The sequence below is a fragment of the Neobacillus niacini genome, from assembly GCF_019749295.1.
In the GTDB taxonomy this organism is placed as follows: Bacteria; Bacillota; Bacilli; order Bacillales; family Cytobacillaceae; genus Neobacillus; species Neobacillus niacini_D.
Window position 1 is genome coordinate 204,755 of sequence record NZ_JACWFG010000002.1, and the last position, 210,265, is coordinate 415,019.

At 41.2% G+C, this 210,265-nt stretch carries 208 protein-coding genes (1 of these 208 only partly in view); 49 read left to right on the plus strand and 159 right to left on the minus strand.

Annotated elements, in window-relative coordinates:
• Both H0184_RS04650 and H0184_RS04655 read right to left on the minus strand, forming a co-directional pair.
• Positions 1-1,255 carry the 5' portion of an ABC transporter ATP-binding protein gene (locus H0184_RS04650; protein ID WP_221821955.1) on the minus strand. Its footprint begins 365 nt before the window's first position, so only the first 1,255 of its 1,620 coding nucleotides appear in the window; it begins with the start codon at positions 1,253-1,255; the stop codon falls past the left edge of the window.
• Between the two features lie 16 nt (positions 1,256-1,271).
• Positions 1,272-2,075, minus strand: coding sequence for an ABC transporter permease (locus H0184_RS04655; protein ID WP_221821958.1), 804 nt, complete (start codon positions 2,073-2,075; stop codon positions 1,272-1,274).
• 235 nt (positions 2,076-2,310) lie between these two features.
• Between H0184_RS04655 and H0184_RS04660 the strand changes: the two genes are divergently transcribed.
• Together H0184_RS04660 and H0184_RS04665 are read left to right on the plus strand one after the other, a co-directional pair.
• Entirely contained in the window at positions 2,311-4,398 is a 2,088-nt protein-coding gene (locus tag H0184_RS04660) for a heparinase II/III family protein (protein WP_221821960.1), read from the plus strand.
• Between the two features lie 42 nt (positions 4,399-4,440).
• A complete protein-coding gene (locus tag H0184_RS04665; protein ID WP_221821966.1) occupies positions 4,441-6,411 on the plus strand; it encodes an asparagine synthetase B family protein in 1,971 nt (656 codons plus the stop codon).
• A 63-nt stretch (positions 6,412-6,474) separates the two neighbouring features.
• Here the strand turns inward: H0184_RS04665 and H0184_RS04670 are convergent, their stop codons facing one another.
• From H0184_RS04670 to H0184_RS04695, 6 genes are all read right to left on the minus strand, one after another.
• Positions 6,475-9,165: a glycosyltransferase gene (locus H0184_RS04670; protein WP_221821970.1), complete on the minus strand. Its 2,691-nt coding sequence runs from the start codon at positions 9,163-9,165 to the stop codon at positions 6,475-6,477.
• 2 nt (positions 9,166-9,167) lie between these two features.
• Positions 9,168-10,724, minus strand: coding sequence for a methyltransferase domain-containing protein (locus tag H0184_RS04675; protein ID WP_221821972.1), 1,557 nt, complete (start codon positions 10,722-10,724; stop codon positions 9,168-9,170).
• 121 nt (positions 10,725-10,845) lie between these two features.
• Positions 10,846-12,123, minus strand: coding sequence for a nucleotide sugar dehydrogenase (locus tag H0184_RS04680; RefSeq protein WP_221821980.1), 1,278 nt, complete (start codon positions 12,121-12,123; stop codon positions 10,846-10,848).
• A gap of 360 nt (positions 12,124-12,483) precedes the next feature.
• On the minus strand, positions 12,484-13,629 hold the full coding sequence (gene wecB, locus H0184_RS04685; RefSeq protein WP_221821982.1) for a non-hydrolyzing UDP-N-acetylglucosamine 2-epimerase: 1,146 nt from the start codon (positions 13,627-13,629) through the stop codon (positions 12,484-12,486).
• A gap of 35 nt (positions 13,630-13,664) precedes the next feature.
• Positions 13,665-14,963: a glycosyltransferase gene (locus H0184_RS04690; RefSeq protein ID WP_221821984.1), complete on the minus strand. Its 1,299-nt coding sequence runs from the start codon at positions 14,961-14,963 to the stop codon at positions 13,665-13,667.
• 25 nt (positions 14,964-14,988) lie between these two features.
• Positions 14,989-16,176 (minus strand): glycosyltransferase family 4 protein, encoded by a 1,188-nt coding sequence (locus H0184_RS04695; protein ID WP_221821986.1) that lies wholly within the window; start codon positions 16,174-16,176, stop codon positions 14,989-14,991.
• A 925-nt stretch (positions 16,177-17,101) separates the two neighbouring features.
• Between H0184_RS04695 and H0184_RS04700 the strand changes: the two genes are divergently transcribed.
• The gene (locus tag H0184_RS04700) at positions 17,102-18,343 is read left to right on the plus strand and encodes a C40 family peptidase (protein ID WP_221821988.1); all 1,242 of its coding nucleotides are present in this window, start codon (positions 17,102-17,104) and stop codon (positions 18,341-18,343) included.
• Between the two features lie 168 nt (positions 18,344-18,511).
• Here H0184_RS04700 and H0184_RS04705 read toward each other — a convergent pair whose 3' ends face one another.
• Positions 18,512-19,138 carry a CBO0543 family protein gene (locus tag H0184_RS04705; protein ID WP_221821990.1) on the minus strand — a complete coding sequence of 209 codons (627 nt, stop codon included), beginning with the start codon at positions 19,136-19,138 and terminating at the stop codon, positions 18,512-18,514.
• A 163-nt stretch (positions 19,139-19,301) separates the two neighbouring features.
• Here H0184_RS04705 and H0184_RS04710 point away from each other — a divergent pair, with 163 nt between their 5' ends.
• The gene (locus tag H0184_RS04710; RefSeq protein ID WP_221821992.1) at positions 19,302-19,607 is read left to right on the plus strand and encodes a putative quinol monooxygenase; all 306 of its coding nucleotides are present in this window, start codon (positions 19,302-19,304) and stop codon (positions 19,605-19,607) included.
• Between the two features lie 21 nt (positions 19,608-19,628).
• On the opposite strand, the gene H0184_RS04715 is transcribed toward H0184_RS04710, so the two are convergent.
• Entirely contained in the window at positions 19,629-20,300 is a 672-nt protein-coding gene (locus H0184_RS04715; RefSeq protein WP_221821994.1) for a hypothetical protein, read from the minus strand.
• Between the two features lie 108 nt (positions 20,301-20,408).
• Here H0184_RS04715 and H0184_RS04720 point away from each other — a divergent pair, with 108 nt between their 5' ends.
• Positions 20,409-20,744, plus strand: a complete 336-nt coding sequence (locus tag H0184_RS04720; RefSeq protein WP_221821995.1) for a DUF3889 domain-containing protein — start codon at positions 20,409-20,411, stop codon at positions 20,742-20,744.
• A gap of 25 nt (positions 20,745-20,769) precedes the next feature.
• Here H0184_RS04720 and H0184_RS04725 read toward each other — a convergent pair whose 3' ends face one another.
• The 3 genes from H0184_RS04725 to H0184_RS04735 are packed head-to-tail and all read right to left on the minus strand — an operon-like array spanning position 20,770 to position 23,914.
• A complete protein-coding gene (locus H0184_RS04725; protein WP_221821998.1) occupies positions 20,770-21,297 on the minus strand; it encodes a dihydrofolate reductase family protein in 528 nt (175 codons plus the stop codon).
• An 11-nt stretch (positions 21,298-21,308) separates the two neighbouring features.
• Positions 21,309-22,931 carry an ABC1 kinase family protein gene (locus H0184_RS04730; protein WP_313771711.1) on the minus strand — a complete coding sequence of 541 codons (1,623 nt, stop codon included), beginning with the start codon at positions 22,929-22,931 and terminating at the stop codon, positions 21,309-21,311.
• Positions 22,928-23,914, minus strand: coding sequence for a serine hydrolase domain-containing protein (locus tag H0184_RS04735; protein WP_221822002.1), 987 nt, complete (start codon positions 23,912-23,914; stop codon positions 22,928-22,930). The genes H0184_RS04730 and H0184_RS04735 overlap by 4 nt, the downstream gene beginning before the upstream one ends.
• A 235-nt stretch (positions 23,915-24,149) precedes the next feature.
• Between H0184_RS04735 and H0184_RS04740 the strand changes: the two genes are divergently transcribed.
• The 3 genes from H0184_RS04740 (at position 24,150) to H0184_RS04750 (ending at position 26,153) form a co-directional block, all read left to right on the plus strand.
• Positions 24,150-24,611 carry a DinB family protein gene (locus H0184_RS04740; RefSeq protein WP_221822005.1) on the plus strand — a complete coding sequence of 154 codons (462 nt, stop codon included), beginning with the start codon at positions 24,150-24,152 and terminating at the stop codon, positions 24,609-24,611.
• A gap of 387 nt (positions 24,612-24,998) precedes the next feature.
• Positions 24,999-25,427: a hypothetical protein gene (locus tag H0184_RS04745; RefSeq protein ID WP_221822007.1), complete on the plus strand. Its 429-nt coding sequence runs from the start codon at positions 24,999-25,001 to the stop codon at positions 25,425-25,427.
• A 102-nt stretch (positions 25,428-25,529) separates the two neighbouring features.
• Positions 25,530-26,153 carry a LysE family translocator gene (locus H0184_RS04750; RefSeq protein ID WP_221822446.1) on the plus strand — a complete coding sequence of 208 codons (624 nt, stop codon included), beginning with the start codon at positions 25,530-25,532 and terminating at the stop codon, positions 26,151-26,153.
• Between the two features lie 451 nt (positions 26,154-26,604).
• Here H0184_RS04750 and H0184_RS04755 read toward each other — a convergent pair whose 3' ends face one another.
• From H0184_RS04755 to H0184_RS04770, 4 genes are all read right to left on the minus strand, one after another.
• Positions 26,605-27,273 (minus strand): HAD family hydrolase, encoded by a 669-nt coding sequence (locus H0184_RS04755; protein ID WP_221822009.1) that lies wholly within the window; start codon positions 27,271-27,273, stop codon positions 26,605-26,607.
• Between the two features lie 134 nt (positions 27,274-27,407).
• Complete coding sequence (locus tag H0184_RS04760) at positions 27,408-27,998, minus strand: PIN domain-containing protein (RefSeq protein WP_221822018.1); 591 nt, start codon at positions 27,996-27,998, stop codon at positions 27,408-27,410.
• Positions 27,967-28,680, minus strand: coding sequence for a helix-turn-helix domain-containing protein (locus H0184_RS04765; RefSeq protein ID WP_221822020.1), 714 nt, complete (start codon positions 28,678-28,680; stop codon positions 27,967-27,969). The genes H0184_RS04760 and H0184_RS04765 overlap by 32 nt, the downstream gene beginning before the upstream one ends.
• A gap of 12 nt (positions 28,681-28,692) precedes the next feature.
• The gene (locus H0184_RS04770; protein ID WP_221822022.1) at positions 28,693-28,860 is read right to left on the minus strand and encodes a hypothetical protein; all 168 of its coding nucleotides are present in this window, start codon (positions 28,858-28,860) and stop codon (positions 28,693-28,695) included.
• A gap of 193 nt (positions 28,861-29,053) precedes the next feature.
• Here H0184_RS04770 and H0184_RS04775 point away from each other — a divergent pair, with 193 nt between their 5' ends.
• Both H0184_RS04775 and H0184_RS04780 read left to right on the plus strand, forming a co-directional pair.
• Positions 29,054-29,383, plus strand: a complete 330-nt coding sequence (locus H0184_RS04775; RefSeq protein WP_221822024.1) for a PadR family transcriptional regulator — start codon at positions 29,054-29,056, stop codon at positions 29,381-29,383.
• On the plus strand, positions 29,380-30,066 hold the full coding sequence (locus tag H0184_RS04780) for a DUF1129 family protein (RefSeq protein WP_221822026.1): 687 nt from the start codon (positions 29,380-29,382) through the stop codon (positions 30,064-30,066). Before H0184_RS04775 ends, H0184_RS04780 begins: the two co-directional genes overlap by 4 nt.
• A gap of 109 nt (positions 30,067-30,175) precedes the next feature.
• Here the strand turns inward: H0184_RS04780 and H0184_RS04785 are convergent, their stop codons facing one another.
• Together H0184_RS04785 and H0184_RS04790 are read right to left on the minus strand one after the other, a co-directional pair.
• Positions 30,176-32,329 carry a YhgE/Pip domain-containing protein gene (locus H0184_RS04785; RefSeq protein WP_221822027.1) on the minus strand — a complete coding sequence of 718 codons (2,154 nt, stop codon included), beginning with the start codon at positions 32,327-32,329 and terminating at the stop codon, positions 30,176-30,178.
• 363 nt (positions 32,330-32,692) lie between these two features.
• Positions 32,693-33,262, minus strand: coding sequence for a TetR/AcrR family transcriptional regulator (locus H0184_RS04790; protein WP_313771720.1), 570 nt, complete (start codon positions 33,260-33,262; stop codon positions 32,693-32,695).
• A 230-nt stretch (positions 33,263-33,492) separates the two neighbouring features.
• Between H0184_RS04790 and H0184_RS04795 the strand changes: the two genes are divergently transcribed.
• Positions 33,493-33,633: a hypothetical protein gene (locus tag H0184_RS04795; protein ID WP_221822029.1), complete on the plus strand. Its 141-nt coding sequence runs from the start codon at positions 33,493-33,495 to the stop codon at positions 33,631-33,633.
• A 111-nt stretch (positions 33,634-33,744) separates the two neighbouring features.
• On the opposite strand, the gene H0184_RS04800 is transcribed toward H0184_RS04795, so the two are convergent.
• The gene (locus H0184_RS04800) at positions 33,745-34,281 is read right to left on the minus strand and encodes a DUF5683 domain-containing protein (protein ID WP_221822031.1); all 537 of its coding nucleotides are present in this window, start codon (positions 34,279-34,281) and stop codon (positions 33,745-33,747) included.
• Between the two features lie 204 nt (positions 34,282-34,485).
• On the opposite strand from H0184_RS04800, the gene H0184_RS04805 reads away from it, so the two are divergent.
• The 3 genes from H0184_RS04805 (at position 34,486) to H0184_RS04815 (ending at position 39,489) form a co-directional block, all read left to right on the plus strand.
• The gene (locus tag H0184_RS04805; protein ID WP_221822033.1) at positions 34,486-34,635 is read left to right on the plus strand and encodes a hypothetical protein; all 150 of its coding nucleotides are present in this window, start codon (positions 34,486-34,488) and stop codon (positions 34,633-34,635) included.
• 226 nt (positions 34,636-34,861) lie between these two features.
• On the plus strand, positions 34,862-36,436 hold the full coding sequence (locus tag H0184_RS04810) for an SWIM zinc finger family protein (protein WP_260631428.1): 1,575 nt from the start codon (positions 34,862-34,864) through the stop codon (positions 36,434-36,436).
• 149 nt (positions 36,437-36,585) lie between these two features.
• Positions 36,586-39,489: a DEAD/DEAH box helicase gene (locus H0184_RS04815; RefSeq protein WP_221822041.1), complete on the plus strand. Its 2,904-nt coding sequence runs from the start codon at positions 36,586-36,588 to the stop codon at positions 39,487-39,489.
• 133 nt (positions 39,490-39,622) lie between these two features.
• Here the strand turns inward: H0184_RS04815 and H0184_RS27970 are convergent, their stop codons facing one another.
• From H0184_RS27970 to H0184_RS04845, 6 genes are all read right to left on the minus strand, one after another.
• Positions 39,623-40,705 (minus strand): 3D domain-containing protein, encoded by a 1,083-nt coding sequence (locus H0184_RS27970; protein WP_221822043.1) that lies wholly within the window; start codon positions 40,703-40,705, stop codon positions 39,623-39,625.
• A 379-nt stretch (positions 40,706-41,084) separates the two neighbouring features.
• Positions 41,085-41,336: a hypothetical protein gene (locus tag H0184_RS04825; RefSeq protein ID WP_221822046.1), complete on the minus strand. Its 252-nt coding sequence runs from the start codon at positions 41,334-41,336 to the stop codon at positions 41,085-41,087.
• A 72-nt stretch (positions 41,337-41,408) separates the two neighbouring features.
• Positions 41,409-42,254, minus strand: coding sequence for an Rpn family recombination-promoting nuclease/putative transposase (locus H0184_RS04830; RefSeq protein WP_221822054.1), 846 nt, complete (start codon positions 42,252-42,254; stop codon positions 41,409-41,411).
• Between the two features lie 41 nt (positions 42,255-42,295).
• Positions 42,296-42,691: a hypothetical protein gene (locus tag H0184_RS04835; RefSeq protein WP_221822056.1), complete on the minus strand. Its 396-nt coding sequence runs from the start codon at positions 42,689-42,691 to the stop codon at positions 42,296-42,298.
• Positions 42,692-43,090: 399 nt separating this feature from the next.
• Positions 43,091-43,369 (minus strand): hypothetical protein, encoded by a 279-nt coding sequence (locus H0184_RS04840; RefSeq protein WP_221822058.1) that lies wholly within the window; start codon positions 43,367-43,369, stop codon positions 43,091-43,093.
• Positions 43,366-43,752 carry a single-stranded DNA-binding protein gene (locus H0184_RS04845; protein ID WP_221822059.1) on the minus strand — a complete coding sequence of 129 codons (387 nt, stop codon included), beginning with the start codon at positions 43,750-43,752 and terminating at the stop codon, positions 43,366-43,368. The genes H0184_RS04840 and H0184_RS04845 overlap by 4 nt, the downstream gene beginning before the upstream one ends.
• A gap of 261 nt (positions 43,753-44,013) precedes the next feature.
• On the opposite strand from H0184_RS04845, the gene H0184_RS04850 reads away from it, so the two are divergent.
• Positions 44,014-44,445: a YwpF-like family protein gene (locus tag H0184_RS04850; protein ID WP_221822068.1), complete on the plus strand. Its 432-nt coding sequence runs from the start codon at positions 44,014-44,016 to the stop codon at positions 44,443-44,445.
• A 36-nt stretch (positions 44,446-44,481) separates the two neighbouring features.
• Here the strand turns inward: H0184_RS04850 and H0184_RS04855 are convergent, their stop codons facing one another.
• From H0184_RS04855 to spoIIID, 5 genes are all read right to left on the minus strand, one after another.
• On the minus strand, positions 44,482-44,826 hold the full coding sequence (locus H0184_RS04855; protein ID WP_221822077.1) for a hypothetical protein: 345 nt from the start codon (positions 44,824-44,826) through the stop codon (positions 44,482-44,484).
• A gap of 114 nt (positions 44,827-44,940) precedes the next feature.
• A complete protein-coding gene (gene fabZ / locus H0184_RS04860) occupies positions 44,941-45,366 on the minus strand; it encodes a 3-hydroxyacyl-ACP dehydratase FabZ (protein ID WP_221822080.1) in 426 nt (141 codons plus the stop codon).
• Between the two features lie 84 nt (positions 45,367-45,450).
• On the minus strand, positions 45,451-45,783 hold the full coding sequence (locus H0184_RS04865) for a DNA-directed RNA polymerase subunit beta (protein ID WP_221822082.1): 333 nt from the start codon (positions 45,781-45,783) through the stop codon (positions 45,451-45,453).
• Positions 45,784-46,291: 508 nt separating this feature from the next.
• Positions 46,292-47,293, minus strand: coding sequence for a rod shape-determining protein (gene mreB, locus H0184_RS04870; RefSeq protein ID WP_221822085.1), 1,002 nt, complete (start codon positions 47,291-47,293; stop codon positions 46,292-46,294).
• Positions 47,294-47,549: 256 nt separating this feature from the next.
• A complete protein-coding gene (gene spoIIID / locus H0184_RS04875; protein ID WP_007086083.1) occupies positions 47,550-47,822 on the minus strand; it encodes a sporulation transcriptional regulator SpoIIID in 273 nt (90 codons plus the stop codon).
• A 600-nt stretch (positions 47,823-48,422) separates the two neighbouring features.
• Between spoIIID and H0184_RS04880 the strand changes: the two genes are divergently transcribed.
• Together H0184_RS04880 and H0184_RS04885 are read left to right on the plus strand one after the other, a co-directional pair.
• The gene (locus H0184_RS04880; RefSeq protein ID WP_221822087.1) at positions 48,423-48,746 is read left to right on the plus strand and encodes an MGMT family protein; all 324 of its coding nucleotides are present in this window, start codon (positions 48,423-48,425) and stop codon (positions 48,744-48,746) included.
• A 317-nt stretch (positions 48,747-49,063) separates the two neighbouring features.
• Positions 49,064-52,150 carry a rhamnogalacturonan lyase family protein gene (locus H0184_RS04885; RefSeq protein ID WP_221822089.1) on the plus strand — a complete coding sequence of 1,029 codons (3,087 nt, stop codon included), beginning with the start codon at positions 49,064-49,066 and terminating at the stop codon, positions 52,148-52,150.
• A 38-nt stretch (positions 52,151-52,188) separates the two neighbouring features.
• Here H0184_RS04885 and H0184_RS04890 read toward each other — a convergent pair whose 3' ends face one another.
• From H0184_RS04890 to H0184_RS04905, 4 genes are all read right to left on the minus strand, one after another.
• Positions 52,189-52,635, minus strand: a complete 447-nt coding sequence (locus tag H0184_RS04890) for a hypothetical protein (protein WP_221822091.1) — start codon at positions 52,633-52,635, stop codon at positions 52,189-52,191.
• Positions 52,636-52,651: 16 nt separating this feature from the next.
• The gene (locus H0184_RS04895) at positions 52,652-53,419 is read right to left on the minus strand and encodes a hypothetical protein (RefSeq protein WP_221822093.1); all 768 of its coding nucleotides are present in this window, start codon (positions 53,417-53,419) and stop codon (positions 52,652-52,654) included.
• Between the two features lie 106 nt (positions 53,420-53,525).
• Entirely contained in the window at positions 53,526-55,526 is a 2,001-nt protein-coding gene (locus tag H0184_RS04900; RefSeq protein WP_221822094.1) for a penicillin-binding transpeptidase domain-containing protein, read from the minus strand.
• A 110-nt stretch (positions 55,527-55,636) separates the two neighbouring features.
• Entirely contained in the window at positions 55,637-56,566 is a 930-nt protein-coding gene (locus H0184_RS04905; RefSeq protein WP_221822096.1) for a M23 family metallopeptidase, read from the minus strand.
• Positions 56,567-56,686: 120 nt separating this feature from the next.
• Between H0184_RS04905 and H0184_RS04910 the strand changes: the two genes are divergently transcribed.
• Entirely contained in the window at positions 56,687-57,103 is a 417-nt protein-coding gene (locus H0184_RS04910) for a VanZ family protein (protein WP_396953572.1), read from the plus strand.
• A gap of 537 nt (positions 57,104-57,640) precedes the next feature.
• Here H0184_RS04910 and spoIID read toward each other — a convergent pair.
• From spoIID to H0184_RS04940, 6 genes are all read right to left on the minus strand, one after another.
• Positions 57,641-58,675 (minus strand): stage II sporulation protein D, encoded by a 1,035-nt coding sequence (gene spoIID / locus H0184_RS04915; protein WP_221822098.1) that lies wholly within the window; start codon positions 58,673-58,675, stop codon positions 57,641-57,643.
• Positions 58,676-58,857: 182 nt separating this feature from the next.
• On the minus strand, positions 58,858-60,168 hold the full coding sequence (gene murA / locus H0184_RS04920) for a UDP-N-acetylglucosamine 1-carboxyvinyltransferase (RefSeq protein WP_221822100.1): 1,311 nt from the start codon (positions 60,166-60,168) through the stop codon (positions 58,858-58,860).
• 32 nt (positions 60,169-60,200) lie between these two features.
• Complete coding sequence (locus tag H0184_RS04925) at positions 60,201-60,947, minus strand: YwmB family TATA-box binding protein (protein WP_260631430.1); 747 nt, start codon at positions 60,945-60,947, stop codon at positions 60,201-60,203.
• A 305-nt stretch (positions 60,948-61,252) separates the two neighbouring features.
• Positions 61,253-61,510, minus strand: a complete 258-nt coding sequence (locus H0184_RS04930; RefSeq protein WP_221822450.1) for a DUF1146 family protein — start codon at positions 61,508-61,510, stop codon at positions 61,253-61,255.
• Between the two features lie 294 nt (positions 61,511-61,804).
• Entirely contained in the window at positions 61,805-61,984 is a 180-nt protein-coding gene (locus H0184_RS04935; protein WP_221822469.1) for a hypothetical protein, read from the minus strand.
• Positions 61,985-62,013: 29 nt separating this feature from the next.
• Positions 62,014-62,340 (minus strand): YflT domain-containing protein, encoded by a 327-nt coding sequence (locus H0184_RS04940; protein ID WP_221822104.1) that lies wholly within the window; start codon positions 62,338-62,340, stop codon positions 62,014-62,016.
• Positions 62,341-62,502: 162 nt separating this feature from the next.
• Between H0184_RS04940 and H0184_RS04945 the strand changes: the two genes are divergently transcribed.
• Together H0184_RS04945 and H0184_RS04950 are read left to right on the plus strand one after the other, a co-directional pair.
• Complete coding sequence (locus tag H0184_RS04945; protein ID WP_221822106.1) at positions 62,503-62,712, plus strand: IDEAL domain-containing protein; 210 nt, start codon at positions 62,503-62,505, stop codon at positions 62,710-62,712.
• A gap of 67 nt (positions 62,713-62,779) precedes the next feature.
• Positions 62,780-63,031, plus strand: a complete 252-nt coding sequence (locus H0184_RS04950; RefSeq protein WP_221822107.1) for a GlsB/YeaQ/YmgE family stress response membrane protein — start codon at positions 62,780-62,782, stop codon at positions 63,029-63,031.
• Between the two features lie 56 nt (positions 63,032-63,087).
• Here the strand turns inward: H0184_RS04950 and H0184_RS04955 are convergent, their stop codons facing one another.
• The 5 genes from H0184_RS04955 to H0184_RS04975 all read right to left on the minus strand — a co-directional run bounded on the left by H0184_RS04955 (position 63,088) and on the right by H0184_RS04975 (position 70,103).
• On the minus strand, positions 63,088-63,660 hold the full coding sequence (locus tag H0184_RS04955) for a CBO0543 family protein (RefSeq protein ID WP_221822112.1): 573 nt from the start codon (positions 63,658-63,660) through the stop codon (positions 63,088-63,090).
• Positions 63,661-63,793: 133 nt separating this feature from the next.
• Entirely contained in the window at positions 63,794-64,327 is a 534-nt protein-coding gene (locus H0184_RS04960) for a DUF2269 family protein (RefSeq protein WP_221822114.1), read from the minus strand.
• 295 nt (positions 64,328-64,622) lie between these two features.
• On the minus strand, positions 64,623-66,122 hold the full coding sequence (cls, locus tag H0184_RS04965; protein WP_260631432.1) for a cardiolipin synthase: 1,500 nt from the start codon (positions 66,120-66,122) through the stop codon (positions 64,623-64,625).
• A gap of 331 nt (positions 66,123-66,453) precedes the next feature.
• Positions 66,454-67,326 carry a CheR family methyltransferase gene (locus H0184_RS04970; RefSeq protein WP_221822116.1) on the minus strand — a complete coding sequence of 291 codons (873 nt, stop codon included), beginning with the start codon at positions 67,324-67,326 and terminating at the stop codon, positions 66,454-66,456.
• The gene (locus H0184_RS04975; protein ID WP_221822118.1) at positions 67,323-70,103 is read right to left on the minus strand and encodes a CHASE3 domain-containing protein; all 2,781 of its coding nucleotides are present in this window, start codon (positions 70,101-70,103) and stop codon (positions 67,323-67,325) included. Before H0184_RS04975 ends, H0184_RS04970 begins: the two co-directional genes overlap by 4 nt.
• 450 nt (positions 70,104-70,553) lie before the next feature.
• Here H0184_RS04975 and H0184_RS04980 point away from each other — a divergent pair, with 450 nt between their 5' ends.
• The gene (locus H0184_RS04980) at positions 70,554-71,027 is read left to right on the plus strand and encodes a Dps family protein (RefSeq protein ID WP_396953577.1); all 474 of its coding nucleotides are present in this window, start codon (positions 70,554-70,556) and stop codon (positions 71,025-71,027) included.
• Positions 71,028-71,069: 42 nt separating this feature from the next.
• Here the strand turns inward: H0184_RS04980 and H0184_RS04985 are convergent, their stop codons facing one another.
• From H0184_RS04985 to H0184_RS05010, 6 genes are all read right to left on the minus strand, one after another.
• The gene (locus tag H0184_RS04985; RefSeq protein ID WP_221822453.1) at positions 71,070-72,218 is read right to left on the minus strand and encodes a PP2C family protein-serine/threonine phosphatase; all 1,149 of its coding nucleotides are present in this window, start codon (positions 72,216-72,218) and stop codon (positions 71,070-71,072) included.
• Positions 72,219-72,442: 224 nt separating this feature from the next.
• Complete coding sequence (gene sigB / locus H0184_RS04990) at positions 72,443-73,234, minus strand: RNA polymerase sigma factor SigB (RefSeq protein ID WP_221822121.1); 792 nt, start codon at positions 73,232-73,234, stop codon at positions 72,443-72,445.
• Positions 73,200-73,682 (minus strand): anti-sigma B factor RsbW, encoded by a 483-nt coding sequence (gene rsbW, locus H0184_RS04995; RefSeq protein WP_221822123.1) that lies wholly within the window; start codon positions 73,680-73,682, stop codon positions 73,200-73,202. Before rsbW ends, sigB begins: the two co-directional genes overlap by 35 nt.
• Positions 73,679-74,011, minus strand: a complete 333-nt coding sequence (locus tag H0184_RS05000; protein ID WP_221822124.1) for an anti-sigma factor antagonist — start codon at positions 74,009-74,011, stop codon at positions 73,679-73,681. Before H0184_RS05000 ends, rsbW begins: the two co-directional genes overlap by 4 nt.
• Before the next feature lie 243 nt (positions 74,012-74,254).
• The gene (locus H0184_RS05005) at positions 74,255-74,581 is read right to left on the minus strand and encodes a hypothetical protein (RefSeq protein WP_221822125.1); all 327 of its coding nucleotides are present in this window, start codon (positions 74,579-74,581) and stop codon (positions 74,255-74,257) included.
• A gap of 161 nt (positions 74,582-74,742) precedes the next feature.
• Positions 74,743-75,675 carry a magnesium transporter CorA family protein gene (locus H0184_RS05010; protein WP_221822126.1) on the minus strand — a complete coding sequence of 311 codons (933 nt, stop codon included), beginning with the start codon at positions 75,673-75,675 and terminating at the stop codon, positions 74,743-74,745.
• 126 nt (positions 75,676-75,801) lie between these two features.
• Between H0184_RS05010 and H0184_RS05015 the strand changes: the two genes are divergently transcribed.
• Positions 75,802-76,071: a hypothetical protein gene (locus tag H0184_RS05015; protein ID WP_221822127.1), complete on the plus strand. Its 270-nt coding sequence runs from the start codon at positions 75,802-75,804 to the stop codon at positions 76,069-76,071.
• 367 nt (positions 76,072-76,438) lie between these two features.
• On the opposite strand, the gene H0184_RS05020 is transcribed toward H0184_RS05015, so the two are convergent.
• The 4 genes from H0184_RS05020 to gsiB form a co-directional block, all read right to left on the minus strand.
• Complete coding sequence (locus H0184_RS05020; protein ID WP_221822128.1) at positions 76,439-76,915, minus strand: TraR/DksA C4-type zinc finger protein; 477 nt, start codon at positions 76,913-76,915, stop codon at positions 76,439-76,441.
• A gap of 76 nt (positions 76,916-76,991) precedes the next feature.
• Positions 76,992-78,143 carry an AI-2E family transporter gene (locus tag H0184_RS05025; protein WP_221822129.1) on the minus strand — a complete coding sequence of 384 codons (1,152 nt, stop codon included), beginning with the start codon at positions 78,141-78,143 and terminating at the stop codon, positions 76,992-76,994.
• Positions 78,144-78,294: 151 nt separating this feature from the next.
• Positions 78,295-78,426 carry a hypothetical protein gene (locus tag H0184_RS27590; protein ID WP_260631434.1) on the minus strand — a complete coding sequence of 44 codons (132 nt, stop codon included), beginning with the start codon at positions 78,424-78,426 and terminating at the stop codon, positions 78,295-78,297.
• A gap of 90 nt (positions 78,427-78,516) precedes the next feature.
• Positions 78,517-78,903 carry a glucose starvation-inducible protein GsiB gene (gene gsiB, locus H0184_RS05030; RefSeq protein WP_221822132.1) on the minus strand — a complete coding sequence of 129 codons (387 nt, stop codon included), beginning with the start codon at positions 78,901-78,903 and terminating at the stop codon, positions 78,517-78,519.
• Between the two features lie 288 nt (positions 78,904-79,191).
• On the opposite strand from gsiB, the gene H0184_RS05035 reads away from it, so the two are divergent.
• Positions 79,192-79,923 (plus strand): hypothetical protein, encoded by a 732-nt coding sequence (locus H0184_RS05035; protein ID WP_221822133.1) that lies wholly within the window; start codon positions 79,192-79,194, stop codon positions 79,921-79,923.
• A 66-nt stretch (positions 79,924-79,989) separates the two neighbouring features.
• On the opposite strand, the gene H0184_RS05040 is transcribed toward H0184_RS05035, so the two are convergent.
• From H0184_RS05040 to H0184_RS05050, 3 genes are all read right to left on the minus strand, one after another.
• Positions 79,990-81,291 carry a hemolysin family protein gene (locus H0184_RS05040; protein WP_221822134.1) on the minus strand — a complete coding sequence of 434 codons (1,302 nt, stop codon included), beginning with the start codon at positions 81,289-81,291 and terminating at the stop codon, positions 79,990-79,992.
• A gap of 342 nt (positions 81,292-81,633) precedes the next feature.
• Entirely contained in the window at positions 81,634-83,139 is a 1,506-nt protein-coding gene (locus H0184_RS05045) for a mechanosensitive ion channel (RefSeq protein ID WP_221822135.1), read from the minus strand.
• Positions 83,140-83,464: 325 nt separating this feature from the next.
• Positions 83,465-83,626: a hypothetical protein gene (locus H0184_RS05050; RefSeq protein WP_221822137.1), complete on the minus strand. Its 162-nt coding sequence runs from the start codon at positions 83,624-83,626 to the stop codon at positions 83,465-83,467.
• A 244-nt stretch (positions 83,627-83,870) separates the two neighbouring features.
• On the opposite strand from H0184_RS05050, the gene H0184_RS05055 reads away from it, so the two are divergent.
• The 3 genes from H0184_RS05055 to H0184_RS05065 all read left to right on the plus strand — a co-directional run bounded on the left by H0184_RS05055 (position 83,871) and on the right by H0184_RS05065 (position 85,280).
• Positions 83,871-84,119 (plus strand): hypothetical protein, encoded by a 249-nt coding sequence (locus H0184_RS05055; RefSeq protein ID WP_221822138.1) that lies wholly within the window; start codon positions 83,871-83,873, stop codon positions 84,117-84,119.
• A 333-nt stretch (positions 84,120-84,452) separates the two neighbouring features.
• A complete protein-coding gene (locus H0184_RS05060) occupies positions 84,453-84,623 on the plus strand; it encodes a CsbD family protein (RefSeq protein WP_221822139.1) in 171 nt (56 codons plus the stop codon).
• Positions 84,624-84,680: 57 nt separating this feature from the next.
• A complete protein-coding gene (locus H0184_RS05065) occupies positions 84,681-85,280 on the plus strand; it encodes a general stress protein (protein WP_221822141.1) in 600 nt (199 codons plus the stop codon).
• A gap of 131 nt (positions 85,281-85,411) precedes the next feature.
• Here the strand turns inward: H0184_RS05065 and nuoN are convergent, their stop codons facing one another.
• The 11 genes from nuoN to H0184_RS05120 all read right to left on the minus strand — a co-directional run bounded on the left by nuoN (position 85,412) and on the right by H0184_RS05120 (position 96,256).
• Positions 85,412-86,929 carry an NADH-quinone oxidoreductase subunit NuoN gene (gene nuoN, locus H0184_RS05070; protein ID WP_221822142.1) on the minus strand — a complete coding sequence of 506 codons (1,518 nt, stop codon included), beginning with the start codon at positions 86,927-86,929 and terminating at the stop codon, positions 85,412-85,414.
• Positions 86,930-86,935: 6 nt separating this feature from the next.
• Positions 86,936-88,444, minus strand: coding sequence for a complex I subunit 4 family protein (locus H0184_RS05075; RefSeq protein WP_221822143.1), 1,509 nt, complete (start codon positions 88,442-88,444; stop codon positions 86,936-86,938).
• Positions 88,445-90,307 (minus strand): NADH-quinone oxidoreductase subunit L, encoded by a 1,863-nt coding sequence (nuoL, locus tag H0184_RS05080; RefSeq protein ID WP_221822455.1) that lies wholly within the window; start codon positions 90,305-90,307, stop codon positions 88,445-88,447.
• A 144-nt stretch (positions 90,308-90,451) separates the two neighbouring features.
• Positions 90,452-90,766: an NADH-quinone oxidoreductase subunit NuoK gene (gene nuoK, locus H0184_RS05085; protein WP_045518735.1), complete on the minus strand. Its 315-nt coding sequence runs from the start codon at positions 90,764-90,766 to the stop codon at positions 90,452-90,454.
• The gene (locus H0184_RS05090) at positions 90,763-91,281 is read right to left on the minus strand and encodes an NADH-quinone oxidoreductase subunit J (protein ID WP_221822144.1); all 519 of its coding nucleotides are present in this window, start codon (positions 91,279-91,281) and stop codon (positions 90,763-90,765) included. The genes nuoK and H0184_RS05090 overlap by 4 nt, the downstream gene beginning before the upstream one ends.
• Positions 91,278-91,697: an NADH-quinone oxidoreductase subunit NuoI gene (gene nuoI, locus H0184_RS05095; protein WP_063255622.1), complete on the minus strand. Its 420-nt coding sequence runs from the start codon at positions 91,695-91,697 to the stop codon at positions 91,278-91,280. The genes H0184_RS05090 and nuoI overlap by 4 nt, the downstream gene beginning before the upstream one ends.
• A 112-nt stretch (positions 91,698-91,809) precedes the next feature.
• Entirely contained in the window at positions 91,810-92,817 is a 1,008-nt protein-coding gene (gene nuoH / locus H0184_RS05100; protein ID WP_221822145.1) for an NADH-quinone oxidoreductase subunit NuoH, read from the minus strand.
• Positions 92,817-93,917, minus strand: a complete 1,101-nt coding sequence (locus H0184_RS05105; protein ID WP_221822146.1) for an NADH-quinone oxidoreductase subunit D — start codon at positions 93,915-93,917, stop codon at positions 92,817-92,819. The genes nuoH and H0184_RS05105 overlap by 1 nt, the downstream gene beginning before the upstream one ends.
• Before the next feature lie 3 nt (positions 93,918-93,920).
• Positions 93,921-95,375 carry an NADH-quinone oxidoreductase subunit C gene (locus H0184_RS05110; RefSeq protein WP_221822148.1) on the minus strand — a complete coding sequence of 485 codons (1,455 nt, stop codon included), beginning with the start codon at positions 95,373-95,375 and terminating at the stop codon, positions 93,921-93,923.
• Between the two features lie 3 nt (positions 95,376-95,378).
• Entirely contained in the window at positions 95,379-95,891 is a 513-nt protein-coding gene (locus tag H0184_RS05115; RefSeq protein WP_221822150.1) for a NuoB/complex I 20 kDa subunit family protein, read from the minus strand.
• The gene (locus H0184_RS05120) at positions 95,882-96,256 is read right to left on the minus strand and encodes an NADH-quinone oxidoreductase subunit A (protein ID WP_313771713.1); all 375 of its coding nucleotides are present in this window, start codon (positions 96,254-96,256) and stop codon (positions 95,882-95,884) included. The genes H0184_RS05115 and H0184_RS05120 overlap by 10 nt, the downstream gene beginning before the upstream one ends.
• Positions 96,257-97,437: 1,181 nt before the next feature.
• Here H0184_RS05120 and H0184_RS05125 point away from each other — a divergent pair.
• Positions 97,438-98,298 (plus strand): alpha/beta fold hydrolase, encoded by an 861-nt coding sequence (locus H0184_RS05125; protein ID WP_221822154.1) that lies wholly within the window; start codon positions 97,438-97,440, stop codon positions 98,296-98,298.
• Positions 98,299-98,381: 83 nt separating this feature from the next.
• On the opposite strand, the gene H0184_RS05130 is transcribed toward H0184_RS05125, so the two are convergent.
• The 27 genes from H0184_RS05130 to spoIIR all read right to left on the minus strand — a co-directional run bounded on the left by H0184_RS05130 (position 98,382) and on the right by spoIIR (position 124,044).
• A complete protein-coding gene (locus H0184_RS05130; RefSeq protein ID WP_221822156.1) occupies positions 98,382-99,146 on the minus strand; it encodes a GntR family transcriptional regulator in 765 nt (254 codons plus the stop codon).
• Positions 99,147-99,267: 121 nt separating this feature from the next.
• Positions 99,268-100,086 carry a PfkB family carbohydrate kinase gene (locus H0184_RS05135; protein WP_221822158.1) on the minus strand — a complete coding sequence of 273 codons (819 nt, stop codon included), beginning with the start codon at positions 100,084-100,086 and terminating at the stop codon, positions 99,268-99,270.
• Positions 100,087-100,102: 16 nt separating this feature from the next.
• Positions 100,103-100,981, minus strand: a complete 879-nt coding sequence (locus H0184_RS05140) for a carbohydrate ABC transporter permease (RefSeq protein WP_221822160.1) — start codon at positions 100,979-100,981, stop codon at positions 100,103-100,105.
• Position 100,982: 1 nt separating this feature from the next.
• Positions 100,983-101,867: a carbohydrate ABC transporter permease gene (locus H0184_RS05145; protein WP_221822164.1), complete on the minus strand. Its 885-nt coding sequence runs from the start codon at positions 101,865-101,867 to the stop codon at positions 100,983-100,985.
• Positions 101,868-101,960: 93 nt separating this feature from the next.
• Positions 101,961-103,238: an ABC transporter substrate-binding protein gene (locus H0184_RS05150; protein WP_221822166.1), complete on the minus strand. Its 1,278-nt coding sequence runs from the start codon at positions 103,236-103,238 to the stop codon at positions 101,961-101,963.
• 211 nt (positions 103,239-103,449) lie between these two features.
• Positions 103,450-104,424 carry an SIS domain-containing protein gene (locus tag H0184_RS05155; RefSeq protein ID WP_221822168.1) on the minus strand — a complete coding sequence of 325 codons (975 nt, stop codon included), beginning with the start codon at positions 104,422-104,424 and terminating at the stop codon, positions 103,450-103,452.
• A gap of 147 nt (positions 104,425-104,571) precedes the next feature.
• The gene (locus tag H0184_RS05160) at positions 104,572-105,225 is read right to left on the minus strand and encodes an HAD family hydrolase (protein ID WP_221822170.1); all 654 of its coding nucleotides are present in this window, start codon (positions 105,223-105,225) and stop codon (positions 104,572-104,574) included.
• A 143-nt stretch (positions 105,226-105,368) separates the two neighbouring features.
• Positions 105,369-105,779 carry a F0F1 ATP synthase subunit epsilon gene (locus H0184_RS05165; protein WP_221822172.1) on the minus strand — a complete coding sequence of 137 codons (411 nt, stop codon included), beginning with the start codon at positions 105,777-105,779 and terminating at the stop codon, positions 105,369-105,371.
• Positions 105,780-105,800: 21 nt separating this feature from the next.
• Positions 105,801-107,222, minus strand: coding sequence for a F0F1 ATP synthase subunit beta (gene atpD, locus H0184_RS05170; protein ID WP_221822173.1), 1,422 nt, complete (start codon positions 107,220-107,222; stop codon positions 105,801-105,803).
• A 172-nt stretch (positions 107,223-107,394) separates the two neighbouring features.
• Positions 107,395-108,252, minus strand: a complete 858-nt coding sequence (atpG, locus tag H0184_RS05175) for an ATP synthase F1 subunit gamma (RefSeq protein ID WP_221822174.1) — start codon at positions 108,250-108,252, stop codon at positions 107,395-107,397.
• A gap of 165 nt (positions 108,253-108,417) precedes the next feature.
• On the minus strand, positions 108,418-109,926 hold the full coding sequence (gene atpA, locus H0184_RS05180) for a F0F1 ATP synthase subunit alpha (protein ID WP_221822177.1): 1,509 nt from the start codon (positions 109,924-109,926) through the stop codon (positions 108,418-108,420).
• A gap of 26 nt (positions 109,927-109,952) precedes the next feature.
• Positions 109,953-110,489, minus strand: coding sequence for a F0F1 ATP synthase subunit delta (locus H0184_RS05185; RefSeq protein WP_221822179.1), 537 nt, complete (start codon positions 110,487-110,489; stop codon positions 109,953-109,955).
• The gene (locus H0184_RS05190) at positions 110,486-111,013 is read right to left on the minus strand and encodes a F0F1 ATP synthase subunit B (protein WP_221822180.1); all 528 of its coding nucleotides are present in this window, start codon (positions 111,011-111,013) and stop codon (positions 110,486-110,488) included. Before H0184_RS05190 ends, H0184_RS05185 begins: the two co-directional genes overlap by 4 nt.
• Positions 111,014-111,306: 293 nt before the next feature.
• Positions 111,307-111,519 (minus strand): F0F1 ATP synthase subunit C, encoded by a 213-nt coding sequence (gene atpE / locus H0184_RS05195; RefSeq protein WP_053368380.1) that lies wholly within the window; start codon positions 111,517-111,519, stop codon positions 111,307-111,309.
• A 200-nt stretch (positions 111,520-111,719) separates the two neighbouring features.
• Positions 111,720-112,430, minus strand: coding sequence for a F0F1 ATP synthase subunit A (gene atpB, locus H0184_RS05200; RefSeq protein WP_221822181.1), 711 nt, complete (start codon positions 112,428-112,430; stop codon positions 111,720-111,722).
• 23 nt (positions 112,431-112,453) lie between these two features.
• A complete protein-coding gene (locus tag H0184_RS05205) occupies positions 112,454-112,828 on the minus strand; it encodes an ATP synthase subunit I (RefSeq protein WP_221822182.1) in 375 nt (124 codons plus the stop codon).
• A gap of 7 nt (positions 112,829-112,835) precedes the next feature.
• Positions 112,836-113,057 carry an AtpZ/AtpI family protein gene (locus tag H0184_RS05210; RefSeq protein WP_221822457.1) on the minus strand — a complete coding sequence of 74 codons (222 nt, stop codon included), beginning with the start codon at positions 113,055-113,057 and terminating at the stop codon, positions 112,836-112,838.
• Positions 113,058-113,391: 334 nt separating this feature from the next.
• Positions 113,392-115,578, minus strand: a complete 2,187-nt coding sequence (locus tag H0184_RS05215; protein ID WP_221822183.1) for a S8 family serine peptidase — start codon at positions 115,576-115,578, stop codon at positions 113,392-113,394.
• A 705-nt stretch (positions 115,579-116,283) separates the two neighbouring features.
• Positions 116,284-116,913 (minus strand): uracil phosphoribosyltransferase, encoded by a 630-nt coding sequence (gene upp, locus H0184_RS05220; RefSeq protein WP_221822184.1) that lies wholly within the window; start codon positions 116,911-116,913, stop codon positions 116,284-116,286.
• Positions 116,914-117,028: 115 nt separating this feature from the next.
• Entirely contained in the window at positions 117,029-118,270 is a 1,242-nt protein-coding gene (gene glyA, locus H0184_RS05225) for a serine hydroxymethyltransferase (RefSeq protein WP_221822187.1), read from the minus strand.
• A 198-nt stretch (positions 118,271-118,468) separates the two neighbouring features.
• Positions 118,469-119,035: a TIGR01440 family protein gene (locus H0184_RS05230; RefSeq protein WP_221822459.1), complete on the minus strand. Its 567-nt coding sequence runs from the start codon at positions 119,033-119,035 to the stop codon at positions 118,469-118,471.
• Between the two features lie 10 nt (positions 119,036-119,045).
• Positions 119,046-119,486 (minus strand): ribose 5-phosphate isomerase B, encoded by a 441-nt coding sequence (gene rpiB / locus H0184_RS05235; RefSeq protein WP_221822189.1) that lies wholly within the window; start codon positions 119,484-119,486, stop codon positions 119,046-119,048.
• Positions 119,487-119,585: 99 nt separating this feature from the next.
• Positions 119,586-120,032, minus strand: a complete 447-nt coding sequence (locus H0184_RS05240) for a low molecular weight protein arginine phosphatase (protein ID WP_221822191.1) — start codon at positions 120,030-120,032, stop codon at positions 119,586-119,588.
• Positions 120,033-120,185: 153 nt separating this feature from the next.
• Positions 120,186-120,734: a manganese efflux pump MntP gene (locus H0184_RS05245; RefSeq protein ID WP_260631457.1), complete on the minus strand. Its 549-nt coding sequence runs from the start codon at positions 120,732-120,734 to the stop codon at positions 120,186-120,188.
• A 358-nt stretch (positions 120,735-121,092) separates the two neighbouring features.
• A complete protein-coding gene (locus H0184_RS05250; RefSeq protein ID WP_221822194.1) occupies positions 121,093-122,136 on the minus strand; it encodes an L-threonylcarbamoyladenylate synthase in 1,044 nt (347 codons plus the stop codon).
• 174 nt (positions 122,137-122,310) lie between these two features.
• Positions 122,311-122,757, minus strand: coding sequence for a GNAT family N-acetyltransferase (locus H0184_RS05255; RefSeq protein WP_221822196.1), 447 nt, complete (start codon positions 122,755-122,757; stop codon positions 122,311-122,313).
• A 267-nt stretch (positions 122,758-123,024) separates the two neighbouring features.
• Positions 123,025-124,044, minus strand: a complete 1,020-nt coding sequence (gene spoIIR, locus H0184_RS05260) for a stage II sporulation protein R (protein ID WP_313771715.1) — start codon at positions 124,042-124,044, stop codon at positions 123,025-123,027.
• Positions 124,045-124,115: 71 nt separating this feature from the next.
• Here spoIIR and H0184_RS27595 point away from each other — a divergent pair, with 71 nt between their 5' ends.
• A complete protein-coding gene (locus H0184_RS27595; RefSeq protein ID WP_260631436.1) occupies positions 124,116-124,241 on the plus strand; it encodes a hypothetical protein in 126 nt (41 codons plus the stop codon).
• A gap of 32 nt (positions 124,242-124,273) precedes the next feature.
• On the opposite strand, the gene prmC is transcribed toward H0184_RS27595, so the two are convergent.
• The 10 genes from prmC to H0184_RS05310 all read right to left on the minus strand — a co-directional run bounded on the left by prmC (position 124,274) and on the right by H0184_RS05310 (position 134,194).
• Entirely contained in the window at positions 124,274-125,116 is an 843-nt protein-coding gene (gene prmC, locus H0184_RS05265) for a peptide chain release factor N(5)-glutamine methyltransferase (protein ID WP_221822198.1), read from the minus strand.
• Complete coding sequence (gene prfA / locus H0184_RS05270; RefSeq protein ID WP_221822200.1) at positions 125,109-126,182, minus strand: peptide chain release factor 1; 1,074 nt, start codon at positions 126,180-126,182, stop codon at positions 125,109-125,111. The genes prmC and prfA overlap by 8 nt, the downstream gene beginning before the upstream one ends.
• A 484-nt stretch (positions 126,183-126,666) precedes the next feature.
• Positions 126,667-127,110 carry a hypothetical protein gene (locus tag H0184_RS05275; protein WP_221822203.1) on the minus strand — a complete coding sequence of 148 codons (444 nt, stop codon included), beginning with the start codon at positions 127,108-127,110 and terminating at the stop codon, positions 126,667-126,669.
• A 105-nt stretch (positions 127,111-127,215) separates the two neighbouring features.
• Positions 127,216-127,827, minus strand: coding sequence for a thymidine kinase (locus H0184_RS05280; RefSeq protein WP_221822205.1), 612 nt, complete (start codon positions 127,825-127,827; stop codon positions 127,216-127,218).
• A gap of 116 nt (positions 127,828-127,943) precedes the next feature.
• Entirely contained in the window at positions 127,944-128,165 is a 222-nt protein-coding gene (gene rpmE / locus H0184_RS05285) for a 50S ribosomal protein L31 (protein ID WP_045515911.1), read from the minus strand.
• Between the two features lie 313 nt (positions 128,166-128,478).
• Entirely contained in the window at positions 128,479-129,744 is a 1,266-nt protein-coding gene (gene rho / locus H0184_RS05290; RefSeq protein ID WP_221822208.1) for a transcription termination factor Rho, read from the minus strand.
• A 264-nt stretch (positions 129,745-130,008) separates the two neighbouring features.
• Positions 130,009-130,971: a class II fructose-bisphosphatase gene (gene glpX / locus H0184_RS05295; protein ID WP_221822210.1), complete on the minus strand. Its 963-nt coding sequence runs from the start codon at positions 130,969-130,971 to the stop codon at positions 130,009-130,011.
• Positions 130,972-131,050: 79 nt separating this feature from the next.
• Positions 131,051-132,340, minus strand: coding sequence for a UDP-N-acetylglucosamine 1-carboxyvinyltransferase (locus H0184_RS05300; RefSeq protein ID WP_221822212.1), 1,290 nt, complete (start codon positions 132,338-132,340; stop codon positions 131,051-131,053).
• 390 nt (positions 132,341-132,730) lie between these two features.
• Positions 132,731-133,588, minus strand: coding sequence for a class II fructose-bisphosphate aldolase (locus tag H0184_RS05305; protein WP_221822213.1), 858 nt, complete (start codon positions 133,586-133,588; stop codon positions 132,731-132,733).
• Positions 133,589-133,822: 234 nt separating this feature from the next.
• A complete protein-coding gene (locus H0184_RS05310) occupies positions 133,823-134,194 on the minus strand; it encodes a response regulator (RefSeq protein ID WP_095247517.1) in 372 nt (123 codons plus the stop codon).
• A gap of 351 nt (positions 134,195-134,545) precedes the next feature.
• Here H0184_RS05310 and H0184_RS05315 point away from each other — a divergent pair, with 351 nt between their 5' ends.
• Positions 134,546-135,043, plus strand: coding sequence for a DUF2529 domain-containing protein (locus H0184_RS05315; RefSeq protein WP_221822215.1), 498 nt, complete (start codon positions 134,546-134,548; stop codon positions 135,041-135,043).
• Positions 135,044-135,078: 35 nt separating this feature from the next.
• On the opposite strand, the gene H0184_RS05320 is transcribed toward H0184_RS05315, so the two are convergent.
• The 10 genes from H0184_RS05320 to H0184_RS05365 all read right to left on the minus strand — a co-directional run bounded on the left by H0184_RS05320 (position 135,079) and on the right by H0184_RS05365 (position 149,788).
• Positions 135,079-136,674, minus strand: a complete 1,596-nt coding sequence (locus tag H0184_RS05320; protein WP_221822217.1) for a CTP synthase — start codon at positions 136,672-136,674, stop codon at positions 135,079-135,081.
• 430 nt (positions 136,675-137,104) lie between these two features.
• Complete coding sequence (gene rpoE, locus H0184_RS05325; protein WP_221822219.1) at positions 137,105-137,698, minus strand: DNA-directed RNA polymerase subunit delta; 594 nt, start codon at positions 137,696-137,698, stop codon at positions 137,105-137,107.
• A 133-nt stretch (positions 137,699-137,831) separates the two neighbouring features.
• Entirely contained in the window at positions 137,832-138,038 is a 207-nt protein-coding gene (locus H0184_RS05330; RefSeq protein ID WP_221822221.1) for a hypothetical protein, read from the minus strand.
• A 324-nt stretch (positions 138,039-138,362) separates the two neighbouring features.
• Complete coding sequence (icmF, locus tag H0184_RS05335) at positions 138,363-141,629, minus strand: fused isobutyryl-CoA mutase/GTPase IcmF (RefSeq protein WP_221822222.1); 3,267 nt, start codon at positions 141,627-141,629, stop codon at positions 138,363-138,365.
• A gap of 52 nt (positions 141,630-141,681) precedes the next feature.
• Entirely contained in the window at positions 141,682-142,338 is a 657-nt protein-coding gene (locus H0184_RS05340) for a TetR/AcrR family transcriptional regulator (protein ID WP_221822224.1), read from the minus strand.
• A 28-nt stretch (positions 142,339-142,366) separates the two neighbouring features.
• Positions 142,367-143,506 carry an acyl-CoA dehydrogenase gene (locus H0184_RS05345; protein WP_221822226.1) on the minus strand — a complete coding sequence of 380 codons (1,140 nt, stop codon included), beginning with the start codon at positions 143,504-143,506 and terminating at the stop codon, positions 142,367-142,369.
• Positions 143,507-143,889: 383 nt separating this feature from the next.
• Positions 143,890-145,020: an acyl-CoA dehydrogenase gene (locus H0184_RS05350; RefSeq protein WP_221822228.1), complete on the minus strand. Its 1,131-nt coding sequence runs from the start codon at positions 145,018-145,020 to the stop codon at positions 143,890-143,892.
• 14 nt (positions 145,021-145,034) lie between these two features.
• Positions 145,035-145,886, minus strand: a complete 852-nt coding sequence (locus H0184_RS05355) for a 3-hydroxybutyryl-CoA dehydrogenase (RefSeq protein WP_221822230.1) — start codon at positions 145,884-145,886, stop codon at positions 145,035-145,037.
• Between the two features lie 384 nt (positions 145,887-146,270).
• Positions 146,271-147,458 carry an acetyl-CoA C-acetyltransferase gene (locus tag H0184_RS05360; protein ID WP_221822236.1) on the minus strand — a complete coding sequence of 396 codons (1,188 nt, stop codon included), beginning with the start codon at positions 147,456-147,458 and terminating at the stop codon, positions 146,271-146,273.
• 230 nt (positions 147,459-147,688) lie between these two features.
• Positions 147,689-149,788, minus strand: a complete 2,100-nt coding sequence (locus H0184_RS05365) for a (Fe-S)-binding protein (RefSeq protein ID WP_221822237.1) — start codon at positions 149,786-149,788, stop codon at positions 147,689-147,691.
• Between the two features lie 217 nt (positions 149,789-150,005).
• On the opposite strand from H0184_RS05365, the gene cls (H0184_RS05370) reads away from it, so the two are divergent.
• The 3 genes from cls (H0184_RS05370) (at position 150,006) to H0184_RS05380 (ending at position 152,374) form a co-directional block, all read left to right on the plus strand.
• A complete protein-coding gene (gene cls / locus H0184_RS05370; protein WP_221822239.1) occupies positions 150,006-151,208 on the plus strand; it encodes a cardiolipin synthase in 1,203 nt (400 codons plus the stop codon).
• 9 nt (positions 151,209-151,217) lie between these two features.
• Entirely contained in the window at positions 151,218-152,180 is a 963-nt protein-coding gene (uvsE, locus tag H0184_RS05375; RefSeq protein ID WP_260631437.1) for a UV DNA damage repair endonuclease UvsE, read from the plus strand.
• Positions 152,181-152,245: 65 nt separating this feature from the next.
• Entirely contained in the window at positions 152,246-152,374 is a 129-nt protein-coding gene (locus H0184_RS05380; RefSeq protein ID WP_221822243.1) for a DUF4023 family protein, read from the plus strand.
• Positions 152,375-152,406: 32 nt separating this feature from the next.
• Here H0184_RS05380 and H0184_RS05385 read toward each other — a convergent pair whose 3' ends face one another.
• From H0184_RS05385 to speE, 5 genes are all read right to left on the minus strand, one after another.
• Positions 152,407-152,613 (minus strand): H-type small acid-soluble spore protein, encoded by a 207-nt coding sequence (locus H0184_RS05385; RefSeq protein WP_396953573.1) that lies wholly within the window; start codon positions 152,611-152,613, stop codon positions 152,407-152,409.
• A gap of 108 nt (positions 152,614-152,721) precedes the next feature.
• Positions 152,722-154,392 carry an arginine--tRNA ligase gene (gene argS, locus H0184_RS05390; RefSeq protein WP_221822245.1) on the minus strand — a complete coding sequence of 557 codons (1,671 nt, stop codon included), beginning with the start codon at positions 154,390-154,392 and terminating at the stop codon, positions 152,722-152,724.
• Positions 154,389-154,808 carry a YwiB family protein gene (locus tag H0184_RS05395; protein ID WP_260631438.1) on the minus strand — a complete coding sequence of 140 codons (420 nt, stop codon included), beginning with the start codon at positions 154,806-154,808 and terminating at the stop codon, positions 154,389-154,391. Before H0184_RS05395 ends, argS begins: the two co-directional genes overlap by 4 nt.
• A 154-nt stretch (positions 154,809-154,962) precedes the next feature.
• Positions 154,963-155,835 carry an agmatinase gene (gene speB / locus H0184_RS05400; protein WP_221822247.1) on the minus strand — a complete coding sequence of 291 codons (873 nt, stop codon included), beginning with the start codon at positions 155,833-155,835 and terminating at the stop codon, positions 154,963-154,965.
• Between the two features lie 383 nt (positions 155,836-156,218).
• Positions 156,219-157,046: a spermidine synthase gene (speE, locus tag H0184_RS05405; RefSeq protein WP_221822249.1), complete on the minus strand. Its 828-nt coding sequence runs from the start codon at positions 157,044-157,046 to the stop codon at positions 156,219-156,221.
• A gap of 463 nt (positions 157,047-157,509) precedes the next feature.
• On the opposite strand from speE, the gene H0184_RS05410 reads away from it, so the two are divergent.
• Positions 157,510-159,579 carry a transglycosylase domain-containing protein gene (locus tag H0184_RS05410; protein ID WP_221822251.1) on the plus strand — a complete coding sequence of 690 codons (2,070 nt, stop codon included), beginning with the start codon at positions 157,510-157,512 and terminating at the stop codon, positions 159,577-159,579.
• A 127-nt stretch (positions 159,580-159,706) separates the two neighbouring features.
• On the opposite strand, the gene H0184_RS05415 is transcribed toward H0184_RS05410, so the two are convergent.
• The gene (locus H0184_RS05415; RefSeq protein ID WP_221822253.1) at positions 159,707-160,219 is read right to left on the minus strand and encodes a YwhD family protein; all 513 of its coding nucleotides are present in this window, start codon (positions 160,217-160,219) and stop codon (positions 159,707-159,709) included.
• 21 nt (positions 160,220-160,240) lie between these two features.
• On the minus strand, positions 160,241-160,894 hold the full coding sequence (locus tag H0184_RS05420) for a site-2 protease family protein (protein ID WP_221822255.1): 654 nt from the start codon (positions 160,892-160,894) through the stop codon (positions 160,241-160,243).
• Positions 160,895-161,000: 106 nt separating this feature from the next.
• On the opposite strand from H0184_RS05420, the gene H0184_RS05425 reads away from it, so the two are divergent.
• A complete protein-coding gene (locus H0184_RS05425; RefSeq protein WP_221822256.1) occupies positions 161,001-161,186 on the plus strand; it encodes a 2-hydroxymuconate tautomerase in 186 nt (61 codons plus the stop codon).
• Between the two features lie 18 nt (positions 161,187-161,204).
• Here H0184_RS05425 and H0184_RS05430 read toward each other — a convergent pair whose 3' ends face one another.
• The 3 genes from H0184_RS05430 to H0184_RS05440 form a co-directional block, all read right to left on the minus strand.
• Positions 161,205-161,714, minus strand: a complete 510-nt coding sequence (locus H0184_RS05430; protein ID WP_221822258.1) for a YwgA family protein — start codon at positions 161,712-161,714, stop codon at positions 161,205-161,207.
• Between the two features lie 24 nt (positions 161,715-161,738).
• Positions 161,739-163,037, minus strand: coding sequence for an HD domain-containing protein (locus tag H0184_RS05435; RefSeq protein WP_221822271.1), 1,299 nt, complete (start codon positions 163,035-163,037; stop codon positions 161,739-161,741).
• A gap of 121 nt (positions 163,038-163,158) precedes the next feature.
• Entirely contained in the window at positions 163,159-163,380 is a 222-nt protein-coding gene (locus tag H0184_RS05440) for a YuzB family protein (RefSeq protein WP_221822273.1), read from the minus strand.
• A 261-nt stretch (positions 163,381-163,641) separates the two neighbouring features.
• Here H0184_RS05440 and H0184_RS05445 point away from each other — a divergent pair, with 261 nt between their 5' ends.
• Positions 163,642-164,397, plus strand: a complete 756-nt coding sequence (locus H0184_RS05445; protein ID WP_221822279.1) for an RsfA family transcriptional regulator — start codon at positions 163,642-163,644, stop codon at positions 164,395-164,397.
• A gap of 136 nt (positions 164,398-164,533) precedes the next feature.
• Here H0184_RS05445 and lipL read toward each other — a convergent pair whose 3' ends face one another.
• Positions 164,534-165,364 carry an octanoyl-[GcvH]:protein N-octanoyltransferase gene (gene lipL, locus H0184_RS05450; protein ID WP_221822280.1) on the minus strand — a complete coding sequence of 277 codons (831 nt, stop codon included), beginning with the start codon at positions 165,362-165,364 and terminating at the stop codon, positions 164,534-164,536.
• 84 nt (positions 165,365-165,448) lie between these two features.
• The gene (gene pta, locus H0184_RS05455) at positions 165,449-166,423 is read right to left on the minus strand and encodes a phosphate acetyltransferase (RefSeq protein ID WP_221822281.1); all 975 of its coding nucleotides are present in this window, start codon (positions 166,421-166,423) and stop codon (positions 165,449-165,451) included.
• Positions 166,424-166,657: 234 nt separating this feature from the next.
• Here pta and hemQ point away from each other — a divergent pair, with 234 nt between their 5' ends.
• Complete coding sequence (hemQ, locus tag H0184_RS05460; RefSeq protein ID WP_221822282.1) at positions 166,658-167,401, plus strand: hydrogen peroxide-dependent heme synthase; 744 nt, start codon at positions 166,658-166,660, stop codon at positions 167,399-167,401.
• A gap of 219 nt (positions 167,402-167,620) precedes the next feature.
• Positions 167,621-168,082, plus strand: a complete 462-nt coding sequence (gene gerQ, locus H0184_RS05465) for a spore coat protein GerQ (protein WP_221822286.1) — start codon at positions 167,621-167,623, stop codon at positions 168,080-168,082.
• A gap of 44 nt (positions 168,083-168,126) precedes the next feature.
• Here gerQ and H0184_RS05470 read toward each other — a convergent pair whose 3' ends face one another.
• From H0184_RS05470 to fdhD, 13 genes are all read right to left on the minus strand, one after another.
• On the minus strand, positions 168,127-168,498 hold the full coding sequence (locus tag H0184_RS05470) for a DUF423 domain-containing protein (protein WP_221822288.1): 372 nt from the start codon (positions 168,496-168,498) through the stop codon (positions 168,127-168,129).
• A gap of 12 nt (positions 168,499-168,510) precedes the next feature.
• Positions 168,511-168,798 carry a YwdI family protein gene (locus H0184_RS05475; protein WP_221822289.1) on the minus strand — a complete coding sequence of 96 codons (288 nt, stop codon included), beginning with the start codon at positions 168,796-168,798 and terminating at the stop codon, positions 168,511-168,513.
• A 148-nt stretch (positions 168,799-168,946) separates the two neighbouring features.
• Positions 168,947-169,966, minus strand: coding sequence for a thiazole biosynthesis adenylyltransferase ThiF (locus tag H0184_RS05480; RefSeq protein ID WP_221822290.1), 1,020 nt, complete (start codon positions 169,964-169,966; stop codon positions 168,947-168,949).
• Positions 169,967-170,440: 474 nt separating this feature from the next.
• The gene (moaD, locus tag H0184_RS05485) at positions 170,441-170,674 is read right to left on the minus strand and encodes a molybdopterin converting factor subunit 1 (RefSeq protein WP_221822317.1); all 234 of its coding nucleotides are present in this window, start codon (positions 170,672-170,674) and stop codon (positions 170,441-170,443) included.
• Positions 170,667-171,131, minus strand: a complete 465-nt coding sequence (locus H0184_RS05490) for a molybdenum cofactor biosynthesis protein MoaE (protein ID WP_221822318.1) — start codon at positions 171,129-171,131, stop codon at positions 170,667-170,669. The genes moaD and H0184_RS05490 overlap by 8 nt, the downstream gene beginning before the upstream one ends.
• Positions 171,132-171,145: 14 nt before the next feature.
• Positions 171,146-173,068, minus strand: coding sequence for a molybdopterin biosynthesis protein (locus H0184_RS05495; protein ID WP_221822320.1), 1,923 nt, complete (start codon positions 173,066-173,068; stop codon positions 171,146-171,148).
• A gap of 13 nt (positions 173,069-173,081) precedes the next feature.
• Positions 173,082-174,314 (minus strand): molybdopterin molybdotransferase MoeA, encoded by a 1,233-nt coding sequence (locus H0184_RS05500; protein WP_221822322.1) that lies wholly within the window; start codon positions 174,312-174,314, stop codon positions 173,082-173,084.
• A gap of 21 nt (positions 174,315-174,335) precedes the next feature.
• On the minus strand, positions 174,336-174,932 hold the full coding sequence (mobA, locus tag H0184_RS05505) for a molybdenum cofactor guanylyltransferase (protein WP_221822324.1): 597 nt from the start codon (positions 174,930-174,932) through the stop codon (positions 174,336-174,338).
• A gap of 14 nt (positions 174,933-174,946) precedes the next feature.
• Positions 174,947-175,756: a formate dehydrogenase accessory protein FdhE gene (locus H0184_RS05510; protein WP_221822326.1), complete on the minus strand. Its 810-nt coding sequence runs from the start codon at positions 175,754-175,756 to the stop codon at positions 174,947-174,949.
• A gap of 101 nt (positions 175,757-175,857) precedes the next feature.
• Positions 175,858-176,595, minus strand: coding sequence for a formate dehydrogenase subunit gamma (locus H0184_RS05515; protein WP_221822328.1), 738 nt, complete (start codon positions 176,593-176,595; stop codon positions 175,858-175,860).
• Complete coding sequence (locus H0184_RS05520) at positions 176,588-177,409, minus strand: 4Fe-4S dicluster domain-containing protein (protein ID WP_221822330.1); 822 nt, start codon at positions 177,407-177,409, stop codon at positions 176,588-176,590. Before H0184_RS05520 ends, H0184_RS05515 begins: the two co-directional genes overlap by 8 nt.
• Before the next feature lie 2 nt (positions 177,410-177,411).
• Entirely contained in the window at positions 177,412-180,387 is a 2,976-nt protein-coding gene (gene fdnG / locus H0184_RS05525; protein WP_313771722.1) for a formate dehydrogenase-N subunit alpha, read from the minus strand.
• 90 nt (positions 180,388-180,477) lie between these two features.
• Positions 180,478-181,239 carry a formate dehydrogenase accessory sulfurtransferase FdhD gene (gene fdhD, locus H0184_RS05530; RefSeq protein WP_221822334.1) on the minus strand — a complete coding sequence of 254 codons (762 nt, stop codon included), beginning with the start codon at positions 181,237-181,239 and terminating at the stop codon, positions 180,478-180,480.
• Positions 181,240-181,717: 478 nt separating this feature from the next.
• Between fdhD and pdxK the strand changes: the two genes are divergently transcribed.
• The 3 genes from pdxK to bshB2 all read left to right on the plus strand — a co-directional run bounded on the left by pdxK (position 181,718) and on the right by bshB2 (position 183,929).
• The gene (pdxK, locus tag H0184_RS05535; protein WP_221822336.1) at positions 181,718-182,545 is read left to right on the plus strand and encodes a pyridoxine/pyridoxal/pyridoxamine kinase; all 828 of its coding nucleotides are present in this window, start codon (positions 181,718-181,720) and stop codon (positions 182,543-182,545) included.
• 342 nt (positions 182,546-182,887) lie between these two features.
• Positions 182,888-183,238, plus strand: a complete 351-nt coding sequence (locus tag H0184_RS05540; protein WP_221822341.1) for a YojF family protein — start codon at positions 182,888-182,890, stop codon at positions 183,236-183,238.
• A 19-nt stretch (positions 183,239-183,257) separates the two neighbouring features.
• Positions 183,258-183,929 carry a bacillithiol biosynthesis deacetylase BshB2 gene (bshB2, locus tag H0184_RS05545; RefSeq protein ID WP_221822344.1) on the plus strand — a complete coding sequence of 224 codons (672 nt, stop codon included), beginning with the start codon at positions 183,258-183,260 and terminating at the stop codon, positions 183,927-183,929.
• A 379-nt stretch (positions 183,930-184,308) separates the two neighbouring features.
• Here bshB2 and H0184_RS05550 read toward each other — a convergent pair whose 3' ends face one another.
• Positions 184,309-185,052: a Crp/Fnr family transcriptional regulator gene (locus tag H0184_RS05550; protein WP_260631440.1), complete on the minus strand. Its 744-nt coding sequence runs from the start codon at positions 185,050-185,052 to the stop codon at positions 184,309-184,311.
• A 243-nt stretch (positions 185,053-185,295) separates the two neighbouring features.
• Here H0184_RS05550 and H0184_RS05555 point away from each other — a divergent pair, with 243 nt between their 5' ends.
• From H0184_RS05555 to H0184_RS05585, 7 genes are all read left to right on the plus strand, one after another.
• On the plus strand, positions 185,296-185,739 hold the full coding sequence (locus H0184_RS05555) for a cytochrome c family protein (RefSeq protein ID WP_221822365.1): 444 nt from the start codon (positions 185,296-185,298) through the stop codon (positions 185,737-185,739).
• Between the two features lie 16 nt (positions 185,740-185,755).
• Positions 185,756-187,624: a Sec-dependent nitrous-oxide reductase gene (nosZ, locus tag H0184_RS05560; protein WP_221822367.1), complete on the plus strand. Its 1,869-nt coding sequence runs from the start codon at positions 185,756-185,758 to the stop codon at positions 187,622-187,624.
• A 66-nt stretch (positions 187,625-187,690) separates the two neighbouring features.
• Positions 187,691-188,257: a hypothetical protein gene (locus H0184_RS05565; RefSeq protein ID WP_221822369.1), complete on the plus strand. Its 567-nt coding sequence runs from the start codon at positions 187,691-187,693 to the stop codon at positions 188,255-188,257.
• On the plus strand, positions 188,254-189,594 hold the full coding sequence (gene nosD / locus H0184_RS05570) for a nitrous oxide reductase family maturation protein NosD (protein ID WP_221822371.1): 1,341 nt from the start codon (positions 188,254-188,256) through the stop codon (positions 189,592-189,594). The genes H0184_RS05565 and nosD overlap by 4 nt, the downstream gene beginning before the upstream one ends.
• The gene (locus tag H0184_RS05575) at positions 189,558-190,355 is read left to right on the plus strand and encodes an ABC transporter permease (protein WP_221822373.1); all 798 of its coding nucleotides are present in this window, start codon (positions 189,558-189,560) and stop codon (positions 190,353-190,355) included. The genes nosD and H0184_RS05575 overlap by 37 nt, the downstream gene beginning before the upstream one ends.
• On the plus strand, positions 190,352-191,029 hold the full coding sequence (locus tag H0184_RS05580) for an ABC transporter ATP-binding protein (protein ID WP_221822375.1): 678 nt from the start codon (positions 190,352-190,354) through the stop codon (positions 191,027-191,029). Before H0184_RS05575 ends, H0184_RS05580 begins: the two co-directional genes overlap by 4 nt.
• Complete coding sequence (locus H0184_RS05585; RefSeq protein ID WP_221822377.1) at positions 191,026-191,928, plus strand: FixH family protein; 903 nt, start codon at positions 191,026-191,028, stop codon at positions 191,926-191,928. The genes H0184_RS05580 and H0184_RS05585 overlap by 4 nt, the downstream gene beginning before the upstream one ends.
• Positions 191,929-192,011: 83 nt before the next feature.
• On the opposite strand, the gene H0184_RS05590 is transcribed toward H0184_RS05585, so the two are convergent.
• From H0184_RS05590 to H0184_RS05605, 4 genes are all read right to left on the minus strand, one after another.
• Positions 192,012-192,245, minus strand: a complete 234-nt coding sequence (locus H0184_RS05590) for a hypothetical protein (protein ID WP_221822379.1) — start codon at positions 192,243-192,245, stop codon at positions 192,012-192,014.
• A gap of 21 nt (positions 192,246-192,266) precedes the next feature.
• The gene (locus H0184_RS05595; RefSeq protein WP_221822382.1) at positions 192,267-193,346 is read right to left on the minus strand and encodes a PQQ-dependent sugar dehydrogenase; all 1,080 of its coding nucleotides are present in this window, start codon (positions 193,344-193,346) and stop codon (positions 192,267-192,269) included.
• A 15-nt stretch (positions 193,347-193,361) separates the two neighbouring features.
• Positions 193,362-194,216 (minus strand): HAD family hydrolase, encoded by an 855-nt coding sequence (locus H0184_RS05600; RefSeq protein ID WP_221822384.1) that lies wholly within the window; start codon positions 194,214-194,216, stop codon positions 193,362-193,364.
• Between the two features lie 73 nt (positions 194,217-194,289).
• Positions 194,290-194,958 carry a DNA alkylation repair protein gene (locus tag H0184_RS05605; RefSeq protein ID WP_221822467.1) on the minus strand — a complete coding sequence of 223 codons (669 nt, stop codon included), beginning with the start codon at positions 194,956-194,958 and terminating at the stop codon, positions 194,290-194,292.
• A gap of 142 nt (positions 194,959-195,100) precedes the next feature.
• Between H0184_RS05605 and H0184_RS05610 the strand changes: the two genes are divergently transcribed.
• Complete coding sequence (locus H0184_RS05610) at positions 195,101-195,271, plus strand: hypothetical protein (protein WP_221822471.1); 171 nt, start codon at positions 195,101-195,103, stop codon at positions 195,269-195,271.
• A gap of 42 nt (positions 195,272-195,313) precedes the next feature.
• On the opposite strand, the gene H0184_RS05615 is transcribed toward H0184_RS05610, so the two are convergent.
• From H0184_RS05615 to H0184_RS05625, 3 genes are all read right to left on the minus strand, one after another.
• A complete protein-coding gene (locus H0184_RS05615; protein ID WP_313771716.1) occupies positions 195,314-196,426 on the minus strand; it encodes a PRK06851 family protein in 1,113 nt (370 codons plus the stop codon).
• Positions 196,427-196,583: 157 nt separating this feature from the next.
• Positions 196,584-197,060: a Cys-tRNA(Pro) deacylase gene (gene ybaK / locus H0184_RS05620; protein ID WP_221822394.1), complete on the minus strand. Its 477-nt coding sequence runs from the start codon at positions 197,058-197,060 to the stop codon at positions 196,584-196,586.
• Between the two features lie 97 nt (positions 197,061-197,157).
• Complete coding sequence (locus tag H0184_RS05625) at positions 197,158-197,619, minus strand: DUF2076 domain-containing protein (RefSeq protein ID WP_221822396.1); 462 nt, start codon at positions 197,617-197,619, stop codon at positions 197,158-197,160.
• A gap of 292 nt (positions 197,620-197,911) precedes the next feature.
• On the opposite strand from H0184_RS05625, the gene H0184_RS05630 reads away from it, so the two are divergent.
• Complete coding sequence (locus H0184_RS05630) at positions 197,912-199,720, plus strand: TIGR04190 family B12-binding domain/radical SAM domain protein (protein WP_221822398.1); 1,809 nt, start codon at positions 197,912-197,914, stop codon at positions 199,718-199,720.
• A 52-nt stretch (positions 199,721-199,772) separates the two neighbouring features.
• On the opposite strand, the gene H0184_RS05635 is transcribed toward H0184_RS05630, so the two are convergent.
• The 9 genes from H0184_RS05635 to H0184_RS05675 all read right to left on the minus strand — a co-directional run bounded on the left by H0184_RS05635 (position 199,773) and on the right by H0184_RS05675 (position 210,155).
• Positions 199,773-200,480, minus strand: coding sequence for an ABC transporter ATP-binding protein (locus H0184_RS05635; protein WP_221822401.1), 708 nt, complete (start codon positions 200,478-200,480; stop codon positions 199,773-199,775).
• Positions 200,480-201,256, minus strand: a complete 777-nt coding sequence (locus tag H0184_RS05640) for an ABC transporter ATP-binding protein (RefSeq protein WP_221822403.1) — start codon at positions 201,254-201,256, stop codon at positions 200,480-200,482. The genes H0184_RS05635 and H0184_RS05640 overlap by 1 nt, the downstream gene beginning before the upstream one ends.
• Positions 201,234-202,205 carry a branched-chain amino acid ABC transporter permease gene (locus H0184_RS05645; protein ID WP_221822405.1) on the minus strand — a complete coding sequence of 324 codons (972 nt, stop codon included), beginning with the start codon at positions 202,203-202,205 and terminating at the stop codon, positions 201,234-201,236. The genes H0184_RS05640 and H0184_RS05645 overlap by 23 nt, the downstream gene beginning before the upstream one ends.
• 13 nt (positions 202,206-202,218) lie before the next feature.
• Positions 202,219-203,097, minus strand: a complete 879-nt coding sequence (locus tag H0184_RS05650; RefSeq protein ID WP_221822407.1) for a branched-chain amino acid ABC transporter permease — start codon at positions 203,095-203,097, stop codon at positions 202,219-202,221.
• Positions 203,098-203,381: 284 nt separating this feature from the next.
• Positions 203,382-204,557, minus strand: coding sequence for an ABC transporter substrate-binding protein (locus H0184_RS05655; protein WP_221822408.1), 1,176 nt, complete (start codon positions 204,555-204,557; stop codon positions 203,382-203,384).
• 293 nt (positions 204,558-204,850) lie between these two features.
• On the minus strand, positions 204,851-206,050 hold the full coding sequence (locus H0184_RS05660; RefSeq protein ID WP_396953574.1) for an MFS transporter: 1,200 nt from the start codon (positions 206,048-206,050) through the stop codon (positions 204,851-204,853).
• Positions 206,051-206,105: 55 nt separating this feature from the next.
• Positions 206,106-207,971 (minus strand): ABC transporter ATP-binding protein, encoded by a 1,866-nt coding sequence (locus tag H0184_RS05665; RefSeq protein WP_221822410.1) that lies wholly within the window; start codon positions 207,969-207,971, stop codon positions 206,106-206,108.
• Complete coding sequence (locus H0184_RS05670; protein ID WP_221822412.1) at positions 207,972-209,702, minus strand: ABC transporter ATP-binding protein; 1,731 nt, start codon at positions 209,700-209,702, stop codon at positions 207,972-207,974.
• Positions 209,703-209,807: 105 nt separating this feature from the next.
• Entirely contained in the window at positions 209,808-210,155 is a 348-nt protein-coding gene (locus tag H0184_RS05675; RefSeq protein WP_221822414.1) for an ASCH domain-containing protein, read from the minus strand.
• Positions 210,156-210,265 lie beyond the last annotated feature (110 nt).

A 210,265-nucleotide genomic window follows, 5' to 3' on the forward strand; every position in this document is an offset into this window, starting at 1 on the left:
AGTTAAAGTCTATTTTTTCAAAAGGTGCTTGTGGAATATAGATATTTTCTTCCTTTACATACCCTAGTTGGTCGTTTACAGAAACCTCAAGAACGTCACCAATTTTATTATTCACACGCACTTGATCTGAGAAACCAACAGTTACCATTTCATCCTTTAGCTCTTTCGACTGAAAGACACTTTCTTTTTCAGTCAGGACATAACCAACTTTGTTGATCGCTTCTACCTTATCAGACACCGCTTCTTTTGAGGTTTTCTCCACTTTAACTTGACTTTCATCTTTACTCATATCAATCTGCTTAATAAACTGTATTCCTTTTGCCACGCCATTGTCGAAAAACATAAGCATGGTACTGATAAAGAAGAACATCACTAACAAAATGAGTTCCATCGATTTTCGATTCGTTTTTTCCTTTTTTACCTTTTTACTCCTGCTGGTGGATATTGGCTTTACTACATACTCTTTTTGCCGAACCGCCATCTTTTCCTTTTTATATTTTACCTTCTCCTCTTCACTTAACGCGTTGAAGAATTTAATAAAATCACTATAATTCTTGAGTACCTCTTTTGTAGGTCCAAACTCCAGTAATTCACCATAATGAATCCACATCGTCTTATCACAAAATGAACGAATTTGTGATACTGAGTGACTGATGTAGAAAATGGTCTTGCCCTGACTTTTAAACTCATTCATTTTTTTTAAGCATTTTTCATAAAAGGTCTGATCGCCAACAGATAATGCTTCATCGATGACCATAATATCAGGGTCTGTATGAGCTGAAATCGCAAAGCCAAGTCTAGACTTCATTCCACTTGAAAATGTCTTTACTGGTTGATTAATAAAGTCGCCTAAATCTGCGAAGTCAATGATAAGAGGTGTAATACGTTTAATTTCTTCTTTTTTAATCCCTTGCATCAAACACTTTAATTCAATATTTTCTAGTCCTGTTAAATTGTTGTTCAAACCGACAGCAATGGCGATCAGAGATGTTTCTCCATTCACTTCTATTTCACCAGTAGTCGGGGGTACAACTTGAGCGAGAATGTTGGATAGTGTAGATTTACCTGATCCGTTTATTCCGATTACTCCAATTGTTTCACCTTCATCGACAGTGAATGATATATCCTTCAGCGCATAAAAACTCTTGCTTTTACTCTTTATTCCCAATAAATCTAATATTTTATCCAGCTTCTTTTGCTGAAGTGTATACCGCTTTGAAACATTATGAAATGTCACTTTTGGCCTTGCACACATTTTAAAGCCTCCGGTCTTATATATAATCCACAAATTGTTTTCTAAATCGCATATGAACCAATGATCCAATATAGATGATCAATAACGTTGTTACCCAAAAATAAATCATGTAAATCCAATCAGTGAAAAACCATTCTTTAAATATAAAGGTTTTTCTATACCCTTCAATTAGGTAGTACAATGGATTCAATTTTAGTATCTTCACATACATCTCAGGTAACCTTTCCATATCCCATAAGATTGGAAGTAGATATAACATCATTCTCATTACGGATTGTAAAATGATTTGAAAGTCTCTAAATACGGTTGAAATGGTTGAAAACAACAATGTGATGGCGTATAAAGAAACAATCGTACAAAGAAAATAGTAAGGAAGCTGTAAAAGGTAAATCCCTGGATTAATGCCATATAACATAAGAATAACGAGTAGGAAGATGATCATAGAAGTAAAATTAAGCGCATTGCTGATAATCGTAACTGACGGCAGCACACTTACGGGAAATTTCATCTTTGCTACCATATTTACTCTTGTAAAGACACTATTCGATCCTTGGATCACTGCAGGACTGATAAAGAACCATGGTATAAGCCCTACTAACAACCAAACTAAGTATGGGACCCCATAGATGGGATTCCCTTGTCTTATCCCTATCCCAAAAACAAACCAATAGATGAAGATTTGAAGAGCAGGATTTAAAAATTGCCATGCAGCTCCAAGGTAATGTGCCTGATACTTACTTTTTATATCATAAGATGCTAACCGAAATATTAAATGCGCATTTACGAATTGTTCTTTTAAAATATCTATTACAACTCTCATTCAAAACGTCCTTTATTCATATTGCTTGAATCTATTATTCCATAAGTACAAATACAGTAATATATTATACCACATTACATTATCCTTTAATAAAACTTTTGGCTACTTCTTATTTCCAGTTATTGATTTCGCTATAAGTAATTGTATACTTATTTAGTAGACAATTGTTAATAATTTTAGGAAGGAAGTACTACAAATAAGATTGCGTAAACTTATGTGGAAAGGCGTGTAGATAATGGTACAGCTATTTAAACGAACCTTACCTGATCAATCTTCGCTTCAATTTGCGGACTTGATTATGGAGAATAAAATATTTCTATTTAAAATTTGGGATCCTTATTCATTTGAGGGCAGGTTAACTTGGACAGAGGACCCATATAAAGATAAAACGTGGAAATTTTATTTACACTGTTTAAGAATGGTTAGTTTTCTGACGAACGCTTACGAAATGACAAAAGACCTAGGATATTTAAGAAAAGCAGAATGGTTTATCAATAGTTGGATAGAACATAATCCTACCCCAGAAAACAATGTAAGTGAGTGGGCTTGGAGTGGGCACGGAACTGCCAATCGACTATTAAACCTTATCTATTTTTGGACAGAGTATAAAGAATCACCTCTTTATCAACGTGATTTCGAAGAGAAGTTCATTAATCTCCTTCAGACTCATGGTGAATTTTTAGCAGATCAAAAAAATTATGAGGATTATAATCATGGTATTTTTCAGGATCAAGCTCTACTAGAACTTACTGTATTTTTCAAGCAACTAAAAGGTAGTAAAACTTGGCGTGAAATTGCCATTTCTCGCTTATTATCACGATTTAATAAAGATGTTTCTCATAGTGGAGTGCATAGAGAACATAGTCCTGCCTATCACGTTGTTGTTCACAACCTCTTTATAGGTATAAAGGATTTTATGGATTATCATTCCATATCCTATCCTGCTAACTTTTCTAATACATTGTACCTTATGCAAGATTACTTAGCTTATCTCACAAAAGGTAATGGTTATTTACCACTTGTTGGCGACACAGGTCTATCTAATGCCCTTAATGGCATTGAAAAAAGGCATATTCTAAATGAGCATTGGTCTTATCGTTCTTCAAAAGGGAAAGAAGGAAAAAAACCAGCTAAATCTTTCCTTGCGTACTTAGATAGTGGAGTTGCGCTTTTCAGAACGGATTTCAACAAGAATTTTAATAATAAGCTATTCTGGTTTTTTAGCAGTGCCTTCAATTCGGCCATACATAAGCACGCTGATGACTTATCATTTGAACTGCAGTATAAAAATACAGATTTTATTGTAGATTCGGGTAAGTATAACTATAAGGAGACTGACCCCTATCGGAAATACTTCCGAAGCGTATTTGCTCATAATTCCATAGCGGTGGATGGAAAAACGTATTCATTATCAAGAGAACAAATTGGTAAATCATTATTATTCGACTCATATGAACAAAAAAACACCTATTTTCTTATACAAGGTTGTCATGAACTGTATAATGGGGTAAAAATCTATAGAACAATGATTCAATTAAAGGATCAGGCTCTTGTTATTCACGACAGAGTTTATTCTGATAATCCACATCAGTATACACAGATTTTTAATATTGGAAACGATGTTACTGTTAGTAACAAGGACACAAACAACTATTTATTAGTCAGCAAAAAAGAGGATGCCTCTATATCATTAAAACAAATGGATGACAGCTCATCTGTTTCCATGTTAGAAGGGCAAGAGAACCCTATCTTTGGCTGGCAGTCTTTTGGCTTTAACCAAAAACATCCGATAAAGACCATTCATTTTAGTAAAGAAGGACATTCCGCCCAATTCCTAACACTAATCCAAATGGATAGTAACTTACCCATTAATAATGTTGAGGTTATGGAAGATCAAACTTTCCTTACCTACCGCTTTAATGAAGAAACATTATTAGATGAAATAAAAGTACGGAGATTTTCGGAAGAAGATTTAAATAAGCACAGAATTAGACAGTACGGTAAAGTAGTAAGGGCTGTGGATTCTTGGGAGTTATTTGCTAATAGAAATGGATATAAATTGGTCCGCTGTAATCTAAAACTAAATAAAAAGCGGATTAAAAATCAATATTTTGTTGAATTAAACGGCAAGCTAATCGAAACTAGATATGCAAATGATATTGATGCTCCCCATTTAACAGACCTATACAGTAACGGTTATCTATACATTTCTATCAGCAATGAAGATAGTAATTGGACAGCGGAAGAACGTCCATCCAAGGAACAACTAAATCATTACTTTCAAAAAAATAAATTATTCTTATATTATCAAGAAGAAGTTTAAAGCTATTAGCATATTACTAATGACAAGATTGAGGTATAAATGATGAGCACCGATAAATATAATGAACTTAAATATAAAAGAGGTTTCCTGCTAACCGATCGACAAGTGGATGCACCACATGCGCATTGGAAATATCTTAGCATTGATAAATACCACTTTTATTACGATCCCTTAAACGATGTTTTATTTAAAGATACTGCGGATAATTGGGTACTACTATTCGGTAATATCATTGATATTCGTTCAGAAACTATGGAGAAACAATTTATTGCCTCAGAGGCTCTTCGTTTGTTAGAAGTCTCTGAAATAGCATTCTTCGATTACCTAGATGAATTATCCGGTCGATATCTTATTTTTTACGGAAACAAAAATACTGCGAAAATTTTATCAGATGCTGCAGGCTTACGCAGTATCTTTTATAGTACGGAACAAACAGTTATTGCTTCTCATAGTGACCTAGTCAATGAAGTGACTAACTCTGGTGAGTCCACAAAAGTTGACAGAGAGTGGTTAAAGACATACTCTAGCTCGTTAATTCCGGGACACTTTACCTATTATCATAATATCTATTTCCTTACGCCCAATACTCTACTAGAAGTAAACACAACAAATGTAAGGAGGTTTTTCCCTCGAGAAGATATAGAAATTAAACCGATGGAACAAATCGTTGAAGAAATAACAGCGTTATCTAAGAAACAAATGGAATTACTCTCTAAAAGTCACAAGACCTTTTTGTTCTCATTAACTGGCGGGATAGATAGTAGAACAACTTTAGCTCTAGCCAAAGATTTCAAAGATAAATGTCACTTTTTTACTTATCGTAAAGAAAATTTCAACTCATCAAAGCTAAATGCCTTTATTATAGATGAAAGCATTGTAAAAGAAATGACCTATAATCTCGATTTAAATCATGAGTTCCTTACAATTGATTACAACCTAAAAGATCAAGATTTTATAGACTTTACAAATGTCATGAATCGCAATATTACGATTCAGCATAACCTCAGATTAGCAAAGTTGTATTTAGATTCATTTCCATCTAATTTAATTCATATTCGTTCAAATGTATATGAAATTGGGACCATGTCATATCGAAGAAGATTTAAGCTTCCTAAAACACCAACAGTCGAATCTCTAGTTCTCATTTATTCTAAAGAGGCAAAGGATGACCAGCGGGTTTACGATGCGTTTAAACAGTTTTACGAGACCATTCAGTTAGATCAAATTCACAATTATGATGCATTTGATTTATTATATTGGGAATATCGGATGGGTACTTGGCATAGTCAAATTATTTCTGAAAGTGATGTTGCACACGATACTTTTGTATTAATTAATGTGAGGAAAATTATCAAATTATTACTTTCCGTTCCACTTTCAGAAAAGCAAGATAAAACAGTGTTAAAAGAACTTATTAATAAGAATTGGCCAATCCTTAATTACTGGGAAGTAAATTCTCTTGGTAATCCAACTGCTCATTATGACAAACAATTTGATGACGTAGGGATACCATTAACAGCTGCTAAATTCCAATCAGGTTCAATAGATGGCCAACGCATTGTTCCTATTAGAAAAAAGGTACAAACGCGAAGAATGAAGTTCTGTCTAGAAGAAAGCAGTCCGTTGGAAGGGGACTTTGTTGAGGCTGTTATCCCTTTAAAAACAGAGGCAAATAAAAGCAGTCATTGTATTTTGCATTTGCGCTCTCCATATGAAAACATTAAATTGAAGGGGAGAATTAAGTATCAAATTTTTCTTAACAATCGTTTGTTACTAGAAGAAGATGTGGCATGTTGGCGGGAAACAAACCAAATTTCTCTAAAGTGGAAAAAAGCCAGCGGTAAGGATAAATTAAAGATCAAAGTATTGTCTATGAGGGATTGCGAAGATTGGGCCTGGGGAAAAGCAGGAACGATCTTAGTTGAAAAAATTATCCTTCGTAATGGGGATAAGATTGAAGAGGATCAACTTCAGGTGTCAGCAACCAGTCCATTTTCAGTCATTCAAAAATAATATTACAAATAAAAGGAGTAGAAAAGCATCAATGATGTTTTTCTACTCCTTTTTCTTTGACCATTAAGCAAATTCTCTTTTAATTGTATCAAACTTCTTAGCTGCACTTAGCTCTTTGAAGCGGATAACCTCTCGGCTTGTCGGGGTGAAATCCTTACGATAAAAGTCATAAATTTGCGATAGAATTTTAATGGATTCTAGCGCTTCTTCATTCGATACCTGCTTCAGCTTTTGGAGGTACCAGCCTTTAAAGTAGAAATCAAATCGTTTCTCAAGGAAATCCTGTAACAGGCCGTAATCTTTCAAAACTTCTGATCTCGTCTTCTCAAGCAGTAAATACTTTTCAAAGAACCTTTTTGAAATTGAATTTACTGTGGAACCTGAAACAGCTGCATAGTAAATATGGATAGGTAAATTAATGGCTTTAGTCTTTTTCGAGTTCAGCAGTAATTCATGGAAAAATAATGTATCTTCCCCTGCTGCACCTTCTACCATTTCTAAGTTATGGTCCGCAATTAATTCACGCTTGAAGATTAACGCTTGGATACTCATCGCTTTAAATTGACTTTTTACTAAGTATTCCTTTACATTCTTAGAAATTACGTCACTGCCATTGAAATGAACAGCTGTTTTATAGTAATCAAAGTCCGAAGCTTTTGTATCAAGCTTAAGCATATTACCGACAACCATATCATAATTCTTTTTCGTAATTTCCTCGAACAAGTGGTAATAGCCATCATTAATGGCTTCATTATCAGGATCAAGATACGTAACATATGGAGCGGAACCTAATTCAAATCCCTTGTTTCTAGGTCTTGATGCACTGCCGCTTCCACCATCTTGATATAAGTATGATTTTACATTCGGATATATTCTTTCTAATCGCTTTACCATTTTAGGTGTAAAGTTATCTGTCGAACCATCGTCCACAATGATAATCTCCATGTCCTTAAATAAACTGCTCCGTCTTAAGCTATTGAAACATTTATTTAAGAGGTGTTGCCCATTGTTATAGCTTGCAATAATGACAGATAATTTTGGTGCTGCTTGCTTGGAATCCTTCTTAACGACTTTATTATTAAATTCAAAATGGTCAATACTAAATCCATTTGGCAGTACAGCTGATCCTTGAAGATCCAAGAGTTGCTTTAAGGAGAATGATTTACTCCAGAATACTGTAGCATATTTATCGTTAACAGTGTTTACGTAATCAAACTCTTTCCCTTTACGTAAGGTACCACCATCATAATAAGCTTCTTTTGTGACATAATCAGAATTGGTATATTTAAACCCATTGACCATATCTTGCAAATAGAATTCACCGTAGAATTTATTTTCATCAAAGAATGCAATGAAATCATAGTTATTCTTTTGTTCCTCAGAGAACTCTTCAATTAAGATAAGCTCTTTATCAGGGTATGTCTGATCTTCAAACATTTTTTTGATTGAATCAGTATGCTTTTTAATTAAAACTGCTACTTTTTTCTTTTTAATCTCCAACTTTATTCCAATCTTTTCTAGCATTTCTTCAATTCTTAGGTAGCTTGTTTGATCGGTCATAACATTTCGAATCCCCTGAACCTGATGTTCATATACATCCTCATCAGAGAAGCCATTAAAGATATCTTTTACCTCATTTTGATTGTTGATCAAGAAGATGTTTGGGAATTTATTGTTAACTCCAAGGCTATAATTCGATAACATCAGATTTCCTAACGCCTGAAGTTCGTATACCCTGTTCGCAAACATGGTTGTACTATCTTGAACGGTATTTAGATTTATCGCCCAATCAAACAGCTTATGGAGTTTTTGTAAATAATGATGGTCAACAGATGGAGACACATATTTTAGATACTTTTCAGGGAAAAAGTACGCCTCTAAATTCAACTCATAGTTTCGATCAATGATCTTCAGGTCCTTGTTGCCTTCAATGATTCCGTCGAATATCCTCTTGGTATCTACCTGACGATGCGGATATTTTTCATACCATGACCCAGTGAAAAGAACCTCTTTTAGCTTCGGAAACTTTTTAATTCCCACTGGGTTGTGGTACATCGGATTAATTCCGAAATTTAGGACATAAACATTTTTGTTTTTACAATCTCTTTGGTAATCGCCAATTATCTCTTCTGCAGTTGTAAATATATAATCACATTGCTTAGCAATGTCGATAAAAATGTCGTAATTGACCGGATCTTCTTTTGAGTAAAATACAATCTTAGTGCCTTGCGACCGGTAAAATTCGATAATTTGATTTAGCTCTTGGCGATGCTTTCGGATGTTTGGGTTCCCTAACCCCTTCCATTCCATGTTTAGTCCCTTCCAAGTGGAAACAACCATAAAGACATCGAGCTTTTTAGAATACTGTTTATAGTTCTCTCGTGTAATATAGCTGAAATTAGCAATGTCCTTATAGGAGTTAAACAGGAACTCATCCGCAATAATCCCGATATTCACTTTGAGTTTTTCAAAATATCTGCTTCCGTTACTTTCAGGAATTTGCTCAAGCAGCGGTTTAACCTTGCTAAAAAAGTTTTTATCGCTAACTTTGTTACGTAACTTAATGTATTCGGCTTTCTTATTTACATCTTGCTTGGTTTCAGTCTTCTTAACGGGAGTAGTTGGTAGTTTCACTGCTTTTTTCGTAACAGTACCCTTAGCCAGTAGTTCCTTTTCATCTTCGATATCACTTTTTAACTTCTCTTTTAATTGTTGAAGTGTTGATAACCTCTGTTTAATTGCACCTTCATCCAATCTTATTTACCTCCCATTACATTTCTTCTCTTTTTCCAATAGGTTAAGGTAAGTTTCCCTAATTTCGACTCACTTAATGCGTTATACCTTTTTAAGAGCTTTTGATATGAGTTCAATAGCTTCTCTTCTTTTGTATAAGCCTTATAAAGTGTTTCTTGAACATGGATTTTCTCTTTTTTTGAAATGACAACCTGTTCTTCTAATTCAGCAACTTGTTTCGCCTGTTGCTTTTCCTTTTGTTGTAACTTTACCAACTGTTGATCTTTTAATTTTAATTGAGCATTAAGCGTATTAATTTTTTCATCCTTTTGCTTAACCATTTGCTCAACTTGAGCATCATTTATTTGAGAATAAACCTTATTTATAAGATCTTCCTTCTCACTTTCTATTTGCTCTAAGGAATCTCGCATTGACTCAAGAACTTGATCCTTCTCTTTTTCCATAAGATCATACTTGTCGCGAAGTGATTCAATTGTTTCTTCCTTAACTTGCTCCAATTGTGCTAACTGGAAACGAAGTGAAGCTACTGCCTCTTCCTTTTCTTTCTCCATTTGAGCTGACTGGAAACGAAGTGAAGCTATTGTCTCTTCCTTTTCCTTCTCCATTTGAGTTAACTGTAAACGAAGTGAAGCAATAACCTCTTCCTTTTCTTTCTCCATTTGAGCTAACTGTAAACGAAGTGAAGCAATAACCTCTTCCTTTTCTTTAGTGTTCTTCTCAATCGTAGAATTTAAAAAGGAAATATTACTGTCTTTTTCATTTAACTGATTTTTTAATAAGTCCAACTCAGTATTCTTTGCTGCCAGTTGTTCTGATGACTGGTCTTTTACTTTTGTGATGTCAGCTGATAACCCTTTTATTTTGTCCTCGTATGTTTTTATTTTTTGGACTCTGCTTTTTATTTGCTGCAATAGGTCTCTTTCAACAGTATAGAAAGCATCTTCTAATTTAGAAATAAGTTCATCATTAATAGAAACGTTGGTACTTTCGTCACCATTCTTTTTTAATACAGCACCTATCCATTTACCGAAGAATTTAATATCTTGGATAACACCATTCTCATTTTTAAGCTTCAATAAGTCCATTAAATAATATGTTTTTTTATGGTCAAAATAATCATTGATTCCAAATGGTAAAGTTATGATAAGTGATCCATTGGTATTTAATAAGGTTAGTGCCTTATTAATAAACCTTTGTGGGTCAGTAATATGTTCTAATACTTCACCAAAAATAATTGAATCAAAGGTTTGATCTCCAAAGTCTGTCTGCATAAAATTCACTGCCCTAAACTCTACGGAATTCCTGGTTGCTTCTTCTTCCTTAGCTAGCATTTCGGTTGCAAAATCTATTGAGTCTTGAAGAAGATCGATCCCCATTACCTTCTTACCTTCTCTACCCAATATGATTGAAGTAATTCCTTGCGAACAGCCGACGTCTAAAATGGTTTCCCCTTTGGCGTTTTCACAAACCCAATGGATTCTGCCTCTTACTTTTTCAGAAAATGCTTCACCCATTTCTCCAAAATAAGCTTCAGTTATTCGATCTAAAGGTTTTTTCATTTATTTGATCGACTCCTAATAAGTATTTTTGGCAATATGTTGCATATCAAGAAGAAGTGTTGCTAAAAGCGGGAAATTTCCTTTTTAGCAACACTCTATTTTTTTATTTAGATAAATGTTCTTAATTTAATACAGCTTTTTTGCTTATATAATTATATAAGTTTCCAAAGTTAATATACTCAAAGTCCTCTGGAGAATTATGAACTATATTTCTAGTATCTAGTATTCTCCTATTAGACATTTTTGCTAATCTATTAAAATCTAATTCTTTAAATTCATTGTGATCTGTAAGAATTAGAACTAAGTCAGAATTATCAACAGCAGTCTCAAGGTCTTCGATAACCCAATCCGCTTCTACATGTGGATCAAAGGCTCTAACTTCAAATTTGCCTTCATGCTTAAGCATTTCATAGATTTCCATAGCTGGACTTTCGCGAATATCATCAACATTTCCTTTGTACGTAAGTCCGAACACTGTTACAACCTTGCCATCAACGTTTTCCATTAATGTGTTCGTATTGTTGACTACATATTCAGGCATAGAAGTATTTACTGTACGAGCTAAGTTGATAATTTGTGCTTGTTCAGGTGCTTTTGCTACGATAAAGTATGGGTCAACTGCTAGACAGTGTCCGCCTACTCCAGGACCTGGATAGTGTAAGTTAACACGTGGGTGTTTGTTTGCCATTTCAATTACATCCAATGTGTTAATTTCTAATTCATTACATACTTTAGTTAACTCGTTCGCAAGTGCGATGTTTACGTCACGGAAAGTGTTTTCCATTAGTTTAGACATTTCAGCTGTTTTTGCATTTGTTTTAATAATTTCACCTTTAACAAATGTGCTATAAACCATTGCGCCAGCTTCAGTACATTCAGGTGTAATCCCACCAACAATACGGTTGTTGTAGATTAGTTCATGTAAAATTTGTCCAGGTAACACACGCTCTGGGCAATGTACTAAGAAGATATCTTTACCCACAACAAATCCAGCCTTTTCAACAAGTGGCTTAACGAAATCATCCATACTTCTTGGTGCAATTGTAGATTCAACAATTAACACATTTCCTTTTTCAAGATATGGAATTACATTATTTACCGCACTTAAAACATAGTTTAAGTCACAAGACTTATACATATCATCATTGTTTGGAGTTGGTACAGCTACAATAAAAGCATCTGCTTTTTCTGGTGTAAGAGCAGCACGGAACGTACCCTTTGCAATTACTTCGTTTAGTGCTTCTTGTAAACCTGGCTCTTCAATGTGGATTGTTCCTGAGTTAAGCATTTCGATCACTCGTGGACTAATATCAACACCAACAACATCAACATCGTGCTTTGCAAACATAATAGAAGTTGGTAATCCGATATATCCTAATCCGACTGTACAAAGTTTCATATTAAAATTCCCCCTGAGGTTTATTTTTTTATATTTTAAAAGATAATAGTTTTATATGAATTCTACTAATATATTTCTTACAGTAAATTACATTATTTCAAAACAACTTCTATATTATATATTTTTTATAGCAGTAAAGTCATTAGGTTTTACTTGGAAATAAAAAGGTAATTGGTAAATAACTAAACTTTTCTTGTTTGTTGTGGCCAACCGCTCGGCTCAACTTCTACAGTATAACTATTTCCGATCATTGAAGTCATTAGGTTTTACTTGGATGCAGCGGAAAAGATAGCGTGAGTTTCCTCAACTTTCTTGTTGAAACTAACGCTAAGGTTATCCCGCTGCATGATATAAATAGGATTAAACAGTAAAGTCACTAGGCTTTTCACTGATATAACCGAAGTGATAGAGGATTGCCTCCACAATTCTTTTTGATGCATTTCCATCTCCATATGGATTGGATGCTTTTGCCATAAGATCATGTGCAGCCTTATCAGATAATAGTTCATCAGCAAGTGAATAGATTACTTCCTCATCTGTACCAGCTAACTTAAGTGTGCCAGCCTTAACCCCTTCTGGACGCTCGGTTGTATCTCTTAGTACCAGGACAGGGACACCTAATGATGGTGCTTCCTCCTGAACGCCGCCTGAATCAGTTAAGATTAAATGCGCTCTTGAAGCAAAATTATGAAAATCTATTACATCTAATGGCTCAATGAGGTGAATACGATTGTTATCACCAAGGATTCTGTTAGCAATTTCACGAACAACAGGGTTCATATGAACAGGATAAACAACCTGAATATCAGCATGCTTTTCAACAAGTCTGCTGATGGCACGGAACATATTTTCCATGGGTTTACCCGTATTTTCTCGACGATGAGCTGTCATCAATACTAATCTGTTGTCACCAAGACTTTCTAAAATTTGATGTGAGTAGTTATTTTTCACAGTTGTCTTTAATGCATCAATAGCTGTGTTTCCTGTAACAAATATATCTTTTTCGTTTTTATTCTCAACCAATAGGTTTTGTTTGGACTGATCGGTTGGTGAGAAATGAAGATCCGCAAGAACACCTGTAAGCTGGCGATTCATTTCCTCTGGGAATGGTGAATACTTATTGCCTGTCCTTAAACCAGCCTCAACATGTCCAATCGGAATTTGATTGTATAAAGCAGCTAAGCTAGCCACAAACGTTGTTGTGGTATCACCATGAACCAATACAATATCCGGTTTCACTTCTTGAAAAACCTGATTAAGACCCTCAAGACTTCTTGTTGTTACGTCAATCAAGGTCTGTCTGTCTTTCATGATATTTAAATCATAATCTGGAGTAATTTCAAAGATACTCAACACTTGATCAAGCATTTGACGATGCTGCGCCGTTACCGTAACAATCGATTGGATGTGCTCGCTATTTTTTTCTAGTTCTTTTACAAGCGGCGCCATTTTGATTGCCTCTGGCCGCGTTCCAAATACCGTCATTACCTTCAATTGTTTTCCCATGTGAAAACCTCCAAATTTTTTATTTATTTTACCCTTTACGTAAGTGGTACATTACGATAATAAAGGTCCAAAAAGATATCCTTTTCTAGGTCCCAGTTATATTTTTTACTTGCCTTAACTGATTTTTCTTTCATTTCCTCATATTGTACTTGATGTTCCAATAACCAGTTCACTCCATTGGCAATAGAAATAGGATCATGCGAATCCACGCTTACTCCTGTTCCATCCCCCTCAACGACGCGCTGGATTTCTGGAAAACTACATGCTACAACAGGTACACCTGCCATCATGTATTCAAATAGCTTGTTTGAAGATGCAGAATAGTGATTAAAACACACATTGTTTAGAACTTGAAATCCTAGATAGCCATTTCTTGTATATTTAGGAAGGTCCCCTACAGGTACTTTTGGATGAAACTTCACCTTTTCCTCAAGGTTCATTTCTTTCACCATGTTCTGCAGTTCTTTTTTAATTTTCCCATCCCCAATAAGGACCAACGTTCCTTCCTTAAAATGCGGGACAGCCTTTATTAATTTATCTAAACCTCTACCAGTTTGGATTCCGCCCTGATATAAAAGGATTTTTTCATTTTTAGGAATGCCTAGAATTTCATGTAAATCAACTTTCTCTTCATTATTACTAGTTTGTTGCTTAAATGGATAATTATGAACGACATGTGGGTAAAATCCGTATAAGTCCTCGTTGTACTTTGCTCGTGTGTTATTTTCCACGATCATCTCATCAATTTTCTTTATTAGGAATGCTTCCATCTTCCCATGAATAGGGCTGTTATAGCCTGTCCGACTAGTTTGGACTTCATGTGAATCATAAATGAGTTTTTTAGGCTTAAACCGCCACTTAGCACTGATATAGCCTTGCGGGAGAGTATTTAAATCATTTGAATGATAAATGTCATAATTCCCTCGGTATCCCTTTAGGATCATTCTGAGAATCAAGCTTCCTCTAACCCATATTACATTTAGTTTTGTTTTTAAAAGAATAACCGCAAATATGGTCAAGGGAATGACTATCATAGGTGCCAAATAGGCTAAAATTATCCAAAACACCAAGCAAAGGGCCCCAAACAACTTATTCTGTATGGAGAGACGATAAGCTTTTTGAATTAGTTCTAGCAAGACCGGATATCTTCTTAACCGATAGATCTTAAAACGATCGTTTCTTTGTTCAAACCTTGGCAAATTCGGATCTTTGGGGTCATGAATACAAATCAATTCCACATCATAACCTGCCTCTGACAAAGCTGTACACTCTCGCAACACCCTTGCGTCATTGGTAAAATGATTCCAAACAAACATACCAACTTTTTTCGACATTGTCCTCCCCCTTTCTTCCTAGGGATTAATTCATATACTCAACTAACTTCTTAATGTTGGTTTCCCAATTAAACTGATTAAGAATTACCTGCTGCTCTCTCTCTGACATTTCTTTTCGCAGGTTATCATTATCCAATAGGCTTTTAATATGTGACAAGATTTGCTGCGGGTCATCTGTATTGCTCGCAATTCCCACTTGCTCTTCTTCCACTATTTCTTTCGCATATCCATCAATAACTCCAACAATAGGCACTCCACAGGTCATATAATCAATTATTTTACCTGGTAAAACAGTTTTAAAAACTTCCTTATCCTTTAGAGTTACCAAACCTAAATCATGTTTAGAAATAATTTTAAAGCATTCTTTTCTTGTCAGCGGGTTAATGATCGTAACGTTCTTATACTCTTTAATCGAGTTAAAGAGTTCATTTTTATTAATGCCGTATCCTATAATGGTTAACTTTATTCCCTGTTCATCTAATAGAGGGACAAGCTGATTTATTAACTCTGTATTTTGTGCAAGTCCCAGGTTGCCTGCATAAATAATTTTGTCAGCTGTTTTTTCCCTATCTTTAATAGAAGCTAATTCTTCCCTCATTGCACCATTAGGAATAAATAGTATCTTTGACTTATCTATTTTCCCCTTTTGTTGAATGTGTTCTTGAAAGCCTAAGCTGTTAATAACAATCTTGTCCGATTTTCGATAGAGCATTTTTTCTAAGGCACCAAAAAACCCCAATATTAATGGGTTGTTAAATACGCCAACGCCTTTTAATGACTCGGGCCATAAATCCCTAATATCTATGATAAACTTACTCTTATATCTATATTTAGCAAAAAGACCGACGAAGCCAGTAAAAATCGGCGGTGACGTTGCAAATACATAATCATACCTTTTCCGGTCTTTAATGATTAGGAGGATAAATTTTAAAGCAACCTCTAAATAATAAAATAAGCGGTTTAGGATACTGTTTGAATATTTCCTGCTGTTAATACTTATTCTAACAATGTTATCCTTTTCACAATTAAGCGATTCTTCATCCCAAAAATCTCCATTTTCATAGATCTTCTTATTTGGGTAAGAAGGCTCAGAAGTAAAAATCGTTACATCGTAATTTTGCTTCTTCAATTGCATATAAAGGTGCTTCATTCTATTAGCATGACTTCCTATTTCGGGATAGAAATGCTGTGATATGATCAATACTCGCTTCACTAAAGGCTTACCACCTTTTCTTGTATGCATATTTCTCCTCAGCCATACTAGTAAGGAAATGTAAAATCAAATTCCTTAATCATATTACAGCGGTTTAAAGATCAATGAAATAGGAACTATGTTTTTACAACCAATTACCAAATATGCATTTATTAACTAGGTATAATTTACCCAATATTTCCTGTTATATTATTGTTACCTCGGATTCAAAATAAAATAATATAAAAATAAATATCTAATGGAACATAAGTTTTTATTACTTAATCTTCCTTTAGATATTTGTGCAGGTTCTATTAACTGGGAATCAACCCCACCTTCACACTCTAAAATTAGTGTTTGAGGATAGAACATTGCTGAATTATGACAATTCCCAATGTTTTTTCGACTATAATTCGACTTAAAAAGCCATTCAGCCGCAAACCTTTACTAGTTTATCACTTTTACTCAGTACGGTAAAGGGAGAAAATTGTCGAAAGCTGTCAAATTAAATACAAAATAAAACTTTAAGAGTGTACTTAAAGTTTGAGGAATTAAGCCACTGAATTATGCAAATTTATTGAATCCTAAATTAAACTATTGCTCTCGACATCACTTTTTATATTATTTTCTCACCTAAAAGGCTAAACCTCTGGTAATGTCTTTATCTCCATACTCTTTGATTTCCAATTTAATAGCCTTATTTAATATCTTTATATCCGCCCTTAATCCTTCTACTCTTCCTTCTCATTTCTCTGCGGCTTTTGTTCCTTTATGTTGTAGTAGATTAATAGTATTTATTCAAAAAGTGAGTTATTTCTCAGTAAATATGGATGTTATTACCTTTTTCGCATGAAACATGAACTGATTTGCAAGTTACTATACCTTTATAGAGGTAAATCATGGTAGAATATGTGATAAATACCAGAATAATAGAGGTGAATTGTAATTGAAGAAAACGATCGTTCGTGCCGTTTCGACGGCTGCCTTTCTTTCGACGGTTTATGCAGGGTCGGCATATGCCAGTACCCATACCGTTGAAAAAGGTGATTCCTTATGGAAAATTGCAAAAAAGTATCAAACATCTGTTTCAGAATTAAAAAGCTTGAACAACTTAGAGTCTGACTTCCTTCAAGTGAATCAGAAACTGAAAATTTCTGCTGCTTCAGCGGCGGCAAGTAAACCTGCCTCCACTACTGTATCTGCTGCTAGTGTGTACGTCGTGAAAAATGGGGATTACCTTGGTAAAGTTGCCATTCAATTTTCTACCACGGTTGCACAATTAAAATCAACAAATGGTTTGACTTCGGACATGATTTTTGTAGGGCAAAAGTTAAAGGTCCCTGGAAAAATGGAGGTTACTTTCCCTTCGAAGAAACCAGTAACAGCAGCATCGGCTGCATCTTCAGCTGCTTCTACCTATACAGTTGTTGGCGGGGATACGTTAAGTAAAATTGGTTTAGAGCACAAAATGAGTGTTCAAGCATTAAAGAAGCTTAATAATTTGAAGTCAGACATGATCTATGTGGGGCAGAAATTAAAGGTTTCGGGCAAGGCAGCTGTTAAGCCAGCACCAGCAACACCAAAGCCAACAACTGTTAAGCCGGTTGTAAAGCCGGTTGTTAATAATGGGAGTAGCTCTGTATACATAGTAAAAAACGGGGATACCTTAGGTAAGATTTCTTTACAATTCAATATGACTGTAAAAGAAATCAAAGCTTTAAATGGCTTGAAGTCGGATTTCCTTTCTATCGGGCAGAAGTTGAAGGTTTCCGGAAAGAAGAAGGAAGAAGTTAAAACACCTGCAGCGCCAGCGCCATCCGGTGATTTCTCAGCTGACTTCATCAATGTGGTCAAAAGCGTAATGGGTACTCCATATGCTTGGGGCGGCAGCTCATTAAATGGCTTTGATTGCAGCGGCATTATTTACTACGCAGCCAATAAAGCAGGCAAGGAAATTGGACGCACCTCAGCAGAAGGCTACTACAACCGTACCTTCTACGTTGATCAGCCGCAGCCAGGGGATCTTGTCTTTTTTGAAAATACCTATAAAAAGGGAATCTCCCACGTAGGTATTTATCTTGGCGGAGACCAATTCATCCACGCCGACGAGAAAAGGGGCATCTCGGTTGCCAATTTATCAAACCCTTACTACAAAGAGCATTTTGATAGTTTCAAACGATTCTATTGATTTACAGCACAGACTAAGTCAGGCATAATGCCTGGCTTTTTATTTATGTCTGACTTGTCTTTGTGACTAGTGCGCAGGTAAAAGATTCTCTTTTGCAGGTAGAATGGTGTACAGGCAGGTAAACAAACCTTTTATGCAGATATTGCGGCATCTTAGGCAGGTAAGCAGCTATTTTCTAAACCTGCCCTTCCTCCCCTTCTTAGCCGGTTCCGCATGAGATGCTTTCTCTTCCGCTTTTTTTTGCATAAACAAGAAAATATCTGTAATCACCTTTGATAAGACGATGATTACGATATAGGTTAGAAACAGGTGAAAGTAGTTGGCCCATGAGTTGAACTTGAACAAATGATGCATAACTAAGATAGGTTTAAGGATAAACGAAAGAAATAAACTTAATAGCAGTGTATAGAGGTAATAGTTTTTGTTATGTTTCAGAATCCATTGGTACACCAATATGAACGTTACCGGGACCAGCGATGCGTCCATTCCGAAACTGTGCGAGACAAGGGGAATCATCTTATAAGGATACGTCCAAAGTCCTTGCGTCGCCCCAAAATCATCAAAATAGGCAAACCAAACATGGACATTGAATCCATAAAAGCCAAGCTGGAGTGCTTTTTTCCAATCCATTGCAAAATACAGAATGATTAAGGGTGACAAGAAAATGATGACATGCAACCAAAACTGCCATGTATCAAAGGCAGAAAACTCTTGCCAATACTTTAGCCACTGGGCGGCTCCCTCTTGTTGTTCTTTGATTAACTTACCTAAAGCCTCTCTTTGAGCACTACTCATGATAATCCCTGCCTTGGAAGTTATTTTCCAGATTAATTTACCCAATATGTTTGTAAAAAAATGATGGTCGTATAAAAATTTATTGTTAGATCTGATTTTGAATAGGAAAGAGGAATTAGGGCGATGCAAGTAGAATGGAATCTAAAACGAGGAGGAATGAAACGTGGGGAAATTCGGGATATACGGTAAGTTAATTGCAAAAGAGGGAGAGCGGGAACAGCTGTCAGCAATCTTATTAGAAGCAGCAAAATCGATGGAGAGTTTAGATGACTGTGAATTATATCTTGTCAGCGTGTCGCCAGAAGACCCTCATTCGGTTTATGTTTATGAAGTGTGGAACAGTGAAAGTGCCCATCAGGGATCATTGACACTGGAATCAACACAAACCTTGATTCAGCGGGCGAAGCCTATTTTGGCAGGAATGGAAAGGATTTCGACGCTAGTTCCTAGAGGTGGAAAAGGTCTTTGAAGAGTTAAGACGGAACAAGGGTTACCTCTGTTCCGCCTTTTTTAAATTGAGTTGAGTGACCATAGTTGAAACTAGTGTATTTAATGGATTGAGGATGGTTAAGGCAATCTCATCTTCGACCTGTTGTGCCGCTGCTACCATTGATAATTGAGCTACAGATAGGTTTTGTGTTGTGTCCAGCTGCTTTATGTAATCCCGCACACCTTTATTGTACTCCTCATTTTTCCCGCTCATGATTAATTCAAAGGTATTCTCAATCACTTTAACCTCAATATCCAGCTCTTTATGTTGGGATTGTGCATATTGGTGAAGCCTGCTCATCGTTCCTGGTACCGTATCTGGGTTCGTGAACAAAATGGTTTGCTTCTGTTCCAATTGGCAAATACCTCGGAAAAACGGTTCATCAATCTTGATGATTGGCACATTAACGCTGAGCCCTTCTTCCTTTAACAGCGTAATATAGTTCGTACAAGTGATGAGAATAGCGTCTACAGCTGATTGAGCTATCCATTCTATTTGATCTCTCACTTTCTTTTCCCCGTCACCCAATGTGAAACTCTTATCTGTCATCACCCGGTGCATTAGTCCCGGATCAACAAAATGAACCAGCTCGATGTCGTAAGGTGATAGTGCATTTTCAATATAGCTGATATTTGAATTATGTGCATGCAGACAGGCTATTTTTTTCTTCATCATCAGTCTCCTTTTTATAATAGGGTCTATTGACCTAATTTTCATGCCCATTACATAATTTTCTTTGGCCAACGTGATAATAGATACTACAACAAAGGGGGAACTTTCATGAAAAAGCTGTTACTTTGTGTATCAATCCTTATTGGCTCTACTTTTTCCACTCCTTTCGCTCTTGAACATTCCGCACATGCTCAGCAAAAGCCGACACCTCCGTATGCGAAGTGGAGTGTGATTGCAATGGATAAGGTGAAGGCCAAGTATCCAAATGCCAAGGTTGTTGATTATCTCTATGTTGGAAGAAATAATGGAGATCTTACCTCATCTGAAAGATTTAAATTTTGGTTAAAAGATCCTCAAAGGGAATTCGGTGTATATGTAAATATTGAATTTAACAAAGAAACAGAACAAGTCACGAACGTCACATATCAGGAAACAACAAGATAATTACCTGCTAGGGACCACGGGAATATCAACGTGTTTTTAGTTGATAATGCAATTCTGCAAATTGCTTATAACGCCGAACATCGACCAGCGTGAGCTCGTTTTCTTGGTCCCCTGGCACAAATAACGGGATTCCGCGTCCAATCACGACAGGAGCAATCTGGATGATAAACTCATCCACCAGTTTTGCTTTTAGCATGTACTGCAGCACCTCACCCCCGCCTACCACCCAAATTCGTTTGCCCTCTGCCTGCTCTTTCAGAGATTGTGTGAAGCCGGCAATATCTTCATTAATGAAGGTTACATGCTTCGTCGAGCCAGTTAACTTGCGCGAAAAGACATAACAAGGCTTCCCTTCATAAGGGAATTTATCTGGTGACAGAATGGCAATTTGATCATACGTGCTACGCCCCATCAGAATCATATCTACAGAATCATAAAATTCTTGATAGCCCGTTTCCTCTTCCCCATCCGTTCCAAATAACCAATCCAAGTTATGATTTTCACGTGCCAGATAGCCATCCAAACTGATCGCCCCGTAAAATACTACGCCCATGTTCCACTCTCCTATTCTCTTCGTTTTTCATGCATATACTTTAACCATTTTCTCTGCTTCATGCTGCAAATCATATATCCTACAAGAGCCAAAGAAGTGCCGCCAGCTGATAGGTTCAGGATGATTGCGTGCGAGGTATAAAAACCCGCTGCCATTCCGATGACCCCAAGCAGGAGTATCTGAAATAACCGCTTTTTATTATTTTCAAAAATGACAAATTGAAATTGCCTTCTTTGTTCTAGTTCTTTTAACTCTTCAAGTCTTTGGGGTGTATTAAAAAATTCGGTAACCGAATGGACCAGCTTAAAGGCAGGCTGCGCTTGAATCCATTTCCAAATAAAGGTCCATTTCGTATTCCCTTGTTTCTCCAGCCACTCCATAAAAACGGGTTTCCCTAAATCCAGCAGCTCCGCTTCAGGTGCCAGATTTCGAATGATTCCTTCAATCGTGACAAATGAGCGTCCTAAAAACACAAACCTTGTCGGCACCTGAATCGGAAGGGCCTGAATGGTATCGTTCATTTCCTTTTTAAGTGCCAGCATATCCATTTGCTTTAATTGTTCAGGTTCAAAGGAAACCAACTCCGCCAACAGCCTTTGAATCGTTCTTGAATCGGCTTCCGGCAGTAAAAACCCTAACTGTGATAGACAATCAACAGCTTTGGCATAATTTTTTGAAAGAAAACTTTCTATTAACCCTTGAAAATGGGCAGCATCCTTCTTGCTAATCTCGCCAATCATTCCAAAATCGAGCAAAATGATTTTCCCCTCGTTTGATACGAGCACATTCCCGGGATGCGGGTCAGCATGAAACTTTCCAGGCTCAAGCCATTGCGGAAGAAACACCTTCATCAGCACTTGCGCCACTTCCTCGCGATCGATCCCTGCAGCCTCCAATCCCACGAAATCGGTAAGACGGATACCGTCCATCCATTCCATCACCAATACATTTGACGTACACAGCTCCGAATAAACAGCAGGAATCTTCACACTATCCATATCTTTAAATCGTTCTTTAAAAAATTGGATTGTATCGTGCTCCATTGCGTAATCCAGCTCACGCTGGATGACTTGTTTAAGCTCCTGAAACAGGACTTTGAAGTTAATGAACCCTTTTGGAATCGGTACAAAATGGTCAGCAAACCAAATGATAATACTTAAAACGGTGAAATCAGTTTGGACGATACTATCGATATAAGGGCGTTTTACTTTAATCGCAACCTTCGTTCCATCTTTTAGGACTCCTTGATACACCTCACCAATCGAGGCAGAAGCAATCGCGGTTTTCTCGATAGAAAGAAAGTTTTCCTTTAAGGACTTCCCCCACTGGCTTTCAAGGATGGTCTCAATTTCACTCCAGTCTGAAGGTGGAACTTTATCGGTTAGATCTTCAATTTGGCTGATAAACGCTTCTGGCAGCAAATCGGCACGTGTGCTGAGAAATTGTCCAACTTTTATCAATAAGCCCTCTAATTCAAACAACGTATTTCGATAGCGTGCACCTATTTTCCCCCAGAGTACTTCCCATTCCGATGCAGGTTTCCGACGGATTTTATACCAGTAAATTTGTACGAAGATTACGAAGGCCATTGAAAGAATCTTTGACATTCGGACCAGCTTATTCTTTACTTTCACCCTTGTCCCCTCCATATATCAGCAACCAAATTACTAAACACCCTTAAATAATAGAGATAATTCGCGCCCCCGTAGTTATATCTTTTGTTATACATTTTTGCGACGACAACATTGTATTCTGGAATGACAAGCAGCGTTGGCCCGTTTATACCTAGAATCTGATAAGACCCTTTCGGTACTCTGTCTCCTATCTCACTTCTACTCGCAGGTGTACCTTGCACATACCAGAACAATCCGTTTTGCGGCAGATCTTTATTTTTATAAGGAGGATTTTGAACTTGTGTGGCTAATTTAATTACTTCTTCAGCTACCAATTCTTTGTTTAAATGAAGATTCCCCCATAACGCAAACTCGCGTGCAGAGGTGTGAAGATTCGATTCGGTCCCGTCACTTGTCTGGCCTAGTTTATAGGAAGCAGGTTCATTGGGATCATCAATGAGCGGTACTAGTTTCTCGCTGGGCTTTGTCTGCCAAGCTGTTTCCTTCAAACCTAGAGGCTGAAATACTCTTTCGTTTAAAAGCTCAGGAAAGCTTTTTTGATAAAGTTTGTTTATTAACTTCGTCATCATTACTATGTTAATTCCTCTGTATGCCCAATCCTGTCCGGGTGGGAACTCTCGAAAAATCGTCCCATCCTCGTTTTCATGTAACCCGTGGGAATGGGTAACGAGATGCCGGATCGTTGTTCTGCCCAGTACTTCTGGGTCGTATTCTTTAAAGTAATCCACTGCAAGGTCATCCAACCTTAGGTTCCCTTCATGTACAGCATATGCGACGCATAAGCCCAAATAACTTTTTCTCGCCGAAGCGACATTAAATTGAGAGTTTTCATCAATGAGCCGGGAAGCATCTGCATGAGAATGGCGGCCGCTATAGTGCTCCAGAACTACCTGATTGTCTTTTATGATCACGAGCGCCGCACCGCTGCTGTGATTCCGTACTTTAATATCCTCAACATATGAAATTAATTTTTCAAAAATCATATTCACACACCTTTTAATCCTAGTACTCTTCTTTCTATTAATATATACGATATCCTTTTAATAAGGTTCCAACTTTTGGAACATTTACCATCACTCTGAATATACTATAGAAGACGCGAGGAAGCACCTGGCGTCCCCTGAACTGACTTTAGTAGTCAGTTTTTTTTTGATAAAAATAGCAGGAAGTCTCTCTGTTATAACGAATACTTTGCTAGTGAAAAAAGGAGGAATGTGGATGGAAAGCCGTCATGAAGTATTATTTACCCAGTTAGAATCGTATCGAAGTTATATTTTAGGAGTAGTGGAAAATGTAACGGAAGCAGAGGCAGAAGTGATAGCTAAGGGATTCAATAATAATATTCGCTGGAACCTCGGGCATATCTACCTCGACCAGTATTTGTGGATCCAGGCGGTAACGAAGGGAAAGGCCGATGTTCCCGAATCCTTTCATGGGTGGTTTGGTTATGGAACCTCCCCAGCAGACTTCACATCTGATACGCCATCGTTTGAAGAGCTGAAAGAGCTGTTAAAAAAACAGCCAACTGACATTAAGAATACATATGGTCACCGTTTAGAGGAAGAGTTCCCGCCAACCGAAATGGGCATGCATACCATCGAGCAGGTGTTGATTCGAACCATTTTTCATGAAGGCATGCACCTGCAGAGCATTATTGATTTGAAGAAATGTATGAGGTAAGCTGTTTGGAAAATAAGCGGAGATTCTCCGTTTAAATTGGGAAATACTCATATTTCCCTAAAAATAGGCGGAGATTTTCCGCCTAATGTATCCAAATCCTTTGAATTTGTCATATTTAAAGCGGATAAGCGGAATATCTCCGCTTATCCCTGCCTCTTAAGGTCCCACTATAACAATAGGCGGAGATTCTCCGTCTATGAATTCTCAACCCTGCACAATGAATAAAAACAGGCCAGGATTTTAACGGCCATACAATAAAATACCTTCAACGCTCGGTGGTTCGGGAACATTCTCGCCTTTTCCCTTTCAGATTCTAATTCAGAGCAGTTTACGTTAAGAATGGGTATAATGGAATACGAGCTAAACTCAGTTACGGAGGTTATGATGTTGTTTATAAAGTTAAATAGTATTAGTGCCCTATACGCGTTAGCGTTGTTTATTGCCATTGAACTCATCATCAATGTTTCACATATTAGTGAGGCGTACGGCTGGGAATGGGATCATGTTTACATTGTTATTGCCATTATTAATGTTATTGGACTCCTTCTTGCAACACTTATTTTTATTAACTTAACAAGGAAGTGGAAATTAGGCAGAAAAAGCAGTTTTTGGACACTTATTCTTTGGGTGCCTTATTTTATTGTTTTACTCTATTTCTTCACTGTTTTCACATCTCTTAATGCAGGGGTGACGCTTTTTCCGAGATTTAGTCTTTTAATATTTGGATCTTGCATTCTGTTTCCGGTTTACATATTTTTCATCAATTCATATGCTTCACCTTTAAGCATGGGTGAAGAGGAAATCTGGCATCCTTAGTACGGTGTCATTAAAGCCTGAGAATGTCTAAATATTTTTACACTATTCTAACTATTTATGGTAAATTAATTCTAACCATTTTTTTAGAAAGGTGTGATTGACATAGAGAACTTTGGCTTGTTTGTGATTATGTGTATTTTACTGATTATTTTGCCTGGCCCTGATACCGCTATTGCCACCAAGAATACGCTGACAGTAGGGAGAACCGGCGGGTTTAAAACGATTTTGGGTACGTGCTGCGCCCTTCTCATTCATACTCTTGCTGCGGTTGTCGGACTTTCCGCGATTATTGTGAAGTCAGCCTTTCTATTTTCTATCTTCAAATACTTTGGTGCGGTTTACTTGGTCTATTTAGGAATCAAGACATTATGGGCGTTGAAGCAGAATAAAACAACAGCCAGCGACATACCTGCCGAGAGCAAGTATGAAGGTAAGTCCTGTTTTAAGCAGGGGTTCCTTACCAACCTCTTAAATCCAAAAGTAGCAGTATTTTTCCTGACTTTCCTGCCTCAATTCGTAGAGTCCGGCAGCCAATCTTTTCTTCCCTTTCTCATCATGGGAATCACGTATATGCTGTTAACCGCGCTCTGGTTTTTGTTCTATATCTACCTGCTTGACCAGATTCGTGCTTTTATGAAAAAACCCAAAACTCAAAGTGTGATAGAAGGAATAACCGGAACTGTCCTGATTGGATTTGGGATTAAGCTGACAATGGAAAAGGCATAGAAACCTCAAACAGCAGTGGAACATTTACATATCATTAACATATTTCCATCAGGATCCTTGAAAGTAAAATAGTGATTATGTTGAATCTCAGATATTACATTTACACCTTTATTTTTGGCTCTGTTATCATTCATTGTTGATTTTCGTGTAGGTATGTGAATGGCGAATTAATAGTCGGAGAATTTCCGGCTAATATATATAGAGGATGCATAAGGTGCTGTTATAAGCGGAGATATTCCGGTTAACGTCTCTAAAAAGACCAAAATCCACTGATTTGGATAAAATAACCGGAGAACCTCCGCTTATATTTAATGAAATAGGAGTATTTTTTAAATTAGCCGGAATTTCTCCGCTTATTTTTCAACATAGTGAAATCAACAGCCTAATTTAACACAGCCTTATTTTTCATAAATGAAAAAGCATCCTCAATGTTTAGGGTATTGAAATGAATTCATTTTACGTACTCCTTTTTTAAAAATAAAAGCAAATCCGCTAGATCCTCTATTATGTAATCCGCTTCCACCTGATTCCATTGCGGGTCTCTTTTCCAAATGCCTATCATCCCTATATTCTGGGCAGCCTTCACATCATTTTCAGGATGGTCCCCGACAAATACACTTTGGTGGGGCGAAACATTCAGCTGCTTTAGTGCCCTCTTAAAAATTTCGGGGTTTGGCTTCTTCATCCCTTCCCATTCCGATATTAGAATGGTGTCAAAGTACTTTTCTATCCCTAACGCATTAATATTATCGAGCTGAAACTGGCCCCTGCCATTTGTAATGATGCCTAATCGTATGTTGTAGTTTTTTAATTTTTCCAGTGTGGTTATGAGATTTGGAAATGGAACGCAATGATGTTTGAATCCAGCGATATAATCTTGTAGAAGCTCTTCCCATGTCATCACCGTGATTTGAAATTCCCCAACCAATTGCTGATATACCTTATCCTTCCATACATAGCCGCGTTGGTCTAATTCTATAAATCTCTTGATATAGGTCTCTCTTGGAATATGACCTACCACTCTATTTAATCTTTCATATTGGGTATGGATGAACCTTTTTACCGACTCATCCCGATTTAACAATGTTCCATCTAAATCGAATAATACTGCTTTAATCATTTTAAACTTCCCCCTCTACCCTTATTATTCTTCTTGTTCAATTAGGGAAAGTCCTTCTAAACATAACGGTACGTAAATTTAAATTTCGGCATGTTAGCACTGGAAATAATGGAATTTATATCCGGAACAAGGCCTTAATTGCCTCCTAAATTTTCAATAAAGTCTATTGGATCAATTCTAACAATGGAGCCAATTCTAGAAGGAAAACGCTTGGTGTTTCGTGTGACTATGTAATTACACCGAGTTTCAATGGCTGTAGTCCATACATGGAAATCTTGAATATCAAAAAGCTCTAGAGGAAGTTGCATATCATATTGATGGACAATTACTTGCGCTTGGTCTGTTGTACAGGAGGAAATCTTGAGGAGGGCATCTCCAATCGAAATTGAAGACATTTTTGTAAGCATTTTAATAACTTCGTAACTATTACGGGAGACAACACTATTGGTTACTTCTTCATCTTGTAATGCAGGAAAGACGAATTGATTTAAAAACGAATCAATCGTCTCCCAATCAAATACCTTTTTCTTCTTTCTATTCCCAATACCTTCTGCAGCATTCCGTATAAATTCCAGCAAACACACATTAGAAATAACAGGCTGATAGAATCCTAATTGTGCAGAATAGAGTATTTGACGATTGACACCATTGGTCAGTAAGGCACCACACAACACCGTCGTGTCGAGAAGTGCTTTAGGAGTAATCGATGTCGATGTCGAACTCATCTATATCATCTCCTAACTGTCTACGGGTGTCTTCATCTACTTTTTTCATGAAGGCATTGGCTTCTCTTGCCTGCTGCAATGTTACTTTGAATAGTTTTTGTGGAATCCTCCAGTGACCGCCTTCGGTTTGATAGGCACCTGGGAACTTTCCCTTTTCACACCAGCGGCGAATCGTTTGGTCTGACACTCCTCCAATCTCTGCTGCTTCACTTGTTGTTGCATAATCGCGGTTCGTATATTCCGTACTCAAGCTGTAGATTTCTGCAGGTTCTGAGATTTTACTAATCTGGGCAGAAACAGAATCAGTCATTTTGCTTTCAATAAGTGCCTTTACCACTTTCTTATACATGGTTTCAGCCTCTGTATGTGATTCAGAAAACAAATGAATGATGCTCCCCAAATACTCCGTAATTCGGTCTGCTGCCCCTTCCTTATCCTTCTGTTGAATTAATTCATCTATCTCTTTTGACATGGATTGCATAATGAGTATCTCTTTTTCGTCTATTATCTTATCAAGAGGAATCGAAAAGGCAGGGAAAACACTCATACCACTAATCGACTGCAAAGCTTGATTAGCAATTACCTTCATCACTTCATAGGCCTCTGGAAAATGCTGTCCTTTTACTAAAATTAATATGCTCTTCCACAATCCTTCAGCTGTCCGCCATTCTTTAATAACCATAACATCACCCCTTTACTCTTTTTTGTTTAGTATAACACGAAACTCAACATTTAAATCAACAAACTCAACAACATGTAGAGTTTGAGTTACATGGTTTGATTGCGGGCAGTCATAAAAGCTTTGTACCTCGATTCCTACTCTCGCCTGCCAAAATGATTCCTTCACCTGCGGATTTTGCAATCTTCCCTGCTTATGTACTTTGTTTATATGCCTAACTAATTCCACGCCACCATCTTGTTGTGACTTACTATTGACAAGAATGGTATAAAAAGGTAATCTAAAGTTAGCTACTATGTATAACCAAGTAGCTGTTTTTTTACTCAGCTATCTTGTTTAGCAATATAGCTGAAAGGTTTAGGAAGGGAGCAAATCCATGTCCTTAAGAAGTCAGTTATTAAAGGGAATCTTGGATGGCTGTGTCTTAGCTGTTATTGAAAAAGAACCGGTATATGGCTATGAATTATCTAAGAAGCTTCAGGAATTTGGTTTAAGCGATGTCAGCGAGGGTACGATTTATCCCGTGTTGCTACGCTTACAGAAAAACGGTCTTATCAGGGGAGAAATGCAGCCCTCTGAATCGGGACCAAACCGAAAGTATTATTTTTTAACAAAAGAAGGCAAGGAATCTCTAGACATTATCGTTACAGAATGGAAAGAGATGGTCGGACCAGTTAATTCTTTATTTAAGGGGAGATTAGAATGAAGGCGAAACATTTAATTGAGGAGAATAATAGAAAACGGGAACAACTCACACCCGAGAATGAAAAATACTATAGTGACATGCTCATATATATTCGTCTGCAATTAACACTGTCCGAACAGCAATCCGAGGAAGTGTTGATGGAAATGCTCGACCATCTTCTTGATGGCCAAAACGAAGGCAAGAGCGCTCGGGACATTTTCGGGGAAGACCCTAAACAGTATGCAGATGAAATTGTTCTAAACTTACCGAAGGAAAAGAAACGAAACGTCATTCCATTTGTTTCTAGGCTTGTTCTGGATCTGTTCAGTTGGATGCTTATGATTCGCGGAGTGGCTATTCTCCTAGGTTCTCAAATTAAGAATGAAGCTGTGGATTCAAGTGTTTATCTGTTCTCCTCTCTATTGACACTTTCCTTAATCTTAGGATCCGTTGCATTCGGCGTATGGTTTATTTTTAGAACCATCCAACGTTCTTTGTTTAATGAACATGCTAATGAAACGAAAGACATGGTAAAGGTTGGTCTCTTCGGAGCAATCTCCATGGGACTTATCATTGCTCCAACCATGTTGATCCCAGAGTTCGGCCCCTCCTTCCACTTTTCTTGGTGGGCATCTATCCTAACAGGGTGTGCCCTTTGGGTAATCGTATTTACTTTCAAAAAACTTGAGGTTGGGCTTCGATAGATTCTCTATTGGCGGCTGGGAATTGATGAGGCAGGTACAACATCCCCACCCCACACTGTAAAAAAAAACACCGAATCCGCCTCCTAAGCGAACTCGGTGTTTTCCATTTTTACGCTGCCTGTTCGATAATTGTGTCACTGCTCTTATTACGCTTGAAACTTACTGTAATGAAGATAAATGTCACGATCATGAAGCCAGCCATGTAAGCGAGCAATACTAGATTGTTTTGCCACATGTAAGCAAAGTCGCCGCTTGAGATCACGGCTTTAAACGCCTGGACGCTGTATGTCATTGGGAAGAATGCATTAAATGGCTGCAGCGCCTCTGGTATTAACGCAAGTGGGAAAGTTCCCGCGCTTGTAGTTAATTGCATGATTAGGATGAGAATGGCGATAAATCGGCCAACATCCGCTAACGTTGTGACCAGCAATTGAATCAATGTCACGAACACCATACTTGTTAGAATCGTTGTTACGATAAACAATGGCAAGCTTTGTACTTCAATTCCTAAGCCAATAAGTAACACAAAATCGACTAATAGCGCCTGAACAACACCAATAATAGTGATGACGCCAAACTTACCGAAAAACCATTGTGAAGCCGAAGCCGGTTTGACTGCGGGTTCCCTTAGACCAAAAACAATTGAGATTATGAGTGCACCGACAAATAATCCAAGTGAGATGAAATAAGGTGCAAAGCCGGTACCGTAGTTTGGCACGGTGTTAATCTCATTTTTATCCACCTTAACAGGCTCGCCCATCATATCATACGTATCATCATCCGCCTCTACACTGTTCGCTGCTTCCGCTCCGTCTGACAGCTTCTCGTTTAACTCTGAAGTTCCGTCCTGCAATTTTTCCGTTCCTGCTTGTAATTCAGCAGAACCATCTGCTAGCTTTCCGGTTCCTTCTGTTATTTTACCTGCGCCCGATGACAATTCTCCCATACCGGCTGTCAGCTGGTTGGCACCGGAAGTTAATGCGTTCGAGCCTTCATAAAGCTGGTGAATTCCTTGCTGCAGCTTCACTTGGTTCTCATTGATTTCGCCAATGCCGCCAATTAATTGATCAAAGACAGGGTCTGTTTGTTGTTTCAATTGTGTTTCTAAACCAGATGTCGCTCCCTGCAGTTGTTCGTTTACCTGTGTTTTAAACTGCGTGAAGCCCTGGTGCAATCCAGGAGTGATTGCTTGTGAAACCTGCTGCTCCACCTCTGCCTTGGATGGCGCAGTCTGTTGTTCCATAATGGCTGTCACCGTTTCAGCGGGAACACCATTGGCGATTAACGCTTTAGCGAGTTCCTGCATTTTGGCTGTCTGCTGTGCAATCATCTGGTCCGCAATTTGCGCAGATAATCCAGCGCCTAACTGAGTTTCAAATTGATTGATACCATCGTTTAATTTCTCTGTACTGCCCGCTAACTGAGAGTTGATTCCGGCTGCAATTCCTGCTGGCAATTCTTCTTTGATTTGCTCAGCCCCTGCTTGTGCTTTTTCGGTGCCTGTCACCAGCTGCGGCAGTTTCTCGTCAACCTCTTGTAATCCTTGTTGAATCGCCGCCGTACCTTGTGCTACCTCATTTGAACCCGATGCGGCACTGTTGATTCCTTCTTCAAATTCAATCGATTTGCTTGCTAAGGTTTCAAGGTTTTCCTTGATTTGTCCTGCACCCTCGTTTAATTCTGCTGAACCATCTTTGATTTGGCCGGCACCCTCGCTTGCTTGGGCTAACCCATCACCCATTTCGGTTACTTTTTCAAAAATACTTTCAGAGTATGTTGCGACAATCTCCTTTGAGATCTCCGCTTTGATTTCCTTCATCGCGGTTTCACCAATTTGCGCAGAAAGGAAGTTTGCCCCTTCATTCGGAACATATTTGATTTCTAACTTTTCCGGTTGATCCTCCAGCAAGGTTGTTGCATTTTTTGAAAAATTGCTTGGAATTTCGACCAGGATATAATACTCTTGATCCTCCAAGCCTTGATAGCCCTGCTTCTTATCTACAATATCAAAATCAAACGTATTGCTTTTCTTCAGACTTTTGACCAGGTCATCCCCAATCTGTAGCTGCTCACCATCCAGCACAGCCCCTTCATCCTGATTCACAATCGCCACAGGCAGGTCGCCTAAATATTTATACGGATCCCAAAACGCCCACAGAAACATCCCGGCATATAAAACGGGAATAAAGAGAATGGCGATGATGGGAATGAGCACCTTGCGATTGGAAAGGATTGTTTTTAATTCTGCCTTAAGTCCTTTCATTCAACTTACCTCCGATACATTTTTGTGTTTTTGAAAAATAAACGGAGAATATCCGGTTAAATAGGTATTTTCTTGTTTTTTGTTTGAAATAAGGGACGTTTTTCCGTCTATCGTCGATAAATCTTTGAATCTTGGCTTATTTCAAATCGTTAGTCGGAATACCTCCGCTTATATCTGCCTTTTAAGCTTGCGCTTATACCTTAACAGGAAATTCTCCGCTTATGACTTCTCATACCTATTCGAAAAAATGAATCATACCAAAGCCCACATTTTCAAAAGTGACTATTTTTCTCATTTAGTCATTTTTAAGTATAAAAAGTGACCGTTCTGTTCAACCGGTCATTTTACTGCAAAATAAAAGACTCATGCTAACAAGCCTTTTAGTAAGTAAAGTTCAAAGAGCTTTGCGATTTCTTCTTTTGTTAATGGTGGATGGTTCCTCTGCCAGTCGATTACCAAGGAAAAGTACATTTTCAGCATCACAAAAGCCGTGACTTCTGGATCGCAGGATTTGATTTCCCCTTTATCGATTGCTTTTTGAATGATTGCTTTCATGTACTGAATGATTGATTGCTCCACCCGCTGCATCGCTTCGACGACAGTTTGTGTGCCCATATCGCGTTCTTCCTGAATCAATTTTATCGTCAATTGATGCGATTCCCGGAACGCATGAACCCGAACTAATACGCTGTTCACATTTTCAAGAATCGAGGCTGACTCATCCAATACGCTTTCCACTTCGAATCGAATATCAGCGATTAACGAGTTGATGATTTCTTCAAATAACTCTTCCTTTGTTTTGAAAAAGGTATAGATGGTTCCTTTCCCCACATTGGCCAGCTTTGCAACCTGATCCATCGTTGTTGCCTTATAGCCATATAAGGAAAAAGACTTTGCTGCTGCCTCTAATATCAATTTCTTCCGATCAATCACTGCCACATCCACACACCTCACTTTTAAAAAAACTGACTAAAATACTAATTTGGTCATTTGAACAAAAAGTACTATAACATATGTATTTTAGAAAAGCAACACACTAAAGTTTGCCTCCTAAGGAGTTTTTCATCCTGCGAATTTTGTCAAATTGTTTTATGGAACTAATTGCCGCTTACATACGTCTTATTAAGTAGAGATATAAAGGGAATAATTGGGGGATCATTTCGATGAAAAGAGTTTTAATTGCATTGTTTATTGCGTTGGTTTTGTTTTGTGCCACGGGTGGTTTGGAGCGGTTTGCAGAAGATACAAAAACACCGGAACCAGGGGTAACACAAGAAACTGAGGCAGCAATTGATTTATCATAAAAAATTTGATCAGTCCCGGCATTGCTGGGACTGGTTTTTTTCGTGAGCGCCGTGTCAAAATCTCTGACATGGACATACCTTATAAATGGACAAACTCCAATCAGTCATTCATTAGGCTAACTGGTCTGCTGCCTTCTTTTTTCGATAAATTGTTTTTTCTAGATAGTTTCCAAGAAAGCCGAGCAGGAGTCCGAAGGTCAGGCCGCTAAACACAGGCAGATCTAGGATACTTAGGACCTTAAATTGGTTCAAATAGGGAAGGTCATGCCAAAATAGTCCAAAATCCATGCCTACCACCAAACCGATGAAAAAGCCTGTATAGTAAGATCTTCGTTTTATTATCCGATCGAGGGCCTTGGCATTGCTGGCCTTGGCTGAATTAAACGCCTGCCAAATGGAAAAAGCATAGAGTGAGGGATAAAACATGCCCCACCTGTAATTAACGACACTGTGGGCTTGGGAGAAATCACCAGTAAAAGAATAAAGTAGTGCTAGGTTCAAGTTCGAGTATAGATTAATGAGAATTTCAAAGCCAATCAACACAAAACCAATGATGTAATCCTTATTGTAAAGCTGTCCAAACCCCGGTAAGACCATCGACCATACCGCTGCTGCATATGGGGATTTATACTCAGTTCTCTGTCTCATTGCGCCCATCCTCTCTTTTTAATATATTACAGCCATTTTCTTTGGATTTGGGGGTTTTTCGGCATATTTCACAAAATTTGGTATTTTAGTTATAGCAGAATAATGAGGTCGCGGGTAATTTGAACCAAAATGATTTTGGATGTATACGAGAATGATAGATTGGTAAGAATGATGATAGAAAGTAATTTTAAGGGGGAAAGTAGAATGAAAGAATCTAAATTGCTATTATCTCAATTTGCTAATGAAGAGGGCTTCGAGCTTACACAATATATTACTCACCTATTTGAATACGTCTCAACGCAGCTGGGACAGAATCAACCTATTAACACAACAGCCGAAATGGAAAATACCTAAGCCCAGGCGTCAATCGAGCCTGGACTTTTTTTATTTATAGCCCTGAAAACCACGATTATTTTTATAAAAAAACCGGTCTTGAGGAGAAATACCTTTTTCTCTCCTCTAAAGTCCATTTTTTGGGTATAATATAGGAATATGGATTTTTCTAAAAAAGGGGGTCGTGGCTTTGGGAGCAACGACTGCTAACGAACGGATCGAACTTCTTGCAGAAGAGATAAAAGAATTGCTGCATCCGCATGCTGCCGATGATGTGAAGCTCGTTCAAAAGGGCCTCATGCTGTACCGGCAAGGGCTGGTCAAGCAAGTACAAATATGGAATGCCCAAATTACGGCGATGGTACAGGATGTGACGCCTTGCTATGTGAAGCTCCATTTCACAAGTTTGTCGCTTAGCAGCTGTACATGCCCGCACGAGGGATTATGCCGCCATCAGATGGCTGTGTTTTTTGCTGCCTATTCACGTGTTGGAAGTGTCGCAGAGTGGGTCGCGGAATGGCGGGAGCCGATGAAGGAAAAGAATGACGTTGCTGACTGGGGTCTTCAGAAAGCAAAGGATTTAATAAAGGCGAACGGTGTCATGAAGCCTGATTATGGGCGCTGGGTTGAATCTTTCGAAGTGAGCTTCGATACCATCCTTAATTCGAAAAAGTACTCCAGCCCTTTTATCATTGCTGAGCTTTTCAATATTTATGAACGGCGGATTAGAGCAAGCGCTCCGGTGGAACAGGAATGGCGCCTGCTGTATGAAATGGTTGGAATCGTGGTTTCGTTTAAAAAGCTGGCGGCTCTGACAGAAGACTCAGGGTTTGCAGAGGATGTCGTTAGACGTGCATACCTTTCCGTTTTCCATAATTTAATCGAGGATGCCGATGAGCTCGTTTTGAAAATTGGAGTTCAGTCACTTCCGTTTGACTTCGACGATTTTATTTTAAAATTAAAGGACGAAGTGTTTGAGCTTTTGACATCAGCTACGGGACTTGAGCAGGAACGAGTCTATCTCTACCGCCTCCTCTGGACTAACCTTTTTAAAAAGAAAGAATGGCGTGATCAAGAAATCTTAGCGATTAATGAACGAATGAAGTCGCTGGAGGAGTGGGAAAATCCAAATCCGCTCATGGTGGCTGGGATACATATCAGCGTTTTGCAGCAAAAGGATGAACTAGCATTAGATTTGATTAATAAAATGGATGATAAAGTGATTACCCCTTATATGCTCCATTGGATTGATCTGTTGTCACAGAATAAAGCGTGGAAACGAGTCGGGCCGTATATTGAGCTGTTTTCATCTAACCTTAAGGGTTATTTAGACTTCCTGCGTACGTATCATTCTTGTGCGTCCTTCACGCGGTCGTCACTTAAGGCGATTAGCCCATATGTAACGGAAAATGGTAAGTTTGAATTATATGAACGGACGATGCTGGCGACGCTGCCTTATAGCTATACTGAGTATGAATTTTTGTTATTTGAACGGAAGCAGTACGACAAATGGGGTGACCTCCAGGCCTTTATGGGGTGGAAGTTTTACGATTTGCCAAGGGAGCGCGTTAAAGTGATTGAAAAAGAAAAACCGGAAGTGCTGCTAGGGATGCTGCACCAATCCGCACTGAACGAAATCAATCAAAAAAACCGCTCCAGCTACAAAGCAGCCGTACGGCACCTAAAAAAACTGCGTACATTATATAAGAAGACCAAACGCGTCGACGACTGGCAATACTTCCTCGACAGCCTAATGGAAAAAACCAAAAGACTCCGCGCCTTCCACGAAGAATGCAGACGGAGCAAGCTTATCGAAGAATAAATGGGACCATGCTGGGCGGTGCCTGTCACCGCTCGTGGACAGTGTCTTTCTGTGGTGACAGGCACCACTCGTGGACACTGTCCACCTCAGGCGGACAGTCCCATTCTAAAGAGATGTCCCCCCACCCTAGTAAAAGGAGTAACTTTGCGATGCTGAAAACTAGATTTATCAAGCTTCTGACAACTAAATTGGAGGATGGCCGCTATTTTTTAGCTGCTCAGGATGAGTTTGGGCATGTTTTGCCTGCTTCTGAGTGGAAGAATGTGCTGTTCGGCCGCCATGATGAGAGCTTTTTTGGCACGCTTCTGGAGACGGAGTCTGTAAATGACATGGAGGGTGTTGTGGTCACGGGCTGGCACCTTGTTTCTCTTTTTGCAAAGGAGTCGTTTAATCGGTTTATTGACTGGGACTGGGATGACCAATCGGAAATTTGCCTTGCTGCTGCTCACGCTCTTCATGAAGGAATTCTTGAGAAAGACTGGCTCCCGGACTTTTCCGTTTGGGAGAACGGTGAATTTCGCTGGAAGCTCCCTGTCCGAGTTGTGGATGAATTTGACCCTTCTTTTTGGGATCAGGAGGTTGATCCGCACCTGGAGGATTCCGAAACGGTACAGAAATTTATCTCGGACTTATATGATCATGCTTTAGATGCCTATTTAACACGCAATGCTGCGATGAAAGAGTTGTTTGGACCAAAGCTGGCATTACTGAGGAAACAAAATATCTCTGGTGCGGAGCTGGCACGGTATTTTGATGAGGACAGCTGGCTTGAGTGGGTGGGAATCAAGGAAAGCGACACTCCTTTTACGATTGGACTGAGGCTGGAGGAACCGCTCGATGGCGAGGGTCCTTGGAACTTGGATGTTTTTTTGCGTGGTAAGAAGAATGTCGATGATGTTTATAGTTTGGATGCCAAGCTCCCAGCACGGTGGAAGCCATTTTTACAAAAAGTTGAAGCTGAACAAAGCCGCTGGGCAAGGTTAATTCCTTGGCTGAGTGAAGACGGAGTTACGTTGAAAGCTGGGCTCACAGAGGAAGAAGCATGGATGTTTTTAACTGAGGCCAGTGAAACCCTTGTCGCTTTGGACGTTGAGATCCTCCTTCCTTCCTGGTGGCAGGCGATGAAGAATGCCAATTTGAAAGTGAAGGCTTCCCTGAAAGGGTCATCCAGCCACCGGCCATCGTTCGTTGGACTGCAGGCGATGCTTGATTTCAACTGGCGTTTTTCCATGAACGGTGTCGACTTTTCTGAGGATGAGTTCAGCCAGCTTGTCGAAGAAAAACGTCGACTGGTGTTTATTCGCGGCCGCTGGGTAAAGCTCGATCCGGGCTTTATTCGACAAATTCAGGATTTGATGAGGCGTGCTGAGAAAGAAGGCCTGCATGTCAGAGATTTGCTTGAGCAGGAACTGATTGAAGATACGCCTTCTGAAGATGAGCTAGAGAATCCGAAGGCTTTCGCGCGAATTCAAATTGAATTGAACAGTCAGTGGAAAAAGATGATCAAGCAGCTTTCCGAAGTACATGAGATTCCATTGGAAGCTGTCCCTGAGGGGCTTCAGGGCGAGCTGCGGCCGTACCAGCAGTTGGGAATGAGCTGGCTTTGGTTCCTGCGCCATTATGGCTTTGGCGCCGTTCTCGCCGATGACATGGGACTCGGAAAAACGGTGCAATTAATTGCTTATTTATTGAAGGTGAAGGAAGAAATCGGAGCTCTTCCGGAATTGGTGACTGAGGATGAACCTAAAAAAGGTGCCAAAGAAAAGGCAGCCACTCCAAAAACTCCTGTTAAGGCAGCATTGATAATTTGCCCTACTTCGGTGCTTGGTAACTGGCAGAAGGAGCTCGAACGGTTTGCTCCGGAGATGAATGTGCATTTGCATTATGGACCGAACCGTCTGAAGGAAGAAGCCTTTATGGAAAAAATAAAGGATGCGGATGTTGTCCTTACCTCATATGGTCTGAGTCATATGGATTCAGAGGAGTTTGAGTCGATTCTTTGGAGTTCGATTGCGATTGATGAGGCACAGAATATTAAAAATGCGGGCACGAAGCAGTCAAAGGCGGTTCGAAGGCTGCGGGCGAGTCATCATATCGCGTTGACGGGAACTCCAATGGAAAACCGTTTATCAGAGCTGTGGTCCATTTTTGATTTTACCAATCATGGCTATCTTGGCAGCTTAGGCCAATTCCAGAAAAAGTTCGTCATCCCGATCGAAAAGGATGAGAAAAAAGAAAAGGTCAATGAGCTGCAGTCGTTAATCCGTCCGTTCCTGCTGAGGAGGACGAAAAAGGATGAAGAAGTTGCCCTCAACCTTCCAGATAAGCAGGAGCAAAAAGAATACTGTCCGCTTACCACTGAACAGGCTTCGTTATACGAGCAGCTTGTGCGTGATACCTTTGCTGAAATTGAAAAGCTTTCAGGCTTTGAGCGCAAAGGGTTGATCCTGCAAATGCTCAGCAGGTTAAAACAACTGTGTAATCACCCTGCTCTTTATTTAAAAGAAAGGTCAGCTGACAGGCTGCTCCTTGAACGTTCGAACAAGTTAGAGAAGCTTATCGACCTCGTTGATGCAGTCCTAGACTCTGGCGAAAGCTGTCTCATCTTTACGCAATATATTGAAATGGGTGAAATGATTCGCGCGGCCATCAAGAAGAAGTTTGGTGTAGAGGTGCCGTTCCTAAACGGAAGTGTACCTAAAACACAGCGTGATGGGATGATTGAAAGGTTCCAGAATCAGGAGTTCCCTGTGTTCCTATTATCCTTGAAAGCAGGCGGAACAGGGTTAAACCTGACAGCAGCCAATCACGTTATCCACTACGACCGCTGGTGGAATCCAGCCGTTGAAAACCAAGCAACAGACAGAGCATATCGAATCGGGCAATCTCGCTTCGTTCACGTACACAAACTCATCTGCACAGGCACACTCGAAGAAAAAATCGACGCCATGCTAGAGAAAAAACAGCACCTAAACGACCAAATTATCCAAAGCGAAAACTGGATCACCGAACTCTCTACAGACGAACTCAAAGACTTGGTATATTTAGGTTAATTATACAGTGATGTATATTTGGTGCCTGTCACCACCTTGCGGTGGTGACAGGCACCAAAACAACGGATCTGATTTTTACACAAAAAAAGAGACCTGACATCGTGTTTATGATGTTAGGTCTCTTTTACGTTTACTATTGTAAGACAACGACTTTTACGGTTCTTCTGCCCCATGCAAATGCTTTTGCATTGTTTGGCATTAATACATCTATTTTATGGCCTTTGATGGCGCCGCCAGTGTCACCTGCGATTGCTACTCCATATCCTTCAACCCAAACCTTTGAGCCGAGTGGAATAACAGAAGGGTCCACTGCGATTAATTTCATATTTGGATTTTCTTTAATGTTGTATCCCATGTACGTAATACTACCAGAAGACTGATAGCTATAGGCAGTTGACGTTACATACATTTCTTTACCAGTAGTTGTTGGCGTCGGTGCCGGTGCTGCAGGAACAGCAGGAGCAGCAGATTTGCTAGCCGCGCTCATTACTCTAACTGCCTCTTGTTCTTGACGTACCTTCTCTTGTGCCGCTCGCAGCTCCGCTTGTATCCCAGCCATTTGTTGGTCAACTTGACTGTATTTTTGCTGCGTAACCGCTAATGATTCCTGGTGTTTTTGCAAATTTAGAGCAAGTTCATTTTGCTGTTTTGAAAGCGTTTCCCTTTCTACAGCTAGTTGGTCCTCATGCTTTGCAATTTCTTCTTTGTCTTTTTCAATCTGCGCAAGATCATTTTCCTGATCTTCAATAATATCATTATCAGCGCTAAACAAAGTTGTTACAGCATTTGCACGTTGAATAAGATCTCCCACACTTTTAGATTCTAGAATGACATTAATGGCTACATTCAGTTTTTCGTCCTCTTGTAAAGCCACTAATCTGCTTTTCATAACATCTTTACGGTTGTGGATTTTATCCTGAAGAACGACAATTTCTTCTTTCTTCTTTTCAATCAGTTGTTGAGTTTCCACGATTCTCTTTTGTGTTTCTGCCAACGCTTGTTTATTTTGTGCTATATAGGATTGTAAAGAGTCCATTTCTTTTTTAATCTTTTCGATTTCTTGATTAATAGAGTTCTTCTCATTTGCCTTTTGTTCAAGTTCTTGCTCCACACTATGTAAAGCTTCCTTACTTGATTCTGCATGTGCCACAACAGTCCCTGACACCAATAATACGCATGTTAGAACCATGAAAATCATACGCTTTAAAAGTTGCATACGCTTCCCCCTTCTCTATTAATCTATTTATACCATGACAATGTACCAGTTATATTACAGAAATGTTAAAACTCTATCACAAATTGTCATATAACAGTGGAAAACAATGTAAACAGATGAAAAACATAGGTAATTATGCGGTGCCTGTCACCACCCGTGGACATTTACTCCTATTTGTCCGTGTGGGGTGGACAGTTTGTTTCTAAAGTGTAGGTTTACGCGCTGTGTTGGTTTCTATATCGTGTTTGTGCACGCGCAAAGAAGGTGGAAAAAGGGCAATTTTGGTTTAGTTTTGTCTATTATGTGAAGCAAATGACAAAAGAAGGGTTTCGGCAGGAACCGAAACCCTTCTTTTTTGTCATTTCCTTGTAATATATTGTTACTCTTTTGTTTCCTTTAACATCCTGCTTAATTCCTCTACTGAATACGGAGTAAGCTTTGCAGTTTCATTAAGTGTCATGCCTTTTAACAAAAGACCTCTAATCACACTTATAATACCTTTTTCCAGGCCTTTTTCTATGCCCTGCTCAATACCACTTTCTCTGGCATCTTCTAATCTGCTCCGTTCATCCGATAGAGCCTTTGCCCGCCGTTCATACTCTTTTCTAGTCTCAGGGTCAGCGCTTAACATTATAAGGAACCCCTTTCGATTAAATTAGTCAATCCTTTGAAATATTATGTGATGGTGTATCCTATTTTAAGGCTACTTTTCAACCTCGTTTATCATCCTGCTTAATTCCTCAGCTGAGTAAGGGGTAAGCTTTGCAGCTTCATCAAGGGTCATGCCTTTTAGTATTAGACCTTTTATTACACTTAAAATCCCTTTTTCTATACCTTTTTCTATGCCGCTTTCTCTCGCGTCTTCTAATCTGCTCCGTTCATCTGATAGAGCTCTTGCCCGCCGTTCATACTCTTTTCTAGTCTCAGGGTCAGCGCTTAACATTGTCAGTTTCTCTTCGGCTTTACTAATTACATCCATCATCAAGACCTCCTTTAGTATACTTTCAGGTAAATCCTCTTTTAAAAATAGCAGCCAGCAATGAAGTGGATTATTCAAATCGTACGTAATTTCCTCGAATTTTGGAAACTCGATGAAATGGATCTCAAGCAAATCTGTTAAGTTATTCTTTGATCGTGCTTCGCCAATTTTATAGGTGGAATGAAAACTCTCATTCCGTAACTCTTCCAGCTTAAAACCTAAAATATTGATTGTTACAGTCTTTTTCAGTTCTCTATATAAACATCCAGATTCAAAATCCTCTACAAATAGCTTTGACCAATAAAAAAGAGTTCGGGGAATCATGTTTTTTTGGTTTAATAGTTGAACTTCAATATTTATTTTTTCACCATTAGTCATTTTTGCCTTTATATCTAAAACACCTAATTTTTCTTCCTTCTTAAATCGGTTGAGTTTTTCATTCTCAATCGTAATATTCACAATGTCTATTTTAAGTATTGCATTAAGCAGCCCAATTAACAGTTCATTATCATTTTCGTCTCCAAATAATTTTTTAAACAAGAAATCATTTAATGGATTTAGGCGATTCATTACAGTACCTCCTTATACTTTACCATAAAACTTCCATTTCCCTAGACCTCCAGTTTCTTGCTGGCAGCCAATACCTTCGGCTCGTCTTTTTCACTTGTTTTCATTCTTTTTCTTCCCGCGATCAATAAAAAGGCTACTTTGTTGTCTTCCTTAATGGCAAAGTTGGTGAAGATATCGTAAGCATCTTCCTCGGAAAGCTGCTTCCTGCCTTCGATTAGCTGTAATGATTGGTGTTGACAATTAAATTGGGAGTTAGTCTCACGTATGTGGATGGTAACTCGTGATTGGGTAAGAGGGATTGAATGGTAGGAAAGGTTTGATGTTGGATGATGAGACTTTTTAGAGAGTAAAATAGCATCGTAGAAATCTGGTTTCCCCTTGATCTCCATTTCCAAGTGACTCGGTCGTTCTCCGATAAAAATTAGTGAGTTTGGCATTCGATTGATGACCTCCAATAAGACAAATAATTACATCGATATTTATTATTCGACAATAATTTCAAGACCCCTTTTTCCTCTACTGGTTTTGAAGCTCTCATTGAGGTAAATGTGTATAATTTATGTCATCCTAGTAAAGACCATCGTAACTATAAAAAAAGAGGCCGCTGACATATTATCAGCGGCCTTGAAAAATAAAACACAGGGGGTTTTGTACTAGTTTGTCCCAATGTACAAAAATTATTCATAATAAATGGATAAAAAAATTCCGGCGCTGCCCGGCCGGAAATGGGGATACTTTGGGGATAATGCCTTTTTATCTGCCTTCGGGGAAATCTTATAAAAAACTTTTAGGAGTCCATTTTTATTCAAATACCGAGTCTCAAGGATGATGATTTTTTAAAAGTGAATGGAGATATGATCGTGAACTTGTGATGGTGTGTGTGTATGGTGTGGTGTGGGGTAGTTTCTGATTGGGCTCCATTCTCTTTCCTTTAACTGCCCTTTCATTATCCATTCTAGCTGGCCGATTCTCTTCTGCAGACTATCCATGTTTTGGTTCATCTCGTTCATTCTTTTTTGCAGCTTATCATTATTCTGATTCGCACGTCCTACCATTTTTATCAAACTTTCAAGCAGTTGTTCTAAACTGGCTGCAACATCCTCACGATTACTCAAAATGGAAGCTCCTCCTTCGTTACCGTAACACTTAGCGGCGTTGGCACTACTGGACTATAATTTGGTTTTGCACTCAAGAATTGAATTTGCTCAGCCACCACCTCCGTTACATAAACCCTTTTTCCTTCTTTATTTTCATAATGACGGCTGTGCAGCCTGCCGGTTACCCCAACGACTGAACCTTTTCGGCAGTATTGTGCCGTATTTTCCGCAGATTTCTTCCAAAGTGTGCATTGAACAAAATCCGCCTCAATTTCTCCATGCTGGTTTCGGAATTGCCGGCTGACTGCTAACGTCACAGTAGTTACGGGCAGCCCCTCGCTTGTCTTTCTCAGCTCCGGATCCCGCGTCAGCCTTCCTACAAGCGTGACTTGATTGATCATACAAAACTCTCCTCTCCTTTTGATGGCTTAATCATAGTCCTTCACCCACTTCATGTAAAACGGCCATTTAGAGCTTTCCGAGGTGCCTTTTGCTCCAAAATCATCATTTCCCCTGCTCTAAAAAACCAGTTTGAAAGTCCTAAATTTTAACAAAATGCTGACTTGCAAAAAACGACAAATATTTTTCGACATTTGTTTCCAAAAGGATTATGCTATAATTTAGAAAAAGTGAACGAGAATCGATAAGTGGAGGGATCGCAAATGAAAACCTTTAAGTTAGTCGCTTTGGAAGTTGTTGACGGTGCAAATACGGTGGAAATTCCATTAGAAGATGGATTAATTATCAATAAAGAAAACGAACGTGCCAGTTGGCTGCTTGAGGCTTACACGGATTTATCCCTTTATGACTACTTCAAACAAGTCCAGCAAGATAGCCGCGAGGTCATTGTACAGGCTGTCATCACGAAGCGCGAAAACACTCCTGCCTATTTCCAAACGAGAATTGCTTCACTTCACAAATTTGAAAAACATATAAGTGTCCTGTTTGAAGGTCAATTACGCCGAAACAGAAGTGATTACTCCGAGTTATTGCTCGATAGTCTGCTTGAAAAGGGTCTTGGCGGTCAGGCTTTACTGGAAGAATTTAAGGACAAAATGAAAAGCAAACCGAAATTAAAAATTAAACATGATTAAAAAGGGCAGGCTGCATGAGCCGGCCCTTTCTACTTACTATCTATCCCTATTGTTGCGGTCGTTAGCGTCACGGTCGTCTTCAATCATTTCTTCACCGCGAGTATTTCTGTCTCTCATTATGTCTTTGTCGGTGTCAGTGTTAATGTCGTTGTTGTTGTAACGAGTGTTGGTGTTGTTTAATCCATCATCACCGTTGTTGTCGTTGTTGTCGTTGTTGTCGTTGTTGTCGTTGCCATCCATGTTGTTATCATCATCAAGTGGAGTATCCACTTCGTCGTTCACTGGAGGCGGTGGATTTTGATCATCATCATTATTACAACCCGCTAACATAAACCCTGACAGAAGTGCACTTAATAGCACTAAAAACAGCTTTTTCTTCAAACGTAAAAGCCCCTTTCCATAGGAAAAATATTGACCCGTTTGACTTGGTCTTCTGTTATTTTCCCCAAGAATTTTAGGACTATTACACAAAAAAATAATCGGAGATTTCCCCGATTATTTTCCTAGTGCAAAGGTGATTTCCGCTTCGCAAGCTACTTCTCCATCCACGGTTGCCACTGCTTTTCCTTTTCCAATTGGACCGCGCAAACGGATGATTTCGACTTCAAGTCGTAATTGATCACCCGGTTTTACTTGTTTTTTAAACCGGCAGCTGTCAATTCCAGCAAAAAATGCCAATTTGCCGCGATTTTCTTCTTTTTTCAATACAGCAACTGCACCAACTTGAGCCAGCGCCTCCACAATTAACACCCCTGGCATAACGGGATAGTCAGGAAAATGACCATTGAAAAACTCTTCATTTGCTGTCACATTCTTGATACCAACGGCCTTAACGCCTTCTTCTACTTCTAAAATTTTATCTACAAGTAAAAATGGATAACGATGGGGAATAATTTCTTTTATTTGTTGTACGTCTAACATTTTTAGTACCTCCTCATAGGAACTGATATATACATTTTACTATTAAGAGGATACAAAAAGGAAGGGCATGTGTGCCCTTCCTCGTTATTTTTTTTCTACTAAGTCAATTATATGTGTCCAAGTGGACCCTTTTAACACATCTCCAGGATCTCCGCTTCCGAGCACACCGTACCCAATCGCAGCACCCGCCAGCATAAAGACTCCAGTAAATACGACCAACAGGATCATGCGAAGCCAGATTGGAATAAGACGGATCCGAATCCGCTTATTTACATTTTCAGCTTTGCGGGCCTTTTGAGCACTTTTGACCTTAGAAGCTTTTTGAGTAGCTGGTTTTTCTACAGTCTTTTTCCCATCTACTTTTTTCTGTTTATAATCTTCTCTTGTCTTCACCTGTTTTAGATGATTTACTGACATACTTTATTCCCCTTTTAACCGAAATCCATCTATATTGTATAAGACTTTTCAATGTCATCTTCTGCTGATATTTTCATTTTACCTAATATTATACTCTATTTTATAAAAAAATTAGGGAATAAGCAGTAATTTTTGCAGAAAAAGTATTACCATGGAAAAAAGTGGCGAAAAATATAGGGGATCTAGCCAAAAAAATCTTGGGTAATTAAGCGGAGAATTTCCGCTTAACTTATTTTTTTTATTAAAAAATGCCTAAATAGACGGAGAAACTCCGCCTATTTGTTCAAAAACGTGATAATGGTGGAGTTTTCATTGCTTAAGCGGAGAACCTCCGCCTATTTACCCCGAAACAAGCTCCATTCTCTACTTAACCGGAAAATCTCCGCTTATGATACTTAAGCCTATTACTCGATTAAGGTCAGTCTTTAGATTTTACGAGATAGTATCCCTAATAAAGAAACTCGCCCATTACGGCGAGTTTTACTTATAAGGTAAGATGTCCTACCTGTTATCCAAGTTTTCTTTTCGCAATTCGGTCGATGTTGTCTAACATAATGCCTGTTCCGATTGCTACACAGTCCATTGGATTTTCGGCCACTAGGACTGGTACCTTCAACTCATCCGCAAGCAATGTGTCGATTCCGTGGAGTAAAGCTCCTCCGCCTGTTAGGATGACACCGCGGTCGATAATATCCGCTGATAGTTCTGGCGGTGTGCGCTCAAGAACACTTTTAGCCGCTTGCACAATCACAGCCACTGATTCGCGTAATGCGCCTTCGATTTCTTCTGAACGGACGGTAATCGTACGCGGTAAGCCGCTGACCATGTCACGTCCGCGGATATCCATTTCCTCTGAGCGTGATCCTGGAAATACGGTACCGATGTTGATTTTAATATTTTCAGCTGTGCGCTCACCGATTAATAGCTTATACTCACGCTTAATGTGGTTGAGAATTTCCATGTCGAACTTGTCGCCGGCCATTTTTATAGAGGATGAAGTTACGATATCGCCCATTGATAGGACGGCAACATCTGTCGTTCCGCCGCCGATGTCGACAACCAAGTTACCGCTCGGTTGGAAAATATCCATTCCTGCGCCAATGGCTGCCACTTTCGGTTCTTCTTCTAAGTAAATCTTCTTGCCGCCGCTTTTTTCAGCCGCTTCTCTGATTGCCTTTTGCTCCACGCTTGTGATGTTCGTTGGACAGCAAATCAAAATGCGCGGTTTTGATAAAAAGCCTTTTACATTTAACTTATTAATAAAATGTTTTAACATTGCTTCTGTAACGTCAAAGTCAGCGATTACTCCATCTTTTAACGGACGAATCGCGACAATGTTCCCAGGTGTACGTCCGACCATACGGCGAGCTTCTTCTCCGACAGCAAGAACACGGTTTGTATTTTTATCAATTGCTACAACAGAAGGCTCATTCAATACAATTCCACGGCCTTTTACGTGAATTAACACGTTAGCCGTTCCCAAATCAATCCCAATATCCCTAGCAAACATTCTCTTTTCTTTCCTCCTTGAAACGGTCATACTTCCTAATTGCTAATTGTACCATATTCCTTAAAATTTCCATACTTTAAACCTAAAAAACGTAGAAATTTGTCGGAAAAAATTACTTGAAAGAGAATGTATGCCTTTTTGACCATTAAAAATGGCCCTTTTCCCGACTTTCTTAGAATGCTCCAAGAAGTCTTTGAAAATGGCCATTTCAAAACATTTTTTCTTTCCACACAGAGATTTTTTCTCGAAGGTCGGCCTATTTAACAGCCTCACCTTCTTTTTCTTCCTTCTGGTACTTCATTTTCGTAGCCTCTCCACCCCGGAGATGTCTGATAGATTTATGATAATCTAGTATTTCTTTTACCTCATTTGCCAGCTCAGGATTTATTTCAGGAAGTCTCTCTGTCAAATCTTTATGGACAGTACTTTTGGATACGCCAAACTCCTTCGCTATTACACGAACCGTTTTCCTCGTCTCCACGATATACTTTCCAATCTTGATAGTTCTCTCTTTGATGTAATCGTGCACACCACTCGCCCTCCCTAAATTGGATGTGAGAAGTGCGAAATGAGATCCGCTTATCACTAAGACGAAATACTGATTCCACATAACTGCAGCGGTGCCACTGTCTCGGTGCCTGTCACCATTTATGCAATTATGCAGCTATACGATGTATAATCATGTCCCCAACTGAATCCACAAAAGCCTCAAACGATTCTTCACCTCAAACACTCTCTTTTGTAAAGGTTTGTAACCATTTTATTAGCTTGGATACGAGAATATGCACGATTTATCTAATCAGGACAAGATACCATATGAATTTTTAGAAAAATCGGACATTTTATATGAGAAATGGGACCTATTACGCATTTATCGACACAAGCGCGAAAAAGCTGAAGTCTGCACTGTATCTGGATTTTAACAGCCACTCAAACGGCTCCTATGATTATTTCCGGAGAAATGTGTCGATACCAAAAGTCGAATGAAAATTTTTCAAAAAATAATATTTTTTTATTTTTTCACTGCTTTTTTTTTGCTAATAACCTTGTTTCAGCAATCATTTTTTACGCTTTGTTTATCAAAAAATATTATATAATGGGATGAAATAGACTGAAAGGAATTAGACATATGTTGCCTTTTACAGAAAAAGTCGTAGAAATCATTAAAAATATCCCCGAAGGCAAGGTTATGACCTACGGACAGGTTGCAAGAGAAGCTGGCAGCCCTCGTGCTGCCCGCCAGGTGGTGCGCGCCCTTCACTCGATGAGCCGGAAGTACGGCCTTCCCTGGCATCGTGTGGTGAATAGTAAAGGACAAATCGCCCTTCAAGAAGATGAAGCTTATCATGAGCAGCTGTTTTCACTAGAGAGCGAAGGTGTCGAAATTGGACTTGGGGGCAAAATTGACTTAACCAAATATCAGTATCATCCAGGTGATGAACACACTTTTTAACAAAATCACCAGCTAAACCATATAGGACTTTCGCTTCACTGTTCTATTTACACAACTGCCAAAAGTCCAAATTGAAATCGCTCTCAAAAAGTTATCAACTCAGAAAAATAATCCAAAACAAGAGACAAAGCCTTGAGACACAAGGCTTTTTATTTTGCAAAAATGTGTTCTAGACGGTTTGTCTCAACCTTCGCTAGTATTAGTCACACAAAGACCAATTGGTTCCGAAATCCTCCTAAGGGTTGGCTTCTTATGTATCCGTTTTCATCAATAGAAGATGTTTGGCATGGTCAAAATATAAAGGGAGTGGAGAATACGTGGGGAAAAAGAAGAAAAAGAAAGTCTTATCAAGCGCCTTATCACTAGGGCTCGTTTTTTCAAGTCTTCCATATGCTTCAGCAGCTGTTACAGACGTTGAGGGGTACAACTTGGTAGACGGTTCTGATTTTGAAGAAAACAATCTATGGGGTTTTACAGCTGCAAATTCAACTGTTTCTATTAATGAAGCAGATGTTAAAGGAAACGCAACCGATAAACTTCAATATACGATTGTGAATGCATCTGGCGGCCGTGTGGCTACAAAGAACTTAGATACAGCTGTAAAAGGCAAAGACATTCTTGTCAAATTCGATTGGTACCCTGGAAAGAACAATGACAAAGGATCAAGACAGTTTGAGAATTCTGGTGAGCTGCGAATTCTAGATAACACTGGAAACATTGTTTTTACCTTAAACAATACCAATACAGAAGCCATCGAGTATTTTGCAGGAACCCAAGCCCCTGCCCAAACCTCTTTCACCAATCAAGATGCATGGTATGAAGTGAGTGTTCATTTTGATTTGATCCAAAACCAAGCTGTTTTAACGCTAAAGGATAAAGTATCTGGTGAAACAAAAGAATACACTTCTTCCTTAGAAGGTGTTGCGTTCGACGGCTCTGTCAAGGCTGTGAAGCTTGTTGGAATCCGCACATCTGGAAATAACCACTCATGGACCACCTACCTCGATGATTTTGGCATCTATAGTGTACCTATTCCAGGTAACACCATCTCAAAAGTAGATCAATTACGCTACCACCAGGTTTATGTAAATGAAACAACTTCAGATGTTTCTTCCATCGGCCTCCCTGAAAAAGTAACTGTAACGCTTGCGGATAACAGCAAGAAGGACGTGGCAGTAACAGAGTGGAGAACGGTCGGAAAGGAATGGAATCCTAAAAATTCAGGTTTCTATGAGTTTAAAGGAACACTTGCACAAACAGAAGGAATTGACAACAGCTTTAACCGCGAAGCCACTCTTTATGTTTATAACCGACTGAACGCTCCCGATACAGAGAGACAAACCGAATGGCTGGACCGCGGCGTAATTGCTCTTAAATCCGAAAATGGAAACTTTGTCAGCTGGCGTTTGCTTGCCGACGAATACGCGAAGGATGTCACCTTTAATATCTACCGCAATGGGGAGAAATTAAACACGATGGCCCTTAGTGTGACAAACTACCAAGATGCAGCAGGTAAAGCGAACGATACGTATACGGTTGAAACACTGGTGAATGGCAAAGCTGTTGAGGAAAATGAAGTAAAAGCATTAGATAAAGATTATCTTTCTATTCCAATGCAAAAGCCTGAGGGCGGAACGACGGCTACTGGCAATTACGAATACACAGTCAATGATTCTAGCGTAGGCGACTTAGATGGAGATGGCGAGCTTGAAGTCATTGTCAAATGGTACCCAACTAATGCAATTGATAGTTCACAGACAGGTATGACCGGTCCAACTATTTTTGACGCCTATAAATTAGATGGAACGCTGTTATGGCGTATTGATATGGGGCTTAATCTTACTTCTGGCGCCCACTATCATCAATTTGTTGTAGCCGATTTTGACGGCAATGGAAAAAGTGATTTCCTCATCAAAACAGCTGACGGAACCACTTCGTATGGTGCAACTGATGGAAAGTTCGACAGCAGCAAGGTTTTAAGTCAGATTGGAAACCCAGAAGACAATGGAAAATGGCTGGGTGAAAACGGACATGTGATCGGTGGACCTGAGTATATCTCTGTATTCAATGGGGAAACAGGAGAAGTCATTGACACCATCGATTATGCATTCCCTCTTGGAGACGATAAAGGCGCTTCATGGGGCGATACATGGCAGAACCGTTCTGACCGTTTCCTTGCTGGATTAGCTTATTTAGACGGTAAAACACCAAGTGCCCTTTATGGACGCGGCTACTATGAGCGAACAAGTTTTGTTGCGTATAGTGTAAAAAATGGCAAGCTGGTAGAAGAATGGACTTTTGATTCAAACGAGGCTGGACGCGGCAAAGGTCTAGGGAACCACAATCTTGCTACAGGCGATATCGATAATGATGGCTTCGATGAAATTATTGCCGGCAGTTTAACACTTGATCATGATGGCAGCATTGTTTATGCCATGGACGGAGAAATGCAGCGTGAAACAGGTTCCCATGGGGATGCGCTCCATGTCGGTGCCTTTGACCCTGCCCGTGACGGGCTACAAGTATTTGGTGTTCACGAGGTACCAGCTGTGGCCTCTTTAGAATTACACGATGCTGCAACAGGCGAAACACTGATGTCGTATTTTGGCTCTGTTGATGCCGGCCGAGGCGTAGCTGCGAATATCAGTTCAGAACCAGGCTATGAATTCTGGGGCTGGGGCGGCGACACTGTTGAAACTGGCGGCGGGATCTACAATGTACAAGGTAAGGTAGTGGCTGACAGCTCAAGGGAAGCAGAGTTATCTGCAAACTTTGCTCTTTACTGGGACGGCGACCTCCAGCATGAGTTACTGGATAATACTTCGATTACCAACTACAACGAGGCAACTGGTAAAGCAGAACTGGTAAAAGCTTTCGAAGGTGTTCATAGCAGTAACGGAACAAAGGCAACGCCAACGCTGCAGGGTGATATTGTTGGGGACTGGCGTGAAGAAGTTCTCCTGCCTACCAATGATAATACAGAGCTTCGTGTTTTCAGCACTACTGCCCCAACGGAGTATAGACTGTACACATTAATGCACGATGATGTCTACCGAAATGGCATTGCATGGCAAAACACAGCCTACAATCAGCCGCCGCACATTGGCTTCTACCTAGGTGAAGATATCCGTGATGGTGTTCTTGCAGGCGAATTACAAGCACCAAGTGTGGACTATACAGCCTCTCTTCAATCTATGAAACATAGTGTTGTTCTTGAATTAAATGTACCTGTCTTGAAAAATAGCCTGGATCAAGTACAGCACCAGTTAAATGATGGGAAAATCAAACAGGCAGTAACACATATGGAAAACTTCAAAAAGCATCTAACTACGTCCAATGCTGATGAAGGTTTGAAAGCTAAATTACTTTCTGACGCTGACCAATTAATTGCTGGCTGGAAATAAAAATAGAAGGGCAGGCTGTTTACTCAGTCTGCCCTTCTTTATATTTTCGTCAGACCAAGAGCGAGATGGTCCCATAATATTTTTTCAACCTGATCCCATTTGTGATCCTCGCAGCGAACCATGAGGACGATTTCTGAGGTGATGTTGTTACTCCCTCTTTTATTTTTCTTGAGGAGCAGCATCTTAATCACAAATCCAAGCAGCAATCCTGACAGAGCCCCAATAATTCCCCACAGGATCGGCCCCCATTCTAAAATATACCCGTATATCGCACCAAGCAGCATCAAGCAGGTACCTAAAATCGCCGGCCCGTCAAATAGACTAAATCCATCTGATTTATGGATACTATCAAATAAGCCTCGCAGCTCCTTCCGCTTATCAAGTGGAGCAGCTAGAATCAATTCCTTTGGGATTCCCTGCTTTTCGAGTGCGGCAATCGCTAACTCGATATAAATGGAATTCTCAAACGTAGCAATCACAAACATCCACTCAACTCACTTCTTAAAAAGGAAATTTGAACTCCTTTTTTTGATAATTTTCACGTAAGAATTTCTTCATTTCTTTTTCAAAAAGTAGATTGTAATCCACCGCCGAAGCATAGGCATCATACAGAACAAAAAAGTAAATGGATGGCAGATAGAGGAGCCACTGCATATCTACTACCTGTTTTGCGTCATCGAACCTGCCATGCATGGAATACTGGATTCCCTCTGGAATATGCCCAAAATACATAATCGCGACCGTGTAGGCAAATAAAAAGAATCCGGCAATGACTTTATGGATATAAAGGTGGCCCAAGCCGGGAAATAATGCGGCCCACGCGACTGCGACCCATGGTTTCCGCTTATCCAAGAAGTTAATGGCCCAAGCTCCCATGGCATTTGGGCGTAGTAGTGCGGCATCCTCATGATCGGCTAAAAGATATTGTTTGTTTAAATCAACCGTTGTCCGATAGCTGTCCCAGATTCCAAACATATAAATCCCCACATAGAGCATGAGCCACCGCTCATCCATAACTTCTTTGGCTTTTGCAAAGTCACCAGTGAGGGTAAATAATATCCCGAGGTTCACATTGGCCTTGCCATTAATGAACGTTTCCCAGAGGATCAGGATAAACCCTGCAATATAGCGGTGCAGCAGGAGGTGGCCGAAGCCTGGATAAGAAAAAGCAAAAAAGGCGACCACCCAGGGGTTCTTTGTTTGAAGGACAGATGTTGTAAATTGTGATAAGTGTGCCCTATATCTGCGTGCTGGAGGATGTTGATTCAATTTCGTTCTCCTGTCTTTTAAATATTATTTTTTCTAAATTTGGTCGAATTATCCACCTCCACAACAAAAAAACAGAAACCGGTTGATGGTTTCTGTTTTTTGCTGTTTATTTCGCTTCCATAAAGAAGTTTTTCACTTTTTTCACGGGAACCTGAGAGCCGCCCCGATCCTGAACGTTTTCTATCATGATTGCCGCCATTAATGCTGGTGAATTGGTATTGTAGGCAATGAACCAGCCGTTTTCGGTTCCTTTTACCCCTTGCTTTTCTTTGATCTCAGCTGTTCCGGTTTTACCTGCTAGCGGGTAGTCTGCCATTTCCGCGGAATGTGCTGTCCCTTCTGCATCACCAACAACCTTTCTTAACTGTGATGATACTGTAGCAGCGATTTCAGGTGATACAACTTGCTTTTCACTTTTTTCAGTATCTAAAATCAAGCTAGGCTTCACCATATTACCGCCATTTACAAACGGAGTATAGGTTTGCAGCAAATGGACAATACTCATTTGAATTTGTCCCTGACCGTAGCCTGAATCTGCTAAAGATATCTCGTTTTCTAATTTTCCAATCGTCGATTTCTCTAGCGGGAACGGATAATCGGAGTCTTCCTCAAAGCCAAATTCCTTCAAGCCCGCTGTGAAGGGATCCTTCCCGATTTCCAAAGCTGTTCGAGCAAAATAAATATTATCAGAGAACACCATTGCTTTTTCCAAATTCACTGGATTGGCTTCGTGAACCCTTGTGACGTAATAGCCGCCCCATGAAGCACCCTTTTGCCATTGTAATCCCTTAATATCCATTGTTTGCTCTGTTGTAATGGTGTTATTTTTCAGCCCAATAGAAGCTGTCAGCGGCTTGAACACAGAGCCTGGTGCATAGGCCTTATTGAACCTGGCTGTCATGGGCTTGAGCGGATCATCCTGAAGCTGCTTCCACTCGCTACTTGAGAAGCCCAGGGTGGCTTGGTTCGGGTCAAACGATGGCGAGCTGACGAGTGCAAGGGTTTCGCCGCTTACCGGGTCAATCACTGCCCCTGCACCTGGCTCACCGACTAGCTGCCCATATAAGCTTGCCTGCTTATCGATATCAATGGTAAGCTTCAGGTCCTGACCATCCTCAACTGGTTTTTCAGCCAGGATTTCCGTGCTGCCGTCAGGTTTTTTAATCGTAATTTTTACGCCGCTTTTTCCTTTAAGGTGCTCATCATATACTTCCTCGAGACCTCTTTTTCCAATAATATCATTGCTTGTATAGCCTTTATCCTTTACCTTTTCCAGTTCTTCTGCGGTAATCGAGCCGACATAACCAATTAAATGGGCAGCCGCTTCTTTATATGGATAGATTCTCGCTTCTACCTTTTTCGTTTGTACAGGCTCTAAGGCAATCAATTGCGCGATACGCTCTTGGTCGTCCATCGAAACCTTCTTTAACGGCACAAACAAATCTGGCTTCACCCAGCTGGCATTAAGCGCTTTGTTAATCTGGTCTGGCGTCATTTTTAAAAGACTTGATAATTGCTGAATAACAGGACCTTCCTGCCCCTCCATCATTCCAGGAACCACACCAACCTCGTACACATTCCCGTTCATCGCTAAACTATTTCCTGATCGATCAAGAATTTGTCCGCGCTTTGGCTTACTATTGCTGATCGCTATTTTGTCGCCATCTTTTAGCTGTGGAAAAATATAAGTAGTGTTCCAGTCCACATACCAGTTATTCTTTTTCTCACGTTCTTCCTTTTTCATCTTGGCTGTGTGGGTAAATTTGATTTCTCCTGCAATGCTGTTCATAGACGCAGAAAAGTCATACGTGACCGATTTTTGGTCCTTGTCCAGCTTTTCTTCTTCTGCTGGTTTTTTAAAGTCAATCTTGAGGTCTTTTATTTGCAGGTCTTCATAGATTTTTTGATAGCGATTGATGAAGTCTTCCTTCGTGATTACCTCTTTGCTGCCGTCCGTAAGGTAGTCATACATCTTATCAAACTTTTGCTCATTCCATAGCTTTATGTATGCTGCAAACTGATCCTCGGGCGTGGGTTCCTTGCTGCAGCCAGCTCCCACTATTGTAAAAAGAAAAAGCATCATCAGCAGCCCTAGTAATTTTTTCAAAAAAGATCCCCCCTTTTTCAACCAGTTTACCATATTTATGAAAATAAAACGCGGGCAAAACTGCACAAAAAAAAGAGGAAGGTAGATTCCCCTTTCCCCTTTGTTTCATATTAAGAGTTTGATTTTTCTGTTGACTCAGAAGATTCGTCTTTGGATGGAGCTTCTTCATCATTAGAAGGAGTTTCTTCTTTTGAAGGAGTTTCCTTATCAGAAGGAGTTTCTTCCTTTGATGGAGTTTCCTTATCAGAAGGAGTTTCTTCCTTTGATGGAGTTGACTCATCACTAGCAGGGTCCTCAATCATTTGTTGTTTTGGACTCTTCTTATCTTCTGTATTTTCATCCGCTGCAGTTTCTTCCTGTAATTCACTTACTGGTTTGTTAAAAAAGTTCGTCGGATTAACAGCTACACCGTCTTTGCGGATTTCAAAATGTACATGCGTTCCAGATTCTTCATCAAACAAGCTTTGTCCAGCCATGGCAATCACTTGTGATTGTTTAACCTTATCGCCAACCTCAACCTTCACATCTTTAACCGATTGATATTGTGTTACAATACCTTTATCGTGTTCAATTTCAATGACATTTCCAAGAGTAGCATCCTCTTCGACTCTAGTAACCGTACCACTTAGGGCAGCTAATACATCAAAGGTTTCGCCATCTTTAGATGTGAAGTCAACACCAGTATGCGGCACATACGTATTGTTGTAAAATACTAATGCAGCTTCCTGCTTTTCTTCACTTGCATTGAAATCATAGAATTCCATTTTGACAACGGCATCCATTGGATCTGTTACTGGCATTTTTAAGTTTTCTAAAGCAGAGTTTACCTCAAGTGCTGGAGTATCGTTCTTTTTACCAGTCAGGTCAGAAGACTCGTAATCGTACTTGTCTGTAGCGTTGTCGCTGCCTTGGAACCAAAGAACACCTGTCAGAATGATTGCTGCACTTGCAATATAAATGGCTGGAAATACCCAACGCTTCTTGAAAAAGCGTTTAACACTGGAATCTTGAGAAGATCGTTTGTTTTCTTCCTCTCTCATTTTCATCACCTCAGCAATCATTCTGAACAGATAAGTAGAATTATATACACTAGTGAAAAAAATTTTTCTACTTATTTTTCGATAAACCTTATTTTTTTATGCATGAAGGAGGAAATTTTTTTGAAATACGTCCTGCGAATACTTCCCATCGCCTATATGGCGGCGATTTGGATTATGTCCAGTCTGCCATCCAACCACTTCGTCGAGCTCCCCGATTCAGAGGTTGATCTATTTATAAAGGAATCTCTGCATTTAATAGAGTTCGCCATTCTATATGTATTGCTAGTTTTAGCCTTCCTTACACGCAAGGGCGGGTTTAGCGCGCGTCTAAACGTTCTCTGTGCCGTTATAGCCGGCCTTTACGGGCTGACGGACGAGATTCACCAATCCTTCTATCCTTACCGCTCAGCATCCTGGTTTGACCTCGTCAAAGACGTCACAGGAATACTCGTATGTTTTTATTTTATACGAGGTGCGTTGTTTAAAGGCCGATTTGAGAGGTTAGGGAAGGTACTTGGTTGGGTGAGGAAATTGTAGCCACTGCGCGAGTTTGTGCGGTGGTTTTTTATTAGGGATAGATTTTGGATTTGAAACTTGCTGTACTATTTAGGTTCGCTGTATTTAAATAATGGTGGGCCATATATGCATTGTTGATTTTCGTGTAGGGTTGATAATGCATAGGCGGAGAATTTCCGGCTATTGTTTATAGAGGAACCTTTAGAAGCAGATCTAAGCGGAGATATTCCGCTTAACTGCTTAAAATACGACAAATTACAAGGATTTGGATACAATAAGCGGAAAAAATCCGCCTATTTTTAAGAAAATATGTGTATTTTCCAATTTAAGCGGAAATTCTCCGCTTATGTTCCAAGCACAGTGAAATCAACATTCAGTTTTAATAGAGCCATTTTAAAAAAAATCCTCTACCTGCTAAAATTTGTTCCTCACCTGCAAACTCTCCTCGCTTACCTGCCTAATATCCACCCTCACCTGCGGTTTCACTTAGTTTATCTGCCTAACTTATTCCCAGCTCCATACAAAAGCCAGGCCCCACTAGGCCTGGCTTCCACAAATCTATTTCTGCGCCGTAATCGTTGCGAGCATGCTGTCCGCATTTGTCACTTCGACACCCTGATAATAGTGCTTCACGATCTCTTGATAGTTCTTCCCATCGGCGGCCATGCCGTTTGCGCCGTATTGGCTCATGCCGACGCCGTGCCCGAAGCCGCGGGTGGTAATCACAATGCTGTTTCCTTTACGCTCCCATTCAAAGTCCGACGACCGCAATTCTAATTTTTCACGAATTTGTTTTCCGGTCAGCACCTTGCCGCTAAAATCTACCTTCGCGACCCGCTTGCCAGCGGTGCGCTCAACAATTTTTCCAATTGTCCCGCTCGCCCCAACCTTTACACCGAGCGCCGACTCAAATTGTTTCACGCTGATTTCCTTCACAGAGTTGAATTTCGGGGAACTTTTATCCCATGGACTTGATACACTTCGCAAATAAGGCATTTCATTGGGCCAGTAATCCTCGGAGTTTTCGGTATAGCCGTTGCTGGTGGAGAAGAAGGAGGCGTCGATGGCCTGACCGTCATACGTCAAAATCTGACCACTCGTGGCTCGAACAGCACCCAAAATTTTTGCGTAATTCGATTCAAACTCCATTCCCCAGTTGTCTCTCATCTGCTCTTCGCTCAAATACACCTGATGGATCTGCGTGTCCGTTACCTGTGCACCTTCGGGAACACCGATTGTATCTTTGCTCAGCATTTTTTTTACGATATAGGTTCTAGCTGTCAATGCTTGCGCCTTCAAGGCCTCCTCCTTGAATTCCACAGGCATTTCAGCTGCTACAACCCCAACGAGGTATTCTTCTAGTGGAACATTATCGATTTGTCCTGCAGAGGAGCGGTAAACCGCGACTTCAACGGCGGCATCCTTTGATGAATTGGCTGCAGTTTCCGAGCTGGGGGCCTTGTTAGAAAGGTCTTCACCTAATTTGCCGCTAGCTTTCCCATCCCCAAACGGAAGTACTAATATCGCTGGAATGAGTAAAGTGAGGGCAAATAAGAATGACGCTAGTAGGATGAGTGGTTTGAATTTTTTCATGTAGGAGCCTCCAATTATGAAATTTATGCACCCCGAATTGGGCTACTTCTCATTCCATCATATGGAGGCGGACAAGCATTTATGACTAAAATAATATGACTGAATTTTCTAAAAACAACATATAATAAAAAACCGAAGAATGCATCTCACAGACACCCTCTTCGGCTCGTTTTTTTATTAAATTACGCGTTTAAATCTGTGATAAAACTTTCTACTTCTGGGAAAACTTCTTCTGCTTCCTTTACGCGCTCGATATCTGCACCTAAAGAAGCTAATTTTCCATGGAAGTCCACGTAACCACGATCTAAATGCTTTAACTCCGTTACGCGTGTGTTTCCTTCAGAAACCAATCCTGTTAAAATCAGAGCCGCTGCAGCACGAAGGTCAGTAGAAGTAACCTCTGCACCTTGTAAGTTAGAAGGACCATTTAAAATAACAGAACGGCCTTCAATCTTAATATCAGCATTCATCCGGCGGAATTCCTCAACATGCATAAAGCGGTTTTCGAAAACCGTTTCTGTAATCATCGATGTGCCTTCTGCACGAAGCAGGAGAGCCATCATTTGTGATTGCATATCTGTTGGGAAACCTGGATGCGGCATTGTTTTAATATCAACAGCCTTCAGTTTCTCAGGACCGATGACACGAACGCCGTCTGCTTCTTCAATGATTGTTACGCCCATTTCTTCCATTTTTGCAATTAAGGAAGAAAGGTGTTCAGGAACAGCGCCTTGTACAAGGACATTTCCGCCTGTAATCGCACCAGCAACCATAAAGGTTCCTGCTTCAATTCGGTCAGGGATGATATTGTGGTCTGCACCAAACAATACATCTACACCTTCAATACGAAGAGTGCCCGTGCCTGCGCCTCGGACATTTGCGCCCATTTTGTTCAAGAAGTTTGCAAGGTCAACGATTTCCGGTTCCTTTGCTACGTTCTCAATGATTGTCGTACCCTTTGCAAGAGTCGCAGCCATCATGATATTCTCGGTTGCACCAACACTTGGGAAATCCAAGTAAATTTTCGCACCCTTTAAACGGCCATCAACTTCCGCTTCAATAAATCCATTTCCTACCTTAACCTTAGCACCCATCGCTTCAAAGCCTTTAAGGTGCTGATCAATCGGTCTAGAACCAATCGCACATCCGCCTGGCAGAGCCACACGTGCACGGCCATTGCGTGCTAGTAAAGAACCCATCACGAGGACAGATGCGCGCATCTTACGAACGTATTCGAAAGGCGCTTCTTCTTTCAACACTCTAGATGCATCAACGACAACTGTATTATTGTCAAAGGCAACCTCAGCATTCAAGTTGCGCAATACTTCATTAATTGTGTATACATCGGAGAGTGTAGGTACATCACGAATTACACTTTTTCCGTCACTTGCTAATAATGTGGCAGCGAGTACAGGCAGGACCGCGTTCTTTGCACCTTCAACTTTAACCGATCCATTTAGCCTTTGTCCGCCGCGGACGATGATCTTTTCCAAGAGTATTCCCCTCCGCGTCCATTTTCTCTATATTAATATTCAATCGTAATGATTGGTGTGCCAACTACAATGGTAGTCTTTCCGCCCAATCCTTCGGAGCGTATGCCAATTTGTAAATTCATGTCCTCTGCTATGGAGTTTGAAAACATTGGCGAAGCCGCCGATACAGACATGAAATTATCCTCTTTTAACGCTTCGATTTCTTTTGCATTAAAAATTTCCATTAAATCACTAGCAATAGTTGGTACAGCCTTATCAATCTTATCACTGATACTACCCTTCATACCAGAGAAAACTGTTGGATTTCCCCGAAATATGTCGGAAAGCCTATTTCTAAATTGATCCTTTGTGAAAAAGGACTCCATTTCCTTGTTCCACTCATTACCGCTGACCCTATATACTATATACGCATTAACAGGTTGTTTTGTGTGGGTTGCCATAATTTGAAGCATTTCTGTGTGGTGTTTAGAAGTCGGAGATACTGCCGTAACTTCCCATTTGTCGCTGGTCGCGCTACGGGACCAATCCCAATCAGGAAACTTTTGCTGAAGCTCCTTTACATATTCCTGCACTTCTTTCTCTGTAGACAGGTCAACCAAATGCTCCCTTGCATAAAACGACCATTCTTCGAGCAAAATATCTTCTGTTTGAAACGCGTCGGCGATTTTTACCAAATCCTGCTCTCCGCTTGCTGCCGTTATCCGGCTGCCAAGCACCGCGATCAAACCAACAATCATCATTAAGCTTATACTTAAAAATATCTTTTTCTTTCTCTGCATCTCTACTCTCCCCCTTACTACCATTGTTACCAAGGGGAGGCATAGCATACTTGGGAAATGTCGACACTTTTGGACAAGCTTTTTGAAGCAGAAGATTCTTTTGCATTTTTTTTAGAAAACACCTATTTCTTACTTAGATAGGTTGTAGTTTTTGCATTACGTTCTAATCATTGAAGTCAATTTGCATTGCTTAACACTATTTCTATCTATTTTCTAAGCTGCGCGCTTTACTTTTAGATTGCACATTTTTTCACACAAAGAGAATTGTACTCAATTTTTCACAAAAAAGATACATGTACGAAGACCTAAATTTTTACCAGTTGTATGTATTGTAAGATTAAAGGCAGCTGCCTTGACCACTGAAGGTAGTCTAGGAAAAAATTACTAACACTCGATCCAATAACAATAGCCAACAATATATAAAGCAACCGTGCCTGAAAAATATGGTTCGGCTTCAGCAGCTTATCCAAGCGAATACACTGCAGCGCCCACCACGCCAAAGCAATAAACACCAGATGCGAAAAAATACTCAACAAAGCAATCTGCCCAAAATTATCCATAATCCCTCCTGGTGCCCTCTTTCTGGTGCCTGTCACCATTTATGCAAAATAATGCTTTTATGCATAAAATTGATGCATACCATTTTGAGGTATCATTTCGGTGCCTGTCACCATTTATGCATTAAACTGCCTTTATGCATACCATGGGTGCATAAAAAAGGTGCATACCATACAGACGGATGAAAGTCTGAAAGGTTTCGTTTTTATTATAGCAAATTTTTAACGCATTAACTGCCTAAACACTGGTGATACTTGCGAACAATCAGTGTTTAGGCAGTTAATAGGTGTTTACGAATGTTAGATTCCATTCCAAATCCTGCTAATTCTTAAGGGAACGTAAACCCTGTCCCCATGGATTTCCTTATGAATAATTGGCTTTTTAAAATAATGCATGATTGACTGGCTCTCGCTCGTACGGTGCCTTGCTCGTTTACGCATTCCTTTTAATCTCTCCATACTCTGATTAGACTTTTTCATGATTCTTTCACCTCTTTATTAGTATTTTGTTAGGCCGTTTTTGATGCGACAATTATTACTTTTCCATCGTCCATTTGTTCCTCACAACGCTCAGCAGCAAGTGGTGATAACCCCAGTGACTCTAATTTCGAACGCAGTTCATCCCCTCTGGAACGAAATACATTTGCAAGTGATTCGAAGACTCCCTGCTCTCCAACGCCAATAGCGCTTATATTCAATGCATCTGTCAGGTGTTCAGCACGGTTATGGTCAGGCGCAAATAAATAAATTTCATCCTTCATAAAACCCTGCATCTGAAATTGAGCAATTTCATTTTTGGCTTGTACTCCATTTTCTACTATTTTTACATTTTCCATTTTCATTCCTCCTACAGTAAGAATTCAGCTGAAGTGTCAGCTTGTACCAGTTATATATCCGCTTGTTCACGAAACGAAACCTCTTTTTTTAAAAGTTTAATTGGACGAAAATTGGGTATTTACCTATTAGGTAAATTAAAAAGAATTATTGGGAGGTATGAAATGAAGAAAAAAGCAGAGTTAATTACAAAGATTAGTTTGTTAAAGCAAAAAATCGATCAGTGTCTGGATGCTCGGGATCGGGAAGGATTTATTCAATTATCTTATGAATTAAAGGTTTGCCAACGCTATCTTTCTACTCTTATGAAAAACCAAGAGAGCACTTTACAAGGACGCATAGAAAAAAATCGTGACAAGTTTTATCATTTGTAGGTTTAGGTACTGAAATTGGCGGGTATCTACTAACCATACTTACCGAAAACTGAAAGGAGAGATTTTCATGGGATTTATTTGGTCATTAATTATTGGAGGAATTATCGGCTGGTTAGCTGGAATGATTCTGGGGCGTGATGTTCCAGGAGGCGTAATCGGAAATATCATTGCAGGTTTCATCGGAGCTTGGATTGGTTCGATGTTAGGCGGATGGGGCCCTGTAATCGGAGGATTTTACGTTTTACCAGCACTTCTCGGTGCCATTGTCTTTGTACTTATTCTAAGCATAATCCTGCGAATGATTAGACGTAAAGCATAATGGTTCTAAACAATAAAAAAGGCTATCAAATTGTAATCACATTTGATAGCCTTTTTTTATTTGTGCTTTTTATGTACAATGGCATCCGAAAATGTCTCTCTTTTTGTCAGCCATTCCGCAAATATATAAATCAAGGCATAAATCGGAAGGGAATACGTATACTTCCACCCTGTTAAAACATAATAACCCGCCCATACAAATAGAGGTTCCCCTACATACGCAGTCAAAGCACCAAAAAACAGCCCCTTTTTCCAAGTAGCTATATGGGGTTTGGTTTGGATGAGAAACATGATACATACAGGCAGCATACAAAAGTTAAACGGCAGCCAAGCAGGAAAGGATGGGGATTCTTTTCCAGAATAATACCAAAGTCCAAGCGCGGCTCCTATGTAATCCAAACATAGTGAAAGCAGCATGACCGTAACACCTGCATAAAGCAGACGATGTGTACTTTCTTTTTTTCGATAAAAAAGCCAGAAAATCCAAGCACCAAGACCTAAAAGAGTACCTCCCCACCAATCGAAGTGCAGGAAAGTCTCATCTAACCAAAGTCTTCCATAGCTTTCATGCAGCTGGTGAAACTCCTCAAAGTATTCTCGTACCTGAGCTATTTTTTCCATTTTGTCCATACACTTCACCCTTTTAGTTTCACTTCCTATATTATGTGGAAATTCATCCGTAAATATTTGAACTGAAATAAAGCAGGCCGGTGCAAAAATGTAAAAAAAACAAAATATCATAGAACACTAAAAGCCGGATCATTTAACCACGCTTGCATTTAAAATTAAGTTTGTTTTGCACGAAGTTTTTTTTCTTCCAAGGTTTTAAAAACGAAATAATAAATATGAAAATTGTAACAAGAACTTGAAAGTAGACCGCATATTGTCTTATTTCATGATTTTGAATAAAGATTGGATTACTTAATGCCATTTCTTTTTGAGTTTCCAACAACTCCATATTCGCAACCATTAAATTGTCTACAACAAAAATTCCAATGATGGTTTGAATAAAATAAAGAACAAATTTAACACCAACCCATCTATGTTTGAAAAACCCCCAGTTGGTAAAAAATCCGTATGTGATCCCCACTAGTAACGTTCCAATCGCACCCCATCTGACAATATGATCGCTAATGATGATAATGTTTTTGTAGCCAAGATAAGATTCATCATACTTTGTGAAATCAATATGAAGATTTAAAGCCACAGAACTTAAAATTCCTCCGAAAAATAATACTTCAAGAAAAACGTGGATAATCTTCAGCCACTTCAACCCTTTTGGTTCAATTTTTCTCATTCTCCAAACCCCCAAGTTGTATCAATAAATGATTTGTACACCCTTTTATAAACATTTTCCTTTATCAAAAAGTGCCCTTCGCTAATGCACTATTCATTATAATTGGGGGGAAATAATCTTATAATGAGCCACAGCCTTAATTTTCTCTACTTCTGCGGCCTTATTTACTACACCAATGGTGATATTACAACAAAATAAAAAAGGCGAAATCTTTGCGATATCACCTTAAAATTATATTGCTATGGTTGCCCCTCAAAACGGAGCCACTTGCTTTTTACCGATGCTTTTTCACCAGCTAGAGCAGACCCGAAAACAGACGCGCGAAGGATTCCTTCCATTTAACACCTAGACCTCTTTTATAAAAAGCAACCGGCCTGACGCGGCTGCATTCTTTCAGGTCTTCTTCAAAATGAGTCACCAGGGTGTTAATGCTTTCGGTGCCGGATAAAAACAATTGAACCTCAAAATTCAAATGAAAACTGCGCAGATCCAAATTCGCCGTTCCAATCGAAGCCATGTCCCCGTCCACGATCATCACTTTTTTGTGTAAGAAACCTTTTTTGTAGGTGTAGATTTCAACTCCGGCACGGAGCAGTTTAGGAAAATAGGATTGAGTGGCATATTGGGTAAGAAAACCGTCATTCCTCTTGGGCACCATCAGCCTGACTTGAATACCCTTCTTCGATGCCACCTGCAGTGCCGTCATAATGGTCTGGTTGGGGATGAAGTAAGGAGTGGCAATCCAAATCGACTTTGTCGCACTTGTGATCAAACCATAAAAATGATCCCCCATATCCCGGGTTTCCGGTCCCGTGGCGACCACGTGAACGAGACCATCACCCTCCACAGGTATTCCCTTGAGATAGCGAGCTTCCTCAAACAGCATTTCGCCGCAGACATACTTCCAATCTAATAAAAAAACAGCATGCAATGTCTGGACTGCTTCTCCTTCCAGCAAAACATGCGTATCACACCAAAAACCAAACTTGTTATCCTCGCCAAGATATTCCACTCCCACATTCAGTCCGCCGACAAACCCAATTTTTCCATCAATGACAATAATCTTTCGGTGGTTGCGGAAATTAAACTTTTGCGTCAACCATCCAAATTTCAGCGGCAGAAAAGGGTGAAGCTGAATCCCAGCGTCCGCCATTTTCCTTCTATCCTGTTCAGAAAGAGCGTAGCTTCCTAATGCATCGTAAATCAGCCTTACCTCCACTCCTTCCTTTACCTTCTGTTTCAAGATATCCATGAGCTCCTGCCCAAGCCTGTCATAGCGAAAGATATAATACTCTAAATGAATAAAGTCTTTTGCCTCCAACAGCCGCTGTTTCACTTCCTCAAAGGTTTCCTCGCCGTTTTTTAAAATTTGGGTCCTGGTATTCTGGTTTTGATTCGTTAAGGTCACTCGTTCGAGGTAACTAATAAACCCCCGCTTAGGGCCACTTAGCATCAACGGGTCCTTAAGGGGCGTTTTATCTTTACTCAGTGCCTCAAACAACTCACGGTCACTGGCACGCTTGCTTTTAAAAAGTTCCCCTTTAAAGAGTAATTGCCCTGAATACACATACAAAATATAGCCCGCTACAGGGACCAATAGTAACATGCATGTCCATAAAAGAGTCCTCGGCACAGATCGATTTTGAAGCCATAAATCTACCACACTGTATAAAATAATACCTGCATACAAACTAACTCCTAACACTTTCCACCAAAAGGGAAATGTTGTATATAGAACCATCCAGCTAATAAAAAACATCATGATGACAAAGAGTATCTCGATTCTAACTTTCATGTATGTTCCCCCACAGTCTTTTAAAAGTCTGTGTTAAATTAGGCTGTTGATATGTGCTCCACTAAGGAAAGCTTCTTCGAATAATTATCGCAGGGACAGGCGTTTTCTGCCTGTCACGAGGTGCTTCGCTTTCCGCAGGCGGTTCGGGAAGCCTCCTCGGTGCTAAAGCACCTGCGGGGTCTCCCCTGTCCCGTCCTCTGAGCAGGAGCCTCGCACCTTCCGCACAAATCAACAGGTTCTAAGATCAAACATTTACCTTTAACACAGGCTTTTATAAGAGAAATACCCTTTCAACCACTCTATCAAACATAAAAAAAATGCCTGGCTCAGCTCAGGCATCTAGTTTTTTCCGATAGATCTTTTCAGTTGAATTAAATTCTGCGTATTTCATGCCCTTTGGCATACTTAGGATTGATTCTTTACTTCCGAGTCCAATGAATCCGCCATCAGCCAGACTGCCATAAAACAAACTATGCACCTGCTGCTGCAGGGCATTATCAAAATAGATCATGACATTGCGGCATAGAATGACATGAAACTCATTAAACGAGCTGTCACTGACCAAATTATGCTGAGCGAAAGTCAGCTTCTCATTCAAGCTGGATGAAAAATAAGCAAACTGATGGTCCGTATTATAATACTCGGAAAACGCCATTTTCCCGCCGGCCTTCAAGTAGTTCTTCGTATACTGCTGCATCTTTTTTAACGGAAAAGCTCCCTTTTGCGCTGCCAGCAAAGCCTTTTCATTCATATCGGTTGCGTAAATTCTCGTTTTCTCCAGGATACCCTCCTCCTGCAAAAGGATTGCCATGGAATAAACCTCCTCACCTGTCGCGCAGCCGGCATGCCAAATGCGGACTTCAGGGAGATCTCGAAGCAAGGGCACCACTTCGTTCCGGAAAGCGGCAAAAAAACTGGGGTCACGGTACATTTCCGTCATCCGGATGGAAAAATCATTCAGGAGCCGCTCCAAGACTCCCGGTTCGTGGAGCACTTTTTCCAATAAAGCCGTAATGGTCGGAAGCCGCTCCGCCTTCATCCGGTATAAAATTCTCCTGCCAATCGAGCCTCTGACATAGCTTCGGAAGTCATATCCATACATTTGATACAAGCCCTCAAGCAGCAATTTGATTTCAATCTCCTGAAGCTCATTTGGCTCCAGCGGATTGATTTCTGTTACGATTTCCTTCGAAGTATTGTTCACTCTTCATTCACCTGCTGTGTCAGCCACACCCGCATTAACGAGAATAGCTGATTGATATTTAATGGTTTCATAATATAATCAGAAGCGCCTGCCTCCATACACTTGTCACGCTCACCTTTCATTGCTTTTGCTGTGAGCGCAATAATTGGCAGTCTTTCCATTCCCAAGTCCTGACGGATGACCTTCATCGCTTCATAGCCCCCCATTACCGGCATCATGATATCCATAAACACGAGGTCAAAATCTGCTTGCTTTTGTAAAAATTCAATCGCACTTTTACCGTTCTCTGCCACTTGAACTTTCACTCCCTTTTTCTCAAGCGCAGTTACAAGTGCAAACACATTCCGGCGATCATCCTCTGCCAACAGCACTTTCTTTCCTTTAAATAATTGGTCATCATCAGAAGCCTCTGCTTCCATTTCCTCTACCGTTTCTGGTTCTTTATTGACCGTTGGCAGCTCCTCTATTTCGCTTACACTTACGGCTGCCTCATTCAGCGCTAGTTGTTCAAGCTGAAGTGCATATTCTGCAGCCTCCAGTCTGCCTGGGATGTAAAGCGTAAACGTGCTTCCTTTTTCCGGCTCGCTTTCAACCGTAATCGCGCCGCCAAGCAAGCGGGTAAATTCACGGCATATCGATAACCCTAAACCAGTCCCGCCAAATTGCCGGTTCGTGGTACCATCCACCTGCTGGAACGCATTGAAGATAATTTCCTGCTTCTCTTTTGCGATTCCAATCCCTGTATCGCTAACCGATATGGCCAATACGATTTCATCCTCATTCAGTCCAGGCAATAGTTCCTCCAGCTTTTCCCGGCACGCATGTTCAATGTTTACTGTTACACAACCCTGCTCGGTAAACTTAAAGGCATTGGACAATAAATTCTTCCAAATTTGCTGCAGGCGCTGCCCATCTGTTGTGATGACAGCAGGAACATTTGCAGCTGTATGCACCTCAAAGGTCAAATTCTTTTTGGCTGCAACCGGATTAAACATATTCTTCATCATCTGTGGAATTTCTGTCACGTTCACTTCATCGGTTAAAATTTCAATCTTACCAGCTTCAATTTTTGATAAATCAAGAATATCATCAATCAGCCGCAGCAAATCGCTTCCGGCCGTGTAGATAACCCTGGAGGAGTCCTTCACTTCAGAGTTGTCCATTTCATCGTCGTTTTCCATCAGCATTTGGGAAAGAATCAGAATACTATTTAATGGCGTGCGCAGCTCATGCGACATATTTGCCAGGAAGTCCGTTTTATACTGCGAGCTTAGCTGTAATTTCCTTGAATACTCCTCAAGCTCATCCTTTGCTTTCTTCAGATCAAACGCCCGCTGTTCAGCGTATTGCTTCTGTTCTTCTAAATACTCATTGGTAATCCGCAGCTGTTCCTGCTGCATTTGCAGCTCTTCCGATTGAGCTTGAAGCTCCTCTGACTGCGCCTGAAGTTCTTCGGTTAACACCTGTGATTCCCCGAGCAGCCTTTCAACTTCCATCCGTCCGGCTACATTGGTAATCGCAGAGCCGAACTTATCCTGAAGCAGGTCCAGTAAAGTCAGATGCTGCGCCATAAACGGCTGAAATGCCGCGAACTCCACCACTGCCTCAACCCTGCCATCCACCATAATCGGTGCCACCAACAGATTTCGCGGAGAAGATTCCCCCAACCCTGATGCGACTTTAAAATGTTCCCCTGGCAGGTTGTCAATCAGGAAGATTCTTTTATCCATCGCCGCCTGACCAATTAATCCTTCTCCTAACCGGAAGCTCTCCGCTTCTTCTTCTTCTGAAACAAGGGCATAACCGGCCTCTTTCACGTAACGAACTTCGCTGCCTTGATTTTTACGGAGATAGACCACACCATAAACAGCATCAAGCATAGGAGTAAGCTTGGAGATAAAAGCATGCGTCAGTTCGGTAAGATCGTTCATCCCTTGGTACATCGTCGAGATTTCCGCCACACCTTTTTGAACCCAATTCTGTTTCTCAAGATTGCTGAGAAGCTCATTCATCGCTTCGGCAAGTTCCTGGGTTTCATCATGGGTACTGACCTCGATTCTGGTAGAGAGGTCAACCTCCGTCTCTCTTGAATCGGTAACACTTCTTATCGTCCGGACCACCTGCTTAATCGTTTTGACAATCGAATTGGACAGGAATACCGCCGTTGCAATCGTAATTAACGTAACCATTATGATTAAGCCATACAACGTGATTTTTAAATTGTTATTGTCTTGATTCAGCTGCTCCACACGCTTGCTAGTAAGGCTTTTTTGATTTTCTAGGAACGAATCAAAGTGCGCCCGGAGTTCATCTGTCATTTTCTTGCCTTTGTTATTGTTAAAATGCTGATCTAATGCTGCTTGGTTATTAATCTTCTTCTGATTCACCACGTTTTCAGCAGAATTGGTAACCCAGTTTTGGATCAACGGCTTGATTTCTTCTAAATTTCGCTGCTGTGCACCGTTACTCGCAAGCAGGGAGTGAAGCTTGTTGAAGTTGTCGAGCCAGTTCCGGCTTGCTGTATTGTAGGGCTCGAGGTACTCCTCATTTCCTGAAATCACATACCCTCTCATTCCCGTTTCCATATCTAAGACATTCTTTTGAATTTGATTTGCTAGATTATGAACCTCGATATCATGCTGTGACACGAAATCGACCTCTTGCTGCATAGCCGACATCCGATTCATCACAATTAACAGGGAGAGTACTAAGCAAATCAAAATGAATAAATAGCCTGCAATAATTTTGGTGTGGATGTTGAAATGTAACCCCTTCATTCTCTGCCTTCCCCCTTTTGTAAAAAATTAGTTGTTTCTATCATATCGTTTCTAGCAATCTCACCCAATGGGAATTTTGTCCTAACCTGTTAGCCGAAAAATACTCTCGGACAAATGAGGTTACTCTCGGATAACCGGATTATCTCTCGGATATCACACATTTACTCTCGCATAGCATGCATTTACTCTCGCATAGCACGCATTTACTCTCGCATAGCACGCATTTACTCTCGTATAACCGCATTTACTCTCGCATAGCACGCATTTACTCTCGTATAACCGCATTTACTCTCGTATAACCGCATTTACTCTCGCATAGCCCGCATTTACTCTCGCATAACACACTTTTACTCTCGGATAGCCCGCAGACTTACTCCTCTATTAAATCTTCATAGTTTCAAATCTACCAAACCGGGTATATAACAAGTACACCACAATTTTAGAGGAGGTATTTATATGGCAACATCTACTAAAACCAAATCAAAAGAAAAAACGGTAGCGGATACGCTCAACAGGCAGGTGGCGAACTTTTCGGTTCTTCATATGAAGCTGCACCATTTTCATTGGTATGTAAAAGGGGAACACTTTTTTACTCTGCATCTTAAATTCGAGGAACTTTACAAGGAAGCTGCATTACATCTAGATACAATTGCAGAAAGAATGCTGTCGCAGCGAGCATTACCAGCAGCTACTCTCGCGGAGACGCTGGAACTTTCATCTCTGAAAGAAGCAACAGGGGAAGAAGATGCACAGCAAATGATCCAAACGCTAGCGGATGATTTTGAAGTAATTTGTAACGAATTGACAGAAGGCATCTCGCTTGCCGAGGAAAATGATGACCAGCCGACTGCAGATCTGCTCGTTCACATTCGTACCTCATTAGAAAAGCATAGATGGATGTTTGAAGCCTTTCTGGGCGAGTAACAAACAAAGAATGGGGGTGTCAGCCAAAACGCTGACACCCTTTTATGATGAAGAATTTGCTGAAATTAAGACTAGACACATATCATCTTTTGGAGGATTGACGAGCTCCCAGCCTGGCTGCAATTGATTCAATAATGCCGCAGGATCCTGTATATCCCCCGCTTGCAAAGCGCCAATCAGCTTATCACTAGCATCTTCATATTTTTCCTCCAGCCACTCCGATAGCCCATCCGTATACAACAAAATTCGAGCAGATTCGGTATAAGGAATGACGCCCTTGGTGACTTCAATCTCCTCAAAAAAGCCGATTGCACATGACCCTTCTGTTAAAAGTTTCACATCTTGATCCACAATGGCAATCCCTGCAGGATGGCCCGCATTGACGTACTCAATGGTTTGTTTCTCCGTATCGAGGACAAAGTAAATCGCCGTGAAATAGTAGTTCATCAAACTGTCAGGATTATGAAGCTGATTCATTCTCCTGTTCAGCTCTAACATGACCTTTTTCGGGTCAACGATTCCCGTAATACTATCTTTTAAAGCAGAATATATGTACATTCCAACAAGTGAGGAAGAAATCCCGTGACCCATCATATCGAGCAGGATGACACCGTATTGGTTGGGACTAATCTGATACCAGGCATAGAAGTCACCGGCAAGCTCAAAGGTAGGTCTGTACACAGAGGAAATGCAGATATCCTTCTCCTTTAGCGGGCTGCTAAGCATGCTTCGCTGCACCTGCCTGGCGAGATCGAGTTCATATTCAATTCGTCTGTCCCGTTCCTTCCGCAGGTCTTTTTCTTGCTTTAACCTTAGAACGGAACGAATTCGGGCAAGGAGCTCGACTTTATTAATGGGTTTCAACACATAATCAAGGGCTCCCGCATCCATCGCCTCGGCCATCTTATTGGAATCTCCCATCGCCGTCACAAATATAATTGGCAGGTCGGAATACCGTTCATTCGCCAATACTGTCCGGCACGCTTCAATACCATCAGTTTCCGGCATCATCATATCCATTAAAATTAAGTCTACGGGCACTTCGCCGGGATTAGGCGAATCAAGCTCTAAATACTGATATAACTCTGCTGCAGATGTCAGCTTTAGCAGCCTATTATAGCCAGCTTTCCTTAGGATTTTCTCGACAATCATGAGATTTGTTTTATTATCATCTACTACGACAATCTTCATTGGCATTTGGCTTCGCCCCCTTTTTCTAAGACTGTTTTCTTGTTAAAATCAACGTGGAATATGCTGGCTAGCGCTTTAGAATTGAGTTGGCAGGCTCTTTTCTCATTCATTTCGAACATTCTCACTCTATGTACATTTAAAAAGGAACAATATTTGAGAAAAGAGCCTTTGTAAAAGATGATACCTGACCCCCGCAATTGAGCGTTTAAGGGACAGGTATTTTATTATGGCGAATAGTCACTTTGGGGATTATTAGCAAGAACCTTCCGCAATTTCTCGATCGCCTTTTTTTGCATACGCGAGACATGCATTTGCGAAATACCTAGCAGCTCCCCCACTTCGCGCTGGCTTTTGTTTTCAATAAACGTCGACTGAATAATTTGCTTCTCCCTTTCGTTCAACACATGAAGGGCACTCTCAAGCAGCAGACGCTGGTCGATTTTTTCATAGCCTTTATCCTCTGACCCGATTACATCTAACGCAGTAACCCCGCTGCCATCAGAACCAGTTTCAATGGTTTGGTCCACAGAGGCTGTTTGATACCCTTTTCCTAATTCCATTGCCTCGAGGACTTCTTCTTCAGAAATCCCTAAATGCTCAGCGATTTCAGGAATCTTTGGCGAACGTTGATTGCGATTTGTCAACTCATCGACAGCTCCATTCAACTTTGGCCATATTTCTTTAATCCGTCTTGGAACATGCACATCCCACGTCTTGTCTCTTAAGAAACGCTTAATTTCACCAATCACCATCGGAACCAAATAAGCTTCAAATGGATTCCCTGTGCTGGGGTCAAACCGTCTGATGCTGGATAACAATCCAATCATCCCTACCTGCACAATATCCTCGTGCAAATTTCTGCCTTTTGAATATTTTCTTGCAATACTTCCAATCAGATTCGTGTAGTGCTCCACTAAGAGGGTTTGGGCGGCCTCGCTCTCGTTCTCCTGAAAGTCCCGAATCAAGGAATAAATTTCTTCCTTAGTACGTTTCATGGTCTGAGGCGGCTTTGTCATGATTTTCACGCTCCTCACTTAGATACTTCACCATGAAGACACTTACGCCGGACGTATTCGAAACACGGACTTCATCCATGAGCGTTTCAATCAGATACAAACCCAACCCTCCCTCTGACAGTTGATCGACTGTAGTGGACTCTGTATATGGGCCGAGTTCTTCCTTTTTCTGTATAAAATTAAAGCTTTGACCGCTGTCGGCCACCATCGTTTCCAATTTATCCTCGTAAATGCCGAAGCCGACAATCACCTCTCCGCTTTCACCTTCCGGATAGGCATGCTGCACCGCATTTGTACAGGCTTCACTTACAGCAATTTTGATATCCTCAATTTGCTCATATGTATAACCCATGTTACTGGCTATTCCTGAAATGGTTAATCGAATGACACCTACATACTCCGGTTTGGCTGGAATCTTCATTTCAATATAATCCATTACATTTTTCATCGTCCCACATCCTCTGCATTGTCAGAAATACTCATAATATGGCTTAAACCCGTAATGGCAAACAGCCGCTTCATTCGTTCTGATAACTCAACCAGCTTCAATTCCCCCTCATTTTTGGTCAGCTGCTTGAACATCCCTACAAACACGCCCAGTCCAGTACTATCCATGTAGGAGACATCCTTTAGATTGACCGTAATCACTTTATTGTTTCCCTCTGTAAGAGGCAGTAACTCCTCACGCAGCTTTGGCGCCGTATACGCATCGATTTCTCCGCTAACACTCACAAATACATCCTTCTCATTCTGATGCTGTTCTATATTTACCTTCATATCATCACCTCTAGAAATAGTTAATCGTTACATACCCTATCTATCAGAAAGCTAAACCTATTTTTTTAAAAAATATTTATCTAGCATTATACCAAAATTAGGAAGAGTTAGAGAATAGCACTAAATTCCTAGTAGTATAGTTGTAATTTTGAAATAGCAAGAGGCTTGCACCTATTTGTGCAAGCCTCATATATATAGTAAAGGCAGTGTATGGCAGATTAAGAATCTGTTACAATTTTAATCCTAACTTTTATTCTTCGATTGGGTTGGGGGATTTTGAAAGTCTTTATCTGCATTCTTCGAAATCGTATCATCATATCGCTGCCTGTCATTCTCTTGTTCGACATTTTCACCGCTTAAATAGGCTGGAACTTCATCTCTTGGCCCCTGCTGGCGCGAAAGCTCTCGTAAATCCTCCACAATCTCCTCGCCTGGAAATTGCTGCTTCACCTGAGGATCTTGACCATCGTTATATCCCGTTCGTCTTTTTTCGTTACTGTCGGTATATTGAGTTTCATCCTTACGTCTTAATGATTCTATTTCTTTTTCATCTACATAATTTTTACCCATGATGGTTTCCTCCTTTTTATTTGTTCAGATTGCTGTTTTTCATTCCTATCGGTCTTACACAACATGCAACCACATACTTCAACCACCCTCCTTCTATTATTAGGTTAGCTAGTTTCTAACCTTGATAGTGTTATACCCGATGAGACAACTATCAAACCTTTTCAATGGAAAAATGAACCTTTCTTTTTCCCTTTTAATAGATCTCCTGTCCAGCCCTTAGTTTTTATGTATCCATAGAGCAGCGCTGTCGACACCACAATCGAAATAATCGAAATAAGATACCCGTATTTCCATTGCAGCTCAGGCATATGTTTGAAATTCATTCCCCACAGCGCCCCCAATGCCATTATCGGAGTAAAAATGATGGTCAGGACCGTTAAGGTTTTCATAATTTCATTTCCCCGATGAGAGGAGATGACCTCTTCTAAATGAATCACCGAGTCCAATTCCTGCTCATACTCCCGCAGCAGCACCATCGCACGTTCAATCCGTTTGCACGTCCGGATAAAAATTTCTCCGTCATTGACTGCTGGAAAATCCGTTTCCTCTATTGCCATCTTCAGTTCCTGAATCGGAATCAACAGATTTTTACATACCAGCAGTTCATGCCGCTGATGAAAGACATGTTCTAACGTCCGCATATCATTCCTCTTTTTCACACCCCACATCAGCTTATAGAGTGACTCCTCAAACTGGTCAATCTCGACCAGTAAGTCATTCACCAGCTCTCCCAGCAAAAATAAAAAGCCATCAACGGCATTCTCTGCTTTATTTAACTGCCGGAGCATTACATCTGGTTCTAGTTGTTCAAAAGAGGTAAACTCTAAATCGACCGTAAATAAAGTATTACAGGTTATATAAAAATGAAAAATCCGATGATCTTCTTCCTCATCCACATTTTGCCGATAAATAAGTGATCCATTCACTACCCTTTCCCCATCGATCAAACCATGAACTTTCACGCAATTGTTGTTATTTTTCCGAACACTCATTAACCAGCTTGACAGCAGCGTCTCCTGTTCATATACTGCGTTGTGCTCATTCTTATTTAATTGAACCCATTTCCATTGGTCAAAATTAATATTTCTCTCCAAAACTATTCCCTCCTCCCAAACAATCCTTTGATTCCCTTAAAAAGAGTAAGCCAAACATAAAAAAATGTTTCATACAGAAATAAAACGGGTATGTACAAAACAAGTCCAAATCTTAGGGAGGTTTTAATGATGAATAGAGTTGTAAGTATGAGCACACTGGTAGCGGCAGGAATTGGGGCGTCAGCAGTATGGCTATCAAACAAACCTAACCGCATTAAAGCTGAAAGTATGTTAAGAGACATGAAACGGAAAGTAATACCGACTGTATACGAAAAAGCCGAGCAACTGCCGATCGAAAAGGCTGGCAACCCGCACCCGCAGGATTTTGCGGATAACGATATGGTCAGTGAGGGAGCACAGTATTCCGTTCAATTTTACAATGAGAAAGTTCAATAATAGAGCAGTGGTTGAGGTCCTAGGATCTCAACTCTTTTTTATTTGGCTCGGTTAAAACCGAATGTTGATTTTACTGTGTTTGGGAAATAAGCGGAGTTTTTCCGTTTAAATTGGGAAATACACATATTTCCTTAAAAATAGGCGGATATTTTCCGCTTATTGTTTCTAAATCATCATAAATTGTCTTATTTAAAGCCGTTAAGCGGAATATCTCCGCCTATACTGCTTCTAAAAGTTCCTCTATCAAAAATAACCGGAAATTCTCCGCTTATGAGTTTCCAATCCTACTAGAAAATACACTGAATACTAACAGAGCCCTTCCAACGTAAAAATGCCTTCCTTTCTCTCGAAAAGAAGACATAAATCCTTATGACGATGAGTTTCCATGAATGCTTATCAATTCATCCACAGTCTGAATCTTCCTATCTCCTCTAACATCTTCCTCCGGTGTTGCAAATGACTGATCGTCCGGAGTACTGGAAGCTTCTTTATTCTCTAGCTCCTCTTGCGCTTTTACCGTTCGTTTGGCATACGGCAGGGCTTTAAGCCTTTCAAACGGTATGGGTTCTCCTGTATCGACACAAATACCATAAGTTCCTGTCTTAATCCGCTCCAAAGCCTCATTCACTTCTTCAAGGAGATTGTTTGCTGTCTCATGCAAAACTCTTTGTTTTTCTCGTTCTTCTAATTGTGTGGCACTATCCGCAAAATGATTATCATAGCTTGTTAATTCTCCATAATCCTCAAACGCTAAAGGCTGACTGGCTTTTGCCATTTGAATGGTTTCTTCTTTCAGCTGTACTAATCTTTTCTCAAAATAAGCTAACTCTTCTTTTGATAACATTTATTTTCCCTCCCCAATTTCTTTCCTGTTATTTACCCGTTCATGTATAAACATGAAACTTTCTATCCACATCCAATTAAAAAATGGCATCATTGTATGACTTCGTCTCATCGTTGTTTCCCCCGTTAATAATTTTATCCTCTATTGATTTCTCTTTTCTCAGCTTCCATAACCGATAGGAATGGTGAGCAATCACCTTCATCACCGCATAAACGGGCACCGCTATAATTAAGCCAAGAACCCCTCCAATACGTCCTGCTGCAAGCAGCAAGGAAATAATCGTAAGCGGATGGATCTCTAATTTTTTCCCCATCACCTGAGGTGAAATAATATGTCCTTCAATCTGTTGGACGACAACCATCACTATGAGGACTTTTACCACCATAATTGGTGAGTCGATACACGCAATAATCATCGCTGGAATGATCGCAAGGATTGGGCCGATAAACGGAATGACATTGGTAAACATGGCAAATATCGCAAGTAGAAGCGAATAATCAAGGTCAATCACTAAATATCCGATAAAAAGCATAGCACCGATACAAAAGCTAACTAGAACTTGGCCTTGAATATAAGAGCTGAGTGCCTCATCTAAATCTGCTAATATCTTTCGTCCATTTTTCTGCTGCTTGGCTGGCAAAAAACGAAGAATATGCCGCGGTGCCTTTTCGCCTTCTTTTAACATGTAATAAAGAATAAAGGGAACCGTGGCAAACACTGTGACAATACTGGCAAGCACCCCGATAATATTCATTACATTTGTTCCGATAGTTGAGAGACTCTTAGAAACTGATTTTGTAATTGTTTCAGAAGCCTTTTCTACATCAACACTGTCACTTTGCCGTAAATGACTGTTCCATTTACTCTGCTGCAGCTCAGTCACTTTGTCCTGTATCGCTTCCATGAGTTGAGGTGCGCTATCAGCGAAATTCTTCACTTGCTCCTTCAAAAGCGGACCGCCAAGAGAGACTAATAAGGTTAGTAAAAAACCAAATAAGAGATAAATGAGCAGGATTGAAAGGATCCTTGGTATATTTTTCAACTCAAGAAAATTGACCAGCGGGCGAAACAAGTAATACAGCACTCCGGCAATTAAGAAGGGAAAAAAGAGTGTTTGGACAAGTAAGAAGATTGGCCGGAATATAAAATCAATTTTCATTGCGACTAAAATAATTAAAAATATAAGCAAAAGACCGTAACCAAACCGAAATGCTTTTGTCTGCAGCATGTTCCACACCTCCAATCATCAAAACCCTTTATGAATAAATACCCTTTCTTAAACGAAGCTAATCCCACATTTTGCAGATTTACAAAAATAAGCTGTTCACACAAAAAAAGACATGCGGAGCACCACACATCTTTTGACTTCCATTCATTGTTTATTTCTTACCAAGTGAAGGTGTAATGTTCAATTTTCCGAGTATATTTTTTACTTTCATTCTGTTCTGTTCAGAGGCTAACCACTTTGCGACCGGTACGATCACTCCCATGACTGTTAAAAAACGTTTCATCACCAGACCTCCTTTTTAATGAAAAGAAGCTTGTACACATCTGCACAAGCTTCTCTTTTATTACAGTAAGGAATACTCATTGCAAAAGCATTAGTCGTTGTCACGCTGGTTACTCCGCGATTCTCCGCCTTTTCGGCCAATCTCCTGATAAAATTCTTTATCGTGGTTCTCTGAGGTGGCTTCGCCGCCTTTACGCCCAATTTCTTGATAGAATTCTTTATCATGGTTTTCTGAGGTAGCCTCGCCGCCTTTTTGACCAATCTCTTGATAGAACTCTTTATCATGGTTTTCTGCGGTAGCTTCGCCGCCTTTTTGACCAATTTCTTGATAGAATTCTTTGTCATGGTTTTCTGAGGTAGCTTCTCCGCCTTTTTGACCAATCTCTTGATAGAATTCTTTATCATGGTTTTTTGAGGTGGCTTCGCCGCCTTTGCGTCCTGCTTCTTCTCTGCTCATTGTCTCATTATTGTTCGCCATTTGTGTTTCCTCCTCTAATTTGTTTTTTGTCGATTATTTATACTTCTTCGTTCAGGTTAACTTGTAACCTATGCTTATGTAGTACCACCAAATGACGAATCTAAAACTCCTTTTTCTCTCTTTAATCATTTTGAAATATATGTAAATTATGAAATATTTCTTATGAGAAGCTTATTTAATAAGAGGTTTATGACAACCTATAACGGGTATTTAGACTAGTAAGTCACATGATCTATTAAGGTTGGGGAATACAAGCCCCAACCCATTTTTTGATTCAGAGGTGAAAAAATGAATCTATTCTTTCTACTTATCTATTTCATCATTATTACAGGTGTCATCGAAATATTTGTTATTCTATTTCGGCTGACAGATCTCAAATTGGAGGTTTCCAGGTTCCAGGTAATTTCGTTAATGACAGGTACAGGTTTTACAACGGGCGAGTCTGAGCTGATTTTAGGTCACCCGGTTCGCAGGAAACTAGCTACTTTCCTCATTCTATTTGGCGCCTTTTCACTAGCTGTGATCATTTCATCCATTAGTACGATTCTCTCAGACGATCTTCGAACAAAAGAAGTTTTATATGGTGCGGGGGCTGTTCTGCTTATCTTTGCCATTTTAAAACTGAAGACTATGCAAACAAAGCTATCAGAGGTATTTAAGCAAGACATGAAACAAAATATTGAACTAGGTGACCTGCCAATTAGAGATATCTTTATGTCTGAAGAACAAGACAAGCTGCTAAACCTCCATATCTATAAAGAGTCTTCACTCTTTCACAAACAAATCAAACAGGTGATCCATGATTATGAGCAGTTAGAGTTTGTTGTTTTGTTTATCCAAAGAGGCGAATTAAAACTAAGGAAAAATATCTATCATACGAAAATACACGAAGGCGATCAGATACTGTTATTCGGCGAAGAAAGCGTCATCTCCAAACTTTTTAAAAATGATATTAAAATCATGGAGGAAAAACTTAAAGATTCCCAACATACTCCGGTCAGCGAGCACCAATCATTATAATAAGCCCTTCGCAGGCCATAAAAAGGCACACGTTATCCTAAAATGACGTGTGCCTTCCTATGTGACTTAGCTGACAATTTTTTTTACATCTAAATACAAAATATGGTGTCCGACAGCCTCTCGGACTTTGAACAGGTATCCATCATATTTAGCCTCTGTCCCAATACCAACGTCAAAGTTTTGTGTTAGAAACCAGCCGCCGATTGTATCGATTCTTTCACCGGTTATGTTTGTACCGAGTAAAGAGTTAACATCCTCAATTAACACTTTTCCATCCAGTAAATAATGGTTTTCCTTTACCTTTTGAATCGCTGCGACTTCATCGGTATCAAATTCGTCTCGTACCTCCCCCACAATTTCCTCAATAATATCCTCAACGGTTACTAACCCTGAAGTACCGCCGTATTCATCGACAAGGATAGCCATTTGACTGCGCTCTTTTTGCATTCTCACCAATAAGTCATGGATAGGAATGGTTTCAATCACTTTCATCACTGGCTTTACGAAAGAGCTTAGACTAATTTCTTCAGTATGGCTTTTATCGATTACTTTTGACGTTAGAAAAACCTTCACGTTTAGGAGCCCCACGATGTTGTCTTTATCGCCATCAACAATGGGATAACGGGAATAACTCTCCATCCTTATTTTGTCCATCACCTCATCAATACTGTCACTAATTGAAAATGTACTCATCTCCGTCCGCGGGACCATTATTTCTTTTGCCACTCTCTCATCAAATTCAAAAATATTGTTCACATAGGTTAACTCATTTTGATTAATTTCACCCTTCCTATAGCTTTCCGACAATAGCAACCGCAGCTCTTCTTCCGAATGAGCTAATTCTTGTTCAGATTCCGGCTTTAAGCCAAAAAGCCCGACCAAGAGCCTCGCTGAACCGTTTAGTGCCCAAATAAAGGGCCGCATCACTTTGGTAAACCCTATGATTGGAGCGGCAAACAGCAGTGCAACCTCCTCGGCTTTATGAATGGCAACGGTTTTCGGAGCTAATTCCCCCACTACGACATGCAAAAACGTAACAGACGCAAAGGCAATGATAAAAGATAGAATATGTGAAATGTATTCATTGATATTTAATACCGAAAACAAAGGATGAATGATTTTTTCCACCGTCGGTTCTCCCAGCCACCCGAGTCCGAGCGCCGTAACCGTTATCCCCAATTGACAGGCTGACAGGTATTCATCCAGATGGTTTACTACCTTTTTAGCAGAAACGGCACCCTTTTTTCCTTCCGTAATCAATTGATCAATTCTAGATGGGCGAACCTTTACAATCGCAAATTCTATTGCTACGAAAAAACCTGTTAATGCTATTAAAAGGGCTATTAATAATAGATTTATAATCGTCATTGAGCAGCCTTCCTCCCTTCTTATAAAAGGGCTGTGTTAAACTGGGCTGTTGATTTGCGCTACAGGCGCGAGCGGTTCGCGGGCTCGCCCGTGAGCCTCCTTACAGCTTCGCACCTGCGGGGTCTCACTCAGCTCGTTCATCCCGCAGGACATTGTATTTCTTCCTTGAATCCGCCCACGCACGAAGAAAATGCGATAGCATTTTCGAGGAGTCGAGCGCCTTTCGCTCCAATCAACAGGTTCTTAAATCAACAGTGTCCTTTTAACACAGCCTATAAAAATAACAATCCGAAATCTATTAGATCCGGATTGTTATCATTTCGTTTTGTCTTAACGAATCTCTTATTCTATTATTTGGTTATCGATTTTATTGTCCAGCTTACACAGGTATTTGGAAGCGAAGTCTTTTCCTCCGAGACCGAATGCTAATCCAAACGCTAATGCTAATCCGCCTAATAGAAGGATAAAGGCAGCGTTGACGATGGAGTGCGCAACACCCAGTTGATCTAATGCCATAAAGATGGTAAAGGTAAAGATGGTATATTTCGCAACTGCAGCAAGTGTTCTTGAATAGCTGTTTTTAAGGATATTTTCTAAAATACGCTGTACTAAGTTACCAAGATATAAACCAATTCCCAAGATAATTAAGGCAGCGAATAACATTGGTAAATATGAGATTACAGCGGTTCCTAGAACAACAAGGAACTCCAATTGAACAACCTGTAAGGCCTCAACTGTGAATAATAATATAACGACAATTTTAGCCAGCATTCCGATAATCTGCGAGAGTGTATACGTTGATTGCTCTGGTTTAAGAGAGCCGACACCCATTTGGGTAAAAACATTATCAACCTTTAAACGCCAAAGCATTTGCGTGACGATTCTCTCCACCCATTTTCCAAGCCAAATCCCCACTAAGATTAGAATAACGGCCACGGCAATGTTTGGTATTAGCGATACAACATCCTGAAGCATAGCAATGGCTGGATCAGAAATACCTTTTAATTCAAGTTTTTCTAAAGCTGTAATGATGGTAGGAATCAAGATTAAAATAAACGCAATGTTTCCGATAATACTAGATAGACTTATGCTATCCGTTGTTTTTACGATTCCTAAACGCTCCCCAAGTTTTTCCGTCCCAATACTGTTCAAGAAGTTTGATAGAATATCTCGGACTATTTTTGCAATCAGCCAGCCGACAAACACAATCAGGGCAGCCGCAAATAGCTTAGGTAAAAATGCTAGTAAGGTTGAAAGTGTATCTGCAAATGGTTCCGAAACGCCTTCGATCTGCAATGCTCCTAATACTCCCGGCAAGAATAGTAAAAGAACAAAATAGAAAATTGCCTTTGCAATACCGTTTACTTTGTTTACCGCTTCACTTTGACTGATGGCAATTTTCCATTGAACGAAGCGTCGTTCTAAATGAACCATAGCCGCTCCCTTTTTAAAGAGCATACGAAGCAGCGAAGCAACTCCCCAAGCAAATAGTAAAATAAGGGCAGCTTTTAAAACGTTTGGAATTGCTGCTGTAATCATCGTAAGCATTTCTACTAGCGGTGTCGCAATAAAGCTTAAGTTAAGCATATTGAAAAAGATGATCCACACGACAACCAATAAGATATAGTAAACTATTTTTCCAATGATAATTTCAGAAGAATATTTCTTTGTTCCGATGTTTGCAAATAACTTATCATCAAACTTTGTTCTTTTTAAAAGTGCCTCAACACTTTTTCCAATGCTTTTGGCAATCAGCCATCCAACTAATAAGACTAAAAGGGCAAATAATAGGTTGGGAAGCTGGTAAAAGTATGAGGTCCATCCTGTCATCATTTCGTTTAGATTCATTCTACCTATCTCCTTTTCTACTTTTTATAGATAGGCTGTGTTAAACTTGGCTGTTGATTTGCGCTCCTGGCGCTATGCTTTCCACGGGCTCGCCCGTGAGCCTCCTCGGTCGTACCGACCTCCGGGGTCTCACTCAGCTCGTGCATCCCGCAGGACTTTGAATTTACTCCCTCGAATAATCACCGCACGAAGAAAATGCGATAGCATTTTCGAGGATCAAGCGCCTTCCGCTCCAATCAACAGGTTCTAAAATCAACAGTCTTCTTTAACACAGCCAATAGATAAGAAAAAGATGATCGTATTCCTTTTCTTATCTCCTCTGCTTTTAGTTTGTTTCTGGATTTTTGTTCTCTGCTTCATCTTTGTGTTCTCCGTCCGTTACACCGTTGTCCTGGTCTACACCATCTCCACATCCAGTTAAAACACCTAATGTTAAGCCAAATACCATACCTGTCATGATTAGTTTCTTTTTCCACGTTTTTTCCATTGTTATTTCCTCCTTTAATTTGTCTAGTATGCATTTACCCTTTTAGTAAGTGACCTAAACAAAAAATCTTCATTTTCTATCAACCAAATAGCAACCTTGCATTTTTTTTCGAAAAGGTATTAATAGGAAGAAAAAGGTTTTCCAGCCCTTTTCTCCCCAAAAAAAGTTTCAGATCTTTTTTTACGGGAATATAAAAAGCAGAACAAACATTACAAAGTTCCAAAAATTCTTGGAGGTGCAAATCATGAAGAAGAGTTTACTAGTTGGCGGATTGGCTGTTTCTCTTACTCTTGCCGGTTTAACAGGATGCGGTGATGGGGTCGACCAAGATAATGGAGTCAGTGATGGAAAAAAGTCTGATGAAGTAGATAAGGGCACCATGCAAAAAGCCGAAGATACCATTAATAATGTAGAAAAAGAACTAAAACAAGCACAAAACAACTTAGAAAAGAAAATTGACGATAACGGTGTTAGTGATGGTGTTAACCAATAACCACAGATGTTGCAATAAATAAAGGCTCTGTTTTCATTCACTGTTCATACTCGTATAAGAGGTATGCGGTACGAATGAATAGGCGGAGAATTTCCGGCTATTGTATGTAGTGGAAGCTAAAAGAGCAGTTATAAGCGGAGATATTCCGGTTAACGGCTCTAAAAAAACCTAATTCCAATGATTTGGATAAGATAACCGGAAAATCTCCGTTTATTTTTAATGAAATAGGGGTATTTTCCAAAATAGCCGGAAATCTTCCGCTTATTTTTCAACACATTGAAATCAACAGCCTGGTTTAACACCATAAATAAAATTACAAGGAGGCAAAACAAAATGAACAAAGATAAAGTGAATGGCTATGCAGATACGATTAAAGGAAAGGCAAAGGAACAATGGGGTAAAATGACGGATGATCGTTCGGCAGAAACCGAGGGTAAAGTGGACCAAACGAAAGGTAAATTGCAAGAAAAGGTTGGAGAAATAAAGGATAGATTATCACGATAGTCATGTGGTAAAACATCAAACTATGAATCTATCGAAATGAAAAAGGAGAGGAATTAAATGGACAGGACTGAAAAAAATGTTGTTGGTGTCTATGATACCGAACAGGAAGCCATTATTGCGATTGAAAAGCTAGTCAGAGATGGATACAACAAGCAGGATATTTGTGTCATTGGTCAAGACCTTAAAAACGTGAATCATATTGCGGACGAAACAGGTACAGTAGCGGAAGAAAGTGCTGCTAAAGGTGCGATAACAGGCGGGACACTCGGCGGCCTAACAGGCTTACTAGTAGGGATAGGTGCTCTGGCCATCCCGGGAGCCGGTCCCATCATTGCCGCTGGCCCCATTGCCTCAAGTTTAATTGGAACGATTACAGGTGCAGGTCTAGGCGGATTAACAGGAGCACTCATTGGGCTCGGAATTCCAGACGATGAAGCTGAATACTATGGAAACTCTGTTAAAGAAGGAAAAATATTAGTTCTAACCAAAGATAAAATAGATAACATGGATGACAGGAATACATTAGCAGAAGCAAACAATAGCTCGATGGCACAGGATTGGGGCGAACTAAAGAGGCTTGGCGATGAAATGCAGCATTCTGATTCTAAGGATGAGCTGAGGGATAAAAGTAAAGTTCCTGATCCTAAACAATACTAACCACAAAAAAACGGTCCCAGCTAAAGGACCGTTTTACTTGTTAAGAAGAGGCCCCCATGCCTCTTCTTTTGCGTTATATAATAACCCCTTTTATTCGACCTAGACCGGGTCCTTCCCCCAAAGTTGCCGGTCTATTGTAAGAAGTCTGAGAAGTGATTGAAATTTTCGTTCACGAAGTCGATCGCGATGTCTGGGAATACTCCAAACAGTATAGACGCTGCGACGGTGACGATGAGAACAACCACGATTCCGACTGGTATTTTTGTAAACTTGCTGTCATCCGCAGCTGGGCGGAAGAACATTTGTGTCATGATACCAAAATAGTAGAAATAAGAAACGACTGTTGTTGCAATCATGATAGAAGCCAATACATAATGCGGCTCCTGCCCCATGAAAGCACCGATGAAGATGTTCAGCTTACCGATGAATCCTGCTGTTCCTGGGAAGCCCGCTAAAGCGACTAATAAAATCCCCATCGCGACTGCCAATACAGGTGAACGGCGATACAAGCCGGCAAAGTCAGAAATCTTCGTTGAACCTGTTTTCGCCTCTACCAATTGAATAATGGCAAAAGCTCCAAGGTTCATGAACAAGTATGCTAATAAATAGAACCAGACTGTGTAAAAGAAGTTTGAACTCAAAGTCGTGAACGCCACTAGAATGTAACCAGCGTGGGCAATACTTGAGTACGCAAACATTCTTTTAATATTGCTTTGCCTCAACGCTACCACGTTTCCGATAATCATCGTAGCTGCAGCAATGACAGCAATATAGTCCTGCATATTGTACAGTATTGGTATCGAACCAGGGCCTTCTGTTGCCGCTACCCCAAAGATTGAAATCATAATTCGTGCCACAATTACAAAGCCGGCTGTTTTTGAAACCACGCTCAAGAATGCTGTAACCGGCGTTGGCGCACCTTGGTAAACATCTGGTGCCCACATATGAAACGGAGCAGCAGCCAATTTAAAGCCTAAGCCAACAAAGATCATGATAAATGCCAGCCCAAGCAAATACGCATGCTGTGCGTCCGCTAACGCCTGCAGTGTTCGTGCGATGGCTAACAGGTTCGTTGAGCCTGTTAAACCATACACATAGCTCATCCCAAACAATGTAATCGCAGTAGCAATTGAACCGTTGATGACGTATTTCATCGCCGATTCATTTGATTGTAAGTTGTTCTTGCGGATACCCGCTAGAATATAAGAAGAAATCGATAACAACTCGAGACCGATAAATAGTGTAATTAAATCGCCGCTGGAGGTCATGATCATTCCGCCAAGTAAGCCGGTTAGGAATAGATAATAAAACTCTCCGCGGTATTCTTCCAATCCCTCGTCAGCCTTGTAAGAGACAGCTAAAAATAGAACAAGTGCTGCTCCTGCAAGCAGAAGGAATTTGAATGCTTTTCCAAAAGAATCAAGACGGAAGGTATCCTCTAAAATCGAATCAGGTGCTGCACCAAGCATTCCAGCCAGGGAAACCATTGCGGCGAAAATCGCGGCAATTCCGATCCAGCCGAGGATTCGGCGGTCTTGTTTTTTCGGCATAAATAAATCTAGTATTGTGATAAGCGCAGCAACACCAACGATGATGAACTCTGGTGTCATGATGCCCCAATTATATGATGTTAATTCTTCAAGACTCATCCTTCATCACCCTCCTAACCCTAGCATAATCGTTTCAAGTGTGGCTTGAAGCGGTGAGCTTAGAACGCTTGGTACTACTCCAATTAAGACGATCAATGCGACTAACACAAGAACCGGTACGAACTCAACGCCCTTCAAATCAAGGACTCCGGTAAAGTCACGGTGTGCTTGGCCGTACGTAATGCCGAGAACGGCACGTAATAAATAAACAGCGGTCATAATTATACCGATACAGCCGACAGCAGCAATCCAAGGCATTTCTTCAAATAGCCCTAAGAAAGCCATAAATTCGCTGACGAAACCGGACATACCCGGCAAACCAAGAGACGCTAGGCCGCCTGCAAGCAAGAAGCCTGAAGCAATTGGCATACCCTTTGCCATTCCGCCAAGGTTTTCCAACAGCGACGTGTCTGTGCGCTCGTAGAAGGCACCTACTAGGAAGAACAATAACGCTGAGATTAAACCGTGTGAAACCACTTGGAAAATTGCACCCTGAACGCCTGCCTCATTCATCGCTGCTAACCCGATTAACACGATTCCCATGTGGGAAATCGAAGAGTAAGCCAAAACCATTTTAAAGTCTGTTTGAATGAACGCTAGGAAGGCCCCGTAGAGTAGGTTTACGACCCCAAGGATGGCCAAGAGTACCGCAAGAGTTTCAAACTGCTCTGGAAAAATCCCCATACCAAAGCGAATTAACCCGTACGCACCAATTTTCAATAGAATACCAGAGTGAATCATAACAATTGAAGGCGGTGCCTGCACGTGAACGCGAAGCATCCAGTTGTGTAATGGGAAGATTGGCAGCTTAACGCCAAAAGCGACTAAGAGTGCAATCAATAACCCTAGTTTTAAATCGCCCGATATTGGAACATTCGGATCGTTCATGATCCCCGTCAGCATTTCAATATTGGTTGTTCCTGTTTTCGCAAACAGAATCATAATCACGATTAACAGTACAGCAGAGCCTAACCCGTTATAGATTAAGAAGCTGTAAGCTGCTTTTTCTTTTTCAAAATAACCCCATTTCCCTATTAAGAAAAAGGTTGGAATTAAAGTAATTTCAAAGAATAAGAAAAATAGAATTAAGTTTTCAGCTGTAAATACGCCAAGCATTCCGATTTCTAGCAGCAGGAACAGCATGAAGTAGCCTTTCCATTCTTTTTTAATATAAATGGAGGCAATCGCCGCAAGTGTTGCAACCACAGCGGTTAAAACCACCAGCAGCATCGTTAAGCCGCTGACGCCAAGTTCATAGTTTACTGCCCAGTAACCAGCCTCCGTACCCTGCAAGCCGCCGAAGGTAATCCATTCCTTGGCTACGTCAAAGTCGCTCAAATCCTTGCCCCATAGATAATGGAGATAAAGACCGACTGATGCAATCAGAGCTGGCAGAGTCGCTAGGAAGCCGACAATTTTAATACTTTTTTCTTCTGTTTTAGGCATGAAGGCTAAAACGATAATTCCGAGTAACGGGGAGAATACTAATATTGATAGAACGAAAGAAAGATCCATTTATAGGTACCCCCCTGTTAACACAAAGATGACGGCAAGCAGTGCCATACCAACGAATGCTACTGTAACATAGGTTTGCGTTTGACCTGTTTGCAGCTTCGAACCTGCTGCTCCAAGACCTTGAACAATCCCTGCTACGCCTTTCATGATCCCTTCAACTAGGAAGACATCAATAAAGCGTAAGAAGTAGCTGATTCCTTTTGTAAGTGCCACTACTGACATTTGATAGAATTCGTCAATGTAATATTTGTTTAGTAAAATGCTGTGCAATGTATCGCCGCTGCCTGACAGCCAGTTGCGTGCGAGCGAACGCTTGTAGTAAATCAAGTATGCAAGGTAGATACCTGCTAAAGATACCACTGTTGCTGCGATCATAATCCAGATTGGACCTTCAATATGACTATGACCAAGTGCTTCATTTCCAGCAACGAGCCAATCACCAAGATTGTGGTTGAAAGGTGTTTGAACGTAACCAGCGATAATCGCTAATACACCAAGAACAATCATTGGCAGGGTCATCATTGATGGTGATTCATGCACTTTATTCAATGGGCTTCGTGCTTCACCTGTAAAGACCATGAAGAACAAGCGGAACATATAAAATGCAGTCATAAATGCCGCTGCAAGCGCTAATAGGAACAGAACTGGATGTCCGCCTTCCCAAGCTGCAATTAAGATTTCGTCCTTACTGAAGAAACCTGAAAATAGTGGTACACCGCTGATTGCGAGTGTTCCAATTAAGAATAGTGGTGCGGTAAGCTTAAGCTTTTTCCAAAGACCGCCCATTTCTTCAATATTCTGTGTGTGTACCGCATGAATGACGCTTCCGGCTGCTAAGAATAGCAGTGCTTTAAAGAAAGCATGTGTCATCAGGTGGAATACACCTGCCACATAACCGGCAGAACCTAACGCCAGCATCATGTAGCCAAGCTGGCTGACGGTTGAATAAGCTAAAACGCGTTTAATATCGGTTTGTACCAGACCAATGCTCGCTGCAAAAATAGCTGTAAACGCACCTATGACCGCGATGGTTAACAATGCCGTTTCACTCGCTGCGAACAGCGGGAAAAGAGCAGCTACTAAATATACACCGGCAGCAACCATGGTAGCCGCGTGAATTAAAGCCGAAACAGGTGTCGGACCTTCCATCGCGTCCGGCAGCCAAGTGTGAAGCGGGAACTGACCTGATTTACCAACAGCACCGATAAAGATTAAGATCGCTGTTAAGGTAATCATCGTAGTTGATATAGCGCCAGCCTCAACCGCTTCGAAGATTTCACTGTATTCGAAGCTTTTTGTTTCCCAAAATAATAAAATCATCCCGATGAAGAGACCAACGTCTCCGATACGGGTCATAATGAACGCTTTTTTTGCCGCAGCCTTCGCTTCTTCTTTGTAAAAATAAAATCCGATTAAGAGGAAGGAACCGACTCCGACGAGCTCCCAGAAAATATAGGTTTGCAGCAGGTTTGGCGAGATGACAAGCCCAAGCATCGCAAACGTAAATAGTCCTAAATAGGCATAGAATACTGGAAACCGCTCATCCCCGTGCATATATCCCTTTGAATAAGTATGTACCAGGAAGCTGACGAGCGAGACAATTACTAGCATTAATGCATTCAATTGATTCACTTCAAAGCCCGCTGTTAAAGAAATATCTCCTATCTTGAGCCACTCCGTTGAAGTCTTGTACGTGGTTTGCGTGAACCTTTCGAACAACACCAACAACGAATACACAAGCGCGGCAAGCGTAGCGAGAATCCCCACATATGCACTCGCATCCTTCATGCGCTTACCAAATAGAAGAAGAATCAAAAACGATAATAGCGGGAAAAGCGGTATGATCCATGCATTTTCCATCATCATCACAATCCCCTTTTTAAAAATGGTGCTTGTCACCGCTCAGGAGAAATCATCCCGAGGGTAAACACCAATTATTACCAATTTGTCCACCTGAGACGGACAGTGTCTTTCTGTGGTGACAGGCACCACAGTGTCTAAAAAAAACTAGTTTTTCATCGTGTCCATATCGTCGATGTTGACGGTTTTGCGGTTGCGGTAGAGGGCAATTAGGATTGCCAGACCGACGGCTGCTTCTGCAGCAGCTACGCTTATCGTGAACAGTGCGAAGATTTGGCCGGTGATGGACGGTGCCACCCCGTATTTACTGAAGGTTACTAAGTTAATATTAACGGCATTCAGCATTAGTTCGATAGAGATGAGGACGATGACGGTGTTTCTCTTTGTCAAGGCCCCGTATAATCCGATACAGAATAATATCAGTGCGAGTGCCAGGAAGGCTGAAGCAGGAACTGAACTCATTCCTTGTCACCCTCCTTCTCTTCTTTCTTTGCCAGAATAATGGATCCGACAAGTGCTACTAATAGTAAAACAGACGTTGCTTCAAACGGAATGACCCATTTAGAGTAAAGGGCTTCCCCTATTTTCATCGTATTGTCCACATGTAGATCTGTTGGTACCTGAACCACGTTGAAATCATAGATTCCAATGTAGACAGCTACTGCAAAACCGATTACACCTAGAAATAACAGAACCTTTCTTCCTTTGCCTGTAGTTGTTTCCTCATCGTCATCATGCTTCGTTAACATAATTCCAAATAGCATGATGATCGTAATTGCACCGGAATAAATCAAGATTTGAACCGCTGCGACAAATTCAGCTGACAGCAGCACGTAAATACCGGCAATGCTGACAAATGTAAAAATGAGGGCAACAACCATATGCACGACCTTGGTAAGGTTCAATAACAGGACACCGCCAATGATGGCGACAAGGGCGAGGCCCATAAATGCGATAAACTCGCCTGTAATTGTCATGGTTTATTCACCTGCCGTACGTTTTCGTCGTTCTCATCTAACCATTCAAGGTTTTTAAATAACATATCACGGCTGTATGACGCTAGCTCAAAGTTATTGGTCATGACAATCGCTTCTGTTGGGCAAACCTCCGTACACAGGTCGCAAAGGATACAAATCTCGAAGTTGATATCGTACGTATCGATGATTTTCCCCTTTTTCGTTGGATCCGGATGTTTTTTACCCGTTAAGTTAATACATTCTGTCGGGCAAATGTTCATGCATTGATTGCACACGATACACTTCTCCGGATAGAATTTTTGAATACCGCGGAAACGGTCCGGCAGCGGAAGCGGCTCATCTGGATAATTATAAGTTACCTTTTCTTTGGTTAACTGTTTTAGGGTATATTTCAAGCCTTTTGTAAATCCAAGCACGTTTTTCACCCCTTTTTCATTTTAAAAATTGCTTTCTGCATTCGTTCTATAGATTCCTTCAAGGGCTATGCTTACTTGCGAACGCCCCATTAGGTTCCTTTTTCAAAAAATCTTAGAAAAATAATGTTTTGATTAATGCTGTTAAGAATATGTTTGCGAGCGCGATTGGGAATAGCACTTTCCACGCAAATTCCATGAGTCTGTCGACACGGAAACGAGGAAGTGTTGCTCGAATCCACATGTACACAAACACAACGAAACAAAACTTTAGTGCGAACCATACCGCACCTGGGATAAATCCTAGGAAATCAAATGGCGGCAGCCATCCGCCTAAGAAAATGACGGTGATCAGTGATGACATCGCAAACATGTAAACATATTCTGTGAGCATAAAGAATGCCCAGCGGAATCCTGAGTACTCAACAAAGTATCCGGCAACCAATTCGTTCTCTGATTCTGGTAAGTCAAATGGTGTCCGGTTTAATTCTGCAATTGATGCGATAAAAAACACGATAAACGCTACTGGCTGCAAGAGAATGAACCATGCTGTTTCACCCTGCTGTGCCACGATATCGTTTAGATTCAAGCTTCCTGTTAATAGGATGACACCCAAAACAGATATAACGAGCGGAATCTCGTAGGAAATCATCTGTGCACCGGCACGCATGCCCCCGAGCAGCGCGTATTTGTTGTTGGACGCCCAGCCGCCGAGAACCATTCCAAATACAGTCATTCCGGAAATAGCAATGTAATAGAGTAAGCCTACCCCAATATCAGCAAATTGAAATTTTTCCGTGAACGGGATGGTTGCAAGTACCATAAACGCTGGCGTAAAGGCAATGATTGGCGCTATGATAAATAACGGTCTGTCGGCTGCCTTTGGAATAATGTCTTCTTTGATTAAGAGTTTAAGAACGTCGGCTACCGTTTGCAATAATCCCCATTTACCCCCAAGTTGATTCGGGCCGTGACGGGCCTGCATGTAACCTAAAACCTTTCGCTCTGCTAAGATCGCATATGTTACGAAACCTAAGACTACTAATAGTAAGACAACTGCGAGTAAAAAGAAGATTCCAAAGTTCATCCAGCCGGAACCGGAATGGAGCAACTCTTCTACCATTAGCCGTCCACCTCCCCAAGGACAATGTCAACTGCCCCTAAAATCGCAATTAAGTTTGCAATGTTTTCGCCTACTAATAATTTAGGGAGAATTTGCAGATTATAGAATGAAGGTCTTCTAAACTTTAAGCGATACGGTTCTTTTTTACCGTCACTAGAGATATAGCAGCCGATTTCTCCACGTGGAGATTCAATTCTTACAAATGCTTCCCCTTTTGGTGCTTTAATTATTTTTGGTACTTTTGCCATAATCTCGCCTTCTGCAGGGAATTGCTCACAGGCCTGCTCAAGGATTTTCAAAGATTCGCCAATTTCATCTAGTCGTACATGGTAACGGGCCAAGCAATCTCCTTCGTCCCTTGTGATGACATTAAAGTCAAAACGGTCATAGATTGAATATGGCTCATCTTTACGAAGATCCCATTTCACGCCGGTACTGCGAAGGTTTGGACCGCTGAGTGAATAGTTGATGGCCTCTTCTTTTGAATAAACGCCAACCCCTTTTACCCGGTCTAAAAAGATTTCATTTCCAGATACGAGGTCATGGTAGCCTTTGAGCTGTTCGCGCAGATAAGGAACAAATTCCCTTACTCCATCAACCCAGCCTTCGGGAGCGTCCCACTTTACCCCGCCAACACGCATATAGTTAAAGGTCAAGCGCGCGCCTGATAATTCATTCAGCATATTGATAATCATTTCACGGTCACGGAACGCATAGATGAACGGACTTGTCGCCCCAAGGTCAAGGATATACGTTCCCCAAGCCACTAGGTGACTGGCAATTCGCCCCAATTCCATCGCCATTACCCGAAGGTATTCAGCACGTTCTGGAACTTGGATTCCCATCATCGTTTCGACGGCATGGCAGATAACATAGTTGTTTGTCATCGCGGACAAATAGTCCATCCGGTCCGTGTACGGGATAATCTGTGTATATTGCAGGTTCTCGGCCAGCTTTTCCGTTCCGCGGTGTAAATAACCGATGACCGGGGTTGCTTCAGTAATGATTTCCCCATCGATTTTAACAACCAGCCGGAATACTCCGTGCGTACTTGGATGCTGAGGCCCGACGTTTAGCAGCATTTCTTCTGTTCTGATCACTGGTTACACCTCCACATCATACGGTTCATAATCTTTACGCAGTGGATGGCCAACCCAATCTTCTCCTAGCATAATCCGATGTAAATTCGGATGTCCGGTAAACTTAATTCCTAGTAAATCATAAGCTTCGCACTCAGGCCAGTTGGCTCCCGCCCAAATTGGCTGCAAGGATTCAATTGTTGGTTCATCGCGGTCAATTTTCACTTTTAACGCCACAGATTGGCGATTCTTGTATGAGAATAAGTGAACATATACTTCCATATGTGTTACAAAATCCGTTCCATGCAGCTCAGAGAGATAATCGAACCCTAGAAGCTCATTGTATTTTAAAAATTGAGCTACCTTGAAATATGTATCTTTCTTAGCCACTAATGTTGGAACATCTTTAGATAATTTATTAATATAAGAATCTTCTAAAACATCTGGACCTAAGTTTTCCTCAATCGCCTTCCTGTACTTATCCAAGAAAGGTTGGTTTGGTGATGGCTGCTCGGCCGTATCGGCTGGCGATACGTCGCTGCCTTTTGCTGCGCCTGCTGCTTTCGCCTTCGCTGCTGCTGCCGCTTTCGCCTTTGCTACAGCCGCTGCTTTTGCTTTCGCTTTTTCATCATCACCTGCATCAGCGCCACCCGCTTTTGCTTTGGCCGCTGCTGCTGCCTTCGCTTTTGCTGCTGCCGCTGCTTTCGCCTTTGCTGCTGCTGCCGCTTTTGCTTTCGCGTCATCTCCAGCAGGTTCATCCGCTGGGGCTTCGCCTCCTGCTAGCTCCATTGCTTTACGCTTTGCCGCTGCCGCCGCTTTGGCCTTCGCTACTGCTGCAGCTTTCTTTTTCGCTAAGTCATCTCCATCACCTGACGCTTCAGCCGCTGGCGTTTCTTCGGCTGGGGCTGACTCACCCGCTAACTCCATCGCCTTACGCTTTGCCGCTGCCGCCGCTTTTGCCTTCGCTACAGCTGCCGCTTTCTTCTTTGCCAGGTCATCCCCGTCACTTGACACTTCAGCTGCCGGCGTTTCTTCAGCCGGAGCTGACTCGCCTTTTAACTCCATCGCTTTACGCTTCGCCGCGGCTGCCGCTTTCGCCTTTGCTACAGCTGCTGCCTTCTTCTTCGCGAGGTCATCTCCATCATCGCTGTTTTGTGCAGCTGGCGTTTCCTCAACCGGTGCAGGAGCTTCTTCTTCAACGATACCTTCACGTTTCTTCTTCGCCAGTGCAGCAGCCTTCGCCTTCGCAGCCGCCGCTGCTTTTTTCTTCGCAAGGTCTGCACCATCTTCAGCCTGTGTTCCCGCTGGTTGGGCTGGCTTCTCTTCCTGACTGTGGTTTTGTTCAGAAGGTTTGTCCTCCTGATTCGGAGCAGCCGCAGATTCTCCGGCTTCCTTCGCCTTACGCTTCGCTAACGCAGCCGCCTTCGCCTTCTCGGCCGCTTCTCTTTTTAATTGATCGAGATCCTTCTCCCCGCTCATCGGTTAGATCACCTTCTTCCCAGTCTTCGCCTCATAGCGAATCTTTTCCTTTAATTTATTGATTCCATAAATTAATGCGGCCGGGTTTGGCGGGCATCCAGGGATATAAACATCAACAGGAACGATTTGATCGACACCCTTAACAACAGAGTAAGATTTCACATACGGACCGCCTGCAGTTGCGCAAGATCCCATTGCGATTACCCATTTCGGCTCTGGCATTTGATCATACAAACGGCGGACAATCGGTGCCATCTTCTTCGTAACCGTCCCGGAAACAATCATGCAATCCGACTGACGCGGTGACGTCCGGAAAATAGTCCCAAAGCGGTCAAGGTCATAGTTCGCTCCGCCGGTACCCATCATTTCAATCGCACAACAAGCCAGACCAAAAGTCATCGGCCACAACGAATTACTTCGTGCCCAAGCCTTTATTTGCTCCAGCGTCGCAAAAAATACATTTCGCTCTAACTCTCTCATTTCCTGTGGTGAAAGGTCATCTAGTTTTAAGTCCATCGTAGCACCTTCTTCTTCCAAGCATAAGCTAAGCCAATTAATAACATAACTACAAAAATCAACATCTCAATTAACGCAAAAACCCCAAGCTTATCATAGGCAACCGCCCATGGGTATAAAAATACAGTCTCCACATCAAAAATAACAAACATAAGGGCAAAAATATAATAGCGGACATTGAACTGTACACGGGAATCGTGAAATGGATCAATACCGCTCTCATAAGTGGTATACTTCTCGACACTCGGCTTATGAGGACGTAAAAACTTACCTAAAAATAAAGCCACCAACGGCAGCAGCACCCCAAGACAGAGGAACACAAAAACTATCAGATAATTATTCTGATATAAATTTAAAAGTTCCAAGTCCATCCCCTCCAATGTTGAAAATTTTCATACAAATGAAACTTGTAACCGATAACATTATAGCATTGTTACAAACCTGTGTCGACAACACCACCTATTAAAAATTGGAATTTCTATCGCCGCAAAACTTCCCAATCCAAGCGTTTGAGAGCTCGCTCGCAAAAACGCCTTGGATTGGGAAGTTTTGCAAGCTTTAGCGACAGCTAAAGCGCAATGTGCGCTAGCACATGGCGGTAGAAATTTCAATTTTTCGCTCACCCTGGTTTTGAGACACAAGGCCCCACCCCCTGAGCGTTTGCGTGATCTCGCAGAAAAAGCCCCCTGAAAACACCCCAGAGATGACGCATAAGCGAATTGCAGAACCTTGCACTTATGCACGTGATCTGCAGCGAAGCGAAAGATGACGTGCATAGAACCAGGCTCGCAAGAGCCGATTTGTTCCCTATATCGACATTTAACAACAAATCCCATCATATGTCAGTGAGAATTGTCATAAAAACTTCACCAAATCATAGCCATTCATGCAAAAAATCAAAATTCACAACCAATCAAACTTAACATGATTGCAGCAACCTTGTACACCCATCAACACCATCATATTCACAATATACCAAATCATTCTAAAATTTCTATTAAAAAGGAATAAATCTAATCAACATCCTACTAAACTCCTACATATTCCAGTCGGTTTACTTTCCCTCTCCTTCGTATCTTCTTCCTTCACCACCTCTTACCTGTAGATTCCCCTCCTCTACCTGCCTTTTCTGCCCCCTTACCTGCACACTTCATTCTTTCACCTGCATATCTCAATAGTTTACCTACCTAACTATTTCGCACCGTCCTCTTACATTGAAAAGCCAGTCGAAAGACTGGCAAACTACCTCGACTTTTACATAAAAGTATTCATATTCTTCCTTTTATAATTCAAAACCCCTATAGATTTTTACACCCCGCCTCTTACCTGCAGATTCCCCTCCTCTAATGCTGAAAAGCCAGTCGCAAGACTGACAGATTCAATCTCCCACTACCATAAATAGTTCCTATCCTTCCTTTTTAAGTTAACCCCACCTACAATACCAGCATGGAAGCAGGATATTTATTTTAATTTATTGAATCTATAGGAGATTGTTTAATACTATGTAAGAATTTATCAACCTAATCATGAAGCGGGAGAGATAATCATGGAACATCGCTATATGGAGCTGGATGGAAATAGGGTAAGTTATTACATGGAAGGGAGCAGTGAAAAGCCAACCATTGTCTGCCTTCATGGATTAGCAGGAAGTGCTATCTATAGTTTCTCAGAACTTAGTAAACAATTAGGCGATCACTTTCAACTATTGTTAATTGATCAGCCAGGCCATGGGAAGAGCACACCATTTATTAAGGAAGAAGAATACCTGTTTTCTAGTCTTGCAAGCTGGTATGATAAGGTCCTTTCCTCCTTATTGAGCAAGCCATTTTATCTTTTGGGTCACTCCTGGGGAGCAGATGTAGCACTGCATTATGCAAAACACTACCCTGAAAACCTAAAAGGGATCATTCTACTTGACGGTGGTTTTACATTTCCTGAATTCCAGGAGGAAATGACATTTTCTATTGCTTTCGATGGATGGGATTCGTACATGGATCAAGCAAAATATGATACGCGGGAGGATATCATAAGCGAATATAGGACTTTTACAAAAAGATGGAATGAAACGACGGAAGAATCAGTATCTTCCATATTTATAAAAAAAGACAAGTATGAATTAATTGCTTCTAAATTCACTGTTTTATCCATCATAAAAGCTTTTTTTAAAGAACCATTTACCACTACATATCCTTTTATCAAATCACCATTGTTACTATTGCATGCAACAGAACCAAGTGAACTAGAGGAGGCACGGATTAAAGGAATCTCTCAACTAAAGAATGATATTAAAGATGCTTCCACTATCTCAATGAACCAAACAGGTCACATGATTCAATGGGATAAACCAGATGAAGTAAGCAATGAAATCATACAATGGGTTAAAGCTAAAGAAGAAGAGGTATCATGAAGAACAGATAAATAGTGAGGGAGAATGTATATGTATAAAAACAACAAAGACCCATGCCACAAGCCAAAGGTCTTTGTTTTACATTACGTTAAATCAAGATCACTGTCCATATCGACGTCAATATAGAAGTTTACTTTATTAGCAAGGAGATAGTACACAGAGTAATGTACCGGTCTATCGTAATCATCCTTTATTACTTTCTTAACTTGAATGAGGGTTTCCATTCGAGAGACTTGAAGAAGCTTGCTTAAATCTTGAGAAGGAAGAATAAACTCCATTTCCTTCCGCGCTTTACCGAACTTTATTCCGTACTCATCTTGTATAACTTTAAAGGTCGAAACATTATCCTTTATTTTTTCGGAAATGCCAGGGTATATATCACATGGTAAATAGGCAAAGTCAACACTAAAGATATTGTTTCCATCCTTTATTAATCGTACAAGCTTCACCACTTCAAACGGCTCTTTACGTTCAAAATACTGCATAAGCTCATTGTCAGCGGTTTCAATTTGATTGACCAAAATTTCTTTTGTGAATTTGCCATCCCCTGCTGCTACTGACAATTCCGAAAATCCTTGCAAATTAAGAATATGGATTTTTTGTTTCACGTTTTTGACAAAGGTCCCTTTTCCATGAATGATTTCAATGACCCCTTCACTTGCAAGTTCCTTCAACGCCCGCCTAATCGTAATTCTGCTTGTGTCGAAGGCTTCACATAATTCCTTCTCATTCGGCAGCCTCTGGCCGGAAACAATTTTTCCCGTATTAATCATTTCCATAATGCCATGCTTTACCTGATCATACAAAAACACTGGGCTCTCTGTTTCAACAGATTTTTCCTTATCCATATGTTACCTCTTCTGAAATTTACTTATAATAGTAATTATAATAAGAAAATGATTATAAAACTACCTTTTTGATTGAAAAATAATAGCCTTTACCAAGTGGCGTTAGGCTATATCAAGAGTACTATTCTAAATCCTTCGGGTAGCCGAATCCGCCATAAAACCCGCAAGTAATGCTAGCTCGTTCAGCGGCAAACACTAAGGCATCCTTCATATCTTTTTGATTGTAAAAGGCTGTTAAAAACCCAGCGATAAAACTATCCCCTGCTCCCATCGTATCAACAATTTCAGTTTCAATTACTTCTTGTCTATACTTGTTACCTTTGTGGATAAAAAGAGCAGGCTTGGATCCCCTGGTAATACCGATTGTTTCCAAATCATATTTTCCTAGTTCCGCTACTAAATTCTCCAGTTCATCCTCACTTAAATGAGCGCCTGAGAAAAACCCATGTTTAATATTAGGGCAAACTTTTTCAAGCTGGGAGGAATTATATTTATCCGAGAAATCGTAGGATACGTTAATATGCTGCGCCAAGCCCGGAAGTTCCTCTTCCATTGAACTATAGCAGCTAGTATGAGCCACATCAAACTCTTTAATATATTCATAGTCCTCAGGGGTAAGCTTTAATTTTATAATGTGTTGAACCGTATTCTTTGGTCCGCCTACAAATACACGATCGCCATCCTCGCTAAGATTTACGCGGGGTTGTCCACTGATTCCTTCTGCCACACGTGAGCGGTGATAAGGAATACCCTCCAGCTCAAGAACGCTTTTCAAATGGTCTGCTTTATCGTCGGTGGCAAAAATCCCAATATAACTGACATCTTCCGCTCCTGAACGCTTACAATTTACAGCTACATTAACACAGTTGCCGCCAGGATAATACTTCCCCTGATCTAAATAACAATCTACCACATTATCTCCAATTGCAATAATCTTCAATATGCTCATCCTTCCTTTACCCTTTTACAGAACCCTCAGATAACCCTTGAACTAGATACTTTTGCAGGAAGATTAACAGTGCAATCATTGGAAGCGAAGCGAGTACCATTCCCGCAAGGAGTACGCCCCAATCTGTCCGTAAGGCATCTCTAAAGTTCATTAATCCTGATGGAATCGTTTTCAATGTTTCTGAGTCAATAAAGACTGTAGCAAATAAAAACTCATTCCATGCAAAAAATGCAGTTAATACGATCGTTGTTAACAAAATTGGCACGGACATCGGCAAATAAATTCTTCGATAGATTCCGAATTCCGTACATCCATCAATAATGGCTGACTCTTCCAGCTCTTTTGGAATACTTAAAAAGTAACCTCTTAAAAGCAAAATCGTTAATGGCAGTCGATAAGCGATATACGTTAAAATTAACGCCCAATGGGTATTGATTAAATCTAGATTCGTAAGGATATTAAACAATGGAATTAAGGCAACCTGTGGATTCATCATCATTCCGCCGATGGTAAAAATCAGCGCAATGTCAATCCATCTTGTCTTATATCTGGATAGTACAAATGCCGCCATCGAGCCAATAATCAGAACCGCAATAATGGTTACACTTGTAACGAGCAAACTATTCATAAAATAGCCGGATATACCCTTTGACCAGGCAGTTGCATAGTTTTCAACAATCCAAGTACTAGGTAAGCCCCAGACATCATTGAAGATCTCATTATAGCTCTTCATCGAAGAGATAACCATCCAAAGAAGCGGATAAAGGATGGCGATTGCAAAAGCCGCCAGGATTAGCATGGTGAGAAATTGGCCGATACTGAATTTCCGTAGTTTTCGAGATGGTTTTATTACCTGCTCCACAGATGGTTTTATTACCTGCTCCATGTTAATCATCCTTTCCCGTGCGAGACAGTTTAATTTGAATGAGCGCCAGCACCGCTGTCAAAATAAAGATAATAATCGCCAGCGTGGAAGCATAGCCCATGTTATCTTTCACAAATCCAGTCTGATACATATGTACAGACAGAACTGTTGAACTAAAGCCTGGTCCGCCATTCGTCAGAATATATGGTTCGTTGAAAACGAGCATAGAACCAGTGATCGTAATTAATGTATTAACAAATATAGCTTCTCTTACCTGTGGTACTGTAATGCTAAAAAACTTTCTTATTTTTCCAGCTCCATCTATATCAGCAGCTTCGTAAAGCTCTTTCGGAATTTTCTGAATCGCAACAATAAATAAAAGGGTAACAAACCCTATACTATGCCATTGTGACATTGCAATGACGGAATAAATGGCTGTCTCAGGATTGCCTAGCCATACCTCTTTCAGGTTTTCCAAACCAATTAATTCAAGGAAACTGTTTAAAAGACCCATTTGCGGGTTGTAAACAAACCCAAATAGTAAAGCAACAACAGAAATGGAAATCATAACTGGCATAAAGTAAACGACCCTAAGGAAAGGGGCTACTCTGTGAAATAATTTATCTTCCAATATATAAGCTAACACTAAAGCAAATCCGACCTGTAAGATCACAGAAATGATTGCGTACTTAACGTTATTGAGAATTCCAACACTTACTGCTTTATCGGCTAATAGATTTTTAAAATTTTCAAAACCAACAAACGTTTTTGTTTGAGAGAAAACTGAGAAATCAAAAAAGCTATTATAAAAATTTTGTATAAGCGGAATATAGACAAATACGAGCAGCAAGGCGATGCTCGGCAATAAGAATAGTACTGGGATAATATTAAATTTCCTTCTTTGCATTGACCCCACCCCTAATATTTTTGGCTCGTTTGTTAGATTTCCCCAAGATTCACCGGAACACTGTCCTCGAATCTTGGGGAAGGGGAAATCATTCTACTTTTTCAAACGTTTTGCTTCAGCTTGTACTTCCTTCATAATTTCTTCAGGAGTCGTTTGCTCATTTGCTAATGTCTGTCCGCCTCTCATGAAGATATCGGCAATATTGATATTAACGGCATTATCAAACCATGGTGTAGTTGCAGAAGCATTTGTTACGAGCTCATATGCTTCTAATCTGGCAGGAGAAGTATTGCCTTCATCAACAGCACCCTGAACGGCATTCAATTGTCCATCTGTCTTTGTAAAATCGTAAGCAGTTTCTTTAGATGTTAAGAACTTCAAGAAATCAACTGCTTCTTTTGGTGCATTTTTACTTAACATCCATCCTTCAGGTGCACCTGTAAGTGCCTTAGAATCACCTTTACCGCCCTCGATTTCAGGGAAGTCAAAGAAACCGAAATCTGTCATACCTTGATCTTCGACCATTTTAACTTCAGCAAACTGCATGTAAACGATTGGTGCTTCACCACTAGCGAACATATTTCTTGCAGCCTCATGGTCAATTGCAGTTGAGAGATCGCCCATGTAATCAGTAAGTTCCTGGAAAATTTCTAATCCTTTAATATAACCTGGATCTGTAAACTCACCTGTTGCGACGTTATAATCTTTTGCTGTTACTGCAGGGTCGACAACCCTTTGGAAAATCGTTCCCATGTAATGAGAAATCGCCCATGCATTGGTTAAACCTTCTACTAACGGCGTTTCATAGCCAGCATCCTGCAAATCTTTTAGAACTGCGATAAATTCTTTATAGGTTTTAGGAACTTCAAGATTATTTTTCTTGAAAACTTCCTTATTATAGAAGAATGCCTTTCCATCAACCGTAAATGGTACACCATACTTCTTTTCATCAAATGTAAAACCTGCAAACTGAGACTCAATTAATTTTCCTGCCCACTCAGAATCCTCTGCTAAAATACTATCTAGCTCCATAATACGATCAGATGATACAAGGTTTTCAGCAAATGAGTCAGACCAAGATGAGAAAATATCTGGAAGATCGTCGTTAGAAACGAGCACTCTAATTTTCTCTTTGTAAGAATCGTTTAAAACAGAATTGACATTAATTTTAACACCTGGGTTCGCATCTTCAAATTCCTTGATTTTCTGATCATAGAAAGATTTCCGTGGTTCATTCGGCCATCTATGGAAGAAATCGATTTCCACTACATCTTTATCCGATGATTTTTTTTCTTCGTTTCCTGCTGAGGAGGAACAAGCTGTTAATGCTAATAAAAGAACTGTCATGAAAATCGCTATAAATTTTTTCATTTTTTCACTCCCTTTAAAATATTCAGATTACTATTTTTGCAATAATGAAATGGAGTGAGTTCAATTAAGTGTCCTAGTCAACAACGCAGATTAGATTAACCTTCAACTGAACCTTGTCCACTTGCAGATCGTGTCCCATAAGTATACTAGAAAATCTTTCTTATAATCTATCATGTTGAACCCGGGTTGTTAAGTGACTAATGTTGGCAGATTAATATTCCATTTTCCACATATAGCGTCTTACGGAAAGCGGGTGACCTGTATGCTCTGCCAAACCATCTGCATATTGACGTAATACAACACCTGCAAGAGCTGGACCAAAGTATTCTTTGAGATCTTCATCAATACCTGTGTAATCCAATTCCGCTACATCGACAACCTCAACTTTTTTACTGTATTTTTGTGCAAAGGTAATCGCTCTTTCATCTAATGGACGAGTAGCGCCTTCTCCTTTGATAATTAGGAATGGAACATCAAAGTCAGTTGCTTCAAACGGACCGTGGAAGTATTCGCCAGTATGAATCGCATTAGAGTGGATCCATAACATTTCCATTAACAAGCAGCTAGTAAACGAATATGCCTGGTGGTAGTAAGCACCGCTGCCCATTGTATAAATCAGTTTATCGCGCTTGTACTCGCTTCCAAATTGGAATGCACGATCATAAGTCAATTTTCTGTTTGACTCAAAAAGAGTTTCTAAATTATTTAATTGATTTAATACTCTTTCGTATTTTTCATTTGGTGAAACCGCATTCAAAAGACCGAAAATTAAGCTGTAGTATATACCTGTTTCTCCATCAATCGCGTCTGAGCCATCCTTATAGTTGTAATGAACGGTATACTCAGCTTCTTGACAAAGTGGAGAATCAACTTCCATGGAAATTGCAATCGTTACTGCTCCTTTTTCTCTTGCAAATTTAGCTGCAGCAACTGTTTCTGGTGTAGTTCCTGAATGTGAACGAAGAATAACAACGCTTCCTTCACCAAGTCCTGGCGGGTTCACATGAACAAATTCATTAGAAGTATAAACTCTGCTTGGAATCTCGATTTCTCTATTTAAGAAATAATCCCCAGTAGCAAGGGATGCCATCGAACCTCCACAAGCTACAAAATAAACATTCTTCACATTTGTTGCTTTAACTGCATTGATTGCAGCAGCAATTTGATTAACATGTTCAGTTTTCATTTACTTTACCCCCTAATGTTATATGACATCATATGATGTCTTATTTGTAGTATAAGCTGACTTATCCATTAAGTCAAACACTTTTAAAGATTCTGTTAATTACTTTTTTCCGACAAAGTCTGACAAAACCACAAAAAAACCCTTATTTCAAATAAGGGGCTGCTCCAATACCTCTATCACTTTTTCTAAATCTTCGATAATTTTATATGCCTTTTCCTTCATTTCCTCCGTAGGATCAATCAAATCAGGTACCAATATACAACGAATCTCTGCCGCACACGCTGCCTTCAACCCATTCAATGAGTCCTCTAACACTAAAGCAGACTCCACCGGCTCCCCGGCGATTTTACATGCCTCTAAAAAGATATCCGGATGAGGCTTACCCTTTTTGACCTCATTCCCACTGATATAAAAATCAAAGCGGTCTTCAAGGCCCGCCAGCTTCAAGTATGAAGCAATCGTTTCCCGTGCACTGGAGGAAGCAATACATTTTTTTATTCCCCTCTGATCTAGCGCATCAAGTAGTTTTATGGCTCCCCGCTTTATACCAACGCCATCGTTCGCTAAAGTTTCCTTAAACCGCATCCGATAATCGATAATGATTTCTTCATACGGAAGTTTACCATCATACATTTGCTGCATTACTTCCATTGAATTACCATGCGCCAACCCGATTAACTGTTTATAGTTCTCAATCGTAAACGTAAAACCTCTTCTTTCAACCGCTTCCTTTAATGCTAGAAACGACGGCCATTCCGTGTCAAACAACAATCCATCCATATCAAAGATTACTAACTTCACCCTGTATACCTCCTAGTTTTTCAATTATAGAACATATAACATCATAATACGTTATATGTCAATAATTGAACCTAATCTAAAGAAATACTAGAAAAAGTAAAACCCCAGCCAGTCCGTCGACCAGCGGGGGTTTAATATAACTATTATTGTTTTCCTGTAACCGTTAGACGGTTGATGGCACGCTGCAGAGCGAGTTCAGCACGGCGGAAGTCAATGTCTTCCACTCTCTGATCTCTCATACGCTGCTCGGCACGTTCTTTAGCACGCAGTGCACGTTCCACGTCGATATCCTCTGCTTTTTCAGCAGCTTGGGCTAGGATCGTTACTTTGTCAGGACGGACTTCCAAGAAGCCGCCGCTCACAGCAATAAGATCCTGTTCCTTGCTCCCAGACTTCTTGAGGCGAACAACCCCAATCGCAAGAGGAGCAACCATAGGAATATGTCCAGGTAAAATACCTAATTCACCACTTTGAGCCTTCGTACTGACCATTTCCACATCTGACTCATACACCGGGCCATCGGGAGTAACAACACTGACTTCAATCGTCTTCATTTTTTACCCTCCTGACAGGCTTTAGGCCTCTACACCCATGCGTTTTGCATTTTCCACAACGTCTTCAATACGTCCAACTAAGCGGAATGCATCTTCTGGAAGGTGGTCATACTTACCTTCAAGGACTTCTTTGAAACCACGAACCGTTTCTTTAACAGGTACATAAGATCCTGGCTGTCCAGTAAACTGTTCAGCAACGTGGAAGTTCTGTGATAAGAAGTTTTGGATACGACGTGCACGAAGTACCACTAGCTTATCATCATCAGAAAGCTCATCCATACCAAGGATTGCAATGATATCCTGTAATTCACGGTAACGTTGTAATGTTGATTGAACTTGACGAGCAACATTATAGTGCTCTTCACCAACGATTTCAGGTGACAATGCACGAGAAGTTGATGCAAGTGGATCCACCGCAGGGTAGATACCCATCTCAGAAAGCTTACGCTCAAGGTTTGTTGTCGCATCTAAGTGAGCGAAAGTTGTAGCCGGCGCCGGATCCGTATAGTCATCGGCAGGTACATAAATCGCTTGGATTGATGTAACAGAACCTTTATTTGTAGAAGTAATACGTTCTTGTAATTTACCCATCTCAGTAGCAAGAGTTGGCTGGTAACCTACGGCAGAAGGCATACGGCCTAATAACGCCGACACTTCCGAACCTGCTTGTGTGAAACGGAAGATGTTATCCATGAAGAAAAGAACGTCCTGTCCTTGCTCATCACGGAAATATTCAGCCATAGTCAAACCAGTCAGTGCAACACGCATACGTGCTCCTGGCGGCTCGTTCATTTGTCCGAATACCATCGCTGTTTGCTTGATAACACCTGAATCCGTCATTTCATGGAAAAGGTCATTACCTTCACGTGTACGCTCACCAACACCAGCGAATACCGAAATACCGCTGTGCTCTTGCGCGATGTTATTGATTAATTCCTGGATTAATACAGTTTTACCTACACCGGCACCACCGAATAGACCGATCTTACCACCCTTAATATAAGGAGCAAGTAAGTCAACTACTTTAATACCTGTTTCAAGAATTTCTACTTCCGTAGAAAGGTTTTCAAATGTTGGAGCTTCGCGGTGAATTGAATCACGGCGCTCACTCGCTGGAATTTCCTCGTTAAGGTCAATTACTTCACCTAATACGTTAAATACACGGCCAAGTGTTACGTTCCCAACTGGTACAGAAATTGGAGCTCCTGTATCCACAACTTCCATTCCGCGCATTACACCATCAGTGGAAGCCATTGCAATTGTACGAACCGTATCATCACCTAAATGAAGGGCTACTTCAAGGGTTAAGTGGATATCAACTTCAGATTGACTTTGTGCTTTGTAGTCAATTCTCAAGGCGTTATAAATCTCAGGTAATTGGCCGTTTTCAAACTTAACGTCAATAACCGGACCCAAAATCTGAAGAACGCGTCCTTTGTTCATCATTTTCCCTCCTATCTTACTTTATCACACCATTCTTTTTAAAAAGGAACCATGTGAATCACACTTTACTACTTATAGTCCTGAAATATAGTCGGGAACGATGAACTCATTCCCCTATACCAGAACATATCAAGGCCCCCTGAATGGGGTTAATTTTTTAAAAAATCAAATCCTACTCTAGTGCTGCGGCACCGCCGACGATTTCGGCAATTTCTTGTGTAATCGCTGCTTGACGCGCACGGTTGTAGATAAGTGAATAATTTTTGATCATTTCTTTCGCATTATCAGTAGCGTTTCTCATCGCAGTCATACGGGCAGCGTGCTCGCTCGCCTTACTGTCTAAAAGAGCACCATAAATCAAGCTCTCAGCGTACTGAGGCAGGAGAACGTCTAAGATTTCTTCTGCAGATGGCTCAAATTCATAAGAGGTAAGTTTGGCAAAAGTTGAAAGATCCGTTAGCGGAAGCAGCTTCTTCTCTGTTACTTCTTGCGTAATGGCACTTTTATAATGAGTGTAATATAAGTAAAGTTCATCGAAGGTTCCATCGGAGAACATACCTACAGTACTGCTAGTAATGTCTTTAATGCTTTCGAAGCTTGGTTGATCGGAAACTCCAATAATCTCAAGATCGACATTCATACCACGTTTAACAAAAAAGTCACGAGCTACACGACCGATTGCAATGATCGAATATTCATCTTTTGATTTGTGGCGGCTTTGGATTGTTTGGAAGACACGACGGATCACGTTACTGTTAAAAGCACCAGCTAGACCACGATCGGATGTCATAACAATATAACCCGTTTTCTTGATAGGTCGAGATTGAAGCATTGGATGATTAATTCCGTTGCTGCCCATTGCAACAGCTACCGTAACTTCCTGGATTTTCTCCATGTAAGGAACAAATGCTTTCGCATTCATAACTCCACGGTTCCACTTAGCAGCGGAAGTCATCTCCATTGCTTTGGTAATCTGACTCATCTTTTTCGTAGAATTAATACTATTTTTTATATCGCGTAATGATGCCATAGGTTCTCACCACCCTCATTCAAAGAATGTTTGGGGTTTCTCCGGGGGAGGTGAAGGGGTAGTTTAATGGTAACAGGCACTACAAAACCGTGCCTGTCACCATTAAACTGTCACTCTTCACCTGTCACCCCATCCATTACCCCGTTACTAAATGTTAGACCCTACTTATTCGGAAACTGCGAACGTCTTTTTGAAAGCGTTAAGCGCAGCAGCCATATCGTCATCAGAAGGAAGATCTTTCGTCTTCACAATATGGTCTAACAAGTCTTTGCGGTTGTGGTCTAACCAATTAAGATATTCTGATTCAAAACGACGGATATCTTCTAATGGAATATCATCAAGGAATCCGCGTGTTAATGCATAAAGGATTGCTACTTGCTTTTCAACAGAAAGCGGTCTGTGAAGATCTTGTTTAAGAACTTCAACGGTACGAGCACCACGGTTAAGCTTCGCTTGTGTAGCTTTATCAAGGTCAGAACCGAACTGTGCAAATGCTTCTAGCTCACGGTATGATGCAAGGTCAAGACGCAGTGTACCTGCAACCTTCTTCATCGCCTTGATTTGTGCGGATCCGCCTACACGAGATACGGAAAGTCCTGCGTTGATCGCTGGACGAACACCGGAGAAGAATAGATCTGATTGCAAGAAAATTTGTCCATCCGTGATGGAAATAACGTTTGTTGGGATATAAGCAGATACGTCACCTGCCTGCGTTTCGATAAATGGCAATGCAGTGATTGAACCAGCACCAAGTGTGTCGTTCAATTTCGCTGCACGCTCAAGTAGACGGCTATGCAAGTAGAATACATCCCCTGGATATGCTTCACGACCTGGAGGACGGCGAAGTAATAGGGAAAGCTCACGGTATGCAGCCGCTTGTTTTGATAAATCATCATATACGATAAGAACGTGCTTGCCGTTATACATGAATTCTTCACCCATTGCAACACCGGCATAAGGAGCCAAGAATAACAATGGAGCTGGTTGTGATGCAGATGCAGTTACAACGATTGAGTATTCTAACGCACCATGCTTACGAAGGGTTTCAACCGCACCACGTACAGTTGATTCCTTTTGACCAATCGCAACGTAGATACAAATCATATCTTGACCTTTTTGGTTCAAGATTGTATCGATTGCAACGGATGTTTTACCTGTTTGACGGTCACCGATGATTAACTCACGTTGACCACGGCCGATTGGCACAAGCGCGTCAATCGCTTTAATACCTGTTTGTAATGGCTCATGAACGGATTTACGAGCCATAACGCCTGAAGCTACTGCTTCAATCGGGCGAGTTTTTGTTGTATTGATTGGACCCATACCATCAACTGGTTGTCCTAAAGAGTTTACAACACGACCAATTAGTTCCTCACCTACTGGAACCTCCATGATGCGTCCTGTACGACGAACCTCGTCACCTTCTTTAATGTCAGTGAAAGGTCCAAGAATGATAATACCAACGTTATTAGCCTCAAGGTTTTGAGCCATACCCATAACGCCATTTGAAAATTCAACAAGTTCTCCAGCCATGACATTGTCGAGGCCATGAACACGTGCGATACCGTCACCAACGGAGATAACAGTACCAACATCACTCACTTGAATTTCAGCCTGATAGTTTTCAATTTGCTTTTTTATCAGGGCACTAATTTCTTCAGCTTTGATGCTCATGAGTTTCACCCCTATTCTTTCGAATCTTAGCTTAACAATTTACGTTCTAAACGGTCTAGCTTCCCGCGCAATGAACCGTCATATATACGGTTTCCGATTCGGAGCTTAACGCCGCCGAGCAATTCGGAATCCACGATATTTTCAATTCTAAGTGATTTCTTGCCAATTTTTGCAGCAAATGTAGCTGAGATTGCATCACGTTCTGATTCTGTAAGCTCACGTGTGCTGTAAACGTCAGCATCTGCAATTCCCTTTTCTTCATTTGCTAAGTCAAAGAATTGGTTAGCCACTTCAATGATCTCATCTTCGCGATGGCGCTCGATCAAGATCAATAGTGTATTAAGTACATATGGATTAACCGTTGAAAATGCTCCGTTAAAAATCTCTTTTTTCTTATCAAGTGTAAGTTTAGAAGACTTTAAAACTGCTTTTAAATCGGCATTGTATACCATAACTTCCTTTACTACACGAAGTTCTTCTTCTATTACTTCAAGAAGCTGTTGTTCTTTTGCGATTTGAAAAAGAGCCAACGCGTAGCGTTTTGCTACCATGGAGTTGCTCATCGCTGATCTCCTGCCTCTTGAATATATTCGTTAATGAGTTTATCTTGGTCTGCTGCATTCAATTCTTTTTCAATTACTTTAGAAGCAATTAGTACAGACAAGGATGCAACTTGTTCACGAATAGCAGAAACTGCTTTCTCTTTCTGCTGCTCAATTTCAAGCTTCGCAGATTCTTTAATACGTTCTGCTTCAGTACGAGCTACAGCAATGATTTCTTCACGCTGAATGTCGCCTTGCTTTTTCGCATTTTCAATTAAAACCTGTGCTTCTGAACGAGCTTCTTTTAAAAGAGAGCGCTGCTCTTCTAATAGCTTCTTAGCTTCAACGCGGCTTTGTTCTGCAGCTGAAATTTCTCCAGCAACATGATCTTCACGCTGTTTCATGATGCCCATTAATGGGCCCCAAGCAAATATTTTCAGCAATACCATTAAGATGATAAACATCACAAGCTGGAAAATAATATCTCCCCAGTTTACGCCTGTATGGGCTGCTGCTGCTCCTAAAACCAAACTATTTGTTACCACCAGCGGGTTCACTCCTTTCATGGTCTTTCCTTAAAACAACTTCTATATCAGTCGAAATAATTGTCGAAATCAATCGTTTATTGTCCAGCTGCAGCGCCTAGTGGCTCGGGGTCATAAGCCAATCCGTCAATAAGGTTAAAGAGCAACCTTCTTGCCGGCTCGTCTTATGCCTGTCGCCCCTGGCAAGGCGCTTCCGCTTTTCTGATATGAACAGTACTGAACATAAACGAATGGCGAAGGTTCTCACGAATGATCTTCGCCATGTACATGAAACGCGTGTTTTGCGCGTTCGATTATTGACCTTGAACCATGAACGCGATAACAACCGCGATGATTGGAATCGCCTCAACTAACGCAACCCCGATGAACATTGTAGTTTGAAGCATACCGCGAGCTTCTGGTTGACGAGCGATACCTTCTACTGTTTTTGATACGATAAGACCGTTACCGATACCAGCACCTAGTGCTGCTAAACCAATTGCGATTGCTGCTGCTAAAAGACCCATTTGAAAATTTCCTCCTTTAATGTATGAAAAAATGAATTCTTATTTTTTGTTCTTATGATTGTCCAGCTGCAGCGCCTAGTGGCTCTCCGGTCTAAGTCAATCCGTCCTGAAGGTTAAAGAACAACCTTCATGCCGGCTCGCCTTATGCCTGTCGCCCCTGGCAAGGCGCTTCCGCTTTTCTGCTAAGAACGGTTTTTATGCTAATGGTCACTGCTCACTTTGTGAGCTAAGTATACCATTGTTAACATACAGAAAATAAATGATTGGATGGCGCCGACAAAGACTGAGAAGCCTTGCCATACTAACATTGGTAATGCAGCGGCAAGTGTTCCGCCCACACCGGTTGCTAGACCAGCTGCGAGTAAGCTTAATAAAATTTCCCCCGCGTAAATGTTTCCGTAAAGACGGAGACCGAGAGTCAGAGTATTTGCAAACTCTTCAATAATTTTGATTGGGAACATGAACCAGAATGGTTTAAAGAATTCCCTTCCATATGCTCCGGCACCTCTCATCTTGACGCCATAGAAGTGAGATAATCCCACGATTAATGTGGCTAATGTCAACGTTACAGCCGGATCTGCTGTTGGTGATTTCCACCAAAGTGTTCCGTCCACAACGACTGAGAATGGAAGCCCTAGCATGTTCGAAACAAAGATATACATGATGATGGTGATTCCGAGAATATGAAATCGCCCGCCATCTTTCCAATCCATCGTACTGTTTATAATGTTTTTAACAAAATCCATTACCCATTCCATAAAGTTTTGCATTCCGGTTGGTTTCATGGCCAGTCTACGAGTAGATAGGACGGCTAACAAAAAGACAATTGCACTTGCTACGGTGATCATCAAGATGTTCGCCAGGTTAAATTGGAGCCCAAGAAACGTAACTATTGGAGCTTCGTGATGCAACAGTATTCACCTCGCTTCCCCCGCTATTTATCTGAATAGAAATTGTGCGTAAAAAAATCTATCATAATGACAATGTAGGATGTCATTAATCCTATAACCACACTAATGAGATGAAACTGTTCAGGATACCTCATAGTGATGACAATCGCCAGTGCACCGGTCGCCATCCTAGAGAACGAACCTAGTGAACGGATTTGTCTTCCTTCTGCTGCTGCCTCGCCAAATTTGTCGATTTTTCTAGCCATCAACCACAAATTAAAGAGGCTCAAACTTGTCCCAAGAATCAATCCAAGAAAGATCGATTGCTGCGCAGTGAACCCCCAGCCAAGCACATAAAAAGACAATAAAAAAAACATCCACTTTCGCTGTCGGGCAAACATTGTTTGAAATTCTGGCATGGTTGGTTTAATCTCCTGAATTGAACTTGCGAATTGTAATAAGCATAGAGTATATACCGGCCGCTAACCCTAGAAACAATCCAATTATTAAGAAAATTGGTTCGGTACCCCACTGCTTATCCAGCCATCTGCCAAAAAATATACCAATTAAAATGGATCCAACAAGGGATGCTAGGATGGCGGACATTAGGGCATAAGCTTTGAACGGATTGCGGTTTTCATTACGCATACGCATCGCTCTCTCACCTTTTAGAGAATACAATCAAAAAACGAGGTTTTATGTACAAAAGGAAGATATGTAGAATATCTGAGGATTCTGTCGATTTATGTGAAAACCCTCTCATTTTACACCCTTTGTTAGCATACAATAGCAGTTATTTAATGTCAATGGATTTACGTGAATTAACCCACAAACTATTCTGCGTAATTTCTTCCATTTGGAAGTATTAGTTAACACTATAATTGTAGTAGAAATCAGTGCTGCATTCCCGTTGTAATTGTGACTATTTTGTGAACAAATTGTTGCGGCTGGTGCAAATTACCATCACCAGCCGCACATTTCTTTAACGAACCGCTTTTCCAATCACCAGCATAGTTTCAATAAAATCTTCCTTCCCTGCCTTTTTAGCAAATACCTTAGCAAGATAGGTTCCCTCGGGCGGCAGGTCTTCAGCATTTATCACCTTATTGACCAACCCTTTTTTCACATTCTGATGACTGTCCAAAAATCCAACAAATCGGAAATCATCTGGATTGAAAAGCGCGATTCCAAACTCATCTGCACCTCCTGGAAGGTAGACTTCATAATGATAGGTTCCCGGCTGATCGCCATCCTTAAAGTCAAACCCCATTACCCTTGGATAGTTAGGCTCTTCCAGTACATATATATAGGGAATCTGAATTTTACCTGCACCGGCATTAATATTTAGATACCCATCATGAATTTTCCCCTTTAACTGGGCTGGGTCCACCTTTAATTCAATCTTAGCATCCCTGGATTCTCCAGGCTCCAGGGTAAAAGCTAATGGGAAGCGCCATTCTAAACCATCTGCATCCTTCGGTATGTCGAACGTATAACGTACCGGCTTTTTACTTAAATTCTCAACATGAAGAAATGCCTTGTGGACGTCACCCTCACTTTCATATTTTCCAAAACGCAGTGAGCTAGGGGTAACCAATGATTCTGCCTTTATGGCTTCCGTAACCTGAATCCTTCCTGCCCCTTGTTCATAGGTCCTATAAGGCTTTCCGTTTTTATCTAACGGTTTGGCTGTATTCATCAACGCTGCCTTAATTTGTTCCGGCGTCCACTCTGGATGTGCTTGTTTAATGAGCGCACATGCCCCGGCAACATGCGGCGCTGCCATACTCGTCCCTTGAAGAGACAGATAGCCGCCAGGAATTGTCGAATTAACCGCTACACCCGGTGCCACAATATCCGGCTTTACTTCCCATGAATCTGTTACCGGCCCGCGCGAACTAAAGTCTGCCAGCAAATCCTTTTCCTGTGTCACCTGCACCTTTGCCAATGTATTGATTTTATCTTTTAAAATTTCCCCGTCTTTCTTTGTGACCGACCCAACTGGGATATCCATCGGCGTATCCAGATTCCCCATAAACCCGCCGCTCAGGTTATTGTAAATAACAACAGCCTTCGCTCCAGCTTCACGCGCGTTATTCGCCTTTTCGGAAAAAGTAATGGTACCCCTTTTTATCAGTACTATTTTTCCCATAACATCCTTTAACTCCGACTTCGTACCAAGCCCGCCATCAACGATGGGAAGAGATCGGTCCATTGCCCAGGAGCCTGAGCCCGCTAGTGGTTGAATCTGCATTTTATCCCGCATTCCTTCTATTAAAAGAAATGGTATATCTAAGGTAGGGGTTGAAGCCCCAACCGATATCGCTTTGGAGGCTGTTCCCGGCGATCCCACTGTCCAGATATTCGGACCCGAATTGCCAGCCGCTGCAATGGCGACGATCCCTCTATCAACAGCTCTATTCAATGCAAGCGAAATGGGCAGATCTGGACCATTGATGTCATTTCCCAGCGAGAGGTTCATAATATCGACTCTGTCCTTAATCGCCTGCTCGATTGCTGCGAGCACATTTTCGGTTGTACCGCCGCCGCCAGGACCAAGCGCACGGTAAGCAAGAATTTTCGCCTCCGGGGCCACTCCCTTTAATTTTCCGTTCGCAGCAATAATTCCGGCTACATGCGTGCCATGAACGGTTGCCCTGCCCAGGGTTTTCGTTTCCATCGGGTCTCTATCTTTGTCAACAAGATCATGTCCCCCAGAGTAATTCCTTCTGAGATCTGGGTGTGTATAATCTACACCCGTATCGATTACCCCGACAGTGACACCTTTTCCCGTCAATCGGCGGTTATTTTTATCAAAAAGGCCCCTGACTTCTTCGCCGCCAATAATCTTCACGCCTTCCTCGCCCTGCACCTTATACTCGTTCACAGGTGAAATACTAATGATTTGTTTGCTGGCCTCTGCGAGTTTAGCTATCGATTCCGGGTTTCCTTCCACAGAAAAACCATAGATCGCTTCTGTAAAAACGCGTCTTAAATGAATGTCTTTATAGGGTTTGATGAGCAGTTCGATGTCCTGAGGAGATTGCGGTTCTTCTAGAACCACTATCGCAATCCGTTCTTTCGGTATCGGAGGTGCTTCTAGTGAACGGGCAGACGTTGCCGTTTGTAGGGAGAAAATCAGTACGAATAAAAGTGTCCATTTTTTCATCAAAAAAATCCCCCTTTTTTTCATACTATTTTCATCATGAGGGCAAAATATGCACTATTTCGGGAGATAGTATTTGGTACCTCATTTCGTACCAGTGGAGCGGAGGTTACTTTATCCCTTTTAAAGACAAATCGCTCTCCTTCTTCGTTGGGATTTGTCCTCAAGAACCCTTATTAAGGACGAATCTTCTCCCACTAACTTTCGTTTTGTCCTCAAGACCCTTATTAAAGACAAATCTCTATCCCTCCTCTTTGGTATTTGTTCTCAAGACCACTTATTAAAGACAAATCGCTCTCCTTCTTCGTTGGGATCTGTCCTCAAGACCCCTTATTAAGGACAAATCCCTCTCCTTCCTCCTTGGGATTTGTCCTCAAGACCCCTTATTAAGGACAAATCCCTCTCCTTCTTCGTTGGGATTTGTCCTCAAGACCCCTTATTAAGGACAAATCGCTCTCCTTCCTCCTTGGGATTTGTCCTCAAGACCCCTTATTAAGGACAAATCTCTCTCCTTCTTCGTTGGGATTTGTCCTCAAGAACCCTTATTAAGGACAAATCCCTTTCCTTCCTCTTTGGGATTTGTCCTCAAGACCTCTTATTAAGGACGAATCTTCTCCCACTCACTTTCGTTTTGTCCTCAATCGCTTAATAAATTCAAAAAACAAAAAAACTGAGCAGACAAAAAGTCTGCTCAGCTCTAAAAAACCCTTATTTCGTTCCAAACAATCTATCTCCAGCATCCCCAAGCCCTGGTACGATGTAGCCGTGGTCATTCAGCTTCTCGTCTAACGCTGCAATGTAAATATCTACATCTGGGTGTGCAGCCTTAACCGCTTCTACGCCTTCTGGTGCTGCAATCAAACACATAAACTTAATGTGCTTTGCGCCGCGTTTTTTCAAGCTGTCAATCGCTACATTCGCTGATCCGCCCGTTGCCAGCATTGGGTCAACCACGATGAATTCACGCTCTTCCACGTCACTAGGAAGCTTAATATAGTATTCCACAGGCATTAATGTTTCTGGGTCACGGTATAAGCCAACATGACCAACCTTAGCAGCTGGAATTAATTTCAAAATTCCGTCAACCATACCGATTCCTGCGCGTAAAATCGGAACAACGCCCATTTTCTTACCTGACAGCACCTTAGATTTAGTCGTGCAGACCGGCGTTTCAATCTCGATATCTTCAAGCGACATATCTCTTGTGATTTCAAATGCCATAAGTGTTGCAACTTCGTCTACCAATTCACGGAACTCTTTCGTTCCTGTATTTTTATCACGTATGTATGTAAGCTTGTGCTGAATAAGTGGATGGTCGAAGACGTATACCTTTGCCACAATGATCGCCCCTTTTATAAAATTTAACTCCGTCTCATTTTACAGAAAAACGATTTAAGTAGCAACTCAAACCAAAAAGAAATCGACCACCACTTGGAGTCGATTTCACAGATGTTTAATATTCAGGATAAAGTGTGAATTTACCTGTTAAAGCCTCAACACGAGCAGCCGCTTCTTTCAGCTTCGCTTCGTCTTCATGATTTTTCAAGGTAAATGAAATGATTGATGCAATTTCATCCATTTCTTCTAAACCAAATCCGCGGCTTGTAACAGCTGCCGTACCAATACGGATACCGCTTGTTACAAACGGACTTTGCGGATCAAATGGAATGGTATTTTTGTTAACCGTAATTCCCACTTCATCTAGTACCTTTTCCGCAACCTTACCAGTCAAATTAAGAGTTTGCATATCTAATAGAAGCAAGTGGTTGTCTGTACCGCCAGACACAAGCTTGATTCCTTCTTTTTGCAATCCTTCTGCTAAACGCTTCGCATTCGCAATAATTTGACCTGCGTATTCTTTAAAGCTTTCTTGTAGAACTTCCCCAAACGCAACTGCTTTTGCAGAAATCACGTGCATTAATGGACCGCCTTGGATTCCAGGGAAAATAGACTTATCAATCTTCTTGCCCCATTCTTCTTTACAAAGAATCATCCCGCCGCGTGGTCCACGCAGTGTTTTATGAGTAGTAGTTGTTACAAAATCAGCGTATGGTACTGGATTTTGGTGAAGTCCAGCAGCAACTAGACCCGCAATATGAGCCATATCAACCATTAAATAAGCGCCCACTTCATCGGCGATTTCACGGAACTTCGCAAAATCGATTTCACGTGGATATGCACTAGCACCGGCAACAATCATCTTTGGCTTGTGCTCACGTGCTTTTGCTAAAACATCATCATAATTAATGCGATGAGTGGTTTGGTCTACACCATACTCTACAAAGTTATATTGAACACCACTAAAGTTTACAGGGCTGCCGTGTGTTAAGTGACCGCCATGTGATAGGTTCATACCAAGAACGGTATCGCCTTGTTCAAGAGCTGTAAAGTATACAGCCATGTTTGCCTGTGCGCCAGAATGAGGCTGCACGTTTACATACTCTGCACCAAAGATTTCCTTCGCGCGCTCGCGGGCAAGATCTTCGACGATGTCCACATATTCACAACCGCCATAATAGCGGCGGCCTGGATAGCCTTCTGCATATTTATTGGTTAACACAGATCCCTGTGCTTCCATTACTGCTTCACTTACAAAGTTTTCTGAGGCAATTAATTCGATTTTTCCGCGCTGGCGTCCTAATTCTTGTTGAATCGCTTCAAATACCTGCTTGTCCTGGTTAGACAAATGCTTCATGGTAATCCCCCCTGTATGTATGAACCTGAATTAATCTTTTGAAAATTCCCTCTATATAATAGCACGTTTCTCTCTAAAAGAGAAATGGGGATTCGTAAATTCCCCATTTCTTTTATTTTACCCTATAAAAAGGATAAAGAAAATATGCTAAATACGAACATACAAATAAAATTATAATTAATCATTCGTGTTCAACGATTAACTACAGCTAGAATTCCCCGCAGTTCTTTCATAGACCGCCCGCGCTCCGCCAATAAGTTTTGGCCGGGTTTTCGCCAAAGTAACATGTGCATGTCCGACGTTTTTCTGCGTGACTCTTATCGGTACCGCCACATGCTTCAAGTGCATACCGATAAAGGTATGACCAATATCGATTCCGGCATCTGCCTTTAAAAATTCAACGACGCAGGCATCCTTCATTTTTTCAAATGCATAAGTCGCCATTGCGCCGCCCGCAGTGCGAACAGGCACGACAGACACTTCGTCTAAACGACGTTTATCTGCCTCAGCTCTTTCAATCACAAGTGCCCGGTTTAAATGCTCGCAGCACTGAAATGCCAAAACAACACCAGTGTCCTTCGTGAACCGACTTAATTGCCTGTAAATCATCTCAGCTACATCCACAGTACCTGATGTCCCGATTTTCTCGCCAATGACCTCACTGGTGCTGCAGCCTACGACTACTAACTGCCCCTGCTTTAAAGAAGCTTGGGTTTGAAACTCGTTTAAAATGGCTTCAAGTTCTTTTTCCCATTCTTGAATCATTTTCATCATCCTACTTATTCTCGTATTCGCTGATTTTCCCAACGCGCGTAGCATGACGGCCGCCTTCAAACTCTTCTGTCAGCCAAATTTGTGCAATATCACGTGCAAGACCCGGTCCGATTACCCGCTCACCCATCGTGAGGATATTGGTATCATTGTGCGCACGTGTCGCCTTTGCACTAAAGGTATCGTGCACTAGGGCACAGCGGATTCCCTTTACCTTGTTCGCAGCAATGCTCATGCCAATTCCCGTTCCACAAATTAAGATTCCGCGATCAAACTCACCGCTCGCAACTTTCTCCGCAACCGGAAGAGCATAATCCGGATAATCAACAGATCCTTCACATTCACAGCCGAAATCTTGGTACTCAATGCCAAGCTCATCCATTAAACTAGCAATTTCCCTACGAATATTAACCCCGCCATGATCAGACGCTAATGCTACCTTCATATTAAAAACCTCCTATATTCATCCCAACAAATCAAAATATGTAACTTTTACTATTCTGATTTAATATTGACATACCGCCATAAAAATATAAAGCACTCATCACTGAGAGCTTTGAATTTTTTCAATTGCCTGCTTAATTAAGTTGTCAAGCTCCTGAAAGGTCTCCTGGTAGATAGCCAAATTGCCGCCAAATGGATCGACCACATCAACAGCATATTTCTCACCTGTGAACTCCTTCAAGGTAAAAACCTTGCCCGCACTGTCAGGGTATTGCTGAAGGATAGCATTTTTATGTGAACCTGTCATCGTCAAAATTAAATCTGCCCATTGAACAGAATCTTTATTTAGCATAGTGGAGGAATGATTATGTTCGATATGATGATCATCCAGCACCTTTTTGGCGTGAGCAGATGCCTCACTCCCCGTTGCCGCGTAAATTCCGGCGGACTTCACTTCAAGGCCGTCAATCTTTTTACTTTTTAAAATGGCTTCAGCCATCGGGCTTCTGCATGTATTCCCTGTACAAACAAATAAAATGCGCTGCAAACTGCCAGCCTCCTTTCACGAATTATCCAGCTCCCGCGCCTAGGAAAACTTGACCTGTAATTTTCCACAAACAAGACGCTTCCGCTTTTCTATGTACATTTTATCATTTCTCCACACTCAATGAAAAAACCTTTCACTATTTTAGGAAAGGTCTTATAAAAAGGGATAAAGTAATTTGATCCCGAATGCCAGCAAAATACTGCCCCCCAGCGCCTCACTGTAGGAGCCAATCCAGCCTTGCGCTTTTTTACCAAGCAGTAAACCAGACCATGTTAACACAGTTGCCACCGCACCAAAACAGATAATGACCAATAGCGTTTTTGCCCCATAGATTCCTAATGTCAACCCAAGTGAAAAGCTATCAAGGCTTACACTGGTAGCAAAAATGATTAATCCCCATCCAACAGGCGTCATCACCGGTTCCTCACTCTTCCTCAGGCTCGCCCAAATCATTTGCACCCCAAGGATAATTAACAGTAATCCGCCAACAATCGAGGCAAACGCGCCAAATTTATCCGATAGAAATCTCCCGGCAAGCATACCCACAAGCGGCATCCATACATGGAATAAACCAATTGTAATTCCAATTTTAAAAATTTGCCGCAGCCGTAACTTAAACATACCCATTCCGAGACCAACAGAAAAGGCATCCATTCCTAACGCAAACGCCATTAATAACAGCGTTACAATTTCTCCAACCATTCCATACACGAATCTCAACCCCCTTGGACTTGCCCTGATTTAACATATGCAGTTCCAAAAGAATTTAGAATTAAGAAAAGCGTAAGGCGCCCGTAATCACCGACAAGCAGAAGACGAGCCGGCTGGAAGGCTGTTCTTTAACCTTCTGGAGTGATTGTCAGAAATGTGGAGGCGACTGCTCTGGGACGAAGGCATAAGACGCACACTGCAAGAAGGCGCTTTTTGCCTTCTTCAGGGGGTGGCTTATGACTCGAGTCCCAAGGAGCCGGAACTAGACAAGCTTCTGACCTCGAGCCGATGGCGCCTGAAGCTGAACAATTCCAAAAAAACAGGCCTTCCTTCAAGGAAAACCTAAGCTTTATTCATTAATTATTTTATTCCCTGCTGCTTTTTCCAAGCGATTCATAATCGCATGTCCAACACCGGTATTCGGAAACATTTCACTATAAATAATATCGACCTTTTCTTGATTAAAACGGCGTAACGTATCATAAAGGGCAGTGGCAACACTCTCAAGCTTGTCCCTTCTCCCGCAAGAGATCGTCACATCACTTTGGTAGTCCTCCACTGTTTCCTCCGTTGCAAGCACACCCACTCGCAGCCCCTCATTCTGCCTTTCTTCTATTAAAGACTGCAAGAAAGACTTACTGCCGTTAACTAAATAAAGCGGCGCATTTGGAGCATAATGCTGATATTTCATTCCTGGAGCCTTCGGTTTAGAAGCTTCATCGATTAATGCGGCATCAAGATGAACCTCACCCACAACTGCCTCAAGCTGCTCTTTCGTCACCCCGCCCGGCCGTAAAATGACTGGGATATCCTCCGTACAATCTAAAACCGTCGATTCGACTCCAACACCGGTTGAACCGCCATCAAGCACACCAGCAATTTTCCCATCCAAATCATCTATCACATGCTGAGCCTTTGTTGGACTAGGCTTTCCTGAGCTATTGGCACTAGGGGCAGCAATCGGCAGCTGACATTTTTTCAAAAGTGCGAGTGCAACTGGATGATCAGGCATCCTAACCGCGACACTATCCAAGCCTGCTGTTGCTTTATGGGAGAGAACTCCGGACTTCTTTTTAAAAATTATCGTTAAGGGACCTGGCCAAAACGATTCCATAAGTAATTCCGCTTTTTCAGGGATCTCCCTGACAAATGCATGAATTTGCTTTTTATCACCAATGTGGATAATCAGTGGATTATCGCTCGGTCTGCCTTTCGCGGCATAGATTTTTTCCACAGCCACATCACTTTCAGCATTTCCTCCAAGGCCATAAACCGTTTCCGTAGGCAGTGCCACCACTTCATTTTCTTGCAGGAAATGAGCTGCATCCACAACCTGTGGATTATTTTCTAGGTTATCCACATACTTATCCACTTTCCAAACTTTTGTGTTCATAGTTATCCACCTTTATCTGAAGCGCAAATGATATCGAAATTTGCCGAATTTAGGCTCTTTGTCTCATATTACTTTTGAAAGTATAAAAGAAGGTGGGGATAAACACAACCCCTTATCCACAAATTGTGCATAACTATCTTAAAAAAGTGGATAACTTTGTGGATTAATCCACAATTATAGAGAAAATTTTAAAAATAACGAGTTATCCACATTAAATACATGTCGAATGTGTTCTAAGGAATAAAGTTCAGCAGGCAATAAGTCCTTGTCTACCTTCTCGAAACCCAGCAACTCAAAAAACGGCAAAGCCACGCCTTTATTCGTTGCCAAAAACAAACTTCTCATTCCTTTTTCCTTCGCTAATTGCATCATTTGTGTAATCAACAAGACAATATCCTTTTCCGCCTGCCCTGGCGAAACCACCAACGAACGCAGCAATCCACAGTCCTTGAATACCTCCATTCCAAGTGTACCCTTGATTGCCCCATCCTCATCCTCGAGCATTAAAAAGTATTCTACACTTTCCTCTGTTAAACCATCGGTCCCAAGGTTCGCCTTCTTTAGGAACTCTCTTAAAGTGCTCAAATCCTCTTTATTCACACAGCGTATAAGTGCTTGCATCCCTACCACCTCTTTTATTTGATACTCTACTCTATGAAAAAAGTTAGAATGCTAGAACTAACTCATGCGAAATCTAGTAAATTTTATATAAAAATAAACAACCAGCCCCATTTTTCGGGACTGGCTGCTTCATTGTTAGTAAATAAATGCTTATATTTCCTTTTATCCGCGTTCGTTAGGTTATATCCGCGATAATCGAATTATATCCGCGTTTATTCAGATATATCCGCGTAAATCAAATTATATCCGCGATGACTACATTTACACTTATTTAAATATATTCTCAAACATTTCTACAACAAAGAATTTTACTTTCACCGGCTCTTCATCTTCTGCGGTGTATACTGGAGCTTCTTTTTCCTTTTTAACTTCCTTCTTCACTTCTTTTTTCTTTTCCTTAGCTGACTCTGTTTGCTCAACTTCTTCTACTTCTCCTGTGATTTCCTCTTCTGTCTGAACTTTTTCTTCTACTACTTCATCTGTCTCTTCTACCTCAACTTGTTCTTCTACTGCTTCATTTTTCTCTTCTACCTCAACTTCTTCTACCATTTCAACCTGGTCATTCACCTTAGACACATTCTTTTTCAAATTCGAAACTTGATCTTCCTCAGGTTCCTCCACTACTGCATCCATTTCCTCAACGATTTCATCATTCTCTGCCGCATAGACTTTGTCTTCAAATCCATCACTTTGAACTGCTACTCCATTTGAAAAATCAAGAAAGCATAATGGCGGGTACAGCACACACCACCAGTTCGCACCTGTTCCCTCACCTAAAGTAATCAAAATCGCTTGATACTCTCCTGCCGGATATAAAAACTGACCATACAATTTAGTTGGAAACTGAACTTTCCCAAATTCCACATTCACACTTTGTGTTGAGCCTTGCTCTGCGACAACTCTTTCAGCAATGTTTTGAACCTCTGGAAGCTTGGAATTAATGACATCCTTTGCTTTTTCCAAAGACGTTAAATCCTGTACCCATAGCGTAATCTGCTCATTTACTGCATCACGGACCTTACGTTTAATCTCTTGATCCTGCGCACTATCACTGTTTGCTAGAATCCGGAGTCGAATCGCCTCAGCAGGAATCACAATCGAATCCTTCGCCACCGCTTCTGTCTTTGGTATATATAAATTCAATATCGTTCCTAACGATAAAATAATTAAGTAAGACCACACCAATACTTTACTGTTCATCATTTCTCGCACCGTCCCTTCACTATCCTCATTTTGGACAAATGCAAAGAATCTTAAACTAGTAAAATTAAAAAAACTAGATTTCATTCGCATAACCTTTCAAAAAGAAAGCAAACTAAAATAGCGATCGCTGTTATCCATGTGAAGGTGGTGAAAACATGTCTAAACAGAAGAATAAGAAATTAAAAAATAACCCTGCAATGCCGAAAACTGATGTAGAATTTGCGCATGATGGACTTGAAAAGGTAGCATTAAAAGCCCAAGAACGTAAAGGAAAGCTATAAAAAATAGCAGAGTGATTCACGCAATCACTCTGCTACATGTCTATTTCAGCAAACACCATTCGGTCCTTGCCGTTAATATCATTGAGAACCTCTACCTTCACATTCACAAACGCTTTTCTAAAAAGGTCGGCTACCGCCTCCCCCTGACCGGCCCCAATTTCAAAGCCAACCAGCGCGCGCGGAGCGATTACTTCCGGCAGCTCCTCCATAAAACGGCGGTAAAAATCGAGTCCATCCTCACCCGCAAACAATGCCCGGTGCGGCTCGTGCTCAGTTACTACCTCTGACATGGTTTCCATATCACTTACCGGAATATAAGGAGGGTTTGAAATCACAACATCAAACTTCTGACCGCGAAACGGCTGCAGCAAATCACCTTGAACAAACTCAATCTCCGCACCAAGCGTGCTTGCATTCTCCCTTGCAACCTTTAAGGATTCCTCAGCAATATCCGAAGCATATACCTTTAAAGAAGGCTGCTCTAGTTTTAATGTGATGGCAATCGCCCCGCTGCCTGTTCCGATATCGACTACTTTTAATTCTCTCTTATTTATAAGCTTCAACGTTTCGTACACGAGTTCTTCGGTTTCAGGCCGCGGAATCAAAACCTCTTCATTCACGATAAACTCCCGTCCGTAGAATTCCTCTGTACCGATGATGTATTGAACCGGCATTCCATCTGTGTGTTCATGCACGGCTTTTTCAAATACTTCCCACTGGTCCTGCGTCAGGTCATCACGGACATTAGCAAACAGTTGTGCACGCGACATTCCTGTGATATGACGAAGAAGCAGCTCACCAGCGTTATCGTCCCGATTTGCTTTTTTTAAAAAAGAAGAAGCCCATTGCAGAGCTTCATACACTTTCTTACTCATCTTGACCACTTTCAAGCTTGCTTGTTTGGTCCTCTAACGTTAATGCGTCGATAATTTCATCAAGCTTACCTTCAATAATTTGATCAAGCTTCTGAAGAGTTAAGCCGATACGGTGGTCGGTCACACGGTTTTGCGGAAAGTTATAAGTACGAATACGTTCAGAACGGTCACCCGTACCAACCGCAGATTTACGAACCTGATCAAATTCAGCCTGTGCTTCCTGCTGGAACTTATCATAGACACGCGCGCGCAGTACCTTCATCGCTTTGTCTTTATTTTTGTGCTGAGATTTTTCATCCTGGATGGATACCACGATTCCAGTTGGAATATGCGTTAAACGAACGGCTGACATCGTCGTATTAACGGACTGTCCGCCGGCGCCGCTTGAAGCAAACGCGTCAAAACGGATATCTTTATCATGGATTTCAACCTCTAATTCTTCCGCTTCTGGTAAGCAAACAACGGTAGCGGTTGAAGTATGAATCCGGCCGCCAGATTCCGTTTCCGGCACACGCTGCACACGGTGAGCCCCATTTTCAAATTTTAATTTTGAATAGGCACCCTGCCCATTGATCATAAAACTAATTTCCTTGTAGCCGCCAAGACCGGTTGCATTTGCGTCAAGCAATTCTGTTTTCCAGCCCTGCGCTTCCGCATAACGGCTGTACATACGGTAAAGCGTACCTGCAAATAGAGCAGCTTCCTCACCGCCGGCAGCACCGCGGATTTCAAAGATAACGTTTTTGTCATCGTTTGGATCCTTCGGAATCATCAAGAACTTCATTTTTGCTTCTAGTTCCTCGATTTGCTTTTCAAGCTCATTGACTTCTTCTTTGACCATATCACGCATATCGTTGTCGAGCTTCTCCTCAAGCATTGCCTTGGCATCCTTAAGTTGTTCGCGAACCTCTTTATATTCACGATACGTTTGTACAGTCTCTTGTATATCAGATTGTTCTTTTGAATATTCACGAAGTTTTTTTGAATCATTAATAATGGTCGGATCGCTCAAAAGCTCATTTAATCTCTCATAGCGATCTTCAACGGATTGAAGACGATCAAACACAGTTATTCACCTCTAGTTTTTGTCCATAACATTCTAATTATAGTATAGGTGAAAACCCCCGTCAAAACCAAATTCATCCGAAAAAAATTTTTGGTTATATTTTGGAGGTAGTTTGGGGGGCTGGCACTTAAAAGTAGTATTGAGCACGTAAAATTTTTATTTGGCACATAAATCCTGAATTCGGCACATAAATTTTTAATTTGGCACATAAAACTCAAAATCGCCACGCAAGCTGGGCTTTTCAAAAAAATGGTCTTTTGATATTGGACTTAGACGTAGGAAATACACTCGAAATTCCCTTACGAATTAGATAAAAAGCAAAGACAATTACCTAAGCCCGGCATTTGCCAGGCTTTTTAGTGGGTTGGTACATAAAGATGAAATTTGGCACGTAATTCCTGAAATCGGCACGTAAATTTCTAATTTGGCACATAAACCACCAAATTGGCACATATAAAAAAACATGCCCTGTAGCCAGAGCATGTTAACGTTGTCTTATTTCAAAAGAGTAGCGCGGCAGTGCCTGCTGTAGCTTTGTGTGCAGACGGTCAATAGCTTTTTTCCGGTCTTTGCTATTGAGATCACCGTCTGTATCAACGGTCACCGTCATCCGATCCTGAGAGTTATTGATCCAAATCGATTCTGATCTGAATCCATCACTCCTATTTACAATATCTCTGGCGATATCTATATCTCTGCCGGTATTGTTTCTATTTGAAGCATCGTTCATGCTCGTTCCGCGTAAATTAAGAAAGTTAGGATTTTGGTCAGACATCGGGCCTACATCCCGATTTGCCTTGTTGGACATATAATTTGGGTTTGTGTTGTCATTTCGCAAATTATAGGCAGTATTTTCGGTGTCATTTCCTTTCATACACCCGGATAGCAAGAGGGCACTTAATACCCCTAGACACAAGATCTTTTTCAATGTATTGCACCTCCTACCACTATCTTTCCCAAGCAGATTCCGAATCGCTCTAGTTAGATTTTCCCAAAGAAAAAAGCCGTACGAGACACAGTCTCATACGACTTTCTATTTCACCAATGGTTCTTGAATACGGTTGGATGCAGTTTTGGGTACCTCATGATGGTGACGGCAACGAGGCTCATACGCTTCCGAAGCACCAACTAAGATAACGGGATCATGATAAGAAGCCGGCCTGCCGTCGATCAAGCGCTGCGTTCGGCTTGATGGCGACCCGCATACACTGCAGACTGCCTGAAGCTTTGTTACTGATTCCGCAATCGCCATCAATGCTGGCATTTGCCCGAAAGGCTCACCGCGGAAATCCATATCCAGGCCTGCTGCAACTACACGATGGCCACTGTCTGCAAGCTGTTGAACAACCCTTAAAATACCTTCATCGAAAAATTGCACCTCATCAATGGCAATGATATCGATATCCGCCTCTACATGGTGCAAAATCTCAATCGAATGTGAAATGGGCTTCGCATGAAAAGAGTTGCCATTATGAGAAACGACCGATTGTTCGCTATAGCGATTATCTATTTTCGGTTTGAAAACAGCTATTTTTTGTTTAGCAAATTGAGCCCGTCTGACGCGGCGGATCAATTCCTCTGATTTTCCTGAAAACATACTGCCGCAGATAACCTCAACCCATCCGAGTTGCTTCATTAGATACATAAATCGGCGTCTCCTTCCTATGTACGAAACCTACTATCTCTATATTTTTAACATTTAACCTGTTTTATTCAATTAAAAAACAGGCAAGTAAGATTCCGCTTGCCTGTTTTGTGAAATTATTGTTGTTGCGCGTTTGGATCTTTAAGGCCGTATTTCTTATTGAAACGGTCTACACGTCCACCAGCTTCAGCGAATTTTTGACGACCAGTATAGAATGGATGACATTCTGAACAAGTTTCAACACGAATTTCCTTCTTAACTGAACCAGTTTCAAAAGTGTTTCCGCATGCACAAGTCACCTGTACCATTTTATAATTTGGATGAATTCCTGCTTTCATTCTTTTCATCTCCTTCCGCCCTGAATCATTCGAAACAGAGTTATATAAATGCCTGTCTTAAAGACAAGCACCAAATACTAAAAACACACTGTTCACATTATAACAAGGTGAACCTATTTTGGCAAGTTGGGTTTTTATGGATTTAAGTAATTTCCGTGTATACAGGTCTGTTGATTTCCATTCCAGGCACTTCGCTTTCCGCGGGCGGTTCAGGGAGCCTCCTCGGCGCCTTTTGCGCCTGCGGGGTCTCCCCTGCCCCGTCCTCTGAGCAGGAGTCTTCGTGCCTTCCATTCCAATCAACAGGTGCCGGAAATTATGACCGTCTTCCCTTTAGTTCTTCGCCAATTTGCGCGAAGAATTCTTCGTTGGATTTGGTTTGTTTTAGTTTTTTCATGAAGCGCTCGGCAAAGTCTGGTGAGTCGGACATGGATTTTCTGATTGCCCATAGTTTGTCCAATTGATCTTTTGGAAGAAGCAGTTCTTCTTTCCGTGTGCCAGAGCGGCGAACATCAAGCGCAGGGAAGATACGGCGTTCTGCAAGCTGACGATCCAGATGCAGTTCCATATTTCCTGTACCTTTAAATTCTTCATAAATGACGTCATCCATACGTGAACCTGTATCGACTAATGCCGTCGCTAGGATGGTTAAGCTTCCGCCCTCTTCAATGTTTCGGGCTGCCCCGAAGAATCGCTTAGGACGGTGGAAAGCTGCCGGGTCAATACCACCTGAAAGGGTTCTTCCGCTTGGTGGAATAACCAGGTTATATGCACGCGCTAAACGAGTAATACTGTCCATCAGAATGACAACATCACGTTTATGCTCGACCAGACGCATCGCGCGGTCAAGAACAAGCTCAGCGACTTTAATATGGTTTTCTGGAACCTCATCAAACGTCGAGCTGACAACATCGCCGGCAACAGAACGTTCAATATCGGTTACTTCCTCCGGACGCTCATCGATTAAAAGCACAATCAATTCCACTTCAGGGTGGTTCGTGGTAATGCTGTTAGCGATTTCTTTTAACAGCATCGTTTTCCCTGCCTTTGGCGGCGCGACAATTAAGCCCCTTTGTCCAAAACCAACTGGAGCAACTACATCCATAATTCTTGTTGAAATATATTTTGGAGTGGTTTCGAGTTTCATATGTCTGTCTGGATAGAGTGGAGTTAATGCTGGGAAGTGAACGCGTTCCTTAGCTGATTCTGGGTCTTCACCGTTAACTGCTTCTACATGTAATAATCCGTAATATCGTTCATTTTCTTTTGGAGGTCGAACCTTACCGGATACTTTATCTCCATTTCTTAAATCGAAACGACGGATTTGTGACGCAGAAATATAAATGTCTTCTGAACTTGGCGAGTAGTTAATTGGCCGTAAAAATCCAAATCCTTCTGACTGGATAATTTCAAGGACACCTTCCATAAAGAAGTAACCTTGCTGCTCCGCACGTGATTTTAAAATGGCAAAAATAAGTTCCTTTTTCGATAACTTGCTGTAGTAGGTCACCTTAAACTCGCGCGCAAGCTCATAAAGCTCTTTCAGCTTCATGTTTTCTAAACTTGATATAGTTAATTCCATAGTACACCACACTTTAAAATTTTTGCTCTATTTGTGAACCTAATCGTATAATAGAGGGTTTCTAATTACTATAAAAAATAGAGGGATTAGTAGAAATGAATAGAATAGCAGAATCTCTTTGTATAATAAAACACTATCTATTGTACCCTGTGAGTAAAAAATTAATCAACTGGAAATTTTCAGATGTAGGAGATAATAGATTTTTATGGAGATAAGAGACTAGAATCCAGGTCTAGTCTCTTAGTAAGTGTTTACTATAAAAATTTATCTAATCACTAAATTTGGTTTCTTTTTCAAGCTGTGACGACCTTCAACAAATCGGACAGTTCCAGATTTAGCACGCATGACAATGGAATGAGTAGAGCCATACGAACCCTTAAATTGGACGCCGCGCAGCAGTTCGCCGTCTGTTACGCCCGTTGCTGCAAAAATCGCGTCGTCACCCTTCACAAGGTCTTCCATGCGAAGAACTTTATTGACATCTAGTCCCATTTTAACACAGCGCTCTAATTCTGCATCACTTTGAGGAAGTAATTTCCCGATGATTTCACCGCCGAGACATTTTAACGCAACCGCTGAGATTACGCCTTCCGGTGCACCGCCAGATCCGAATAAAATATCAACGCCTGTGTTATCAAAGGCTGTATTGATGGCACCTGCTACATCGCCATCATTGATTAATTTAATCCGGGCACCCGCTTCACGTAACTGAGTAATAATATGCTCATGACGCGGACGGTTTAACACGGTTGCCACTACATCCTCGATATCCTTGTTTTTTGCTTTCGCAACAGCTTTTAGATTATCTAGAACAGAAGCGTTAATATCAATAAGACCGACAGCTTCAGGACCGACAGCAATCTTATCCATATACATATCAGGTGCATGAAGCAAGTTGCCGTTGTCCGCAATGGCTAGTACAGCCAGCGCATTCCATCCGCCTGCAGCTAGAATGTTTGTCCCTTCAAGCGGGTCGACGGCTACATCTACACGTGGACCATACCCAGTACCAAGCTTTTCACCAATATAAAGCATTGGGGCCTCGTCCATCTCGCCTTCACCAATCACAACTGTCCCCTTCATCGGGATCGTATCAAAAACATCACGCATCGCTGAGGTTGCAGCACCATCTGCTTCATCTTTTTTCCCGCGTCCCATCCAGCGTGCTGAAGCAAGTGCAGCCGCTTCTGTCACGCGAACAAGCTCCATAGATAAACTTCTCTCCATGTTCTCAATCCCCCAATTATCTGTTTATACTTTTTCAATAACATTAGTATAACAGATTCGAGGAATTAGTATAACCTATTTACGTATTCTTAAGCTGTTCTACTTCTTCTTTTGACAAAGCCTCACGCCAAACCGTTGCACCGAGTCCATTTAATTTTTCTACAAGCTGGCTGTATCCGCGGTCGACATGCTCTAGACCTGTCAATTCCGTGATTCCCTCTGCCATCAGGCCGGCAATAAACAATGATGCTCCCGCTCTTAGGTCGCTTGCCTTTAGTTTGGCACCCTGAAGCTTAACAGGTCCGCTGATGATTGCTGAGCGGCCTTCCACTTTAATGTTCGCATTCATTCTTCTTAATTCATCTATATGTTTAAAACGGGCACCATAAATCGTATCTGTTACAACGCTTGAACCCGCTGCTTTCGTTAATAGTGTTGTAAATGGCTGCTGTAGATCGGTTGGAAATCCGGGATAAACGAGTGTTTTAATATCAACGGACTTCAACTTATCAGAACTGCTGACAAACACCTGGTCATCACCCGTTTCGATATTCACACCCATTTCTCTTAGCTTTGCAATCAATGATTCCAAATGCTGTGGAATGACATTATCAATTAAAACGCCTTCACCAACTGCAGCACCTAAAATCATATACGTTCCAGCCTCAATGCGATCAGGAATAATCGTATGACGGCAGCCATGGAGGCTGTCCACTCCATCAATCCGAATCACATCGGTTCCCGCACCTTTGATTTTCGCACCCATATTCGTAAGTAAAGTAGCGACATCAATAATTTCTGGTTCTTTTGCTGCATTTTCAATAACCGTCCGGCCCTTCGCTCTTACAGCCGCTAACATAATATTGATTGTTGCTCCAACACTGACAACATCTAGATAGATACGTGCACCACGAAGCTCGTCCGCACGCAAATAAATAGCGCCCTGCTCATTCGTAATCTGAGCACCAAGTGCTTCAAAGCCTTTAATATGTTGATCAATTGGACGCGGTCCTAGGTGACATCCGCCAGGCAGCCCAATGACAGCCTTTTTAAACCGGCCAAGCATCGCCCCCATAAGGTAGTAAGACGCACGAAGCTTCTTCACTTTTCCATTTGGCAATGGCATTGAGATCATCGTCGATGGGTCAACCGTCATATCAAAATCATTTGAAAGCTCTACTTTCCCGCCAATTTCTTCGAGCAAGTCCTTTAATATTTCAACATCTGAAATATCTGGCAGCCCTTCAATTGTCACCGGTGATTCTGCTAAAATGGTTGCTGGTATCAACGCAACTGCACTGTTTTTGGCACCACTAATTCTTACGGTTCCCTTAAGCGGATATCCGCCTGCAATTTTAAGTTTTTCCATTTTTCGACTCCCTTCTAAGCCATTGGGGGGACTGTGATCCTTTATTAATCAACTAAATTGATAATCAAATCTGTCTTTAGTAATTATTTCCAACAGCGAATTACATAATCCGACATTTTGTCTATCATCTAGTTTACACCAATAAATTATTTTCATGTATGAATATGAAAAAAAGTTTTAAAAATTGGTAAATTTTTGCGCCACAGACTTCCAACCCAAGTCTTCCAATAAGAGATAAAGTCTTCGACAAGTTTCGCCAATTTTCAAATTATTTATTACAGTTTGAAACCGCCCACTAGATAAGGGGCGGTTTCAAGTTGTTATCCTATATTACCAAACATTGGATGGTATTTTCAAGAGGACAAATCCTCTAATTATAAAACTCAGTTATTACGCTCTACCAGAAGAACCGAATTCGCGCATTTTGCCGATTACAGTTTCCTTGATAGCATCGCGAGCTGGGCCTAAGTATTTACGTGGATCGTATTCATTTGGCTTCGCTGCTAATGTTTCACGAACCGCTTTTGCAGATGCAATTTGGTTTTCAGTGTTAACGTTAATTTTCGCAGTTCCAAGAGAAACTGATTGTTGGATATCCTTTAATGGAATTCCAGTTCCGCCGTGAAGTACAAGCGGCAGACCAGTAATATTACCGATTTCTTCCATTTCTTTGAAACCAAGGTTTGGTTCACCTTTGTAAGGACCATGAACAGATCCTAATGCTGGAGCAAGACAGTCAATACCAGTGCGCTTAACAAGCTCTTCACACTCTTTAGGGTCTGCATAGATAACACCTTCAGCGACTACATCGTCTTCCTGTCCGCCTACAGTTCCTAATTCTGCTTCAACAGAAACACCTTTTGAATGAGCATATTCAACTACTTGAGTAGTAATTTCGATATTTTCTTCAAATGGATGATGTGAAGCGTCAATCATAACTGAAGTGAAACCAGCGTCGATTGCTTCTTTACATTTTTCAAAGCTTGAACCGTGATCCAAGTGGATTGCCACAGGAACAGTAATTTTGTAATCTTCTAATAAACCTTCTACCATTTTCACAACAGTTTTAAAGCCGCCCATGTAACGTGCAGCACCTTCAGAAACACCAAGAATAACAGGTGATTTTTCAGCTTCAGCTGCTTGTAAAATAGCTTGAGTAAACTCTAAGTTATTTAGGTTAAATTGACCAACAGCGTAGCCTTCCGCTTTCGCTTTGATGAGCATTTCTTTCATTGAAACTAAAGGCATTTTATTTCCTCCTTGGTATAGGTCTTTATCTCCTCGAATTTAGGCTTTCCTTTTTAAGGATTTCCTGACATTTTAATGATTATGTATTCGTGAGAAAGATAAATGGACCGGTAAAAGTTCATAAGTATCATACCAAACAAAAATCTAAAATGCTATTAAGAAAACCTTGTTTTATAAACGTTCACAATGAAAGCGGAACCACTTTTCGACTCTTCTTTTATTTTTAAAAATAGGTTAATTTGCCTTTTGAGGAATGTGTTTTCTCACTGCCGCACGAATATCATCAATATCAAATGGCTTTGCAAAATGAGTGATGGCGCCAAGATTTTTGGCTTCTTGAATCATATCCAGTTCACCATAAGCCGTCATGATAATAACGCGAATATCAGGATCAATCACTTTCATTCTTTTTAAAATTTCAATACCATCCATACCAGGTATTTTCATATCCAATAGGACGAGATCAGGGTCATGCTTTGTAACAATATCAAGTGCCTGTATTCCATTTGCTGCCTGGAAGGTTTGATATCCTTCCTTTGAGAATACCTCATTTAATAAAATGCGTATCCCAAATTGATCGTCAACAATTAAAATTTTCTCCTTCATAACTCCACCTCTTCCACCCTATTTATATATTTTATATGATTCCTTAATCTTCCACTAGATAATCTTCGACATTTCTTTTGTAAATCCTTTATTTTATTATGCGGTATATTATGGTAATTGTCTTTTATTTTTTGCTCTGTTAAACTGGTTGTTGATTTTCGTTCCAGGCACTTCGCTTTCCGCGGGCGACCGCCGAGCCTCCTCGACACTGCGTGTCTGCGGGGTCTCGCCTGTCTCGCTTCTCCCGCAGGAGTCTTCGTGCCTTCCACTACAATCAACAGTGGTCAAAAATATTATTGTTTATCAAAGCCCTTTTTAAAAGATAAAATGACTTTGAAGGAGTGGTTTAAGTTGATGAAGATGTTTACTACCCAGTTGACGGGTTTGTTTAAGAGGATTGAGGATAAGGAGGAGTTTTCTTTTGAGGATGGTGCTCGCTTGCTTGCGCAGGGTCAGAGTATTTATCTGGTTGGTTTTCGGGAGATGAAGGCTGTAGAGTTTGAGGCTTTGGAGGGTGCAGAACCATTAAAGGGTGTGTCTTTGGATATTGAGAATGCAACAAGTGCTGATCGGGTGCTATTGTTTACTCGGAGTTCCAGTGATCAAGAAGCAGTTGAACTGGCGGGTAAGCTGCAGGAAAAAAATATATCATTTGTTGCTGTTTCAACAAGTGTTCCGGATGGACAACTGGAAGAGATGGCTGATGTACATATCAATTTACAGCTGACAAAGGCATTATTGCCTGATGACTTTGGAAATCGGTATGGTTATCCTTCATCGATGGCAGCTTTGTACGTTTATTACGGATTAAAATTTACAATTGATGAAATATTAGCGGAATATGAATAAGCCAGGCATAAAGCCTGGCTTAACTAATTTTACTATTATTTTTGTAAAGTCGCTTTAATAAAATCACGGAATAGCGGCTGTGGACGGTTTGGTCTTGATACAAATTCCGGATGGAACTGTGATGCAACAAACCATGGGTGGTCTGTAAGCTCAATGATCTCGACTAGACGGCCGTCTGGGCTTGTCCCGGAGAACACGAAGCCTGCTTCTTCCATTTCTTGACGGTAATGATTGTTAAACTCATAACGGTGGCGGTGACGCTCATACACCACTTCATCCTCATATGCCTCAAATGCTTTTGTTCCTTCAACAACACGGCATGGATACAGACCAAGTCTCAAGGTTCCACCTAAGTCCTCCACGTCCTTTTGCTCTGGAAGTAAATCAATAATTGGATGCTTGGTTTCAGGTACAAACTCTGCAGAGTGTGCATCTGCGTATCCAAGTACGTGGCGTGCATATTCAATCGTTGCCAGCTGCATACCTAAGCAAATGCCAAGGAACGGCTTTTTCGTTTCACGTGCATAGCGGGTTGCTTGGATTTTCCCTTCAATTCCTCGGTCACCAAACCCGCCAGGAACAAGGACTCCATCCACGTCGTTTAAAAGTTCAGCAACGTTTTCTGCGTTAACCTCTTCCGCGTTGATCCACTTAATTTCCACATCGGAATCAAACGCATATCCTGCATGCTTCATTGCCTCAACAACTGAAATATAAGCATCCTGAAGCTCAACGTATTTACCAACAAGACCAATACGTGTTTTGCCTGAAAGATTAAGAACCTTATCCACTAATGCTTTCCACTCTGTCATTTCTGGCTCTGGTGTAGTGAGCTTCAAATGGTCACATACAATTTGGTCCATATGCTGTTCTTGCAGAGCAAGTGGAATTGAATAAAGCGTATCTGCATCACGACATTCAATCACCGCTTTTGCATCAATATCACAGAACAAAGCGATTTTATCCTTCATATCCTGGGAAACTGGCATTTCCGTACGAACAACAATAATATTTGGCTGAATACCAAGACTGCGAAGCTCTTTTACACTGTGCTGCGTCGGTTTCGTCTTCATTTCACCCGCAGCCTTAATGTAAGGAATTAGTGTACAGTGAATGTACATCACGTTCGAGCTGCCAATATCACTCTTAATTTGGCGGATAGCTTCTAAGAACGGAAGTGACTCGATATCCCCTACAGTTCCACCAATTTCGGTAATGACAACATCAGCATTTGTTTCGTTTCCAGCACGGAAAACACGCTCTTTGATTTCATTGGTAATATGCGGAATAACCTGAACTGTTCCGCCTAGATAATCACCGCGGCGCTCTTTTCTTAAAACAGTGGAATAAATTTTCCCTGTCGTCACGTTGCTATATTTATTTAGGTTGATATCAATAAAACGTTCATAGTGCCCTAAGTCCAAATCCGTTTCCGCGCCATCACCGGTCACGAATACTTCACCGTGTTGATACGGACTCATGGTTCCAGGGTCGACGTTAATGTAGGGGTCAAATTTCTGAATCGTCACATTCAACCCTCGGTTTTTTAATAAGCGGCCTAGAGAGGCTGCGGTAATTCCTTTTCCTAACGATGAAACTACACCGCCAGTTACAAAAATATACTTAGTCATAAAATAATCCTCCTCTTAATCAGTTTGTGCAATCAACAGTTGTTTAAGGCTTCTTTTATAAAAATTTTTTATCTTAGGCTGTGTTAACTTGGATGTTGATTTGTGCTCCAGGCTCTTCGCTTTCCGCAGGCGGTTCGGGAAGCCTCCTCGGCGCTAAAGCGCCTGCGGGGTCTCCCCTGTCCCGTCCTCCTGCAGGAGTCTCGAGCCCTCCGCACAAATCAACAGCTCTAAAATCAAAAGTTTCCTTACACAGCCTATACTTAAAGAAGTTTTGCTTTTTGCGCAAAAGAGCTATGTATCATTGGTCTAAACAAAATAAAAAAGCACCCCGCTTACGCATTGTAAGGGAGCGCTTTATAAGCTAATTATGATCCGTTCCTTTTAAGGAGCCCAAAAAAGATTGTACAAGTGCAGGATTAAAAAGTCAAGCCTATAATAGGTCGTCGTCTTCTTCGTCTACTGCATCCAAATCCTCTTCATCGTCCAGATCTTCATCGAGATCTTCTTCTTCATCAAGTTCGAAGTCATCATCATCTTCAATAACATCGTCATCATCGTCGAGGTCATCCACATCGTCTAGGTCATCAAGAAGATCGTCCTCATCGTCATCATCATCATCATCAAGAAGATCATCTTCATCGACAAAGTCATCAAGCTCATCGTAATCTTCTTCAATCTCATCAAAGTCTTCAAGCTCGTCTTCATCGACTTTCTTTTTCGCCTTTTTCTTCTTAGGTTTAATAACGGTAACGACTTCTTCTTCCTGTGTATCGATTGGATACCAAACACGAAGTCCCCAGCGGTTATCACCTAATGAAAGAAAACGGCCATCGATATTTATGTCTGTATAGAATTGTGCAATTCTTGATTTGATATTTGCCTCTGATATTTCTGTAGCTGCAGCAATTTCTTTAATTAAATCATGGAATGAAATTGGCTGTTTACTGCCTTTTAGAAATTCATACGCCATCTCAATGAGGGATAACTCTTGTAATTGCTCTTTTGAGTAACCTTGTAAACTCAATATCGGCACTTCCTTTCTCTATTTAACACTCTATGTAATGAGTGATAACGGGCAAAAATGTTAGCACCTAAGTGCTAGTATTTTGACATATTCTTCATTATAAACAAATATCTCCCGTTTATGCTAGTTCTATCTATTGTTTTTGCTTGATTTTTTCCGTGTTTTGGCTGGGTTCATCAGGTTTATCCTCTTTTTTTAGCATTTTCAATTCTTTCATTGCGATGAAAAAGAAGAAAATAGCCAGTACAAAAAAGGAAATTGCCCCTAATTGATGTTGATAGAGATAGTATAATGGCCATGCAGTTATTAGTAAAAATAAAAACATATAGTTTATTTTCATCTGTCAACACCGCCCTTGGGACTCTATGATGTATGCTCATTTATTATATAAGAAAGATAGGCAATATTAGTACTGGTTAGAAAAATATTTTGTAAGCTATGTTAAAATGGGCTGTTGATTTGTGCTCCAGGCACTTCGCTTTCCGCAGGCGTTGCGGTGAGCCTCCTCGGCGCGAGCGCCTGTGGGGTCTCACCTGCTCCGTACTCCTGCAGGAGTCTCCGTGCCTTCCGCAAAAATCAACAGAGTGCCATTACCAATTTAGCATTAACAAAGCATTTATAAAAAAGCAATGGCTTAATAAATCATAAGCCATTGCATAAAAAATTACATGTTTCTTCTATATTGGCCGCCTACTTCGTAGAGGGCTTTTGTGATTTGTCCTAGGCTGGCTGTTTTTACGGTTTCCATTAGTTCTGCGAAGATGTTTTCGTTGTTGACGGCTGCGGCTTTTAGCTTTTCTAGTGCTTTTGCTGTTTGTGCTGCATGTGCTTGCTGGAAAGCGCGCAGGTTGTGAATTTGTAATTCTTTTTCTTCTTTAGAGGCTCGCGCCAGTTCCATGCTGTTGATGTCTTCTTCAGAAGGTGGATTTGGATTTAAATAGGTGTTCACACCAATTATTGGCAGTTCACCTGTATGCTTTTTCATCTCATAGTACATCGATTCATCTTGAATTTTTCCGCGCTGGTACTGAGTTTCCATTGAACCAAGAACACCGCCGCGGTCGTTTAGGCGTTCAAATTCCTGAAGAACTGCTTCCTCGACAAGATCCGTTAATTCTTCAACCACAAACGATCCTTGAAGCGGATTTTCATTTTTGGTTAATCCATGCTCTTTGGTGATAATCATCTGAATCGCCATTGCCCTGCGAACACTTTCCTCCGTCGGTGTTGTAATGGCTTCGTCATAGGCATTTGTATGAAGCGAATTACAGTTATCATGCAGCGCCATCAATGCCTGAAGCGTGGTACGAATATCATTAAAATCAATTTCCTGTGCGTGCAGTGAACGGCCTGAGGTTTGGATATGATACTTCAGCTTTTGGCTGCGCTCACTCGCACCATATTTATCACGCATTACCGTTGCCCAGATTCGGCGGGCCACACGGCCAATCACTGTATATTCTGGATCGAGCCCATTCGAGAAGAAGAACGATAAGTTTGGTGCAAAATCATCAATCTTCATGCCTCTGCTCAAATAATACTCTACATAAGTAAAACCGTTCGAGAGTGTAAAAGCAAGCTGTGAAATCGGATTAGCGCCTGCTTCGGCAATGTGATAACCGGAAATAGATACAGAGTAGTAGTTACGCACTTGCTGGTCGATAAAATATTGTTGAATATCTCCCATCATCCGCAGTGCAAACTCTGTTGAAAAAATACAAGTGTTTTGACCTTGGTCTTCTTTTAAAATATCGGCTTGCACCGTACCGCGGACCGTTCTTAGCGTATAAGCCTTCACTTTCGCAAACTCCTCAACACTTAACACACGGCCAAGCTCTTCTTCTTTTTTCTTCACCTGCTGATCAATTGCGGTATTCATAAACATCGCTAAAATAATCGGCGCTGGACCATTGATGGTCATTGAAACCGATGTAGAGGGATGACAAAGATCAAAGCCATCATACAGCTTTTTCATATCATCAAGCGTACAAACGCTGACGCCGCTCTCTCCAACCTTGCCATAAATGTCCGGACGGTAATCCGGGTCCTCACCATACAATGTTACCGAATCAAAGGCCGTACTTAAGCGTTTTGCTGCATCATCTTTAGATAGATAGTGGAAACGGCGATTTGTTCTCTCCGGTGTCCCTTCTCCAGCAAATTGACGTTTTGGATCTTCACCCTCACGCTTGAACGGAAAAACTCCAGCTGTATATGGATACGAGCCTGGCACATTTTCACGATATACCCAGCGCAGGATTTCACCGTAATCTTTATACCCCGGTAACGCTACCTTTGGAATATCCAGCCCAGAAAGACTCTTTGTTTTTAAAACAGTGATTATTTCTTTATCTCGAATTCTCGTTACAAACTTATCTGCTTTATAGGCAGCCTTCGTTTTTTCCCAGCCTTCGAGGATTTTTTTCGACTCTGGCGTTAATTTCTCTTCTGTTGCCTGTTTAATACCTTCTAAAGAAGCCACAACTTCTTCATTTGCCTCTGTTTCCTTAACCGCTGCAATCGCGCCTTCCAGCTGAAATAATTTCCGGGCAATATTTGCCTGTTCTTCAGCTTTTTGATGGTAGCGGCGGACGGTCTCCGATATTTCCCGGAGATAATAGCGGCGGTCCGTTGGAATAATCACGTTTTGTTTTTCTACTAATGCATCTTTACTAAAAGAAGTAACCCAATCGGTGCCTGTTTTTTGATTTACTTTTTCAATCAATGCCGCAAATAAGGCATTGGTGCCTTGGTCATTAAACTGGCTGGCAATCGTACCGTATACCGGCATCTCACTAGTGTCTTTTTCAAACAGCATATGGCTGCGCTGATATTGCTTTTGCACCTGACGCAGTGCATCCTCAGAACCCTTGCGCTCAAATTTATTGATAACAATTAAATCAGCAAAATCAATCATATCAATCTTTTCAAGCTGGGACGGTGCCCCAAATTCACTGGTCATGACATAAAGGGAAACATCACAAATTTCAGTTATCTCCGCATCACCCTGACCGATTCCACTTGTCTCAACGATAACTAGTTCAAAGCCCGCTGCCTTCACGACCGAAACGGCATCCTTGATGGCTAACGAAAGCTCACTTTTGGAAGATCGTGTTGCAAGGCTTCGCATATACACATTTGGATTAAAGATGGCATTCATTCGAATTCGGTCGCCTAAAAGAGCGCCGCCCGTTTTTTGTTTCGTCGGGTCAACGGAAAGAATGGCGACTTTTTTATCTGGCAGCTCATTAATAAACCGGCGAATCAACTCATCTGTCAGCGAGCTTTTTCCGGCACCGCCCGTACCAGTGATTCCGACAACAGGAATTTCCTTCGTTAACGTTTTCACTTTTTCCAACAGGCTCTCTGCTGCTGCGGCCGCTTCCCGATTATTATCGACATGTAATTCAGCCAAGGTAATCAATTTAGAAATGGCATTCACATCACCAGTAGGAAGCTTTTCAATATGCTGTGCATGATCAGCGGATACGGTCGGAAAGTCACATTCCTCAAGCATCCGATTGATCATACCTTGAAGCCCCAATGTCCGGCCATCCTCTGGAGAAAAAATCCAGGCTATCCCGTAATCATGCAGCTCTTTAATTTCGCGTGGGATAATAACACCGCCGCCGCCGCCATAAATGCGGATGTTCGGTGCACCCTTTTCTTTTAACAAATCGTACATATACTTAAAGTATTCCACATGGCCGCCTTGATACGATGAAATCGCAATTCCCTGCGCGTCCTCTTGAATCGCGGCATTGACCACCTCTTCGACCGAACGGTTATGCCCGAGATGGATTACCTCTGCCCCGCTCGCTTGCAGGATCCTTCTCATTATATTAATCGAAGCATCATGACCATCAAACAAACTCGACGCCGTCACAAAACGAATATGGTGCTTCGGCTGATAAATCTCCGTCGTACTCATATGTCTCCCCCTTTGCTTGGAAAAAAGGAACTCTATCTCCTTTTCCCCGCTCTTATTTCATTATCGTCCCTTTTTTGCTGTTCTGACTCATTCCGTTAATCCCCGAAAACAATCGTTCCGTCTGCAGCTCGATGTATTCGTCTAAGGTGAATAACTTCTGCAATGTCCAGCGGCGGAAGCTCCACATTTGTCCTTCTACGATAATCGTGTGAGAAAGGATTCTAATCTGCTGTTCCGTTAAGTTCAGCTCCCCATTTTCCACACATAATGTAATAAGCTTTTCAAACATCGCCGCCATTTCATTTTCCTTCTTCAACACATATGGAAGAGCATCTTTTGTAAGCGATTTTGCCTCTTGATACATGACCAAAATTTCCTCCTGCAATTCATCAATAACCCGGAAATAGTTAGCAATCCCATGCTTCAAACTATCAAGTGTACCTTGCTTATCCTCTAGGTCCTGCTGAAGACGCTCGCTTACATGGTCATAAATGCTGTCACACACCAAGTAAAGAACGTCTTCCTTGGTGCGGATATATTCGTATAACGTTCCAATGCTAAAGCCTGCCGCCTTCGCAATTTCTCTGGTCGTCGTCCGGTGAAACCCCTTTTGTTTAAAAAGTGAAACGGCCCCTTTGATCATCTGATCCCGTCTTCGTTGTACAAGGCGTTCATCTTTTACTGAAGCCTGCACTTCACGTTTTTTCATCCCTTTTACCGCCTTTATCATTAAATGGTTATTTCGTGATCATTCGTGAGATAACTAGGCGCTGGATTTCTTGTGTTCCTTCATAGATTTGCGTAATTTTAGCGTCGCGCATATATCTCTCCACTGGATAATCCTTTGTATAACCATACCCTCCAAATACCTGAACCGCTTCTGTTGTAACCTTCATCGCCGTGTCTCCAGCGAATAATTTCGACATCGCCGATTCCTTGCCGTACGGCAGACCCTGCGACTCCAGCCATGCAGCTTGATAGGTTAATAGTCTTGCCGCTTCAATGTTTGTCGCCATATCTGCAAGCTTGAAACCGATTCCTTGGTTCGCTGCGATTGGCTTTCCAAACTGCTGACGTTCTTTCGCGTAGTCGACCGCAGCGTCGAGCGCACCTTGTGCAATGCCCACTGCCTGTGCTGCGATTCCGTTACGGCCGCCATCCAGCGTCATCATGGCAATTTTGAAGCCTTCACCTTCTTCGCCTAACCTGTTGGCGACTGGTACCTTACACTCTTCAAAAATAATTTCCGTTGTAGGTGAAGAACGAATACCGAGCTTCTTTTCTTTTTTCCCAACAGAGAAGCCTGGGAAGTCACTTTCCACGATAAACGCAGTCGTTCCTTTTTGTTTGCTCGATGGATCTGTCAGTGCAAATACGACATAAATGTCAGCAATGCCGCCGTTTGTGATGAAGATTTTTGAGCCGTTGAGGACATAATGGTCACCTTCACGTCTTGCAGTTGTTCTCATACCGCCGGCATCCGAACCGCTGCCTGGCTCTGTTAAGCCGTAGGCTCCGATCTTTTTACCTTCTGCCATCGGACGAAGATATTGCTGCTTTTGCTCCTCAGAACCGAATTTGTAGATTGGCCAGCCTGCTAATGAAGTGTGCGCGGATAACGTAACACCTGTTGATGCGCAAACTCTTGATAGCTCTTCAACCGCAATACAATAGGCAAGGTAATCGCTTCCGATGCCGCCGTACTCCTCCGGCCACGGAATGCCCGTTAATCCAAGCTCCGCCATTTTGTCAAAAATCTCCCGATCAAAACGCTCCTCCTCGTCACGCTCAGCCGCTGTTGGAGCGACCTCGTTTCGAGCAAAGTCCCGAACCATTTTCCGAATCATTTCATGTTCTTCCGATAAACGAAAATTCATTTTATATGTCCTCCTCAAGGTAACTTCTCATCTAACCGTGCAGGTTTTTTCGAAAAAGCATACAGTTCTTACAAATAACCGTACAGCTTTTACAAATAACTGGACAGCTTTTACAAATAACTGGACAGCTTTTACAAATAACTGGACAGCTTTTACAAATAGCGGACAGCCTTTACAAAAACCGTACTGTTTTTATAAAAAACCATACAGTTTCTACAATAAACCGTACAGCTTATACAAAAAACCATACAGTTCTTACAATTAACCGTACAGCTTATACAAAAAACCATACAGTTCTTACAATTAACCGTACAGCTTATACAAAAAGCCATACAGTTCTTACAATTAGCTCAGATGTCTACATCTTCCACCGAGCTATCAACTTAAAGATACTTACTAATCACAATCCGCTGAATCTCGCTCGTTCCCTCGTAAATCTCGGTCACTTTTGCATCGCGGAAGTAGCGCTCGACTGGATAATCCTCTGTATAGCCATAGCCGCCAAACACCTGGATCGCTTCTGTAGCCGTCTCCACTGCTGTCTTCGATGCAAATAATTTAGCAATCGAGGCTTCCATTCCGCACTTCATACCCTGCGCACGTAAGTCAGCTGCACGATAGAGTAATAGTCTTGCAGCTTCTACATTCGTTGCCATATCCGCCAGCTTAAAGCCAATTCCCTGCTGAGCAGCAATCGGTTTACCAAACTGCTGTCGCTCCTTCGCATAATTAACCGCGGCTTCTAATGCAGCCTCCGCAATTCCGAGTGCCTGGGCAGCAATGCCAATCCGGCCGACATCCAGGTTTGCCATCGCAATTTTAAAACCTTCGCCTTCTTGACCTAAAAGGTTCGAAGCAGGTACAACCATGTCTTCAAAAGAAAGCTGGACGGTTCTTGAGCCATGAAGGCCCATTTTATGTTCATCCTTGCCAATCACAAGGCCAGGAGAATTTTTTTCAACGATAAAGGCTGATATTCCATTACTGCCTAAATCAGGATTGGTTACAGCAAATACGATATAAACATCGGCTTCACCGCCGTTGGTGATAAACATCTTCGAGCCGTTGATTACATAATGGTCACCTTTTTTTACAGCGCGGGATTTCATGCTTTTCGCATCCGAGCCTGACCCTGCCTCCGTTAAGCAGAACGCAGCCAGCTTTTCCCCTGACGCCAGCTTTGGAAGAAATCTTTGCTTTTGTTCATCACTGCCAAAATACAGGATTGGATTTGTTCCGACTGATGTATGAACTGAAAGGATGACACCGACGGTCGCACTTACTCTCGAAATCTCGTTAATCGCGATAATATAGGAAACAAAGTCCATCTCCGCACCGCTGTATTTTTCCGGAACGGGAATCCCCATCAGTCCGAGTTCCCCCATTTTACGGAGGATTTCACGCGGGAATTTTCCCTTTTCCATCTCCTCAACAAACGGAGCGATTTCCTTTTCGGCAAAATCACGAACCATTTTCCGCATCATTTCCTGCTCTTCTGAGAATCTTAGATTCATAGTAACACTCCCGACTATTCGTATGTGTAGAAGCCTCGACCTGATTTCTTGCCAAGCCAGCCAGCTTTCACGTACTTACGCAGCAGCGGGCATGGACGGTACTTTGTATCTCCAAAACCTTCATGCAATGTTTCCATAATGTAAAGGCATGTATCCAGTCCGATAAAATCCGCCAGCGTCAACGGACCCATTGGATGGTTCATCCCAAGCTTCATGACCTCATCAATCGCTTCCTTCGTTGCCACACCTTCATACAGTGTATAAATCGCTTCATTGATCATTGGCATAAGAATTCGGTTTGAAACGAACCCAGGGAAGTCATTGACTTCAACCGGAACCTTGCTCAGTGTCTTGGTCATATCTTCAATCACTTGGTAGACCTCATCTGCTGTAGCTAAGCCGCGAATGATTTCCACCAGCTTCATTACAGGCACCGGATTCATAAAGTGCATCCCGATTACTTGCTCCGGACGTTTCGTGGCAGCAGCAATTTCCGTAATAGGCAGTGACGATGTATTGCTCGCCAAAATCGCATGTGCCGGCGCGATTTCGTCCAGCTGAGCAAAGATTTTTGTTTTGATTTCCATATTTTCAACCGCTGCTTCAATGACGAGGTCGACCTCGCGGGCATCATTCAGGCTAGTTGAAGCTGTTACTCTCTTTAGAACTTCCTTTTTTTGTTCTTCTGTCATTCGGCCTTTATCTACATTGCGGGATAAATTTTTGTTCATTACGCTTAAACCGCGCTCCACAAATTCCGGTTTCAAATCGTTCAAGTACACAGTGTATCCTGCCTGCGCACAAACCTGAGCAATTCCAGAACCCATTTGACCCGCTCCAATGACCATTACCTTTTCAACCTTCATTACATCCCCTCCAATAGGAGGCTTGAATTTGTTCAAGCCTCTTTTTTAAAAAAATGGCGCTGTTAAAACTGAATTTGTATTTCACTGTGTTTGGATCATAAGCGGAGAATTTCCGTTTAAATTGGGAAATACATATATTTCCTTAAAAATAGGCGGATTTTTTCCACTTATTGTATTCAAATCATTGAAATTTGTATTATTTAAAGCAGTTAAGCGGAATATCTCCGCTTATATTTGCTAATTAGGGTCTGCTATAAACAATAGCCGGAAATTCTCCGCTTATGAATTCTCAACCCTGCACAAAAATCAACAATGATTATTAACAAAGCCTAAAAAATAAATCCCGTTAGTTTTTTCAACAAATAGATATTATCTGAAAACCACTTAAGCTTTAGGAACCTCAATCATAACGGCATCTCCCTGGCCTCCGCCGCTGCAAATCGCGGCAATCCCAATTCCGCCGCCACGACGTTTCAGCTCATGCATTAATGTGATAATAATACGTGCACCGCTTGCTCCGATTGGATGACCCAGTGCTACCGCACCGCCATTGACATTCACCTTTTCCGGATCAAGGTTTGCGATTTTACTGCTCGCTAACGCAACTGCCGCAAAGGCTTCATTAATTTCAAATAAATCGATATTTTCTACGGTTTTACCTGTTTTTTTCAATAGGCTGTTGATAACAAGTCCTGGTGTTTGTGGGAAATCCTTTGCTTCAACCGCTACAGCTGCATGCCCTAAGATAACTGCTTCTGGCTTTCTGCCTTCACGCAATGCACGTTCTTCACTCATTAATACGAGGGCCGCCGCACCGTCATTGATTCCAGGTGCATTTCCTGCTGTAATGGTTCCGTCCGAATTAAAAACGGGTGCTAATTTTGAAAGTCTATCAATTGAGGTGTCTTTTCGTGGTGATTCATCATGCTGTACCACAACCGGCGCTCCTTTACGCTGCGGAACGTTGACAGGCACGATTTCTTCTGCAAATAGTCCGCTTTCAATAGCGGCAATTGCCCGCTCATGGCTTCTTAACGCCCATTCATCTTGAGCTTCTCGGCTAAGTTCCATTTCTTTTGCTGTAGAATTTCCGTATGTTCCCATATGAACGCCTGTGAAGCTGCAGCTTAATCCGTCATGAATCATTAAATCCTTCACTGATGAATCGCCCATTTTTAAGCCCCAGCGTGCTTTTGGTAAAATATATGGAGCATTACTCATCGACTCCATTCCGCCAGCCACAATCAAATCCTCATCACCTGCGCGGATGATTTGATCCCCTAACGTGACACTGCGCATTCCGGAAGCACAAACTTTGTTGATGGTTTCAGTTTTCACTTCCCAAGGAAGTCCAGCTTCTCTTGCTGCCTGGCGTGAAGGAATTTGTCCCTGGCCGCCTTGTAAAACGGATCCTAAGATTATTTCCTGCACATCCTCACTCTTAACCTCTGCTCGTGCAATCGCCTCTTTCACAGCAATTCCGCCGAGCTGTGCTGCAGTCAAGCTGCTCAGTGCTCCTCCAAATTTCCCAAATGGCGTTCTAACCCCGCTTAAAATAACTGTTCTGCCCATCCAAAACACTCTCCCTTTTTATCACTTTAAACCATCACCGACTGAACGCTCGCTCGATACAGCAGTAAAAAAAATCCGCTAACATGAAAGCGTTTTCCCATCCACTATCTATTCTACATAAAAAAAGGCAAAAGTTGAAATGTTTTACACAAAATTCTTAAGATTTTATGAATTCAGGTATCTCATAACAACTTCTGCCTCAAACTTCTACTGGTGCTGACTTTGCTTTTCTATGCCACTTGGCCGCAAACTGCTTTTTCTAACAGCTCTGCTACATCATAGGTTGAAATCTTTTCTTCTACTTCTTTTGCCTTTGTTCCGTCAGATAACATCGTTAAGCAGTACGGACATCCAGAGCTAATTACAGATGGATTAACGGCTAGCGCCTGCTCGGTTCTTGAAACGTTAATGCGGTGTCCCGTTTCTTCTTCCATCCACATCAAGCCGCCGCCTGCGCCACAGCACATTCCCGTTTCTCTGTTTCTTTCCATTTCCACAAGCTGCACACCAGGGATCGATTTCAAAATCTCACGCGGCGGATCATAGACGTCGTTGTAACGGCCTAAATAACAAGAATCATGGAAAGTAATCTTTTCGTTAACGGCATGCTTCGGAACAAGTTTTCCATCCCGAACCAGTTCATATAGAACCTCTGTATGATGATAAACCTCTGCCTCTAAACCAAAGTCAGGATATTCATTTTTGAAAATATTATAGGCATGCGGATCAATCGTAACAATCTTCTTAACCTCAGCCTTTTCGAATTCCTCGATATTTTTTGCCGCAAGCTCTTGGAACAAGAACTCATTGCCGAGACGGCGCGGTGTATCGCCAGAGTTTTTCTCTTTGTTACCAAGGATTGCAAACTTCACGCCTGCTTCATTTAAAAGCTTTGCAAAGGAAAGAGCGATTTTTTGGCTGCGGTTATCGTAAGAGCCCATGGAACCAACCCAGAATAGGTATTCGAACTCCTCGCCTTTTTTGTTCATTTCCTTTACTGTAGGAATTTCAACATCTGCGCGGGCCTCACGCCAAGATTCGCGCTCTTTTCTGTTTAAGCCCCATGGATTGCCCTGACGCTCGATGTTCGTCATTGCACGCTGTGCATCTGCGTCTAGCTTACCTTCTGTTAAAACAAGATAACGGCGAAGGTCGATAATTTTATCAACATGCTCGTTCATTACCGGACATTGGTCCTCACAGTTACGGCAAGTCGTACAAGCCCAAATTTCCTCTTCGGTAATTACATCGCCAATCAAGCTCGGATTATAAGCTAGAGTGGCTGCTGATTCTTGTGCCCCCTGACCGCTTGAAGCCAGTGCAATTTGGTTTCCTGTAGTGTTGCCAAACGCAAAGGTCGGCACCCATGGCTGTTTTGAGGTAACGGCCGCACCATGGTTGGTTAAGTGGTCACGCATTTTTACAATTAAGTCCATTGGAGAAAGCATTTTGCCTGTACCTGTAGCAGGACACATATTGGTACAGCGTCCACATTCTACACAAGCATAAAAGTCGATCATTTGGTGCTGCGTAAAGTCCTCAATTTTTCCAACACCGAAGGATTCTTGTGACTCGTCCTCAAAATCAACCTTCTGCAACTTACCTGGTCTTTCTAAGCGGTTAAAATATACATTTGCCGGTCCGGCAATTAAATGTGCGTGTTTCGATTGTGGAACGTACACTAAGAACGTTAATAAGAATAATAAGTGCACCCACCATGCCGCATAAAAAATGACAATTGAAGCGGTTTCACCAATTCCTGAAAAAATAAGCGCAATTAACGATGCAATTGGCTCTGTCCAAGTGGCTTCATGACCATGCCAGATAATGCCCATCCCATTACCTACCAGCACTGAAAGCATTAAGCCGCCGATAAAAATTAACACAAGTCCTGATTTAAAATTACGCTTCAGACGGACAAGCTTTTCAACATAACGTCGATAAAAAGCCCAGATGACTGCAACGAGAATCACCAATGTAACGATTTCTTGGAAGAAGGTAAATCCAGCATAAAGCGGTCCGAGCGGTAAATGAGAACCCGGTGCTACTCCCTTCCAAATAAAATCAATGGCACCAAATTGGACAAGAATAAATCCATAAAAGAACATAACGTGCATGATGCCGCTTTTTTTGTCCTTTAAAAGCTTCTTTTGCCCAAAAACATTGACCCAGATTTTTTGCATTCTTTCTTTGACATTGTTGTCAAACTCGACTTTTTTCCCCAGCTTAATGAATTCAATCCTCGTTTTCACTACGTAAACGAACAGACTGATCGCGTAAGCGGTTACAGCCAGGAATGCAATGAGGTTTACCCATAAAAGCCCATTCATTCTATACGCCCCCTTGTTTTCTACTTCCGTTAAATTGTCCATTCTAACTAGAAAATTTTAAAACAATACAATTTTCTGAATACTATTAATTCTATTATATAATGAATGAGCATTCAGTCAAATGTTTTTTCTTAAAATTCATTTGACTATTATTCAAACTCATACTCTAGGCTTCGTTTGGCAAACCTAAAATAAATGATTGGAGGAACGATACTGAATGAATTTACCATCCATCGTCATCGCTCTTATACTTCTTATCATTGTATGGTTATACCTCGATCTCTCCATTGGCAGAAAAAAGCATCTTTCCTTTTTTCAGAAACGGGAAACCCCGATACTCCATGGAGACTTTGATATTTTCCCACATGGTAAAGGACTGTTTTCGGATTACTTTCATGAATTAAGAAATGCTGCAAACCATATTCATATTCTTTTTTATATCGTTAGAGATGACCAATTTAGCCAGCAGTTCTTAGATATTTTAAAAACAAAAGCAAAGGAAGGAATCGAAGTCAGATTGTTGGTCGACCAGATTGGCAGTCATAAAGTAAAAAAGCCTGCCATTAAGGAATTGCGTGCTGCTGGTGTACAATTTGCCTTTAGCAACCGTATACGGCTTCCATTTCTCTTTTATTCCTCTCAGGTGCGGAATCACCGTAAGATTTCGATTATCGATGGAAAAATTGGCTATCTTGGCGGCTTTAATGTCGGTAAAGAATATATTGATCAAGACCCCAAGCTAAGTCCTTGGAGGGACTACCATTTAAAAATCACTGGTGAGAGCGTCCCTTACCTGCAGCGTGAGTTTTTTATCGATTGGAATGAATATTCCTCCGAAAAGGAGGTAAATGTAGAGGATTATACCCCTGAGCAGCCAAAAGGGAAGGTTCCTCATCAATTTGTTCCAACGGAGGCTGGGTTTCTTGAAGAAAAATATCTCCACTTAATCCAAAGTGTCAAAAAGTCAATTGTCATTGGCACACCGTATTTTATACCAAGTAACAAACTCATCAATGAACTCATTACTGCTGCAAAGCGAGGTATTAAAATTACGATCGTCGTTCCCTATATCACCGATCATATGCTTGTACAAGAAGCTTCATACCGATATTTACGTTTGATGTTAAAAGCAGGCGCTCAGGTTTTTCAGTACAAAAACGGTTTTTACCATGCAAAGTCGATTATTATTGACGACACATTATGTGATATCGGTACAGCCAATTTTGATAAAAGGAGTTTATTTTTAAACAAAGAAATTAATTGTTATTTTTATGATTCTGCCTTTGTTGAACGGTTTAAGGAAGTCATTCACAAAGACATATTGGACTCTAAACCCTTGAGGTTGGAGGACATCAATAAACCAAATTTATTCCGATCCTTAAAGGAAGCCATTGCACGTGCTTTGTCATTCTTTTTATAGTAAGGAGTTATGCGGGTGAAGATTCGTTTCGGCTATGTTTCGACGGCCATTACATTATGGGACGCCTCTCCGTCGAAGACACTTACGTTTACACGTTACCAGCAGATGTCAGAAAAAGAGCGTAAAAACAAATTACTTGAACTTACCAGGCTCAATCTAGCCCATACGCTTCGAATGTTTTATTTCAATCTCGCACATGAGATTGAATTGTACCGGCTATCTAGTTCCATCGTTCCGTTGGCCACTCATCCTGAGGTATTTTGGGATTTTGTGACGCCTTTTAAGAAACAATGGAAAGAGATTGGCACATTAATAAAAAAGAATCATTTGCGGGTAAGCTTTCATCCGAATCAATATACGTTGTTTACCTCTCCGCAGGACAAAATTACAAATAATGCCGTTATCGATATGGAATACCATTATCGGATGTTTGAAGCCATGGGTGTCGAGGACAGAGGCATGATGAATATTCACATTGGCGGCGCTTATGGGGATAAGGTGGAAACGATTGTCCGCTTCCATGAAAATTTAAAGCGGCTTCCGAGTCATATTAAAAAGGCGATGACCTTGGAGAACGATGACAAAACCTATAATACAGAGGAAACGTTAATTGCTTGTGAAAAAGAAACCATTCCCTTGGTTTTTGATTATCATCATCACATGGCAAACCTTTGTGAGCCGCCTCTAGAGGAGCTGCTGCCAAGGATATTTAAAACCTGGGACCATGTCGACCTTGTCCCGAAAATTCACATTTCTTCACCAAAGACTGAAAAGGAATTCCGTTCTCATGCCGACTTCGTAGACCTAGAATTTATCATGCCGCTGATAAAAATGCTGAAGGAAATCGGACAGGATGTTGATTTCATGATTGAGGCAAAGGCGAAGGACCAGGCAACGTTGAAATTAGTCGAGGATATCAGCAAGGTTCGTGGTTATAAAAGGATCAGCGGAGCTGCCATTGAGGTGAAATAATCCTTGCATTTTTTTAAAGAGGAATGGTTAAAGTAACAACAGATTCACACAAGGAGGGATTTTCAATGGAAAGCACGAGCGAATTCGTTCAAAGACTAGCTGAAAACCAAAAAAAGCAAGAAAAAAATAAAAAGCGCGGCAATAGACACCCTGAAAGCAAATTACCAAATCACAAGCACTCACAAGGTGTGTAAAAGAAAAGAGTCTCCCTTCGCAGGAGACTCTTTTACTCTTCAATTAAATTCAAGACTGGAACTTCCCGTTCGTCCTCCGGATCAGTCTTATAAAAAATCCTCGCCATCTTCGTGTTATCATCCACATGCTGAATAATCACAGGCGCCCCTTCATATGTAACATTAATCATATCCATAGACTCAGCAATTTCCTTCGCTCTTCCCACATTCATCAAAGCCACTCCCCATCTTATCAACATAAAAATCACCCTAATAATATTTACCAAAAAACGGATAGTTATGCAGTGATGTATAAACGGTGCCTGTCACCTTCGGTGACAGGCACCCAAAAAGGGATTCGAGCTAACTTACATTTTCTCAGGAGCTGAAACACCGATTAGTGCTAATGCATTGCGCAGTGTGATTTGTACGGTTTTGATTAGCGCGAGGCGCGCCTTAGTGCGCTCTGGCTGCTCGCTGTCGAGTACTTTTTCCGCATTGTAGAAGCTATGGAACGTTGATGCTAACTCCATAATATAGTTCGTGACACGGTGCGGCACACGCTTTACCGCCGCCTCACCTACTGCCTGCGGGAATTCTCCAAGCTTTTTCAATAACTCAATTTCTTTCTCTGCACCAATTAATGAGAAATCAGCATTCTTATCCACTGAAATCCCCTGCTCCTCGCCTGAGCGCAGAATGCTGCAAATTCTAGCGTGCGCATATTGAGCATAATAAACCGGGTTTTCATTGGATTCTGAAACCGCTAAATCCAAATCAAAATCCATGTGAGTATCCGAACTTCTCATCGCAAAGAAGTAACGAGTGGCATCGAGGCCAACCTCATCCACTAAATCACGCATGGTTACCGCTTTACCTGTACGCTTACTCATCTTCATCTTCTCACCGTTTTTGTAAAGGTGTACAAGCTGAATGATTTCGACCTCGAGGGCGTCCGCAGCATAACCTAGTGACTGGATCGCCGCCTTCATCCGCGGGATATAACCATGGTGGTCCGCTCCCCAAATATTAATCAGCTTTTCAAAGCCGCGGTCAAGCTTGTCTTTATGGTAAGCAATATCTGGTGTCAAATACGTATACGAACCATCCTGCTTAATTAACACACGGTTCTTATCATCACCGAAATCCATGGAACGAAGCCATGTTGCTCCCTCTTCTTCAAAAATATAGCCGTTCTTCGTAAGCACCTTTAGCGCCTCACCGATTTTTCCATTTTTATAAAGGGACGTTTCAGAATACCAAACATCAAACTTAACACGGAAATCCTCAAGATCTCTTTGCAGCTTCGCCATTTCGTATTTCAAACCGTATTCACGGAAAAACTCAAACCGCTCCTGCTCATCGACGTTCACATACTTATCGCCAAACTCTTCTGCCAACGACTTCCCAATCCCAATGATATCCGCACCATGATAGCCGTCCTCAGGCATTGCTTTATCCATGCCTAACGCTTGAAAATAACGAGCCTCAACGGAAAGTGCTAGATTATTAATCTGATTACCAGCGTCATTGATGTAGTACTCACGTGAAACATCATAGCCAGCCTTCGCTAGAATATTGCAAAGGGAATCACCGACTGCTGCCCCGCGCGCATGGCCAAGGTGCAAATCTCCTGTTGGATTTGCTGAAACAAACTCGACTTGAACCTTTTGCTTGCCTCCAACAGTTGTTTCGCCATACTTTTCCCCAGCATCAAGAACAGTCGGAATTAAATCTGTTAGGTATGCATTATTCATATAAAAATTAATGAACCCTGGACCTGCCATTTCCATTTTTTCAATGGACGCCTTTGAGCGGTCGAAATTCTCGATCAGTGCCTCCGCAATTACACGAGGTGCTTTCTTCGCCACACGCGCCAGCTGCATCGCCATGTTTGTTGAATAATCGCCGTGCGACTTCTCCTTAGGGACCTCTAGAATGACATCTGGAATCTGATCTTCTGTTGCCAGATTTGCCTTAATAACCGCTGCCCGAATCTCTTCTTTTAATTTACTTTGGACCTGTTCAACTATGTTCATTTCTTCTCCTCCTGAAACGCAATTTCTAAACGATATGTACTCGTTGGACTACCCTCCATTGAAAAATCATAAAGAACCCCGAAGAAGCCTTTGCCATTTTCATAGGAATAGTCGATATTTTTTGTCTTCGTCACTGTTGCAAACTGGCCAAACGGCATTTCATAACTGCCATTCATCTTACGATTCAATTCAAAAGGCAGACGCATCTTGATAGCCCCGCCTCGTAAAATCAGGGCATCATTCGCGGCCATCTTTACAATCGTCCGAACACTTCCCTCTTCCATTGCTTCCTCATATTTGAGATAAGCACCATTTCCTTTTTCAAAGTATGTACCAAATACCGTCAATTCAAAAGTCTCATCTTGATCAATTGTCGTTTTTACATGTATTTTCATAGGTAATTCAGGGATTGACAAACGAAACGCACACCCTTTTTAAAAATGAACCTTTTGTGGGTCATTGGAATTTTTCATAGCTTGCCCATTTCGGGCACTTTTTCTATTATAAACTATTATCTGAAATGAATTCAAAAGATGCCTGCCCCAATAAGGGACAGGCACCCAAACCATTTTATTTCACCCAGCCAAGCAGCATTTCACGAATCAATTTGCTGGCAGTGTTCGCAGTTTGCTCAGATGGATCATAAATCGGGGCAACCTCAACAAGGTCACAGCCAACCACATTCACACCAGAACGAGCAATTTCATGAATCGAAGCAAGAAGCTCCTTAGACGTAATTCCGCCAGCGTCAACGGTACCAGTACCAGGTGCATGAGCAGGGTCCAATACATCGATATCAATCGTTACATATACCGGACGTCCGTCAAGCTCAGGAAGGATTTCCTTTAATGGCTGATGCACTTCAAATTTAGAAATATGCATGCCGTTTTCTTTTGCCCATTGGAATTCTTCTTTCATCCCGGAACGGATTCCAAAAGAATAAACGTTCTTCGGTCCGATATGTTCAGCAATTTTACGAATCGGTGTTGAGTGGGATAAAGGCTCACCTTCATAGCTCTCTCTGAGATCCGTATGAGCGTCCATATGAATGATCGCTAGGTCTGGATATTTCTTATATACCGCCTTCATAACCGGCCAAGACACTAAGTGCTCGCCGCCCATGCCGAACGGAAACTTACCTGCTGCTAGAACTTGATCCACGAACTCCTCAATCAAATCCAAACTCTTTTGCGCATTTCCGAACGGAAGCGGGATATCACCAGCATCGTAGTACTTCACATCTTCAAGCTCACGGTCAAGATAGGCACTGTACTCTTCCAAACCAATCGAAACCTCACGGATACGCGACGGACCAAAGCGTGAGCCCGGACGATAACTAACCGTCCAATCCATCGGCATACCGTATAGAACTACCTGACTATCCTCAAAATTCGGATGACTCTTTATAAACACATTACCAGAATAAGCCTCATCAAAACGCATCAAACTTCCCTCACTTCTTATGTATAACTAGATTACTTCTAACGTTCACCAAACTTCGGCCACCCAAGTTCTGAGTGACCGAAAATCCACTTTCAAATCGTTTTAGGTCACTGAAGACACTTTATAGTTACCATAAACCCTTTTTAGAGAGGAGTTCGGGCACTAAAAGCCCTCTTTAGTTACCGTAAACCTACTTTCAAAACGGTTTGGGGCACTATAACCCCTCTTTAGTTACCATAAACCCTTTATTAATCGTTTCCGGTCACTATAAACCCTATATAACGACCGTACACCCGATTTCTCCACCTCTACAGTCACTTACTGTCCGCCTGAGGTGGACAGTGTCCACGAGCGGTGCCTGTCACCGCCATACGGCAAAAAAATCACTTCACTAAATCTCCAACAAATTTAGGCAGGACGAATGCTGCTTTGTGCAGTTCTTTTGTATAATATTTGGTTTCGATTTCGTGGAAGCGGTCTTCGCTTACTTCCAGCGGATCGTGCTTTTTAGATCCTATAGTGAATGCCCATAGTCCGCTTGGGTATGTAGGGATATTCGCTACATATAAACGGGTAATAGGGAAGATTTCACGCACGTCACGCTGTACGTTGCGAATTAGATCTGCTTTGAACCATGGATTATCTGACTGTGCTACAAAGATTCCATCTTCTTTTAACGCTTTAGAAATTCCCGCATAGAACCCTTTTGTAAATAGGTTTACTGCCGGTCCTACTGGCTCTGTAGAGTCAACCATGATTACATCATATTCATTTTCACTTTTCGCAATATGCATGAAGCCGTCGTCAACCTGAACATCAACGCGCGGGTCATCAAGCATGCCAGCGATTTCTGGTAAAAACTTTTTAGAGTACTCAATTACTTTTCCATCAATATCAACAAGCGTTGCTTTCTTCACGCTTGGGTGCTTCAATACTTCACGGATAACTCCGCCATCGCCGCCGCCGACAACTAGTACGTTCTCTGGGTTTGGATGTGTAAATAAAGGTACATGTGCTACCATTTCGTGATAAACGAACTCGTCTTTAACAGAGGTCATAACCATGTCATCTAATAGAAGCATATTGCCCCATTCTTCTGTTTCCACCATATCAAGCTTTTGAAATTCTGTTTGCTCCGTATGTAAAGTTTTATTTATTTTCATGGTGATGCCGAAGTTTTCAGTTTGCTTTTCTGTAAACCAAATAGACATGTGTCATCTTCCTTCCGATAGCTTATTTATTTAAACCTAACTACTATCAAATCATTCCATTTTTATAGTACCCAAACTATTGAATTACAAACATAAAGAAAAGTCTAGCATAATCTATCAAAAATTCTAGAAAATTTTTCTTTTTACTAGTTTAAAACATCTAATTTGTTTCAATACTGTTACTATGGCATTTTTTATAAAAATGTAATTGAACTTTTAGGCTTTGTTAACTTAGTCTGTTGATTTTCGCTCCAGGCACTTCGCTTTCCGCGGGCGGCCCGGGAAGCCTCCTCGGCGCTAAAGCGCCTGTGGGGTCTCCCCAGACCCTTCCTCCCGCAGGAGTCTACGTGCCCTCCGCGAAATTCAACAGAGTGCTAATATTAAAATTTGCATTAACAAAGCCATTGTAACGAATGCAAATGACATTTTTCTATTTATCCATTTGGTGAAGGAGGGTATTGCTGTGGAAGTGATGACGAATCATGGGTTTCGGAAGACAATTAAATATTTGCGCGCTTTTATAATCATTAGTTTGATAGGCTTAGGCTGTATGCTGGTTGTTTTTCTCGGGATTCTTGGTTATGCCAAAATTCTTGGTGCGCCGCCGCTTGCTGTCCCGCAATCGACCTTATTTTTTGCCAATGATGGGACGTTAATTGGCGAGAGCAACAGCGGCCAGAAACGATACTGGGTTCCCCTCGAGGAAATTTCACCGAACTTAATCAATGCAACGGTTTCCATTGAGGATAAGAACTATTATGAACATAATGGCTTTGATTATAAACGAATTATCGGTGCCCTTGTTGCCGATATCAAGGCAGGTGCGAAGGTCCAGGGTGCCAGTACTATCACCCAGCAATACGCAAGAAATCTATTCCTAGAGCACGATAAAACATGGTCAAGGAAACTGCATGAGGCCTTTTATGCCATCCGGATTGAAATGAACTACTCGAAAGAAGAGATATTAGAAGGCTATTTAAACACAATTTACTATGGCAGCGGTGCCTATGGTGTTCAAGCAGCCAGTCAATTTTATTTTGGAAAAAATGCTTCTGAATTATCTTTGGCTGAAAGTTCCATGTTAGCAGGTGTTCCAAAAGGACCCAGCTACTATTCACCACTAGAATCATTAGATAATGCTAAAAGACGTCAAAGCATCATATTAAATACAATGGTTGAAAACGGCTATATCAAAAAAGAGACTGCTCAAAAGGCAAAGGAAACAGCCCTTACTTTTACAGGTGAACATCCGCATAAGCGAGTGGAAGCAGCACCTTACTTTCAGGACGCTGTAAAAAACGCCTTACAAAATCAACTCAATCTTGATGAAAAGACCATCCAGCTCGGCGGCTTAAAGGTTTATACGACACTAGATTTAAAGCAGCAGGAGGCTGCCGAAAAACAAATTCAGCAGACCATTGCCAGCGGCTCTGAAATTCAGGTAGGACTTGTTGCCATGGATCCCAAAAATGGCCATGTCAGAGCCATGGTCGGCGGCCGGAATTATGATGAAAGTCCATTTAACCGTGCTGTTCAAGCAGTCAGACAGCCAGGCTCAACGATTAAGCCGATTCTTTACTATGCAGCACTAAGTCAAGGCTTTACCCCATCATCTACCATGAGAAGTGAGAAAACTACCTTCAAAATCGATGAAGGCAGAACGGAATATTCACCGCATAATTTTAATAACAAGTATGCTGACGGTGAAATTACACTGGCTCAGGCTCTTGCTGTATCTGATAACATTTATGCTGTTAAAACACACCTGTTTATGGGTATCGAAACGTTAATCAAAAATGCTAAAAAGTTTGGAATTTCTACTGAGATGGACAAAGTTCCGTCGCTCGCCCTAGGTACATCAGGCGTTCGCGTTATTGACATGGCGAATGCCTACAGTATCTTTGCGAATGGCGGAAAAAAAGTGAATCCAACCTTAATTACAAAGGTAGAGGATTATAATGGGAATGTTATTTTTGAAAGTAACCCTGAAGCAGAGAGGGTGCTTGACCCAGCTAAAGCCTTCGTTATGACACATATGATGACAGGAATGTTTGATAAGAAGTTGAACGGCTATGCCAAGGTTACCGGGAATTCCCTGATTGATGATATTACCCGCACCTATGCAGGGAAATCTGGTTCGACGGAGACGGATAGCTGGATGATTGGTTACACACCACAGCTGGTTACAGCCGTTTGGGCGGGTCATGATGTCGGGATACCCATCACCCTGACGGCAGAAAAAAGCTATGCTAAAAATATTTGGGCAAACTTTATGGAGGAGTCCCTAAAAGGAAAGCCCGTTAAGGCATTTTCTCCGCCAAAAGAGGGTGTCGTGGGCGTTTACGTTAATCCTGAGAATGGTAAACTTGCGTCAAAGGATTGTCCTGTCCGACGGTTTACTTATTTTGTTGCTGGAACACAGCCTACAGAATACTGTACCGATCATCTAGAACATAAAGAAGAGAAACCTTCTGAAAAGAAAGAAGAGAAAAAGGACCCTTGGTATAAGAGGATTTTCAACTGGGGTGCTTAGCATGATAGAAAAAGGGAAAAGCTCCGGAGAATGGTCTCCGGAGCTTTTCCTGTCCTAGTTTTACAGTGTTTTCACACTGCATATATTTTACAACTTTTCGTAGAAAATTGCTATTGTAAAAAATTTTTTATTCTACAGCTAATCCTTTTTTCAACTCTTCTTCTGAATTATTCCACATATCTTGATTGTGATTTTGAAGAAAATCGGATAATATTTTTTTCGACTTATCATCCATATGGTCAACGATGATATGACGTTTCAGCGACTTATCCATACGGTTAACGTGCTCAGGAAGCGACTTGTAACCGCGGCGAATTTCACGGTCCACAGTCATTTCACAGGCAGTCACTCCTGCATAATATGGACCCTCTTGTTTCCGGTCGACCGTCACCCACACAAGCCAGTATGGTTTAGCGTTCGGAACCTCTTCCTTCGTCTTAAGGAATTTAATTCCTTTTTCTACCACACTTCGAGCATGCATTGCTCCAACATCAATTACCGCGTCACCGGCATCAACATCAACAATAACAGGAGAAACATTATCAAGGCTTAATGCGCCTTTACCAAAACCCTTATGTCCATCTGTCGGATCGGGTTTTATAATATTAAAGCCAATTGGTTTTTTCTTATTCTCTTCCATTAAAACTCGAAACCTCCTATTTTAAAAGAACAAATTGTAAAAGAAATTATTTAGTCCCTGCCAAAGTCCAGGGATAATGAATTGGAAAATGGGCTGAATGGTGTAGCGATCAAGAGGAGTAATCACCAATATAAGAAAGATCAATACACCGTATTGTTCAAATTGAGTCATTTTTGCCCGGATATCGTTTGGAGCTAAATCCTCCACGATCCGATAACCATCTAAAGGCGGGAATGGCAATAAGTTAAATACAAACAGCACTAGATTAAGCCAGTTAAAAATCTCAAAAAACTCAAAAATACCTGGCAGGTTGACAGCTAATCCTGTCCGTGCTAATCCGAATGCAAGTAAAAAACCAATTGCTGCAAGGGCAAGATTACTAAGCGGTCCTGCTACCGAAACCAATACTCCTGCAAGGCGGGGCTTTTTAAAGAAAAAGCGATTAACCGGCACCGGACGAGCCCAGCCAAATCCAGCGATAAAAATCAAAATTGTCCCGAATGGATCAAGGTGCTTGAGTGGATTTAGCGTCAAACGGCCCTGCTTTTGTGCTGTAGAATCCCCGAACTTATAAGCAACATAGGCATGGGCAAATTCGTGAAACGTAAATGCAATCATTAACGTAATCGCGACATAGGGAATTTCCCTTAGTGAATAGGCAAGAAATCCTTCCAATTTGTTTCCCCTTCTCCTCTATTTTCCTTTTAGTATACATGAAACTGGATATAAAATGAAAATGTTTGCTAAACTATCTATGTTGTAATAAAAGGAGGACTAAATCATGCCATATGTTACTGTAAAGATGCTCCCAGGGCGTACTGATGATCAAAAGAAAGCACTTGTTGCAAAAGTGACGGATGCTGTCAGTGAAACGACTGGCGCTCCGAAAGAAGCGGTTGTTGTTTTTATTGAAGAAATGCAGAAGGAACATTACGGTGTTGCCGGTGTGAGAGCGAGCGACAAATAGCAGAAAAGCTAAGCCCCGTTATTGGAGCTTAGCTTTTTCTTTTAGCGCCTGGATATAAGCATAGGCTTGGTCAATTTCTTCCTCTGTATAACGCTGGCTGCTTTTTAGAGTAAAGACTTTTTCCGTCACTTCTTCTTTCGAAAGATTATCAAAATATAAAACCGTCGAAACTAGCTCGAGGAATCTAGCATTCTGCTCATTCATATCCTCTAAGCAATCCTCTAAAAATGGCATTTCCACTTCGTTTAAGCTTAAAAACTCTTTCCCAGAGTCTGTCAGCGTATAGCGATATTGAAAATAACCGCCTTTTTTCTCTTTAATTTCATTGAGGAATCCCATATTGCAAAGCTCTTCTACCCGCAATGTCAATTCCTCAGAATATGGGCCGTAAAAATGAAACTGAAACCGCTCATGGAACGGGAAACTTACCTTTTTTGCAATATATATCATCTTTTGCAGCTTTTTTCTCCCGATGATTTCTCCGGATACTAAAACAGCCTGCATCAGCTTAGCATGATCTTTTAACAACGCTCGTCAGCTCCTACTCCAGGATTATATCTCTAATAGGCTACGTATTTGTTTTTTTATACTATTATCTGAGGATTCATCCGCTAGGAAATCACCAGGGTAATATAGTTTATGGTCGGTTCTTCTTTTACCAGAGATAGCGTCCACAATCTCGGACTCCCTGGAAAGCTCCTTCAATTCCCCGTTTTTCATTAATAAATGAATTGGCAGACGCTCCTCTTCCTCACCAGGACGATAAAAATCGTAAGGCAAATCCGATGATGAATCCACGACTAAATAATAGTCTGGGTCAATCCCTGCTTTTTCAAAAAGAGTGTTCAACTCAGCGAGCTTCTTATACTCCTTCGCAGGATCAAACTCGGCATATTTAAATAAATTTCGATTCACAAAACGCCGGCAAAGATCGCTCAAAATGGCGTCGTCTTCATCCTGCCAGATTTGAAAATAATACATAATAATCGATTCATCTAATTTTAAATAGTCTTCTAAAGTTACCTGATCCTTAAAGAAAGAATAAAAGTGAATCGGTTCGTTTTTAAAAGAATAGTTGTTTTCATAGAGCTGCTTGGCACGGTGAAGGATTTTAGTCAAGATCACCTCGGCACTGCGGGAAACAGGATGAAAGTAAACCTGCCAATACATCTGATAACGGCTCATGATATAATCCTCCACCGCATGCATACCGCTCTTCTTAATGACCACTTGGTCTTCCTTCGGCCTCATCACGCGAAGAATCCTCTCCATATCAAATTGGCCATAGCTCACTCCGGTAAAATAAGCATCCCGCTGCAGATAATCCATCCGGTCGGCATCAATTTGACTGGAAATTAAACTGACAACCAGCTTTTTAGCAGAGGTTTTCGCAATCACTTCAGCCACTTGCTGTGGAAAGTCAGGACCAACCTTTTTTAAAATAGCGTTAACCTCTGTATTTCCTAAAACGATTGATTGTGTGAAGTCCTCATGATCAAAGTCAAATACTTTTTCAAACGAATGGGAAAATGGGCCATGCCCCAAATCATGGAGAAGCGCTGCACAGAGAGTAAGCAGACGGTCGTCATCATTCCATTCAGGTCTGCCCGCAAACACATCGTCAATGATGCGCCGGACAATTTCATATACTCCGAGAGAATGGTTAAAGCGGCTGTGCTCCGCACCATGGAAGGTTAAAAAGGTGGTACCCAGCTGTTTGATACGGCGCAGGCGTTGAAACTCTTTTGTTCCGACCAAATCCCAAATCACCCGGTCACGAACGTGAACGTACCGATGAACAGGATCTTTAAACACTTTTTCTTCACTCAGTTTTTCCGCCGAATATCGCATGGTTTTCCCCTTTACTCTAAACTTTCTTCTATTATATCCCAATTACCAACAATTTTCTGCACGATTTTTCGACAATGGTATGAAAAGAAAAATCACCTAAGGCTCGCGAAGTCATAGGTGATTATTTTAACTTTTTATTAATCTTTTCCATTAATTCCTCTTCGCTCAGGGCAGCTAGCGGACGGTTATTGACAAAGGCAAATGTTTTTTTCCGGCCAGGTCCACAATAAGATTGGCAGCCAATTTTTATGTCAGCTTCAGGATCCAATTCTTTCAAACGAGGGATTAATGTCTTTAGATTCACGGCCTGACAATCATCACAAACACGGAATTCATTTGACATTACTTCCACCCTTTCTGATCTATTACTACTATTTTAGCCAATTAAAGTACGGTTTAACTCCTTAGATATATTACAATTTCTTTCAATTCATTGCAAGTTGCTTTTCTTTTGAAATCCTTCTAACTCTTTCAGTTAAAAAAACTATTATCCTTGCAAGAAAATGGTATAAAGCCTGTAAAACTTGTCCAAGATAAGACTAGAACTTTTAAAAACTCGTCCAACGAGTACATTGTCATTATTTTTAAGGGAGTTGAAAAGGATATGAAAGTACGGCAAGATGCATGGACAGATGAAAATGATTTATTGTTAGCTGAAACCGTCCTTCGCCATGTACGTGAAGGCAGTACCCAGCTGAACGCTTTTGAAGAGGTAGGCGACAAGCTAAATCGGACCTCTGCAGCCTGTGGATTTAGATGGAATGCCGTTGTGCGCCATCGCTATGAAAAAGCATTGCAATTAGCTAAAAAACAACGTAAACAAAGACAGAGAGTACTAGGTAAAGACCAAGGTGGAAAGAAAAAGTTACTCTACAATCCACCAGTTCCAGCTGCAGATGACTTTGAAACACTAGCAGCACCAGCAGAAGTCCCAATGGAAACTTCTTATGAAATGCCAGACTTAACAACAGAAGCTGCAGCTGAAACCTACGTAAAAACTCCAGTTGCACAGACTTCACAGACTTATAGACCATCGGCGAATGCGGCTACAGGACTATCACTTGATAACGTTATTGATTATTTACAAAACTTTAATCATGCGAATCTGCAAAATGAAGCATTAAAAAGTGAGAATGAAAGATTGAAGCGCGAGATCGCAGAGCTGCGTAAGCAAAATGAAGAAATGTCTGCAAAAATAGAAGGTCTTGAGCAAAATACCGAAACGATCCAAGAAGATTACGAGACACTCATGAAGATTATGAACCGTGCTCGTAAGCTTGTCTTATTTGAGGAAGAAGAAAGACCTGCTACGAAATTCAAAATGGACCGTAACGGAAACTTAGAAAAAGTAGCAGAGTAATGGAAAAGCAATAGCCCCATGTATAATGTAATGGCTATTTACCAGGGGCTGTAAGCCGCCATCAGGCATTGGGAGAAGAGCCTTAGCACAGTATCCTCTTTAAAAAAGCCGTAAATCCTCAGGGGTTTACGGCTTTTTACATTTCATTCAGTTTTTCATTTCGCTCAACTATTCTCTGGTAATACCCAGGCAGGAGTTCTAATTCTAGTTCATTCAATTGGCCGGCGTAAAGGGTGTCACTGTTCTTTTTTAATTGATTTAATAGACGAAGCAAACAATCCGAAATGGTAAGATGTGTATCCAACAGCTCAGATAAAGATGCCATGACTTCCGGCACAATCTCCGGGTAGGCGAATTTTGTCTGCTGCCCTCTTTTAGCGATCTCATAAAAATGCTGAATCAACTGTGCACGCTGGCTGCCGCTGCCGTTAACACATAAATAGATTTGAACGGCGACCCCTTTTTTAAGGCGGCGCTGGGAGATACCAGCAAACTTTTTCCCATCAATACTAAGGTCATAGCTTCCCGGACAATAAGATCCAACGATTTCTCTTGCTTCAATTTTTTTATTGTACTCTGCAAACATGTTTTGAACGAGCTCCCACATCGTATCGTACCCGCGGTTGATATCAATGCCTTTTTCCTTCTCAGGAAGGATCAATGAGATGTTTAAAACCCCTTCATCCAGGACGACCGCTAAGCCTCCTGAGTTCCGGACAATAGACTGATAGCCCTGACTTTCGAGAAATTGCCTTCCTTCTTTTAAGAATGGCAGTTTGGTATCTTGAATCCCGAGAACAATGGTATTGTGATGCACCCAGGTTCTAGCGGTTGCAGGAGCCTGTCCTGATCCAACCGAGGCACATAACGTATCATCACTCCCAAAGGATTGCAATGCTTGAAAATGACGGCCAGCTGTCGACTGATCGATTATCCGCCACTCTGGCTGATGTAGTAAACCTTCCATATAGAATTTCTCCTCAAAATGATTGTAAGCTTATTATACCTTTTAAAAAAAGCCAGTCCAACTCTGGACTAGCTTTAAAAAGTACTATTTTATTCCTTGCGCTGCGGTGATCAATGCTAATTTATAGACATCTTCTTCGTTACAGCCGCGTGATAGGTCATTCACTGGTTTATTTAACCCCTGCAGGATTGGCCCTACTGCTTCAAAGCCGCCTAAACGCTGTGCAATTTTGTAACCGATGTTTCCAGCTTCAAGACTTGGGAAGATAAACACGTTCGCATCCCCTTGAAGTGGTGAGTCTGGTGCCTTACTTTTCGCAACAGATGGTACAAACGCTGCGTCAAATTGGAACTCACCATCAATAATTAAAGATGAATCACGGCGCTTTGCTTCTTCCACTGCTCCTGAGACTCTTTCTGTTTCCGGAGATTTTGCTGAACCCTTGGTTGAGAAACTTAGCATCGCAATACGTGGTTCGATATCGAACATATTCGCTGTTTTCGCGCTTTCCACCGCAATTTCCGCTAAATCATTGCTGTCCGGAGCAATATTGATGGCGCAATCGGCGAATACATATTTTTCATCCTCACGTACCATGATGAAGACGCCAGATGTCTTCTTCACGCCCTCTTTTGTTTTAATAATTTGCAGTGCAGGGCGGACCGTATCAGCCGTAGAGTGGGCCGCACCGCTCACCAAGCCATCTGCTTTATTCAAGTACACTAACATCGTGCCAAAGTAATTTTCATCTAATAAGACCTTACGTGCGTCTTCTTCCGTTGCTTTCCCTTTACGGCGTTCAACAAAGGCTGCTACCAGCTCGTCCATCCCCGCATAGCTTGCTGGGTCATAAATTTCCGCTGCTGCTAGTGAAACGCCAAGCTCCTGTGCCTTAGCCTGAACCTGCTCTATATTACCAACTAGAATAGGCGTTAAACGCTTTTCTTCGGCAAGCCTGCTGGCTGCTCTGACAATTCGTTCGTCCAAGCCTTCTGGAAAAACAATTCTCATATCACGTCCTGATAATTTCTGTTTTAATCCTTCAAATAAATCAGCCACTTTTAAATCCTCCCTAAATAAATCTTCCTCTTTTAGCATACTTTACCTGTTAAAAAATTCAACTTAGGTAACGTTTTCAAACTAAATGTTTTTTTATTCAAAAAACTTCACACTCATTTACTATTTACCGCTTTTCCAAAAATTATCCATGGTGGTTTATTCGAGCGTGCTTTGGTCAAACTATGTTATAGTAAGATTGTAAATAAGAAGAATGATTATTTAGGAGTGATTTTAATGAGTGAAGCAGCTCAAACGCTTGATGGCTGGTATTGTTTGCATGATTTCCGTACGGTTGATTGGACAACATGGAAAATGCTTTCAAGTGATGAACGCCAGTCAGCGATTCACGAGTTTTTAAGTCTAGTTGAAAAATGGAATCACACGCAAGAACGTAACGAAGGCAGTCATGCTTTATATACAATAGTTGGTCAAAAGGCTGATTTCATGATGATGATTTTACGTCCAACGATGGAAGAATTAAATGAAATCGAAACAGAATTTAATAAAACAAAATTAGCAGAATTCACGATTCCAGCTCACTCTTATGTGTCTGTAGTTGAACTCAGTAACTACCTGCCCGCTGGCGAAGATCCATACCAAAATCCGCAAATTCTTGCTCGTTTATATCCGAAGTTACCTAGCACGAAGTATGTTTGTTTCTACCCAATGGATAAGAAACGTGAAGGTAACGATAACTGGTATATGCTTCCGATGGAAGAGCGCCGCAATATGATGCGCAGCCACGGTATGATTGGACGTACATATGCAGGAAAAGTAAAGCAAATTATTACCGGCTCAGTAGGCTTTGATGATTACGAATGGGGCGTAACACTTTTTGCTGAAGATGTTCTTCAATTTAAAAAGCTTGTCTATGAAATGCGTTTTGATGAAGTAAGTGCACGCTACGGTGTATTTGGTGCCTTCTTCGTTGGTAACCTATTAGAAGAAGAAAGCATAGCACGCTTCTTACATGTTTAATTCCCAAAAGGTTCTCAGTTCACGCTGAGGACTTTTTTTGTAGACTCCGAAAGTCATATTTCCCCTCACCCTTTCATACAAATAAAACAGCGAGTCTTAAGTAAAGCTTTCGAATAAATCTCACAGATGGAACTGACCCGATTGTCACCATTTAGGATTTATAGGCGTATGAATAGAAAGTTGAAACAAAAGGGTTAGTTATTTTTAGGAGGGGAAAAGATGAATCAGTATTATAATCAACAAGGGTATCAGCCCTATCAGGCTAGACAGGGAGCAGCGGCTCCATTTCAACAAGGGCAAGGATTCTTTCCTGGCCAGCAGCAGCAAGGGTTCCCGCAGTTTCCACAACAAGGAGTTCCAGCAGGGCCTCCTGCAGCGGCTCCACAGCCAATGCTGCCAATTGAGCAATCATACATCGAAAATATTTTGCGCTTAAATAAAGGAAAATTGGTAACCGTATATGCAACCTTTGAAGGAAACAGCCAGTGGAATGCAAAAGTATTTAAAGGGATTATTGAAGCAGCAGGACGGGACCATGTCATAATAAGTGACCCACAGACTGGTATGCGGTTCCTCATTCCAATGGTGCCGATCGATTACTTTACATTTGATGAAGAAATTGAATATGAATATCCTTTTGCAGGTGGAGCACCAAACTTAGGTACTTATCCGCCGAGATAATCATAAAAAGGCATTGGAACCTAGTCCAATGCCTTTTTACTATTTTATAAATCTTTCACTGTCCCAATAATCATTAACACCCATCCTGCTAAGAAGCAGACGCCGCCAAGCGGTGTAATCGCACCCAGCACACCTATTTTGGTTAAGCTTAACACGTAGAGGCTGCCGCTGAAAAGAATGATTCCGACAAGAAACAACCAGCCCGACCATGTAAAAAAGGAGCTAACCTCTACTTTTCCAAGCAGAATTCCAAGTACTAACAATCCTGTTGCGTGGAACATTTGATAGGTAACACCGGTTTTCCAAATATCCAGGTAATATGGTTCTAGTCTATCCTTAAGTCCATGCGCGCCAAATGCTCCAAGTGCAACAGCTAAAAAGGCATTAATTGCGCCAATAATGATAAAAGTTTTCATCCTCTTTCCCCCTTAAAAATCAAATAATGAATCTCCGTTTGCTTCGTCTTCCATTTCTAGCTTTTTCTGCTGGTTTAGTGATACTGGCTGCTGAAATGTTGTCTGTGCGATTACCGGCTGATAGGCTGCTAATGGTGTGGTTTTTGGCTCTGGTTGAACCTGCTTATCGTCTAGTATCAGTTCGCATAATATTTTAATAGAGTACACTTTTTCCCGCAAGTTTTCTTGCCTCGTGCTGTTTTTTGCCAGCTTTAACTCTTCTTCTATTTTCATTAATAACTTTTCTACCGATATATTCACGATTCATTAACTCCTCTATTTAATCTCTTTATCATCATACCAAATTCGACAGCCAATTAGAAATTCGACACCTTTCAATGTTTCACGTGAAACATGTTGTTTTTTGTCATAATAGAAAAACCCGCACCATTAAGGTACGAGTTAGAAGTTAGCCTAATATTCGTTGATAAATAGCTTTGGCATGTGTTAAGTCTTTTGTTCCATGAATGAGGGCGCGGCCGTCGTTGAAGATGACCATTCGCTCGGTGCCCATTTCTACGGATAGAAGATAGGGGTTTCCTTTCACACTGTATCCAAGAGAACTTAGCTGTCCTGCCAGCTTCTCAAGCGAAATTCCACCTTGAGCAGATGGGCGAATTTGCACCGTATCCCGGCCGCATAATACAGTGGTTTTTGTCATATTCTCTTGATCGAGGTAAGGAAAGTTTCTTTCCTCGCCGCAGGATAAACAGCCTGCAAATTTCGCCTTTCCCATCTTCAAACTAGTGTATTGATTCCGCCATAAGTCGAAACTGACAAACGAAGTCCGTACTGCATCCCAATCTTCGACAAGCATTTTTAGCGCTTCAGCACTTTGATGGGCAATGACCATTTGGACTGCAGGCGAGATAATCCCGCCCGTATCACAGGTTAATCCCTGCATCGGAATACTCCGTAACAAACAATTTAAGCATGGTGTTTTTCCAGGAATAATCGAAAAACTCATCCCAAAACTACCGACGCACGCTCCATAAATCCAAGGTATATTATGCTTTTGCGAAACATCATTAATCGCCATCCTCGTTTCAAAATTATCGGTGGCATCAATAATAATATCGACATCCTGCACTAAATCCTCTAAAAAGGCAGGAGTAGCATCAGCAATAATCGATGTAATCTCAACATCCGAATTGATCGCTCGAAGTCGTTTCTCGGCTGCTGCAGCCTTTGGAAGCTTCTCCGCCACATCCTCTTCTGTATAGAGCTGCTGGCGCTGCAAGTTACTTGCTTCAACATAATCCCGATCGACAATCGTCAGCCTGCCAACCCCTGCCCGGGTGAGAATCTCTGCGTTCCCAGACCCAAGGGCCCCCGCACCGATCATTAACACATGCTTCGTACGGATTTTCTCTTGTCCTTCTTTACCGATCCCTGGAAAGAGGACCTGTCGTGAATATCGTTCGTTCATTCTGTTTCCCCTTCCAAAATCGCTTTATAACTAGGCCTTACTAGGGGGTATTATTCGCTATCCAAGAGTAAATCCCGCTTATCCGAGAGTATACTCCACTCATCCGAGAGTAAACCCTGCTTATCCGAGAGTAACCCCTGTCATCCGAGAGTAAACCCCGCTTATCCGAGAGTAAACCTACTCATCCGAGAGTAAGCCCCGCTTATCCGAGAGTAAACCTACTCATCCGAGAGTAAGCCCCGCTTATCCGAGAGTAAACCCCGCTCATCCGAGAGTAAGCCCCGCTTATCCGAGAGTAATCCTACTCACCCGAGAGTAAACCCTCTCATCCGAGAGTATACTCCTCTCATCCGAGAGTAAACCCTCTCATCCGAGAGTAAACTCCTCTCATCCGAGAGTAAACCCTCTCATCCGAGAGTAAACCCCTCTCATCCGAGAGTAATCCTGCTAATAGCAGGGATTTACCTCATTTTATCACCCGCCGCTGACTGGCGGGATAAAGGCGATTTCATCTCCATCTTGAATGACTTCGTCGTCCTGAGCGAACTCCTCATTAACGGCAGTCATCACACTATCCATTTTTGGCAGGTCGTAATTAGCAGCCAATTCTGCTTTCAATTCTCCTACACTTTTGCCTGCAGCGTCTAACCGAAGAAACTCTTCCCCGACTGCATCACGCAAATGAGCAAAAAATAATACTTTATTCATTTAAATCGCCCTCCTCCGGCTTGCCGCTTGGATAAGCGACCGTTTCCAGCTGGTTGCCCATCCACTCTTCGCCGTCTTCCCAATGTTCTTTTTTCCAGATAGGGACGATTTCCTTAATCCTCTCAATCGCATAACGGTTGGCATCGTATGCATCCGCACGATGCGGCGTAGAAACCGCGATCACAACCGCAATATCGGTAATATCCAGCCGTCCAACTCGGTGGGTAATCGCTACCTGAGAATCTGGCCAGCGCTCTTCAATTTCTCTGCCGATTTGCTCAAGCTTTTTCACAGCCATCGCTTCATAGGCATCGTAAATTAAGAAAAGTGTCTTTTTCCCTTTTGTCATTTCACGAACGGTTCCAATAAAAGTAGTAATCGCACCAGCATTACGCTGAACGACCTTATCAATCACAGATTGAATATCAATCGGTTCTTTTGAAATTTGAAAATTCATGTATGTGCACCTCTTCAGACCAAATTCTTTGGTTCTGCATTTTCTACTACTTCATATCCGCCAATCTTTTCAACCTGCTTTTTAAAATCAGCTGAATGTATGATCTCCATTAACAGCCTGCCGCTCTCACTTTCATAAAAGCTCCTCGTCATCAATAAATCATACTCTTCATCGGCTACAGGAACAAAGTCTAAGTCCATTGCCTTTGCCGCTGGAAAAATGCCGAGACCAGCGCCCTTATTGTCGCCATTTACTTCTGCAGCAACAGCTAGATGTGAAAACATTTCACGATCGTATCCGGTAATTTCTTCTGAAGCAATCCCGTTCTCCTCTAGAAGCATATCAAAAAGAATCCTTGTGCCTGCACCTTTTTGACGGTTAACAAAGTTTGCCTTCTTCTCAAAAATATCTCTAACATTTTCTATATCTAGCGGGTTCCCTTTAGGCAGAATCCAGCCTTGCTTTCTTTTTAAAAAAGGATAAAGAATAACATCAGTGCCAGCTAATAGTTTCTTAACATATGAGATATTATATTGCTTTGTATTTGGGTCAAGCAAATGAATGCCCGCTACGTGAGCCTCTCCTTTTCGGATTGCCATGATACCAGCCATACTGCCTACATGTGCAGAAACTATTTTCATATCTGCCCTTTCTCTTTTTATCTGTGAGGATAAAAGATCAATCGTCAGATCGTGGCTGCCGCAAAACATAATCGCATTTTTGATTTCCTCAAGCGGCCTTAATAGCTCCACTTCAACAAAATCACCTTGTTCATATCCACTTACGCTGGCTGGTACGACAAGAAGGCCATCTGCTCGAACATATGACATTGTTACGCCAGCTGCGCGTGTCAGCGGATTGGCAACAAACTGTCCATTCACATAGCCGATATTCATCCGGATAAAGTCCTCAGCACCCATACCTGAAACAATACGGCGCCCGAGCTTAACGGTTACGGTTTGACGCTTTGGCTCTGGTATTTGCAAATACTTGCAAATCAGCGGCCGAACAAACCATTCTAACGCTAAATACGCTGAAACAGGGTACCCTGGCACACCCACTACAATTTTATTATTTATTTTCCCTAAAATAACAGGCTTGCCTGGTCTTGCGGCAACACCATGGGTAAAAACAGTTCCGATTTCGGCAATAATATGAACGGTGTAATCCTTAGAGCCTGCCGATGACCCCGCATTGATAACGATAATATCAGATTCCTCTGCCGCTTTTAGCAGTACCGACTTAATCATTTCAGGATCGTCCTTCACAATTCGGTGCAGTCTTGGTTCGCCGCCCCAATCCTTTACAAAATTTGCAAAGACCGTTCCATTAAATTCGATGATGTTTCCTGAAGCAAGCGTTGTATGAGCTTCGACAAGCTCATTTCCTGTTGGAATAATTGTGACAATCGGCTTTTTAATAACCGGTATTTGAAGCTGCTGTCCGGCTAACAAAACCCCCAAGTCAGCTGGTCTTAGAATATGTCCCTGTGGAAACAGCATTTCCTCTTGAACAATATCCTCTCCAATCGGACGGATATGCTGCCATGGTGTCGCCGGCTCTATAATTTCAATGGTTTCCTCATCAATCATATCAACATGCTCAATCATAATAACCGCATTATAAGGAGCAGGAATCGCATTTCCTGTATCTACGATTGAAAAATCCACTCCAAGCTTAAGCTGCAATGGATTTTGCTCATGAGCGGTATAGGTCTTTTCTGCGATAACTGCAATTCCATCCATAGCAGATGCATGATAATGCGGCATAGACACGTTTGCAAAAATCGGCTCAGCTGTTACACGTCCGAGGGCATCAGTTGTTGGAATCATTTCCTTTTCAAGAGGCAGCGAAAAAGCCTCAAGAATTTCGCGCTTTGCTTCCAATCGGGGTTTGTCCTCTAAATATATTTTCCGTTTATAAGTTGTGCGGTCCATTTTCCGATCCCCCTCATCGTGTCGCAATCACAGGTACATAATCTCCCTGTGAAATACCCTCTTTTTCTGAACTTATCTCAACGATTCCATCACTTTTAACCAATGTCGTGATTAAACCCGATTTGCCAATAATCGGTTCAGCCCACCATTCTCCTTCTTTCTCAACTAAACGGACACGTATATAATCTGACCTTCCCGGTGCGGAAGGGATATTTTTTGTTATTCGGGCAAAAATCCGATCTGGTTTCTTTTCTATTTTTTCACCTTTTAACTTTTGCACAATTTTTTCGCCAAAAAGCATGAAAATAATCATTGCAGAGGCTGGATGCCCTGGCAATCCAATGACAGGCTTTCCATTGGCCATAGCAAGGATTGTCGGTTTTCCCGGTTTAATAGAAATACCATGGACAAACACACCTGGGGAGCCTAAGGACCCAATCACATCTGTTGTGTAATCCTTCGCACCAACTGAACTTCCTCCCGAAAGAATTAAGCAGTCGACTTCATTATATAAGCTTTGCGCTTTTTGCTGAAACTCTTGAAAGTCATCTTTCACAATTCCGCCGTAAACAACCTCAACATTCCATTGCTTTGCAAGGCCCGCAATCGTTAGAAAATTAATATCACGGATTTGCCCTTCTGAAAGTTTTTCTGTTTGATAGGGAACAATTTCGTCACCCGATGACAGATACCCAACCTTTAACTTACGGTAGACCGTAACATGGCTAATTCCTAGGGAGGCAATCGCGCCTAACTCCTGCGGTCTAAGCATCGTTCCTTCTGGAAGTAGAATTTCTCCCTCACGAATGTCCTCACCAGCACGAATAATATTTTCACCAGGAGCTACTGGCTTGTAGGTGTTTAACAGTCCATCATGGTCTTCGCAATGTTCGATCATGATAACGCTGTCACTTCCTGGGGGAATCATCCCGCCTGTCGGGACATAAACGGCTTCGCCCTGGCCGACAGGAATACCTGCTGATTCACCCATGTTCACCTCTCCAACTACCGTTAAAAACCCCGGCATGGAATCGGAGGAACCGTAGGTGTCCTTTGCTTTTACTGCATAGCCGTCGACAGTAGAGCGGTCAAAGCCCGGGACATTTTCCTTTGCGGTGACAGGCACTGCTATTATATAATGAAGAGCCTCTTCAAGAGGACGTTCTTCTGTTTCTGTTATTGCAGGGATTTTTTCTTCTATCATTTCAAACGTTTCTTCAACTGTTTTTACTTTGAAAAATTGCACTGTGTTTTACATCCTTCCTACCTACTCGGCTTCCAACCACTTTTTAGCGTCCTCATACTCGTGCGGATGATTCATATTAAAAAAGACACGCTCCAAATCGATATTGCTATAGGCCTGCAGCTCTTTTTCTGTTACATAAAGGACGTTTAAATGATCTAGCAGATGTTTTATTGGAAGACGTCCATTTTCAATACATTCTTCAATTTTAGCAACACTCTTTTTATGAAAAACACCAGATAAAGTTTGCATTTTTCCATTAATAACTGGAATTAAGGCATCATGATGGTCAATCATACCTACAAGGGTTGAAGCAAGTTCGCCAGAAATAAACGGCATGTCACAAGCTGTAATAAAATTCACATCATAGTCCGAAGCACGTAAACCAGCATGAAAGCCTGCAAGCGGCCCCTTTCCAGGATAGTGGTCGGACACCATCTTTACTCCTAAAAACTGATACGCATCCATATCATTGGTGACAAGAATGATGTCATCGAAATAGATTTTGAGAGTATCAACCATTCTTTCAATAGTTGTTTTCTCATTCAGTTTTAAGAGAGCCTTGTTCGTGCCCATTCTACTCGATTTACCACCAGATAAAATAATGGCTGCAGCTTTCATGTGAAAACACCTTCTTAATAGGTTTGTTTAATTTCGCCCACTGCCTGATATCCTTGTTCCTGGGCTACAAAATCAAGATGAATACTATTTAGATCCAGCATGGAAGCGGAAGGTTTGCTGAGATATTGTCTTGTATCTATCACTTTAATATAACCTGTACACTTTTCGCAAACCTGAATTTGATTGGAAGAGTCACCTTCAATAGTTATAAACTGAATACTGTTATGGTCATCATTGCCGCAGTGTGCACATTCAATTCTTTTTGCGTGCCAGCGAGCTAGACAGCGGGGACATGTCATTACTTTTTTACCTTCATCTTCAAGGACAGCAAGTCGAGCTGGTTCGCCGCAAACGGGACATCCGGCTCCTGGTATTGCATGAGTGACTTCGTGCTGGATCTTTTCTGCTGTTAACTGTAAGTAAGGTCTTAATGCTGTTTCAGCAAGGAATTGCGGAATCCATTCATCAAGTCCATTTTCCTGTGCAAAACTAGCAAAGTACACACTGTTAAAAGAAAATGCTTCATCAATCCAGCGAATGACAGTTTCTTCGTTTAATAGTGTTATTACACCTGCTAGTTTTGGTTCAAGCTCTGGGTTATTTTTTGATAACAACACATTAATTTCCTCTATCCACTGTAGGAATAGTGAAATTTCGAAATTAATAGACGTTAAAGCCGCAGCAGGTACTCCTGCAGACATTGCTGCTTTATCCAGCTCGGGATTTATTGAATCAGGATTTATGCTCTTCTTCCAATTCTCCTGAAGGGCTATAATATCCTTCTGTAAATTTTGATATTCTTTTGAAACAATGGTTTTTTTCATCGTTGTGCACCTCGTTTAGTATTTGGTCCTGCCAATGTATTTCTTTAAATAAAGGCTGTCCTGTAAGAGACAGCCTTTATTCGTATTAACTTTTAATTTGATTAGGCGCCTTTTTTCTTCTTACTATCAGGGCTAGTTGGTTTCTTTGGGTTGCCATTTTCATCAATGTCAGGGAAGTTACCTTTCGCAACTTCTTCATCATACCAGTCAGTGTAGTGGCCTTTAGCCCACCAAGCAGGTACCTCACCAGTGATAACTCCTGTATAGCCTGGGCTTGAATGTTTGTGAACTACAGATAGATAAATATGTCCAACGACAACTGCGATTGCTAAGCCGAAGCCAACATTATGGAAAAAATATCCCCATTGAACCACTGCTGCTGGGAAGAATTCAGGAAACCACATTGGAATGCCTGAAGCAATGATCAAGATAGCTGTGAAAATTTGTATGAATGAATTGATTTTTTCACCCGCGTTAAAAAATGATTGTCTTACATGCTTGAATTTGAATCCAAACAATTCTTTTGCAACTTCTTTGAAAAAGTCAATGTCTCGTTTTTTCCAAGTAACAAGCTCTTTCATCCAACGCTTGAATCCTGGGAAGTCAAAAATGACCCAGATGAATGTAGGAGTAACGAAAGCGACTGCGAAAATTCTATGAAGAAGACGTGCTCCTTCTGGACCGCCAAGAACCGGATACAACCAATCGAAAAACTCAGTATACATCGGTAAGGCTGTTATATAGAGCGCAAAGAAAGAAATCGCGTTAATCCCATGCGCCCAAACAAATGCCTTAGAGAAACGTCTTACTTTAACGTTTGATTTCTGAGGTTTACTCATGGCTGTCACCTCCTTCATCTTGTTTGCCTTTATTGATTATTCTACTTGATATAAACATACCAATGACGCCCATAGTCGTAGCACCAATCATCATTTTGCCCAGCGGCTGTGCATAGTCCTTCCAAAGGACAGCAGATGTTGGAACTTTAGGGTTTTCAGGCAAGCCATAAACGGATGGCTTTTCAGCTAAGACATAAACCGTATGCGTCCCGCCAACACCTTTTGGATTATAAACCATTGCATTTGGATAACGATCTTTAATTTGTTTTACACGTTCTTCTGCTTTCTTAATCATCGCTGCTTTGTCACCGAACTCCATTGCACCTGTGTGACATGTAGTAACACAAGCAGGCTGTAATCCTTCTTCAAGACGGTCGGTACACATGGTACATTTATGAGCTTTTCTATATTTGTCACCATTTTTATCAACATATTCCTTAAGAGAAATAACCTCAAATGGACAGTTATTTACACAATATCCACAACCCACACACTTTTCATGGTCAATGACGACCGTACCGAAATCTGTGTAGCTAATCGCATTCTCTGGACAAACCTTTTCGCAGGCAGCATCTGTACAGTGGAAGCATGCTGAGTGGCGGAAAAGGTAATCAAGTTTGCCTTTTGAATTTTCATGCTCGATATATTGCAAGACGTTCCATGTATCAGCAGTGGTCTTCGCATGTGATTGAGCGCTCCCTAGGAAATCTTGCTGCTCTGCCGGAAGGTCATTCCAGTTTTTACAGGCAACCATACATGCACGGCATCCATCACACTTGGTTACATCGACAAATTTCACATATTCTGTTGCCATTATTATGCCCTCCTTACGTCACAGAGGAATGCTTTGTACTCTGGAATGGTTGTATTGGCATCCCCGATGTGAGGAGTCAGGCGGTTTGCTGTATCCCCAGTTGCGAACCCTTTATAACCAAAATGCCATGGCATTCCGATTTGGTGTACCTTTTTACCATCGATGGTATGAGGCTTAAAGCGTTTTGTCACCATCGCATAGGCCTTTACCTCTCCTCGTGCGGAGCTGACGATCACTTTATCTTTGTTTTTAATTCCTTTTTCTTTTGCCAGTTCTTCACTGATTTCAATGTACATATGCGGTACAAGCTCTGATAACCACTCTTGGTTGCGTGTCATCGTTCCAGACTGCCAGTGTTCACTTACACGGTAAGTGGTTGCCACGATTGGATAATCTGCTTTGAAGCCGCGTTCATTAAATTTGCCATCAAATAATTGAATAGTAGGGTTAATTTCCTGGCTGGAGAATGGATTCTTTGCCGGACTTTCGTATGGCTCATAGTGTTCAGGGAATGGTCCATCGTTTAATGTTGGTGCAAATACGCCGCCGACACCGTCATTCATCATGATAAATGGATCTTCAAAGCCTGCATCTCCTGGCTTTCTTGTTGCAACAAAGTCCGGAATGTCTACTCCTGTCCATTTACCTTTTGCTGCATCATACCATACAACTGCTTTTTCCTTATTGTATGGAACACCACTTGGGTCGCAGGAAGCACGGTTGTATAGTATACGGCGGTTCATCGGCCATGCATATGACCAATTTAAATATAAACTCATTCCTGTATCTTTTTTATCACGGTTTTTCGCACGGTTCTTACCTTCTTCTGGATAGAATCCGCAATAAATCCAGTTACCTGAGCATGTGGATCCGTCATCTTTTAAGTTTCCAAAGCCGGCAATCAGCTTGCCTGTATTTACGTCATAACCGTTAATTTCTTTACAAACTAAGTCAATATCAGGGTGATGACCTTCACCATAATTCCAGTAAAGTGCATTAATTGGAGCTGCTGCAGGTCCTGATTCATTTTTATAAAGAGCTTTAATTTTCGTTGCAAGTTCATGAATAATTTCTAGGTCCGCCTTTGATTCTCCAAGCGGCTTAATTGCCTGCCAGCGGTACTGCATCCAGCGGGCACTGTTTGATACACTGCCTTCTTTTTCATAAGAAGAACATGCTGGAAGAAGGAATACCTCTGTGTTAATCTTCCCTGGGTCACTGCCAGCCTCTTTTTGCCAGAAAGCAGAAGTTTCTGTTTCCCAAAGATCAACTGCCACTAGCCATTTAAGATTCGAAAGTGCTTCTTTTTCTTTCCCTGCATTCGGTCCGCCGACTACTGGGTTTGTTCCAAATAAGAATGCACCCTCAAGCTTTCCATCATACATTGCTTTAAATAGGTTAATATGTGAGTAGTTTTTATTGCCTTTTGGCAGGTATTGATAGGCAAATTCATTTTCTGGTGTTGCATTTGGTCCATACCAAGCTTTTAATAAGCTGACAATGAATTTAGGCTTGTTGCTCCAATAACCTGTCTTTGGTGTTTCTTTTTCCAAGTGTCCTGCTAGTGTAGCATTCAATTTATCTGTTGACGTTGGAGCATTCAAATAACCTGTCAGGTTACCGTATAATAAACCAAAATCGGTTGATCCTTGTACATTGGACTCGCCGCGCATTGCGTTAATACCGCCGCCTGGGACACCCACGTTACCAAGAAGAAGTTGAATAATGGCAAATGCACGAACGTTTTGTGTACCCACTGTATGCTGGGTTGTTCCCATTGCATACATGATTGTTCCTGCTTTACCCACTTTACCCGTTGCACAGAAGGCTTCGTACACCTTTAATAAATCATCTTCTGGTGTTCCTGTGATTTTTACAACTGTATCAACATCATAGCGGGAATAGTGCTTTTTCATTAATTGGAAAACAGACCTTGGATGTTCTAGAGTGAAGTCCTTAACTGGTTTTCCTTCAGCATCTTTCTCTATTGCCCATTGTGTCTTGTCATAAGCGCGCTTTTCTGCGTTATATCCTGAAAATAAGCCGTCTTCAAATTTATAGCTGTCTTTTACAATAAAACTTGCATTTGTATATTTAGCAACATACTCTTTGTGGTAAAGATTATTATCAAGCGCATATTTGATCATACCGCCCATAAACGGAATATCTGTTCCAGAGCGCAATGATGCATAGATGTCAGACATTGCCGATGTTCTTGTATAACGCGGGTCAACACTGACAATCTTTCCGCCATTTTCTTTCGCTTTTGTTAACCATCTAAAGCTGATTGGATGGTTTTCCGCAGGGTTTGCACCCATAATCAACGCACAATCGGTATATTGCACATCATTCCAACTGTTAGTCATTGCTCCACGACCTAATGAAGGTGCCAGACCGGCAACCGTAGAACTATGTCATATTCGTGCCTGGTGCTCTAAGTAGGTGACACCAAGCCCTCTCATCATTTTAGAAAGCAGGTACGTCTCTTCATTATCAAGAGCTGCTCCGCCAAGACTTGCAATAGCCTCGGTCTTATTCACTGTCATGCCGTCTTCGCTTACTACAAATGTTTTATCGCGCGTTTCTTTCGTACGCTTGGCAATGGTTTCATACATCCATTCCCATTCTTTTTCTTCCCACTTATTACTGCCTGGTGCACGATATAGCGGTTTCTTAATACGTTTTTCTGAAGTGTATAACTGTCTAATTGTTGTGCCTTTACTGCATAGCTTACCTTCGTTAATCGGGTTATCCGGATCCCCTTCCGTATAAACCACTGTGTTGTCCTTGGTATGGACTAATATCCCGCAGCCAACGCCGCAAAAGCAGCAAATGGTTGGTGTTACTGTTGATTTGGCAATTTTAAACTCTTTTGTGCTGGCATGGGCCTTTTTCTCATTAAAGCCCAGCTCAACTACTGCAAGAGTCACAGCCGTAGCTCCAGACAACTTCAAGAATTGCCGGCGGTTTAAGTTGATTTCAACCATTTTTCTATCTCCTTCCCAAAATTGAATAAAACATCCCTTTTTTATCTCTACTTGAAAGCTTTTCTCTGTTTATTCCCCCCTTCAATGCACCTCTACAGCAGGTATTTCCAATAAATCATTTTCAACTGTGCCTGTTGAGGTATAAATATTGGCCATCTTCCCTCGTAAATAGCCAACTACCTCAATATTCAAGAATCTTGCCAGCTGAACAGCCTGCTTAGTGGCCGCTGTTCGTGACCCAATAACAGGAAAGCCAAACTTCGCTGCTTTGGAGAGCATTTCATATGAAACCCTTCCGGTTGTTAATAGTACTAACCGGTCAGGCTGTAAACCCAGTCGTAATGTGTGGCCAATTATTTTATCGACTGCATTGTGCCGTCCAATGTCTTCTCGGACGGTGATATTACCTGCTTCATCTACAATGCAGGCCCCATGCATGCCGCCAGTCTCTAAGTAAAACGGTGAATTTTGAGCAAATTGACTTTGCTTTTTTAATAGATAACTTAATTTATAGCTGTGTTCAGACGAAACCTTCTGAAAGTTCTTCACATCTGTCATTGAAAAAAAAGTAACACCGCGGCCGCAGCCTGCCGTGTAATGCTTCTTTTTGGTAAATAACTCATCTTCATTGAAGCCATTTAGAAGTGAAACGCTGATACTGCCCATTTCTTCATTTATAGTGATGGACTCGACCTCACACGATCTCTGAATAAACCCTTCAGAAAACAAATAACCATAGGCCCAATCCTCTAAATCGTGTTTAGTCAGCTGAAATACGGCAATTTCATACCCGTTTAGAACTAAGGTAATCGGGTATTCATCAGGACATCCTTTACGGTACATTGATTTCCCTCCTTTTTCAGGAAATACATTCTTGGCGTTTCAATTGTAATCATGGTAAGCAGATTTGCTCAGCGACATATATCACAATGAATAGTCAATCATACTAAATACACTATTCTATTTAAATCTATAATAAATACTGATGCCTTACTCACAGGACTTTGGCGAATCTCGGTCGATTTTGTGTCAAATTATCGAATCTTTGCCCATTTCAATGGCTTTATCACTATCGAAACATTGTAAACCCATGTTCGTAAGCGGTTTCAATCGAATAGGTGTATCTTTAGTACTATCGTACGATGAGTCCTTTTTCTCTGAAGTAAGATTTATCACATAGAATCATTTATTTAGGTTAAAAAAGGTCAATTGTCATTTTTCCGACAAAATCAATACATTGCAAAATTTCTGCTATATTTTTGCATTTGATTTATAATAGGAATAGTGATTTTCCACCAATTAGCTTTTAGGAGGCATACATATGACAATCAAGAAGGTTATGACAATCGCGGGATCAGATACAAGCGGTGGTGCAGGAATTCAAGCAGATATTAAAACATTCCAAGAGTTAGGAGTGTACGGAATGACGGCACTCACTACTATCGTTACAATGGATCCAAAGGATTGGCACCACAGTGTTTTTCCTATCTCCGTTGATACATTAAAACCCCAAATCGATACGGTATTATCTGTAGGAATTGATGCAATGAAAACAGGTATGCTCGGTACGGTTGAAATCATTGAACTAGTAGCTAAGGTTATTGATGAACATAAATTAGAAACAGTAGTAATCGACCCGGTTATGGTTTGTAAGGGCGAGGATGAAGTATTAAATCCAGAAACAACAGATGCAATGCGTGAATTATTATTACCGCGTGCTTTGGTTGTAACACCTAACCTTTTTGAAGCAGGCCAGCTAGCGCAAACAGGTCCCGTTAAAACGTTAGAGCAAATGAAGGAAGCAGCCGTTAAAATCCATGATTTAGGTGCTAAGTATGTGGTCATTAAAGGCGGCAGCAAGCTGTTAACAGAAGAAAAATCACTTGATCTTCTATACGATGGCAAAGATTTTACTGTCTTTGAATCGGACAAGATTGAGACTAACTTTACGCATGGAGCTGGATGTACCTTCTCCTCTGCCATTACCGCAGAACTGGCGAAAGGTAAATCAGTAGTAGAAGCTGTTGAGACCGCAAAAGACTTCATTTCTGCAGCCATCAGCCAAGGCTTCCGCCTAAACGAATTTGTAGGACCAACCTGGCATGGAGCCTACCGCGGGTCAAATACCGAATACTGCACAGATTGCTAATCGCAAGGCCGTTCCCTTCGAACGGCTTTTTTTACGTTATGGCTGTGTTAAAGCTAAACTTTGATATTGGCACTCTGTTGATTTTCGCGGAAGGCACGAAGACTCCTGCAGGAGGACGGGTCAGGGGAGACCCCGCAGGCGCTTTAGCGCCGAGGAGGCTTCCTGGACCGCCTGCGGAAAGCGAAGTGCCTGGAGCGCAAATCAACAGACAAAATTAACACAGCCCATCATAAAATTAGGCATAGATTTCGCTTTTTCAATGTGATTTTAGTATGATAGTTACATTATTAAATACACTAGTTTATAGATTACATACTTGGCATAGGGAAAGGAGAATAGAATATGGAGCCGATTAAAGACTATCTTCAGGTTCAAGAAGCGATTAACAGATACGTGAATCAGGATGTTTATATCCACCTTGAGACAACAAATGGTGCCTATGCATCTCATCACGATCAAACCTTCTTCTCAGCAGGTGCCTATATTAGAAACGCACAAGTTCGGTATGAAATTGGGAAAATCACTGGAACTGATCCCTATCGTGTTGGCTTAAAAATAAACCTCGGCTGGATTTACGCTGAAGGTCTGACTCATTTCGAAGTCGATGAGCAGAACCGCTTGCTGTTAGCTGGCCATGATAACAAAGGCAAACTTGCAGTTGCCCTAGAAATCAGCCCTACACCATTTGAATAGAAGAAAGGAGGAGCCTCTTATGGAAAAAGAACGTCATGTATTAGTCATCTTTCCACATCCTGATGACGAAGCTTTTGGAGTATCAGGAACGATTGCCACTCATGTACAAAATGGGACACCCGTCACCTACGCTTGTTTAACACTGGGTGAAATGGGGCGCAACATGGGGAATCCCCCTTTTACGAATCGAGAAAATCTTCCAAAAATCAGAAAAGAAGAGCTAAAAGCTGCCGCTGCCGCTTTAGGCATTCAGGATTTAAGAATGCTTGGATATCGTGATAAAACGGTTGAGTTTGAAGATGACGAAAAACTTGCGAATGCCATGTTATCAATTATTAATGAAGTAAACCCATCCCTTATTATTACTTTTTATCCAGGCTATTCCGTTCACCCTGACCATGACGCCACCGGTGCGGCGGTCGTCAGGGCCGTAGAAAAGCTTCCTGCTGCCGCGCGGCCTAAACTGCACTGCGTTGCTTTTTCAAACAATTGTGTTGAAGAGCTCGGTGAGGCAGACATTGTCCATAATATTAGTGCTGTCGCAGATAAAAAGCTGGCTGCTATTCAAGCGCATCGATCCCAGACAGAGCAAATGTTTGGAGATGTGACAGAGAAATTAAAAAACCAAGACCCGCAAATGATGGTCTGGATCAACAACGAACGCTTCTGGACTTATAAGTTCAAAAACTAAATTACATTCTTTATGCGGCGAATCTCCTTAAGGACTAATCTCTGGCTGACTCATCGAGTTTTGTCCTTAAGAACCCTTATGAAGGACTAATCTCCGGCCGGCTCATTAAGATTTGTCCTTAAGACACCTTATGAAGGACTAATCTACGGCTGTCTCATCAAGATTTGTCCTTAAGACACCTTATGAAGGACTAATCTCCGGCTGGTTCATCGAGTTTTGTCCTTAAGACACCTTATGAAGGACTAATCTCCGGCTGACTCGTCAAGTTTTGTCCTTAAGACTCCTTATGAAGGACTAATCTCCACCTGGTTCATCGAGTTTTTTCCTTAAGTGGCCATATTTGCAGCATAAAACCCTTCGTCAATGACGAAGGGTTTCTTTAATATGCCGGCTTCATTAAAGTACAGAGTTTGCACATATCAAGGATGATGATTTTCCTTGATTTCATTTCGATAATACCTTCTTTTTTCAATTTCGAAAACACACGGCTTATGCTTTCCCTCGAGGTCCCTACAACGGTCGCAAACTCTTGAATCGTCAACGGTATTTCAATATTCCATCTCGTCGTGGAGGTATTAAATTTATTCCCCAGCCGCTCTAACGTCTTAATACTCTTCGCATAAACATCTAACAGGGCCACATCTCTTAAGGTAGAAGTCATCTCCCGTAGTGAATCACTCATGTATTCAATCATTTGAATCGCTAAATCTGGATATTCATGAAGACCCTTCTCTAATTCTATCTTGTCTAAAAAGAAAAGCTGACCATCCTGAAGCATGGTGGCAGTCGCCGGATAAAGCTCTGAGGTTTTTGAGAAAAGACAAGCCTCCGCAAACACATCACCCTTCTGCTTCATACAAACAATGACCTCATTGCCGTTTTCATCCTGTTTGGTTAGCTTGACCGCTCCGGAATGGACAAAGAATACCCCTCTTGCCTTTTCATCCTCACTTATAACTCGTTCACCCTTTTTAAAGGACAGCCTTTGAATCCTTTTTATAATGAGGCGTAATGACTTTGTTGATAAATTTTTGAAAATAACCATTTTCCTCAAAAAATCTGCTGTTTGAGGTTCTTGGATTGTCCGTTCATGGGATTCGTCAAAAAGGTGCATGGGATTCATAAATTTCCTCCTCTCCTTTCCTTTTAAAAGCTTCATTTCCATAAGTTACTTCCCATTGTAGTAAAAAAAGTCACAGCAAGTAGTGATTATCTTCACAAAACGTTCAATTTTTCAAAACCTTATCACTTCAACTCCCTTCACAAAACGTTCAAAGTTGGCTAAAAAAGTGTGCGGAACGTCACATTTTTAATCTTGAATTCTAATTAGGATGAAGTTGTTAAACAGATAGAAGGAGGGGGAAGTATGAATAAGGCAATTATCAGTTTTGTCGTTAGTATCGTCATTGGTTTTGGTCTTGGGTACTTGGTGTTTGGGGTCATAATGGGAGATTCCGATCAACAGCCTCAAGTCGCTCAAACAGAACCAACAGATGAGGCAAGCGACACACAAGGTCAAAAAGAAGAAGCAAAAGAGGAAACAACCTCTGTTGATGCCAATAACATCCTTAATAGTAAAGGCTGTCTTGGCTGTCACGCTGTTGATTCTCTTGGTTTAGATGGCGGGGCAACGGGCCCGGACCTGTCTAAAGCTTTCACAGATGTTGAAGGAAAACATGGTAAATCAATTGATGAATTCTTAAAAGAACCAACTTCTGCGGTTATGTCGAGCGTGATCAGCGGCAGCCCGCTAACAGATGAAGAACGCACTCAAGTGTTAGATATGTTAAAGCAAGCTTCAGAAAAATAATAAGGTGGTGTGATAGATGAAGAAATGGGTTCCAATTGCCTCTGGTTTACTTGCAGGCTTTGTTGCAGCAACGATTACATTCGCTGATTTTTCAAAGAGTACAAACAATCAAGTTGCTTCTGGCAATACCAAAAGCGATGCTGAAAAAGTTTATGTACCATTCGGTGAAAAAGATGATTATTACCTTTTTGCATCAGGCGGCCACTCCGGTCAAATGTTTATCTACGGTGTTCCATCTATGCGTCATATTCGAACAGTTCCGGTATTTTCACCAGACTCAGCAACAGGATATGGCTTTGATGAGCATACGAAAAAATTGATGGGTGATTACAATTGGGGAGACCTTCATCACCCGGCATTCTCGGAAACCAATGGTGACTATGACGGTAAATATATGTTTGCCACTGATGTCGGAAACAGCCGTGCAGCAGCAATGGATTTAGAAACATTTACTGTAAAAGACATTATTAATGTTCCAAATACAAGCGGACCGCACTGTGCGGCGTTCGTTACCGAAAACACAGAGTATATGTTCCTGCCAACTCGCTTTGCGGTTCCAATTGGCTCTGAATACAAGTCATTGGACGAATACAGCCAGCAGTACCGCGGTGTAATGTCAGCCGTAACGTTCGACCAAGACAAAGACAAACTTAATGTAGCTTACCAGGTTGCTCTTCCGCCGTGGTCATATGATTTATCTGACGCTGGTAAAAAGGAATCTGGCGATTGGGCAGTTATGACAACGTACAATACAGAAGAAGCCACAACAAACCTTGAAATTAACGCATCACAAGCTGACCGTGACTTCATTGTTCTTTTTAACTGGAAAGAGCTTGAGAAAATGGTTGCAGATGGACAATATGATGAAGTAACCGGTCAAAAAATGATTTTCCCTGAAAAACATAAAGGCGGTATTTACCTTGTTCCTGTAGCAAAATCACCACACGGTGTTGACGTAACGCCGGATGGAAAGCACTTTATTGCTTCTGGAAAACTTGCACCATCCATGACCGTTTTCTCTTTTGAAAAAGCATTTGAAGCTGTGAAAAACCAAGAATTCTCTGGCGAACGTAACGGTATTCCCATCTTAAAGTATGAATCTGTAATGGAAAGAGAAGTTAACCCTGAAAACGCACTTGGACCGCTTCACACTCAATTTGATGACAAGGGAATGGCTTATACCACCATGTTCATTTCTTCTGAAATCGTGAAATGGGATCCAAAAACGGGCGAAACACTAGATCGTGTACCGGTTCAATATTCTCCAGGACACTCTGTAGCAGCTGAAGGTGATACGGTTGCACCAGACGGAAAATGGCTGATTGCCTTAAACAAAATTGCTAAAGACAGCTATTTATCTGTTGGACCATCACATCCAGAGTCTATGCAATTAATTGATATCAGCGGCAAAATGAAGGTAATCCAATCTTCACCAGTTAACCCAGAGCCGCACTACGCGCAAATTATTAAGGCAGATAAGATTAAAACGATTGAAGTGTATCCGAAGGATGAGAACAATAAGCTAGCCACTTATAAGCAAGATGAGGCTAGAATTGAACGCAATGGTAACGAAGTTCATGTCTACGGTATTGCCATGCGCTCGAAGTTCATCTTTGACGCAAAAGCTAAACGTCCTGATGTGATTGAAGTCAATCAAGGAGATAAGGTGTTTATCCACTTAACCAATACGGATTTTGATGAGGATATTACCCATGGATTTGCCATCAACCAATATGACTTGAACATTGAAGTTCAGCCTGGTCAAACCAATACAATTGAATTTACTGCAGACAAAGCAGGTACATTCCCGCTTTACTGTACTAACTTCTGTTCCGCACTACACCAAGAAATGACCGGCTACTTCCTTGTAAAGCCTAAGAACTAAAATGTGATGATGGGTATCAATTGATTCAATTGATACCCTTCTCCGTTTAGAAAGGACTTGTTTTAGATGAAAGGAAAGAAATTATCACTAGTTTCGTCCCTGCTCCTTGCACTGTCAGCGCTCTTAATTGTTGCTTCTGTCTTTTTCCCTTACTGGAAAATGGTTTTCTTTGCTCCACAATATCCAGAGGGATTAAATATTATAGTGTTTCCAAACAAGCTGGAAGGCGAAATTGATATTGTTAACGGATTAAATCACTACATTGGCATGGAAAACTTCAGTGCAGAAAATTTCCCTGAATTGAACTATCTTCTTTATATCATGATTGGGTTAGCGGTCATTACGCTCCTTACCGCCATCATACGAAAAAAAGCAATGCTTTATGGTGTTATAGGTCTCTTTGGAATTCTCGGTATCCTCGGTGTATATGATCTCAGCCGGGCACTAAAAAAATTCGGTACCAATCTAGACCCGATGGCGCCAATCAAAATCGACCCATTTGTTCCGCCCATTTTAGGGCATAATACAGTTGCCAACTTTGTCACTGAGAGTATGCTCGGATACGGAACGTATTTCTTAATTGCGGCTTTTATTTTATTACTAATTCCATTATGGAAGGATCGAAAAAGATGAAAAAGCTACTGCTCTTTCTTTTCATTTTCTCTATCACTCTTGTTGTATTCCCTGAGAAAAATAGCGCTGCCGAAAACTTGCAAGCCACGATCGACAGCTTGGAAGAAGGAGCAGTTTTAAAGCTTGAGGATAAAACGTACGAGGGCAATATTGTCATCAGCAAGCCGGTGACAATACTCGGTTCAGCAAAAACAGTCATCAAAGGTGACGGGAAAGACAATGTCATCTCCATCAAGGCACCCGGCGTTACCCTAAAAAAACTGACCGTTACCAATAGCAGTATGAACCGCAACTCTGCAGAGGAGTATGCAGGGATCAAGATTCACACAAACGGAAATGTTGTGGAACACATCAAAATTACGGATTCTTTTCATGGAATCTACTTAAGTCAAGCACACAACAATAAAATCAACAATGTTGTGATAAAAGGCATGGGTAAAGGAGAAATTGCCGCACAGGGTAATGGTATTCATGTCTATTACTCTAATGATAACAACCTATCTCATAACAGCATTGAGGGTACTCGTGATGGAATGTTCTTTGACTACGCAAACAACAATGAAAGCTATGAAAATAATATAAGTGATACGCGGTACGGCTTGCATTACATGTATTCCGATGAAAACATTTTTAAGAATAATACCTTTACGATGAATACGGGCGGCGCTGCGGTCATGAATTCAAATCGTCTCTTATTAGAGGGAAATCACTTTATTGTAAACTACGGAAATCAGTCATTCGGATTACTGCTGCTGCAAGCAAATGATAACCTCATCAAAAACAATACGTTTTATATGAATCAACGAGGTATTTACATTGATCAAGCGACACGAAATAGCATTCAAGGCAATAAAATCTCTCAAAACCAAATTGGGATTGAACTTTGGGCAAGCTCCAATGAACAAATCTTTACGGAAAACCTGATCACTGAAAACACTATTCCCGCCGTGACAATAGGAGGAAGTGGTGAAAACAATTTCTGGAGTCATGAAGACAAAGGAAATGACTGGGGAACTTCTTTCCCGCTCACCGATTTAAACCAGAACGGCATTGGGGACTTTCCTATAACCTATCAGTCTTCTTTATATCAACTACTTGAAGACCAAGAACTATCCTATTTGTTTTTAAAAAGTCCTGCACTCGGTATATATGAAAAAATGAATGCGGCGTTGGTGGATGAGAAAGTAATGTTTAATGACCCGCATCCACTGGCTGCTGCAAAGGGAAATACGAATCTCATACTTATAGCTGCTCTAGGGCTCACCGCAGTGCTGATTTTACTAAAAGGGAGACATTTACTATGCATTACATTTGGAAGGAATGGAAGGAAAACATAAGAGGAAAAGGATTATGGCTGGCATTAAGCATCATTGTTCTGATTTCAATCAGTATTTTGTTTCGTTCCACAGCCCTTTCATTTGATAAAGGCTTTTATGTTCTCTTAATTAATTTATTTGATACGATTATTTATTTTATCCCGATCCTTTGCTTGTTCATCGGTGCCTTTTCTATCTTTCAAGAAAAGGAACAAAAGACATTAATCATGCTGCTGACCAAGAAAGATAGCTATGCAAGTTTCTTACTTCGTAAAAGTCTAGGGCTCTATACCGTCGTGCTTGTTCCGATACTAGCTTGGTTTTTTATCTACTTACTGTTGATAAAATTTAACTTCGAGCTTGATATAAAGGCTTATTTCATCTTTATTTTGGCGATTGCAGCCATGTCACTGCTGTTCCTGCAAATGGGTGCGGCAATCGGAAGCTTTAGTACTTCTAGAATGCAGATCATTGGCTATACGATATTTGTTTGGTTTTACTTTTTCTTCTTACATGATTTTATCCTGCTATCGTTTTTACCGGACGTTACACATGAAAATGTAAGGTTGTTTTCAATAGGTTACTTTTTAAATCCACTGCAGACAGTTCGAATGTTCTTAGAAACAGGGACGGGTGTTTATTCTATGGGTCACATGTCCCGGCTGCTCCAAGCCTTCATGTGGACAAAGCCGGCCTTCTTCCTGTTAGGAAATCTATTGTTTTGGATGATCACTTCTATTGCAACTGCGATTATTTTTCACCGTAAGGAGGGATTCGAATGATTACCGTAACCAATCTAAACCAATCCTTCGGGAAAAAATTAATCCTGGAGTCTATCAATATTGAGATTAATAAGCATGAAATTTGTGCTCTTGTCGGACGGAATGGTGCAGGAAAGTCTACGTTTATTAACAGTCTTCTCGGACTGCTTCCGGTCAAACAAGGCTCGATTACGATTAATAACGTTCAGGTAACCAAGAAAAATCATGACTGGAAAAAAGCAATTGCATATCTCCCTGAAAAATTTCAGCTTTATCCCATGCTGACAGGGTTTGAGAATATTACCTTCTTTGCAGAGGCAGTGGAAAAGACGGTGGATCAGGAACGCATTGAGAAAGCATTGAAGTCCGTAAGCTTGTGGGATGACCGCGAAATGCAGGTGAAGAAGTACTCGAAAGGCATGCTGCAGCGCCTTGGATTAGCGATTACCCTTTATCAGGATTTCAGTATTCTGATTCTTGATGAGCCTACTAGCGGGATTGACCCGATGGGGCGAAAGGAAATACTAGATGTATTAAAATCGCTTCATGATAAAACCATCCTGCTCTCCTCCCATCATCTGGATGAAATTAGACAGGTTTGCACACATGTCGCTTATTTAAACAATGGAAAAATGGAGAAATACACCGTAGAGGAATTCTTGCAAACACATAATCTAGGAGGGATTGAATCATGAAAACTGTGATGAGGCTGGCCGCACTGCTAGTTTTAGTTATCCTTGCAGGGTGCAATGCTGACCCTGAGTATAAAATTGAAGTGACGAAACCCATTTATCACCAGCCAGATAAAGAAATGCCGTTTGAAATTAAAGTAAGTGAAAAAGAGGAGGCTGCTAACGGTCTTACTGTTTCAGCAGAATTCTCCATGACCAATATGGATCATGGCACCACCGAAGTGGAGCTCACAGAAGAGGAAGATGGCATTTATTCAGGTGCTGTGAAGCTTCCAATGACCGGGAAATATGAGATTTTCTTTACGTTAGAGAAGGATGGCAAAAAAGCTGAACAAGTACTCAACTATGAGGTGAAGCAGCCAGAAGGCGTAGCATCCATTAATGGAGAGTGGATTACCTATGAAGATGTAGATTTTTACAAGTTTATCAATTACCTTCAGCTCGCCATTAATCGTGAAACCGATCAAAAGCGCTACACAGGCGAACAGCTGAAAGAAGCCTTATCGTATTGGGAGTCACAGGAAAAGCTGATTGAAGACCAAAATCAATTATTAACGCAAATCATCCGTCTTCGCTCGATGGCGATGCTCGCTGAAGAAAAAGGACACACCGCGAGCGATGCCGAGGTTGAAGCTGAAATCAATAAGGTCCGAGACCAATACAACCAATTTGATTCAGCCAAAGCCATGATCAACGAATACGGAGAAGAAAAATTCTGGGAAACCGAAAAACAGCAATACCAAATGATCGTCCTCTCCCAAAAAGTACAAAAAGACATCATCGAAAAAGTTAAAAAAGAAAACCCAGACATGGCACAACAAGAAATCAACTTCCAAGCCCAAAAACAATACGAAGAACTACTCGTATCACAGGTAAACTCACTGGAAATAGAGATTCTTTGACAGTGATACGGTGACAGGCACCGTTTATACAAAACCCACCATTTATGCAGGCCTTTTTGCATAAATGGTGGGTTTTTTATCTTTTAGTCTTCAGGTGTGTTAATAATTTTTAGGGTTTTGAAGCCGAGGTTGATTTTGTAGTTTAGGTTCCAGTTTGCGCCTTGGATTTCGATTTCGTTTTCTTGGAGGGTAAATCTGAGCATGACGTCATTGTCTTCGTCGATGATGACGTATGAGTTTTTGTTTGTAAAGATTTGATAGGTTGGATGAGCAATCAGCGTCCATCCGAATTGTAATTTATTACTTTTTGTCGTCATTATCACACCAGCCTTTACCCGTTACTTCAAATTGGTTAGCAATACTCGGTACAATTTGTCATCCTTTTCATCAGGAGTTCCCCTGCCATCTGTATTGTTGCTGACAAAGTAGAAGTATTCACCATCAACAAACACATCTCGAATTCTCCCTAATCCTGTTATAACTGGACTTGTAACCACCCTGTCAAGATCAAATTCACGGACTGCATTGCCCCTTAATGTCGCTGCGTACAGCTTCCCATTATGCGCAGCCATCCCTGAAGGAGCCCATGTTTCTTCTCCAGACTGAAACAAAGGTGTCTCCATTCCAGCTTTACTTTCATTACCTTCAATAATCGGCCAGCCATAATTTGCACCAGGCTTGATTATATTGACTTCATCGTGTGCGGATTGGCCATGCTCACTTGAATATAACGTACCCTCCATCCAAACCAGACCCTGAGGATTCCGATGCCCATAGCTGTAAACATAGGAATTCTGGTAAGGATTATCCTCCGGAATACTGCCATCTAAATTCATCCTGAGAATCTTCCCGTTTAAGGACTTTAAATCTTGCGAAAGCTCTGGGTTAGTCGCATCGCCAGTGGTAATATACAGCTTCCCATCTGGCCCAATCTTCATCCGCCCGCCATGATGATAAGCTGCACTCGGAATCCCATCAAGAAGGATTGTTTCCTCTGTCCACTTATTTCCCTCAAGCTTGAGAACGACAACTCTGTTAAACTGCCCCTGTCCATTCTCATACGTATAGTAGGCAAATGCTTGCTGATTATCAGAAAACCCTGGGTCGAGGACAAAGCCAAGTAATCCAGCTTCCGCTGCCTTCGCAAGTGGTTTTTCCAAGTCCACTTGCTGCCGCTCCATTTTTCCATTATCAATTTTAACGATACTTCCTGTTCGTTCACTCACATAAAAAACCTGATTTACCTTATTAATAGACCAGGGAATACGCAGTTCTTCTGCAACTACTTCAATTTCTGGCTGAAGGACAACAACCTCATCCTCGGGAGAATCTTTGGACGTGAGATTTTCTTTTTCAAAAAGTGAACAGCCAGAGATCAATAGCATCATCGATAATAAAATGGAACTTACTTTGACCATCAACCTCTTCCTTTCCTATAAAACTTCGAGTATTGCCTTGGCTACTCCATGCTCATCATTTGTTGCCGTAATAACATCACAAAGAGTTTTAATTTCATAAGCTGCATTTCCCATAGCAACGGCTCTTCCAACTCTCTCTAACATCGAAACGTCATTAAAACTATCGCCCATGGCCATTGTCTCGGCTATTTCAATTCCTTTTGATTTTACAAATGCCTCAAGTGCAATTCCCTTTTGTGCATCTTTATTGGTAATCTCAAGGTTTTCATGTCCAGAGCTCGTCACCACAAGACCTTCTAATTCATGAAGGTCGGCAGCCGAAGCCTCCAGTCTCTCAGAATCAAAAGAGAATGCTAAAAATTTATATATCTGCACATCCTCATCATCAAAGAGTATGTCATAGCTTTCGATACCATGAACTAGGCCATCTCGAACTCTTGCACCTGCTGCATAGATGACTTTCTCTTTATCTGCATCTGGATTAACGCTGACAACAATATCAACCAGAATGGAAACTGCTTTTTCAAGATCGACACTGTATGTACCTTTGTTCGTGTAGGCTTCAAAGTAGATATCATTTTCTGTCAGCTTCTCTGCCGCTTGCTTTGCCAATTGCTTATTAAGCGGGACTGATGATATAACTACACCTTCTTTGGAACGAACCTCCGCCCCATTGACACCAATTACAGGGCATTGTAATCCAGCCTCTTCTAAGACATAACGCGCTTCCTGATAAGACCTTCCTGTAGCCACTACGACTTCAATCCCTTGGGATTGTGCCTTCAAAATGGCTTCTTTGTTTTCCTGACTTATTTGTTGTACAGAATTCAATAATGTTCCATCCATATCTGTTGCAATACACTTAATCATGTTGTTCACCTGTATCCTTCTTTAAGTTATTGCCATTCTAACACGATACCACTAGACATTTTCACCATTTTGCTCATGAAAGATACTTACTTCCTTCTCTTACACTTAATGGAGCAAGGTTGTTTCCAGCGATAAACGCCTTAAAAGAATCAGAGTTTGTTTTCGAGTATTCCCTCAAAGCCCAGCCGATGGCTTTTTGAATAAAGAATTCCTTGCTGTCAGCATTTTTTAGTATGTACTCGTATAGAAGAGCTTCATTTGTTTGCTGTTTATACTTTAATTGAAAGAGAATGGCACTTCTCCTCAGCCAAAGGTCATCGTCAATACACCAGCCATTTATACTCTCTTCAATTATTTCAGGATACATTCGGGCAAGCTCTCCTACTAACGGCGCAATCGAATCAACGCTGTCCCACCAGGATTTTGTCGTGATTAATCCTTCTAAGAAAGAAATAGCATCCTTTGGCAGCTTTTTAATAAACTTTCCCATATAGGTAATACCTGTATACTGATACTCTCTTTCATCCTTTTCCCAAAGACCTTCGACAAAATCCTGGTTAAATGGCTTTTTCAAGATCTCTGTCTCTTTAAAAAATTGCTTTTCAAGCTCTTTTCTAAGCGGTGACTTAATCCCTAAAAAAGGGAAGTGTCCCTTCATATACAAACTCATCGGACCTGCATTTTCTTCATTTCGATGTTCTTCAAACAAAGAGGTTATTTTTTCTATTTCACTTTTCAAAATCGATCACTCCTATGCGAAGTACTACGAGTCTATTGTGGCACTATTACTATTTCTATAAACCATTTCTTTCCCCTCTATTAAAATGCATAATGAATGCCCTAAATGCCAAACTAAACTGTACTTTAAGACGAAAGGAGAATGAATGATGACAAAAAAGGTTAACAAAGGCAGTAAAAACCAAAACTCACCTCAGGCAGATCGTGCTGAATCCAAGTATGCTGAAGCTGAGTTCTCCACTGAGTTTGTCAGCGGTGATAACAGCAAGGGAAATAAGCATAATAAAAGTCAAAAAAGCAAAACGAACCCGAAGTAAGCAAGAAAGCCGGCTTTCCAAGGAGGGAAACCGGCTCTTTTGCTATTGTGTGTTTACAATTACTTCTAATTCTAGTTGTCTAATTTCCTCTGCAATCCTATTCTGGATATGCTCAACAATAGAAAAGTCCATTGCAGAAACATAAATGCTTTCAAGCGTATCATGAAGTTCTTTGGCTCTCGCTAAATAAGATATAGCTTCCTTCATTTTATTCTTGTAGCTTGCTGCAATTGGTTTAATTTTATCTTCATAAATTTCATCCGTACCCGGCGTAATCAGAAGTTCATACATATCAATGATTTCATCACCGGCTCGGCTCGGGAAATACTCATGTGGAGCGGTACTATCAAAAATAGCAATGCCAAGCTCTCTAAAAATAACCATATCGAGGCTGTTAGGATCAAATCCACAGTGATAAACCTCAGTATCAATTCCTCTTGCTTCTGCAGCTGCTGCAATCTTCTTTAGCATCGTTGACTTTCCAGAACCAGGACGTCCTTTAATAAAATAACGTTTTTCGATATCCTCCGTTAAATTCGGTACAAAATCAACGGCTCCTTTTGGCGTTGCCGCACCTAAGAATCTGTGGCGAATATCGGATTCTTTATTGATTTTTAACTTACCAAAAAAGGATTGAATTAATTTATTGGTCAGCTGGTCTGCCTTTTCAAAATCCATGTTTTCAATATAGATTTTCTCCCAATCATCATGAACATCCAATGCCTGTTTAAAGGTTGAATAAGCTAATTTAAAAGAAGCGCTGATTTGCCTTGTTAACCGTTCAATGTTCTTTTTCTCCACAGAAAGTGCTTTTGCGTCCCAAGCCTCACCCAGATTAATATACTGTTCTACCGCCCCTGGAGTCTTCGGCTCTATAACATGTGGAGCCGTTCCATCAACGATTCCTACCTTTAAACTCCGTATAATGACTCCATCAATTGATTGATTATCTGACGAGCAATGTAGGAATTCGATATCATATCCCTTTTCGACCCATTCATTGCCTATTTTTTTCATCAGTGAAGATTTTCCCGTTCCAGGACCGCCCTTAAGAATATAAACACATTCAAGTCCTTGGAGATTCGATTCATACAGGCTATGGAATCCTCTAGCCGTATTTCCGCCTGCATAATAATTTTTTATCTTACCTGCCACTTGCGAACACTCTCCTTTACGTGACATCTGTGAAGTTCATTTATCTAGCTGCAGCGCCTAGGAAAAATTGAACTGCATTTTTCCTGATTTGGCCCTTGAAGCTTTTCATTTCACCTTATCTTATGCATTGTGTTTTTATAGGTGAATGCCTACTAAATTATTTTCTAACATCCGGAGTTTCTGCCTTTGTCAGATGAACTAACACTTCTGGATCCACCACGATTTGGACACCAATTTTCCCGGCACTGACGACCATTTGCTCAAGCTCTAAACAGCTTTTATCAATAAATGTTTTATAGTCCTTTTTCATCCCAATCGGTGAACAGCCGCCGCGAATATATCCGGTCCATTTTAGAATATCCTTAACGGGAATCATCTCTATTTTCTTTTCTCCAGCAGCTTTTGCACCCTTTTTTAAATCTAATTCTGCTTCTACTGGAATCACGTATACATAAATCTGTTTGCTTGCCCCTTGAGCAACCAGCGTCTTATAAACTTCCTTTGGGTCTTTGCCAATTTTCCCGGCAACTGACACCCCGTCTATTTTCCCATCCTGATTTTCGTATGTAAGCACCTCGTAGGCAATCTTCTTTGCATCGAGAATCCGAATGGCATTTGTTTTCACCTTAGCCATTTTTTCACCCTCTATTTTTTTACAATAATTATACAGCTTTCGCGGACGAAATAATAAAAAAAGGGATGAATCCTTTGATTCAAACCCTGCTTTCAAACTATGAGCATCTAAATGATCGAATTCTTCTTAAATCAGTTCCGTAATATACCCAGCGGAATCCTCTCCAACGATAACCGGCAATTGAATCTCTTCCAACATAGGTTGGATAAAACCAGAAACTGCTGCCGTTGTTAAGCCAAACATAGGTAAAGCGGTAAAGACAGCCTCTGATTGCTCCAGGGTCAACTGCATATAAAGAGGGTGACTCTTGTGGCGTGTATGAAGGTGGTGGTGAAGATGGCGGCCCGCCTTCTTGTGCTCCTCCTCCAAATGGCGGGAACCCTTGCTGTCCTCCTCCAAATGGCGGAGGCTGAAATCCAGGCTGTTGTCCACCTCCAAATGGCGGGGGCTGAAATCCAGGCTGCTGTCCACCTCCAAATGGCGGGGGCTGAAATCCGGGCTGTTGTCCACCGCCAAAACGGTCAGGGATAAAAGGCAATTGATAACCATTATAATACATGGGCATATATCCTCCTTTATATATTTTCCCTTTACTATATGTAATCTACGAAAACATGGTGAGAGAAAACCCTAAAGCCAGACCATACACCGAATCTCCACATTGTTGTCACCCGTTTGTCACTCTATTAATCCCTTATTATAGTAAAATAAAGGTAGTTAGAACATATTTACAAAAGTGGTTTTAGTAAACATTTGACCGGTTTATCACTTTGTCACAGTTAATACCAAGAAATTATGTGAAACACTTCACAATACTACTATATATTAAAAAATAGAAAAGGGTGGCTTATATGAAATATGATTTGGTCCTTTTACACGCACCTAGTGTTTACGACTTTCGAAAAAACTCCCTGCTTGCAGGTCCCATTAGCGACGTTGTTCCATCATCGCCCGTATTTGAAATGTATCCAATCGGCTTAACTAGTATTGCTGATTATCTAGAACGGTACGGCCTCCGTGTAAAAATTATAAACATCGCAAATCGAATGCTGATGAGTGAGAAATTTGATGTAGAAACAAAGCTTAGAAAAATCAAAACCCGAGCTTTCGGAATAGACCTGCATTGGCTGCCGCATGCACACGGCAGTATCGAACTTGCCAAAATCGTTAAAAAGCTCCATCCTGATAAACCCATCATTTTTGGTGGGCTGTCCGCAACCTATTACCACAAAGAATTAATCGACTATCCATTTATTGATTTTGTTATGCGCGGGGATTCAACTGAGAAGCTGATGCTTCTATTGATGAATAAACTAGAGCTCGGAAATACTCACTATGCTGACATCCCAAACTTAACTTGGAAGAAAGGCAGTGAGGTTGGCTATAATCCTATCACGTATGTACCAAAGGATTTAGATGATCTAGATGTACCAGGCTATCGCTATACGGTCCGCTCTGTATTTAAATATCGTAACTTCCTTGATCCGCTGCCGTACAAAGGATGGCTTGAGTACCCTAACACCGCCTTATTGACCGCGAGAGGCTGTTCGCAAAACTGTTTAATCTGCGGCGGTTCAAAGGATGCCTATGATCAAAATTGTGGAAGAAGTTCATTAGCACTGCGTTCACCAGAAAAGCTTATTGACGACATTCAGTTTATTTCACGGTTCAGCCGTGCACCTATTTTTATCCTGCATGACCTGCGACAGGGCGGTCGTGAGTATGTAAAAGAGTTCTTTAGCCGTCTTAAACAGCTTAATCTTAAAAATGAAATCGTCTTTGAATTATTCCAATACGCGGGCAAAGAGTTTTTCCAAATGATGAATGACAGCTGTGCAAAATATAGCATTGAGATTACCCTTGAAACACATGATGAAAAAATCAGACGTTATAATGGCAAGTTTAACTGTACGAATCCAAAAGTAATTGAGACCCTTAATTTTGCTCTAAAGCATGGTGCGAAGAAAATTGATTTATTCTTTATGACAGGTATCCCTAGTCAGACCTATCAAAGTGCGATTGAGAACATTGACTTTTGTGAAAAAATCCATCTTGCTTGTAACCAAGACCCTAGACTTTTCTACTTTGTAGCGCCACTTGCACCGTTCCTTGATCCTGCAAGCCCAGCATTTGAAAATCCAGAACTGCACGGCTTTAAGAAATTCTGCCATACGCTTGAGGACCACCGCAAGGCGATCACCCAGCCATCCTGGAAGCATATGCTTAGCTATGAAACAACACAAATGACACGTGATGATATCGTAAGATCAACCTACGATTCGGCACAAAAGTTAAATGAGTTTAAATTAAAATACGGTCTAATTGACCAAGCTGGCTACGATGAAATCAAAGGCAAAATCGAAAAATCACAGGCCTATATTGAAAAAATCGATTATGTACTTTCACTTCCTGAGGAAGAGCAGAAGGCTGAATTAGACTTAATTCAAAAGGAAATTGAGGAGTTAAATAAATATAGTATCTGCGGTAAGAACGAGTTAAAGTGGGAGGTTCAAAAGAACTACGCGAACTTCTTCTCCCTGGCATTGGTTGGATTAGAGCAGCTTTATGAAGAGTATATGATTAAAATTAAACATGCTTTGCAGCCGAAGCTTCGCCATCAATTTAAACTTGAGGCTGAACCGCAAAAAGTAAAAGCATAATCTAGAGCGAAGAAAGACGTGTGAATTCAACTCACACGTCTTTTTACTGCTATTAATGACCGCCCAGGTAAGCCATTCTAATTTGATCGCTTTGGTTGAGTTCGTCTGATGAGCCTGATAGGACGATTTTGCCTGTTTCGATTACATAGGCGCGGTCGGCAATGGATAACGCCATGTTGGCGTTTTGCTCTACCAACAGAATTGTAGTGCCTGACTTATTAATTTCTTCGATGATTCGAAAAATTGTTTTTACTAACAACGGTGCCAGCCCCATTGAAGGCTCATCTAATAGTAAAAGCTTTGGACGTGCCATCAAGGCTCTGCCCATAGCAAGCATTTGCTGTTCTCCGCCTGATAACGTACCAGACAGCTGCTTACGCCGTTCAAGCAGACGCGGGAACAGGTTATAGACTTTTTCAAAGTCTTCTTTAATGCCTTGCTTATCTTTTCGTAAATAAGCCCCTAATTCAAGATTCTCTTCAACAGACATATTGGCAAACACACGACGTCCTTCAGGAACATGAGAAAGCCCTTGTTTCACGATAGACTGTGCAACTTTACCTGAGATGGATTGACCTTGAAACAGGATATCACCATTTTTCGGTTTCAGAAGTCCGGAGATGGTTTTTAATAACGTACTTTTTCCTGCTCCATTTGCACCGATTAAGGTAACAATTTCTCCTTCGTTAATTTCAAGAGAAACACCCTTTAAGGCATGGATAATCCCATAATACACATTTATATCTTCAATTTTTAACATTATGAAACCTCCTCCCCTAGGTACGCCTCGATGACTTTTGGGTTATTTCTGATTTGTTCGGGAGTCCCATCTGCAATAAGCTGGCCATGGTCAAGCACATAGATTCGCTCACATACACCCATAACCAGAAGCATGTCATGCTCAATCAGTAATATCGTTAAATCAAACTTCTTTCGTATTAACGCGATTAAATTCATCAATTCCTCTGTTTCCTGAGGATTCATACCTGCTGCAGGTTCATCCAGCAGTAATAATTTTGGATTGGCTGCAAGCGCTCTAGCAATCTCTAAACGGCGCTGCTGCCCGTACGGCAGGTTCTTTGCCTTTTCGTGCAATACATTATCTAAACTAAAGATTTTTAAAAACTCAATTGCCTTTTCTTCCATATACTTTTCCTCGGAAAAGTGCTTAGGAAGACGGAGGATCGAGCTCATAATTGAGTGCTTTGCTAGTGAATGATAGGCTACCTTTACATTATCAAGCACCGACAATTCATTAAACAATCGAATGTTTTGAAAGGTTCTGCTGATACCCTTTTTGGTAATCTTATAGGGTGCTAAGCCATTTAATTTATCTCCATCTAATTCAATACTGCCTTCGGTTGGGACATATACTCCTGTTAAGAGGTTGAAAAAAGTCGTTTTTCCGGCCCCATTTGGTCCAATCAAACCTACTAATTCACCCTGCTTTAACTCGAGGTTCACATCTGAAACCGCCTTTAATCCGCCAAAACGAATACCGGCATTATTTACTTTAAGCAACGGTGTTTTTGTCATGGGTGACTCCTCCTTTGGAAGACTTGCCAATCTTAAAGAATGAGGTCAATTCCTTTGTTCCCATCAACCCTTGAGGGCGATAAATCATCATAAGGACCAATACCAAGCTATATATAATCATTCGAAGTTCAGGAAAGCTTTGCAGGAATGTCGAAACAATGGTCAGTAGGATTGCAGCCAGTACCGCACCAGACATACTGCCTAACCCGCCAAGAACAACAAAGATTAAGATATCAAAGGATTTTAAGAAACCAAAGTTCGTCGGCTGGATAATGAAAAAGTTGTGTGCATACAAAGCACCTGCAACACCGGCAAAAAAGGAGCCAATCACAAAGGCAATAACCTTATAGTAAGTAGTGTTAATCCCCATAGCATCAGCGGCAATTTCGTTTTCTCTAACTGAAATACACGCTCGTCCATGAGTGGAGTTAGTAAAGTTTCTGATAACCAGGAGTGTTAACAGGATACTTCCAAATAGCCATGGCCAAGTCGTAAGCTGGGTAACAGTCATCCCGCTTGCTCCGCCAACATATTCAATATTTAAAAAGACAATCCGGACAATTTCGCCAAATCCAAGTGTAGCAATTGCTAGATAGTCTCCTTTTAGCCGAAGTGTAGGAATCCCAATAATTAAGCCTGCAATGGCAGCTGCAACTCCTCCCGCCACTAATCCAAGCCCGAAAGGAAGCTCTAATTTCATCGTAATAATCGCAGAGGCATACGCGCCAACAGCTAGGAAACCCGCATGCCCAATTGAAAATTGTCCGGTAATTCCAATAATAAGATGTAAGCTGGCAGCAAGAATAATATTGATCCCAATAAAGTAAAGTGTGTTTACATAAAAGAAGTTAATTATTTCTCCGGTAATTAAAAATTGCATCACAATACCAAAAACAACGGCTAAAACGATAGAAGTCCAAAAACCTTTTGCTGTCTTGAAAATATTCATCGCCATAGCCCCCTTACACTTTTTCCCGTACATTTTTACCGAGTAAACCGGCTGGACGGAAAATCAAAATTAAGATTAGTACAACAAACGCTACCCCGTCTCTCCATAAAGAGAAGCCAGCAGCACTTACAAGTGATTCAATGACACCTAGTAACAAGCCGCCTACCATTGCACCTGGAATAATCCCAATGCCTCCAAGTACAGCAGCAACGAAGGCTTTAAGACCTGGAATAATCCCCATTAACGGCTCAATTTTTGTATAATACATTCCGAAAGCAACACCAGCTGCACCTGCTAACGCAGACCCAATAGCAAAGGTTGCAGAAATGGTATTGTTAACGTTGATACCCATTAATCTTGCTGCATCCATATCATGAGATACGGCACGCATAGCTTTTCCAATTTTAGTTTTATGAACGATAAATTGTAATAAGATCATTAATACGACAGAAGTACCTAATATCAGTAATGATTGACTGCTTACTTTAACTCCCAGGAAATCTAAGCTTGTCACTGGAATAATATCACTAGGATAAGCCTCTGGCTGGGCCCCGCGGGCATAAATCATTCCATATTCGATTAAAAGTGAAACACCAATAGCTGTAATAAGAGCAGCGATCCGTGTTGCATTCCTTAAAGGTTTATAGGCGATCCTTTCAATAAGAACCCCCATAATCGCACAAGCTGTCATTGAAATGATCAGCGACGGGAAAAATCCTAAATCTAGTATAGTAATAGAATAAAAGCCAATAAAAGCACCGACCATGAAGACATCTCCATGGGCAAAGTTGATTAATTTAACAATTCCGTACACCATCGTATAACCAAGGGCAATCAACGCGTAAATACTCCCCAATGAAACCCCGTTAACTAACTGCTGCATAATTTCCATGTCGACAACTCCTTCCTAAAAATAGGAAATCAATATGTAAGAAAGAGAATAGGGAGACATAACTGCTCCCTATTCAATTAGAAACCTATAAAATTTTACTTTCTTAAATTAGCCTGTTGATTTCCACTCCAGGCACTTCGCGCACCTTAGGGCGGTTCGGGGAGCCTCCTCGGCGCTTATGCGCCTGTGGGGTCTCCCCTGCCCCGTCCTCCCGCAGGAGTCTTCGTGCCTTCCGCTCCAATCAACAGGGTGGCACAAGTAGCATAACTTTTAGTAATTATTACTTATGGATTTACTTTTGTATTAAATTCTTGCTTTCCTTCTTTGTATTCTAGGATTACTGCTGATTTGATTGGATCGTGGTTTTCGTCAAGCTTCATTGTTCCAGAAACTAACTCTAGACCATCTGTTTCTTCAAGTGCTTTTTGAATTTTTTCAGGGTCGCCGCTTCCAGCACGCTTGATTGCATCAGCAAGGAAGTATAATGAATCATAGCCTAATGCATTGAAGGCATCTGGAGATTTTCCATCATATTTTGCTTCAAATGCTTTTACGAAGTCTTGTACCTTTGGATCAGAATCCCCTGAAGAATAGTGGTTCGTGATAAAAGTATTGTTTAATGGACCGTTACCAGCAATTTCTACTAGCTTAGGAGAATCCCAGCCATCGCCGCCCATAAATGGAGCTTCAATACCAAGTGCACGGGCTTGTTTAATGATTAGACCTACTTCTTCATAATATCCAGGAAGGAAGATGAAATCTGGTTTTGCAGATTTGATATTCGTTAAAATGGCGTTGAAATCTGTATCCTTCGCAACATACGCCTCTTCCTTAATCACTTTACCGCCATTTGCTTCAAATGCTTCCTGGAAAGCAGCTGCAAGACCCTTTGCATAGTCACTTGAACTATCAATAATAATCGCAGCATTTTTCACTTTAAGATCTTTAGAAGCAAAGTTAGCCGCAACCGTACCCTGGAATGGGTCGATAAAGCAAGTACGGAATACGAACTCACTTAGAACGCCGTCTTTATTTGTAATAGTAGGATTTGTTCCAGTTGGTGTTAACAATGGAATTTTATTTTTCTCAGCGATTTGTACTTGCGCCAATGTGTTAGTACTAGTAGCTGCACCGATAATGGCAGAAACCTTATCTTGGCTGATTAGCTTTGTTGTACCGCTTGTTGCTTCAGCGGCATCAGATTTATTATCGAAGGTTACAAGCTCAAGCTTCTTACCATCAATACCCTCTTTATTGATTTCTTCCAATGCCAATTTGATTCCTTCTTCAATGGACTGACCATAGGAAGCAACTCCGCCTGAAAGCTCTAGGTTGGCGCCAATTTTAATCGTATCGCCGTCTTTTTCACCGCTTGTACTCGATGAACCTCCACAGCCTGCCAACACACCTGCCGCCATCATGAACGACATAAAAATACCTGCAAGTTTTTTCTTTCTCACTGTCTATACCCCCTATTATTAAATAGTCCTCTTTAATCCAGTTGGAAAATCTTCTGAGAAGTTTAAAAAAAGATAATATTCTGAAAACATTGTACAAGATAAATTTCTATTCGTCTAGTCCTTAGATGTGCTATTTTGCTATAATTCTGAAAAATAAATAAAATACTAATTTCCCACTATTAGCATAGGGTTAAATAGTTGATATAGTCACTCTAGCGCTTTAAAGGAATAAAATGATACTGCGATAAAAAATAAAAGAGAGATTCCCATTTGGAAATCTCTCCCAATAAACATTATACTAATACTTTGTTTTTTGTTTCTTTTCCTAAAAAGATAACCGCGAAGGCAGCAATGAAAACAGATATACAAAAGATAGTAAATATAGTTGAAATCGATGTTTCACGAGCCACTAGATATCCCACCATTAAGGGACCAAGAACTCCTCCTAACCGGCCAAAAGCAGCCGCTGATCCTGAGCCAGTGCCGCGAATTACTGTAGGATATTGTTCAGGTGTATAAGCGTACAATCCGCCCCATGCTCCAAGGTTAAAGAAGGATAAAAGGATTCCCGAAGTGATTAAAAGTGCCGTTGACTCAGCATTTCCAAACATAAGAGCACTGAGAGCCGTTCCAATTAAATAGACTGCTAAAACAAACTTTCGGCCAAACCGCTCGATCGCCCATGCAGCTGTAAAATAACCCGGCAGCTGAGCAAGTGTCATAATCAATACATACCCAAAGCTTTTTATAAGACTAAAACCTTTTAAAACCATCACACTAGGAAGCCATAAGAACATTCCATAGTAGGAAAAAACAACACAGAACCAAACAATCCACAGCATGGTTGTTCTGCGGCGATACTCATTCGTCCATAGATTCGCGATACTTTGAAACGCAGAAATCTTTTCTTTATCTTTAATCGCTTCAAATCTTGGTGAATCCGGCAGCCCCACTCGTAAATATAGGGCATAAAGAGCTGGCGTTGCACTAATTAACAAAGCAGTAGACCAGCCAAACTTTGGAATAATAAAATAAGAAATAACGGCAGCAATCAGCCAGCCGGCTGCCCAAAAACTTTCTAGTAATACAACAATCCGCCCGCGTTTTTCAGCCGGAACACTTTCAGACACGAGTGTCGAGGCAACAGGCAGCTCGCCCCCAAGGCCCATTCCAATAAAAAAACGCAGAATCAGAAAGACTGTAATCGATGTAGCAAAAGCTGAAATACCGCTGCCGATTGAAAAGAGTAGTAAAGTAATAATAAAAACATTTTTTCGGCCAATTCGGTCTGACATTAACCCAAAGAGTAGAGCTCCTGCAGCCATTCCGATCGATTGTACACTGCCAATCCATCCCATTTGTTCCGCTGTTAAACTCCATTCCACACTTAAAGCAGCAATAATGAAGGAAAGCATGCCCACATCCATTGCATCAAACATCCAACCTGTACCAGAAACCCAGAGTAATTTCCGGTTAGAAACTTCCTTCTTCATAAACAGCCCCCTATATGAGTACCATTAACCTCATTATTCCCTAATCCCTGATCTTTCATGAATCCACAGCCATTTCAACATTCTTAAACTGGTTAAAGAACATATTATTGTATTTACCTTGTTGCTTCATAAGCTCACTGTGATTTCCTTTTTCAACGATTTCACCGTTTTCAATCACCATAATACAATCAGCTTCACGAATGGTATTCAAGCGATGGGCGATAATGAAGCTGGTTCGTCCCTCCATTAAGGTTAACAGCGCCTCTTGAATATGAAGCTCCGTACGTGTATCAATGCTGCTCGTCGCTTCATCTAATATCAGTACTGCCGGCTTAGCCAGAATCACCCTCGCTATAGCTAGTAACTGACGCTGTCCCTGGCTTAGGTTTCCGCCGTTTTCAGAAAGAACAGTTTCATACTTCTTAGGCAGGCGGTTAATAAAGGAGTCGGCATTCGCCATTCTTGCCGCAGCCATGACTTCTTCATCACTGGCCAAGGGCTTTCCATATTTAATATTGTCCTTAATACTGCCGGAAAACAGGTACGTATCCTGCAATACAAACCCAAAGCTGCTTCTTAAACTATCTCGGGTGTATTCTCTAATATCTCTGCCATCTAACAAGATCCTGCCCTCTGTCACATCATAAAATCTAGTTAACAGGTTCACAATCGTCGTTTTCCCTGCCCCCGTTGGACCGACTAACGCCGTACTGCTGCCAATATCAGCCTCGAAGCTGACATTTTTTAAAATTGGGACATCACCGCGGTAGCCAAAGCTGACATTTTCAAACACAACATGACCCTTTGGCTTCTCTAACACCACCGCATCCTTTACATCATCTGTCTCCTCTGGCTCATCAAGAATTTCAAATACCCGTTCCGCTCCTGCTACACCCGATTGGAGCATATTAAAGATTTGTGCTAGATCGTTAAGGGGTCTGACAAACTGCTTTGAATAAGTAATGAAGCTCGCTATAGCACCAACCGTAATCATCCCCTTTACCGCAAGGAATCCTCCCGTAACTGCCACAATGGCAAAACTCAAATTATTGATTACGTTCATGATGGGCATAAGAAAACCAGACCATATCTGTGCCTTAAGGCCGACCTCACGCAGCCTCTGATTGACTTCCTCAAACTCAGAAATCACCTTTTCCTCATGATTAAATGCCTTAACCACTTCAATACCCGATATCGTTTCCTCAATTTGACCATTTAATTTACCAAGCTGAATTTGCTGATCTTTAAACAGTACACTGGTTCTTTTTGCAATACTCTTTGTTAACAAAAAGACGAGGGGAACCGTTAATAAACTTGCCACTGTCAAAATCGGGCTTAGGATTAACATCATAATGAAGGAACCGCTAATAACAATAGCCCCTGACATCAGCTGAGTAGTAGATTGGGAGATTGTCGAGCTGACATTATCGATATCGTTTGACAGCCTGCTCATTAACTCTCCGTGTGTGCGCTTATCAAAAAAGGAAACAGGCAGTTTTTGCAGCTTTTTAAACAGAGTATCCCGGAGTCTTTTGACAATTCGCTGTGACACGCCAGCCATCAGCCAGCCCTGCATGAAGGACAGCACAGCATCTAAAATAAAGGCTGAAATTAATATAATAATCATGACTTCAAGGAAATTAAAATCAACCTTGTTATTCAGACTTATCGCATCAACTGCTTTTCCAATTAAATATGGCGTGAGTAATGCAAGTGCGGCACTGAAAAAAATAAATAAAAACACGATAGCCAGCATTTTTCGCTCATTGCCAAAATACTGCCATAGCCTCAGCATGGTCTCCTTAAAGTTCCTCGGTTTTACAACCGGTCCCCCGCGGCGGTGACCTCCAAAGCCGCCAGGTCTTCCAGGGACATTTATCGGAGGAGCAGTTGTACTAGACTTATCCGCTGCCTTTGTCATTTAGAGTGCCACCTCCTTACCCACTTGAGATTGATAGATTTCCTGATAAACCTTACAGTCTCTTACTAAATCCTCATGCTTTCCAATTCCAACAATTTCACCATGATCCATAACAACAATTTTATCTGCATCCATAATCGAAGTAATCCGCTGGGCAATCAGAAGACACGTAAGTCCTTTTGCATATGTTTTCAATCCATCCTTAATTCTTGTCTCCGTACTGACGTCCACCGCACTGGTACTGTCATCCAATATCAAGATTTCCGGATTCTTAATCAATGCCCTTGCTATCGAGATTCGCTGCTTTTGTCCGCCTGAAAAATTTACGCCGCCTTGACCAATCCTTGTTTGATACCCTTCCGGGGACGCCGCGATAAAGTCATGTGCACCAGCAACGACTGCAGCTTTTTCAATTTCTTCTATCGATGCGTCTTCATTTCCCCATTTAATATTTTCCTCAACGCTGCCAGTAAAAAGAATCGTTTTTTGTGGAACAAACGCTATTTTCTCCCTCAGCCTTTTAGGATCCACATGGTGAATGTCCTCACCGTCAACCTTTATACTTCCCGAACTCACGTCATAAAAGCGCGGTATCAGACCTACAAGCGTACTTTTCCCCGAACCTGTTGAGCCAATAATTCCAACTGTCTCTCCCGGGAGGATACTAAGGTTAATATGTTTCAAAACAGGCTCACCGCTTGTCCCTTCATATGAAAAGGAGACATCATGAAATACAATGCTGCCTTTCTCATCAGGGGCTTCGTTCACTTCATTTTTCCAAGTTAAGTCATCTTCTTTGGCAAAAACTTCACTAATCCTGACAGCAGAAGTTTTTGCACGGACAAACATATTAAATACCATCGAAATCATCATCAATGAAAACAAAATTTGAGTCATGTAGTTGATAAAAGCAATGATATGACCTACTTGAATATTGCCATTCGTCACACCAAAGCCGCCAATCCAAAGTACCGCTACAATTCCGAGGTTAACGGTAAGCATAATCGCTGGACTGAACACAGCCATTAACCTTACAGCAGAAATGGACTGCTTCTTAAATTCCTCATTGGCTGCATCAAATTTATCAACCTCAACATCAAAAGTGTTGAACGCTTTGACAACACGGACGCCGGATAAATATTCGCGCATAACCCCATTGACACGATCAAGAGCCTTTTGTACCTTTGAAAACATTGGAAACCCGAGTCTTAGGTTTAGAATAATAAAAATAGCTACAATCGGAACAACCACAATTAAAACTACTGATAGATGGAGATTTAACTTCGTCGCCATAATTAAGGCGCCGATACCTAAGAGCGGAGATTTAACAAAGATCCGCATTAAACCATTCGCAAAAACCTGCACCTGTGTGACATCATTGGTCAGCCTGGTGATTAGCGATGCACGTTCAAAAGTGTCTATATTCTTAAATGATAGGGTTTGAATTTTTTTATATAAATCAGACCTTAGCTCCGAACCAAAGCTTTGGGAAACAATACTGGCAAGCACACTTCTTGTGGAAGCTGAAATTGCTCCAAAAAGCGTAATCAACAACATTAAACCGCCCATTTTAAGGACATAATTTAAGTCTCTGCCAGCTACACCTACATCAATAATTTTGGCCATGATGGTGGGCATTAGCAAATCACTAATGGTTTCAAAGGTTAAAAATAAAAGTGCTAAGCTAAAAGACTTCCAATACTTCTTTATGTATTTCACTAAAAACCCCATGAATCCTATCACCCCAAACGTCATTTGGAAATCTTTTGAACATTATGATAAAGATATTATAGCAAAGAAAAGTATGAGTCCTATGAAAAGAACTCACACTTTTACTTAATCTTCTACAGGACGAAATTCATGGACCCACACACGCATTTGTGGAAGCCACGGCATTCCTGGATGGTAAGCAAGAATCGATTGCTTGTATTCCTCAACCGTAGCGTAGCCCTCGCGGCGTGCATCATCATCGGTTAATTCTCCTAAGCTTTGCGAATAAACATTCTCAACTACAAATTTCTTTCCTTCTAGGATCATGATTTCACCTGGATCCGCATATCTTCCATTTCTGCGGGTTGCAGTTTTCTCTCCTGCAAGTACTTTTTTCACATCTGCTTCTAGCGTAACTAATCTTTCAACTGAACATGTTTTTGGCGGCAGTGTAGTGTTTTCATTCTGTTGCATCTTGTAATCCTCCTATTTCCAATCGTGCTGTTATCTATTTTAACACTATCAACAGGTTATTAAAAACGTTGGTTACACATGATCTATAACCCATAATATGGACAGTTTAA

Bases quoted from the DNA above. Each gene is read 5' to 3' on its own strand.
- H0184_RS04655 (WP_221821958.1), bottom strand. From the start codon at position 2,075: ATGAGAGTTGTAATAGATATTTTAAAAGAACAATTCGTAAATGCGCAT.
- H0184_RS04660 (WP_221821960.1), top strand. From the start codon at position 2,311: ATGGTACAGCTATTTAAACGAACCTTACCTGATCAATCTTCGCTTCAA.
- H0184_RS04665 (WP_221821966.1), top strand. From the start codon at position 4,441: ATGAGCACCGATAAATATAATGAACTTAAATATAAAAGAGGTTTCCTG.
- H0184_RS04675 (WP_221821972.1), bottom strand. From the start codon at position 10,724: ATGAAAAAACCTTTAGATCGAATAACTGAAGCTTATTTTGGAGAAATG.
- H0184_RS04680 (WP_221821980.1), bottom strand. From the start codon at position 12,123: ATGAAACTTTGTACAGTCGGATTAGGATATATCGGATTACCAACTTCT.
- wecB (WP_221821982.1), bottom strand. From the start codon at position 13,629: ATGGGAAAACAATTGAAGGTAATGACGGTATTTGGAACGCGGCCAGAG.
- H0184_RS04690 (WP_221821984.1), bottom strand. From the start codon at position 14,963: ATGTCGAAAAAAGTTGGTATGTTTGTTTGGAATCATTTTACCAATGAC.
- H0184_RS04705 (WP_221821990.1), bottom strand. From the start codon at position 19,138: ATGAGTAGTGCTCAAAGAGAGGCTTTAGGTAAGTTAATCAAAGAACAA.
- H0184_RS04715 (WP_221821994.1), bottom strand. From the start codon at position 20,300: ATGAAGAAAAAAATAGCCTGTCTGCATGCACATAATTCAAATATCAGC.
- H0184_RS04720 (WP_221821995.1), top strand. From the start codon at position 20,409: ATGAAAAAGCTGTTACTTTGTGTATCAATCCTTATTGGCTCTACTTTT.
- H0184_RS04725 (WP_221821998.1), bottom strand. From the start codon at position 21,297: ATGGGCGTAGTATTTTACGGGGCGATCAGTTTGGATGGCTATCTGGCA.
- H0184_RS04735 (WP_221822002.1), bottom strand. From the start codon at position 23,914: ATGATTTTTGAAAAATTAATTTCATATGTTGAGGATATTAAAGTACGG.
- H0184_RS04740 (WP_221822005.1), top strand. From the start codon at position 24,150: ATGGAAAGCCGTCATGAAGTATTATTTACCCAGTTAGAATCGTATCGA.
- H0184_RS04755 (WP_221822009.1), bottom strand. From the start codon at position 27,273: ATGATTAAAGCAGTATTATTCGATTTAGATGGAACATTGTTAAATCGG.
- H0184_RS04760 (WP_221822018.1), bottom strand. From the start codon at position 27,998: ATGAGTTCGACATCGACATCGATTACTCCTAAAGCACTTCTCGACACG.
- H0184_RS04765 (WP_221822020.1), bottom strand. From the start codon at position 28,680: ATGGTTATTAAAGAATGGCGGACAGCTGAAGGATTGTGGAAGAGCATA.
- H0184_RS04775 (WP_221822024.1), top strand. From the start codon at position 29,054: ATGTCCTTAAGAAGTCAGTTATTAAAGGGAATCTTGGATGGCTGTGTC.
- H0184_RS04780 (WP_221822026.1), top strand. From the start codon at position 29,380: ATGAAGGCGAAACATTTAATTGAGGAGAATAATAGAAAACGGGAACAA.
- H0184_RS04785 (WP_221822027.1), bottom strand. From the start codon at position 32,329: ATGAAAGGACTTAAGGCAGAATTAAAAACAATCCTTTCCAATCGCAAG.
- H0184_RS04795 (WP_221822029.1), top strand. From the start codon at position 33,493: ATGAAAAGAGTTTTAATTGCATTGTTTATTGCGTTGGTTTTGTTTTGT.
- H0184_RS04800 (WP_221822031.1), bottom strand. From the start codon at position 34,281: ATGAGACAGAGAACTGAGTATAAATCCCCATATGCAGCAGCGGTATGG.
- H0184_RS04805 (WP_221822033.1), top strand. From the start codon at position 34,486: ATGAAAGAATCTAAATTGCTATTATCTCAATTTGCTAATGAAGAGGGC.
- H0184_RS04815 (WP_221822041.1), top strand. From the start codon at position 36,586: ATGCTGAAAACTAGATTTATCAAGCTTCTGACAACTAAATTGGAGGAT.
- H0184_RS27970 (WP_221822043.1), bottom strand. From the start codon at position 40,705: ATGCAACTTTTAAAGCGTATGATTTTCATGGTTCTAACATGCGTATTA.
- H0184_RS04825 (WP_221822046.1), bottom strand. From the start codon at position 41,336: ATGTTAAGCGCTGACCCTGAGACTAGAAAAGAGTATGAACGGCGGGCA.
- H0184_RS04830 (WP_221822054.1), bottom strand. From the start codon at position 42,254: ATGAATCGCCTAAATCCATTAAATGATTTCTTGTTTAAAAAATTATTT.
- H0184_RS04835 (WP_221822056.1), bottom strand. From the start codon at position 42,691: ATGCCAAACTCACTAATTTTTATCGGAGAACGACCGAGTCACTTGGAA.
- H0184_RS04845 (WP_221822059.1), bottom strand. From the start codon at position 43,752: ATGATCAATCAAGTCACGCTTGTAGGAAGGCTGACGCGGGATCCGGAG.
- H0184_RS04850 (WP_221822068.1), top strand. From the start codon at position 44,014: ATGAAAACCTTTAAGTTAGTCGCTTTGGAAGTTGTTGACGGTGCAAAT.
- fabZ (WP_221822080.1), bottom strand. From the start codon at position 45,366: ATGTTAGACGTACAACAAATAAAAGAAATTATTCCCCATCGTTATCCA.
- H0184_RS04865 (WP_221822082.1), bottom strand. From the start codon at position 45,783: ATGTCAGTAAATCATCTAAAACAGGTGAAGACAAGAGAAGATTATAAA.
- mreB (WP_221822085.1), bottom strand. From the start codon at position 47,293: ATGTTTGCTAGGGATATTGGGATTGATTTGGGAACGGCTAACGTGTTA.
- H0184_RS04880 (WP_221822087.1), top strand. From the start codon at position 48,423: ATGTTGCCTTTTACAGAAAAAGTCGTAGAAATCATTAAAAATATCCCC.
- H0184_RS04890 (WP_221822091.1), bottom strand. From the start codon at position 52,635: ATGTTTGTGATTGCTACGTTTGAGAATTCCATTTATATCGAGTTAGCG.
- H0184_RS04905 (WP_221822096.1), bottom strand. From the start codon at position 56,566: ATGAGAGAGGAAGAAAACAAACGATCTTCTCAAGATTCCAGTGTTAAA.
- spoIID (WP_221822098.1), bottom strand. From the start codon at position 58,675: ATGAAAAAATTCAAACCACTCATCCTACTAGCGTCATTCTTATTTGCC.
- H0184_RS04925 (WP_260631430.1), bottom strand. From the start codon at position 60,947: ATGCAGAGAAAGAAAAAGATATTTTTAAGTATAAGCTTAATGATGATT.
- H0184_RS04935 (WP_221822469.1), bottom strand. From the start codon at position 61,984: ATGAAAAAGTCTAATCAGAGTATGGAGAGATTAAAAGGAATGCGTAAA.
- H0184_RS04940 (WP_221822104.1), bottom strand. From the start codon at position 62,340: ATGGAAAATGTAAAAATAGTAGAAAATGGAGTACAAGCCAAAAATGAA.
- H0184_RS04945 (WP_221822106.1), top strand. From the start codon at position 62,503: ATGAAGAAAAAAGCAGAGTTAATTACAAAGATTAGTTTGTTAAAGCAA.
- H0184_RS04950 (WP_221822107.1), top strand. From the start codon at position 62,780: ATGGGATTTATTTGGTCATTAATTATTGGAGGAATTATCGGCTGGTTA.
- H0184_RS04955 (WP_221822112.1), bottom strand. From the start codon at position 63,660: ATGGACAAAATGGAAAAAATAGCTCAGGTACGAGAATACTTTGAGGAG.
- H0184_RS04960 (WP_221822114.1), bottom strand. From the start codon at position 64,327: ATGAGAAAAATTGAACCAAAAGGGTTGAAGTGGCTGAAGATTATCCAC.
- cls (WP_260631432.1), bottom strand. From the start codon at position 66,122: ATGAAAGTTAGAATCGAGATACTCTTTGTCATCATGATGTTTTTTATT.
- H0184_RS04975 (WP_221822118.1), bottom strand. From the start codon at position 70,103: ATGAAGGGGTTACATTTCAACATCCACACCAAAATTATTGCAGGCTAT.
- H0184_RS04985 (WP_221822453.1), bottom strand. From the start codon at position 72,218: ATGAAGATTGTCGTAGTAGATGATAATAAAACAAATCTCATGATTGTC.
- sigB (WP_221822121.1), bottom strand. From the start codon at position 73,234: ATGACAAAGCCGCCTCAGACCATGAAACGTACTAAGGAAGAAATTTAT.
- rsbW (WP_221822123.1), bottom strand. From the start codon at position 73,682: ATGAAAAATGTAATGGATTATATTGAAATGAAGATTCCAGCCAAACCG.
- H0184_RS05000 (WP_221822124.1), bottom strand. From the start codon at position 74,011: ATGAAGGTAAATATAGAACAGCATCAGAATGAGAAGGATGTATTTGTG.
- H0184_RS05005 (WP_221822125.1), bottom strand. From the start codon at position 74,581: ATGGGTAAAAATTATGTAGATGAAAAAGAAATAGAATCATTAAGACGT.
- H0184_RS05015 (WP_221822127.1), top strand. From the start codon at position 75,802: ATGATGAATAGAGTTGTAAGTATGAGCACACTGGTAGCGGCAGGAATT.
- H0184_RS05020 (WP_221822128.1), bottom strand. From the start codon at position 76,915: ATGTTATCAAAAGAAGAGTTAGCTTATTTTGAGAAAAGATTAGTACAG.
- H0184_RS05025 (WP_221822129.1), bottom strand. From the start codon at position 78,143: ATGCTGCAGACAAAAGCATTTCGGTTTGGTTACGGTCTTTTGCTTATA.
- H0184_RS27590 (WP_260631434.1), bottom strand. From the start codon at position 78,426: ATGAAACGTTTTTTAACAGTCATGGGAGTGATCGTACCGGTCGCAAAG.
- gsiB (WP_221822132.1), bottom strand. From the start codon at position 78,903: ATGGCGAACAATAATGAGACAATGAGCAGAGAAGAAGCAGGACGCAAA.
- H0184_RS05035 (WP_221822133.1), top strand. From the start codon at position 79,192: ATGAATCTATTCTTTCTACTTATCTATTTCATCATTATTACAGGTGTC.
- H0184_RS05040 (WP_221822134.1), bottom strand. From the start codon at position 81,291: ATGACGATTATAAATCTATTATTAATAGCCCTTTTAATAGCATTAACA.
- H0184_RS05045 (WP_221822135.1), bottom strand. From the start codon at position 83,139: ATGAATCTAAACGAAATGATGACAGGATGGACCTCATACTTTTACCAG.
- H0184_RS05050 (WP_221822137.1), bottom strand. From the start codon at position 83,626: ATGGAAAAAACGTGGAAAAAGAAACTAATCATGACAGGTATGGTATTT.
- H0184_RS05055 (WP_221822138.1), top strand. From the start codon at position 83,871: ATGAAGAAGAGTTTACTAGTTGGCGGATTGGCTGTTTCTCTTACTCTT.
- H0184_RS05060 (WP_221822139.1), top strand. From the start codon at position 84,453: ATGAACAAAGATAAAGTGAATGGCTATGCAGATACGATTAAAGGAAAG.
- H0184_RS05065 (WP_221822141.1), top strand. From the start codon at position 84,681: ATGGACAGGACTGAAAAAAATGTTGTTGGTGTCTATGATACCGAACAG.
- nuoN (WP_221822142.1), bottom strand. From the start codon at position 86,929: ATGAGTCTTGAAGAATTAACATCATATAATTGGGGCATCATGACACCA.
- H0184_RS05075 (WP_221822143.1), bottom strand. From the start codon at position 88,444: ATGGATCTTTCTTTCGTTCTATCAATATTAGTATTCTCCCCGTTACTC.
- nuoL (WP_221822455.1), bottom strand. From the start codon at position 90,307: ATGATGGAAAATGCATGGATCATACCGCTTTTCCCGCTATTATCGTTT.
- nuoK (WP_045518735.1), bottom strand. From the start codon at position 90,766: ATGAGTTCAGTTCCTGCTTCAGCCTTCCTGGCACTCGCACTGATATTA.
- H0184_RS05090 (WP_221822144.1), bottom strand. From the start codon at position 91,281: ATGACAATTACAGGCGAGTTTATCGCATTTATGGGCCTCGCCCTTGTC.
- nuoH (WP_221822145.1), bottom strand. From the start codon at position 92,817: ATGGTAGAAGAGTTGCTCCATTCCGGTTCCGGCTGGATGAACTTTGGA.
- H0184_RS05110 (WP_221822148.1), bottom strand. From the start codon at position 95,375: ATGAGCGGGGAGAAGGATCTCGATCAATTAAAAAGAGAAGCGGCCGAG.
- H0184_RS05115 (WP_221822150.1), bottom strand. From the start codon at position 95,891: ATGGACTTAAAACTAGATGACCTTTCACCACAGGAAATGAGAGAGTTA.
- H0184_RS05125 (WP_221822154.1), top strand. From the start codon at position 97,438: ATGGAACATCGCTATATGGAGCTGGATGGAAATAGGGTAAGTTATTAC.
- H0184_RS05130 (WP_221822156.1), bottom strand. From the start codon at position 99,146: ATGGATAAGGAAAAATCTGTTGAAACAGAGAGCCCAGTGTTTTTGTAT.
- H0184_RS05140 (WP_221822160.1), bottom strand. From the start codon at position 100,981: ATGGAGCAGGTAATAAAACCATCTGTGGAGCAGGTAATAAAACCATCT.
- H0184_RS05145 (WP_221822164.1), bottom strand. From the start codon at position 101,867: ATGCAAAGAAGGAAATTTAATATTATCCCAGTACTATTCTTATTGCCG.
- H0184_RS05150 (WP_221822166.1), bottom strand. From the start codon at position 103,238: ATGAAAAAATTTATAGCGATTTTCATGACAGTTCTTTTATTAGCATTA.
- H0184_RS05155 (WP_221822168.1), bottom strand. From the start codon at position 104,424: ATGAAAACTGAACATGTTAATCAAATTGCTGCTGCAATCAATGCAGTT.
- H0184_RS05165 (WP_221822172.1), bottom strand. From the start codon at position 105,779: ATGAAGACGATTGAAGTCAGTGTTGTTACTCCCGATGGCCCGGTGTAT.
- atpD (WP_221822173.1), bottom strand. From the start codon at position 107,222: ATGAACAAAGGACGCGTTCTTCAGATTTTGGGTCCGGTTATTGACGTT.
- atpG (WP_221822174.1), bottom strand. From the start codon at position 108,252: ATGGCATCATTACGCGATATAAAAAATAGTATTAATTCTACGAAAAAG.
- atpA (WP_221822177.1), bottom strand. From the start codon at position 109,926: ATGAGCATCAAAGCTGAAGAAATTAGTGCCCTGATAAAAAAGCAAATT.
- H0184_RS05185 (WP_221822179.1), bottom strand. From the start codon at position 110,489: ATGAGCAACTCCATGGTAGCAAAACGCTACGCGTTGGCTCTTTTTCAA.
- atpE (WP_053368380.1), bottom strand. From the start codon at position 111,519: ATGGGTCTTTTAGCAGCAGCAATCGCAATTGGTTTAGCAGCACTAGGT.
- H0184_RS05205 (WP_221822182.1), bottom strand. From the start codon at position 112,828: ATGCCAGAATTTCAAACAATGTTTGCCCGACAGCGAAAGTGGATGTTT.
- H0184_RS05210 (WP_221822457.1), bottom strand. From the start codon at position 113,057: ATGCGTAATGAAAACCGCAATCCGTTCAAAGCTTATGCCCTAATGTCC.
- H0184_RS05215 (WP_221822183.1), bottom strand. From the start codon at position 115,578: ATGAAAAAATGGACACTTTTATTCGTACTGATTTTCTCCCTACAAACG.
- glyA (WP_221822187.1), bottom strand. From the start codon at position 118,270: ATGAAGCATTTGTCTAACCAGGACAAGCAGGTATTTGAAGCGATTCAA.
- H0184_RS05230 (WP_221822459.1), bottom strand. From the start codon at position 119,035: ATGATTCAAGAATGGGAAAAAGAACTTGAAGCCATTTTAAACGAGTTT.
- rpiB (WP_221822189.1), bottom strand. From the start codon at position 119,486: ATGAAGGTAGCATTAGCGTCTGATCATGGCGGGGTTAATATTCGTAGG.
- H0184_RS05245 (WP_260631457.1), bottom strand. From the start codon at position 120,734: ATGGTTGGAGAAATTGTAACGCTGTTATTAATGGCGTTTGCGTTAGGA.
- H0184_RS05250 (WP_221822194.1), bottom strand. From the start codon at position 122,136: ATGAACACAAAAGTTTGGAAAGTGGATAAGTATGTGGATAACCTAGAA.
- H0184_RS05255 (WP_221822196.1), bottom strand. From the start codon at position 122,757: ATGCAAGCACTTATACGCTGTGTGAATAAAGAGGATTTGAGCACTTTA.
- spoIIR (WP_313771715.1), bottom strand. From the start codon at position 124,044: ATGAAATCTAGTTTTTTTAATTTTACTAGTTTAAGATTCTTTGCATTT.
- H0184_RS27595 (WP_260631436.1), top strand. From the start codon at position 124,116: ATGTCTAAACAGAAGAATAAGAAATTAAAAAATAACCCTGCAATGCCG.
- prmC (WP_221822198.1), bottom strand. From the start codon at position 125,116: ATGAGTAAGAAAGTGTATGAAGCTCTGCAATGGGCTTCTTCTTTTTTA.
- H0184_RS05280 (WP_221822205.1), bottom strand. From the start codon at position 127,827: ATGTATCTAATGAAGCAACTCGGATGGGTTGAGGTTATCTGCGGCAGT.
- rpmE (WP_045515911.1), bottom strand. From the start codon at position 128,165: ATGAAAGCAGGAATTCATCCAAATTATAAAATGGTACAGGTGACTTGT.
- rho (WP_221822208.1), bottom strand. From the start codon at position 129,744: ATGGAATTAACTATATCAAGTTTAGAAAACATGAAGCTGAAAGAGCTT.
- glpX (WP_221822210.1), bottom strand. From the start codon at position 130,971: ATGGAGAGAAGTTTATCTATGGAGCTTGTTCGCGTGACAGAAGCGGCT.
- H0184_RS05300 (WP_221822212.1), bottom strand. From the start codon at position 132,340: ATGGAAAAACTTAAAATTGCAGGCGGATATCCGCTTAAGGGAACCGTA.
- H0184_RS05305 (WP_221822213.1), bottom strand. From the start codon at position 133,588: ATGCCTTTAGTTTCAATGAAAGAAATGCTCATCAAAGCGAAAGCGGAA.
- H0184_RS05310 (WP_095247517.1), bottom strand. From the start codon at position 134,194: ATGAAGGAGAAAATTTTAATTGTTGACGATCAATTTGGGATACGCATT.
- H0184_RS05320 (WP_221822217.1), bottom strand. From the start codon at position 136,674: ATGACTAAGTATATTTTTGTAACTGGCGGTGTAGTTTCATCGTTAGGA.
- H0184_RS05330 (WP_221822221.1), bottom strand. From the start codon at position 138,038: ATGAAAATAAACTATATGTTTTTATTTTTACTAATAACTGCATGGCCA.
- icmF (WP_221822222.1), bottom strand. From the start codon at position 141,629: ATGAGTACGACGGAGATTTATCAGCCGAAGCACCATATTCGTTTTGTG.
- H0184_RS05340 (WP_221822224.1), bottom strand. From the start codon at position 142,338: ATGAAAAAACGTGAAGTGCAGGCTTCAGTAAAAGATGAACGCCTTGTA.
- H0184_RS05345 (WP_221822226.1), bottom strand. From the start codon at position 143,506: ATGAATTTTCGTTTATCGGAAGAACATGAAATGATTCGGAAAATGGTT.
- H0184_RS05350 (WP_221822228.1), bottom strand. From the start codon at position 145,020: ATGAATCTAAGATTCTCAGAAGAGCAGGAAATGATGCGGAAAATGGTT.
- H0184_RS05355 (WP_221822230.1), bottom strand. From the start codon at position 145,886: ATGAAGGTTGAAAAGGTAATGGTCATTGGAGCGGGTCAAATGGGTTCT.
- H0184_RS05360 (WP_221822236.1), bottom strand. From the start codon at position 147,458: ATGGGCAGAACAGTTATTTTAAGCGGGGTTAGAACGCCATTTGGGAAA.
- H0184_RS05365 (WP_221822237.1), bottom strand. From the start codon at position 149,788: ATGAATGGGCTTTTATGGGTAAACCTCATTGCATTCCTGGCTGTAACC.
- cls (WP_221822239.1), top strand. From the start codon at position 150,006: ATGAATTTACCATCCATCGTCATCGCTCTTATACTTCTTATCATTGTA.
- uvsE (WP_260631437.1), top strand. From the start codon at position 151,218: ATGCGGGTGAAGATTCGTTTCGGCTATGTTTCGACGGCCATTACATTA.
- H0184_RS05380 (WP_221822243.1), top strand. From the start codon at position 152,246: ATGGAAAGCACGAGCGAATTCGTTCAAAGACTAGCTGAAAACCAAAAA.
- H0184_RS05385 (WP_396953573.1), bottom strand. From the start codon at position 152,613: ATGTTGATAAGATGGGGAGTGGCTTTGATGAATGTGGGAAGAGCGAAG.
- argS (WP_221822245.1), bottom strand. From the start codon at position 154,392: ATGAACATAGTTGAACAGGTCCAAAGTAAATTAAAAGAAGAGATTCGG.
- speB (WP_221822247.1), bottom strand. From the start codon at position 155,835: ATGCGTTTTGATGAGGCTTATTCTGGTAATGTGTTTATAAAGAGTCAT.
- speE (WP_221822249.1), bottom strand. From the start codon at position 157,046: ATGTCTATTTGGTTTACAGAAAAGCAAACTGAAAACTTCGGCATCACC.
- H0184_RS05415 (WP_221822253.1), bottom strand. From the start codon at position 160,219: ATGGAAGAGAATAAGAAAAAACCAATTGGCTTTAATATTATAAAACCC.
- H0184_RS05425 (WP_221822256.1), top strand. From the start codon at position 161,001: ATGCCATATGTTACTGTAAAGATGCTCCCAGGGCGTACTGATGATCAA.
- H0184_RS05435 (WP_221822271.1), bottom strand. From the start codon at position 163,037: ATGCGATATTCGGCGGAAAAACTGAGTGAAGAAAAAGTGTTTAAAGAT.
- H0184_RS05440 (WP_221822273.1), bottom strand. From the start codon at position 163,380: ATGTCAAATGAATTCCGTGTTTGTGATGATTGTCAGGCCGTGAATCTA.
- H0184_RS05445 (WP_221822279.1), top strand. From the start codon at position 163,642: ATGAAAGTACGGCAAGATGCATGGACAGATGAAAATGATTTATTGTTA.
- lipL (WP_221822280.1), bottom strand. From the start codon at position 165,364: ATGGAAGGTTTACTACATCAGCCAGAGTGGCGGATAATCGATCAGTCG.
- hemQ (WP_221822282.1), top strand. From the start codon at position 166,658: ATGAGTGAAGCAGCTCAAACGCTTGATGGCTGGTATTGTTTGCATGAT.
- gerQ (WP_221822286.1), top strand. From the start codon at position 167,621: ATGAATCAGTATTATAATCAACAAGGGTATCAGCCCTATCAGGCTAGA.
- H0184_RS05470 (WP_221822288.1), bottom strand. From the start codon at position 168,498: ATGAAAACTTTTATCATTATTGGCGCAATTAATGCCTTTTTAGCTGTT.
- H0184_RS05480 (WP_221822290.1), bottom strand. From the start codon at position 169,966: ATGAACGAACGATATTCACGACAGGTCCTCTTTCCAGGGATCGGTAAA.
- moaD (WP_221822317.1), bottom strand. From the start codon at position 170,674: ATGAATAAAGTATTATTTTTTGCTCATTTGCGTGATGCAGTCGGGGAA.
- H0184_RS05490 (WP_221822318.1), bottom strand. From the start codon at position 171,131: ATGAATTTTCAAATTTCAAAAGAACCGATTGATATTCAATCTGTGATT.
- H0184_RS05495 (WP_221822320.1), bottom strand. From the start codon at position 173,068: ATGGACCGCACAACTTATAAACGGAAAATATATTTAGAGGACAAACCC.
- mobA (WP_221822324.1), bottom strand. From the start codon at position 174,932: ATGAAAGCTGCAGCCATTATTTTATCTGGTGGTAAATCGAGTAGAATG.
- H0184_RS05510 (WP_221822326.1), bottom strand. From the start codon at position 175,756: ATGAAAAAAACCATTGTTTCAAAAGAATATCAAAATTTACAGAAGGAT.
- H0184_RS05515 (WP_221822328.1), bottom strand. From the start codon at position 176,595: ATGAGTAAACCTCAGAAATCAAACGTTAAAGTAAGACGTTTCTCTAAG.
- H0184_RS05520 (WP_221822330.1), bottom strand. From the start codon at position 177,409: ATGGCAACAGAATATGTGAAATTTGTCGATGTAACCAAGTGTGATGGA.
- fdhD (WP_221822334.1), bottom strand. From the start codon at position 181,239: ATGTACCGTAAAGGATGTCCTGATGAATACCCGATTACCTTAGTTCTA.
- pdxK (WP_221822336.1), top strand. From the start codon at position 181,718: ATGACAATCAAGAAGGTTATGACAATCGCGGGATCAGATACAAGCGGT.
- H0184_RS05540 (WP_221822341.1), top strand. From the start codon at position 182,888: ATGGAGCCGATTAAAGACTATCTTCAGGTTCAAGAAGCGATTAACAGA.
- bshB2 (WP_221822344.1), top strand. From the start codon at position 183,258: ATGGAAAAAGAACGTCATGTATTAGTCATCTTTCCACATCCTGATGAC.
- H0184_RS05550 (WP_260631440.1), bottom strand. From the start codon at position 185,052: ATGAATCCCATGCACCTTTTTGACGAATCCCATGAACGGACAATCCAA.
- H0184_RS05555 (WP_221822365.1), top strand. From the start codon at position 185,296: ATGAATAAGGCAATTATCAGTTTTGTCGTTAGTATCGTCATTGGTTTT.
- nosZ (WP_221822367.1), top strand. From the start codon at position 185,756: ATGAAGAAATGGGTTCCAATTGCCTCTGGTTTACTTGCAGGCTTTGTT.
- H0184_RS05565 (WP_221822369.1), top strand. From the start codon at position 187,691: ATGAAAGGAAAGAAATTATCACTAGTTTCGTCCCTGCTCCTTGCACTG.
- nosD (WP_221822371.1), top strand. From the start codon at position 188,254: ATGAAAAAGCTACTGCTCTTTCTTTTCATTTTCTCTATCACTCTTGTT.
- H0184_RS05575 (WP_221822373.1), top strand. From the start codon at position 189,558: ATGCATTACATTTGGAAGGAATGGAAGGAAAACATAAGAGGAAAAGGA.
- H0184_RS05580 (WP_221822375.1), top strand. From the start codon at position 190,352: ATGATTACCGTAACCAATCTAAACCAATCCTTCGGGAAAAAATTAATC.
- H0184_RS05585 (WP_221822377.1), top strand. From the start codon at position 191,026: ATGAAAACTGTGATGAGGCTGGCCGCACTGCTAGTTTTAGTTATCCTT.
- H0184_RS05590 (WP_221822379.1), bottom strand. From the start codon at position 192,245: ATGACGACAAAAAGTAATAAATTACAATTCGGATGGACGCTGATTGCT.
- H0184_RS05595 (WP_221822382.1), bottom strand. From the start codon at position 193,346: ATGGTCAAAGTAAGTTCCATTTTATTATCGATGATGCTATTGATCTCT.
- H0184_RS05600 (WP_221822384.1), bottom strand. From the start codon at position 194,216: ATGATTAAGTGTATTGCAACAGATATGGATGGAACATTATTGAATTCT.
- H0184_RS05610 (WP_221822471.1), top strand. From the start codon at position 195,101: ATGATGACAAAAAAGGTTAACAAAGGCAGTAAAAACCAAAACTCACCT.
- ybaK (WP_221822394.1), bottom strand. From the start codon at position 197,060: ATGGCTAAGGTGAAAACAAATGCCATTCGGATTCTCGATGCAAAGAAG.
- H0184_RS05625 (WP_221822396.1), bottom strand. From the start codon at position 197,619: ATGTATTATAATGGTTATCAATTGCCTTTTATCCCTGACCGTTTTGGC.
- H0184_RS05630 (WP_221822398.1), top strand. From the start codon at position 197,912: ATGAAATATGATTTGGTCCTTTTACACGCACCTAGTGTTTACGACTTT.
- H0184_RS05635 (WP_221822401.1), bottom strand. From the start codon at position 200,480: ATGTTAAAAATTGAAGATATAAATGTGTATTATGGGATTATCCATGCC.
- H0184_RS05640 (WP_221822403.1), bottom strand. From the start codon at position 201,256: ATGACAAAAACACCGTTGCTTAAAGTAAATAATGCCGGTATTCGTTTT.
- H0184_RS05645 (WP_221822405.1), bottom strand. From the start codon at position 202,205: ATGAATATTTTCAAGACAGCAAAAGGTTTTTGGACTTCTATCGTTTTA.
- H0184_RS05650 (WP_221822407.1), bottom strand. From the start codon at position 203,097: ATGGAAATTATGCAGCAGTTAGTTAACGGGGTTTCATTGGGGAGTATT.
- H0184_RS05660 (WP_396953574.1), bottom strand. From the start codon at position 206,050: ATGAAGAAGGAAGTTTCTAACCGGAAATTACTCTGGGTTTCTGGTACA.
- H0184_RS05665 (WP_221822410.1), bottom strand. From the start codon at position 207,971: ATGACAAAGGCAGCGGATAAGTCTAGTACAACTGCTCCTCCGATAAAT.
- H0184_RS05670 (WP_221822412.1), bottom strand. From the start codon at position 209,702: ATGGGGTTTTTAGTGAAATACATAAAGAAGTATTGGAAGTCTTTTAGC.
- H0184_RS05675 (WP_221822414.1), bottom strand. From the start codon at position 210,155: ATGCAACAGAATGAAAACACTACACTGCCGCCAAAAACATGTTCAGTT.